General features: G+C 68.8%; 184 protein-coding genes, 1 tRNA gene, 1 other RNA gene and 2 pseudogenes (1 of these 188 running past the window's edge). 106 read left to right on the top strand and 82 right to left on the bottom strand.

Translation table 11 applies throughout. From position 1 onward, the window contains the following. Positions 1 to 330: 330 nt before the first annotated feature. Entirely contained in the window at positions 331 to 1332 is a 1002-nt protein-coding gene (locus ABZ824_RS22695; protein ID WP_356965175.1) for a methylenetetrahydrofolate reductase, read from the bottom strand. A 236-nt stretch (positions 1333 to 1568) separates the two neighbouring features. On the opposite strand from ABZ824_RS22695, the gene ABZ824_RS22690 reads away from it, so the two are divergent. The 4 genes from ABZ824_RS22690 (at position 1569) to ABZ824_RS22675 (ending at position 7057) form a co-directional block, all read left to right on the top strand. After that, on the top strand, positions 1569 to 2651 hold the full coding sequence (locus tag ABZ824_RS22690) for a polyprenyl synthetase family protein (RefSeq protein ID WP_355079689.1): 1083 nt from the start codon (positions 1569 to 1571) through the stop codon (positions 2649 to 2651). A gap of 22 nt (positions 2652 to 2673) precedes the next feature. Then, entirely contained in the window at positions 2674 to 4257 is a 1584-nt protein-coding gene (gene crtI, locus ABZ824_RS22685; protein WP_356965174.1) for a phytoene desaturase family protein, read from the top strand. Positions 4258 to 4319: 62 nt separating this feature from the next. Next, positions 4320 to 6041, top strand: a complete 1722-nt coding sequence (locus ABZ824_RS22680) for an alpha-(1->6)-mannopyranosyltransferase A (RefSeq protein ID WP_356965173.1) — start codon at positions 4320 to 4322, stop codon at positions 6039 to 6041. Then, positions 6038 to 7057 carry a phytoene/squalene synthase family protein gene (locus tag ABZ824_RS22675; protein ID WP_356965172.1) on the top strand — a complete coding sequence of 340 codons (1020 nt, stop codon included), beginning with the start codon at positions 6038 to 6040 and terminating at the stop codon, positions 7055 to 7057. Before ABZ824_RS22680 ends, ABZ824_RS22675 begins: the two co-directional genes overlap by 4 nt. Positions 7058 to 7530: 473 nt before the next feature. On the opposite strand, the gene ABZ824_RS22670 is transcribed toward ABZ824_RS22675, so the two are convergent. Then, positions 7531 to 7899 carry an Rv2175c family DNA-binding protein gene (locus ABZ824_RS22670; protein ID WP_355079591.1) on the bottom strand — a complete coding sequence of 123 codons (369 nt, stop codon included), beginning with the start codon at positions 7897 to 7899 and terminating at the stop codon, positions 7531 to 7533. Between the two features lie 118 nt (positions 7900 to 8017). Between ABZ824_RS22670 and pknB the strand changes: the two genes are divergently transcribed. Beyond that, positions 8018 to 9979, top strand: coding sequence for a Stk1 family PASTA domain-containing Ser/Thr kinase (gene pknB / locus ABZ824_RS22665; RefSeq protein WP_356965170.1), 1962 nt, complete (start codon positions 8018 to 8020; stop codon positions 9977 to 9979). 54 nt (positions 9980 to 10033) lie between these two features. On the opposite strand, the gene ABZ824_RS22660 is transcribed toward pknB, so the two are convergent. After that, entirely contained in the window at positions 10034 to 11419 is a 1386-nt protein-coding gene (locus tag ABZ824_RS22660) for a class II 3-deoxy-7-phosphoheptulonate synthase (protein WP_355079587.1), read from the bottom strand. A gap of 377 nt (positions 11420 to 11796) precedes the next feature. Here ABZ824_RS22660 and ABZ824_RS22655 point away from each other — a divergent pair, with 377 nt between their 5' ends. Further along, positions 11797 to 12297, top strand: coding sequence for a polyadenylate-specific 3'-exoribonuclease AS (locus ABZ824_RS22655; RefSeq protein ID WP_355079585.1), 501 nt, complete (start codon positions 11797 to 11799; stop codon positions 12295 to 12297). A gap of 68 nt (positions 12298 to 12365) precedes the next feature. Here ABZ824_RS22655 and ABZ824_RS22650 read toward each other — a convergent pair whose 3' ends face one another. The 4 genes from ABZ824_RS22650 to ABZ824_RS22635 all read right to left on the bottom strand — a co-directional run bounded on the left by ABZ824_RS22650 (position 12366) and on the right by ABZ824_RS22635 (position 16745). After that, positions 12366 to 13985: a ubiquinol-cytochrome c reductase cytochrome b subunit gene (locus ABZ824_RS22650; RefSeq protein WP_356965169.1), complete on the bottom strand. Its 1620-nt coding sequence runs from the start codon at positions 13983 to 13985 to the stop codon at positions 12366 to 12368. Beyond that, positions 13982 to 15157 carry a ubiquinol-cytochrome c reductase iron-sulfur subunit gene (locus ABZ824_RS22645; protein WP_355079687.1) on the bottom strand — a complete coding sequence of 392 codons (1176 nt, stop codon included), beginning with the start codon at positions 15155 to 15157 and terminating at the stop codon, positions 13982 to 13984. The genes ABZ824_RS22650 and ABZ824_RS22645 overlap by 4 nt, the downstream gene beginning before the upstream one ends. 26 nt (positions 15158 to 15183) lie before the next feature. Continuing rightward, complete coding sequence (locus ABZ824_RS22640; RefSeq protein WP_356965167.1) at positions 15184 to 16047, bottom strand: cytochrome c; 864 nt, start codon at positions 16045 to 16047, stop codon at positions 15184 to 15186. Between the two features lie 86 nt (positions 16048 to 16133). Continuing rightward, on the bottom strand, positions 16134 to 16745 hold the full coding sequence (locus ABZ824_RS22635; RefSeq protein ID WP_039797061.1) for a heme-copper oxidase subunit III: 612 nt from the start codon (positions 16743 to 16745) through the stop codon (positions 16134 to 16136). A gap of 196 nt (positions 16746 to 16941) precedes the next feature. On the opposite strand from ABZ824_RS22635, the gene ABZ824_RS22630 reads away from it, so the two are divergent. From ABZ824_RS22630 to ABZ824_RS22620, 3 genes are all read left to right on the top strand, one after another. Then, positions 16942 to 17373 carry a hypothetical protein gene (locus ABZ824_RS22630; protein ID WP_356965165.1) on the top strand — a complete coding sequence of 144 codons (432 nt, stop codon included), beginning with the start codon at positions 16942 to 16944 and terminating at the stop codon, positions 17371 to 17373. Positions 17374 to 17893: 520 nt separating this feature from the next. Further along, on the top strand, positions 17894 to 18955 hold the full coding sequence (gene trpD / locus ABZ824_RS22625) for an anthranilate phosphoribosyltransferase (RefSeq protein WP_356965164.1): 1062 nt from the start codon (positions 17894 to 17896) through the stop codon (positions 18953 to 18955). 233 nt (positions 18956 to 19188) lie between these two features. Then, positions 19189 to 19470: a hypothetical protein gene (locus ABZ824_RS22620; RefSeq protein ID WP_356965163.1), complete on the top strand. Its 282-nt coding sequence runs from the start codon at positions 19189 to 19191 to the stop codon at positions 19468 to 19470. A 4-nt stretch (positions 19471 to 19474) separates the two neighbouring features. Here ABZ824_RS22620 and ABZ824_RS22615 read toward each other — a convergent pair whose 3' ends face one another. Both ABZ824_RS22615 and ABZ824_RS22610 read right to left on the bottom strand, forming a co-directional pair. Continuing rightward, entirely contained in the window at positions 19475 to 19750 is a 276-nt protein-coding gene (locus ABZ824_RS22615; protein WP_067800602.1) for an Lrp/AsnC ligand binding domain-containing protein, read from the bottom strand. A 5-nt stretch (positions 19751 to 19755) separates the two neighbouring features. Next, a complete protein-coding gene (locus tag ABZ824_RS22610; protein WP_356965161.1) occupies positions 19756 to 21549 on the bottom strand; it encodes a DEDD exonuclease domain-containing protein in 1794 nt (597 codons plus the stop codon). A 596-nt stretch (positions 21550 to 22145) separates the two neighbouring features. On the opposite strand from ABZ824_RS22610, the gene ABZ824_RS22605 reads away from it, so the two are divergent. The 16 genes from ABZ824_RS22605 (at position 22146) to ABZ824_RS22530 (ending at position 37230) form a co-directional block, all read left to right on the top strand. After that, complete coding sequence (locus ABZ824_RS22605) at positions 22146 to 22715, top strand: C40 family peptidase (RefSeq protein ID WP_355081457.1); 570 nt, start codon at positions 22146 to 22148, stop codon at positions 22713 to 22715. A gap of 216 nt (positions 22716 to 22931) precedes the next feature. Next, positions 22932 to 23996 (top strand): NlpC/P60 family protein, encoded by a 1065-nt coding sequence (locus ABZ824_RS22600; RefSeq protein WP_355081455.1) that lies wholly within the window; start codon positions 22932 to 22934, stop codon positions 23994 to 23996. 150 nt (positions 23997 to 24146) lie between these two features. Continuing rightward, positions 24147 to 25139, top strand: coding sequence for a hypothetical protein (locus ABZ824_RS22595; protein ID WP_356965160.1), 993 nt, complete (start codon positions 24147 to 24149; stop codon positions 25137 to 25139). Between the two features lie 153 nt (positions 25140 to 25292). Next, positions 25293 to 26420: a glycosyltransferase family 4 protein gene (locus ABZ824_RS22590; protein WP_356965159.1), complete on the top strand. Its 1128-nt coding sequence runs from the start codon at positions 25293 to 25295 to the stop codon at positions 26418 to 26420. Positions 26421 to 26449: 29 nt separating this feature from the next. Further along, complete coding sequence (locus ABZ824_RS22585; protein ID WP_355072943.1) at positions 26450 to 26833, top strand: polyketide cyclase / dehydrase and lipid transport; 384 nt, start codon at positions 26450 to 26452, stop codon at positions 26831 to 26833. A 37-nt stretch (positions 26834 to 26870) separates the two neighbouring features. Continuing rightward, complete coding sequence (locus ABZ824_RS22580) at positions 26871 to 27305, top strand: SRPBCC family protein (RefSeq protein WP_355072941.1); 435 nt, start codon at positions 26871 to 26873, stop codon at positions 27303 to 27305. Then, a complete protein-coding gene (locus ABZ824_RS22575) occupies positions 27302 to 28603 on the top strand; it encodes an ArsA family ATPase (protein WP_356965236.1) in 1302 nt (433 codons plus the stop codon). Before ABZ824_RS22580 ends, ABZ824_RS22575 begins: the two co-directional genes overlap by 4 nt. Next, positions 28593 to 29009, top strand: coding sequence for a hypothetical protein (locus tag ABZ824_RS22570; RefSeq protein WP_355072940.1), 417 nt, complete (start codon positions 28593 to 28595; stop codon positions 29007 to 29009). Before ABZ824_RS22575 ends, ABZ824_RS22570 begins: the two co-directional genes overlap by 11 nt. Further along, positions 29006 to 30016, top strand: coding sequence for an ROK family protein (locus ABZ824_RS22565; RefSeq protein ID WP_355072938.1), 1011 nt, complete (start codon positions 29006 to 29008; stop codon positions 30014 to 30016). Before ABZ824_RS22570 ends, ABZ824_RS22565 begins: the two co-directional genes overlap by 4 nt. 178 nt (positions 30017 to 30194) lie before the next feature. Continuing rightward, positions 30195 to 30926 (top strand): lysophospholipid acyltransferase family protein, encoded by a 732-nt coding sequence (locus ABZ824_RS22560; RefSeq protein WP_355072936.1) that lies wholly within the window; start codon positions 30195 to 30197, stop codon positions 30924 to 30926. A gap of 44 nt (positions 30927 to 30970) precedes the next feature. Further along, entirely contained in the window at positions 30971 to 31642 is a 672-nt protein-coding gene (locus ABZ824_RS22555) for a phosphoribosylanthranilate isomerase (protein WP_356965157.1), read from the top strand. Between the two features lie 72 nt (positions 31643 to 31714). Further along, positions 31715 to 32479: a sporulation protein gene (locus tag ABZ824_RS22550; protein WP_356965156.1), complete on the top strand. Its 765-nt coding sequence runs from the start codon at positions 31715 to 31717 to the stop codon at positions 32477 to 32479. A 70-nt stretch (positions 32480 to 32549) separates the two neighbouring features. Then, on the top strand, positions 32550 to 34115 hold the full coding sequence (locus tag ABZ824_RS22545; RefSeq protein ID WP_356965155.1) for an alkaline phosphatase D family protein: 1566 nt from the start codon (positions 32550 to 32552) through the stop codon (positions 34113 to 34115). Between the two features lie 52 nt (positions 34116 to 34167). Beyond that, entirely contained in the window at positions 34168 to 35445 is a 1278-nt protein-coding gene (locus ABZ824_RS22540; protein WP_356965153.1) for an FAD-binding oxidoreductase, read from the top strand. Between the two features lie 99 nt (positions 35446 to 35544). Next, on the top strand, positions 35545 to 35844 hold the full coding sequence (locus ABZ824_RS22535) for a YciI family protein (protein ID WP_356965151.1): 300 nt from the start codon (positions 35545 to 35547) through the stop codon (positions 35842 to 35844). Positions 35845 to 36132: 288 nt separating this feature from the next. Further along, positions 36133 to 37230 (top strand): CSLREA domain-containing protein, encoded by a 1098-nt coding sequence (locus ABZ824_RS22530; protein WP_356965150.1) that lies wholly within the window; start codon positions 36133 to 36135, stop codon positions 37228 to 37230. Here ABZ824_RS22530 and ABZ824_RS22525 read toward each other — a convergent pair. From ABZ824_RS22525 to ABZ824_RS22515, 3 genes are all read right to left on the bottom strand, one after another. Next, positions 37227 to 37883, bottom strand: a complete 657-nt coding sequence (locus ABZ824_RS22525; RefSeq protein ID WP_356965148.1) for a TetR/AcrR family transcriptional regulator — start codon at positions 37881 to 37883, stop codon at positions 37227 to 37229. The genes ABZ824_RS22530 and ABZ824_RS22525 overlap by 4 nt on opposite strands. Positions 37884 to 38009: 126 nt before the next feature. Next, positions 38010 to 38426, bottom strand: a complete 417-nt coding sequence (locus ABZ824_RS22520) for a cytochrome c oxidase subunit 4 (RefSeq protein ID WP_355072918.1) — start codon at positions 38424 to 38426, stop codon at positions 38010 to 38012. A 13-nt stretch (positions 38427 to 38439) separates the two neighbouring features. After that, positions 38440 to 39531 carry a cytochrome c oxidase subunit II gene (locus tag ABZ824_RS22515; protein ID WP_356965235.1) on the bottom strand — a complete coding sequence of 364 codons (1092 nt, stop codon included), beginning with the start codon at positions 39529 to 39531 and terminating at the stop codon, positions 38440 to 38442. A 364-nt stretch (positions 39532 to 39895) separates the two neighbouring features. Between ABZ824_RS22515 and asnB the strand changes: the two genes are divergently transcribed. Further along, positions 39896 to 41839 carry an asparagine synthase (glutamine-hydrolyzing) gene (gene asnB / locus ABZ824_RS22510; protein WP_356965233.1) on the top strand — a complete coding sequence of 648 codons (1944 nt, stop codon included), beginning with the start codon at positions 39896 to 39898 and terminating at the stop codon, positions 41837 to 41839. A gap of 58 nt (positions 41840 to 41897) precedes the next feature. Here asnB and ABZ824_RS22505 read toward each other — a convergent pair whose 3' ends face one another. Next, positions 41898 to 42866, bottom strand: a complete 969-nt coding sequence (locus ABZ824_RS22505; protein WP_355072915.1) for a carbohydrate kinase family protein — start codon at positions 42864 to 42866, stop codon at positions 41898 to 41900. Between the two features lie 251 nt (positions 42867 to 43117). Next, complete coding sequence (locus tag ABZ824_RS22500; protein ID WP_355072914.1) at positions 43118 to 43468, bottom strand: iron-sulfur cluster assembly accessory protein; 351 nt, start codon at positions 43466 to 43468, stop codon at positions 43118 to 43120. Positions 43469 to 43724: 256 nt separating this feature from the next. On the opposite strand from ABZ824_RS22500, the gene ABZ824_RS22495 reads away from it, so the two are divergent. Next, a complete protein-coding gene (locus ABZ824_RS22495) occupies positions 43725 to 44339 on the top strand; it encodes a DUF3043 domain-containing protein (RefSeq protein WP_355072997.1) in 615 nt (204 codons plus the stop codon). Between the two features lie 27 nt (positions 44340 to 44366). Here the strand turns inward: ABZ824_RS22495 and ABZ824_RS22490 are convergent, their stop codons facing one another. Next, positions 44367 to 44528 (bottom strand): hypothetical protein, encoded by a 162-nt coding sequence (locus ABZ824_RS22490; RefSeq protein WP_356965146.1) that lies wholly within the window; start codon positions 44526 to 44528, stop codon positions 44367 to 44369. 85 nt (positions 44529 to 44613) lie between these two features. Between ABZ824_RS22490 and ABZ824_RS22485 the strand changes: the two genes are divergently transcribed. The 5 genes from ABZ824_RS22485 to ABZ824_RS22465 all read left to right on the top strand — a co-directional run bounded on the left by ABZ824_RS22485 (position 44614) and on the right by ABZ824_RS22465 (position 49512). Further along, on the top strand, positions 44614 to 45582 hold the full coding sequence (locus ABZ824_RS22485) for a helix-turn-helix domain-containing protein (RefSeq protein WP_356965145.1): 969 nt from the start codon (positions 44614 to 44616) through the stop codon (positions 45580 to 45582). Positions 45583 to 45984: 402 nt separating this feature from the next. Beyond that, entirely contained in the window at positions 45985 to 46545 is a 561-nt protein-coding gene (cobU, locus tag ABZ824_RS22480) for a bifunctional adenosylcobinamide kinase/adenosylcobinamide-phosphate guanylyltransferase (RefSeq protein WP_356965143.1), read from the top strand. Between the two features lie 154 nt (positions 46546 to 46699). Further along, positions 46700 to 47779 (top strand): nicotinate-nucleotide--dimethylbenzimidazole phosphoribosyltransferase, encoded by a 1080-nt coding sequence (cobT, locus tag ABZ824_RS22475; protein ID WP_356965142.1) that lies wholly within the window; start codon positions 46700 to 46702, stop codon positions 47777 to 47779. Positions 47780 to 47945: 166 nt separating this feature from the next. After that, positions 47946 to 48701 (top strand): adenosylcobinamide-GDP ribazoletransferase, encoded by a 756-nt coding sequence (locus ABZ824_RS22470; RefSeq protein WP_355072905.1) that lies wholly within the window; start codon positions 47946 to 47948, stop codon positions 48699 to 48701. Positions 48702 to 48798: 97 nt separating this feature from the next. Continuing rightward, positions 48799 to 49512, top strand: coding sequence for an MBL fold metallo-hydrolase (locus ABZ824_RS22465; protein WP_355072903.1), 714 nt, complete (start codon positions 48799 to 48801; stop codon positions 49510 to 49512). 1 nt (position 49513) lies between these two features. Here the strand turns inward: ABZ824_RS22465 and ABZ824_RS22460 are convergent, their stop codons facing one another. The 3 genes from ABZ824_RS22460 to ABZ824_RS22450 form a co-directional block, all read right to left on the bottom strand. Beyond that, positions 49514 to 50611: a branched-chain amino acid aminotransferase gene (locus ABZ824_RS22460; protein ID WP_355072901.1), complete on the bottom strand. Its 1098-nt coding sequence runs from the start codon at positions 50609 to 50611 to the stop codon at positions 49514 to 49516. 106 nt (positions 50612 to 50717) lie between these two features. Then, a complete protein-coding gene (gene gcvT, locus ABZ824_RS22455) occupies positions 50718 to 51818 on the bottom strand; it encodes a glycine cleavage system aminomethyltransferase GcvT (protein ID WP_356965139.1) in 1101 nt (366 codons plus the stop codon). Next, a complete protein-coding gene (locus ABZ824_RS22450; RefSeq protein WP_356965137.1) occupies positions 51815 to 52468 on the bottom strand; it encodes a GNAT family N-acetyltransferase in 654 nt (217 codons plus the stop codon). The genes gcvT and ABZ824_RS22450 overlap by 4 nt, the downstream gene beginning before the upstream one ends. 108 nt (positions 52469 to 52576) lie before the next feature. Here ABZ824_RS22450 and ABZ824_RS22445 point away from each other — a divergent pair, with 108 nt between their 5' ends. Both ABZ824_RS22445 and ABZ824_RS22440 read left to right on the top strand, forming a co-directional pair. After that, positions 52577 to 53380 (top strand): TetR/AcrR family transcriptional regulator, encoded by an 804-nt coding sequence (locus ABZ824_RS22445; protein ID WP_356965135.1) that lies wholly within the window; start codon positions 52577 to 52579, stop codon positions 53378 to 53380. A gap of 9 nt (positions 53381 to 53389) precedes the next feature. Next, entirely contained in the window at positions 53390 to 54901 is a 1512-nt protein-coding gene (locus ABZ824_RS22440; RefSeq protein WP_356965133.1) for a leucyl aminopeptidase, read from the top strand. Between the two features lie 203 nt (positions 54902 to 55104). On the opposite strand, the gene ABZ824_RS22435 is transcribed toward ABZ824_RS22440, so the two are convergent. Then, on the bottom strand, positions 55105 to 55401 hold the full coding sequence (locus ABZ824_RS22435; RefSeq protein ID WP_355072995.1) for an oxidoreductase: 297 nt from the start codon (positions 55399 to 55401) through the stop codon (positions 55105 to 55107). 326 nt (positions 55402 to 55727) lie between these two features. Here ABZ824_RS22435 and sucB point away from each other — a divergent pair, with 326 nt between their 5' ends. The 7 genes from sucB (at position 55728) to ABZ824_RS22400 (ending at position 64092) form a co-directional block, all read left to right on the top strand. After that, a complete protein-coding gene (sucB, locus tag ABZ824_RS22430; protein ID WP_356965132.1) occupies positions 55728 to 57521 on the top strand; it encodes a 2-oxoglutarate dehydrogenase, E2 component, dihydrolipoamide succinyltransferase in 1794 nt (597 codons plus the stop codon). A 19-nt stretch (positions 57522 to 57540) separates the two neighbouring features. Beyond that, positions 57541 to 58449: a TIGR01777 family oxidoreductase gene (locus ABZ824_RS22425; protein ID WP_355072890.1), complete on the top strand. Its 909-nt coding sequence runs from the start codon at positions 57541 to 57543 to the stop codon at positions 58447 to 58449. After that, a complete protein-coding gene (locus ABZ824_RS22420) occupies positions 58446 to 58982 on the top strand; it encodes an N-acetyltransferase family protein (RefSeq protein WP_355072888.1) in 537 nt (178 codons plus the stop codon). The genes ABZ824_RS22425 and ABZ824_RS22420 overlap by 4 nt, the downstream gene beginning before the upstream one ends. Before the next feature lie 491 nt (positions 58983 to 59473). Next, positions 59474 to 60220: a lipoyl(octanoyl) transferase LipB gene (lipB, locus tag ABZ824_RS22415; protein ID WP_356965131.1), complete on the top strand. Its 747-nt coding sequence runs from the start codon at positions 59474 to 59476 to the stop codon at positions 60218 to 60220. A gap of 10 nt (positions 60221 to 60230) precedes the next feature. Beyond that, positions 60231 to 61271, top strand: a complete 1041-nt coding sequence (gene lipA / locus ABZ824_RS22410) for a lipoyl synthase (protein WP_356965130.1) — start codon at positions 60231 to 60233, stop codon at positions 61269 to 61271. 130 nt (positions 61272 to 61401) lie between these two features. Next, the gene (locus tag ABZ824_RS22405) at positions 61402 to 62835 is read left to right on the top strand and encodes a DUF234 domain-containing protein (RefSeq protein WP_356965129.1); all 1434 of its coding nucleotides are present in this window, start codon (positions 61402 to 61404) and stop codon (positions 62833 to 62835) included. A 669-nt stretch (positions 62836 to 63504) separates the two neighbouring features. Continuing rightward, entirely contained in the window at positions 63505 to 64092 is a 588-nt protein-coding gene (locus ABZ824_RS22400; protein ID WP_356965127.1) for a transglycosylase SLT domain-containing protein, read from the top strand. Between the two features lie 180 nt (positions 64093 to 64272). On the opposite strand, the gene ABZ824_RS22395 is transcribed toward ABZ824_RS22400, so the two are convergent. Both ABZ824_RS22395 and ABZ824_RS22390 read right to left on the bottom strand, forming a co-directional pair. Continuing rightward, positions 64273 to 64899: a triacylglycerol lipase gene (locus ABZ824_RS22395; RefSeq protein WP_356965126.1), complete on the bottom strand. Its 627-nt coding sequence runs from the start codon at positions 64897 to 64899 to the stop codon at positions 64273 to 64275. Between the two features lie 600 nt (positions 64900 to 65499). Next, a complete protein-coding gene (locus tag ABZ824_RS22390) occupies positions 65500 to 66723 on the bottom strand; it encodes a helix-turn-helix transcriptional regulator (RefSeq protein ID WP_356965125.1) in 1224 nt (407 codons plus the stop codon). A gap of 276 nt (positions 66724 to 66999) precedes the next feature. Between ABZ824_RS22390 and ABZ824_RS22385 the strand changes: the two genes are divergently transcribed. From ABZ824_RS22385 to ABZ824_RS22355, 7 genes are all read left to right on the top strand, one after another. After that, positions 67000 to 67215 carry a hypothetical protein gene (locus ABZ824_RS22385; RefSeq protein ID WP_355072875.1) on the top strand — a complete coding sequence of 72 codons (216 nt, stop codon included), beginning with the start codon at positions 67000 to 67002 and terminating at the stop codon, positions 67213 to 67215. After that, the gene (locus ABZ824_RS22380; protein WP_356965123.1) at positions 67212 to 67421 is read left to right on the top strand and encodes a hypothetical protein; all 210 of its coding nucleotides are present in this window, start codon (positions 67212 to 67214) and stop codon (positions 67419 to 67421) included. The genes ABZ824_RS22385 and ABZ824_RS22380 overlap by 4 nt, the downstream gene beginning before the upstream one ends. 114 nt (positions 67422 to 67535) lie before the next feature. Then, the gene (locus ABZ824_RS22375; protein WP_356965121.1) at positions 67536 to 68045 is read left to right on the top strand and encodes a DNA-directed RNA polymerase subunit beta; all 510 of its coding nucleotides are present in this window, start codon (positions 67536 to 67538) and stop codon (positions 68043 to 68045) included. 191 nt (positions 68046 to 68236) lie between these two features. Continuing rightward, positions 68237 to 68749: a DUF3558 domain-containing protein gene (locus ABZ824_RS22370; protein ID WP_356965120.1), complete on the top strand. Its 513-nt coding sequence runs from the start codon at positions 68237 to 68239 to the stop codon at positions 68747 to 68749. Positions 68750 to 68762: 13 nt separating this feature from the next. Next, on the top strand, positions 68763 to 69137 hold the full coding sequence (locus tag ABZ824_RS22365; RefSeq protein WP_356965119.1) for a hypothetical protein: 375 nt from the start codon (positions 68763 to 68765) through the stop codon (positions 69135 to 69137). 13 nt (positions 69138 to 69150) lie between these two features. After that, on the top strand, positions 69151 to 70428 hold the full coding sequence (locus ABZ824_RS22360; RefSeq protein WP_356965117.1) for a hypothetical protein: 1278 nt from the start codon (positions 69151 to 69153) through the stop codon (positions 70426 to 70428). 61 nt (positions 70429 to 70489) lie between these two features. After that, entirely contained in the window at positions 70490 to 71254 is a 765-nt protein-coding gene (locus tag ABZ824_RS22355; protein WP_356965116.1) for an ESX secretion-associated protein EspG, read from the top strand. A gap of 669 nt (positions 71255 to 71923) precedes the next feature. Here ABZ824_RS22355 and ABZ824_RS22350 read toward each other — a convergent pair. Further along, complete coding sequence (locus tag ABZ824_RS22350; RefSeq protein WP_356965115.1) at positions 71924 to 72457, bottom strand: hypothetical protein; 534 nt, start codon at positions 72455 to 72457, stop codon at positions 71924 to 71926. Positions 72458 to 72538: 81 nt separating this feature from the next. Between ABZ824_RS22350 and ABZ824_RS22345 the strand changes: the two genes are divergently transcribed. After that, positions 72539 to 73009 (top strand): MarR family transcriptional regulator, encoded by a 471-nt coding sequence (locus tag ABZ824_RS22345; protein WP_356965114.1) that lies wholly within the window; start codon positions 72539 to 72541, stop codon positions 73007 to 73009. Between the two features lie 1040 nt (positions 73010 to 74049). Here ABZ824_RS22345 and ABZ824_RS22340 read toward each other — a convergent pair. Beyond that, complete coding sequence (locus ABZ824_RS22340; protein ID WP_356965112.1) at positions 74050 to 74280, bottom strand: hypothetical protein; 231 nt, start codon at positions 74278 to 74280, stop codon at positions 74050 to 74052. A 22-nt stretch (positions 74281 to 74302) separates the two neighbouring features. Here ABZ824_RS22340 and ABZ824_RS22335 point away from each other — a divergent pair, with 22 nt between their 5' ends. Further along, the gene (locus tag ABZ824_RS22335; protein ID WP_355072857.1) at positions 74303 to 74524 is read left to right on the top strand and encodes a hypothetical protein; all 222 of its coding nucleotides are present in this window, start codon (positions 74303 to 74305) and stop codon (positions 74522 to 74524) included. Positions 74525 to 74549: 25 nt separating this feature from the next. Here the strand turns inward: ABZ824_RS22335 and ABZ824_RS22330 are convergent, their stop codons facing one another. Beyond that, positions 74550 to 77984, bottom strand: coding sequence for an aminoglycoside phosphotransferase family protein (locus ABZ824_RS22330; RefSeq protein ID WP_356965110.1), 3435 nt, complete (start codon positions 77982 to 77984; stop codon positions 74550 to 74552). Between the two features lie 135 nt (positions 77985 to 78119). On the opposite strand from ABZ824_RS22330, the gene ABZ824_RS22325 reads away from it, so the two are divergent. The 3 genes from ABZ824_RS22325 (at position 78120) to ABZ824_RS22315 (ending at position 83458) form a co-directional block, all read left to right on the top strand. Next, positions 78120 to 79544: a WGR domain-containing protein gene (locus ABZ824_RS22325; RefSeq protein WP_355072853.1), complete on the top strand. Its 1425-nt coding sequence runs from the start codon at positions 78120 to 78122 to the stop codon at positions 79542 to 79544. 131 nt (positions 79545 to 79675) lie between these two features. Next, on the top strand, positions 79676 to 81166 hold the full coding sequence (locus ABZ824_RS22320) for a serine hydrolase domain-containing protein (protein WP_356965108.1): 1491 nt from the start codon (positions 79676 to 79678) through the stop codon (positions 81164 to 81166). Between the two features lie 96 nt (positions 81167 to 81262). Next, entirely contained in the window at positions 81263 to 83458 is a 2196-nt protein-coding gene (locus tag ABZ824_RS22315; protein ID WP_356965107.1) for an elongation factor G-like protein EF-G2, read from the top strand. A gap of 100 nt (positions 83459 to 83558) precedes the next feature. On the opposite strand, the gene ABZ824_RS22310 is transcribed toward ABZ824_RS22315, so the two are convergent. The 3 genes from ABZ824_RS22310 to ABZ824_RS22300 are packed head-to-tail and all read right to left on the bottom strand — an operon-like array spanning position 83559 to position 88148. Next, on the bottom strand, positions 83559 to 85721 hold the full coding sequence (locus ABZ824_RS22310; RefSeq protein ID WP_356965105.1) for a hypothetical protein: 2163 nt from the start codon (positions 85719 to 85721) through the stop codon (positions 83559 to 83561). After that, positions 85721 to 87778: a type VII secretion target gene (locus tag ABZ824_RS22305; RefSeq protein ID WP_356965104.1), complete on the bottom strand. Its 2058-nt coding sequence runs from the start codon at positions 87776 to 87778 to the stop codon at positions 85721 to 85723. The genes ABZ824_RS22310 and ABZ824_RS22305 overlap by 1 nt, the downstream gene beginning before the upstream one ends. Next, positions 87753 to 88148, bottom strand: coding sequence for a hypothetical protein (locus ABZ824_RS22300; protein WP_356965102.1), 396 nt, complete (start codon positions 88146 to 88148; stop codon positions 87753 to 87755). Before ABZ824_RS22300 ends, ABZ824_RS22305 begins: the two co-directional genes overlap by 26 nt. A 343-nt stretch (positions 88149 to 88491) precedes the next feature. Here ABZ824_RS22300 and ABZ824_RS22295 point away from each other — a divergent pair, with 343 nt between their 5' ends. Both ABZ824_RS22295 and ABZ824_RS22290 read left to right on the top strand, forming a co-directional pair. Next, positions 88492 to 89790, top strand: coding sequence for an FAD-binding protein (locus ABZ824_RS22295; RefSeq protein ID WP_356965100.1), 1299 nt, complete (start codon positions 88492 to 88494; stop codon positions 89788 to 89790). After that, the gene (locus ABZ824_RS22290; RefSeq protein WP_356965099.1) at positions 89784 to 90809 is read left to right on the top strand and encodes a hypothetical protein; all 1026 of its coding nucleotides are present in this window, start codon (positions 89784 to 89786) and stop codon (positions 90807 to 90809) included. The genes ABZ824_RS22295 and ABZ824_RS22290 overlap by 7 nt, the downstream gene beginning before the upstream one ends. A gap of 169 nt (positions 90810 to 90978) precedes the next feature. Here the strand turns inward: ABZ824_RS22290 and glnA (ABZ824_RS22285) are convergent, their stop codons facing one another. Next, complete coding sequence (glnA, locus tag ABZ824_RS22285) at positions 90979 to 92415, bottom strand: type I glutamate--ammonia ligase (RefSeq protein WP_355072839.1); 1437 nt, start codon at positions 92413 to 92415, stop codon at positions 90979 to 90981. A gap of 252 nt (positions 92416 to 92667) precedes the next feature. On the opposite strand from glnA (ABZ824_RS22285), the gene ABZ824_RS22280 reads away from it, so the two are divergent. Next, on the top strand, positions 92668 to 93123 hold the full coding sequence (locus tag ABZ824_RS22280) for an RDD family protein (protein ID WP_356965097.1): 456 nt from the start codon (positions 92668 to 92670) through the stop codon (positions 93121 to 93123). Positions 93124 to 93197: 74 nt separating this feature from the next. On the opposite strand, the gene ABZ824_RS22275 is transcribed toward ABZ824_RS22280, so the two are convergent. Next, complete coding sequence (locus ABZ824_RS22275) at positions 93198 to 93932, bottom strand: DUF4191 domain-containing protein (RefSeq protein ID WP_355072836.1); 735 nt, start codon at positions 93930 to 93932, stop codon at positions 93198 to 93200. Positions 93933 to 93994: 62 nt separating this feature from the next. After that, positions 93995 to 94438: a hypothetical protein gene (locus tag ABZ824_RS22270; RefSeq protein WP_355072834.1), complete on the bottom strand. Its 444-nt coding sequence runs from the start codon at positions 94436 to 94438 to the stop codon at positions 93995 to 93997. Positions 94439 to 95050: 612 nt separating this feature from the next. Between ABZ824_RS22270 and ABZ824_RS22265 the strand changes: the two genes are divergently transcribed. After that, positions 95051 to 95791: a polysaccharide deacetylase family protein gene (locus ABZ824_RS22265; protein WP_356965095.1), complete on the top strand. Its 741-nt coding sequence runs from the start codon at positions 95051 to 95053 to the stop codon at positions 95789 to 95791. Between the two features lie 8 nt (positions 95792 to 95799). Further along, positions 95800 to 96909 (top strand): glycosyltransferase, encoded by a 1110-nt coding sequence (locus tag ABZ824_RS22260; protein ID WP_356965094.1) that lies wholly within the window; start codon positions 95800 to 95802, stop codon positions 96907 to 96909. Between the two features lie 187 nt (positions 96910 to 97096). On the opposite strand, the gene ABZ824_RS22255 is transcribed toward ABZ824_RS22260, so the two are convergent. Continuing rightward, positions 97097 to 98011: a DMT family transporter gene (locus ABZ824_RS22255; RefSeq protein ID WP_356965092.1), complete on the bottom strand. Its 915-nt coding sequence runs from the start codon at positions 98009 to 98011 to the stop codon at positions 97097 to 97099. A 111-nt stretch (positions 98012 to 98122) separates the two neighbouring features. On the opposite strand from ABZ824_RS22255, the gene ABZ824_RS22250 reads away from it, so the two are divergent. Genes ABZ824_RS22250 through ABZ824_RS22235 form a run of 4 tightly spaced genes read left to right on the top strand, consistent with a single transcriptional unit; the run spans position 98123 to position 102503 of the window. Further along, positions 98123 to 99790 (top strand): CocE/NonD family hydrolase, encoded by a 1668-nt coding sequence (locus ABZ824_RS22250; protein WP_356965090.1) that lies wholly within the window; start codon positions 98123 to 98125, stop codon positions 99788 to 99790. Beyond that, positions 99787 to 101157, top strand: a complete 1371-nt coding sequence (locus tag ABZ824_RS22245; protein WP_355072825.1) for a M20/M25/M40 family metallo-hydrolase — start codon at positions 99787 to 99789, stop codon at positions 101155 to 101157. Before ABZ824_RS22250 ends, ABZ824_RS22245 begins: the two co-directional genes overlap by 4 nt. After that, a complete protein-coding gene (locus ABZ824_RS22240; protein ID WP_356965089.1) occupies positions 101154 to 102041 on the top strand; it encodes a lysophospholipase in 888 nt (295 codons plus the stop codon). The genes ABZ824_RS22245 and ABZ824_RS22240 overlap by 4 nt, the downstream gene beginning before the upstream one ends. Before the next feature lie 9 nt (positions 102042 to 102050). After that, on the top strand, positions 102051 to 102503 hold the full coding sequence (locus ABZ824_RS22235; protein ID WP_356965088.1) for a 6,7-dimethyl-8-ribityllumazine synthase: 453 nt from the start codon (positions 102051 to 102053) through the stop codon (positions 102501 to 102503). Between the two features lie 3 nt (positions 102504 to 102506). On the opposite strand, the gene ABZ824_RS22230 is transcribed toward ABZ824_RS22235, so the two are convergent. From ABZ824_RS22230 to ABZ824_RS22220, 3 genes are all read right to left on the bottom strand, one after another. Continuing rightward, entirely contained in the window at positions 102507 to 103943 is a 1437-nt protein-coding gene (locus ABZ824_RS22230; RefSeq protein WP_356965087.1) for a metallopeptidase, read from the bottom strand. A 298-nt stretch (positions 103944 to 104241) separates the two neighbouring features. Then, a complete protein-coding gene (locus ABZ824_RS22225; protein ID WP_356965086.1) occupies positions 104242 to 105186 on the bottom strand; it encodes an endonuclease/exonuclease/phosphatase family protein in 945 nt (314 codons plus the stop codon). A gap of 138 nt (positions 105187 to 105324) precedes the next feature. Beyond that, the gene (locus ABZ824_RS22220; protein WP_356965084.1) at positions 105325 to 106017 is read right to left on the bottom strand and encodes a class I SAM-dependent methyltransferase; all 693 of its coding nucleotides are present in this window, start codon (positions 106015 to 106017) and stop codon (positions 105325 to 105327) included. Between the two features lie 234 nt (positions 106018 to 106251). Between ABZ824_RS22220 and ABZ824_RS22215 the strand changes: the two genes are divergently transcribed. Next, entirely contained in the window at positions 106252 to 106557 is a 306-nt protein-coding gene (locus ABZ824_RS22215; RefSeq protein ID WP_356965083.1) for a hypothetical protein, read from the top strand. A 227-nt stretch (positions 106558 to 106784) separates the two neighbouring features. On the opposite strand, the gene ABZ824_RS22210 is transcribed toward ABZ824_RS22215, so the two are convergent. Both ABZ824_RS22210 and ABZ824_RS22205 read right to left on the bottom strand, forming a co-directional pair. Continuing rightward, positions 106785 to 107432 carry a cysteine hydrolase gene (locus ABZ824_RS22210; protein ID WP_356965231.1) on the bottom strand — a complete coding sequence of 216 codons (648 nt, stop codon included), beginning with the start codon at positions 107430 to 107432 and terminating at the stop codon, positions 106785 to 106787. A 2-nt stretch (positions 107433 to 107434) separates the two neighbouring features. Next, on the bottom strand, positions 107435 to 107776 hold the full coding sequence (locus ABZ824_RS22205) for a hypothetical protein (protein WP_356965081.1): 342 nt from the start codon (positions 107774 to 107776) through the stop codon (positions 107435 to 107437). Between the two features lie 91 nt (positions 107777 to 107867). Between ABZ824_RS22205 and ABZ824_RS22200 the strand changes: the two genes are divergently transcribed. Then, positions 107868 to 108203 carry a helix-turn-helix domain-containing protein gene (locus ABZ824_RS22200; RefSeq protein WP_355072814.1) on the top strand — a complete coding sequence of 112 codons (336 nt, stop codon included), beginning with the start codon at positions 107868 to 107870 and terminating at the stop codon, positions 108201 to 108203. A gap of 58 nt (positions 108204 to 108261) precedes the next feature. Here ABZ824_RS22200 and ABZ824_RS22195 read toward each other — a convergent pair whose 3' ends face one another. The 3 genes from ABZ824_RS22195 to ABZ824_RS22185 all read right to left on the bottom strand — a co-directional run bounded on the left by ABZ824_RS22195 (position 108262) and on the right by ABZ824_RS22185 (position 114371). Next, positions 108262 to 111273: a bifunctional [glutamine synthetase] adenylyltransferase/[glutamine synthetase]-adenylyl-L-tyrosine phosphorylase gene (locus ABZ824_RS22195; protein ID WP_356965079.1), complete on the bottom strand. Its 3012-nt coding sequence runs from the start codon at positions 111271 to 111273 to the stop codon at positions 108262 to 108264. Positions 111274 to 111330: 57 nt separating this feature from the next. Further along, complete coding sequence (gene glnA, locus ABZ824_RS22190; RefSeq protein WP_355072810.1) at positions 111331 to 112668, bottom strand: type I glutamate--ammonia ligase; 1338 nt, start codon at positions 112666 to 112668, stop codon at positions 111331 to 111333. Positions 112669 to 112832: 164 nt separating this feature from the next. Next, a complete protein-coding gene (locus ABZ824_RS22185; RefSeq protein ID WP_356965229.1) occupies positions 112833 to 114371 on the bottom strand; it encodes an alpha/beta hydrolase in 1539 nt (512 codons plus the stop codon). 248 nt (positions 114372 to 114619) lie between these two features. On the opposite strand from ABZ824_RS22185, the gene panB reads away from it, so the two are divergent. The 6 genes and pseudogenes from panB to ABZ824_RS22155 all read left to right on the top strand — a co-directional run bounded on the left by panB (position 114620) and on the right by ABZ824_RS22155 (position 118671). After that, entirely contained in the window at positions 114620 to 115414 is a 795-nt protein-coding gene (gene panB / locus ABZ824_RS22180) for a 3-methyl-2-oxobutanoate hydroxymethyltransferase (RefSeq protein ID WP_356965228.1), read from the top strand. Positions 115415 to 115472: 58 nt separating this feature from the next. Beyond that, a complete protein-coding gene (locus tag ABZ824_RS22175; protein ID WP_355072809.1) occupies positions 115473 to 115691 on the top strand; it encodes a DUF2191 domain-containing protein in 219 nt (72 codons plus the stop codon). Then, positions 115688 to 116089 (top strand): PIN domain nuclease, encoded by a 402-nt coding sequence (locus ABZ824_RS22170; protein ID WP_355072807.1) that lies wholly within the window; start codon positions 115688 to 115690, stop codon positions 116087 to 116089. Before ABZ824_RS22175 ends, ABZ824_RS22170 begins: the two co-directional genes overlap by 4 nt. A gap of 262 nt (positions 116090 to 116351) precedes the next feature. Beyond that, positions 116352 to 116801 (top strand): hypothetical protein, encoded by a 450-nt coding sequence (locus tag ABZ824_RS22165; RefSeq protein WP_355072805.1) that lies wholly within the window; start codon positions 116352 to 116354, stop codon positions 116799 to 116801. A 13-nt stretch (positions 116802 to 116814) separates the two neighbouring features. Then, positions 116815 to 117762 (top strand): annotated as a pseudogene (gene pip / locus ABZ824_RS22160) (prolyl aminopeptidase); the annotation flags it as partial. Between the two features lie 21 nt (positions 117763 to 117783). After that, on the top strand, positions 117784 to 118671 hold the full coding sequence (locus tag ABZ824_RS22155; protein ID WP_356965227.1) for a CHAD domain-containing protein: 888 nt from the start codon (positions 117784 to 117786) through the stop codon (positions 118669 to 118671). Between the two features lie 370 nt (positions 118672 to 119041). Here ABZ824_RS22155 and ABZ824_RS22150 read toward each other — a convergent pair whose 3' ends face one another. Further along, positions 119042 to 120493, bottom strand: coding sequence for an RNB domain-containing ribonuclease (locus ABZ824_RS22150; protein WP_356965077.1), 1452 nt, complete (start codon positions 120491 to 120493; stop codon positions 119042 to 119044). 16 nt (positions 120494 to 120509) lie between these two features. Further along, positions 120510 to 120824: a hypothetical protein gene (locus tag ABZ824_RS22145; RefSeq protein WP_228827325.1), complete on the bottom strand. Its 315-nt coding sequence runs from the start codon at positions 120822 to 120824 to the stop codon at positions 120510 to 120512. A gap of 452 nt (positions 120825 to 121276) precedes the next feature. Between ABZ824_RS22145 and ABZ824_RS22140 the strand changes: the two genes are divergently transcribed. Next, a complete protein-coding gene (locus tag ABZ824_RS22140; RefSeq protein ID WP_355072800.1) occupies positions 121277 to 121648 on the top strand; it encodes a hypothetical protein in 372 nt (123 codons plus the stop codon). A 97-nt stretch (positions 121649 to 121745) separates the two neighbouring features. On the opposite strand, the gene rnpB is transcribed toward ABZ824_RS22140, so the two are convergent. Continuing rightward, an RNA gene (gene rnpB, locus ABZ824_RS22135) (RNase P RNA component class A) lies at positions 121746 to 122159 on the bottom strand. Between the two features lie 36 nt (positions 122160 to 122195). Here rnpB and ABZ824_RS22130 point away from each other — a divergent pair. The 4 genes from ABZ824_RS22130 (at position 122196) to ABZ824_RS22115 (ending at position 124579) form a co-directional block, all read left to right on the top strand. Then, positions 122196 to 123083, top strand: coding sequence for an alpha/beta fold hydrolase (locus ABZ824_RS22130; RefSeq protein WP_355072799.1), 888 nt, complete (start codon positions 122196 to 122198; stop codon positions 123081 to 123083). A 93-nt stretch (positions 123084 to 123176) separates the two neighbouring features. Next, the gene (locus ABZ824_RS22125) at positions 123177 to 123464 is read left to right on the top strand and encodes a hypothetical protein (protein WP_355072797.1); all 288 of its coding nucleotides are present in this window, start codon (positions 123177 to 123179) and stop codon (positions 123462 to 123464) included. A gap of 32 nt (positions 123465 to 123496) precedes the next feature. Beyond that, on the top strand, positions 123497 to 124069 hold the full coding sequence (locus ABZ824_RS22120) for an NUDIX domain-containing protein (RefSeq protein ID WP_356965074.1): 573 nt from the start codon (positions 123497 to 123499) through the stop codon (positions 124067 to 124069). A gap of 48 nt (positions 124070 to 124117) precedes the next feature. Next, complete coding sequence (locus tag ABZ824_RS22115) at positions 124118 to 124579, top strand: GNAT family N-acetyltransferase (protein ID WP_355072794.1); 462 nt, start codon at positions 124118 to 124120, stop codon at positions 124577 to 124579. 4 nt (positions 124580 to 124583) lie between these two features. Here ABZ824_RS22115 and ABZ824_RS22110 read toward each other — a convergent pair whose 3' ends face one another. The 3 genes from ABZ824_RS22110 to ABZ824_RS22100 form a co-directional block, all read right to left on the bottom strand. Then, positions 124584 to 125606, bottom strand: coding sequence for a hypothetical protein (locus ABZ824_RS22110; protein ID WP_356965072.1), 1023 nt, complete (start codon positions 125604 to 125606; stop codon positions 124584 to 124586). Continuing rightward, positions 125603 to 126184 carry a GNAT family N-acetyltransferase gene (locus tag ABZ824_RS22105; RefSeq protein ID WP_355072790.1) on the bottom strand — a complete coding sequence of 194 codons (582 nt, stop codon included), beginning with the start codon at positions 126182 to 126184 and terminating at the stop codon, positions 125603 to 125605. Before ABZ824_RS22105 ends, ABZ824_RS22110 begins: the two co-directional genes overlap by 4 nt. 185 nt (positions 126185 to 126369) lie before the next feature. After that, positions 126370 to 126777, bottom strand: coding sequence for a hypothetical protein (locus ABZ824_RS22100; protein WP_356965071.1), 408 nt, complete (start codon positions 126775 to 126777; stop codon positions 126370 to 126372). 129 nt (positions 126778 to 126906) lie between these two features. Between ABZ824_RS22100 and ABZ824_RS22095 the strand changes: the two genes are divergently transcribed. Next, entirely contained in the window at positions 126907 to 127722 is an 816-nt protein-coding gene (locus tag ABZ824_RS22095) for a helix-turn-helix transcriptional regulator (RefSeq protein WP_356965070.1), read from the top strand. A gap of 7 nt (positions 127723 to 127729) precedes the next feature. On the opposite strand, the gene ABZ824_RS22090 is transcribed toward ABZ824_RS22095, so the two are convergent. The 7 genes from ABZ824_RS22090 to cobC form a co-directional block, all read right to left on the bottom strand. Beyond that, positions 127730 to 134965, bottom strand: a complete 7236-nt coding sequence (locus ABZ824_RS22090; protein WP_356965069.1) for an amino acid adenylation domain-containing protein — start codon at positions 134963 to 134965, stop codon at positions 127730 to 127732. Between the two features lie 178 nt (positions 134966 to 135143). Further along, on the bottom strand, positions 135144 to 137615 hold the full coding sequence (locus ABZ824_RS22085; RefSeq protein ID WP_356965068.1) for an FAD-dependent monooxygenase: 2472 nt from the start codon (positions 137613 to 137615) through the stop codon (positions 135144 to 135146). 315 nt (positions 137616 to 137930) lie between these two features. Continuing rightward, a complete protein-coding gene (locus ABZ824_RS22080) occupies positions 137931 to 139124 on the bottom strand; it encodes a bifunctional RNase H/acid phosphatase (protein ID WP_356965067.1) in 1194 nt (397 codons plus the stop codon). 31 nt (positions 139125 to 139155) lie between these two features. Next, a complete protein-coding gene (locus ABZ824_RS22075) occupies positions 139156 to 139893 on the bottom strand; it encodes a C4-type zinc ribbon domain-containing protein (protein ID WP_356965065.1) in 738 nt (245 codons plus the stop codon). 72 nt (positions 139894 to 139965) lie between these two features. After that, the gene (locus ABZ824_RS22070; protein WP_356965063.1) at positions 139966 to 140610 is read right to left on the bottom strand and encodes a hypothetical protein; all 645 of its coding nucleotides are present in this window, start codon (positions 140608 to 140610) and stop codon (positions 139966 to 139968) included. 123 nt (positions 140611 to 140733) lie between these two features. Continuing rightward, positions 140734 to 141846 (bottom strand): Nif3-like dinuclear metal center hexameric protein, encoded by a 1113-nt coding sequence (locus ABZ824_RS22065; RefSeq protein WP_356965062.1) that lies wholly within the window; start codon positions 141844 to 141846, stop codon positions 140734 to 140736. A gap of 337 nt (positions 141847 to 142183) precedes the next feature. Further along, positions 142184 to 143224: an Rv2231c family pyridoxal phosphate-dependent protein CobC gene (gene cobC / locus ABZ824_RS22060; protein ID WP_356965061.1), complete on the bottom strand. Its 1041-nt coding sequence runs from the start codon at positions 143222 to 143224 to the stop codon at positions 142184 to 142186. 44 nt (positions 143225 to 143268) lie between these two features. Here cobC and ABZ824_RS22055 point away from each other — a divergent pair, with 44 nt between their 5' ends. Both ABZ824_RS22055 and ABZ824_RS22050 read left to right on the top strand, forming a co-directional pair. Next, positions 143269 to 143790, top strand: coding sequence for a low molecular weight protein-tyrosine-phosphatase (locus ABZ824_RS22055; protein WP_355072774.1), 522 nt, complete (start codon positions 143269 to 143271; stop codon positions 143788 to 143790). Beyond that, positions 143790 to 144692, top strand: coding sequence for an SURF1 family protein (locus tag ABZ824_RS22050; protein ID WP_356965060.1), 903 nt, complete (start codon positions 143790 to 143792; stop codon positions 144690 to 144692). The genes ABZ824_RS22055 and ABZ824_RS22050 overlap by 1 nt, the downstream gene beginning before the upstream one ends. A gap of 50 nt (positions 144693 to 144742) precedes the next feature. Here the strand turns inward: ABZ824_RS22050 and ABZ824_RS22045 are convergent, their stop codons facing one another. Next, positions 144743 to 145141: a VOC family protein gene (locus tag ABZ824_RS22045; RefSeq protein ID WP_356965058.1), complete on the bottom strand. Its 399-nt coding sequence runs from the start codon at positions 145139 to 145141 to the stop codon at positions 144743 to 144745. Between the two features lie 202 nt (positions 145142 to 145343). Continuing rightward, positions 145344 to 146261 carry a cobalamin biosynthesis protein gene (locus ABZ824_RS22040; RefSeq protein ID WP_356965057.1) on the bottom strand — a complete coding sequence of 306 codons (918 nt, stop codon included), beginning with the start codon at positions 146259 to 146261 and terminating at the stop codon, positions 145344 to 145346. Positions 146262 to 146395: 134 nt separating this feature from the next. Here ABZ824_RS22040 and sigJ point away from each other — a divergent pair, with 134 nt between their 5' ends. Continuing rightward, positions 146396 to 147346: an RNA polymerase sigma factor SigJ gene (gene sigJ, locus ABZ824_RS22035; RefSeq protein WP_356965056.1), complete on the top strand. Its 951-nt coding sequence runs from the start codon at positions 146396 to 146398 to the stop codon at positions 147344 to 147346. Here sigJ and ald read toward each other — a convergent pair whose 3' ends face one another. Together ald and ABZ824_RS22025 are read right to left on the bottom strand one after the other, a co-directional pair. Then, positions 147347 to 148456: an alanine dehydrogenase gene (gene ald / locus ABZ824_RS22030; RefSeq protein ID WP_356965054.1), complete on the bottom strand. Its 1110-nt coding sequence runs from the start codon at positions 148454 to 148456 to the stop codon at positions 147347 to 147349. A 130-nt stretch (positions 148457 to 148586) separates the two neighbouring features. Further along, positions 148587 to 149354 (bottom strand): MBL fold metallo-hydrolase, encoded by a 768-nt coding sequence (locus ABZ824_RS22025; RefSeq protein WP_356965053.1) that lies wholly within the window; start codon positions 149352 to 149354, stop codon positions 148587 to 148589. A 71-nt stretch (positions 149355 to 149425) separates the two neighbouring features. On the opposite strand from ABZ824_RS22025, the gene ABZ824_RS22020 reads away from it, so the two are divergent. The 3 genes from ABZ824_RS22020 (at position 149426) to ABZ824_RS22010 (ending at position 151293) form a co-directional block, all read left to right on the top strand. Continuing rightward, positions 149426 to 150373, top strand: a complete 948-nt coding sequence (locus tag ABZ824_RS22020) for a helix-turn-helix domain-containing protein (protein WP_355072762.1) — start codon at positions 149426 to 149428, stop codon at positions 150371 to 150373. Between the two features lie 51 nt (positions 150374 to 150424). Next, positions 150425 to 150940, top strand: a complete 516-nt coding sequence (locus ABZ824_RS22015) for a gamma carbonic anhydrase family protein (RefSeq protein ID WP_356965051.1) — start codon at positions 150425 to 150427, stop codon at positions 150938 to 150940. A 167-nt stretch (positions 150941 to 151107) separates the two neighbouring features. Further along, positions 151108 to 151293, top strand: a complete 186-nt coding sequence (locus tag ABZ824_RS22010) for a hypothetical protein (protein WP_039803648.1) — start codon at positions 151108 to 151110, stop codon at positions 151291 to 151293. A 24-nt stretch (positions 151294 to 151317) separates the two neighbouring features. Here the strand turns inward: ABZ824_RS22010 and ABZ824_RS22005 are convergent, their stop codons facing one another. Further along, a complete protein-coding gene (locus ABZ824_RS22005) occupies positions 151318 to 152316 on the bottom strand; it encodes a GAF domain-containing protein (protein WP_356965050.1) in 999 nt (332 codons plus the stop codon). 104 nt (positions 152317 to 152420) lie between these two features. Continuing rightward, a complete protein-coding gene (locus tag ABZ824_RS22000) occupies positions 152421 to 153233 on the bottom strand; it encodes an SDR family NAD(P)-dependent oxidoreductase (RefSeq protein ID WP_356965049.1) in 813 nt (270 codons plus the stop codon). Positions 153234 to 153457: 224 nt separating this feature from the next. Between ABZ824_RS22000 and ABZ824_RS21995 the strand changes: the two genes are divergently transcribed. Next, positions 153458 to 154081: a TetR/AcrR family transcriptional regulator gene (locus tag ABZ824_RS21995; protein ID WP_355072755.1), complete on the top strand. Its 624-nt coding sequence runs from the start codon at positions 153458 to 153460 to the stop codon at positions 154079 to 154081. Between the two features lie 26 nt (positions 154082 to 154107). Here the strand turns inward: ABZ824_RS21995 and ABZ824_RS21990 are convergent, their stop codons facing one another. After that, positions 154108 to 155913, bottom strand: coding sequence for an N-6 DNA methylase (locus ABZ824_RS21990; protein ID WP_356965048.1), 1806 nt, complete (start codon positions 155911 to 155913; stop codon positions 154108 to 154110). Positions 155914 to 156094: 181 nt separating this feature from the next. Here ABZ824_RS21990 and ABZ824_RS21985 point away from each other — a divergent pair, with 181 nt between their 5' ends. Further along, a complete protein-coding gene (locus tag ABZ824_RS21985) occupies positions 156095 to 156781 on the top strand; it encodes a nitroreductase (RefSeq protein ID WP_356965047.1) in 687 nt (228 codons plus the stop codon). Between the two features lie 12 nt (positions 156782 to 156793). On the opposite strand, the gene ABZ824_RS21980 is transcribed toward ABZ824_RS21985, so the two are convergent. The 7 genes from ABZ824_RS21980 to aceE all read right to left on the bottom strand — a co-directional run bounded on the left by ABZ824_RS21980 (position 156794) and on the right by aceE (position 165883). Next, positions 156794 to 157279 carry a helix-turn-helix domain-containing protein gene (locus ABZ824_RS21980; RefSeq protein ID WP_356965046.1) on the bottom strand — a complete coding sequence of 162 codons (486 nt, stop codon included), beginning with the start codon at positions 157277 to 157279 and terminating at the stop codon, positions 156794 to 156796. 181 nt (positions 157280 to 157460) lie between these two features. Beyond that, entirely contained in the window at positions 157461 to 158894 is a 1434-nt protein-coding gene (locus ABZ824_RS21975; RefSeq protein ID WP_356965045.1) for a carboxyl transferase domain-containing protein, read from the bottom strand. 121 nt (positions 158895 to 159015) lie between these two features. Then, a complete protein-coding gene (locus ABZ824_RS21970; RefSeq protein ID WP_355072747.1) occupies positions 159016 to 160266 on the bottom strand; it encodes a KasA/KasB family beta-ketoacyl-ACP synthase in 1251 nt (416 codons plus the stop codon). A 10-nt stretch (positions 160267 to 160276) separates the two neighbouring features. Further along, positions 160277 to 160579 carry a meromycolate extension acyl carrier protein AcpM gene (gene acpM, locus ABZ824_RS21965; protein WP_039796877.1) on the bottom strand — a complete coding sequence of 101 codons (303 nt, stop codon included), beginning with the start codon at positions 160577 to 160579 and terminating at the stop codon, positions 160277 to 160279. 122 nt (positions 160580 to 160701) lie between these two features. Continuing rightward, on the bottom strand, positions 160702 to 161616 hold the full coding sequence (locus ABZ824_RS21960) for an ACP S-malonyltransferase (RefSeq protein ID WP_355072745.1): 915 nt from the start codon (positions 161614 to 161616) through the stop codon (positions 160702 to 160704). 128 nt (positions 161617 to 161744) lie between these two features. Beyond that, the gene (locus ABZ824_RS21955) at positions 161745 to 163079 is read right to left on the bottom strand and encodes a helix-turn-helix domain-containing protein (RefSeq protein ID WP_355072743.1); all 1335 of its coding nucleotides are present in this window, start codon (positions 163077 to 163079) and stop codon (positions 161745 to 161747) included. A gap of 11 nt (positions 163080 to 163090) precedes the next feature. Further along, positions 163091 to 165883, bottom strand: coding sequence for a pyruvate dehydrogenase (acetyl-transferring), homodimeric type (gene aceE, locus ABZ824_RS21950; RefSeq protein WP_355072986.1), 2793 nt, complete (start codon positions 165881 to 165883; stop codon positions 163091 to 163093). A 338-nt stretch (positions 165884 to 166221) separates the two neighbouring features. Between aceE and ABZ824_RS21945 the strand changes: the two genes are divergently transcribed. The 8 genes and pseudogenes from ABZ824_RS21945 to ABZ824_RS21910 all read left to right on the top strand — a co-directional run bounded on the left by ABZ824_RS21945 (position 166222) and on the right by ABZ824_RS21910 (position 170632). Further along, complete coding sequence (locus ABZ824_RS21945; RefSeq protein WP_356965042.1) at positions 166222 to 166779, top strand: hypothetical protein; 558 nt, start codon at positions 166222 to 166224, stop codon at positions 166777 to 166779. 126 nt (positions 166780 to 166905) lie between these two features. Next, positions 166906 to 167328, top strand: coding sequence for a DUF3052 domain-containing protein (locus tag ABZ824_RS21940; protein ID WP_355072984.1), 423 nt, complete (start codon positions 166906 to 166908; stop codon positions 167326 to 167328). Between the two features lie 77 nt (positions 167329 to 167405). Beyond that, on the top strand, positions 167406 to 167870 hold the full coding sequence (locus tag ABZ824_RS21935; RefSeq protein ID WP_355072739.1) for a peroxiredoxin: 465 nt from the start codon (positions 167406 to 167408) through the stop codon (positions 167868 to 167870). A 17-nt stretch (positions 167871 to 167887) separates the two neighbouring features. Continuing rightward, positions 167888 to 167959 (top strand) — tRNA-Val (locus tag ABZ824_RS21930). 927 nt (positions 167960 to 168886) lie between these two features. Next, positions 168887 to 169075 (top strand): recombinase family protein, encoded by a 189-nt coding sequence (locus ABZ824_RS21925; RefSeq protein ID WP_356965041.1) that lies wholly within the window; start codon positions 168887 to 168889, stop codon positions 169073 to 169075. A 272-nt stretch (positions 169076 to 169347) separates the two neighbouring features. Continuing rightward, positions 169348 to 169449: pseudogene (locus ABZ824_RS21920) on the top strand (hypothetical protein); the annotation flags it as partial. A 40-nt stretch (positions 169450 to 169489) separates the two neighbouring features. After that, positions 169490 to 170317: a GAF domain-containing protein gene (locus tag ABZ824_RS21915; protein WP_356965039.1), complete on the top strand. Its 828-nt coding sequence runs from the start codon at positions 169490 to 169492 to the stop codon at positions 170315 to 170317. A 90-nt stretch (positions 170318 to 170407) separates the two neighbouring features. After that, positions 170408 to 170632 carry a hypothetical protein gene (locus ABZ824_RS21910; RefSeq protein ID WP_356965038.1) on the top strand — a complete coding sequence of 75 codons (225 nt, stop codon included), beginning with the start codon at positions 170408 to 170410 and terminating at the stop codon, positions 170630 to 170632. 11 nt (positions 170633 to 170643) lie between these two features. On the opposite strand, the gene ABZ824_RS21905 is transcribed toward ABZ824_RS21910, so the two are convergent. Together ABZ824_RS21905 and ABZ824_RS21900 are read right to left on the bottom strand one after the other, a co-directional pair. After that, positions 170644 to 171015, bottom strand: coding sequence for a hypothetical protein (locus ABZ824_RS21905; RefSeq protein ID WP_356965037.1), 372 nt, complete (start codon positions 171013 to 171015; stop codon positions 170644 to 170646). A 92-nt stretch (positions 171016 to 171107) separates the two neighbouring features. After that, on the bottom strand, positions 171108 to 171662 hold the full coding sequence (locus tag ABZ824_RS21900) for a hypothetical protein (protein ID WP_356965036.1): 555 nt from the start codon (positions 171660 to 171662) through the stop codon (positions 171108 to 171110). Between the two features lie 925 nt (positions 171663 to 172587). On the opposite strand from ABZ824_RS21900, the gene ABZ824_RS21895 reads away from it, so the two are divergent. Then, positions 172588 to 173490 carry a hypothetical protein gene (locus tag ABZ824_RS21895; RefSeq protein WP_356965035.1) on the top strand — a complete coding sequence of 301 codons (903 nt, stop codon included), beginning with the start codon at positions 172588 to 172590 and terminating at the stop codon, positions 173488 to 173490. Here the strand turns inward: ABZ824_RS21895 and ABZ824_RS21890 are convergent. Beyond that, positions 173468 to 173815 carry a hypothetical protein gene (locus ABZ824_RS21890; protein ID WP_356965033.1) on the bottom strand — a complete coding sequence of 116 codons (348 nt, stop codon included), beginning with the start codon at positions 173813 to 173815 and terminating at the stop codon, positions 173468 to 173470. The two genes, ABZ824_RS21895 and ABZ824_RS21890, sit on opposite strands and share 23 nt — an antisense overlap. 1193 nt (positions 173816 to 175008) lie before the next feature. Here ABZ824_RS21890 and ABZ824_RS21885 point away from each other — a divergent pair. After that, positions 175009 to 175536 carry a CAP family protein gene (locus tag ABZ824_RS21885; protein WP_356965031.1) on the top strand — a complete coding sequence of 176 codons (528 nt, stop codon included), beginning with the start codon at positions 175009 to 175011 and terminating at the stop codon, positions 175534 to 175536. Positions 175537 to 175691: 155 nt separating this feature from the next. Here ABZ824_RS21885 and ABZ824_RS21880 read toward each other — a convergent pair whose 3' ends face one another. Beyond that, positions 175692 to 176114, bottom strand: a complete 423-nt coding sequence (locus ABZ824_RS21880; protein ID WP_356965030.1) for a hypothetical protein — start codon at positions 176112 to 176114, stop codon at positions 175692 to 175694. Between the two features lie 951 nt (positions 176115 to 177065). Next, entirely contained in the window at positions 177066 to 177497 is a 432-nt protein-coding gene (locus tag ABZ824_RS21875; RefSeq protein WP_356965029.1) for a MarR family transcriptional regulator, read from the bottom strand. Here ABZ824_RS21875 and ABZ824_RS21870 point away from each other — a divergent pair. Beyond that, a complete protein-coding gene (locus ABZ824_RS21870) occupies positions 177412 to 178014 on the top strand; it encodes a heme-binding protein (RefSeq protein WP_356965027.1) in 603 nt (200 codons plus the stop codon). The two genes, ABZ824_RS21875 and ABZ824_RS21870, sit on opposite strands and share 86 nt — an antisense overlap. A gap of 818 nt (positions 178015 to 178832) precedes the next feature. On the opposite strand, the gene ABZ824_RS21865 is transcribed toward ABZ824_RS21870, so the two are convergent. Next, on the bottom strand, positions 178833 to 180197 hold the full coding sequence (locus ABZ824_RS21865) for a flavin monoamine oxidase family protein (protein ID WP_356965026.1): 1365 nt from the start codon (positions 180195 to 180197) through the stop codon (positions 178833 to 178835). A 61-nt stretch (positions 180198 to 180258) separates the two neighbouring features. Between ABZ824_RS21865 and ABZ824_RS21860 the strand changes: the two genes are divergently transcribed. After that, entirely contained in the window at positions 180259 to 180858 is a 600-nt protein-coding gene (locus ABZ824_RS21860) for a TetR/AcrR family transcriptional regulator (protein ID WP_356965025.1), read from the top strand. 204 nt (positions 180859 to 181062) lie between these two features. Here ABZ824_RS21860 and ABZ824_RS21855 read toward each other — a convergent pair whose 3' ends face one another. Together ABZ824_RS21855 and ABZ824_RS21850 are read right to left on the bottom strand one after the other, a co-directional pair. Then, complete coding sequence (locus ABZ824_RS21855) at positions 181063 to 181878, bottom strand: class I SAM-dependent methyltransferase (RefSeq protein ID WP_356965024.1); 816 nt, start codon at positions 181876 to 181878, stop codon at positions 181063 to 181065. Between the two features lie 10 nt (positions 181879 to 181888). Continuing rightward, positions 181889 to 182554: a class I SAM-dependent methyltransferase gene (locus ABZ824_RS21850; RefSeq protein WP_356965023.1), complete on the bottom strand. Its 666-nt coding sequence runs from the start codon at positions 182552 to 182554 to the stop codon at positions 181889 to 181891. A 101-nt stretch (positions 182555 to 182655) separates the two neighbouring features. Between ABZ824_RS21850 and ABZ824_RS21845 the strand changes: the two genes are divergently transcribed. The 4 genes from ABZ824_RS21845 (at position 182656) to ABZ824_RS21830 (ending at position 188737) form a co-directional block, all read left to right on the top strand. Further along, positions 182656 to 183498, top strand: coding sequence for a methyltransferase domain-containing protein (locus ABZ824_RS21845; RefSeq protein ID WP_356965022.1), 843 nt, complete (start codon positions 182656 to 182658; stop codon positions 183496 to 183498). Positions 183499 to 183779: 281 nt separating this feature from the next. Further along, entirely contained in the window at positions 183780 to 186878 is a 3099-nt protein-coding gene (locus tag ABZ824_RS21840; RefSeq protein ID WP_356965021.1) for a BTAD domain-containing putative transcriptional regulator, read from the top strand. A 45-nt stretch (positions 186879 to 186923) separates the two neighbouring features. After that, entirely contained in the window at positions 186924 to 188138 is a 1215-nt protein-coding gene (locus ABZ824_RS21835; protein ID WP_356965020.1) for an FAD-dependent monooxygenase, read from the top strand. A 68-nt stretch (positions 188139 to 188206) separates the two neighbouring features. Further along, positions 188207 to 188737, top strand: coding sequence for a VOC family protein (locus ABZ824_RS21830; protein WP_356965019.1), 531 nt, complete (start codon positions 188207 to 188209; stop codon positions 188735 to 188737). Positions 188738 to 188763: 26 nt separating this feature from the next. Here the strand turns inward: ABZ824_RS21830 and ABZ824_RS21825 are convergent, their stop codons facing one another. Then, positions 188764 to 189297, bottom strand: coding sequence for a DUF3145 domain-containing protein (locus ABZ824_RS21825; RefSeq protein WP_356965018.1), 534 nt, complete (start codon positions 189295 to 189297; stop codon positions 188764 to 188766). Between the two features lie 95 nt (positions 189298 to 189392). Further along, on the bottom strand, positions 189393 to 190226 hold the full coding sequence (locus tag ABZ824_RS21820; protein ID WP_356965017.1) for a serine hydrolase domain-containing protein: 834 nt from the start codon (positions 190224 to 190226) through the stop codon (positions 189393 to 189395). A 42-nt stretch (positions 190227 to 190268) separates the two neighbouring features. Between ABZ824_RS21820 and ABZ824_RS21815 the strand changes: the two genes are divergently transcribed. The 4 genes from ABZ824_RS21815 (at position 190269) to ABZ824_RS21800 (ending at position 193024) form a co-directional block, all read left to right on the top strand. Further along, positions 190269 to 191462: a serine hydrolase domain-containing protein gene (locus tag ABZ824_RS21815; RefSeq protein ID WP_356965015.1), complete on the top strand. Its 1194-nt coding sequence runs from the start codon at positions 190269 to 190271 to the stop codon at positions 191460 to 191462. A gap of 82 nt (positions 191463 to 191544) precedes the next feature. Beyond that, positions 191545 to 191823, top strand: a complete 279-nt coding sequence (locus ABZ824_RS21810) for a helix-turn-helix transcriptional regulator (RefSeq protein WP_356965014.1) — start codon at positions 191545 to 191547, stop codon at positions 191821 to 191823. Next, complete coding sequence (locus ABZ824_RS21805; RefSeq protein WP_356965013.1) at positions 191820 to 192356, top strand: hypothetical protein; 537 nt, start codon at positions 191820 to 191822, stop codon at positions 192354 to 192356. The genes ABZ824_RS21810 and ABZ824_RS21805 overlap by 4 nt, the downstream gene beginning before the upstream one ends. Beyond that, positions 192356 to 193024 (top strand): GPP34 family phosphoprotein, encoded by a 669-nt coding sequence (locus tag ABZ824_RS21800; protein ID WP_356965012.1) that lies wholly within the window; start codon positions 192356 to 192358, stop codon positions 193022 to 193024. Before ABZ824_RS21805 ends, ABZ824_RS21800 begins: the two co-directional genes overlap by 1 nt. 65 nt (positions 193025 to 193089) lie before the next feature. On the opposite strand, the gene ABZ824_RS21795 is transcribed toward ABZ824_RS21800, so the two are convergent. From ABZ824_RS21795 to ABZ824_RS21785, 3 genes are all read right to left on the bottom strand, one after another. After that, positions 193090 to 194220 (bottom strand): NDMA-dependent alcohol dehydrogenase, encoded by a 1131-nt coding sequence (locus ABZ824_RS21795; protein WP_355072708.1) that lies wholly within the window; start codon positions 194218 to 194220, stop codon positions 193090 to 193092. A 143-nt stretch (positions 194221 to 194363) separates the two neighbouring features. Then, the gene (locus ABZ824_RS21790; RefSeq protein ID WP_356965011.1) at positions 194364 to 194894 is read right to left on the bottom strand and encodes a DinB family protein; all 531 of its coding nucleotides are present in this window, start codon (positions 194892 to 194894) and stop codon (positions 194364 to 194366) included. 73 nt (positions 194895 to 194967) lie between these two features. After that, a complete protein-coding gene (locus tag ABZ824_RS21785) occupies positions 194968 to 196032 on the bottom strand; it encodes a phosphotransferase family protein (RefSeq protein WP_356965010.1) in 1065 nt (354 codons plus the stop codon). 80 nt (positions 196033 to 196112) lie between these two features. Between ABZ824_RS21785 and pabB the strand changes: the two genes are divergently transcribed. Continuing rightward, complete coding sequence (pabB, locus tag ABZ824_RS21780; protein WP_356965008.1) at positions 196113 to 198332, top strand: aminodeoxychorismate synthase component I; 2220 nt, start codon at positions 196113 to 196115, stop codon at positions 198330 to 198332. A 14-nt stretch (positions 198333 to 198346) separates the two neighbouring features. Here pabB and ABZ824_RS21775 read toward each other — a convergent pair whose 3' ends face one another. After that, positions 198347 to 198844, bottom strand: coding sequence for a hypothetical protein (locus ABZ824_RS21775; protein WP_355072702.1), 498 nt, complete (start codon positions 198842 to 198844; stop codon positions 198347 to 198349). 85 nt (positions 198845 to 198929) lie between these two features. On the opposite strand from ABZ824_RS21775, the gene ABZ824_RS21770 reads away from it, so the two are divergent. Then, positions 198930 to 200942 (top strand): TerD family protein, encoded by a 2013-nt coding sequence (locus tag ABZ824_RS21770; protein WP_356965007.1) that lies wholly within the window; start codon positions 198930 to 198932, stop codon positions 200940 to 200942. A gap of 7 nt (positions 200943 to 200949) precedes the next feature. On the opposite strand, the gene ABZ824_RS21765 is transcribed toward ABZ824_RS21770, so the two are convergent. Both ABZ824_RS21765 and ABZ824_RS21760 read right to left on the bottom strand, forming a co-directional pair. Beyond that, positions 200950 to 201675: a TetR/AcrR family transcriptional regulator gene (locus ABZ824_RS21765; protein ID WP_355072698.1), complete on the bottom strand. Its 726-nt coding sequence runs from the start codon at positions 201673 to 201675 to the stop codon at positions 200950 to 200952. 8 nt (positions 201676 to 201683) lie between these two features. Beyond that, positions 201684 to 202559: the 3' portion of a cytochrome P450 gene (locus ABZ824_RS21760; RefSeq protein ID WP_356965225.1), read on the bottom strand. Its footprint extends 354 nt past the window's final position; only the last 876 of its 1230 coding nucleotides appear in the window; its start codon lies off the right edge, out of view; it ends in the stop codon at positions 201684 to 201686.

The raw sequence follows: 202559 nt of genomic DNA, 5'->3' as shown, positions 1-202559 counted from the left end.
ACGCACACGTTCCCGACGACCGCCCGACCGGTGATCGGCCGTTCGACTCGACACGCGTCCCGGACGACCGCCCGACCGGTGATCGCCGACTCGGCTCGACGCACACGTTCCCGACGACCGCCCGACCGGTGATCGGCCGTTCGACTCGACACGCGTCCCGGACGACCGCCCGACCGGTGATCGCCGACTCGGCTCGACGCGCACGTTCCGGACGACCGCCCGACCGGTGATCGGCCGTTCGACTCGACACGCGTTCCGGACGACCACCCGTACGCGCACCGCTCAACACCGCCGGCTCGACGCGCCGTGATCAGAGGACTTCGTGCGCGGTCAGGCGCTGACCGGAGTAGCCGTGACGCCGTAACCGAGGTTGGTCAGCACCTCGCTGGTCGCCTTGGCGAAATTGAGCGTGATGAAGTGCAGGCAGGGCGCGCCCTCGTCGATCAGCCGCTGGGCGATCTCGGTGGCGATCTCGATGCCCGCCGCGCGCACCGCCGCGGCGTTCTCCTCACCGTCGTCGCCCGCCGCCTTGCGCAGCCGGTCCAGCACGGTGGCGGGCAGCGGCCTGCCACACAGCTCCTCGGCGCGCTGCACCGTGCGCAGCGACGTGATGGGCATCAGCTCCGGAATGATCGGCTTCGCGCCCTCGATCGGGTCGAGCGCGACGAGGCGATCGCGCAGACGCAGATAGTGCTCGACGTCGAAGAACATCTGCGTGATCGAATACTCCGCTCCCGCACGCAGTTTCGCGGCCAGGAACGCGGTGTCGGTCGCCAGGTCCGGCGAGCGGTGGTGGCCCTGCGGGAAGGAGGCCACGCCGACGTGGAAATCGCCGAGGTCGCGCACGATGCGCACCAGCTCCTCGGCGTAGGAGACGCCGTCGGGATGCTTGTGCCACTCGCCGAGCGGGTCACCGGGCGGGTCGCCGCGCAGCACCAGGATGTTGCGGATGCCCGAGTCGGCGTACGCGCCGACCAGCGAGCGCAGCTCCGCGACGCTGTGCTCCACCGCGGTCAGGTGCGCGACCGGCAGCAGCGTCGTCTCCTGCGCCAGCTGCCCGGTCACGCGGACAGTGCGGTCGCGAGTGGAACCGCCAGCGCCGTAGGTCATCGATACGAACGCGGGGTGCATGCACTCGAACTGCCGGACGGCGCGCCACAGCCGCGCTTCGGCGGCGGCGTCGCGCGGCGGATTGAACTCCACGGAGAACGGCACCGCGTGCCCCGCGTGCGCCCGCAGACTCTCCACGACCGACGGTGTGGCGGAGACGTTCGGGTGCGTCCGGGACGCCCGGCCAGGGGTCGAGCCGCCCCGCACGTTGTCGAAAGTCACCGGTTCAGTGTAGAGGTGGCCGGTGGCGGCCCTGTCGGGTCGCTCGGACCCTCCGCGTATTCTTCGCATCGGGCGAGTTGTTCGCCACGCCGAGCGACACGCGCGACCGCCCCTCGCTCGGCCCCGAATCATCCGCAGCGCCCGGGCACCCTCCGCGACCCCGTGCGTCCACCATCCGCACGACCTTGGAGGCTCCTCTGTCCGCCGCAACCGGTACTCAGACGCCGCGCCCAGCGGTGCCGCAGCCGGGCACCCCCGCCTTCGTCACCGCCGTGGAAGACGCCCTGACCCATTTCTTCGCCACCCGCCGCTCGACGACCGAGCGCCTCGGCCCGGTCTTCGTCGAGGCCACCGACGCACTCGAGCAGTTCGTGCTCCGCGGCGGGAAACGCACCCGGCCCGCGTTCGCGTGGACCGGCTGGCTCGGAGCGGGCGGCGATCCGCACGCCCCCGACGCCGCCGCGGTGCTCACCGCGTGCTCCGCGCTCGAGCTCGTCCAGGCGTGCGCGCTGGTCCACGACGACATCATCGACTCCTCCCGCACCCGCCGCCGATTCCCCACCGTGCACGTCGACTTCGAGCAGCGCCACCGCGACCGCGGATGGTCCGGCGACTCGGCGCACTTCGGCGCCAGCGTGGCCATCCTGATCGGAGATCTGGCGCTGTCCTGGGCCGATGACATGGTGCACGCGTCCGGCCTCGCCCCCGCGGCCATCGCCCGGTTCGCGCCGGTGTGGGCCGACATGCGCACCGAGGTGCTCGGCGGCCAGCTGCTCGACATCAGCGGCGAGGCGGGCGGCGACGAATCGGTCGAGGCCGCGCTGCGGATCAACCGCTACAAGACCGCCGCCTACACCGTCGAACGCCCGCTGCATCTCGGCGCCGCGATCGCCGCCGCTGGTCAGGAGCTGATCGAGGCCTACCGCGAGTTCGGCACCGCGATCGGGATCGCCTTCCAGCTGCGCGACGACCTGCTCGGCGTGTTCGGCGATCCGGCGGTCACCGGCAAGCCCTCCGGCGACGACCTGCGCGAGGGCAAGCGCACCGTGCTGCTGGCCGAAGCGCTGCGACGCGCCGACGACGCCGATCCCGCCGCGGCCGCGCTGCTGCGCTCGAGCATCGGCACCGACCTGAGCGCGGAGCAGGTGCAGCGGCTGCGCGCGCTGCTGGTCGAACTCGGCGCCGTCGACGAAGTGGAGCGCCGCATCACCGAACTCACCGACACCGGCCTGGCGGCCATCGAGGCCAGCTCGGCGACGCCCGCGGCCAAGGAACGGCTGCGCGCCATGGCGCTGGCCGCCACCAAGCGTGCCGCGTGAGCGCCACGGCGAGGAGACTCCGATGAGAACCGTTGCGGGACCGACCGATCGCGTCGTGGTGGTCGGTGCGGGACTGGCCGGGCTTTCGGCCGCCCTGTATCTGACCGGTGCGGGTCGCACGGTGACGCTGCTCGAGCGGGCCGACCACCCCGGTGGCCGGGTCGGACGCTACCGGGGCGCCGACTACGACATCGATTCCGGCGCCACCGTCCTCACGCTGCCCGAACTGATCACCGACGCGCTCGCCGCCGTCGGCCGCGCCCCGGAGACCTGCGTGCCCCCGCTGCGCATCCACCGGCTGGCTCCGGGCTATCACGCCCGGTTCGCCGACGGCGCCGAGATCAGGGTCTTCGCCGATCCGGACGCGATGGCCGCGGAAGTCGAGCGGGCCTGCGGCCCGGCCGAGGCACGGGGATACCGGCGGCTGCGCGCCTGGCTGGCGCGGATCTACGCGGCCGAGTTCACCGAGTTCATGGACACCAACTTCGACTCGCCGCTGGATATGGTGCGCGTCCCCGAGAAGCGCCGCGCCCTGGCCGAATTGGTGCGACTCGGCGGCTTCGGCAGGCTCGGTCCCCGGGTGCGCGGGTTCCTGCGGGACCCGCGCCTGGCGCGACTGTTCACCTTCCAGGCGCTCTACGCGGGCATGCCGCCCGCGCGGGCGCTCGCCGTGTACGGCGCGATCCCGCACATGGACACCTCGCTCGGCGTGTATTTCCCCGAGGGCGGGATGCGGGCGATCGCCGCTGCGCTGGCGCAGGCGTTCACCGAGGCGGGCGGCACGCTGGAACTGAACGCCGAAGTGGTCGGGATCGACTACGCGGACCGCCGCGCCCGGCGCGCTCGCACCGCCGACGGGCGTTCGTTCGACTGTGACGCGCTGGTGCTCACCGCAGATCTCGGCTCGCTCGACCGGCTCGGCGTGCGGCCCCGGCGCGGGCTGCGCGCTTCGCCGTCGGCGGTCGTCGCGCACGGCACCGTCCCCGCCGCCGTCGCGGCGGACTGGCCGGTGCAGGCCCACCACACCATCGAGTTCGGGCAGGCCTGGGATCGGACATTCGCCGAGATCACGGCCCGCCGGGGCCACGGCAGGCTGATGAGCGACCCCTCGCTGCTGCTGACCCGGCCCGCGCTGACCGATCCGAGCCTGTTCATCGAACGCGCCGACGGACGTCACGAGCCGTTCTCCCTGCTGGCGCCGTGCCCGAATCTTTCGGCGGCGCCGCTGGACTGGCCGCGTCTCGGCCCCGCCTATCTCCGCGAGCTGCTCGCCGTGCTGGAAGCGCGCGGTTATCGGGGCATCGCCGAGCATTTCGCCGTCGACCGGCTCGACACACCGCGGACGTGGCTCGACCGCGGCATGCTCGCGGGCACACCGTTCTCCGCCGCCCACCTCTTCCGCCAGACCGGTCCCTTCAGGCCGAGCAATTTCCCGCGTTCCAGCGACAACGTGGTTATCGCTGGTTGCGGCACCACTCCTGGTGTGGGCGTGCCGACCGCCCTGCTCTCCGGAAAACTGGCGGCAAACCGTATTGCCCGCGCGACAGCGCCCACTTCGCCTGGAACCCCGCGCACCAGCCGGATAGTGTTCGAGGCGACGCCGTAAACTAAGCGCCGACCTATTCGCTCGCGGTTGCGACCGCCGACCATTCGGGGGACCGACACCAGATGGCATCCCCCGAAACGCGCACCGCAGAGGCCGCCTCCGCCGGTGACGTCCGCTCCTCGTCGCCCGCCTCCGCAGGTCGCGAATCGGCCACCCCTCGCGGTGTCCTGTGGTGGGTCCGCACCTCCGCCGACTTCGCCAGAAGCCCCGAGGGCCATGCCGCACTGCTCGGCTTCTTCGGCGCGATCATGATCATGTTCGGCGGGTTCGGCGCGGGCAGCGTCCGCAAGCGGGATCCGCTGCTCGAAGCCATGCACCTGTCCTGGCTGCGGTTCGGCCACGGCTACGCGCTGTCGACCATCTGCATCTGGATCGGCGTGCTGCTCATGATCACCGCGTGGGTGCGGCTCGGGCGCGCCACGATCGGCACGGGCGACCGGACCGACGCCGAGGTGACGCTGAACGAGTTGCGCGCCATCGTCGGCATCTGGATCGCGCCGCTGTTGTTCGCCGTGCCGATGTTCAGCCGCGACGCCTACTCCTACCTCGCACAGGGCGCGCTGCTGCGCGACGGCTTCGACCCATACCAGGTCGGTCCGGTGGCGAATCCCGGTGTGCTGCTGGACAACGTGAGCCCCGTGTGGACCACCACCACCGCGCCGTACGGCCCGGTGTTCCTGCTGCTCGGGCGCGCGATCACCGCCGTGACCGGCGACAACGTGGTGGCGGGCACCATCGCGATGCGGCTGGTCATGCTGCCCGGCCTGGCACTGATGATGTGGGCGGTGCCGTATCTGACCAAGCACCTCGGCGGCAAGCCGACCGTCGCGCTGTGGCTGGCGGTGCTCAACCCGCTGGTACTCATCCACCTGATCGGCGGCGTGCACAACGAGATGCTGATGGTCGGCCTGATGTGCGCGGGCATCGCGCTGGTGCTGGAGCGCCACCATGTTGCGGGCATCGTCGTCGTCGCCATCGGCGTGGCCATCAAGGCCACCGCGGGTGTGGCGCTGCCGTTCCTGGTCTGGATCTGGATGTTGCACGAACGCGAACGCCGCGCCGCGCAGCGGGTCGGGCGCGACCCGGCGCACCTGCCCGCCAGCGAGCAACCCGGAGACGCCGCGGAGCCCACCGAGGACATGCCGCATCCCGCACTCATGTTCGGCAAGATCGCGGGGCTCGGTCTGAGCGTGTTCGCGGTCGTCTTCGTCGCCGCCTCGGCCATCGCGGGCGTCGGCATCGGCTGGCTGACGGCGTTGTCCGGGTCCAAGAAGATCATCAACTGGCTGTCGCTGCCGACCGTGATGGCGCACGCGGTCACCTGGATCACCCCGCTGCGGCTGGAATCGGTGCTCGAGGTGACCCGCGCGATGTGCGCGCTGGCCCTGGTCGCGGTGCTCGCGTGGACCTGGTGGCGGTTCCGGCACAGCGAGCGGGAGGCGGTGCTCGGCATCCTCATCGCGTTCGTCGCGATCGTCATCCTGTCGCCCGCCGCACTGCCCTGGTACTACTCGTGGCCGCTGGCGCTGGCCGCCGGGTTCGCGCTGTCCACCACGACGCTGATGGCGCTGGTCGGCTTGTGCACCTGGCTCATGCTGGTCTTCCAGCCGGACGGTTCGATCGGCCTGTACAACTTCTGGCACGTCGTCGCCGCCACCTTCGCCGCGGTCGTGGCGGCGCTGTCGCTGCGCACGGTGGACCCGCTGCGCCTGCGCGCCACGCCGCCGGGCGATGTCGCGTCCACGCCCGGCGAGGCCACCGCTTCGCGCGCCGCTACCCCATGACCGAGGACCGCCTACCGGGTTCCGCGCTGCTGCCGCTCGCCTACCGCGAGTGCAGGCAGATCGCGGCCACCCATGGCCGCACCTATTTCCTGGCCACCCGGCTGCTGTCGGCCGAACGACGACCCGCCGTGCACGCGCTGTACGCGTTCGCGCGCATGGTGGACGACGTCGTCGACCGGGCGGGCCGTCCCGCCGCGGCACACGATCGCGACCCGGCCGCGGAACTCGATCTGATCGAACGGGACCTGCGGGCCGCACTGGAATCGCGCCCCGGCAGCGCGAGCGCGGCACCGCACGCTTCTTCCGCCGACCGGCAGAACGACCGGAGCTGGGAATCGGGTCCGCGGCCGCGCGCCCTCGTCCTGACGGCGGTCACCCACACCATCCACCGTTATGACATTGCCGCGCAGCACTTCTGGACGTTCCTGGATTCCATGCGAATGGACGCGCCGGGCGCCCCGGCGTTCCGTAATCGCTACGCCACCATGGCGCAGCTGCGCGAATACATGCGCGGCTCGGCGGCCGCGATCGGCTTGCAGCTGCTGCCGGTGCTCGGCACGGTCGTCCCGGTGTCCGCGGCCGAGCCCGCCGCCGCCGCGCTGGGCGAGGCGTTCCAGCTGACCAACTTCCTGCGCGACGTCGCGGAGGATCTCGACCGCGACCGCGTCTACCTGCCCGCCGACGCCCTCGCCGCGTTCGGCGTCGACGACGCCCTGCTGTTCGAATGTCGCCGCACCGGCCGGACCGATCCGCGCGTCCGACGTGCCCTCGCCCACCTCATCGCGGTCAACCGCGACCTCTACCGCCGCGCCGAACCCGGCATCGACCTGCTCGAACCGCGAGTACGCCCCGCCATCCGCACCGCGGCCACCCTCTACTCGGACATCCTGCACCACATCGAGCGCAGCGACTACGCCGTCTTCGGCCACCGCGCGGTAGTCCCCCGCCACCACCGCCTCCGCATAGCCGCCACCGAATTCACCACCGCCACACTCCGCGGCCGCCTCACCCGCTGACGACGGAGGCGGACCCGCGTTCCCCGGCACCGCCCGGATCACAGCTTCACGATCCATCCCGCATCCGAGCGGCCGCGACCCGAGAAAAGACGCCACCATCAGCGCGCCGACAACGGAGGCCGCGAGTGCCGTCACCGTCCTGCGTAAGAGCACCAGTTCAGCCAGGGTTTCCGGCGAACCGGGATCGAGCAGTCGCCGCACAAGCCCGGTACAACCGGCACAGCAACCGCGACAATCCCACCAGCGCGGACTCTCATACCTGCGGCAACAGCGAAACCCCTGGTAGCGAGGTCACCACCCGACGCACACCAGCTCAACCACGGGTTCGAGCGAAGCGAGACCGAGCCTGTTCCGTTCGCGGCCCGGCTCGCGTTTGCGCGGCCACCGCGTAGGCGACGAAGGAGCAAGCGGCGGTCGCGTAAACGCGAGCCATAAAGGGGCCGCGAACACCCAGCGCCGCAGGCGCTGGAAATCTAAAACGGATCCGCGGCGGCCCGGCGCAGGACTTCGCGGGCAAGGGGCCCGTGCAGGGCGTCGACCGGCTTGCCGGGCAGGGTGTCGTCGTCGGTGAAGATCCACTCCAGGATCTCCTCGTCGGTGTACTTGGCGTCGCGCATCACGGTGATCAGGCCGGGCAGCGGCTTCACGACCGCGCCGGTGTCGTCGAAGAACCGCTCGGGGACACCCGCCACGCCTTCTCTGCGGACGGCGATCAATTGATGGTCGCGCAACATCTGGTGCACCCGGGTTACCACAAGCCCGAGTCGCTCGGCCACCTCCGGCAGCGACACCAGGGTCACCGACTGCGGAAGGACGTCGTCACTGCAGGGAAATGCACTCACCCGGACAACGGTAGACGGTCGCGCGCCGCACGTCGTGAGACACCCGGGGTGGTGCGAGTCGATACCATCGTGGGGGCCGCACGGAGCGGCTGACTTTGTGAAAGCCGGAGGACTTCTCTTGATCGGCCAGATGCTGGAAGGGCGCTATCGGATCGATGCGCCGATCGCCCGCGGCGGAATGTCGATGGTCTTCCGCGGGGTCGACACCCGCCTGGACCGGCCGGTCGCCATCAAGGTGATGGATCCGAAGTTCGCGGGCGACCCCCAGTTCCTGTCCCGATTCGAGTTCGAGGCGCGCGCGGTCGCCAAACTCAAGCATCCTTCTCTGGTCGCGGTGTACGACCAGGGCATCGACGGCGATCACCCCTTCCTGATCATGGAGCTGGTCGAGGGCGGCACGCTGCGCGAGTTGCTGCGCGAACGCGGCCCGATGCCGCCGCACGCCGTGCGCGCTGTCGCCGAACCCGTGCTCGCGGCGATCGGCGTCGCGCACTCCGCGGGACTGGTGCACCGCGACATCAAGCCGGAGAACGTGTTGATCTCCGACGCGGGCGAGGTGAAGATCGCCGATTTCGGTCTGGTGCGCGCGGTGGCGGCGGCGAATACCACATCGGCGAGCGTCATCCTCGGCACCGCCGCCTATCTGTCGCCCGAGCAGGTCACCAGCGGTTCCGCCGACTCGCGCAGCGACGTCTACTCCTTCGGCGTGCTGATCTTCGAGTTGCTCACCGGCCGGGTTCCGTTCACCGGCGACACGTCGATCTCGGTGGCCTATCAACGCATCGAGAACGATGTGCCGAGTCCGAGCGCTTTCATCTCCGGGGTACCGCCCGAGTTCGACGAACTGGTCGCCAAGGCGACCGCGCGCGAACCCGGGCACCGGTTCGCGGACGCGAACGAGATGGCGGCCGCGCTGCGGCTGATCGGCGCCGAGCTGCGGCTACCCGCCTATCGGGTGCCCGCGCCGCAGGACTCCGCCGAGCATCTCAGCGCCGGCTACCGAGCCGTGCAGCCGGATCGCGACGACCAGCCTGGCTTCGCCGGGGCGTCTGCCCACCCGCCGCAGCCGGTGCAGCACACCCGAGTGGTCACCGCCCAGCGGCCCCGCATCGACCACGACGCGCCGGATGCCTACGACCGGCCGCAACCGGTGCGCCAAGCGCATCCCGCGGCGCCGTATCCGCCCTATTCCGACGACATCAACCGCTCGCGGCGCACGGTCTGGGTGTGGGTGGCCATCGTCGCGGTTCTCACACTGCTGGTCGGCATCGGCGGCTGGTGGCTCGGTGTCGGCCGCTATTCTGCGGTGCCACCCATCGCCGGGCTGGACACCGACAAGGCGGTCGCCACCCTGCAGAATGCCGGCTTCGAGACCGAGATCCGCCAGAAGGCGTCGGACGCGATCCCGGTCGGCGGCGTGGTCGGCAGCGACCCTTCGGCCGGATCCAAGATCACCAAAGGGTCGACGGTCGCAGTCCTGGTCTCCAACGGCAAGCCGAAGGTACCGGACGTCAAAGCGGGTGACCAGGTGTCGAAGGTCAACCAGTTGATCCGGGACAACGGCCTGCAACCGGTCGACGCGGGCGAAGTGTCCAATACCGCGCCCAAGGGGACGGTCGCCCGGGTGGAACCGAACCCGGGGACCGTGCTGCCTCTCGGCGCGCAGGTGAAGGTGTACCGCAGCAAGGGTTCCCAGCCGGTGAAGGTTCCCGACGTGCGCGGCAAGTCGACCGACGAAGCCACCAAGATCCTCACCGCCGCCGGCATCGCGGTGCGTGAGACCAAACCTCAGTTCGACCGCAGCGTCGAGGCGGACAAGGCCATCGGCACCCAGCCGGGCGCGGGCGCAACCATCCAATCGGGCGACGGCGTCGTCCTGCTGATCTCCAACGCTTTGAAGATGCCCGACGTCCGCGGGTGGACCGTGGCCAACGCCCGCGCCAAGCTGGAGAGCCTCGGTTTGCGGGTCGAGGTGAAGCAGTTGGCGCGCGCGGACAGCTCCCTGGTGGTCTCACAGACTCCGGCCATCGGGGTCAACCTGGAGGCGGGCGACACGGTCACCATCGTGGCCCTTCCCTAGCGGAAAGCGCACCGGCCGCGGGTCAGGGAAGACCGCGCGGCCGGGGATCGGACCTCAGCGCAGCATTTCGGCGACGAGGAACGCCAACTCCAGCGACTGCTGAGTGTTCAGCCTGGGGTCGCAGGCGGTCTCGTAGCGGCCGGACAGATCGAGGTCGGAGATGTCCTGGGCGCCGCCGAGGCATTCGGTGACGTCCTCTCCGGTGAGTTCGATGTGCATGCCGCCGGGATGCGTGCCGAGCGCGTGGTGCACCTCGAAGAAGCCCTGCACCTCGTCGACGATGCGGTCGAAGTGGCGGGTCTTGAAGCCGGTGGACGACTCGTGGGTGTTGCCGTGCATCGGGTCGCACTGCCAGATCACCTGGTGACCGGTGGCCTGCACCTTCTCGATGATCGGCGGCAGCACGTCGCGGACCTTGCTGTGGCCCATGCGGGACACGATGGTCAGCCGGCCCGGCTCGTTGTTCGGGTCGAGCCGCTCGACGTACTCCACGGCCTGCTCGGGCGTGGTGGACGGGCCGATCTTCAGGCCGATCGGGTTGGCCAGCAGTTCCGCGAACGCGATGTGCGCGCCGTCGAGCTGGCGGGTGCGCTCGCCGATCCAGAGGAAGTGCGCCGACAGGTTGTAGAGCACCGGCTCGCCGATCGCGTTCTCGCTCAGTCGCAGCATGGCGCGCTCGTAGTCCAGCACGAGCGCTTCGTGGCTGGCGTAGATGCGGGCCGACTTCAGGCTCGGGTCGTTCACCCGGCACGCGGTCATGAACCTCAAGCCGCGGTCGATCTCCTCGGCCAGCGCCTCGTAGCGCGCGCCAGCGGGCGATTTGGCCACGAAGTCGCGGTTCCAGTCGTGCACCTTGTGCAGGTCGGCCATGCCCGCGCCGGTCAGCGCGCGTACCAGGTTCATTGCCGCACTCGCGTTGGCGTAGGCCCGGACCAGGCGCGACGGGTCGTGCTCGCGCAGCGCGGCGTCGGCGACCAGCGAGTTCACCATGTCGCCGCGGTAGGACTTGAGCCCGCGCGAATCGGTGTCCGAGGAGCGCGGTTTGGCGTACTGGCCCGCGATCCGCGCGACCTTCACCACCGGCAGGCTCGCGCCGTAGGTGAGCACCACCGCCATTTGCAGAAGAGTACGAATATTGCCGCGAATGTGCGGCTCGGTGTTGTCGGCGAAGGTCTCCGCGCAGTCGCCGCCCTGCAGGAGGAACGCTTCACCGCGGGCCACCTCGGCCAGCTGGCCACGCAGCTCCTCCACCTCGGCGGGCACGCAAATCGGCGGGACGCTCTCCAGCACTGTGCGCATGTTGGCCGCCTGCTCCGGATCCCAGGACGGCTGCTGCAGCGCGGGCCGCGCCAGCGCGTCGTCCAACCGCCTGCGCAGCTCGGTGGGCAGCGGCGGCAGTTCCGGCAGGCGATCGATGGGTACGTCGACGGTCCAGTTCACGAGTTCAGAATACGGACCGCACGCCCCGTGGGGACACCCAGTCCCAGGGCTGGAATCGCTCCACCCAGGGTGAATGTGTTCTGCCCAGCGGGTGCCGCCGCGGAGCAAGACCGTGTGGTTCGATTTGTCGTCTTCAGCGCCATCGCGGAATTCGAGGTTTTTCGGTTGCCCGACTCGATACCGGCGATATGGCGAAAATCCATTTCCGAAGGATTCTTCTATCCAGTTTCCAGGGCAGGATTCTCTCCTTGCCACACGGCCCTCGCGCTCGTACCCTCCGTGCACGACCTTCTACACTGCATACGAGAACACCAGCCATTCCGCACCCAATTGCTGCCGAAATCCCTGCCAGCGCAGATATCAGAGAGGCACAGTGCTTGAGATATTTTTATGACTGCGAATTCATCGAGGACGGAGTGACCATCGATCTGGTCTCCATCGGCGTTGTCTGCGAGGACGGCCGGGAGTACTACGCGGTGTCCACCGAATTCGATGCCGAACGTGCGGGGCCCTGGGTGCGCAAATTCGTACTGCCGCAGCTGCCTTCGCCCTCCTCTCCGCTGTGGCGCAGCCGCGACCGGATCCGCGACGAGCTGTACGCGTTCCTGGTGCCGCGGCCGACCGTGCAGCCGGAGTTGTGGGCCTGGGTGTCCGCCTACGATCACGTCGCCCTGTGCCAGCTGTGGGGCTCGATGGTCGATCTGCCCAACGCGCTGCCGCGCTACACCAACGAATTGCGCCAGCACTGGGAGTCGCACGGCCGTCCCGAACTTCCGCCGATCCCGCCGGATGCGCACGACGCGCTCGCCGACGCCCGGCACAACCTCGCCAAATTCGAGGCAATCGAGGCCGCGCGGCGCGCGGCGCCACGCCTCTGACATATGCGGCATAGACGCGAAAAGGCCCCGAGTCGTATTCGACTCGGGGCCTTTCCGTGGCCGGGGCGTCAGTGGCCGTGCTTGCCGTTCGCCGCCTCCTGCGCCTGCTGCAGCACCTTCAGCTGCTTGTGCTCTTCGGCGTGCTCGATCTCGAAGTGCCGATCGCTCTCCTCCTGCGGATCCGCGCGCAGGAAGCTACCGGTGCCCGGCTTGCCCGCCGAACCCAGCTTGCTCATCTTCTTCGGCACGGGCGCGCCCTGGTACTCCAGCGGAACCGGGTGGCCGTGGTCGTCGACCGGGCCGAGCGGCTGGTGCACCTCGATGTACTCGCCGTGCGGCAGGCGCTTGATCACACCGGTCTCGATACCGTGCTCGAGCACCGCCCGGTCGCTGCGCTGCAGGCCGAGGCAGAACCGGTAGGTGAGGTAGTACGCCACCGGCGGGGCGACGAGCAGGCCGATGCGGCCGATCCAGGTGGTCGCGTTCAGCGAGATGTCGAACTTCAGCGCGAGGATGTCGTTGACGCACGACAGCGTGAGCACCACATAGAACGCGATGGCCATCGCGCCGATCGCGGTCCGGACCGGGACGTCACGCGGACGCTGCAACAGGTTGTGATGCGCGGTGTTGTCGCCGGTGAGCCGCTTCTCGATCCACGGGTAGGCGATCAGCACCGTGAACACCAGGCCCATGATCAGCGCGACCCAGAAGACGGCGGGCACGGTGTAGCGGCCCAGGTACAGCTCCCACGGCGGCATCAATCGCGCCATGCCGTCGGTCCACATCATGTAGAAGTCCGGCTGTGAACCCGCCGACACCTGCGACGGGTTGTACGGACCCAGGTTCCAGATCGGGTTGATCTGGAACACGCCACCCATGATGCCCACGATGCCGAGGGTGAAGGCGAAGAACGCGCCCTGGTCGGCGGCGAACACCGGCACGATGCGGGCGCCCACCACGTTGTTCTCCGTGCGGCCTGGGCCGGGGAACTGAGTGTGCTTCTGGTACCACACCAGCGCCACGTGCGCGGCGATCAACGCCAGGATGATGCCGGGGAACAACAGCACGTGCGCGATGTAGAGCCGCGGAATGATGATCTCGCCGGGGAAGTCACCGCCGAAGATCAGCCAGTGCATCCAGGTACCGACGATCGGGATGCTCATGGTGATACCGCCGAACGCGGCCCGCAGGCCGGTGCCGGAGAGCAGGTCGTCGGGCAGCGAGTAACCGAAGAAGCCCTCGAACATCGCCAGGATCAGCAGCAGCGAGCCGATCACCCAGTTCGCCTCACGCGGCTTGCGGAACGCGCCGGTGAAGAAGATACGGAACAGGTGGATGATGATCGACGCCGCGAACAGCAGGGCCGCCCAGTGGTGGACCTGCCGGACGAACAGACCGCCGCGGACCTCGAAGGTGATGTTCAGCGCGGTCTCGTAGGCGCGCGACATGGTCACGCCGCGCAGCGGCTGGTAAGCGCCGTTGTAGACGACCTCGCTCATCGAGGGATCGAAGAACAGTGTCAGGTAGACGCCCGACAGCAGCAGGATGATGAAGCTGTAGAGCGCGATCTCGCCGAGCAGGAACGACCAATGCGTCGGGAAGACCTTGTTGATCGACCGCTTCATGAACGCGGCGGCGCGGTAGCGCTCGTCCGCCTCGCTGGCTTGGGCTGCGACTGAAGGACTCATGAACGGCGCTCCCAGTAGGCCGGGCCGAGCGGCTCGATGAAGTCGCCGTTGGCGACCAGGAAGCCCTCAGCGTTGACGGTGATCGGCAGCTGCGGCAGCGCGCGAGCGGCGGGACCGAAGACCGGCTTGCCCCACTCGGTCGCGGAGAACTGCGACTGGTGGCAGGGGCACAGGATCCGGTTGGTCTGCTGCTCGAACAGCGAGGTCGGGCAGCCGAGGTGGGTGCAGATCTTCGAGTAGGCGAAGTAGTCGCCGTAGTTGAAGCTCTCCTGACCCTTGCGCTTGATCGCCTTCTGCGCGTCCTCGGTACGCAGGCGGATCAGCATGACGGCGTTGCGGATGCCGCGCAGCGACTGCAGGGTCGCGTGCTCGTCACCGCGCCACTTCTCCTTCCACGGGAACACCGTCTCCATGGCGCCCGCGTCCAGGTCCTCCGGACGCACCAGCACCACATCCTCCGGGCGACCGGTGTCGCGGCGGATGTAGATGGTCTCGCCCGGGTAGTCCGGGGTCCAGCCGGAGACCCACAGCGGCGACTTGTCGCCCTTGGCCCACGGGTTCTTGATCAGACCGCCGACGAACACCAGCAGCGCGCCGACGCCGAGTACGCCCACGCCGGCGCCCGCGGTGCGGGTGATCATCTTGCGGCGGCCGAGCGTGGAGGTGTCCAGCGCGTCCTGCAGCTCGGCGACCAGGGTGCGGCGCTCGACCTCCGGCGACGGACCGTCGTGCCGCTCCTGGATGGAGAGTTCGGCGGGGATGAACAGCTTGCGGATCAGCACCACCGCGACGCCGATGACCAGCACCGAGATGCCGAAGGTCAGGCCGACCAGCGGGGTGAACAGCGAGTAGAGCCCGTGGCCCTCCTCGTCCTTGGCCTTGAACTCCCACGGCCAGAACAGGAACACACCGACCAGCGCCGCGGCTGCGATGCCGGACACGGCGAACCAGAAGGTGACCGCGCGCTCGGCGCGCTTCTCCGCCCGGGTCCCGGGGATCGGGAAGCGCTCGCGGCGGTAGGCGACGTCGACGCCGTCGCGCTCGGTACCGAGCTTGACCAGCTCGTCGCGCGACATCTTGTCGAGGTCCGCCTCGGTGGGCTCCGCCGGGTTGGCGTTCACCGACTGCTCCTTCGACAGATGCGCGTCGTGGCCCTCATCCGGCCGACCCATGTCGTCTCGCTCCTTCTCGCTATTGCTCATGACCTGGATCCGATCCACATCGCGGCGCCGACGACGAGCGTGATGCCGACCACCCAGATGGCCAGGCCCTCGGTCGCGGGACCGAACCCACCGAGATCCCAGCCGCCCGGGCTGTGCTCCTCGGTCGCGTTCTTGACGTAGGCGATGATGTCGCGCTTCTCCTCCGCGCTCAGCTGGCGATCGGAGAACTTCGGCATGTTCTGCGGGCCGGTGATCATCGCGGCGTAGATCTGCTGCTCGCTCGCCGGTTCCAGCGGCGGCGCGAACTTACCGGAGGACAGCGCGCCGCCGCGTCCGGTGAAGTTGTGGCAGGACGCGCAGTTCATGCGGAACAGCTCCGAGCCGCGGGCGATGTCGTCGCCGCGCATCGACTCCTGGGCGACCTCGCCGTTGGCGTCGCGGACCACGGTCGGACCGCCGCCGTGGGCAGCCACGAACGCGCTCAGCGCGTCGGTCTGGTGGGCGTCGAACTTCGGCGGCTTGCGCCGCGCCTGCGCCTCGTTGGCCGCCATCGGCATGCGGCCGGAGGACACCTGGAAGTAGACCGCGGCCTCGCCGACGCCGATCAAGCTGGGACCGCGGTCGACCACACCCTGCAGGTTCGCGCCGTGGCAGGTGATGCAGGACGTGTCGTAGAGCTGCTCGCCCTCGCGGATGAGCGCGGACTGGTCCTCGTGCGCGGTGGCCCGCTGCGGGTCCGGCGTGAGGGCCGATGCCAGGAAGCCTGCTCCGACGAGGCCCACCAGCAGCGCAAGTCCGCCCGCGATGCGACGGCGAACGCGCCGCTGCCTGCGCGTCTTGCTGGCCTGGCCGTTCCCGGGGCTGGCGGGCTCTGGCGCTGACGGGGGAGATGAACTCATCTGTGTCCCTTTGGAGTAGACGGAACCGACTTGTGCAAAAGATCTCGGGTCGCGCCGCGCCCGCCGAGGCGGCGCGGCGACCACGATCAGCGGACGAAGTAGATCGTGGCGAACAACCCGATCCACACGATGTCGACGAAGTGCCAGTAGTAGGAGACGACGATCGCGGCGGTGGCCTGCGCGGGGGTGAACTTGCTGACCTTGGTGCGCATGAGCAGGAACACGAACGCGATCAGACCGCCGATGACGTGCAGACCGTGGAAGCCGGTGGTGATGAAGAACACCGAGCCGTAGGAGCTGCTGGAGATCGTGGTGCCCTCGTGCGCGAGGTTCATGTACTCGTAGCCCTGGCCGCCGACGAAGAACGCGCCCATGATCAGAGTGATGACGTACCAGCGGCGCAGGCCGAACACGTCGCCCTTCTCCGCGGCGAACACGCCCATCTGGCAGGTGAACGACGACGCGACCAGCACGGTCGTGACCGGCACTGCGAGCTTCAGGTTCAGCTCGGTCGGCTCCGGCGGCCAGTTACCGTGCGCCTGGGCGCGGGCGACGAAGTACATCGCGAACAGGCCGGCGAAGAACATCAGCTCGCTCGACAGCCAGATGATGGTACCGACGCTGACCATGTTGGGCCGGTTCAGCGAATGCACACGCTGGGTAATGGCCGATCCTGGGGTCCCTACTGCGGTCGTCACGGGGGTAAGTATGACTCGTCGTAGTACGACGGCAGTAGCCGGGTACGAAACTCGTTCCTCCGTGTCGGAAAACGCAGGGAGAGCGGGCTCTCGACCGGGCAGGGCCGGTACGAGCCGGATGCGCGAACCGGGAACGAGTCGCACGCGCGGACGAACGCCCGGCCAGCATGACAGGCGAGGGTAAGGAGAAGCTGAGATGAAGGTGAAGGCGACGCCGGGACTGTGGCGACGACTGTTCCGGCGGGACCGGGACACCGCTCTCGACCCGGACCGGGCGGACCTGGTCGTGGTCGCGTCGAGCTTCGACGACGCGGAGGCGTGTTCGGCAGCGCTGGCGCGCGCGACGGGGCTGGCACCGGATGCTCCCGCCGTGCTGCGGCATCACCTGCGCATCCCGCCCCGGCACGTGCAGGCCGTCTGCGCGATCGCCGCGCAGGACGGCTACTCCCCCGCACCGCAGCTGAGCGGCCCGGGCACCGACGAGTTCGAGCCGCTGATCCTGCGGCGCGTGCAACTGCTCGACGCCCTGCACTGCTCCCAGGAGCGCTCCCGCATGGCCGGTCTCGCCCAACGCCACGACGGCCACGCCGACGGCTGGGACGCCCTGCAACCGAGCCCACAGCCGTAACATCCCCGCCGACCCGGGTTCCCCGACGACTCCGGCAGCGACAACTCGCACGTGTGACGAAGCCGTGGCCGAGCGAACACAACTCCCGAACCGCCCGCCCCGCCCGACTTCGACCACCAACGCGCCCAGCGCACCCCAACCACGTCTTTCGAGCGAAGCGAGACCGAGCATCCGCCGTTCGCGAGCCACAAAGGGGGCGACAACTCACGCGCGATGAAGCCGTGGCCGAGCCAGCACAACTCCCGAACCGCGCGCCCCGCCCCGGCCTCGACCACCAACGCGCCCAGCGCACCCCAACCACGTCTTTCGAGCGAAGCGAGACCGAGCATGCGCCGTTCGCGGCCCGGCTCGCGTGTGCGCGGCCGCCGCGTAGGCGACGAAGGAGCAAGCGGCGGTCGCGCACACGCGAGCCATAAAGGGGCCGCGAACACCCAGCGCCGCAGGCGCTGGAAGAACTAACACAGCTAGGCTGCTTGCGGACAAACTGGTGCGCGAACCAGTGTGACGGGAGAAGTGTGGAATGAGCGTGCGCAGCTGGCCCCAGGTGCTCGGAACCCTCGCCGACGGTGGCGACCTGGCCGCGGACGACACGGCGTGGGCGATGAGCGAGATCATGTCCGACAACGCCACCCCCGCGCAGATCGCCGCGTTCGGCGTCGCCATGAAGATCAAGGGCCCCACGCCCGCCGAGCTGACCGGCCTGGCCAGCGGCATGCTCGAGCACGCCCGGCTGGTGCGGATCGATGGCGACGCGGTCGACATCGTCGGCACCGGCGGTGACCGGTCCGGCTCGGTGAACATCTCCACCATGTCCTCGATCGTGGTGTCCGCGGCCGGGGTACCCGTGGTCAAGCACGGAAACCGGGCCGCGTCATCGAAGAGCGGCGGCGCCGATGTGCTGGAGGCGCTGGGCGTGAAGCTCGCGCTCGGTCCCGAGGCGGTGGCTCGCTGTGTGCGGGAAGTCGGCATCGGTTTCTGCTTCGCGGCCGTGTTCCATCCCGCCCTGAGGTACGCGGGCGCGGCGCGCAGCCAGATCGGCATCCCGACCGTCTTCAATGTGCTGGGGCCGCTGACCAACCCCGCGCAGCCGCGCGCCGGGCTGGTCGGCTGCGCGTTCGCCGACCTGCTGCCCGTGATCGCGGGCGTGTTCGCCGAACGCGGCGCGAGCGCGCTGGTGGTGCGCGGCAACGACGGCCTCGACGAGATCACCACCTCGGACACCACCGAGGCGTGGATCGTGTCGGGTGGACGAACGCGCCGAACCACCATCGATCCGACCCGCATCGGCATCCCGCGGGTCGATCTGGACGCGCTGCGCGGCGGCGACAGCGAGGTGAACGCGGGCGTGGCCCGCGACGTGCTCGCCGGTCGCGGTGGCGCGGTCCGGGACGCGGTCCTGCTGAATTCGGCCGCCGCGATCCTGACCTACGACTGGTCGCGCGGCGCGGGCGATCCGGACGCCGACCTACACGCCGCGCTCGCGGCGGGCGTCGAGCGCGCCGCCGAGGCGATCGACACGGGCGCCGCCACGGCGTTGCTGGAGCGCTGGGCGAAGTTGACGCAGACGCTCGGCGACAACTGACGCGGGCTGGCTCGGTGCCCGCAGCGATGCCCGGCTCGTGCACGCTGCCGCGGCTTCCGCGCCGACCTGGCCGTGCCGATGCTCCGACATCGCCGCTGGGGACATGCGCCGACACGCTGACCTGAGCGAGGGCCGCGGCCGGGATCGTCGCGGCCGGTAACGTCGGCCGGACAATTCGGCGCATGCCGAGTCGGGCACCGCGCCGATCGGTTCGACCGACGAGGAGCACCGACATGCGACTTTTTGTTCCGCTACTCGCCGTCCTCACCACCGCAGGCATCGCCGCCGCCCCAGGAGCGAATGCGGCCGGAGGCGTTTTGTTCGCCGACGGCGTCGTGTACGAGAACCCGGTCGGCTGCGTCGAGGTCGGCGACGGGTCCGACGTGGAGATCCGCAACCGCACCGACGGCGTCGCGCACTTGTACGAGTCGCCGGACTGCTCGGGCGACGTCGTCGTGCTGCCACCGAACGACGGCGCCTATTTCGCCGTGCGCAGTGTTCGGGTGCGGGACTGAGGGACTATTCGCCGAGCGAGAACGCCGCCTCCACTTCGGCGCGCGAATACGACTTGAACGCGATATGGGTCGTGGTGCGCAGGACACCCGGTGTCTTGTCGATCCGGCCGGTCACCACATCGGCGATCTGCTCGTGGTCACGTACCCGCACGATCGCGATCAGGTCCACGTCACCCGCGCAGGAGTAGACCTCGGCGACGCCGTCGGTGTCCGCGACCGCCTGCGCGGTCTCCGGGATGCGGCCGTTGTCGGCGTGGATCAGGACGATCGCGGTAATCATGACGCTCAGCCTAAGCGGTCCAGATAACCTTCCTCGGTCGGTTGGGCGCGGACCGCCGCGTCGGCCAGTTCCGCCCAGCCCAGCCAGCGCGCCGCGCCGAAGAGCGGCTCGTGATACCCGTCCGTGGTCCGCACGATGCGGACGCCGGGCCGGGCCAGCCAGCGTACGACCAGCGCCACTTCCTCGGGGGACGCGCCGCGTAAAGGCGGGGCGTTCTCGACCGGAGACCTGGCGTGGTCCTGCACATGCGGTCCGGCAACCCCGGCCGGAACCACTGTTTCGGCGGCGGCCACGATCTGCTCCACGATGGGCATCGGCGGCACGCCCCTCTGGGCGGTACCGGAGCCGGCCAGGCGGCCGTACCGGATGACCGCGAACTCCCACCCGCCGTCACCGTCGGGATGCGCGGCGATCATCTCGGCGATGCGCGCCACCGCGGCCAGTCGCTGGGTGCGCCGCAGCGCGCGCACCAATCGCGCCGCGCGATCGCGCAGCCGCGCCGCCGCCTCGAAATGTTCCGCGCGCGAATGAGTTTCGATGCGGTCGAGCATGAACCGGATCGGCGCGTCGCTGCGCCCGGCGAACAACGCGCGCACGAGCGCGGGCGCGGGCGCGTACTGCGCCATGTCCAGCGGCTTTCCCTCGGACCCCGCTGGACATCCGCCGACCAGGGCGGGCGGGCACTCGTGCGCCGCGTTCCTGGACAACCGTGCCGTGCAGGTGCGCAACCCGGTGAATTCGGCGATGATCACGCCCAGGTCGGCAGCGTCGTTGCGGGAGTTGAACGGCCCCAACGCGTCCCGGCCGGGCTCGCGCACCACCGAGAACCGCGGGAACGGCTCGTCGGTGAGAGTGAGCCACCAGGCCCGTTTCGGGAATTTCGACCGGCGGTTGTAGGGCGGGGTGTGCGCCACCAACAGCCGCAGTTCGCGCACCCCCGCCTCGAGCGCGTGCGCGCACACCACGTGGTCGACCCGAATCGCCAGCGAGACCATCTCTTTCATCCGCCCTCTGGTCTCCGAACCGGTGAAGTAGTTACGGACGCGGCGGCGCAGGTTCACAGCCGTGCCTATATATAGGACTTCGTCCGAGGGACCGCGGAACAGATACACCCCCGGAGCGGCGGGGAGATCGGCCGCGAGGACGCGTTTGGAGCGCTGCCGGGGCGTGACGTCGGGCAGGTAGTCGAGCAGCTCGGTGAGACTGTGGACGCCTTGGTTCCCGACCCGCGCGATCAGGGCGTGCAGCACGTCGACGGTCGCGCGCGCGTCTTGCAGTGCCCGGTGCGTCGGCTGCGTGGTGGCGCCGAGCAGCCGGGCCAGCGAACCCAGCCGCACGGAAGGCGCCTCGTCGCGCCCGAGCACCCGTCGCGCCAGTTTCACGGTGCACAGCACCTGCGCGGCCGGCCATGCGGTGTCGCACTGCGCCGCGGCGGCACGCAGGAACGCCATGTCGAACCGTGCGTTGTGCGCGACCAGCACCGCGCCCGCGGCGAACTCCAGGAAGCCGGGCAGCACCGCCTCGATGCGCGGCGCGGCGTACACCATCGCGGTGGTGATGCCCGTGACGTGCACGATCGCGGGCGGTATCGCTCGTCCCGGGTTGACCAGTGTCGCGAATTCGCCGAGCACCTCCCCGCCGCGCACCTTCACCGCTCCGATCTCGGTGATGCCGTCGGCCCCGGGACTGGTCCCGGTGGTCTCCAGGTCCACGACCACGAAAGTCGTGTCGTACAGGGGAGTGTCGAGCTCGTCGAAAGCCAGCTGCTGGACGGCCGGGCGCGGCACTGGATCGGACACGGCGAGCAGCGTAGGGCCACGGTCCGACAGGAACCGAGCACGCGAGTACGCCACGAAATGTCCGAATGACACCGTGGAGATTTCGGGGCGATACCCGGCAAATGATCTAGAAATGCGAAAAAGAGACCCAGATCACATAAGGTTCAAAACTGTATCAAACATTGCGGCGAGTCCCGCGAAAAGCGATCTCCCGCCCTTGGGCGTGTCGACCACCCCTGGCTCTACGGTGTACGAACGAGCGACCATATCGGAATCTATGGCACATTACCCGCCACCACCTGGGAAAACACCCCGCAGACCCACCCGGGGTAGCCGACCGGTCCCCCCCACCGCGCGACCCTGCTCGAACGCGCGCTCTCGCACGATTACTCCGCCGTTATCTTTTCGTGATTCGGTGGGACGTATCTCACATCCATTAGCCGGTGAAATTGTTGAGCAACCCCATTTCGCTTCGCCGACGCTTTACAAACGACCGTGATGTGTTCGTAACCTTTTCGAGACCTCACGGAGTCCCGCCGCGCCGACCGGTGCGGCGCCGACGAAGTCCGCGGCACCACCGGGTGCGGCGTCGTGAGGCAGATTGGGAGTACCGCATCATGACGACAAACGCCGCCAAGCGTCAGGCGAAGCGCGCTGTTGCCGCCGGGGCCGTCGGCGCTGCCACCATCGGCGCGTTCCTGCTGCCCGCAGCCCCCGCGTCGGCCCAGCCGGTGACCGTCCCCGGCGTGGGAACCTTCGACGTTCCGAACGAGCTGCCGGTTCCGCCGGGCATTCCGGGCGTCGAGCTGCCCGGCCCCGCTCCCCTGCCCTTCGTCGCACCCAAGGCCTCCGGCGACATCGCGCTGGACGCCGCCCTGAGCAAGGTCGGCTCGCCGTACGTCTACGGCGCCGCGGGCCCGGACGCGTTCGACTGCTCCGGCCTGGTCCAGTGGTCCTACCGCCAGGCGGGCATCGAACTGCCGCGCACCAGCGGCGCCCAGCTCGCCGCGGGCAGCCCCGTGTCCCTGGACGATCTGCGACCTGGCGACCTCGTCTCGTTCTACGGCGGCGGCCACTCCGGCCTCTACGCCGGTGACGGCAACGTCGTGCACGCGTCCACCTCGGGCCAGCCCGTGAAGGTGGCGCCGATCTCCTCCATGCCGATCGCAGGCGCTCGCCGCTTCTAAGCAGCTGGTCGGGCCGCGAGATCGCGGCCCGACCGCACCACGGCCCTGTGATCAATTCGTTCTCTACTGGACATCGATGAGGGCCGTTCCGTAACCTAACCGAGACCTTCCACCGATTACCCCGGATTCGCCCGGCGCAAACCTCGGGGTTCGTCGAAGGCTTCCGCGTCGGTTTCGCGAGAGATCGCTGCACGAGAGAACGGGGCACCGCGGGCTGTGGCTGAGCATCACCGGGGACAGCAGACCAAACGTCTGGTGGGAGGGACGCTGGCAGCCGGACTGCTGGCCGCCGGTCTCTACGGCGGCGGCCCGGCCGGAGCGGATCCGGTGGCGCTTCCCTCCACCGCCACGGAGGCGGTGCAGCGGATGATCGATCTGTCTCGTCAGTCCGAACAGCTCAACCAGCAAGCTCTGGGCGTGGAAGCCGAGTTGGACGCGAAGCTCGCCGTCCAGCGTGACGCCGACGCTCGGCTGGCCGCCAGCACCGACCTGGTGAACCAAGCCAGGGACGAGATCCGCCGGTATCGGCCGGTCATCGACCGCACCGCGATCGCCGCCTACCAGGGCGCCCGCACCAACCGCCTGTTCGCCGTGCTGGTCAGCGACTCACCGCAGCAACTGCTCGACCAGATGTCCACGCTGGACGTGGTGTCCGCGCAGACCTCCGAGCAGCTCGACCACTACTCGAAGGCCACCGACGCCGCGACCGCCGCCGAATCGGCGGCCCGCACCGCCGCCGACGCCGCCCGTTCCGCCGCGCAGAAAGCCGAGGCGGTGCGCATCGAACTGGAGCACAAGCGCAGCGACCTCGGCGGCGCCATCGCCCAGGTGGTGCAGGCCTGGGGGTCGCTGTCGGCCAAGGACAAGTCGGCCCTCGCCGGATCGCCGTTCCCGCCCGGCTTCGACCGGGACAGTCTCTTGCAGGGCCTCGTCCCCGGCAGCGGGACCAGCGCGCTGGCGGCCGGTCTCACCCGGATCGGCGACCCTTACGTCTGGGGCGCCACCGGTCCGGACCAGTTCGACTGCTCCGGCCTCGTCCAGTGGGCGTTCAAGCAGGTCGGCAAGAACGTGCCTCGGACGAGCTCGCAGCAGGCCACCTACGGCACGCCCGTGGCCAAGGAGGATCTGCAGCCCGGCGACGTCGTGTTCTTCTACTCCGACATCTCGCACGTCGGCATCTACGCGGGCAACGGGCTCATGCTGCACGCCTCCACCTTCGGCGTGCCCGTCGCGGTCGCACCCATGAGCTCGACGCCGTTCCATTCGGCTCGGCGATACTAGAGGCCGTGAGCGAGCCAACCAGCGGCACCGCAGTACTCATAGCCCAGCCAACCCGCGACGGGCAACGGTGACCCACCCGGGCGGGCGGCGCGGCGCCTACCCCGTCGGCCGCACAGCCGTATCCCCCGCCGGGGCGCGCCGATGAACGGCATGCGGAGATTGCGCGCGTGGTGCTCGGCCCGGCGACGCTTCGAGTTCTGTCTCACCGTCGCGATGGTGGTGGCACTCACCGGCGTGTGCGTCGCGCTGATCATGTTGCCGAACACGGTGCTGCCGAAACTGCGGGCCGCGGAGCCGGGAGCGACCGAGGCGGTGGGTCAGGCGGCGGCCGCCGATCCCCGGCTGGCCGAGGTGCGGCGCATCGTCGAACCGTTCGGGTCGATCATCGCCCGCCAGGTGCCGACCGGAGACGGGGCACGATCCCTGGTCGTCGGCCATCCCGACCAGCGGATCGAAATCGACGTGCTGGAACGTGAACTCGCCGAGGCCACCGCCGCGGTGACCGACGTCTGGGGTCCCGGCTGGGCGCAGTCCGCGCTGGTCGTCGTCGCCTCGTCGCCCTCCGAGTTCGCGGCCCTGCTGCGCTCACCCGGTCTCCTGCCCGCCGAAGTCGCCGCCGCCTCCGTCGCCGATCCGTTCACGGCGGGCAGTCGGCCCACCGGCCAGCGCGTCGTCTTCGGCCCCGACACCGGACGCCGCCTCGATCCCGAGGGCATGGCCACCCTGCTGCGGCATGAACTCACCCACATCGCCGCTCGCGCCGACACCGTCGACGGCGCCCCGCTGTGGATGCTGGAGGGTTTCGCCGACTACACCGCGCACCACGGGGAGGACCAGCGGTTCTCCGACATCGCTCCCACGCTCACCGCGCATGCCCACGCGGGCCGGATCCCCGAGGATCTGCCGCCCGACACCGACTTCTCCGGCCCCGACGCCGCCTTCACATACGAAAAGGCCTGGTCGATCTGCGCCTTCGTCGCCGAGAAGTACGACCGAGCCCGCCTCGTCCAGCTCTACCACCGCATCGCGGCGGGCAAACAGGACCCCACCACCGAAGACGGCATCCTCCGCGAAGTTCTCGGCACCCCCCGCGCCGATTTCGTCGACGACTGGCGCGAGTGGCTCCGAACCCGATCCGCCTGACCCCTACCGACAGCCGCGAGCGCACCGGTGCGGCACGAAGCGAGACCGAGCCCGTTCCGTTCGCGGCCCGGCTCGCGCGAACTCGAGCGACAAAGGGGCCGCGAACACGCAGCGCCGCAGGCGCTGCAAATCAGACCCAGTATTTTGTTGCGCATGGCTCGAACTCTGCTGGTTACCAATGATTTCCCGCCGCGGCCGGGCGGTATCCAGTCGTATCTGCAGGCGTTGGCCGGTGAGCTGCCGCCGGACGACCTGGTGGTCTACGCTCCGCGCTGGCGTGGCGACAGCCATCTGAAGTTCGATGCCCGGCAGAAGTTCCAGGTCATTCGCCATCCCACCACGCTGATGCTGCCGACTCCGCTGGTGCTGCGCAGAGCCGCGCGCCTGTTGCGCAGCGAGCAGTGCGACACGGTGTGGTTCGGGGCCGCGGCGCCGCTGGCGCTGCTGTCGCCCGCTCTGCGTCGCGCGGGCGCCGAACGGATTCTGGCCAGTACCCACGGCCACGAGGTCGGCTGGTCGATGCTGCCGGGGGCCAGGCAGGCGCTGCGTGCCATCGGCGAGCACACCGATGTGGTCACCTATGTCAGCCGCTATACCCGCCGCCGGTTCGCGTCCGCGTTCGGCTCGAACGCGGCGCTCGAGTATCTGCCGCCCGGGGTGGACTCCGAGGTCTTCCGCCCGGATCCGGCCGCGCGGGCCGAGCTGCGCGAACGATACCGCCTCGGCGACCGGCCGACCATTCTGTGCCTGTCCAGGCTGGTGCCGCGCAAGGGGCAGGACGCGCTGATCCTGGCGATGCGCGATATCCGCGAGCGTGTGCCGGGCGCGGTCCTGGTGATAGCGGGCGGCGGCCCCTTCGAGGACAAGCTGCGCGCCCTGGCGGTCGCCGCGGGCGTCACCGAGGACGTGGTGTTCACCGGCCGCGTCCCGTCCGGTGAGTTGGCCGCGCATCACACGCTGGCGGACGTCTTCGCGATGCCGTGCCGGACCAGGGGCGCGGGGCTGGATGTGGAGGGGCTCGGCATCGTCTACCTGGAGGCGTCGGCGTCCGGTGTCCCGGTGGTGGCGGGTAACTCCGGCGGCGCGCCGGAGACGGTGATCGAGGGCAAGACCGGTCGCGTGGTGGACGGGCGTTCCGTGCAGCAGATCGCCGACGCCCTGGTGGACATTCTGTCCGACCGGGATGCCGCCGCGCGGATGGGCGCGGCGGGCCGCGCGTTCGTCGAGCAGCAGTGGCGCTGGGACAGCTTGGGCGCGCGCCTGCGACAGCTGCTGCGGTGATCCGCGTCGCATCTACTACGCTCAGCGGAGTGAGCAGTATCCAGGTCGCAGATCAGACCTTCGTCGCCGCACCGGGGGCCGCCGTGGCCGAGCTGCTGGCGGGACCGAACAATTGGCGCCGTTGGTGGCCCGACCTGGCCCTGGATGTCCGTGAGGATCGAGCCGAGAAGGGTATCCGCTGGTCGGTGTCCGGTGGCCTGACGGGGACCATGGAGGTATGGCTGGAGCCCGCGCTCGACGGGGTGATCCTGCACTACTTCCTGCACGCCGAGCCGGAGCCCGCGCTGCCCGCGGGCAAGCTCGCCGCCGCCAACCGGGCGCGCCGGGTCGCGGGCAAGAACATGTCGTTCGAGGTGAAGTCCCGCCTGGAGGCGGGCCGCCCCGCCGGTGTCAGTCCCGCGCCCCAGCCTTGATCTACCAGCACCGACGCTGAAAGGAACCGCTGTCCGCATGGCCGACCGGACCCAGAGATCGATCGTCATCGAGGCCCCGTCGCAGCAGGTGATGTCCGTCATCGCCGATCTGGAGTCCTATCCCGAGTGGGTATCCGCGGCGAAGTCGGTGGAGGTGCTGGAGGTGGGGCCGGACGGTCTGGCCAAGACCGCGCGGTTCGTGTTGGACGCCGGGGTGGTCAAGGACACCTACGTCCTGTCCTACGAGTGGCGCGCCGACCGTAAGGCGGTCAGCTGGCGGCTGCTCAGCGGCGAGTTGCAGAAGGCGCAGAACGGCACCTACGAGCTGATCGATCGGCCCGGCGGCACCGAGGTCGTCTACACGCTCACCGTCGACCTGAACATCCCGATGATCGGCATGTTCAAGCGCAAGGCCGAGAAAGTGATCACCGATACCGCGCTGAAGGAACTGAAGAAACGGGTCGAAGGCTGACCGCGCACAAGACCCGGGTCGAGCTGTTCATCGGCAAGGGTGGGGTGGGCAAGACCACGCTCGCGTGCGCCACCGCCATGGCCGAGGCCAGGTCGGGCCGTCGCGTGCTGATCGCCTCGCTGGATCAGGCGCATTCGCTCGGCGACGCGCTCGGCTTCCGTTTCCCGCACGATCCGGGCACCGTCACCGGCGTCGCCACCGTGCTGCCCGGACTGGACGTGATCGAGATCGATTCGCTCGCGCTGCTCGAGGACCGGTTCCGCGACGTGGTGCGGGTGATCTCGGCCGGCCGCGGGCACGAGCACGGTTTCGACCTCGCCGCGCTGGACCCGGCGGAACTGACCGGATTGCCCGGCGTGCAGGAACTGCTGATGCTGGTGGAGATCGCCCAGTTCGCCGACGAGGACGACTGGGATCTGATCGTCGTCGACTGCCCGCCCTCGGCGGACATGCTGCGCATCGTCACCGCGCCGGGCACGCTGCTGGGTTACGTGGAACGGATATGGCCGCCGCACGCACGGGCGATGAGCGCCGTCGGCACCGACCTGCGGCGCGCCGTGCTCGCGGCCACGGTCGAACGAATCGTACGGGCGGTCACGGAAGTTCGCGATCTGCTCGCCGACCACCGGCGCACGCGGGCGCGGCTGGTCACCCTCGCCGAGCGCGTCGCGGTGGCCGAGTCGCAGCGGGTGCGCTCCGCCGCGGCGCTGCTGGGCCTGCGGCTGAACGCCGTCGTGGTGAACAAGGTGCTGCCCGATCTCGCGCCGCCCGACGGAGCCGAACATCCGGCGGTGCAGTGGTATTCGAACCGGCGCGGCGAGCAATCCGACGTCATCGCCGAGTTGCGGAGCACGATGCCGGGTATACCGGTGGTGATCGCGCGGCACACCGGCCCGGAGCCGATCGGGCTGAACTCGCTGGCCGCGCTGTCGTACGCGATGGACTCGGCGGGCGACACCGGGGACGCTGCGCTTATGCTGAGCGACAATCAGACGGAGGTCGACGCGAGTTCCGGCGAACCGCTGGTTCTCCTGGAATCCGGCGCCGGATTGCAGTCGGTGTACGCGCTGCGCATGCACCTGCCGGTGGTCGACGCCGCCACATTGCGCCTTGGCCGAGTGGAGGACGATTTGATCGTGGGAGCGGACGGTGTCCGGCGCCGGGTGCGCCTGGCGCCGGTATTGCGGCGGTGCACGGTCGACGGCGCCGAACTCGATGACGGATACCTGGTGGTCCGCTTCCGGCCCGATCCGCGGGTCTGGGCGCACGCGTCCGAAAGTCGCGACCATGACCGGTGATCCGCACTCGCCCAGGGGCGAGGAGGTCGGTGGCCACACCGCGCCGGACGGTGTCGCCGAATTCGCCGAGGAACTGAAGCTGCTGGCCGAGGCGGTGCTGGAACGGGTCGAGCCCGTGTTGCGGCGCGCGGCCGACGGACAGGTCGAGTGGTCCAGCTGCAGCTGGTGCCCGGTGTGCGCGGCCGCGGCGCTGGTGCGCGGGGAGCACCACGACGTGCTGGCCGCGGTCGCCGATCACGGCACCGCGATCGTCACCGTGCTGCGCGAGGCGCTGGCCGGAGTGCCGGTCGAACCCGTCATGCCCACCGAAGCCGACCCGGAGACCGGCGCGCCGCATCGCCATGGCCGGCCGGGGGACGACGACGGTCCCCGTTACGTCGACATTCCCGTGACGATCAAGGTATGACGCACCAGATGGCCGGTACGCGACCGCTGACCGTCGGAATAGACGTCGGCGGCACCAACATTCGGGCGTCGGTGATCGATGACAGCGGCGAGGTGCTGGACACGGTCCAGGCGCCGACGCCGCATTCCGCGCGAGCGCTGGAGGACGCGCTGGACCGGGCCGTGCGCGACCTGTCCGGCAGGCATCCCATCGGCGCGGTCGGCCTCGCGGTCGCCGGGTTCATCAACGGCGATCGCTCCACCGTCCGGTTCGCCCCGCATCTACCCTGGCAGGACGCCCCGGTCGCCCAGCGTCTCACCGAACGGCTGGAACTGCCGGTGATCCTGGAACACGACGCCAACGCGGCGATGTGGGCCGAGTATCGGTTCGGCGCCGCCGCGGGCGGGCACAACGTGGTGCTTATCGCGATCGGCACCGGCATCGGCGCCGCCCTGCTGATCGACGGCCAGCTGTATCGGGGCACGCACGGCGTCGCACCTGAACTGGGTCATCTGCAAGTCGTTCCGCAGGGGCGGCCCTGTCCATGCGGCAAACGCGGGTGCTGGGAGCGCTACTGCAGCGGAACCGCTTTGGCGGAGACCGCGATCGAGATGCTGGCCAGCGATACCCTGCGCTCCGTGCTGGCCAGGGATGTGGCACGCGATCCCGGCTCGCTGACCGGACGGCGGGTCGCGGGCGCCGCGCAGGACGGCGACCCGCTCGCCGTGCGGGTGATGGCCGACTTCGCGCGCTGGCTCGGGCTCGGGCTGGCGTTCGTCAGCGACATCTTCGATCCGGACCTGGTGGTCATCGCGGGCGGCGTGAGCAGTTCGGCGCCGTTGTTCCTGGACGAGGCGCGCGAAGAGTACGCGCGCGCGATCACGGGCGCGGGACACCGGCCGCTGGCCCGCATACGAACCACCCAACTGGGTGAGGCCGCGGGCATGATCGGCGCGGCCGACCTCGCGAGGGCGGCACTGCCCTCGGGCGCGCGTAAGTCCGCGCGCGTCGCGCGGACCAGTCGTTGACCACGCCGCCACGACCCCTCGTGGCCTGCCGCGACACGCCGGTCGTCGTCATCGCTCGGCGTCGGGGCCGAAGTGTGGTGAGATTCGCCGCTGCGGTTGGATGTGATCTTGCACCGGCGGTAAAGTCGGCAATTGAAGCAGGTGCCCGCAACTATCCCGGTCCCGGGGGAAGGACGTCATGTTCTACTGGCTGCTGAAGTTCGTGCTGCTGGGACCGTTCATTCATCTCTACAACCGGCCTACGGTCGAAGGCGTAGAGAACATTCCGGCGGACGGGCCGGCCATCATGGCGGGTAACCATCTCTCCTTCGCCGACTGGCTGTTCGCTCCGTTGCTCAGCCCGCGGCGGATCAGCTACCTCGCCAAGGCCGAGTACTTCAACACCCCGGGCATCAAGGGCCGGCTCCAGAAGTTCTTCTTCAGCGCCTCGGGCCAGTACCCGATCGATCGCAGCGGCGCCGACGCCGCCGAGGACGCGCTCAACGCCGCCCGCAAGCTGCTCGACCAGGGCCGTCTGGTCGGCCTCTACCCCGAGGGCACCCGCTCCCCCGACGGCCGCCTGTACAAGGGCAAGACCGGCTTGGCCCGCCTGGCGCTGGAGACCGGCGTCCCCGTCATCCCGGTCGCCGTGATCGGCACCGACGAGGTGAGCCCGCCCGGACCGTTCCGCTGGCGCCGCAGGAAGGTGACAGTCAAGTTCGGCGAGCCCATCGACTTCTCCCGCTACGACGGCATGGGCGGCAACCGCTTCGTCGAGCGCGCCGTCACCGACGAGGTCATGTACGAGCTCATGCAGCTCACCGGCCAGGAGTACGTCGACGTCTACGCCCACAGCCTGAAGAAGGGCGTCCCCAGCGGCAGCCACCCCGCCGCCGTCCCCGTCCGCATCCCGGACACCGCCGCAGGCTGATCACTCCATCTCAGGACGATCAGGGTCCCCTCGAGCCGGCTGACGTGCGCCCGTCGACCGTACGGACGAAGATCTGTGGCATCCGATCGGAGGCCGACCTGCGCGCCGCCGTCGCCGCGGGCGCCGACGCGGTCGGATTCATCTCGGGCGTAACGCATGTCAGTGAAGACGCGCTCGACCGGCGTCGCGCTGCCACGCTGGCGGCGGCCACCCCGCCGTTCGTCACGCGCGTGCTGGTCACACATCTGGAGGACCCGGCGGCGATCATCGCACTGGCCGACCGGGTGGGTGTGGACGCGATCCAGGTCCACGGGCTGGTCTCCGCCGATGTGGTCGCCCGGGTACACGAACGCGCGGCCGGGCGCCCGGTTCTCGCCGCCGTACACGTGACCGGTCCGGAAGCCGTCGGCGCCGCACGCGCCGTGGCTCCGTATTGCGATGCGGTGCTGCTCGATTCGCGCACTCCCGACCGGCTGGGCGGCACCGGACGCGCACACGATTGGTCGATCAGCGCCACCATCGTCGGCACGATGGCCGAGTTCGACCGTCCCGTCGTGCTGGCAGGCGGCCTCACGCCCGCGACGGTCGCCGCGGCCGTCGGACAGGTCCACCCGTACGCCGTCGACGTCAACAGCGGCGTCGAATACCCCGGCGGCGACAAGGATCCCGCTGCTTGCGACGCCTTCGTCGCCGCCGCTCGATCGGCGCTGCCCTAGACTCGGCCGAGTCGTCCACAGCGACAAGGTAATGACAAGCCTTCGGTAAGACGGCGCGGCGAAAGTACGGGCATGTTCAAGAAGTTGTTGGCGGTGGCCGGGGTCGGTGGGGCCGAAGTGGAGACCGAGTTGTTCACGCCGGGTGTGCAGCCCGGGGGCACGGTGGAGGGCGTGATCCGTTTGCGGGGCGGGGCGGTCGCGCAGGAGATCACCCAGGTGGCCGTCGAGTTCGTGACCAGGGCCGAGCAGGAGTACGAGGATCACGAGGGCGTGCGCGACGTCGCGTTCGGACGTACCGGAGTGCACGGACCGTTGCATCTGCCCGAGGGCGCGCCGCTGGAGTTCCGGTTCGCGGCCCGCGCGCCGATGGAAACACCGATCACGTTCTACAACGGACGACACCTGCCCGGCACGGTGGTCTCGCTGCGCACGATCGTGGAGATCCACGGCGCGGTGGACGCCGCCGACACCGACCCGATCGGCGTCGGCGCCCTGCCCGCTCAGCACGTGCTGCTGGAAGCGGTGGAACGCTTGGGATTCCATTTGCGTAGCGCGGATGTGGAATCCGGCCGGGTGCACGACACGCCCCAGACGCTGCCGTTCTACCAGGAGATCGAGTTCGCGGGCTCACCGCACTACCCGGGCCTGAACCAGCTCGAGGTGACTTTCGTTCCGACCGAGACCGGCATGAGCGTGGTCCTGGAGGCGGACAAGCGCGGCGGTTGGCTCTCCGAGGGCCGCGACGTGTTCGACGCGCTGTGGGTGGACTACCAGCACCTGGGCGGCGTGGACTGGGCGGGCGAACTGCACCACCGTATAGCGCGCCTGGCGCACTGACTCTTGCTTGTTGTCCACACGGACCCGGCCCGTTCACGCGCCGTTGACGTAGTTGCGTCAGGGTTGCCTCATGACCGGCTCGGACTCGAGACCATCCCGGCGCACCGTATTGCGCGCCTCCGCGCTCGGACTGGTGGCGGCCCCTGCACTGGCGGCATGCTCGCCGGACAACGGCCCCGCGCTGGTCCGCGGGCGGCCGGTGCTCACACACGGTGTCGCGGTGGGTGATCCGCGCGCGGACGGCGCACTGATCTGGGCCCGCGCCGATCGCCCCGCCACCTTGCTGGTGGAAACCGCCGCCACGGAATCGTTCACCGATCCCAAGCGTTTCACCGGACCGCTGCTCACACCCGATTCCGACGGCACCGGCCGGGTTCGGGTCAACGGCCTGCCCGCCGGAACGCAGGTGCACTACCGGGTGACGCTGCGCGGCGAGGACGGCGCCACCTCCGAACCGGTCACCGGCGTCTTCCGCACCGCGCCCACCGCCGCGTCGGACATCCGGCTCCAGTGGTCCGGCGACGTCGCGGGCCAGGGCTACGGCATCAACCCGGAGCTGGGCGGCATGAGGATCTTCGCCGTCATGGCCGCCCGCGACCCGCATCTGTTCCTGCACTCCGGCGACTCGATCTACGCCGACGGACCGCTGCGGGAATCGGTCGCCCTGCCCGACGGGCGGATCTGGCGCAATGTGGTGAGCGAGGCGAAAAGCGCTGTCGCGCAGACTCTCGACCAGTTCCGCGGCAACTACGCCTACAACCTGACCGACGAGAACTACCGCCGCTTCAACAGTTCGGTCGCCCAAGTGGTCCAGTGGGACGACCACGAGACGGTGAACAACTGGTACCCGGGCGGACTGGTCGGCGAGTCCAAGGGCTACACCGAACGGGCCATGGACACCCTGGCAACCCGTTCCTGGCAGGCCTTCCACGAGTGGATGCCGCTGGAGCCGAGGGAAGCGGTGGACGGCCGCCTGTATCGCAAGATCTCCTACGGTCCGCTGCTCGACGTCTTCGTGCTGGACATGCGCGCGAACAAGGACGCCAACAACGCGAACAACGGCCCCGACGGCCGCATCTTCGGTCCGGCGCAGACGAAGTGGCTCGTCGACAGCCTGCGCGAGTCCACCGCCACCTGGAAGATCATCGCCAACGACCTGCCGCTCGGCTTGGTCGTCCCGGACGGCGAACAGAAGAACACCACCGCCTTCGAGGGACCCGCCAACGGCGATCCCGGCGCGCCGTCGGGCCGGGAACGCGAGATCGCCCAGGTGCTGTCGTCGATCAAGGCGAACAAGGTGGCCAACGTCGTCTGGCTCACCGCCGACGTGCACTACACGGCGGCGCACCGTTATTCGCCCGAGCGGGCGGCCTTCACCGACTTCGACGAGTTCTGGGAGTTCGTCTCCGGTCCGCTCAACGCGGGCGCGTTCGGCCCGAACCAGCTCGACGGCACGTTCGGTCCGGAGGCGGTCTACGTGCACGCCCCGCCGGTGCAGAACAGCTCGCCACTGGACGCCTTCCAGCATTTCGGCGAGGTGCGCATCGACGGAAGGTCAAGAGAACTGACCGTAGATCTGTGCGACGCCGCCGGATCCGTCCTGTTCAGCAAGAGCCTTGCGCCGGCGTCGCGGTGACACCCCGCTTCGGGGGAGCGGCGCGGGCCGCGCTGTGGTTAGCTCTTCTGCCATGAGCACGCCGCACATTGTCTCCAACGCCGAGGAATACCTCCCCCGCGATACCGCCGATGTCGTTCGCACGGTGCGGGATTCACGCGGGCGATCGGAACGGCTGATGGTGCGCGGCGGCGAGCTGCTCGACGAGGGCCTCGCGCTGCCCGCTCAGCCGACCGTGGTGTCGCTGCGCCGGATGAATCAGGTGCTGGACATCAACCTGGGCCGGCGCACCGTCCGGGTGCAGGCGGGCGCCAAACTCTCCGATATCGACCGCAGGCTCGGCGCGCACGGCCTCGGCCTGCCCGTCGTCGGCGATCACCGCGACATCACCGCGGGCGGCTTCGCCTCGGTCGGCGGCGTCAGCGCGGCCTCGCACAAACACGGCCTGTTCATCGACCAGATCGTCGATCTGGAGTACGTGGACACCGACGGGCGCATCGGCACCTGCGGGCGCACCCACCACACCGAACGGTTCCAGCGCATCCTGGGCGCGGGCGGCCGGGCGGGCATCATCACCGCGCTCACCCTGGACGCGATCGAGATCGACAAGGAACACACCTGGCTGACCACCGACGCCGACCGGTTCCTGGACTTCGACTCCTTCGTCGAGCACGCCTATGCGGAGATCTTGCGGCCCGGCAACGCCGAACTGCAGGTCGGCCGCTGGGTCGATACCGCGCCGCTGAAGGTGGCGCGCCCGGTCGGCACCGGTCACGTGCAGCTGGGCACCGTGCGCTTCGGGCAGTGGTCGAGCCTGTACCCCACCGCGCCCACCAGGGGACTGCGCGCCCGGCGCGAGGTCGGGTCGCGCGCGCGGAAATCGCTGGGCGCCATCGCCTCCGCCGCGCCCGGGAAGGCGGGCATGCCTGTGCGCAACGCGGCCGCGGGCGCGGTGCTGTTCGCGCCGAAGGTGCAAACCCTCCGCGATGCGGAGTATCTGGCCGATACGGCGCTCAGCTCGTCCGAGCGTGGTCCCGCCTACCGGGTGGGCATTTTCGCGCCCCTGTCGAGCTATACGTCGGTGTTCTACCGCCTCCACGATCTGTTCTCGGGACACCGGGAACGCACCGGCTGCTTCACGGTCATCTCCGCGATGACCTACGGCGTCCGCTCGCGCTACCTGCGCGCCGAATCCGCCGCCCGCGGCCTGCCCGCCGAAGACCACGGCCTGATCACCTTCACCTGCCGCCTGCGCCCTGCCGCGCTCCCGTCGGAACAGTTGCGCGACATCGTCTCCGGCATCGAGGAGATCTGCCGTTCGGAGAACTCGCTGCGGTACGAAGCCGAGTAGCGGTTCGGCCCGCACCGTCCCTCGGTCGAGGGCCGCTGGTGCGCGTGCCGCCGGAAATCGCCGTGACCACCGATCAGGGCCAGCGCTAGCGTTGCGTTCATGTTCGTCGTGACCGTCACCTACACCGTTCCGCTCGCCGAAGTGGACCCCCTGCGCCCCGCTCACGGTCGCTGGCTGGAGCAGCTCATCACCGAAGGGCGCCTCGTGCTGGCGGGACGCCGCGTTCCACTGGTGGGCGGCGTCTACCTGGCCACCGATATGCCGCGCGATCAGCTCGACTCGATCCTCGCCACCGATCCGTACCTGCTCCACGGCGTCGCGACGCACGAGGTCGTGGAGTTCACGCCACTACTCGGCGCGCCAGAGGTGATCGCGGCCTCCGACCGCAACGGAGCCTGAGGTGAACCGGACACAGCGGGTCTGATTCGCGAGCACGCACCGCCGAATCGCCACTCACACTCGGTGAAACTCCGACTGAGCGCTTCTCGGGCCCGAGGTAGTTCTCGAACACGGCCCCGCCGCGGCTGTCAGGATGCGGACGACGCCGATGCCGATCAGCGACTGCGGACCGAATTCCGGAAACGCCACCGGTAGCGGGTTCTGATGCGACATAGTTGTAAACGCTCACGTTCCCTACTTATACGCGGGCGTACCTTACTCCATGTTCGTGATCGGATCAGAGACCTCATGAGGACGAGCACATCTGCCGCGGCGATCAGCGCATTCGCCATCTCAGCCCTGGTCGCGGGAACCGTGGCCGGTTTTCCCGCAGCGGCCGACGCCGACACCTCACCCACCGCGGGTGCGCCGGGTGTGATAACGGTGGACTCCACGACGGACGACGTAGCGGCCGACCCAGGCAGCGGCCAATGCCGCACGATCTCCGGCGCCTGCACGCTGCGCGCCGCGGTGCAGACGGCCAATGCCCGTCCAGGCAGCACAATCGTGGTTCCCGCCGGTCGATACGTGTTGACGATCGCCCCCGACCAGCGGAAAGTACAGGGTCGCAACCCTGATCCGACCACGGGCGACCTGAACCTGACCGCCCCCACGACGCTGCGCGGCGCCGGTCGCGACCGAACAGTGCTGGACGCCGACGGGATCGACCGGGTGCTCAGTGTCGCCGCGCCGGTGACGTTGGCGGGATTGACGGTGACCGGCGGAGTCGCCGCCCAGCACGAGATCCCGTTCTACGACACCGGCGGGGGCGGCATCGCGAATTCGTCGGATCTCGTTCTCGACGACGTCGTGGTCCAGGGCAACAGCGCCGGATACGGCGGCGGCATCTTCAACGTGCCCGGCTCGGACTTGAAGACGAGGAATACGGTCATCTCCGGCAATTCCGCGGGCGAGGCGGGCGGTGTGCGGTGCGACAACACCTGCACCTTCACCGATACCACGATCGCGGACAACCACGTGGTCGACCCCGGAGTCTGGTACCGCCCTGGCGGATTCGCCGGACGCGGCGGCGGCGTCGACGTTCGGGGAAGGGGCGTGGTGACCTTCGATCGCGCGACGATCACCGGGAACACCGCATCCGACGGCGGCAGTGGCATCAACGTCGCGCCGGCCTACCTCGACACCCTTCCACGCCGGTTGACCGACCTGGTGGACGTCCCTCTCGGCACCGTCCTCCTGCGGGACTCCACGATTCTCGGCAACAGGTCCGGAACAGCTGTGGTCAACTGCGCCGAGGTGTTCGCGAGAATTGCCTCGGAAGGTGGCAACACCAGCGACGACGCATCCTGCAACCTCACCGGGGCCGGCGACAGAGTTCTGTCCTAGTCGGCGGGCGTCGGCGGCCCGAGCAAGGCGCGGTGGATGTACACGACGGCTTCCTCGAGCTCGAGCAAGTCTCCTCCGGCACGGAGGGTTCGGCGGATGGCCTCGTTGGTCGCGTCGGTGACCGCCAGGTACGCGCAATCGGGAACGGTGGAGTCGACGGGGCCCGCTGCCGCACGCCACGATCGGATGAATCCGGCGAACCACTGCTGGCATCGTTCGAACGACTCGATCGCGCGCGATCCGGCCACAGTGGTTTCGAGGTAGAAGGCACGGGCGAACGAAGGCTCGTCGCGCAGCAGCGTGAGGTACTCACGGATGCCGCGGCGGAGCGCTTCGAGTGGCGTCACCGGCTCGGACGAGATCTGCCTCATGACCTGCCGGAGATGATCGATCATCAGATCGCGGCCGGTCTCGGCCGCCGCGAGGAAGCAGGCTTCCTTGTCCGGAAAGTGCTGATAGAACGTCCGACGCGAAACCTTCGCGGCAGCGGCGATATCCGCGATCGTCGCATCGAGGTAGCCCCGGTCGGCGACGACGACCGTGACCCCGTACAGCAGGCGCTGCCGTTGCGAGCCCGTCACCAGGTCGCGAGCGAGGCCGTGCGGTCCGTGTGGTAACGCCTTCAAGGTCGGTTCCAGCAACTTCTCTCCCACCCGCACCTTCATAGCAGGTGCGGGCCCGGAGCTACCCCGGACTCCGCCGCTTCGGCAGCTCGTCGCACACGCGATACGGCCCCACCGGATTTTTTTCCGGTGGGGCCGTTTCGGCAGATCTTCGGCTCAGTGCTTCTCGGGACCGAGGTAGTACTCGAACACCAGCCCGGCGGCGGCGGTCAGGACGCACACGACGCCGATGCCGATCAGCCAGAACTGGAAGAACGCCAGGCCGAGCGCGGTCACCGAACCGGCGGCGGCCAGCGTGATCGGCCAGAAGCTGCCGGGCGAGAAGAAGCCCAGGTCGCCCGCACCGTCGACGATCTCGGCGTCCTCGTAGTCCTCCGGGCGCAGGTCGAGACGACGGGCGACGAACCGGAAGTAGGTCCCGATGATCAGCGACAGACCCGCGGTCAACACCATGGCCGTGGTGCCCGCCCACTCGACACCCGTACGCGACTGACCGGTGAAGAAGCCGTACACGCCCGCGATGATGATGAAGAACACCGTGAGCAGTTCGAAAATCCGCGCTTCGATCTTCATGTCAGATCAATCCTCACTTGCTCTCGGCCGAGGCCGCGCTCTTGGTGTCGCGCCTGGTGTTGAACGGCGCGGTGGACGTGGCGACCGGAGACTCCCCGATGGACTGGAGCGCCTCGGCGTTGGTCTTGCCCGCCTGGCGCGCGTCCAGGTACTTGGTGAACTTCTCCGGCGTGACGGCGCGGACCTCGAAGTTCATCATCGAGTGGAAGGTGCCGCACATCTCGGCGCAGCGGCCGACGAACGCGCCTTCCTTCTCGATCTTGGAGATCTGGAAGACGTTGTCGGAGTGGTTTTCCTTCGGGTTGGGCATCACGTCGCGCTTGAACAGGAACTCCGGCACCCAGAAGGCGTGGATCACGTCGGCGGCGGCGAGCTGGAACTCGATGACCTTGCCGGTCGGCAGCACCAGGACCGGGATCTCGCTGCTCGAGCCGATCGTCTCGACCTTGTCGTAGTGCAGGTAGGAGAGGATGTCGTTCTCCGGCTTGCCGTGCACCGGGCCCGGCTGCGGGTGACCGTCCTTGGTCCGTTCCTTGTACCCCTCGAGCTGCTCCTGGTTCAGCGCCTCACGCGCGGTGTCGATGCCGTCGAACCGGTAGCCGTCCTTGAAGTCGACGTTGCGGTAGCCGAACTTCCAGTTCCACTGGAAGGCGGTCACGTCGACGGTGACGTCGGGGTTGTCCACCTTCTCGTGCACGTAGTTCTGCACGACCACGGTGAAGTAGAACAGCACGGCGATGATGACAAACGGAATCGCCGTGTAGGTCAGCTCCAGCGGCACGTTGTAGCCGGTCTGGCGCGGGAACTCCGGAGAGTCGGCCTTCTTGCGGTGGAACGCGATGGTCCAGAAGGTCAGACCCCAGACCAGCACGCCCATCGCCAGCGCGGCGATGACCGACCAGGTCCACAACTCCCGCATCCGGGTGGCCTGCGGCGTGATGCCGGACGGCCAGCCGAACCGCAGCCAAACAGTGTCGATCGAGCAGCCCGAGACGAGCAGCGCGGTGATCCCCAAGGACACCGCCAGCCCGGCCCGCCGAAGGATACGGCCCTGCCGACCCCGGGCGGGTCGTGCCCCGATCTCTTCGCTCGCCTTGTGCGCCACGCTCACGCCTTCCTGGTCGCCACACATTCCGACAGTGCATCGTCCGGGCTGCGATGGGCCCCGACGATACGTCCTAAGCTCGTATCAGGGCACTCCCCGGGCCGGCGCATTCGCGCGCGGGTCGCCTGAGAGAGACCTGAGTACTACGCAGCGTAGACCAAACGCACCCCCCCTTTGTCGTCGGGTCGGCTTCGACACCTCACCGAGCCCGCCGGGATCATCGTCACCAGCGATTCCGTCCTGACGTGACGCGCGCGACGCGCGGACGCCCTAGGTGCGGCATACTCGGACACTAGATTTCGTCCCCTTGCGCCCCATCCGGTGCGCGCGTATCCCGACTGTGAGAAATGAGGTTGCCGACGCCGTGTGTGGACTGCTCGGATTCCTGGCATCTGACGAGGCGGCACCTGGCACGGTGGAGCAGGTCTACGAGGCCTTGCACTGCGTGCGCCACCGCGGTCCGGACGAGCGCGGCACCTGGCACGACGACCATGTGATCTTCGGCTTCAACCGCCTGTCGATCATCGACATCGAGCACTCGCACCAGCCGCTGCGCTGGGGCCCGCCCGAGCGGCCCGACCGCTACGCGCTCACCTTCAACGGCGAGATCTACAACTATCTCGAGCTGCGCGCGGAACTCGCCGAGGCGCACGCCGCCGAGTTCCCGGACGGCAAGATCTTCCAGACCGAGGGCGACAGCGAGGCCATCGTCGCGGCGTTCCACTACTGGGGTCCGGAGGCGGTGCGGCGGCTGCGCGGCATGTTCGCCTTCGCGATCTGGGACACCGAGACCAACGAGCTGTTCCTGGCCCGCGACCCGTTCGGCATCAAACCGCTGTTCCTGGCCACCGGGCCGGGCGGAACCGCGTTCGGCAGTGAGAAGAAGAGCCTGCTCGAACTGCTGCCCGTGCTGCGGCTGAGCGACGAGCTGGACCCGCGCGCGCTGGAGCACTACACGGTGCTGCAGTACGTGCCCGAGCCGGAGACGCTGCACAAGGACGTCCGCAGGCTGGAATCGGGCAGCTACGCCACCGTGCGGCCCGGCGCGGCGCCGGTCGTCACCCGGTACTTCACCCCGAAGTTCCCGGTGCGCCCGTTCACCCCCGGCTCGGCGGCGTCCCGCTACTGGGAGATCGCCGCTGCGCTCGAGGACTCGGTCGCCAAGCACATGCGCGCCGACGTGACGGTCGGCTCGTTCCTGTCCGGCGGCATCGACTCCACCGCGGTCGCGGCGCTGGCCATGCGGCACAACCCGAAGCTGATCACGTTCACCACCGGGTTCGAGCGCGAGGGCTACTCGGAGGTGGACGTGGCCGCCGAGAGCGCCGAGGCGATCGGCGCGCGGCACGTGGTGAAGGTGGTCTCCCCCGCCGAGTTCGCCGCGGCGATCCCGGAGATCGTCTGGTACCTCGACGACCCGGTGGCCGACCCGGCGCTGGTCCCGCTGTACTTCGTCGCCAAGGAGGCCCGCAAGCACGTCAAGGTGGTGCTCTCGGGTGAGGGCGCCGACGAGCTGTTCGGCGGGTACACCATCTACCGCGAGCCGCTGTCGTTGAAGCCGTTCGAGAAGCTGCCCCGCGGCCTGCGCAGGCTGGCGGGCAAGCTGTCGGACCGGATTCCGGACGGCACGAGGGGCAAGAGCCTGTTGCACCGCGGCTCGCTCACGCTGGAGGAGCGCTACTACGGCAACGCGCGCAGCTTCAGCGACGCCCAGCTGCGCGCCGTGCTGCGCGAGTTCCGGCCGGAATGGACCCACCAGGACGTCACCGCGCCGCTCTACGCGCAGTCGCGCGGCTGGGATCCGGTGGCCCGGATGCAGCACCTGGACCTGTTCACCTGGTTGCGCGGCGACATCCTGGTCAAGGCCGACAAGATGACCATGGCCAACTCGCTGGAACTGCGCGTGCCGTTCCTGGACTCCGAGGTGCTGAAGGCGGCCGAGGGATTGCCGTTCGACCAGAAGATCACCAAGGAGACCACGAAGTACGCGCTGCGTCAGGCGCTGGAGGGCATCGTGCCGCCGCACGTGCTACACCGCGCCAAACTCGGCTTCCCGGTCCCGCTGCGGCACTGGCTGCGCGGCACGGAACTCTACGACTGGGCGCAGCAGCAGATCGCGGAGTCGCAGACCGACCACCTGCTGAACAAGGCCGCGATCAGCGAGATGCTGGTCGCGCACCGGGCCGGGACCGCCGATCACAGCCGCAGGCTGTGGACACTGCTGGTGTTCATGGTGTGGCACGGCATCTTCGTCGAGGACCGGATCAAGCCGGAGATCCAAGAGCCGGTCTACCCGGTCTCGCTCTGACCCCGAAACGCGGGAAAGGCGCGCACCCGGCCGGGTGCGCGCCTTTCGTCCGCACGGTCTACAGCAGCGTCTTGATGTCCGCCGCGGCTTCGGGACCGTAGGCCTGGCTGAGGCGCTCGAGCGCGGACTCCTTGGTCAGCGTCCACTCCTGGGTGCCCATGGTCTCCAGCACGAGCACGGCGATCAGCGAGCCCAGCTGCGCGGAACGCTCCAGGCTCAGCCCGGCGGTGTGCGCGGTGAGGAAGCCGGCGCGGAAGGCGTCACCGACGCCGGTCGGCTCGACCTTCTCGATCTCGGGCACGACGCCGACGGTCACGTCGGTGCCGTCGCGATCGACGATCCGCACGCCGTCCGCGCCCAGGGTGGTGACGCGGACGCCAACCTTCTGGGCGACCTCTTCCTCGGTCAGGCCGGTTTTCTGCAGCAGCAGACCCCACTCGTACTTGTTCGTGAAAAGGTATGCGGCGCCGTCGATCAGCTGCACGGACTGGTCGCCGTCCAAGCGGGCCAGCTGCTGCGAGGGATCGGCGGCGAACGGGATCCCCAATTCGCGGCACTCGGCGGTGTGCCGCAGCATCGCCTCCGGGTCGTTGGCGCCGATCAGGACGAGGTCGAGGTCCCGCGTCTCGGCGAGTTCGGCGATGGAGATGTCGCGGGCCTCGCTCATCGCGCCGGGGTAGAACGACGCGAGCTGGGCCATGTCGTCGTCGGTGGTGCAGACGAAACGCGCGGTGTGCGCGCGGTCGGACACCAGCACGGTGGAGCAGTCGACCCCGTGCTTCTCCAACCAGGCGCGGTACTCGCCGAAGTCGGCGCCGACGGCTCCGATCAGCAGGGGCGTCCGATTGAGCAGGCCCATGGCATAGGCGATGTTGCCACCGACGCCTCCGCGACGGATCTGCAGATCGTCGACGAGGAAGCTCAGCGACACGTGGTCGAGCTGATCGGCCAGCAGTACGTCGGCGAACCGTCCGGGAAAACGCATGAGGTGGTCGGTCGCAATGGACGCGGAAACGGCGATGGACACGTGGCTGAGCCCCTTCAACGGTAGGCGGCAGGCGGTGCAGACCGGGACGCGAGTCCCGATCTCACCGTAGCTGATGCCGCCTCTCCGGGTCTTCAGGCCGTACTAGTTGAGCGGCACCGGATTTGCGTTCAGGTCTTGCGCAAGTGCCGCTCGGTCCTGGGCGTTCCCGACGAGTTACCCATGTCCTTACGAGATCAGTTGTTCCGATCGAACGCGGCCGATCTCCGCGACCGCGCCGGGACGCCGCTACCTCAGTTGAAGGAGTCGCCGCAGGCGCAGGAGCCGGTGGCGTTCGGGTTGTCGATGGTGAAGCCCTGCTTCTCGATGGTGTCGACGAAGTCGATCGAGGCGCCCTGCACGTATGGCGCGCTCATCCGGTCGACGGCCAGCGTGACGCCACCGAAGTCGACGGTCAGGTCGCCGTCGAGCGAGCGGTCGTCGAAGAACAGCTGGTAACGCAGGCCGGCGCAACCACCCGGCTGCACCGCGATCCGCAGCGCCAGGTCGTCGCGGCCCTCCTGGTCGAGCAGGGCCTTCGCCTTCGTGGCGGCGGCGTCGGTCAGAGTCACACCGTGGGTGGCGGTCTCGTTCTGCACAGTCATGAACTCTCCTCGAGGAACCTGTGGTCGAACCCGTGGAACAGCGCACGGGTCGTGTCGGTAAACACCACTCGGCGGGCTGCTATTCCTCCATCTTGCCACCAGCCGGTCCGCGGTGACACGCAACCTCCGTGAGCCCGCACACTCCGGGCGAATCGGACCGCATTTCTCGCCGCGCCACCCATCGAATAGCCTGGTCGGTGTGAAATTGTTCCGTCGCGGCGAGTCCAGCACCACCGACGCGACCGCCGCATCGACGGTGGTCACGAACGGCGACTCGGCCGCAAGCAGCACCCGCGCGGCGGCCACGGCCACCGCGGGCAAGGGCCGTCCCACCCCGAAACGCCGTGACGCGCAAGGCAAGCGCCGCGGCCCGATAGCACCCGCTCCGCTCACCGCGAAGGAGGCCCGCGCCCGGCGCAAGGCCGCGCGGGGCACCAGAGCGGAGCGCAAGGCGGCGTCCGCGAAGCGGCGCGAGGCCGCCGCGGATCGACGGGAGCGCATGCTCGCGGGCGAGGACAAATACCTGCCGCCCCGCGACCAGGGCCCGGTCCGGGCCTTCGTCCGCGACATCGTCGACGCCCGGCGCAACCTGGTCGGCCTGTTCATGCCGATGGCGCTGGTGCTGATCTTCTCGATGTTCCTCGCGCCCGCGCTGCAGACCGTCGTCACCCTGGCCATGCTGGTGATGATGCTGTTCATGGGCATCGAGGGCGTCCTGCTCGGCCGCGTGGTGAACAACCGGGTCAGGGAGCGTTTCCCGGAGACCACCGACGGCGGCTACCGCCTCGGCTGGTACGCCTTCGTCCGCGCCTCGCAGATCCGCAAGATGCGCGCCCCGAAGCCGCGAGTAACTCCCGGCGAAGCTGTGTAGTTTGCCAGCGCCTGCGGCGCTGGCCGGTCAGCGGTGGTGGGTGTTGCGGCCGAGCATCGCCGTCAGCTCGGAGTGCAGCCGCTGTACGTCGCGGTCGATCACTTGCGCGGATCCCGCGCGGTCGGTGCCGCGGGTGATGAGTATGGCGAAAGCCACGATGACCGCCAGGGTGATGAGAAAAGTAACCATGGCAGTAATTTTGCGGTCAGCGATTTACCGCCGAAAGTGGCGGTACTGACATAGTTCGCAAAAATACGGCCACTAGACTGGGCGCATGCTGTCGAAGGTCGCCGTGGTGCTGTCCGAACGCATGGCCATGTTCGAATTCGGGGTCATCTGCGAGGTTTTCGGCCTCGACCGCACGGCCGACGGACTGCCCGCCTTCGATTTCCGGGTGTGCGGGGCCGAGCCGGGTGTCCCGCTGCACTCGACCAGCCCCGGCATCACAGTCACACCGGAGTACGGGCTGGAGGAACTGGCGGCGGCCGATCTGGTGGCCATTCCCGCCGCCGCGGCCGACCATGGATTCGATCCGCGGGTCGTCACGGCCATCCGCGACGCTGCGGCCGCCGGGGCGACCGTGCTCACCGTGTGTTCCGGAGCGTTCCTGGCCGGGGCGGCCGGGTTGCTCGACGGCCGCAAATGCACCACGCACTGGCGCTACGTGGAGACACTCGCGGCCGAGTACCCCGAGGCAACTGTCGATCCGGACGTGCTGTTCGTCGACGAGGGTGACCTGATCACCAGCGCAGGCACCGCCGCGGGCATCGATGCCTGCCTGCACCTGGTGCGGCGCGAACTCGGCAGCGGCGTGGCCAACGCGATCGCGCGGCGGATGGTGGTCCCCCCGCAGCGCGACGGCGGGCAGCGCCAGTTCATCGAACGCCCCGTCGCGGCCTGCACCTCCGACAGCCTGATCCCCACCTTGGAGTGGATGAACGAGCACCTCGACCTGCCGCACACGGTGGAAGACCTGGCCGCCCGCGCCAACATGTCCACCCGCACCTTCGCGCGCCGATTCGCCGCCGAGACCGGAACCACCCCCGTGAAATGGCTCACCAACCAGCGCGTGCTGCTGGCCAAGCAACTGCTCGAGGAAACCGACCTCGGACTGGAACACATCGCCGACCGCTCCGGCTTCGGCTCCGGCGCCCTCCTGCGCCACCACTTCCAGCGCCTCGTCGGCATCGCCCCCACCGAGTACCGCCGCCGCTTCGGACGCAGCTCGGACACACCCGCCTGATGACGGAACGGCGATGGGACCCGGCGGAATCTGCCGGACCGCGGCACTCACCCAACTGCACCGAGTCCGCGCGCTGAAAGGCACCGCAGAACCGCGGACATCGAACACGTATGTGGATCGCTACGGCCGACCTGGCGAGCATGACCGGCTGACTGGCCTGCGACATCGAAGAACACGACTCGCGTCCGATACGCAGTGCCTCGACGACCCCCTAGCCCGTAAGGTGCCCGACGATCCCGCCTGGGACCGGACCCGCCGCCACCATCTGTTCGGGCCTACCGCCGCGCCCGCTCGGCACGTCTCGCCGCAGGCCGCATTCCGAAGTTCGCCGGAGCGCGGCACGCACCGGGCGTGCATCGGGAGTCACGCGGCAATCCGCCGTTCGATTGATACCGTGCACTCGTGTCGGAAAGTCCCTCGCCCGCGGCGCCGCGCAGCATCCTTGTCCTGGGTGGCGCGCGGTCCGGGAAGTCGGCGTTCGCGGAGGATCTCGCGCTCCGGGCCGGCGGCCCGGTGCGCTATCTCGCGACCGCCGTGCCCGATCCCGCCGACCATGATTTCGCCGAGCGCATCGCGAAACATCGCGGCCGCCGCCCGGCGGGCTGGTCGACCATCGAAAGCGCGGACCCGACAGCGATTCTCACCGCGTTCATGCCCACGCCGCCCGACGTGACCCTGATCGACGACATCGGCACCTGGCTGACCGCCCGCATCGACGCGCGCGAGGCTTGGGAGGCTCCGCGCGGCACGGTCTCCCCCGACACCGACGCACTGGTCGCGGCCGTCGCCGCCTACACCGGTGATCTCGTGATCGTCAGCCCGGAGGTAGGCATGGGCGTCATCCCGGCCACGCGTTCGGGCCGCCTCTTCCGCGACGAGATCGGCACCCTCAACCAGCGCTTGGCCCAGGTCTGCGACGAGGCCTTCTTGGTCGTAGCGGGCCTTCCCCTCCGTCTCAAGTAGCCCGCGCGACTACGAGCGACGACCGGCGGTGAACCGCGCGGATCGGTCGCACCGCCCCCCGCCGGAGATCAGGTCACGGACCCACGGCACGAAGGGGCAATGGCAAGATTGGGCGGCGTAGTCGGCGGAACCGCCATGACCGAAAGGCTCGATAGTGACGCACGGATTCGGACCGGTAGCGCCTCCGGACACACAGTTTCGTGCAGCGGCCGAGCAACGGCAGGCGCAGCTGACCAAACCCGCTGGCGCACTGGGCCGATTGGAGCAACTCGGCAACTGGGTGGCGGCTTGCCAGGGCACGTGCCCGCCGAAGCAGTTCGAGCGCGCCAGGGTCGTGGTCTTCGCCGGGGATCACGGCGTCGCGCGGCACGGGGTGTCGGCGTATCCGAGTGAGGTCACCGCGCAGATGGTCGCGAACTTCCTGGGTGGCGGCGCCGCGGTGAACGCGCTGGCGGCGGTGGCGGGCGCGACGGTTCGGGTGGCGGACATCTCCGTCGACGCCGACACCGATCCGCAGGTGTCCGAGCACAAGGTGCGCCGCTCCAGCGGGGCGATCGATCGCGAGGACGCGCTCACCGCCGAGGAGGTCCGAGCGGCGATCGAAGCAGGCCGTGCCATCGCCGACGAGGAGATCGACGCGGGCGCCGACCTGCTGATCGCGGGTGACATGGGCATCGGCAACACCACTCCGGCCACCGTGCTCGTCGCGAGCCTGACCGATACCGAGCCGGTCGCGGCGGTCGGCCGCGGCACCGGCGTCGACGACGCCGGATGGATCCGCAAGGTCGCCGCGATCCGCGACGCGATGCGCCGTGCCCGCCCGGTGGTGAAGGACCCGGTCGAACTTCTCCGCGTGGCCGCGGGCGCCGACTTCGCCGCGATGGCGGCGTTCCTCGCCCAGGCCGCCACCCGTCGTACGCCCGTCGTCCTGGACGGCGTCGTCGTCACGGCCGCGGCGATGGTCGCAGAGGATCTCGCCGCGGGCGCGAGCGCCTGGTGGCTGGCCGGTCACCGCTCCACCGAACCGGCACACGAACTCGCGCTGCGGCACCTGCGCCTGGATCCGCTGCTCGACCTGACCATGCGCCTCGGCGAAGGCTCCGGCGCCTTGACCGCCCTTCCGATCCTCCGCTCGGCGGTGGCCGCGCTCTCGGAGATGTCCACCTTCGCCGAAGCGGGCGTCAGCACCTCCGACCCCGAACCGGCGAGCGCCCCGCCGAACCTGCGCAAGTGAAGTCCGCCCTGCCGCGAGGCCGCCGCCTGCCTCCGACTCGGCGCGGCTGCCGTGACCTGGTTCCTGCGGGACAGTTCAGGGCTTCGAGCGGTGATCCGCAGGCGTCGGCAGGCCGCCCGCGGCACCCGGCCCCCAGGGAAGCACCGCCCGTCCGCGGAGGACCGGCGTGAACGGGGTTCGGCTGGCGATCTCCTGGCTCACGGTGCTCCCGGTGCGCGGGCCGGATGCCGTGGACCGCGCGGCGGCGGGGCGGGCGATCCTGCTGGCGCCGCTGGTCGGCGCCCTGCTCGGGGCCGGGGCGGCGGGCCTGCTCTGGGCGCTGACCGGGGCCGGGGCGAGCGCCGCGCTGGCCGGGCTGCTGGTGGTCGGCGCGCTGGCGTTGATCACCAGGGGTATGCATCTCGACGGCCTGGCCGACACCTTGGACGGGCTCGGCAGCTATGGGCCGCCGGAGCGGGCAAGGCAGATCATGAAAAGCGGCGGGGCCGGACCATTCGGCGTCGCCGGGCTGGCGTTCGTCATCGGCATACAGGCGTTCTCGTTCGCGTCCTTGGCCGATTCGGGCCGGTGGTTCGCCGCCGCTCTCGCCGTCGTGACCGGCCGTGTCGCGGTGATCCTCGCTTGCCGGGGTGTCCCGGCCGCGCCGGGCACCGGGTTCGGTGTTCTGGTGGCAGGCACGCAATCGGCCGCCGCCGCGGTCATGTGGCCGGTGACCACGGCGGGTCTCGCCGTGTTCGCGGTGCCGGGCCGCCCGTGGCTCGGCCCGCTGGCCGTGACGCTCGGACTGGCCGCGTCGACGGTTCTGGTCCGGCACTGCGCGCGCCGTTTCGGCGGGCTCTCCGGTGACGTCCTCGGCGCCGCGATCGAGACCACGGTGGCCCTCACCGCGGCCGTGCTGTCCCTCACGATCCAGCCCGGCTGACCGTCTCCGGCGGGCCTTGGGGGCGAGAGTCTGGGTCACTGGAATTTTTCCGGCGGTGGCGCGCGGATCGTCTGGGTCGGGCAATAAGGTGGGCGGTATGTCTTCTGAGCGCCTGTACTTTCGCCAGCTGTTGTCGGGACGCGACTACGCCGTGGGCGATCCGATCGCGACGCAGATGCGCAACTTCGCGTATCTGATCGGCGATCGGGAAACGGGCGACTGCGTGGTGATCGATCCGGCCTACGCCGCGGGTGATCTGGTGGACATCGCCGAGGGCGACGGCCTGCGGCTGAGCGGGGTGCTCGCCACCCACCACCACCCCGATCACGTGGGCGGCACGATGCTCGGCTTCACCCTGCGCGGTGTGCGCGAGCTGCTCGAAAAGACAAGCGTCCCAGTGCATGTCAACGCCAAAGAACTGCCGTGGGTGGCCAACGTCACCGGGATCGCCGAGAGCGAGTTCACCGGCCACGAGCACGGCGACAAGGTCACCGTCGGAGCTTTCGACATCGAGTTACTACACACGCCCGGCCACACGCCGGGCAGTCAGTGCTTCCTGTTCGACAACCGCCTCATCGCGGGCGACACCCTGTTCGTCGACGGCTGTGGCCGCACCGATTTCCCCGGCGGCGATTCGGACGAAATGTTCCGCAGCCTGCGCTACCTGGCCGGACTCGCCGGCGACCCGGTCGTCTATCCGGGCCACTGGTACTCGCAGGAACCCAGCGCCGCGCTGTCCACTGTCCGGGACAAAAACTACGTCATGCGTCCGCAGACGCTGGAGCAGTGGCACATGCTGATGCCGGGCTGAGTCACATCCGCCGCATCCACCCGTGCTTGTCGGCGAAGGTGCCGCGCTGGATGCCGGTGAGGGTGTCGCGCAGGGCCATGGTGACCGCGCCGGGCTCGCCACCGCCGATGGTGAATTCGCCCTCACCGGAGCGAACCCAGCCGACCGGCGTGATCACCGCGGCGGTGCCGCACGCGAAAACCTCGGTGATCTCACCGGATTCGGCGCCCTTGCGCCATTCCTCGACCGAGATCTTGCGCTCCTCGACCGGGAAGCCGGAATCGGCGGCGAGGGTGAGCAGCGAGTCGCGGGTGATGCCGGGCAACAGCGAGCCGGACAGTTCCGGGGTGACCAGGCGCGCGTCGGAGCCGGAACCGAAGACGAAGAACAGGTTGTTGGTACCCATCTCCTCGACGTAGCGGCGCTCACACGCGTCCAGCCACACCACCTGGTCGCAGCCCTTGGCCGACGCCTCGGCCTGGGCCAGCAGCGAAGCCGCGTAGTTGCCGGCGACCTTCGCCTCGCCGGTGCCGCCCGGCGCGGCGCGCACGTATTCGGTGGACAGCCAGACCCGCACCGGCTTGACGCCACGCGGGAAGTACGCCCCCGCCGGGGAACCGAGCAGCAGGTACTTGTACGCCGCGGCGGGCTTCACGCCGAGCCCGGCCTCGGTCGCGAACATGAACGGCCGCAGGTACAGCGATTCCTCGCCGCCCGCAGCGGGCACCCACTCGCGGTCGACCTCGAGCAGTTGGCGCACCGACTCGATGAACAGCTCGTCGGGCAGCTCGGCCATCGCCATCCGGCGAGACGACCGGCGGAAACGCGCGGCGTTGGCGTCGATGCGGAAGCAGGAGACGCTGCCGTCACCGTGCCGGTAGGCCTTGAGTCCCTCGAAGATGGCCTGGCCGTAGTGGAACACCATGGTGGCGGGGTCCAGCGCCAGCGGCCCGTACGGCTCCACCCGCGCGTTCGTCCACGTGCCACCGACGTAATCGATCGAGACCATGTGATCGGTGAAGTACCGCCCGAACCCCGGCTCCGCCAGTACCTCCTGTCGCCGCTGCGCCGGAAGCGGCGCGGGGTGCGGAATACGGGTGAACTGTGCGGCAGCGGTCATGGCGACGATCCTATCCGGCCCGATTCCGGCCATTTCGCCTCGGTCCACACCCTTCAGCGCAGCGCCGCCCGCAGCCGATCGCCCATGCGTCCGGGAGAAGGACGGGTCACTTGGTGCTGGTCCGCACGAACGGCGGGCGCACGATTTCGCAGCGCACGCGGCGGCCGCGCACGTCGACCTCGACCTCGGCGCCGGGTTGGATGTCCGCCGCGGTGTCGAGCAATGCCAGCGCGATGCCGACCTTGAGGGTGGGCGAGAAGGTGCCGGAAGTGGTTTCGCCGACGGGCTCGCCATCACGCAGCACGGTCTGCCCTTGCCGGAGCACACCCCGGTCGAGTGCTTTCAGCCCCAGCAGGATTCGGCGCGGACCGGCCGACTTCTCCTGTTCCAGAGCGGCCTTCCCCCAGAACTCCGGCTTCTGCCAGCCGACCGCCCACCCGCAGCGCGCCTGCACCGGGGAGATGTCCAGGGAGAGTTCGTGCCCGTGCAGCGGATAGCCCATCTCCGTACGCAGGGTGTCGCGGGCCCCGAGCCCGGCCACCTGGCCCTCGGCGGCGCGCACCCGCTCGACCAAGGCGCGGAACAGCGATTCGGCGTCGGCCCAGCGCGGCAGCAATTCGTAGCCGTGCTCGCCGGTGTATCCGGTGCGGCAGACCCGGACGGGACGGCCGTCCCACTCGGCGTCGGCGTAGGCCATGTACTCGAGGTCGGTGGGCAGCCCGAGCGCGCTCAGCACCTCGCCGGAGCGCGGGCCCTGCACGGCGAACACGGCGTAGTCGCGATGCTCGTCGGTCACCGTGACGCCCTCGGGCGCGACCTTGCTCAGTTCCGCGACGACCGCCGCGGTGTTGGCGGCGTTCGGCACCAGGAAGATCTCCTCGTCGCCGACGTAGTAGGCGATCAGGTCGTCGATCACTCCGCCGTCCGGGGCGCAGCACAGTGTGTACTGCGCCTTGCCCGCCCGGATCCGGCCGAGATCGTTGGTCAGGGCCGAGTTCACGAACGCCGCGGCGCCCTGGCCGCGCACCGTCGCCTTGCCGAGATGGCTGACGTCGAACAGCCCCACCGTCGTGCGAACCGCCTGGTGCTCGGTCACCGTGCCCGCATAGGACACCGGCATCTCCCAGCCGCCGAATGGCGCGAAGGTCGCCCCCAGCTCGACGTGCACGGCGTGGATGGGTCCTTGCAGCAGGTTCGTCTCGGTCACCAGCCGAGCTTATCCGGGACCAGGGCGTCCGACGCTCGCACGCACTGAGGCCGGAACCACATCGGGATGAGCGTCGGGCCGTTCTGCGGCAAAGTGTGCGTCGTTCCGGTCGGCGCGAATCCGCAGCGGCGGTAGAGCCGGGCGGATCGTTCGGTGCTGGCTTCCAGGAACGCCGGGGCGTCCGCTTCGGATGCCGCCTTCAACCGATCGGCGAGAATCGCCGCACCGGCCCCCTTTCCGCGATGCTCCGGCACCGTGACGATCACCTGCAGGTACCGATGCGGGAGCTCCCGGGGGTGTTCGCGGGCGAGCAGGTCGGTGACGATCACCAGCCGCTGCGCCACGCGCAGATCGGGAGCTTGCTCGAGCATGGTCCGCGCCTCGGCGGCTTCGTCGGCGAATCGTTCGACCGAGGTGACGTGCTGCCAGATCGACATCGACCAGATCTCCTCGCCCGCGCCCGCGACCCAGATCTCGTCGTCGCGCAACGCTCGATCGACCAGACCGGGCACGAACGCGGTACGGAAACCCGTATCGGGCTGTCCTTCGAGCACCCACGCGGTCACCACCTCGTCCGCGCTGGCGATGCCGAACGCCTCGATCAGCGCGTCACGGTCCTGGACACCCGCCTGGCGAGCGGTGATCTCCATCCGCCTCCCTTTCCCTGCGAACACCGTATTCACGCATGAATCTAGGCAGGTCGAAGCCGAATCACTACCATTTCGTCACACCTGTTCGTGTGTCGAAACGGAATCCGGATGACCTGCGCTATCTGCCACGGCGACCTCGCCCAGCCCAGCCGGGGCCGACGGCGCAAGTACTGCTCGCGCTCCTGCCAAGCCCGCGCCTATCGCGCCCGCCGCGCGGCGATTCCGGTGCGCCGCCCCACCCGTCCGGCGCGGCTCACCACCGTCGGCATCGCACGCGCGGCGGTGCAGCTGGCCGACCGCGACGGGCTCGACGGTCTCACCATGCGCCGCCTGGCCGGCGCGCTCGGCGTCGCGACCGCCACCCTCTACCGCCACTTCCCCGACCGCGAAGCGCTCCTGGCGAGCATGGCGGAGCTGGCGCTCGACGAGATCCCGCCGCCCGGGACGGAGTGCGGCGGCTGGCGTCCCCGGCTACGGCACGAAGCGCACGAGGAGTGGCGCCTCTACCGCAGGCATCCGTGGATGCTGCCGCTGCTGGCGCGCGTCCGTCCGCCGCTGGGCCCGGCGCTGCTGGACGTCCTGGAGCGCAACTTCGCCGCCCTCGACCATCCCGGCCTGACCCGGCAGACCGGATTCGCGATCTACCTGGCACTGTCGGGCCTGGTCCAAGGGCTCGCGCTGTTGTGGAGTTCCGAGCGCGCCGACCGCCTCGGCGATCCGCGCGACGCCGCCGAGACGGCCGCGCCGCGCGAACTCGCCGAACTGCTCGACCCGGCGCTGCGTCCCGTCCTGCACCGTTACTTCACCGACCTCGACTCCACCTTCGAGATGGACTTCGACGACCTGCTCGCGACCTCGGTGGAACTCCTGCTCGACGGCGTCGCGGTGCGCCATCCGGAACGAAGCGAATAGCCTGTGCCAATGACCGCTGTTGCAGATCGCTCGCTCGGACCGGAACTGGCACGCACCGAGACCATCGGCGCGGACACCGATGTGCTCGTCATCGGGTTGACCTCCTCGGAGGACGGTCCCGCCATCGTGCCCGAGGACCTGTTCGGCGACGTGCTCACCGCCGACGTGCGCACGGAACTGCTCGATCAGCTCGGCGTGGTGGGCGCCAAGGGCAAAGCCGAGGAGCTGACCCGCATCCCGGCGCCCGTCGGGCTGGACGGCGTGAGCAGCGTCCTGGCCGTCGGCCTCGGCTCCGCCGAGAAGCTCGACGCTGAGCAGATCCGCCGTTCGGCCGGTGTGGCCGCCCGCTCGCTGTCCGGCACCGAACTGGTGGTGACCACGCTGTCCGGGCTGGATATCGGCGCCGCCGCCGAGGGCTTCTACCTGGGCGCCTACTCGTTCACCCCGTTCCGCTCGGACAAGTCGGCGCCCAAGCCGGACGAGCGGCCCGTGGCCCGCGTCGAGTTGCTCGTGCCCGAGCCGGGATTCGGCGAAGAAGCCTTGTTCCGCGCGCAGGTCACCGCCGAGGCCGTCGCCACCGCACGGGATTTCGTGAACACCCCGCCCAGCCATCTGTTCCCGGCCGAGTTCGCTTCGCGTGCTCAGGAACTCGCCGAGGCCGCGGGCCTCACCGTGGAGGTGCTCGATGAGAAAGCGCTGGAAGCGGGCGGTTACGGCGGCGTGCTCGGCGTGGGCAAGGGTTCCTCGCGCCCGCCGCGCCTGATCCGGATCACCTACGCGGGCGGCCCGAAGAAGGTCGCCCTGGTCGGCAAGGGCATCACCTTCGACACCGGCGGCATCTCCATCAAGCCCGCGCAGAACATGGAGAACATGACCTCCGACATGGCGGGCGCCGCCGCCGTGATCGCCACGACGCTGCTGGCCGCGCGGCTGAGCCTGCCCCTCACCGTCACCGCGACCGTGCCGATGGCGGAGAACATGCCGTCGGCCACCGCGCAGCGCCCCGGCGACGTGCTCACCCAGTACGGCGGCATCACCGTCGAAGTGCTCAACACCGACGCCGAGGGCCGGTTGATCCTCGCCGACGCGATCGTGCGCGCGAGCGAGGACGACCCGGAGTATCTGATCGACGTGGCCACCCTGACCGGGGCGCAGATGGTCGCGCTCGGCACCCGCACGCCCGGCGTGATGGGCACCGACGAGTTCCGCGACCGAGTCGCCCGCATCTCCCGCGAGGTCGGGGAGAACGGCTGGGCCATGCCGCTTCCCGCCGAACTGCGCGGCGACCTGAACTCCAAGATCGCCGACCTGGCCAATGTCGCGCCGCACCGCTGGGGCGGCATGCTCTCGGCCGGGCTGTTCCTCAAGGAGTTCGTCCCGGAGAACGTGCAGTGGGCCCACCTCGACGTAGCGGGCCCGGCCTATAACACCGGCGGTCCGTTCGGCTACATCGGCAAGGGCGGCACCGGCGTCCCCGTTCGCACGCTGATCGCCGTGCTCCAGGACATCGCCGGGGAGTGAGCGCGACGCGCGTCGTCCGGGACGACTCCCGGACGACGCGCACAGGCCACCCCGCCCGACCGCATCACGTGTTCCATGCTCCTGGCCGGACTCCGGACCGACATTCCGGCGCGTCCGGCTCGCGTCACTGACGGCAAGCGAGACGGCTCCGCGGCACCCCCACGGGTCCGGCGGGAATCGGGCGCAACGGACAATCCGACGGCTCAGAGGTCGTACAGATCCCGCTCCATTTCGCGCTGCCGCTCCACTCGCTTACGCGCGTCGTAGTCGCGCATGCGTTGCGGATAGCCGGTCTTGCGGACGTCGTAGACGGGGATGTGCAAATCCTTGGCAAGCCGTTGCGCCCCGCGCTCGCCGACGATCCGGCGTGTCCATTCACCATCCGCGGCAATAAGGACAACTGTGACATCTGTCACCGTGGTCTTCGGTTCGATGTAGCCCTCGACGCCCACGTGCGTGCGCACCCAATCGGCCAGATAACGAGCGTCCGGCCCGGACACCGAACCCCCACGTGAAGTGCCGCCACCCCAGGCGGCGCCGCCGCGGAAACGATCCAGCAAACCCAACGACGCCGACCTCCTTTCCTGCACCGGAGAATGTTCACCGCCGGTCTTCCCATACTGCCAGCTCCGCGCAGTACGCCGCCCTGTGCTACATGGCTTGCGCGCGAGTGCAAGGATGGACCGCGGTACAAGAACCACACGGATCTCCGGTGCCACGCACAATGATCGGTGGCTTCCGGACTCCCGTCGCGACCCGCGCCGGGCGTCCGCAGTGAGATCAACTGTTGTAGAACCCCGTCGAGCAGTCAGAGGAGTCAACGGACATGGCCTTCTCCGTCCAGATGCCCGCTCTTGGTGAGAGCGTCACCGAGGGAACGGTGACCAGGTGGCTGAAGCAGGAAGGAGACACGGTCGAGGTCGACGAGCCGCTGCTCGAAGTCTCCACCGACAAGGTCGACACCGAAATCCCGTCCCCCGCGGCGGGTGTGCTGTCGAAGATCGTCGCGAACGAAGACGACGTGGTCGAGGTCGGCGGCGAGCTCGGCGTGATCAGCGAGCCCGGTGAGGCGGCTTCTTCCGCTCCCGCGCCCGCTCCCGAAGCCGCGGCGCCCGCGCAGGAGACGCCGGTCCCTTCGGAGGAAGCGCCTGCCGCCGAGCCCCAGCCCGCTCCCGCCGAGCAGCCCGCGCCCGCCGCCCAGGCCGCTCCCGCGTCGTCGGGTGACGGCACGCCGGTGAAGATGCCGGAACTCGGCGAGTCGGTCACCGAGGGCACCGTCACCCGCTGGCTGAAGGCGGTCGGTGACGAGGTCGCCGTCGACGAGCCGTTGCTCGAGGTCTCCACCGACAAGGTCGACACCGAGATCCCCTCGCCCGTCGCGGGCACCCTGCTGGAGATCTCCGCCCAGGAAGACGACATCGTGGCCGTCGGTGGGCAGCTCGGCGTCATCGGCAGCGGCGCACCGGCGGCCGCCGCCCCGGCTCCCGCGCCCGCCCCGGCACCTGCTCCGAAGCCCGAACCGGCCCCGAAGCCCGAACCGGCCCCGGTCGCCGCCGCCCCGGCGCCCGCCCCGGCTCCCGCGCCCGCCCAGGCTCCCGCTCCGGCTCCGGCTCCCAAGCCCGAACCGGCTCCCGCGCCCGCCGCCGCGGCGGCCGCCGAATCCTCCAACGGCGCAACCCCGTACGTCACTCCGCTGGTCCGCAAGCTGGCCGACGAGCACAACGTCGACCTCGCCGCGATCACCGGTTCCGGTGTCGGTGGCCGCATTCGCAAGCAGGATGTGCTCGCCGCCGCCGAGGCCAAGAAGGCTCCTGCTCCGGCGGCTGCTCCCGCCGCGGCCGCGCCCGCCGCACAGGCGCCCGCCGCGCCCGCCGCCGCCCGTTCCCAGCTGGCCCACCTGGTCGGCACCGTGCAGAAGGCCAACCGCATCCGCCAGATCACCGCGACCAAGACCCGCGAGTCGCTGCAGACCACCGCGCAGCTGACCCAGGTGCACGAGGCCGACGTCACCAAGATCGCGGCGCTGCGCAATCAGGCCAAGGCGGCGTTCAAGGAGCGCGAAGGCGTCAACCTGACGTTCCTGCCCTTCTTCGCCAAGGCCGTGGTCGAGGCGCTGGGCGTGCACCCGAACGTCAACGCCAGCTACGACGAGTCCAGCAAGGAGATCACCTACCACGCCTCGGTGCACCTCGGCATCGCCGTCGACACCGAGCAGGGCCTGCTGTCCCCGGTGATCCACAACGCCAGCGACCTGTCGCTGGCCGGGCTGGCGCGGGCCATCGCCGACATCGCCAACCGGGCCCGCAACGGCGGACTCAAGCCCGACGAGCTGGCCGGCGGCACCTTCACCATCACCAACATCGGCAGCCAGGGCGCGCTGTTCGACACCCCGATCCTGGTTCCGCCGCAGGCGGCCATGCTGGGCACGGGCGCGATCGTCAAGCGTCCGGTCGTCGTGACCGACGAGACCGGCAACGAGTCCATCGGCGTCCGCTCGATGTGCTACCTGCCGCTCACCTACGACCACCGCCTGATCGACGGCGCCGACGCCGGGCGCTTCCTGACCACGATCCGTCACCGGCTCGAGGAAGCGGCGTTCGAGGCCGATCTCGGCCTGTGAGGAAGGTCCCGCGGCACGTATGAAGGTCGTGATCGCCGGCTCGTCCGGGTTGATCGGGACGGCGCTCGTCGCGGCTCTGCGCCGCGACGGGCACGAGGTCGCCAGGCTGGTGCGCAGGAAAACCGCGGGTCCGGACGAATTCGCCTGGAACCCGGCCCGCGCCCACCTGGACGAGCGGGCGCTTCGCGGCGCCGACGCCGTGGTCAACCTGTGCGGCGCGGGTGTGGGACGGCGCCGCTGGAACGGCAGTTTCAAACAAGAGCTGCGGGACAGCCGGATCACGCCCACCGACGTGCTGGCCGGGGCGGTGGCCGACGCGGGTGTCCCCGTGCTGCTCAACGCCAGCGGCGTGCACTACTACGGCGGCGCGACCGGCGATCGGGTGGTGGACGAGTCATCGCCCGCCGGTTCCGGATTCCTGGCCGCGCTGTGCCGTGACTGGGAGAAGGCGACCGAACCCGCCACGGCGGCCGGGGTGCGCACCGTGCTGTTGCGCAGCGCCGTGGTGCTGTCCCGGGCCGGTGGCCTGCTCGGCATGCTGCATCCGCTGTACGCGGTCGGCTTGGGCGGGCGGCTGGGCAACGGTCGCCAGTACACGCCGTGGATCTCGATGGCCGACGAGATCGGCGCGATCGTCTTCGCGCTCACCCATGACACGATGTCCGGTCCGATCAACGTGGTCGGTCCCGCACCGGTCACCAACGCCGAGTTCAGCCGCGCGCTGGGCCGGGCGCTGCATCGCCCGACTCCGCTCGTCATCCCGGCATTCGCGCTGCACGCGCTGGTCGGCGAGATGGCGCGGGAGGCGATCCTGCACGGCCCGAGGGCCATTCCCACCGCGCTCGAGGAAGCGGGCTACCAGTTCCACCATCCCACCATCGGTGCCGCGCTCGCGGCCGCGGTGGGACGACCCGGAGATGTTCGATGACCGACCGACTCGACACCAGGCCCGCCACCGTCATCCGCGACGCCACCACCGACGATCTTCCGGCGATCCTCGACATCCACAACGCGAATATCGCCACGTCCACCGCGATCTGGGACACCGAGCGCGTCGGCTTGGACGAACGCCTCGGCTGGTTCCAGGCCCGCACCGGCGCGAGCCTGCCCGTGCTGGTCGCCGAGATCGGCGGGGAGCTGGCCGGTTACGCGAGCTACGGGCCTTGGCGAGCCAAATCGGGATACCGCTACACGGTCGAGAACTCGGTGTACGTCGACGAACGCTTCCAGCGTCGCGGCATCGCCACCGCCCTGCTCACCGAGTTGATCGACCGTGCGCGCCGCGCGGGCGCCGTGCACGCCATGATCGCCGCCATCGAATCCTCCAACACCGGTTCGATCGTGCTGCACGAACGCTTCGGCTTCCGCACCGTCGGCGTGCTGCCCGAGGTGGGCCATAAATTCGGCCGCTGGATGGATCTGACCCTCATGCAGCTGACCTTGCCGGTCGAGGTCGACTGACCCGCATCTTCGCACCTCACCTGCCGAATCTCGCGCGGAGTACCAGTTGTTCGCGCGGCAATGCGCTCGTCTACGCAGGGCGGCCGGGCCGTAGTCGAGCCTCGGCGTCGCTGCGAGCGTGTCCTTCAGAAACTGCGGTCTCGGCACCTGACCGCGAGACCCCATCGCATGGACCTGGCGACAGCCTCCGGGATGCGAGATCGCCTGTCTGAGATCAGGCCGAACAAGGACCGGGAACCTTCTCCGGTCAGCGGCAAAGGCCTAGAAGGCAGTGCGGCGACTCGGGATGCGTTCGAGGCGCATCCCGAATGTTCCGCGGGCCGGATGGCGACCGCCGAGCGGCTCCGGTGCGAGTCGAGCGCCACGAATCCGGCTCGGCCCGCCGTAAGGGCAACCCTCCAGCTCTCCACCTGGCAACCCCGCCACGACTGTGGGGGTTCCCACATCCAGGTGCTGGAACCGGCCGTCCCCGTGGGCGTACCGTCGTCGCTGTGATCAACCCGCGCACCACCCGGTCCGCCCGATTCGATACGACCCCGATCGTGGTCGAGGATCTCGGACTCATCGACTATCACGCCGCCTGGGACCTGCAACGCGGCATCGCCGAGCAGCGCGCCGACGGCAACGGATCCGATCATCTACTGCTGCTCGAACATCCGTCGGTGTACACCGCGGGCCGCCGTACCGAGGCCGACGACCTGCCCATCGACGGCAGTCCGGTGGTGCAGGTCGACCGCGGTGGCAAGATCACCTGGCACGGTCCGGGCCAACTGGTCGGCTACCCCATCGTGCGGCTCGCCGAGCCGGTCGACGTCGTCGACTACGTGCGCCGCCTCGAGGAGGCGTTGATCACCGTGTGCACCGGCCTCGGTCTGGTCTGTGGCCGCGTCGAGGGCCGCTCGGGCGTCTGGCTGCCCGCCACCGAGTTGTACGCCGAACGCAAGATCGCCGCGATCGGGGTGCGCGTGCAGCGTGGCGTGGCCCTGCACGGCGTCTCGTTCAACTGCAACGCCGCCATGGACGGGTTCCAGGCCATCGTCCCCTGCGGCATCCGCGACGCGGGCGTCACCACGTTGACCCGCGAACTCGGTCGAGAAGTGACCGTCGCCGAGATCAAGCCGCTGGTGGCCGACGCCATCATCCGCGCGCTCGACGGCGAGCTGCCGGTCGGCGAGCACGATATCTCCCGCGTCACTCCTGGTGACACCACCCCGCGTACCACGAACGCGACGGCGTAAGGTCGATCAAGTGACCTCAGTCGATACCCCGACACCACACAACGCGTCCGCACCCAACGGCCGCAAGCTCTTGCGCATCGAAGCCCGCAACGCGGAAACCCCCATCGAGCGCAAACCCAAGTGGATTCGCACCCGCGCCACCATGGGGCCCGAGTACTCCGAACTCAAGGGTTTGGTGAAGCGCGAAGGCCTGCACACTGTTTGCGAGGAAGCGGGCTGCCCCAACATCTTCGAATGCTGGGAAGACCGCGAGGCCACCTTCCTGATCGGCGGCGAACAGTGCACGCGCCGCTGCGATTTCTGCCAGATCGACACCGGCAAGCCCGCTGCCCTGGATCGCGATGAGCCCCGCCGCGTCGCCGAGAGCGTCCAGGCCATGGGCTTGCGCTACTCGACCATCACTGGCGTCGCCCGCGACGACCTGGAAGACGGCGGCGCCTGGCTCTACGCCGAAACCGTCCGCGCCATCAAGCGTCTGAATCCGCACACGGGCGTGGAACTGCTGATCCCCGACTTCAACGCGAACCCCGGCCAGCTCGCCGAGGTCTTCTCCGCGCGCCCGGAAGTGCTGGCGCACAACCTCGAAACGGTTCCGCGCATCTTCAAGCGCATCCGCCCGGCCTTCCGTTACGAGCGCTCCCTCGCGGTCCTGACCGCCGCCCGCGAAGCCGGTCTGGTCACCAAGTCGAATCTCATCCTCGGCATGGGCGAAACCCCCGAGGAAGTCACCCAGGCCATGCGCGACCTGCACGAGGCAGGCTGCGACATCCTCACCATCACCCAGTACCTGCGCCCCTCCCCCCGCCACCACCCTGTGGACCGCTGGGTGAAGCCGGAGGAATTCGTCGAGCACTCCGAGGCGGCCGAGGAAATCGGCTTCGCGGGCGTCATGGCGGGCCCCCTGGTCCGCTCCTCCTACCGGGCCGGGCGGCTCTACGCCCAGGCGATGGCCCACCACGGCCGCGAGATCGCTCCCGAGATGGCGCACCTCGCTGAGGAGGGCACCGCCTCCCAGGAAGCCAGCTCGGTGCTGGCCCGCTTCGGCAACTGATCCTTACTGTCGGCCCTCGCGCACAGCCTTCGCGCGCGAGGGCCGACGCGTGTCCGAAGCAGACCACACTCTCGGCGCATAAACTAAGATTGATTCTTAGTAAGTTGTCACCTTAGTTCAGGAGACGAGTGTGGAGTTCACCGGAAGGTCCGCAGACCTCGACCTGCTCACTCGTCAACTGAACTCGGTGATCGAGGGCACCGGCACCACCCGGGGCCGTGCCGTCATCGTGACCGGTCGCCGACGGGTCGGTAAATCGCGGCTCGTCCAGGAATTCTGCGATCGTTCCGACCACGGCTACCTGGTCTTTCAGGCAACGCGCGGGCGCAATCCCGTTGCTGAGCGTGAGGAGTTCACCGCTACGGTCGCTCAGTCCGGGTTCGGGCGCGCGGAGTTGATCAGCGGGCTGCAGGCCGGCGACTGGAATCAAGCTCTCCGGTCCCTGGCGATCGCCTTACCCGATGACGCGCCCTGCATCGCGGTTATCGATGAGGTGCCGTGGCTGGTCGAACAGGATCCGGAGTTCGAAGGCGCGTTGCAGACGGTGTGGGATCGCCACCTGTCGGCCAAGCCGGTGCTACTGCTCCTGGTCGGCAGCGACATCTCCGTCATGGAGGCCCTCGGATCACGCGACCGGCCGTTCTTCGGACGCGCGACGAAAATGACCGTCGAACCGCTGCATTTGGCCGATGTGCAGGCGATGACCGGCCTCGACGCCGCCGACAGCATCGACGCGCTGCTGATCACCGGCGGGTTTCCCGAGATCGTGAGTTCGTGGCGCCCAGGAATGAGCCGTGCCGACTTCCTGCGGGACGCGGCCGCGAATCCGCTGGCTCCTTTGCTCGTGGCAGGCGAGTTGTCGCTGCTGGGGGAGTTTCCGGAGGGAATGCGCTCGCGCGCGGTCCTGGAAGCCATCGGCAGCGGAGAACGAACCTTCAGCACCATCGCCGCCGAAGCCGGTGGAACGAACGCACTGCCCGCGGGCACCCTCAATCCGCTGCTGAACATGTTGCAGGACAAGCGAATCGTGGCTGCCGATCTTCCGCTGTCCACGAAGCCGGATACCAAGAACAAACGCTACCGAATCGCCGACCCCTATCTCCGGTTCTGGCTCGCCTTCCTGGAACGCGGCATTCCACTCATCGAACGCGGCCGTGGCGATGTCGCACTGAACCGGATCGAACGTTCCTGGACCACCTGGCGCGGACGCGCTATCGAACCGCTGGTCCGCGAATCCCTCATGCGTCTGCTGCCCGATGCGAGGTGGCCGGACACCGAGGCGGTCGGTGGCTGGTGGAACCGGCAGAACAATCCCGAAATCGACCTGATCGGGGCCGATCGAGAACCGGTCGCCAGGGCGGTGCATTTCGTCGGCTCGATCAAGTGGCTCGAAGATCGCCCGTTCGACCGCCATGATTACGACCGTCTCGCCCGTTCGCTGTCCGCAGTGCCCGGAACCGATCACAGCACCGCACTCGTAGCCGTCTCGCGATCCGGCGTCGCGAAGAACTTGCCGCTGGCATTGCATTGGGGGCCAGAGGATCTCGTTCGAGCATGGGAGTGAATCTCGATCCGAATCGGCCTGTTCGGCCCCGAGCGGACGCCCGGATAATCTGCGTCCACGACTCGAGGATGCCGAGCGATGCGAACGGAATCGACTCAGGGGACGGGCGGAACTTTTCGCGGAGCGCGATCTTGCAAGCCGGTAGGACTGGTTGCGAGGTAGTCGCGAGGTAATTGCCCATGCCCGCTCCGAGTTGTCAGCACAAGCGTGGATACAGAGTTCCAGTAATCGGATCGAGACAAAGTTGGTCTCGTTACTGCATAATACTAATTTGTGGTTCAAATCACGTTTGCTAGCAAAATGCCTGGTAGTGGCGTTGATAGGTATAGCCGATAGGCGCTTACAAGATCGCTTATCCGGATCATTAACTGACTGTTTGCCGTGCGTTAACCAGCCGTGATCAAGCTGAGATCAGGTCTGAGAGGGACCTGGGAAACAGCTCCACAGCCCACGGCTTGTTTCTCTTCGGGTACGGCAGCGGCACCGACGGGCATCGCCCCCGAGTTGTGCACCGCGTCGCGCCGCCAGGAATTCGAACCCTGGCCTTCACAACGAAATCCGAAAACCGCACACGAGCCGAGATGGCGAACACCTTACCTGGTGCCCGCCGTGGATCCGCGCTGGGTTTTCCCGGCTGGATCGCCGCACGAACAAGGAACTGATTTCTCGATGTCTGACGCACGCCTTTCTTTTCTCCGCCGCCCGTCCCTTCGTAAGGGCGCTGCCCTCGCCGCCACCGTCGGCGTGATCGCCGTCGGCTTCTCCGCCGGTGTGGCGGTGGCCGACGACAGCGCTCCGGCGCCCGTTACGCCGGTCGCCGCGCCGTTCGACCTCCCGGCTCTGCCGGGACTGCCCGCGCTGCCCGAGCTGCCCGCGTTGCCAGGGCTGCCCGCTCCCGCGCCCGAGGGTCTCGTGCCCGCGCCGCCGCAGGTCTACGAGAACAACCTCGACGGCTGGATCCGCCAGTCCCTCGACGTCATGCGCCTGCACGGCATTCCGGGGAGCTACGAGGGCATCCACCGCAACATCATGCGCGAATCCGGCGGCAACCCCAAGGCCATCAACCTGTCGGACTCCAACGCCGCCAAAGGCACCCCCTCCAAGGGCCTGCTCCAGGTGATCGACCCGACCTTCAACGCCTACCACGTCGACGGCACCGCCTTCGACATCTGGGACCCGGTCGCCAACATCACCGCCGCCTGCAACTACGCGGCTCATCGGTACGGCTCGATGGACAACGTCAACGGGGCCTACTGAGCCTCGAACTCGGATCCGGCAAGCGCCTCCTCGTCTCCTCGACGCGGAGGCGCTGCCGTTTCCGGGTGCGACCGCGCCACCGCGGCACCGCTGTTTCAGCCCTGTCCCCACGACTCGGGCTGGACTTCCTCGACGCGGAGGCCGTCGACGCTTGCGGACAGCTTGGCCGGGCTCAGCCGACTACTTCACGAAGTCGCGCACGCCCTCGAAAACCGTCGACGAGGACAGCAGCGCGATATGGCCGAGGCACGCCGTCTGGGTGTTGGTGGCACCGCTGAGAATCGTGCTCTGATCGGGGTTGATGATCTCATCGCACGGCGACCACCAGGTACCGTAGTTCACCCGGCCGGGGGTTTCGTCGGTGCTGTTGAGTTCGGCGAGGAAGGCTGAGCCGGGCCGCATCTCCGCGCAGGAGGCGTCGAAGCATCCGTTGGCGACGTCGGTGCCGTGATTGGGGCCGGCGATGGAGACCCAGTCGTCGACGAAATTCAGGCCGTCCAGCTTCTTCAGGTACCAGCGACTGTTGAGGCCGCCCATCGAGTGGGAGATGATATCGACCTTGGCGGCACCGGTTTTCGCGCGCAGCGCATCGGCCTGCGCTTTCACCTGTAGTGCGATGTCCTTGTTCGACTGGGTGGTGTCGTAGCTGAATCGTGCCATCTCTTCTGCGGAGTATCCCGCGTCGAGGAATCTGCTCCACATGTAATCCCAGTCCGCCGCCGATCCCTGCCAGCCGTGGACGAAAAGGATCGGATCTCGCGCCGGCGCCGCAGCCGCCTGTGGCGTGGCGATGCCGAGTGCGGCCATAGCCGTCGCGACCAGGGTGATTGCGGCCATTCGTAGGCGGCGCGTGATCGATGTGATGCGCATGACTTGACTCCGATCTGCTCGCTGCACTGCGAGCAGACAGAAGGTAGCGCCTCGAAGCTCATCCGGGGGCATTGTGAGACTTGGTTGTTTCAACTCGTCGCCGAGTCCTTGGATCTGTCGCGACATTCCGCGAAGAAGGTCCTGGGCGAAGCTACGCCGCGCCGACGAGCTGACAGCAGAGGGCAGGCCGGGAGAGGAGTCCAGAGCCTCGAACCCGTGCCCGTTGAAGTCGCGGGCCGCCCACCGTACATACGATTCCGAATACTCACGTCAGCTTGGCAATGAATCCGACAGGCTGACGCTGTGCCGACGCCATCACCACCGCCCGCTGAATCCGGACCAGCCGCCTGCCGCGCAGCGGGATGTGGGCAAACTTGCGGCTGCCACCCGACCGTGGGGTTACCGCATCAAATTCCGGACGCGGCATCAGGGACGGCACGGCGCGCCAAGACCCACCTTCGAGCTAGACCTCGATGCGGCGAGCCCTGGTTCGCGCTTCCCGCGAGCTGGTCGATGCCGACCAACGGATACGAGGTATCAGACTTGTGCCGCGCGCCGGGCCAAGAAGTCTCGAACCTCTGGGACCCGGGCATGACCGCGAACCGCGGTCGCGATGGCATCGATGCGTTGATGCAGGCGGGTGGACGCGAGTCCGGCGATGTTGTCGTAGTTGTCGGCGAGCAGTGAGCATGCTCGTGCGACGTCACCGGCGCTGACCAGGTTGCGCGCGAGGTTGAGCTGCCACGCCGCCCGCTCCCTGGGCCATGCCGACGAACTTTCGATTGCGGCTTGCAGGTTGGATGTCGCCTGCGAGTGCTCGCCGAGCCGCATCTGCGCCCAGCCGATGCCACCGACGAATTCGGCTTCCGGCAGGTAAACCCAATCCGGGTCGTGCCCACGAGTCGATTCGAATGCACGGTGCGCCCGGCTGATCGCCGCCGTCACCGCCGACTTGTCACCGCGTACCCCGTGAGCTTCAGCCTCCCTGATCGCCATCAACGCACGCAGTTTCGGACCACCCTCGCGGAGCGATGCCCGCGCCCCGGCCTGTGCGTATTGCACGGCAAGAGGATTGCCCTTCGCGTCGTCTCCGGGACGACTCGCCATCAGAAAGCTGGCATTCCCCAGTGCATGCGCCGCAGCGATCCCGTCACCTGCCGCATTGGCGGCGTTCGCCGCGTCCGCGTAATACCGCCGAGCATCGTCGAGACGCCCGGCGTCGTAATGCACCCACCCGGCGGCAGTCATCATCTCGGCCGCGGCGCTGGTGAGCGCCCGACCAACCGCCTCGGTGTAACTGCCCTGGTCGAGAAGCTGCTCGACATAGCGGACTTGATTGGCCGCCACCCGGCACAAACGGTCGCCGCCGACCACCAGATCCAGTTCGTGGATCTGATTCACGCTGTCGATGATCGCTTCGACATCGCTCGCGCCGACTTTCCCTGCGGACGCCGACGCGGCGTTCGCGGGGGCGGAAACCGACATCATGGCGGCCCCCGCGCTTACTGATGCCCCTGCTTTGAAGAAGTTGCGACGGTCCACATCTGCCTCCCGGTCCGACTCCACTACCAGTATGGCAAGCGGAACGCCCAGTGCACGGGCTACGAGCCGCAAGACGCGAACGTCGTGCGAGGCCGGGCCGCCGCGCTCCAGACCCGAAACGGCGGGCTGCGAGAAATTTATGAGCGCGCCCAATTCCGTCTGCGTCATGCCGACGGATTTCCTGATGCGCCGGATCACTTCGCCCGTGGTCATGTACATGGCCGAGCGTCCCCCGATCGTTGGTCGAATTTCCCCACAGCTTTTACCCCGAAAGCGATTGCACCGGCAGGATATACGGCTCTTCGCATAGCCGGAACGGAAACCGCGATCCGTGCTCCTACCTCGGTATTCGGGCGACCTACGTTCGGTCGCGGGTGCCCGGTACCGGGGCGACGCCGCACTCTGCGCGGCGCACCAGCCCGCCAGAGTGGCGGGCCGGTGGCGACAGCCCCCGGTACCGGGCACCGCTCGATCCGCGAGACAGAGAGGTTTCCCGTGTCCACGCATTCCCTCGCCATGTACCAACTCATCGCCCTGTGTGACGCGGCCGCCCACCAAGCGCCGATGCGGCCGCTCAGCATCCGCCAGGCCCATGAGGTGATGCAGATCCATGTGGCCTGCCGCGCGAAATACTGCGCACGCAAAGCGGCGGCACGACAGGTGCTGGTCGACAGCGGACGGATGGTGCCGGACCCGAGCAGGCCGCAGTGACGGCAGCTGCTCCCGGGCAGCCGAACCGGCGCCGCCACATCCAAATCGAAACCGGTCCGCTGCGCCTGGACTACCAGGCGAGCGCCGAACAGGCCGAAAGCGTCGCACGCGCACTGGCGCAACGGTTCCCGGAAATCACGGTGACTGTGGACGACGACCTGGACGACGATCTCCCGCACCTTCCTTGCGCACAGCTGTGGGACTGATCGCTCCGCGCCGCCACCCCTTCATCCTCGAAATGCGAACGGAGACTGCAACGATGCGATCTGCCCAACTCGAACAAGGCCGACTCCACACCGATTCGTGCTGACGGAGCGGCCATGAACACAGATCCCGCCTTCGATCCCACACTCATCCGCTGCCAGCGCTACCGGCACGTCTACGGCCTGCCGTGCTACGTACACGAGGAAACTCGGCGAATCACCCTGCGCGCGGGAGACGTAGGCGCGGTCACCGTGCCCGAACAGCTCGGCAGAATGGTCCACACCGACCTCGCCGGGCAATACTTGCTCGGCCCCGTCATCGCACACGGCTCCGGACGCTGGACGATCCTCGTCCGCCCCGACGACACCCACCAGCTCGCCAACGACACCGACATCTTCGTCGCACTGCTGCGCGCCTCCGCGACGATCGTCCCCGATGGCGGCGAGATCCTGCTGCCCTCCCCCGCCGACGAACGAACTGGATACCGCCGGTGGGTCGTCGCACCACGCGACACGTTCCGCCCGCACATCAGCACCGTCGTACAGTCGATCATCATCTGCGCGGACCGAACTGCACACCACCACTATGGGTTCCAAAAGCCCGACCAGCCGCGAGACCACCCCTAGCAACGCCCACCCACCTGCGGGCCCGTCGATCAGATGACGCAACGACCCGAAGCTCCTGATCCGAACGAACCGAATCCGGTGGAACCGGAGACCCTGTATATGCGTCATAGACTTCAGGACGACTTTGACGGCCCGGATCGGGAGGCTTCGTGGGACGACGGACGACGGCGACAGTTGTAGCACTCGCTGGGGTGGCGCTGGTCGCTTCGGGGTGCGATTCGGGCACGCACGGGACTGCCACGCCCAGCACAACGATCGACACTTCGGCGGCCACGGCCGCCCTGTGGGATCCGTGCACGCAAGTGTCGGACCAGACGCTCCTCAAGATCGGCGTGGATCCGTCCACAAAGAAGTCGGGTGTGGCTGGGATAGAAGAGCCTGGATTCAAAGTGTGCGGCTGGTACGACCCGAGCCAGCCATGGAATTACTCACTTGACGTGTGGTCCACCATTCACCCTGTCGAGGACTTCAAGAGGAAGGCTGACAATATCGACTTCAGCAGCATCACGATTGGTAGCCGCTCCGGGTTCAAGTTTCGCAGTAAAAATTACGGCCCCGACGAGGCTTGCGATCTGATCTTCCCCGCTAGCTTCGGGGCCGTCGAAGTCACCGTCTTCAATGTTTCAGCAAAGGGGCGTCAAGTGCCACCGTGTGACCGCGCGACGGCCGCAGCCGAAGTGTTGCTTCCGATTCTGCCGCGTTGACTGGAGTATGAATATGGCCCTGGAGGAGGATAGGTCGCGATGGCAGTTCCTGACCAGCGAAGCGCAGAGCGGCCGTCTATACCTGGACCCGTCGGTAGCGAAGGAATGTCGGGATGCTTGCGATCGCCAGATCCGGCTGTATCAAGATCTGCGCAACGACCTGATCAGGATGACGAGAGTGACGGGCTTGGGTAGTTTCGAGTGTGCAGACGAGCTAGCAACAATGCTGGGCGACAAGGCGGTTGGAGGCGAAGGGGATGTCGACTCCGCCCTCAAAGAGCACATCGAAGTACTGACCCTGATGCGTGATACGATCCAGATTTCCGTGGACCGCATCGGCGCGACGGACGACTCCAATGCGCAAGACACGAGCAATCTGCTGAACTGACCGGGGGATAATCATGGGCCTGCCGTTCTTGGTAGCGATTGGCGCCGCGCTGTACGAGCAGTCGAAATCCGGCCCGCCGGACAGCGGCTCGCGCGACGAGAGCCCTGACGCGGCCATCGCGCGGAACCGCATCACCGAAATCATGCGCGCCGGTAATGATTTGCAGTCCCAGTCGCCGAAAGTTCCGGAGAGCGCGTACAAGAACCCGGACGGCATGGACGATCTCTATCAACGTGTGCAGGCGATGTCGATCACCGATGTCGTCGCGCTGCACCAGCGGTGGGAGTCCATTCGCAACCGGCTCGAGCAGGGTTTGCGAGGTTTCGCCCCGGAGATCGGCAAGGCCATGGAAGGCAAATGGGAGGGGGCGGCGGCGAAGGCCGCGGCGGACGGGATCAAGGAATATGTGGACAAGTCCGGTGGACTGATCAGTTCGGTGCAGATCGTCGCCGAGAAGGTGAAGATCATCCGGTCGGGCATCGAGGTCACCCGGCCCGCCGTGCAAGAAGCACCCGTTCATACGTGGACCAGCGACGTCGCGAGTTGGGTGCCGGGCCCGACCTGGAAGCTGAACCAGCATCGCGAGGACGCCGCGCACGACGCGTCCGTCAACGTCGTCAAGAACGTCTTCTACCCTGCCGTCCGTGAAGCCGATACCGGCGTTCCACTGGTGCCCAAGCCGTACAACCCGGTGCACAATTCGAGCGATCAGCCGTACACGCCGAACAACGGCTGGCAGCCGTCGTCGTCCGGCACCGGCACCGCCGACAAAGCCACCACGGCGGACCCAGCACAGCAACCGGGTACCGAGAACACGCCGGAGACCACCGTCCCGTCCAGCACGAATCCTGTTGCCGAGCAGGAAAGCACGACCGAACAGAGCGCGACCACACCCGCGAGCACGAACCCGTCGACCCAACCGGCGAGCACCAATCCCGGAACCGATCCATCGCTGACCCGCCCCGGAACACCGAGTCCCGGATCTCCCGGCACGCACAGCCCGGGCACACTCAACCCGAACGCTCCCGGCCTCGGCACTCCCGCACCGGGTCGCAGCATCAACGGTGTCCCGGGCGGCGTTCCCGCCGCCGCTTCCGCGCGGCCCGGCACCGGTCGGCCGGGAACGAGCGGCATGCCGGGCATGATGGCGCCGGGCACTCGCGGCAAGGGCGACGACGACAAGGAGCACCAGACGAAGGACTACCTGGTGAACCAGCGCAACGGTGAGGAACTCACCGGTCTCGGTGCGGAGAACAGTGTGAAGTCGGTGCCACCGGTGATCGGCGAATGAGCCGGACCGGTCTCGACGCCACGCCACCACGCGCGCGGTCCATGACAAAGGAGCCGGTTGCATGAGCCGACGGGACTGGTCGTTCACCGCGCTCGGCTTCACGGTGCTGTGGCGGGCCGTCGAGCGCGACGTGCTGCCATACCCCTTGCAGTACCGATCCACGGCGGAGACCGTCGCCGATTACGAGTCGGAGTGGAAATCCGAAGCCGCCGGACTGCACCGTCGCCTCGACGAGTCCCTGTACAGCGCTCTGCGTGTGCTGGCCGAACCCGAGGCACGCATCGAGATGGCGGGATTCGGTGGGAAGGACAAACTGCGCGTCCACGCGGCCGTGCACTATCGGCATGCCGTGCTGCTGGTACAGGAGCCCACCGCATCACCGGATCGCGGTGGGGCCGTGCACATGTCACTGATCGGTGCGGAGAGCGTGAGCCGTCGGGTCATCGACCACCTACCCGACGCCGCACGCGGCAGCGGCGCCGGCATCGAGGTCTCCCGGCACGAAATCGACGCCGAGGAGGACGAGGAGCCGTACCGTGTGGGCGCGCCAGCCCCGCCCCGCGCCCGAGCCGAGCAGTTCTTCGAACGCCCCCGCACCACCCTCGCCCACGTCGCGGTCTACGCGGGCCCCGCATGGGACAACCGCCCGGCACCCGCCCGCGGCTTCCACGTGATGGACTACCCCGACGGCCGCTATCTCGTCCGCAGCGGAACCACCATCAAGGCCGTCCCCGCCGACACCACAGAAGTGCGAACCCAACTCGACCGGGTCGTACACGCAACGGTCGCGGCCTTCCGCGAGGAAAACGATCCCAGCTACACCTGACGCCACCCTCCACACAGACAACCGGGACCAAGCGGGCCAGAGAAGTGAGCCAACGATTCAGCGCCGCAGACGCACCGGAGTTCACCAGCCCGATTCTCCGGAAAAGACCTTGGTTTTCGATGGCACCGACGACATGATGTCGGCCTGTTCGATGGCCTACGTGTGGTGTATCCGCTCAGCGACGGCCGGATCGGTCGAACCCGGCTGAGCTGGGAGACAACCAGAGGCCGAGAGGTCCGGCACAAGTCGATCGGGACCGCGCCATCGAGCGGGGACAGCGGATCGCTTCATTCTGCAGCCCGCGCACAAGCCACAAAGAGCTGCTGCAACCGCTGCCCGTCGACCAAGCCCCCGCCGAACTGTTGTTCAATGCGGTGACGCGGGCATTTGCCTCCTGAGGTGCGGCCCGACGGGGCAGGTCGGCCGCCCCGCGCGCTGTTGCCAGTACCGGTGTAACCGCCGCTCCACAACGGCCGCCGAATCAAAAGGATTATCAAAACCTCTGTATTGGTATGTGTCAGGCGGCCCCGGTTCCGGTGTTGTCGGCCGTGCAGGTTGACGATACGGGTGTGCTCTCGCGGGGAGTTCGAGCGGTTTGCCCTTGCCGCACAGGGCACCGGCGCGGACGAGCGCGCCGAGTTCGGGCACGTCGACCTTGTGCCAGCGCGCTCAGTCGGTGGATGTCTTCTGACGCCTCAGGACCAGCGTTAGCCCGATGACGACCAGCACAATCATGAGAACCGCGGTGGCGACGTTGTCGGGCATTCCCAGGAATTCGGGGCGATAGAGGGGATGGCTGTAGACGGGATCATCGACGAAGAAATACGAGGTGCCGGGCCAGCAACCCGCGGCGAGTACCGCGATCCAGAAGGCGCCGGCGAGGTAGGCGCCGGTTGCCATGCTGAAGCGATCGGTCACCGGGCGGCCGAGCAGGCATATCAGCGCACCTACGCCCAGGCCGATGGCGGCGAAGAAACCCATCGCGGTATGCAGCTTGGCGTGCGGCAGCCAAGCGGGATTGTTCATATGTCTGCTCGCCAGGATCACTCCGTCGAGCAGGACGGGAACGACGATCGTGGCGATGCCGACGACAACCAGCAGCACCCGCCCGACGTGGGATACCTGGGTGCCTCTCGGTGGATCCGAGCGGACCGGGGCTCGTTCGGTGGTGGTGTGATCGGACATCGGATCCTCCGAGTTCATGACAGGATATTATCTCAATTGAGATAGTATCAATTGAGATACATCTGGTCGAGCGATCGACCAGAGAGGTAGCCTCCCGCCATGCCTATCCGTGACGCGACACCGGACTACGCCATCGGCCCTCTCCTGCAGCGAGCGCACCGGCATGCGGCTGATGCGTTCAACTCGGCGCTCACGGCACTGGACATACAGGGCAGGCATTTCGGAGTGCTGATGACCCTGCAGCGCCTCGGCCCGATGAATCAGACACGGCTGGTAGAACATCTCGGCGCGGACAAGTCCGCTATGGTCCGAATGATCGATGATCTCGAGTCCAGAGGATTCGTAGAACGCTGCGACGACCCTGCCGACCGGCGAGCGGTCGCCGTCACACTGACCGAGTCCGGCACGAAGGCGTTCAAACAGGCGGAAACGATCGCCAAGGCCGCCGCCGACGACCTGCTCGAGGGATTCGATGCCGCTGAGCGCGTGCAATTCAAACGACTGCTGGGAAAATTCGTGAACGTTGCACCCAGTGACGTCGCACCATTGCCCGGCCGCGGACAACAATGAGCATCAGCACTTCGGAATGGGCGCCCTCCTTGCAGTGTGGAGGTTGAAGTTGAAGTGCAGGCCGATGTCCGGCGAACCCAGCTGGTGACTGGCTGCGTTCGGTCACATCGGAGAAGAAGATCCCGGTGTGCTCTTTCTGCAGCGTGACCGTCAGATGGGGGATGCCAGACAGTGCCGGTGCCCTGGTTCTCGACTCCCCACTCCAGGGTGTTGTCGACCTTCCGAACCGGATGGAACCAGCCCGCGCATCCTCCCCCTCGAAGTCCGGGCCTGCGCCTGGGCAGGCGCGGCGGCGACGCCCACAGCCGCCATGACGGCGGCGAAGGCAGCCACCGAACGGACACTCGTCGCCGTCAGCACGCGACGGATGATGATCGAAGTCGTGGTAGACACGGTGCTTCCTCCCAAAGCGATCCTGCCAGGACATAGAGCGGCAGAGTTCCCGAAACGGCACCTCCCCGTTGCGGTACCGCACCATCACCGCCGCGGTCACTGGGGCGAAGCAAGCCGAAGACGACCCACCGGTGCGAGTTCAGCTGGGACCGGAGCTTGCGGGGCACTCGCGCCTGGCGAAAGGTGGCGGGGTGCTGTGGTCGATAAGCGACGTACGCTGCCCCACAGACGATTTCGGCATCAACCGCAGTGCCTGTTGCGCCACGTAGTCGCCACGCGAACGGCCCATCAGCCCGACAACGGCCCATCGATGCAGGTCACACCGCTACTCCCGCCAGTGACAACAAACACAGCGCCGGGTGAACATAACCTTGCCCTATGCCTCGCTGGAGTACGCACCGACGGAAGCCGGCGGAGGTGGGCCGGCTGGCACGAGTCGGCGGGGATCCCGAATCATTCTCGGCAGCAACACTTTCCAGATCGATAACCAGATCGATCACCGTCGCCGCGAGTGGGCCCGGCGCATCGTCGAACGCGCACAACCAAGCACCGACGCCGCCGCGAGTACATCCGGGCGCACTCGCACCGAAGAGCGAATCCGACTCGCAGACCACGGCAACGGCTATGCCTTCGCTGCCACCACCACGTCAGGACGACGAGCCGCACCGGCTGCACCACTCGGGCGCGGCCGCTTTCGTCGGACTCTGCGTCGGCGTGGTGCTCCTGCTGGTGTCGGGGTGTCTGCTGGTGAACCACCCGACGGGGACGTCGGCGTCATCCACGGCGCTGCGCACCAGCGCACCCAGCACTCCGGCACCTACGTCCACCGTGCGAACGACCGCGCCGGTAGCCGCTCCCCCGCCCGTCCGGACGGGCATCGGTGTCACCTTCGGAAAGGTCGTGGCCAATGACGGCACGACATTGGTGGTCAGAAACGCGTTCACCAGCAGCAGCGTCAAAGTCCGCGCCGACGCCAACACCAAGGTGAACGTCCTGGTTGCCAAACAGGCGACGGACATCCGCGTCGGCGCTATCGTCGCCGTCTACGGACGGCAGTATCCCGATCACACGATCGTCGCGGAGTTCATCACCGGCATTTCGATCGGGGCCCCGACCCGGTGAGCACGGGCGTACGCGGATCGCCGCGTCAATCACGCCCGCGCAACGCCGCTTCCACCGCAGCGTCGTCGACCGGCTCGGTCTGTCCCCACACGTCTCGCGCCAGCCGCAGCTTTCCGCACATGCTGGCCACCAACGCCGCCGCGTCGGCCCCGTCCTGCCCGATTGCTTTGCGGTAGCGAACCGCATCGACGACAACCGATTTGACCCGCTCGTGTGCGAGGTAGGTCCGCAGGTCGCGACGCCACTGCCCGATCGCGGCCTCGGGCTCGGCGGCGACCCACGCGGCGAGGAACGCCTCCTGCTCTTCCGGCAGGTAGCCCATCTTGTGCAGATGCGTGGCCACATCGTAGACCGGGTCACCGTACAGCGCGAATTCCCAATCCAGGAATACGACCCGATCGTTTCGCACGATCATGTTCTTCCGGTGCACGTCGGCATGCAGCATTCGAAAAGGCCTGGCCTCGAGCGTGTCCCACGCCGCGAGGATGTGCTCGAGCGGCTGATCGGGCACACCCAAGCGGCGGTACAGCTCGCCGAACTCCGCACTGCTGTCACGGTGCACGCGGGCGGTGACGGCGGACAATCGGCGCGCGAACCCAGCGGGTTCGTCACCCCAGTCCGGCTCGACCGGCGGCAGTAGATCTCGGGGGATGCGCCGAAGTTCCCCGAACAGCGCCGCCACATCAGCCGGTACATGAGCCGGAACTCGGACCCCGCGCGGCGCGATGCGATCCAGCAGGTCGCCGTCGATGTAGTCGTGGATCTGATAGGCGGGGTGAACCGATTCCCAGCGCAGTCTCGGCGCCGCGGCGACGAAGGGCTCGATCGCGATCAGCACCGCGGGTTCGGGCCATTGCCGCAGGTCCATCACATCGGCGCCGGCTACCGGAATCCGCACGTTCACCGCACCGGCGACGCCGTCGACGCGGACGTTGTGGTTGTAGTACCCCGCGGCCGACTGCGATCGGGACAGCGCTTCGACGTACATCGCCTCGGCGTCGACACCGATCACCCGGGCGATCACGCGTGCGGCGTCGCGGTCCAATCCCGATCCGGGCGTCGGCGGCTGAATGCGCGACCGCGCGGCCGCCGCGGCTTCGGAGATGTCGGGTTCGGTCCAGCCGTACAGCGCCAGGACCGCTCGCGCGACGAGGACCAGCCCCGGATAAACGTTCGCCCCCTGGAATTCCGCGATGGCCCAGCGGGCACTGCGGACGGCATCCTCGCGCCTCCCGCGGCGCGCGAAGACCCCCGCGCGGAACAGTTCGGCCCTGGCCCGACCGGAGCGGTACCCGGCCTGCTCGAGAATCTCGCACGCTTCGGCGAGCGCGTGCTCGGCGGCATCCAGCTCCCCGAGCGACAACCGCGCCAGACCCAATGCGGTGTAGGCCTTTCCGAGTTCGTGCAACGCGCCGAGTTCACGCTGCCGCACGATCGCCGCTCCGGCGGCCTCGATCGCCCGGGCCGGGTCCGTGAGCGCCAAGAGTTCCGCCAGGTTCGTCGCGACATTCGCCTGTCCGACAACGCTGCCCGCGGCTCGATAATGGGTGTCGGCCTCCGTCAGATACCGGGCGGCGCGTTCGGTGTCGAACGCCAATCGGTAGGCGAGATGACGCAACCGGGCGATGTCGCCGAGGAACTCGTGGTCGTCCTCCGCCATCGCGACGAGCTCCTCGCACATGCTCAGCGCCTGACCGAATCGGCCCTGGCACATGTGCAAATCGGCCGCCCACTGCCCCGCGACGAGCCGGGCCCGCCCCGATCCGCGCGACCACACGTCGTGATAGATGGCCAACGCGTCGTCGGTGTCGCCGAGTATGCGGCGTGCGTTCGCCGCGGCGACTGCCAACCGCTCCGCGATCGGGCCGGTCCGGTCCAAAGCGACGTCCCGGGTGAGCCGATCGGCTTGTTTGGCGTCGCCGAGCAGCACCGCCGCTTCCGCTTCCAGGCACCGCGTGAGTTCCGACAGTTCCGCCATACCTGTCAGGTTCTCATGCGGATCGCTCAGATAGCGGTCCAGATCGCTGATCACTCCGCCGATGCCCTGGCTGCCACCCGCCGCCTCGATCCGGTCGACGTATCCCAGCAACGTCACGGCGGACAGCAGCCCGGACCGGACACCGTGATATCCCGCCTCCCGCAAGGCCGCGACCCGGCCGAGCGACCGTTCGGCGCGTGCGAACCACAGGTCGTGCAGCACCCCGTGCAGAGTGCGCCGGACGTCCGGATCCAAACGCCACTGCAACGCGTCCACCATCAATTGGTGCAGCTGGAAGCGCTCACCCTCGTCGTTCTCGTCCGCCGCGTACACGAACGAGTACGCGACCAGGGACTTCCACGCGGCGATGTGGTGCGGTAGCTCGAACTGCCGGGCGACCGCGGTGAAGATCTCCCGATCGAAGGTGCGCGGCAGGCCCAGCAGTTCCAGCATGCGAACTTCGTCGGGGCGCACGTGCTGGAGGAAACGCTCGAGAATCGTTTCCGGAGAGACCAATTCGGCGGGCGTCACCCAACCCGCGCGGGTACGGGCATCGATGGCCAGATGCAGATAGAACGGGACACCCGCGCTCGAAGCGGCGATCGCCGCGCGCTCGTCGGGATCCTCGATGCCGGAGGAGTCGAGCAATTCGAAGCGGGCGTCCATCGGCAGGTCGTCGACGGGCACGGCCCGGATGCGGCCCGACCACTCCGAGTCGTGCCGCTCCCAGCCCAGCGGCTCGCGGCTGGCGATCACCACCAACCCGGTGTCCAGCTGCGCGACCACATCGCGTAGCCAGGCATCGGACGTCGCCGCGCGGCCTTCACGATCGGCGCCGCCTATCAGCGCTTCGTAGGCGTCCAGGAAGACCACATACGGTTTCCCCTCCGTCCCGCTCTTCAGATCCTCCGCGAACAGGTAGGAGACGGCTTCTTCCAGGCCCGCGAGACTCAACCGGTCGAGTTCCCCGAGGACCGGATCGTGGCGGATCCGGTGGGTGCGGATCACCTTGCGAGCGCCGAGTTCGAGCAACCGGGTCGCGGTGCCGAAGACCGGGATGCCGGTGGCGTCGTTGAGGATCTCGGTCAGGATCTCGCTGTGCTCGGCGAGCGCGAGCGCGTCCGAGGTCAGGCGCAGATGCGGGTGCATGCGCTGCCACAACACCGCGCGGGCGATGTCGAAGCGGTGGAACTTGATCTTCTGCGCGCCGAACTGCATGCGCAGCACGGCGAGTCCGTCCGCGGCCTGGCGATGACTCGGAACCTGCAGGTCGAGCACCGCCGCCGGGTGTTTCTTGCCGACCCGCGCCCGCAGTTCGGTGACCAGCCGGGACTTGCCGATCCCGCCGACACCGCCGAGCAGCATGACGCGGGGATGCCCGGCGGCCTCGGCGAGCAGTTCGTCGAACCGGGTCAGCACCGGCGCGCGGTCGACGAACGGACGGCTGGTCGATCCCGGCTGGAACCGCGCGGTCAACACCATGGCGTACCCCCTCCTCACGAGCCCGGCACGATTGTGCCAGAGCCGGCCACCGGCGATCTCGCACGCGCCGTCGAATGTCGGTGCCTCTTGCTAACTTTCGTCTCGTTCTGATCTGACGAAAACAGGCGAGGCGCTATGACTATCGGGGGAACCACCTATCTCGAACTGTCCGAGGACAGTGGTACCGCGCACAAGTTCTACGAGGTGATCGTCGCGGGTACGCAAGTGAGCGTCCGTTTCGGTCGCATCGGGGAACAAGGGCAGACGAAGGTGAGTTCGTTCGCCTCCGAGGAGAAGGCGCAGGCGGCCGCGTCGAAGAAGATCGGTGAGAAGGTGCGCAAGGGCTACGCGCCCGCCGTGCTGGGCGCGCGGGCCAGGCGTCCGGTGACCAGGCGCGCGATCAGCAGCGGCCGCTCCACGGCGAAGGCGGCGCCCGTGTTGTGGAGTTTCGACTCCGGCGCCGCCGCCTTCGGCATCTTCGTCGACGAGCGCCGCTGCTGGGTCGGCAACGAGAGCGGCGACGTGTTCACCCTGACTCCCGACGGTGTGGTCACCGGCCGGTACCGCCTGCCGGATTCGGTCAAGTGCATCGTGGCCGACGACTTCTGGATCTACGCCGGCTGCGACGACGGGCGCGTCTACGACCTGTCGGGCAAGGTGCCGCGGGCGGCCTACGACATCGCGGCCGATGTCGACATCTACTGGCTCGACATTCACGACGGCATCCTCGGCGTCTCCGACCGCCAAGGCGGGATCACCGTGATCGACTACGAGGAGGAGTCGCTGTGGACGCGGCGCAGCACCGGCGATTCGGGCTGGATGGTGCGCATCGACGCGAACGGCGTCTACCACGGGCATTCCGCCGGCGTCACCAAGTACGACCTGGACAGCGGAAGCACCCTGTGGCAAATGGGCACCGGCGGCGGCGTCCTGTTCGGCTGGCAGGAATCCGACGCCGTCTACGCGGGCACCGCCCGTAACCAGGTCCGCATGGTGGCCAAGAGCGGCCGGGCCGAGCGCGTCTATCAGTGCGACGCCGCGGTCTTCTCCTGCGCCACCTCGCCCGACGGCCGGTATGTCTTCGCCGGCGACAACTACTCCTCGGTGTACTGCTTCGACGCCGCCGGGAACCGCGTGTGGAAGCTCGCCACCGGCTGCGGCTCGGCGTATTCCATGCAGTATCACGACGAGAAGCTGTACTTGGTCACCACGACCGGCACGCTGGCCTGTCTCGATGTCGGCGAGGCCGCCATCCGCGACGCCGAGCAGGGTGTGCTGCCCGAAACGGTGTCGGTGAAGGCTCCCGAGATCTCGGCGGTGGTGCCCAGCGACACCGTCGAGATCACCTCCGAAGCGGGCAGCGGAATCGTCGTGGAGTGCGTGAGCCAGGGCAGTTCGCTGCGCGTGCGAGTCGTCTCTCCTGGATATCACCAGGGGTGGAATGTTCAGTTCCCCAAGGATATTCGTCTGGCCGGGGCTCGTTACGTGGTCGACGGCATAGCGGAGTCGGCGCGCGGCGGCTTCTACCGCGTCCGTGGGGACATCCGCCGGTTGTCCTGAACGGCAGACGTTCCCGAAGGAGGCGTTCCTCGCACGTCGGCGCGAGATGTGCGAGGGACGTCCCTGATGGGAACACGGCGGTTCGGTGGTTCTGACACACTGACAAAAGCGCTATCGAACAGGGGGGCTCGATGAGGGGACGATTCACATCATTGTGTGCGGTCGCCGTGGCGCTGACGACGGTGGCCGCGCTGCTGGCCGGATGCGCGTCGGACGAGCGCGAGGAACGAGGCTTTCCAACCGAGGCAGCCGAGCGGATCGACCGCATCGTACGGCCGCAGATGGACGCGCGGCTGGCCCCCGGGGTACTGGTCGCGGTGCACGACCCGAAACGGGGTTCCTTCGTCAGGGCTTACGGCACAGCGGATCTCGCGACAGGTCGTCCGATGGACGTAGCGGATCATGTCCGGATCGGGAGCATCACCAAGACGTTCACCGCGACCGCGGTGCTGCGCGCGGCCGACGAGGGCAAGCTCTCTTTGGACGACGTGCTGGAACGATATGTGCCGGGAGTGCCCAACGGCGGCACCATCACTCTCCGCGACCTGCTCGGCATGCAGGGCGGCGTCTGGGATCTCCGGGACTATCCGGCCTTCGCCGAGCAGTTCGACGCGGGGCCTACGGCATCCGAATGGCACGAGGGCGACCGGTTACGCGCGATCATCGCTCAGCCGGAGCGGGCGAAGCCACCGCGTACCCGCGTGGAGTACTCGAACTCCGAGTTCTACCTGCTGGGTCTGGTGCTCGAGAAGGTCTTCGGGAAGCCGGTGCCCCAAGTCATCGGTGAAGTCGTCGCCGCGCACGGGTTGCGCGCCACGACGTATCCCACCGACGCCACCATGCCCGCGCCTGAGAGTCGCGGGTACTCCTACTTCGACGAAGCGCCCACCGACGTCACCGCGCGGACCGCCCCGGCGCTCTTCGGTGCGGCGGGCACGATGGTGTCCACGATCTCCGACCTGGCCGACTACGCCCGCATGCTCGGCCGCGGCGATCTGCTGAAACCGGAGACCTTCCGGGCCAGGACCCAGTTCGCCGGAAACCTGCGCTACGGACTCGGCATGGTGGAGTCCGGCCGCTGGCTCGGCCACAGCGGCGCGGTGCTGGGCTACACCACCCACATGGGCTATCTCCCCGAGCAGGACGTCAGCGTCACCGTCGCGGTCAACGAATTCACTTCTCCACCCCTGCTCGGGGTGACCGCCTCGGTCATCTGGTTCGGCATCGCCCGTCAGCTGTATCCGGGCACGGTGCCCGACGCCCCGGCGAACGCCCAGCCCGATCCACCGGTGCCCACGGTCACCGATCTCGACAATCGACTACGACAGACGCTGGACCCGGCGGTTCCCACGGAGCGGAAACCGCTGCGGATCGCGGACGACGACAAGGACCCGGAGTTGATCACCCGGGTCGCTCAGGCCTTCACCTCGATCACCACGACGGTCGGCAAAGCGACCGGCGCGGGCGGTTACCTCCTCGCGACCGTCGTTCTCGCCGGACCGAACGGCCGCCGTCCGACGATCGTGCCGTTCGTCTCGCGCGACGGCTCCTGGCGTATCGACCGGTACTGGGCGTGCGAGAACATCGCCGGGACCGGGCCGCCCTCGCCCGCCTGCGAATGACCGGCTCCGCGCCCTGATCTGCCGATTCGTCGACGGAACGCAACGCCCGGTGGGAAGGTGGATGTACGGCAGGTGTCGGGCGAAGGAGCGAGACACATGGTGGACAAGACCAACGGAGCTGCCGCGGGCGACGGCGGCGTGATGACGGCGGACCGCCCCGAGCAGATTCGCAACGTGGTCCTGGTCGGGCACAGCGGGTCGGGAAAGACCACGCTGGTCGACGCCATGGCGCTCACCGCGCGGGCGGTCAATCGCGCCGGGCGGGTCGAGGACGGCACCTCGCTGTCGGACTACGACGAGATCGAGCATCGCCAGCACCGATCCGTGCAGCTGTCGGTGGTGCCGGTGGCGTGGGGCGGCATGAAGATCAACCTGATCGATACGCCCGGATACGCGGACTTCGTCGGCGAACTGCGGGCAGGGCTGCGCGCGGCGGATGCGGCGCTGTTCGTCATCTCGGCGGCCGAGGGCGTAGACGGGATCGCCGGAGCGACCAGGGCGCTGTGGGAGGAGTGCGCCGCGGTCGGGATGCCGCGTGCGATCGTGATCACCCATCTGGACACGGCGCGTGACGAGTACGACGTGATGACCGAGGCCTGCCGCACCGTGCTGGGCGGCGGCTCGTCGGAGAGCATCCTGCCGCTGCACCTGCCCGTGTACGGCCCGAAGAATCCGGACGGTCACCGGCCGGTCACCGGCATGGTGGAGCTGCTGCCGCACTGCGTTGGCGACTACTCCTCCGGCGAGGAGGTCCAGGGGGACCCTTCGCCCGATCAGGCGCCCGCGCTAGAGGAGGCGCGCAATCGCCTCATCGAGGGCATCATCGCGGAAAGCGAAGACGAGAGCTTGATGGAGCGCTACCTCGACGGCGAGGAGATCAGCCTGGCCACGCTGGTCGCCGACCTGGAGCGTGCGGTCGCGCGGGGCAGCTTCCATCCGGTGCTGTTCGCCGCGCCCGCGCCCGAAGGGGCGAAGCAAGGCCTCGGCACGGTGGAACTCCTCGACCTGATCACCGGCGGCTTTCCGACGCCGGTCGAGCACCCCATCACCGCCGCCAACGGCGCGCAGCCGCATCCGCTGCGCTGCGACCCGGACGGCGAGCTGGCCGCCGAGGTCATCCGCACCGCGTCCGACCCGTACGTCGGGCGAGTCTGCATGGTCCGCGTCTTCTCCGGCACCTTGCACGCCGACGACACGGTGCACGTCAGCGGGCACGGCCTGGAGGATCGCGGCCACGAGAGCCACGAACTGGACGAGCGGGTCGGCGCGATCTCGGCTCCGTTCGGCAAACAGCAACGCCCGCTACGCCAGGCCATCGCGGGCGACATCGCCTACGTCACCAAACTCGGTCACGCCGAAACCGGCGACACCCTCTCGTCCACCGACAGCCCCTTGCGGATCGAGCCGTGGCCGATGCCCGATCCCCTGCTGCCCATCGCCATCAGCGCGCACAGCAAAGCCGACGAGGACAAACTGTCGCAGAGCCTCGCCCGGCTCGCCGCCGAGGACCCGGCGCTGCGGCTGGAGCACAATGCGCAAACCCACCAGCTGGTGCTGTGGTGCCTCGGCGAAGCGCACCGCGACGTAGCGTTGGAACGATTGCGGACCCGGTTCGGCGTACAGGTGGACGTGACCGATCACCAGGTGGCGTTGCGAGAGACTCTCGCGGGCAAGGCGACCGGGCGCGGCAGGCATGTGAAGCAGTCCGGCGGACACGGCCAGTACGCCGTGTGCGAGATCGAAGTCGAACCGCTACCCGAAGGGTCCGGGATCGAGTTCGTGGACAAGGTGGTCGGCGGAGTGGTCCCGCGCCAGTTCATTCCATCGGTGGAGAAGGGCGTCCGCGCGCAAGCCAACCGCGGATTGACCGCCGGATATCCGCTCGTGGACGTGCGCGTCACCCTGTTCGACGGCAAGGCCCATTCCGTCGACTCCTCCGACGCCGCCTTCCAGACCGCGGGCGCCCTCGCCCTGCGTGAGGCAGCGGCGGCCGCGGGAATCAGAGTGCTGGAGCCGCTCGCCGAAGTCTGGGTGCTGGTCACCGACGAATACGTCGGACCGGTGCTGAGCGACCTGTCCAGCCGCCGCGGTCGCGTCCTCGGCACCGAGCCGCACGGCGCCGGACGCACGCGAATCCACGCCGAAGTCCCCGAGCTGGAACTCAGCCGCTACGCCATCGACCTGCGCTCGATCTCCCACGGCACCGGCGACTTCACCCGTAGGTACGCGCGCCACGAACCGATGCCGAACCAGGTCGCCGCCTCGGTGCGGGGCGAAAAGGCACGAGCGTAGTCCGCTCGGCTCGTACCTTCACCCACTGCACCGTGGACGGCGAAGACACCGCCGACTGCCGGCCTCTGGCCGAGTTGCCACCGGCTTCTGCTCCGGCCACTCAGACCTGCGGTGGCGGTCCGACAGGCGGTGGGCCGGCGGGTGGCGCCGAGCTCACCTTCGGCTGAGGCAGCGCTGTAGCTCCCGGATCGGCGGTATTGGAACCGACATCCAGACCCGTCGGGTGGATGAAGCCCGCGAAATTCCCGTACTTCTCCACCAGCGGGGGGTTATTGGGCTCCAAGGGAACGAGCCGGCCCTCGTCGAGGACGAACAGCCCATGCTCGTTCCTGACGATCAGCGCACTGTGTCTCTCCCACTGGAGAATATCGCCCGTCTTCAGTTCACCAGGACCATTGACCACCGCGGGCGGATGTTCCGCCGTGATCTCACCCGCTGTCCCCTGGTATGCGGATATCGCATCGAGAGCGGTGTTTTGCGTCTGCTTCCGCAATGCCTCCGCGACCGGCGGTGACGCCTGCACCTTCGTATCCCCGATTTGGACCTCCGGCGTCGTGCCGGGTGCCGTTATCGGAGGCGGGGTGCCCGCGTACGTCGCCGCCGTCACGCCGGGAGGAGTCCCCTGTTGCACTGCTTGATTCGCGGTAGCCGCCTGGGCGTTGCGTTCCCGCTCGCGCCGACGATCCCGCTCCTCCTGCCGATCCCGCTCCTCCGCTCGGTCGTAGGCGCGGTCGTCGCCGGGCTGACGATTCCCTTGATTCATCATGCCGCTCATGGCACTCATCATCGCCATCTGCTGCATCGCATTGGCCATGCCATTATCGCTGCTGGCGGGCGTCGCGGTAGTGCCGACGGGCGTGGCGTTGGCGCCCGTGGTGCCAGTTCCGGAGTTACCGTATGGCGACGACGAACCGCTGGTGGTCGGGTAGCCACTCGAGGTGGATGTACCGGTAGTGCCGTTGTCGGAGACTGTCTGGGTACCCGAATCGGTCGTCGTGCCCGAGGTATCGGTGGAACCGCCGAGCAGATCGTCGTACGTGGAACTCCAATCGTCGTTCGTGCTGCCGGCCTGCTGGGTCGAGTTGCTCGTGTTCGGCGGCACATAATTGTTGTTGCCGGTGTTGTTGTTGCCGGAGTTGCTGTTACCGGCATTATTGTTGCCAGAGTTGTTGTTATTCGAGTGGTTGTTTTTCGAGTTGTTGTTCTTATTATCGTCGCCACTGTGGTCGTCGGCGTCTTCGTCGTTTTTATTGTCTACGTCGGCAGCCTTCTTCTGGAATTCCTTGGTCGCTTCCGCATAGGTCTTATCCCAATCTTCGGCAGCTACGTCGATAACGCTGACGTAGTATCTTTGTTCCGCCTCGGGGGTCAGATAGTATTTGCCATCGCCATCTTTGGCAGTATTCTTCTCGTAGACTGTGACCTGCGTCCGCTGTTCAGGGGGACCGCCGGAGCTTTCCGTGATCTTTGTGCCGGTATGCGTAAGATCCGTAGGCTCGTAATTGAGGTCCTTTACGAGTTCGTCTTTGATACCCACGAGTTTTTTGAAGGTGCCGTCTTTGATCACCTTGGTGTCGAAGGTGTCGAATTTGACTCCCTTGTGCTCTTGCTCGTACTTGGTCTTCCGCTTCTCCATCCGGTCGGTCAGATCCATATGCTTGTCCCGGATATTCGACCAGCCGGCCACGCTCATGGCACGGTCGTCATCGAGCACGTTGCTGAAGTCGGGCGCCGACTTCGGATTACGGATGCCGAGGGTGTCGAATCCCTTCTGCATCGTGTATTCAGTGTCTTTGATCAGCGCTATCAGTTGCGCACTGGCACCCTTGGGTATCGGCAGTTCGACCGGCTCCGCATGTTTGCCCTCCTCCTCGTCCTCGCCCGGCAGATCACTCAAGTCCCAATCTTCGTCTACTCCCCCGAACTTCGGCGTCTTGGCGGTTTCCTCATCCTCCTTCGCCTTGATGTAGAGTTCCGGGTCGTCGGCGTCGAGAGCAGCGATGAGATCTTTGTATTTTGGGTCATTTTTGAGATCACCGGCATCTTCGACGAGCTGCTTTTTCACCTCCTCGGAAAGCCCGAGGTCAGACCATGCGGGTGTGAAGGTGAGTTTATTGAAGGCCTGCCTGAACTCGTCCGGATTCAATCCGGCCAGTGCATCCAACGAGTTCTTGGCTTGGTCGTCCTGGAAACCGCTGGGATCCCAGGTCCCCGGCTCGTAGTCCTTTTTTATCTGACCGACGACGTCGTCTACCTTGCTCATCAGGCGCTCCTCTGCTCTCCGGAGCTCTCAAACCCCGCCAGACCTTTCGGCAGTTCAGCGATGGACGGGGCAGCCCCACCAAGGCCGATGGGACCGAAGACGTCGGAACTTGGTCCGACCCTGCGGACGACTTCGACCTGCGGGACCGCTGCACCCGCACCGGTCGTCTCCGTCGCCACCCCCGGGAAGAGCGGATGCTCGGCTATCTGGCCGTAGCTGTAGAGCGCATCGCGCAAAGTCTGCCGGTCGAGTTCGCTTGCCGCGAGTAACAACAGCAGCTCGTCGGCACGGCGCTCGAAAACCATGCCGCGCACGGCTTCGGTGCCGGATACATCCGAGCGGACACCGACGGGTACGTGCGACACGTCGACCCGCCGCGACCGCAGCGTCGCTGCCATCATGTCATCGGCGGCGCGTAGGTCGTCCCACCAGCCCGCCGGGATGGGCAGGTCGGCGCGCAGTGCATCGAGGATTCGTTGCCGCCGGGCACGGTGTTGGGAGATCTCCCTGTCGACACCGGAGATGGCGGCGCGGACCTTCGTATCTGCGGCTCGCGCCAAATCGAGGCATTTGGCCCGAATCTCCGTTTCTGGCACCGTCGCCGCATGTCGTAGCAATTCGCTCGAACCGCCGAGTGCGAGCCGGTCGACAAGTCCGACACCAGGGGAGGCGAGGTCGACGGCAGACTCCGCGGCGGATACCGAGCCCTCGATGGCGACACCATCCCCCAGTGCTGCGCGCAGATAGTCGGAGATAGCTGCAGACGACACCAAAGCGCTGAGCCGGAGTTTGCTGCGGCGCAGCAAGCCGAACTCGGCGAGTATCCGGGCCGGGTCGGTGGTGCCTTCCAATGTCGCGACGGCCTTCCGAGCCGTGGCGCCGAAGACGGAGTCCCACGCCCACGGCACGGCGACCTCCGACGGCAGGAACAGTCCGGGCGGCAGCCAGCCACGACCCTCGGTGGAGGTCAGCAAAACGATGGGCCCGAAAGGGGTGCGCCCCACTCCCACAGCCCATTCCAGACCGATCGCCGAATCGGACACAGCGGCAAGTGTTGCGGCGAGAAGGTTACGAGCGAGCACCAAGTCGTCGTCGACATGCTCACCCACCACGAACGATAGTGACGCCTGCTTCTGCTCGGCTGCGTGGGCAGCAGCCGCGAATGGGCCCGGCGCCAGCGGCTCGGGCGCCCTGGGGGCAAAGGCTGCGGCACCGGCGGCGGTCGTTGATGGGAACATGCCCGGCACCATTGGCGTGGACGTTCCGCCGCCCACGCCCGCAGCACTGCTCACGTCGACACCCGTGCTCGCGGCGTTGTTCACGTCGACGCCCCAACTCGCGGCATTGTTCACGTCCACGCCCGTGCTCGCGACACCGTTCACGTCGACGGTCGGAGCGACGGGTATGCCGGAGATTTCAGGCTCCGGCATACCGACCGAAAGCGGCGGCGTCCAGCTAGGTGCGGCGGTGGTGACGGCGGCGTAGACCGGCGGTGCCGATGCAGTCGGCGGCAGAGGCGCCTGGTTGGAGTGGCCGGTCTCGTCGGGCATGCCGGTGGCGTCGGGTGTCGCGACGGAAGATCGACCTTGCTGGGTGCCGTCCATTATCGGCGGGGCCGGGCTGGTGTCCACCGGTGCGGCGGAATGTGTTGGCGCGTTGGAGGCCGGGCCGCTCGGCGGGCTTTTGTAGTCGAAATCGCCCGCTTTGCTGACGTGGTGCTTGCCTGCCTCCTCACCGGCTTCGAGTGCTGCCGCCGACGCGAGCAACTCATCTCGCGTGCGCTCATGCTTGCGGGCGAGGCGTTCCGCCTTGTCGTGGCGTCTCTGGTAGTAGTCCACCAAAGCACCCCGTACTGGATCGGCAATCGAGCCGTAGGTGTTCTTGAAGTTGGCGAGCCAGTCGTGCGGGATTTCCCCCCACTTCCGGATGTTCGCTGCGATCAGTTCGTGTCGCTTGGCGACTTCGCGCAGCTGGTCCGGCTCAACATCCAGATAATCGGGCATGCTCGATCTATTCCTCCCACCGGCTGTCTCAGATCGATTGTTCCGCCTTCCCAAAGTTGGGGACCTGCTCATCCGAGCTGGTCCCGGCCCGCCGTTCCCGCATGACCTCCGCGAGCGGCCTCGGTAGGTTGTCGGTGTCGTTCATGGTGATGGCATACTGTCGCCGCGCGTCCGCGGCGCTCTCGGTGATGGCGGCCATGATCTCGGCAGCCAGTTCCTGATTGCCGAACCGGGAGCAGGTGCCGGGCGCCAGATACAGGTCTCGCAGCCGTCCCACGGCGTCGACCTCGGGAATGACCAAGCCGCTCGGCGACGGACGTCGGGCGAAGATGTCGTCGACTCGTTCGCGCACCTCGGCGATGCGGTGCCGCAATTCCCGCGTCGTCGCGAGTGCGGCCTGTACATCAGGGTGGATGTCTCTCATAGATCCTCACTCATCCGTCGGCAGAATCCTCGCCTGTGCAGCGACCGACCAACGAGCCTCTTCTCATCCACGACGTCGGCGACGCCGTTGACGAGTGCGTCCGGCCCCATCGAATTCGCTGGCACCACAGGATGCGTCGTTCTTCACCGCTGAACAATACCGATCGACCCTATCTGCGCGGAGTCCATGGGCAACCAATCGTTCCCCACACTGGGAAGCGGCCATACTCGGTGCCAGGCGGTTTCCCGCAGCAAAGACCATCAGTTCCCGCGAGGTTCCCATCGACGAGTTCGCCACCGATTTCGGCGGGCTGCGACGCGCCACCCCACGGGCCGTCCACCGAATGCCTTCCGCTTTTCCGTCCGCACTGCTCAGCTCCGGTCGACGGCTGACCCTGCGTGGAGCGGGTCATTCCTGCGACGGCCAGACTGTCACGGATCGCGACCTGCTGGTCACCTACGCGCCGGACACCGCGAACCGGCAAGTGCGGGACATCGGTGACGGCCTGGTCGAGGTTCCCGCCGGGATGAGCTGGTACGGCTTGGAACGATATCTGAACCGCTGCGGCAGAACTTTCCCCGTGCTCACCGATTACCTGGATCTGTCGGTGGGCGGAACCCTTTCGGTGGGCGGGGCCGGGATCAACTCGGTGCGGTACGGCATGCAAGTCGATCATGTGGAGCGAATCCAGCTGACCGACGGAACAGGTACGAGTCGCTGGTGTTCGCGAACCGAACATCCGGAGTTGTTCAGGTTCGCGCTCGGCGGGCTAGGTACTGTCGGCCTGATCGAACGGGTGGTGCTGCGTACCGCGGTGTACCGCCGGTACACCCATGTGCACCGCACACAACATGGCACGCTGACCGAACTCGTCGAACACACCGAACAGGTCGCACAGCGCGACGATGTCGACGCCTACTGCGCGTACATACGCCCCGGCTTGCCCTTCTCCTTCACCGGCTGGAGCGGCAGCGATATGGAGCGATGCACCGACAAAAGCTGCTGGATCGTGTCCGATCTACCGTTCAGGGGCAAATACGACAACACCCGGACGGCCGCCCCGCCCCCTGACCACGTGCGCCTGTGGACCGACTACGTTGTACCTGCCGGGCAGCTCGCACCGATGCTCGCGGCCGTCGAGGCACAGCGACAGCGAGCTTTACAGGACCGTCTCACGACGTTGTACATCCTGATCCTGCGCCGCCCTCCCGACCCGACTCCGTTCGCCTTCGCCCCGGTCGGGAGTGCTCCCACCTCGATCGGACTGGGCCTGTATACCTCGGTCCACCGCGACCCAACTGTCACCGCTGCCACTCGCAAGATGTTTCGGGGCCTTCTCGAACTCTGTTGCGAACTGGGAGGGCGCCCTTATCTTTACGGCGTCAACGACCTCGACGACTTGCTGGCCGAGCAACTCTATGGAGCTGACCTGGATCGGCTTGGACACCTACGCTCCTCACACCGCTTGGAACATGTCAACGCACACCTCCCGCTGGTGAGAGCTGCCCGGCATGACCGGTCCGGCTCGATCACCGCGGGCGACCAGCGCACACCCGCTCCCGTCTTCCCTGTCGATGCTGCCGCCGTCCCCGCTGCGCAGCCCGCACATCCCGACCCCACTGGGCAGTCCCCACGATGGTGACGACCGAAGCCGCCGGAAAATTCCTGGTCGACTTGGCCGAGCGGTTGATGCCGCATCGTGACCCAGCGTTCATCCGCGCCATGATGGAACGCGCCTGCGGAGGACGGCTGGACGAAAAAGCACCGGATGGACGCAGAGCCAGCAGGCTGACCCCCACCGGCATTCCGTTGGAAGTCAGTGTGTCCGGTGGCCGAGGAGAGTTCACCCCCGCCATTCGCTATGTCACCGAGACCGCGACGCAGGAGACGGAGTTCGGCCCTCGCCTCGCCGCTCAACTCGCCGCGATCCGCGATCTCGTCGCATGGTTGCCGAACGGAGACGAGACGGTCGCGGACCTGCTGCAGTCCTTCGTCACGACGCTGTATCCCGCGCCCGCGAAAATTCCGGCGCGGCATCGGTTCGTTACGTGGACAGGGGTTGTCCACCATGCCGCGGCGCCACATCACGCGGCACGCCTCAAGGTATACGGCGATCCGATGATCGTTCCGGGAGCTTTGGACCGGTTGTGTAGTCGATGGCCCGGGTTCACCGGATTGGCGTCGGTACCCGACCATGAGAAGCTCATTGTGCCTGTTGGCGCCGCCATCGAGGTGGACGCGAAGGGTGAGGTGAACCACAAGATCTATCTGAAGGCCCGATACAACGACGTCGCGGTACCGATGAAACTGGTCCGCTACTTCGGCGATGCGGCGTGGAAAGTGCTATCCGAACTGGTTCAGTGCGGCGTCGACGCTGCCGAGCTGCACCGAGACGACTTCTTCGTCTGCTGTGCACGCGGCACCGGCGATCCTGCCTTCAGCCTCTACTTGATCGCGAACCGACACAACAACCTGACCGGGCTCGTACGCGAACTCGCGTCCAGACACCACGGCACTACCCATGCCGTCGACGCCCTGACCCTGGCAGCGGAATCGGCTGGAGCAACGTGGCGTTACTCCGGAACAGGACTGGGCTTCTCGGCGGAACACGGCATCGACAAGCTCAACGTCTACGGCACACCGACATGGAGTACCGCGTAAAGGTCCGTCCCTGCAGGGCCTCCATCAGCTACTCCTCGGCCCAACGCAAAATAAGTCCGCCCGTTTCGCGATCGGTGAAATGATCACGAAACGAACGGACCAGCTGGAACCTCCTGCGGACGGAGGACCTTGGTTGGATCCTCCGCCGCAGGTCAGAAGCCCGGAAAGCTTACACGTCGAAGTACAGCTCGAACTCGTACGGGTGCGGCCGCAGGTTCACCGGGGCGATCTCGCCCTCGCGCTTGAGGGTGATCCAGGTCTCGATCAGGTCCTCGGTGAAGACGTTGCCTTCGGTGAGGTAGTCGTGGTCCTGCTCGAGGCGGTCGATGACCGACGAGAGGCTGGTGGGGGCCTGCGGGATGTTCTTGGCCTCCTCCGGCGGGAGCTCGTAGAGGTCCTTGTCGACCGGGGCCAGCGGCTCGATCTTCTTCTTGATGCCGTCCAGGCCGGCCATCATCATGGCGGCGAAGGCCAGGTACGGGTTGCCCGAGGAGTCCGGCGCGCGGAACTCGAGGCGCTTGGCCTTCGGGTTGTTGCCGGTGACCGGGATGCGGACCGCGGCGGAGCGGTTGCGCTGCGAGTACACCAGGTTGATCGGGGCCTCGTAGCCGGGGACCAGGCGGTGGTAGGAGTTCACCGTCGGGTTGGTGAACGCCAGCAGCGACGGCGCGTGGTGCAGGATGCCGCCGATGTAGTGGCGGGCCAGGTCGGACAGGCCGCCGTAGCCGGCCTCGTCGTGGAACAGCGGCTTGCCGTCCTTCCACAGCGACTGGTGCACGTGCATGCCCGAGCCGTTGTCACCGAAGAGCGGCTTCGGCATGAAGGTGACGGTCTTGCCTTCCTGCCACGCGGTGTTCTTGACGATGTACTTGAACAGCTGCAGGTCGTCGGCCGCGGCGAGCAGGGTGTTGAACTTGTAGTTGATCTCGGCCTGACCGGCGGTGCCGACCTCGTGGTGGCCGCGCTCCAGCTCGAAGCCGGAGTTCTGCAGGTTGGTCGAGATCTTGTCGCGCAGGTCGACGTAGTGGTCGTAGGGCGCGACCGGGAAGTAGCCGCCCTTGTTGCGGACCTTGTAGCCGCGGTTGCGGGTGCCGTCCGGGTTGAACTCCGCGCCGGTGTTCCAGGAACCCGAGACCGACTCGATCTCGTAGAAGGCGCCGTTCATGGCCGAGTCGTAGCGGATCGAGTCGAAGATGTAGAACTCCGCCTCGGGGCCGAAGTACGCGGTGTCGGCGATGCCGGTGGAACGCAGGTACTCCTCCGCCTTGCGCGCGACGTTACGCGGGTCGCGGCTGTAGGCCTCCCGGGTGAACGGGTCGTGCACGAAGAAGTTGAGGTTCAGCGTCTTGGCGGCGCGGAACGGGTCGACACGCGCGGTGGAGAAGTCGGGCAGCAGCAGCATGTCCGACTCGTCGATGGACTGGAACCCACGGACTGAGGAGCCGTCGAACGCTAGCCCTTCTTCGGCGAGGTCGGTGGTGAAGGCCTTCCCGGGGATCGAGAAGTGCTGCTGCACACCGGGCAGGTCGCTGAACCGGATGTCGACGTACTCGATGTCCTCGTCAGCGATGAATTTGATGACCTCGTCGGCCGTGCTGAACGTCACTTGTTCTCCTTACGGATCGGTTCCCAGCCAGTGTCGCTTGCATGGGTTCGTCGCGACCAGACGCTATGGATGCCGTGTTTCCCGGCAGTCAAGGATTTGTTTCGCCGGTGTTACACGTGCGTCCGGCAGCGTGGTACTGACCACCATGACTCGAAATGCATGGTAGTCCTGCCCGCGCCGCGGTGCGCGGGGAGGCTGAACTCCGCTTATGCGGTACCGGGCGCCGGTCCGGGCGCGCCTATTCTGGCGTGCATGGCACGCATCACCGGCTCCTGGCTCTCCGGACCTCCTGCCGACTCCGGTGGCCCGGCAACCACCGAGTTCCCCGGGGCGCAACTCGGCCTGCCGAAGGCCGGAGCGGGCTCGCTGGCCGGTATGGGCCGCCGCATCGCCGCCCTGTTCGTGGACTGGCTGATCGCCCTCGGCATCGCGGCGCTGATCACGCGCAGCGGTTCGGCGTCGAGCTTGACGCTGCTGATCTGGTTCGTCATCGGCGTCGGCGCCGTCACGCTCTTCGGGTTCACGCCGGGACAGTATTTCCTGCGGCTGCGCACGGTGCGCGTCGACGCGGCTGCGCCGGTCGGCTTCGTCCGGGCGCTGGCCAGGCAGGTACTGCTGGTGTTCGTGGTGCCCGCGCTGTTCACCGACGCCGACGGGCGCGGCATGCACGACCGCGCGACCGGAACGGCGCTGGTGCGTTCACGCTGATCTTCCGACCCGCGCGGTGACGACCGGAAAGGCCCGCACCCCGGGCGGGGCGGCGGGCCTTTCGAGCGAGCAGGTCAGCGGCGGCGGATGGTGCGCTGCACGCCGCGCATCTTGGCGCCCGCGGGCATCGGCCCCTTCGGCAGTGCGGGCCCGCTGCGCGCACTGAGGGCGGCCAGCCTGCCTTCGATGAGGTCCATCCGCTTGGTGTCGATGTTGCGCGGCAGCTTGGTGAGGTAACGCTGCAGGTCCTTGAGCGGAATCTGACCTTCGTCGTTGCCGATGACGACGTCGTAGATCGGGGTGTCGCCGATCAGCCGAGCCGTGCGCTTCTTCTCCTGGGCGAGCAGCGACTTGACCCGTTGCGGTGAGCCCTCGGCGACCAGCACCACGCCGGGCAGGCCGATCACCCGGTGCACCGCGTCCAACTGCGTGGTGGCGGCGATGCCGTTGCTCACCCGCCATTTGCCCTGGAGGTTGTCCAGCACCCAGGCCGCGGCGCCCGCCTGCCCCTCGGCCTTGCGGTAGACGCTCTTCTGCACCCGCCTGCCGAAGATGATGAACGCCACCAGCGCGCCGAGCACCACGCCAAGCGGGATCAGGAACCAGGTCAGCCCGAAGATCAGGCCGATGACGGCGAAGACGGCGGTGATGCCGACCAGGGCGCCGATCATCAGCGGCAGCAGCAGCTTGTCTTCCTTGCGCTGCATCTGGAACGCCTGCCACAACTGCTTGCGGCGTTCTCTCGACTGCTGCTTGCGGGCCGCCTTCGCCGCGGCCTTCGCTTCCTTGGTGGGCTTACCTGCTGCCATGACTCTCAGGATAGTGCCCAGGTAGTCGCGGCTTCGCCGTGGGACAGCGGCCCGCCCGGGCGCTACCCGCGGCGCGCGATCGATCCGAGCACGGTGAGATCCAGGTCACCCGAGGCCTCGGTCCAGCCCATCGCGCGCAACTCGACCGGCGCCGCCACACCCAGGGCGTCGCGCAGGCCGACGGCGACCGAGCGCGCGAACTCGAGCAAGCTGCTCGGCGCGATGGGCCAGAAGAGGATCCTTGTCCAGTTGTCCGCGTCGTGCCGATCCGCGGGCTCGTGCCAGCCCAGTGCGCGCAACTCCTGTGCGGCGGTCTCCGGGATCGGGTTGCTCAGGTAATTGTTCCCGGCCAGTTCGGCGGACAATTTGATGTCGTATTGGACAAATTGGACATAGCGATTTCCGGGGGCGGCGATGATCAGGGTTGCCCGCGAGGGCAGCTCCGAGAGGCAGTGCGCCAGCGATTGCACGAACCGTTCCCAGTCCGCTGTCGCCGGCTCGCTCATTCTTCCCCCGGGTATTCGCACTGGCCTGATCATACGCCGACCCGGCCGGGACACCAGACGAAACTCGTTGCGACGTTGCGTAGTTCATCCGGGCTATAGCCGTTTGCCATATCCCATATCGCCTCTCGGCCGAGCACCAGCCGGACCTGCGGCGTCTCCACCGGCGACACCGAGTCGGGCCGGTGCGGCGCGCACGGATCAGGCAGCGGAAACCCCTGAGCGCAATTGAGGTTTTCGTTTCCGCCCCGGTGTTTTCCGCCGACGCAGGAATGGGTCCGGCGGAATGCTTTCGATGGGAGACCGTAGCGTTCGGGTTCGCGCTTGGAATCGCGCTATGGATTTCGTCTCGGCGGCATGGAGTCCGGCGTGGGACGAGTAGGAGCGGTATCGGGTGGGAACCCGGTACCTGTTCACCTCGACCACGGGCCGAGTCGTCGCATGCCCGGGTTCCGGAAAACGCATAGGCGCCCCCGCTGGTGCGAGCGTTCCGTCGCCTTCGATCTGCCGGTGCGGCCCCTGGACGGACATCTGGTGATCGGCGGTACGCATCTTTCAGCCGAGTGCACCGCGCTGTTCAGCTGACGGCCACCGGGCGGTGTTAGCTTCCCCGACGTGTGTGCGCGGTTGGTGGTGAGCGTCCATGACGTCGCACCGGCGAGTGCGGCGGAGACGGCGCGCTGGTGCGCCGATGCCGATCGGTTCGGAATTCCCGTGTCGTTGTTGGTGATACCGGGGCCGTGGCGGGGCAGGCGGTTGGCCGACGAACCCGATTACGCGGCGTTCTTGCGGGAGCGCAGGCAGGCCGGTGACGACGTCTTGGTGCACGGGTGGTCGCACCGGGCGGGGCCCGAGGGTGATCGGCCGCGCCGCGCGGTAGCGCATGCGGTAGCGCGCGGCGCGGCCGAGTTCGCCGCCATCGACGTCGGCACGGCCACCGTGAAACTGCGCGCCGCCACCGAAGTGATGATCGAAGCCGGTCTGCCGACTACCGGTTTCACGCCGCCGGGCTGGCTCGCCTCGCCCGGCGCGAAACAGGCGTTGCGCGCGGCGGGATTCACCTACACCACCTCCCACTTCGGCGCCGAGCAATTGCGCACCGGACGCCGGTTCCACGGGTTCGCGCTCTCGCACCGGCCGGGCGGCGGCTGGTCCGAGCGGTTCGGCGCGGCGCTGCTGGAGACGGCGGCGCGCCGCACGGCCGAACGCGGCGGGCTGGTCCGGCTGGCGCTGCATCCCGACGATCTGAGCAGACCGGGCCTGCGCGACACCACGTTGCGCGCCATCGACGCGGTGCTGCGCACCGGCGCGCACGCGATCACCTATCGCCAGCTGGTCGGATCGGCGGTCGACTAGTGCGGATCGTGCAGATCGCCAACTTCTACACTCCCGCCTCCGGCGGTTTGCGCACGTGCCTCGACGAAATCGGACGCGGCTATTCGGCGGCGGGGCACGACCGGGTCCTCGTCGTGCCCGGTCCGCGCGACGCCGACGAGCACACCGCGTCCGGGCATCGGATCACCGTGCGCAGCCCCAAGTTCGGCGATGCCGGCTATCACGTGCTCACCGCCCGGCGCACCCGTGCCGTGCTCGATCGGCTGGCCCCGGACGTGCTCGAGTGCAGCGACAAACTCAGCGTCCGCTGGCTGGCGCCGTGGGCGCGCGGGGCGGGCGTTCCGCTGGTGTTGTTCTCCCACGAACGTATCGACGCCATCCTGCGCTCGCGGGTGCCGCGCGGCTTCCCGCTCACCGCCGCGGCCGACCTGGCCAACCGGCGGCTTTGGGTGCGCGCCGAGAAGGTCGTGGTCACTTCGCGTTTCGCCACCGCCGAGTTCGCCCGGGTCGGCGCGCGCAACGTGCGCAGGATCCCGCTCGGCGTCGACCTCACGACCTTTCGCCCGTCGACCGAGAACCGGCGCGACGACCGCTCCGACGATCCGGTGCGGCTGGTCCTGGTGAGCAGGTTGTCCCGGGAGAAACGAGCCGAACGCGCCATCCAGGCGGTCCGCGTCCTGGTCGAATCCGGTGTGCGCTGCGTGCTGTCGGTCATCGGGGACGGCCCGCTGCGTTCTCGCCTGGAGCAGCTGGCGGCAGGGCTTCCGGTCGTCTTCCACGGACATCTCACCGACCGGACCGCGATGGCCGCCCTGGTCGCCGCGGCCGACGTCGCCGTGTTTCCCTCCCCTGCCGAGACTTTCGGCCTCGCCGTGCTGGAGGCGCTCGCCTGCGGGACTCCGGTCGTCGTTCCCGCGGCGGGCGCGGCTCGCGAACTCGTCGGCGACCCCGGCTCCGGCCTCGTCTGCGACGGGACTCCGCGCGGCCTCGCCGACGGCGTGCGTGAACTGCTCGCCCTGCCCGCGGCCCAGCGTCGTCGCGCGGCCCGCGCCGCGGCGGAACGCTTTCCGTGGTCGGCGACGGTGCAGAGCATGCTCGCGCTCTACGCCGACTACGAGACTCCGGCCCGCTCGGCCTGAGGAACAACCCCGGCGTTTGGCACGATCGCGCTGATCCAACCGCTGAAGTCACCCACCCGGGGCATCGGCCTGCGTGCCGCCGATTCCGCGCAGCACTCCCCGCGTCGACGAGCCGGGCAAAGGCACGTGCGCTGACCTCGATGGGGGAAGTGCGGGTCCGGTCAGCGCCCCCGCATTGCGCCGGAGTTCACCCGGCCTTCGCCCGTACCGCCGGGCGGGTCGCTTCCGCCGACATCTCCCGCTCGTCGTGCAGCGTCGGCGAATTCGCCAGCAGTGCGACACCGACGATCACCGCGGTGGCCGCGCAGGCAAGCAGCGTCGGGCGCGGGTGGATCGTCGCCGTGAACAGCGTGAGACCGGCCAGGTAGCTCAGCACCGGGTCGGTGATCGTCATCGCGGTCAGCGCCGTGGGCAGTGACCCGCGTGCGTACGCCTCCTGGGTCAGGATGCCGCCGAGGACGGTGGACACCGGAATGCCCAGCAGTGCCCAGCTCGGGTCCGGCAGCGTCCTCGTCGCCACCACGACGAGGACCGCCGTAGTGGCGAAACAGCAGCCCGCCGCCACCGCCACCAGCGCGGACCGCACCTGGGTGGAGCGGACCGTCCGGGACAGACCGAACAACACGACGACCGTGCCGAACACCCCCGCGCACGCCCCCGGGAGCAGCTGCGTGCGCACCGCCGAATGCTCGGGAATCCCCGGCCCGACGAGCAGCATCAGCCCCGCGCACACCGCCGACGTCCCCGCCCAGTCTCTGGCGAGCAGCGCGCGACCACGCCGCAATGCCGCGAACGGCAGCGCGAACAACAACTGCACGACCAGCAGCGCCTGCACCACCGCGATGGCGCCGAAGCGCAACGCGACGGCGTGCACGACGAATCCGGCCACGTTCGCGCCCTGTCCGGCCAACCAGCGGCGGTCGGTGATCAGACGACGAGCGATCGCGGCGATCACCAGGAATCGTCCCAGCCCGGACGCGGTGGCCGCCTGCCTGGCAGCGCCTTGTTGCAGGAGCGCCGACACCGCGAACAGGAACGCGGCCGACAACGCCGAACCGACCGTCCCTACCGAGTCGACGGACCCGAAACCGCGCTCCGGCATGGCCTCGATGCTCGCCGGTCCGGATGAACACCGGATGGCGTTCGCCTGGCTACTGGACGACCACCCCGGTTCCGGGGGCTGGACGGCCGTCCGGGCAGACTCGATAGTCCTATGGTGATCGAACGAGCCGTCCTGTCTCGTGCCCTGTGCGGCCTGTTGTTGCTGTTGGCCGCGTTCACCCCGATGCGAGCGGCCGCCGACCCGCTGCCGGTGCCCTATCAGTGGAAGCAAGCGTTCATCGACGGCACGGACGGCACCCGGCTGCACGCGGACATCCTGCGCCCGGCCGGTGTCTCCGACGACACCCGCACACCCGTCATCCTGACCGTCAGTCCGTATCGCGCGCACCTGGCCTATCTGAGCGAGCCGCGCCTGACCGGCGGCCCGTCCACCGACAACCTCACCGCCGACCTCTTCCTGAACGCGGGCTACACCTACGTCATCGTCGACCTGCGTGGGTTCGGCGGCTCCGACGGTTGCCCGGACTTCGGCGGGCCGGGGGAACGAGCCGACGTCGCCACGGCCGTGGAGTGGGCGGCGAGCCAGCCGTGGTCCACCGGCAGGGTCGGGCTGTTCGGCACGTCATACGAAGCCTGGACCGGCCTGATGGGCCTGGCCGCCGCCCCGAAGGGCCTCGCGGCGGTGGGCGCGTTCGAGCCGGTCGTCGACCCGTACTCCTACCTGTACATGCAGGGCGTCTCGTGGAAGTTCTCCGGCAAACCGATCACCGAGAGCGGCGTGCGTCCCGCCGACTTCGCGGGACTCGAGCACCTGCTGATCGCCTCGACGCCACCGCGTCCGGAAGACTCCGGCGAATATCAGGCGAACGCGACGCAGTTGCCGTGGCAGTGCTACCAGCAGTACCTGACCCAGATCGGCGACCACAACCCCGACACCGCCTTCTGGCGTGATCGCGACCTCGTCGCGCGGCTGCGCGGCGCCACGATTCCGCTGTTCCTCGGTCAAGGCTTCGTCGACTACAACACCCGTGCCTACCGTGTGTTCGATCTGTGGAACGGCCTCGGGCCCGGCGAGCACCGCGCCTGGTTCGGCCAGTGGGGACACCGCACCTGCCACGACAAATGCGGCACGCCCCACTTCGACACCGAGTTGCTCGCGTTCTTCGACAAGCACGTCGCCGCCCGCGACGTGCGGGTGCCCGGCCCGCGGATCACCGTCGGCCAGTTCGACGGCCGCTGGCGCGCGGAGAGCGCCTGGCCGCCCGCCGACGCCCGGCGGGTTCCGGTCGAGCTGCGGACCGGTGATTACACCGATCGCGGGTTGATTCCCGGACCCGATCGCGAGATCTGGTCGGTCTCCGCGCCGCTGACCGGCGAGCAGCATCTGTCCGGCATTCCCACCGCCACCCTCCGGCTCAGCGGCCCGCCGGACGCGACGGTCGCGGTCGAGCTCTACGACATCGCGCCCGACCTGCGCGCGACCGTCATCACCCGAGGGATCGCCCCGGTCCGCGACACCGCCGAGGTCAGGCTGCTCGCGCAGGACTGGCCGATCGCCGCGGGCCACCGGATCGGCGTGCGGATCACCGACGTGGTCGACGACGTGTGGTCGCACTCCCCCGCCCTCGCCGCGGTCACGGTGACCTCCGCGAGCATCGAGTTGCCCTTGTTGACGGCGACGCGCCGCCCCGATCGGCCGGGCGAGCTCACCGAAGGCATCGTGAAGTGGCGAAACGAGAAGACCATCGCCCTCGACCCGAGCATGTTGAACAATGCAACGGTGTCCATGAATCTGCCCGACCGCACCGGTGACCGATGACGGAGCCGGTCGACGACCTGACCGCCGAACGCCTCGCCACCGCGCTGCGGTGCGCGACGGTGTCCACCGACGACCCGCGCGACACCGACAGCGCGGCGTTCGACCGCCTCGACGCGCACCTGCGGACGTCGTTCCCCCGGGTGCACGCCGAACTCGAACTGCGGAAGTTCGCGCACAGCAGGCTCTACCGCTGGCCGGGCGCCGACCAGGACCGGGTGGCCGCGATCCTGCTCGCGCATCAGGACGTGGTCCCGGTGGACGACGCCAAGCGCTGGACCCACCCGCCGTTCGCGGGAGTGGTGGACGACGAGTTCATCTGGGGCCGCGGGGCGATCGACGACAAGAGCCGCGTGCTCGCCATCCTGGAGGCGGCCGAATCGGCGCTCGCCGCGGGCCTGCGCCCCCGGCACACCGTGTACCTGGCTTTCGGGCATGACGAGGAGGTCTTCGGCGGCGAGGGCGCCGAGCGCATGGCCGAGCATCTGCGGCAGGCGGGCGTGCGCGCCGAGCTGCTGCTCGACGAGGGCGGGGTGATCACCGCTGGCGTCGTCGATGGCGTGCGGCAGCCGGTGGCGACGATCATGCTCGGGGAGAAGGGCTACGCGACGGTCCGGTTGTCGGTCACCGAGGTCGGCGGGCACTCGTCCATGCCGGGCAGGCAGACGGCGGTCGGCCGGATCGCGCGGGCGGTGGGCCGCATCCAGGACCATCCGATGCCGCTGCGCCTGACCCCGGTGATCGCGGACATGCTGACCAGGGTGCGCGAGGTCATGCCCGCGCCGCGGCGACTGCTGCTGGGCCTGGCGAATCTCGCCGCACCGGTGGTCACCCGGGTGATGGCGGCCCAGCCGCAGACCGAAGCGATGGTGCGCACCACCACGGCGCCGACGGTGATCCGCGGCGGAGTGCGGGCGAACGTGTTGCCCCAGCGGGCCGAGGCCATGGTGAACTTCCGCATCCTGCCCGGCGACACCGTCGCCTCGGTGCTGGCGCACTGCCGGAAAGTCGTGCGCGACAAGGGGATTCGATTCGATCTGGTAGGCATGTCGTCGGAGCCGTCGCGGATAACGCGGCCCGGCCCCGCATTCGATCTGATCGCCGATCTCGCCCGCGCCGTCGTCCCCGGCATCGCGGTGACCACCGGCATCGTTCCCGGCGCCACCGACTCCAGGCACTACGACGACCTGGCGGGCACCCGGTGCAATTTCGCCCCGATCGTGCTGGACGAGCGCGACCTGGCCTCGATCCACGGAACCGACGAGCGCATCTCGCGAGTCAACTACGCTCGACTCATCGAGTTCAACCGGCGGCTGATCGAGCATTTCGCTACGGTCGGCGCGCCATCGACGTCAGGAGCGCAGGGATGACGACCGAGCCGACGGCGGGCGACACCGCGTCCACCGAGCAGCCCGCGATCCGCACCGAGTCCGGCGAGTTCGACGGTGTCGGCAGCGGAGTCGCCTGGCGGGCGTGGCTGCCGGAGGGCGCGGCGCGGGGCGTGATCGTCCTGGTGCACGGCGTGGCGGAGCATTCCGGCCGCTATGCCCATGTGGGACAGCGTCTGGTCGCCGCCGGTTTCGCGGTCTACGCGCTCGATCACATCGGGCACGGGAAGTCCGCGGGCAGCAAGGCCAACATCGGCTCCATGGCGGGCGCCGCGGACAACGTCGCCGCCATGCTGGACATCGCGACCCGAGAGCAGCCCGGCGTGCCGCGCTTCCTGGTCGCGCACTCGATGGGCAGCCTGATCACCCTGTATCTGGCCACCCGCGCGCCGATCGACGTGGCGGGCATCGTGTTGTCCGCCCCGCCGCTGGACATCCCGGTGGGCAATCCGGCGCAGCGCATGCTCGCCCCGGTGTTGAGCAGGCTCGCCCCGAATCTGGGTGTGCTGAAACTGGATTCGTCGCAGATCAGCCGGGACCCGGCGGTCGTCACGGCCTACGACAACGATCCGCTGGTCTATCGCGGCATGCTGCCCGCGCGCACCGGCGCCGAGATGCTGAGCGCGACGAATACGGTCAAGCAGCGGTTGGCGAAGGTCACCGTGCCGCTGCTGGTGCTGCACGGCACCGCCGACGCGATCGCCGCGCCGTCCAGCTCCGACCTCATCGAGCGGGGCGCCGGGTCGGAGGACCTCACGGTGATCCGCTACGAGGGCCTCTACCACGAGGTGTTCAACGAGCCCGAGCAGGAGAAGGTGCTCGACGACGTCGTCGGCTGGCTGGAAGCGCACCTTACCGAACAGTAGTATCTCTCCATGAGTACTACCGGATCCATCGCGTTCATCCGCGCCAGCTGGCACAGCTCGATCGTCGAGAAGGCATACGAAGGCTTCCGCGCCGAATACACCGACCTCGGTTTCGATCCCGCCGGCATCGACGTCTACGAGGTGCCGGGCGCCTTCGAGATCCCGCTGCACGCCAAGCGCCTGGCGCATTCCGGCCGGTACGCCGCGATCGTCGCGTCCGCGCTGGTGGTGGACGGCGGCATCTACCGGCACGATTTCGTGGCCTCGGCGGTGATCGACGGGCTGATGCGGGTCCAGCTGGACACGGACGTGCCGGTGTTCTCGGTCGTGCTCACCCCGCACCACTTCCACGAGCACAGCGAGCACGTCACGTACTTCACCGAGCATTTCCTCACCAAGGGCGCCGAGGCGGCCCGCGCGCTGGCGGGCACGCTCAGCTCGCTGCGATCGCTGCCGGTGTAGCGACTACCGGAACTTGGCCAGGCAGGCGCTCTCACCGTCCAGGACGCCGGTGCGGAACGCTTCGAGCCGCTGGTAGCCGCTCGGCACCACCTTTCCGTTCACGTCGGCGGCCGCCGCACCGTCGGCGAGCAGGCCGGAGACCGCTTCGTCCAGATCACCCGCGGACAGGTGCGGGTCGCTGCCCGGCTCGCTCAACTTGGTGGTCACCACGCCGCTGAGGCATGCGGTGCGCAGGCCCGCCGTCTCCGCGCCGGTCAGCGACAGCTTGCGATCCTGTTGCAGCGCGAGCACATAGCGCGAGACGAAGACGACGAACGCGTTGTAGTCGCCGTCCACGACCGCCGACAGCGGGTCGCCGTCGGTCATCGTTCCGCCGCGGCGGGCCAGAGCGGGCACGTCCGTGCCGATCCGGTTCGCGCTCGGGCAGTACGACACCGGCCGGGTGACGGTGCCGTCCGAGCAACCGCGGCCGACCCCGGAGTAGTCGAACTGCGGCGTCCGCGTGACCGGGAAGATCTTGGTCAGCGCCTGGCTCAGGCTGGTCAGCGCGGCGGCGTCCACCGGAAGTTGCGCCTGCTCCTCCCCGGGCTCGAAGGTGGTGGGGAGATTGCCGCGGCGCTGGGCGATCTCCTTCCTGGTGATCTTCTTGCACCCGTCGGCGCCGTCGGTGTAACCGATCTGCACCGCCGTCACCCGCTCGAAGGCCGAGCCGTGCACGTTGTCCGGATCGTTCGGATCCCGGTCGCGCACCGCCACCGTGGCGCCGAGCACGGCGTTGAGGCCGTCGGTGGTGTTGAGCGTGAAGTGCGCCGAATTCCCTTCGGCCACATGGCGCAGGAAGACACCGCCGAGGCAGTCCGCCTGCTGTTCCTGCACGAGCGGCGGGGTCAGCAGGCCCGCGAGTCTGGCCTGCCCTTGGATGGCGTGCCCGTACTCATGGGCGAGCACCATCACCACCGCCATCTCGCCGTACTTCTGCACCAGTTTCGGCAGCAGGACACCCCGGTCCCAGCCGATGGTGTGGTCACCGCCGCAGTAGGCCGCGTTCACCACCTGGTAGGTGTCGGACTTACAGAACTTGACCGACTGCGTTCGGGGCGCCTTGGCGTCCCAGGAGATGAACCTGGTCACCGGCTTGAACGTGCCGGGGAAGTGCGCGGGGTACTCCTTGGTCCAGAAGTCCTGGACGTCGGCGATCGTATTGAGGGCGAGCTTGTCGATGGCGCCGCCATCGCCGTTCTCCGCCGTGAGCGGCGCGTCCGGCACACCCTTGCGGGGACCGTTCGGGCCCGAAGCCGTCATCGACCCGGCCAGTTCCCAGGTGTCGGCGGGCGGCGAGACCTGCCGTGCGGCACGGTCGTTCGTGCCCTGCGCGCATCCGGCCGACACCAGCGCCACCACCGCGAGCACGGCCACACCGAATCGCCTGTACTTCCTCATCGAACTCGCCTCCCCGAGTACCGCATCTCGGGCTCGCCGAGCGCTCACATCGTAATCGCCGCGAGCGCGCTGCGCGCATCACAGCGCCACGATCGTCTCCGGATCGGCAAGGCGCGCAGCACTTTCACGCCTGGTCAGGTGCGCAGCAGGGAATCGGATGCGGTCGATGATGGGAGCGGCCTCAGCGCGACAATCGGAGATCACCGGAAGCCGGCCGGGGCGCATCGCGACTTGCCCGGCGGCGAAGTTCGATGTGGCGGCCGTCGCGCGTGGTCTGTGCGCGCCCGACAGTGCGGGGTCACTGAAGGTGGATGTGGGAGAGCAGCGCTCGATGATCGGAGCCGGGGACCGAGAGGGTGCGCACCTCTTCGGCGGTGGCGTCGGCGAGCAGGATGTGGTCGATGCCGATCACCGGTCCCCACGCGCGGTCGGCGGGGAAGGTGGGCAGCAGGCCGGCGCCCGCCTGGTCGGCCGCCGAGGCGAAGCTTCCGCGTAGCAGGTCGCGGAAGGCGGTGTGGTCACGGGTCGCGTTGAAATCCGCGCCCACGATGGCCGGGCCCCGTTGCGCGTCGAGGATTTCCCTGGTCTTGCGCATCTCCGTCTGCCACGCGGGAAAATCGAACGGCGGCGGGACCGGATGGAACGCGAAGACGGTGATCGGTCCCCGTTGGGGGTGATCCATCGTCGCGGAGATGTTGTTGAGGATGTATCCGTCGTATTTCTTGGTGTCGCGCAACGGATATCGGCTGTAGATGCCGGTGCCGCCACCGCCGTCGCGGGTGGGCTCGGTGTAGTGGTAGGGCAGTTCACCGACCAGGCCCGCGCCCGCCAACCGCTCCAGCGCGGCGTCGGTCAGTTCGTCCACGGTCAGCACGTCGACCCGGTCGTCCCGCACCGCGCGCACAACGGCGGCCGGGTCGGCGCCGCCGAACAGCAGATTCGACTGCATGACGGTCAGCTTCGGACCGCCGGCTGCCCGGCCCTGCGGCACGAACGCGGGCACCAGCGTCCACAGCGTCGCCGCCGCCAGCACCCCGGCGACAGCGGCGCTGCGCCATCCGCGCGCGATCAGCAAGAGCACCAGGCCGACGATCGCGCCGATCATGAAGTACGACGCCCCCGACGCGAGCAACACCAGCACTCGCCGCTGCCACGCCCCGAAGTGCAGCGCTATCCCGATGGCGCCTGCGGCTACTGCGCACCACCCCACACCGAACAATGCCCGGTCCATCCATCTACGCATGCGGTCGAGCCTAGGCAATGCCGGTGAAGCCGTTGATCTGGTGCAGCTCGAGACCGGCACATAGGAAACCCGGCCACTTCGATGCCTGGCGATGTCCCTCGCCCGGGCGACGCACCTCGCGACTTCGCTGTCGGAGAATCAGCCCAGGTGGGCCGACAGCAGCCAGGCCGGAACCGACTTGCGGCCGCCGGGCTCGTCGCGTATCCCTTCGAACCGGACAGGCGCGCCCTCGGGCAACTCCGCGGGCAAGTCGGCGTGAATTCGCGCGGGCCTGATCTCATCGATCGTCCAATACTTCGACACCACCTCCCGAAGCTCATCGGCGGTGACCGGCGATGGCCCCGGCTGGGGCACTTCGGGCAGGCCCGCCCGGTCGAACACGAGCGCGAAGTAGGACGCACCCGGCGCGGCGGCGCGTGCGATCGCCTGCTGGTAACCATCCCGCGACTCGACCGGGATCGAATGGAACAGCGTGCTGTCGACGATGGTGCCGAAGCGGCCGTCGTAGCCGGTGAAAGAAGTGATGTCGGCGACCTCGAACGAAGCGCTCGTCAGGCCGCGCCGGGTTGCCTCGGCACGGGCCAGCTCGACCGCGGTCGGCGACAGATCCAATCCCACGATGGTGTAACCCCGCTCGGCCAGATACAGCGAGATCGCCGCCTCCCCGCAGCCGACGTCGAGCACGTCACCGTGGAATTTCCCTTCCTCGATCAGGGCGGCGAGTTCGGGTTGGGGTTCGCCGATACTCCACGGTGCTTTGACACCCGGACCGAACGGGCCGCCGGTGCCCCTATAGATGGCATCGAAATCGAAATCCTCTGGCGTCGTCATAGCAAACGAATATCAGTGCACCTGTCCGATGTCGGGGACCCTCGCCCACGACGCGCTCGATCCGCTCGATGGGCGGGATGACACCGGGGCTGGGCGAGATCTCCCGCACCGCTCGACACGTCACTGATCGAGACCGGACCGTGGGCTGGGCGGCGGATCGTCGTCCATGACGAGGTCGGCCGGTCTACCCTTGGCCCAGAACTGATGGCGACGTGACGAGGGGGAGGAATGTACGTGGAGCAATTTCGCGCACAGGGACCGCTCACCGCCGAGATCGCGGAAGAGCTGGCATTCATTCCGGGCTCGTATCGTTCGTCCATCACGATCAGCGGCAACGGCCGCAGCGTGCACGCGCCCGTCCTGCCGGTGGCCTGGGACGTCCTGCGAATCCGCTCCGGCACCGAGGTCACCGTCACTACCGCGAACGGGCTCGGCGACGAAGACCGGCTCGCCTTGCGCCGGTTCGTCGATCGCTTCCAGATCTTGACCGGCGCCGCGAACACCCCACCGCAGGACGACCTGGCGTGCGGGAGTCCGTGACCCGGCCCGCGCAGTGGAGATCACCGCGCGGGCCTGGTGGTGATCCCACACCGAGCAGCGCCTCGTCCGGCCGGTGGTCGACTTGGGCGCCGCATGGAGACCGCGCGCAGGAACGTGGATCGGCCGATTCGCTCCCTGCCGAGATATAGCGGCACATTCGGCCGGGCGAACGAGCCGATGGCCACGGAACCGGCGCGCGACGCACACCGGTTCGGCGGACCGCAGCGTCAGTGGGCGTGCCGACTCATGGCCTCGGTCAGCGCGGCGGTGTCCGTAGTGAGCGATCCGCCGGTGAATTCGAGTGTGGCATGCGACCTTTCGGCCGCCGCCGGATGACCGGCGCCGCACGCGTCGGTGACGATGATCGGCAGATAACCCAGGTCCAGGCTGTGCCGAACCGTCGGCTCGATGCCCACCTCCATGGCGATGCCCGCCACGGCATAGGTGTCGATGCCGCAGTCGCGCAGCGCGAAGTCCAGCGGGGTGGCCGCGAACGCCGACATGGTGATCTTGTCGAACACCACCTCGTCCGGACCCGGCGTCAACTCGGGCACCAAGTGGAACTGCGGCGAACCCTGCGGGAAGCTCGAACGCACGTCCGCCGGGTCGTCCACCCGCTGCCAGGACATCGCGGTGCGCAGCTGGGCGACGCCCGACGCCGCCACCGGCAAGGACATGTGCCGGGTGTAGAACACCCGGAAACCCCCCGCCCGGGCGGCGTCGCGCAGCCGCACGCACGCGCGCACGATCTCCTCGCCGCCGGGAATCTGCCGCACGATGCCGACCTGCATGCGGTAGATGAGCAGCGCCATCCGCGCGGGATCGCAGGCCTCCTGCACGGTCTGCGGGATGCTCAGGCCGAAGGCGTGGCGCATGCTCACGCGGTCCGGTCGTAGGGCTCGGCGACGTCGACGGCGGGATCCATCAGCGCCTCCAGCGGCAACGGCGCCTGCACCGGGACGAACGTCCATTCCAGGTATCCGGCCTTGGTGAGCGGGAAGTCCGCGACGTACTTCCGCGCCTCCTCGACGCTGTCGACCTCGAATACGATCACCACGCCGGGCTCGTCGGCGCGGGCGTAGTTCTCCCGGACGATGCCCGCCTTCCACAGCCGCCACACGTTGGCGACCTCCTCGGGCAGGTACGGGTTGATCGTCTCCAGGGTGACGCCTGGCTTGAAGCGGTCGAAAACGATGACCTTCACGATGTTTCGCTCCATGATTGCGGTGGTCGATACCAACGGCATTCATGGAATCGCGATGATTACAGTGTTACAAGAACGCACTTTTCAGTGAGTACCCGGAGGACAGGTGCCCGACAAGCGCTACAACTGCGCCGTGGAGGTGACCGTCGACCTGATCGGCGGCAAGTGGAAGCCGGTGATCCTGGCCCACTTGAAGGAGGGTGTGCACCGTTACGGCGAGTTGCGCAGGCGGATGCCGACCACCAGCGAGAAGATGCTGGTCCAGCAGTTGCGCGAACTGGAGTCCGACGGCTTGGTCCGGCGCACCACCTTCGACACGGTGCCTCCGCAGGTCGAATACACCCTCACCGACGAGGGCCGCACACTCGTCCCGGTCCTCACCGCGCTCTACGACTGGGGCGAACAGCGCGCCGCCCGCGCGGGTCTGACCGTCGGTCCTTGAGCCCGGCCGCGGGCTCGATTTCGTCAGGCCGAAAGGGACGTGCGCGCGGACAGGAACCTCACGCGCCGAAGACTCGTTCGACGACCGCTTTTGCGCGCCGGGTGACGCGCATGTAGTGGTCGAGGAATTCGCTGCCGTCGTCGTTGGGCCACCCCGCGACGCGGGCGACGGCGGAAAGCAGCCGCCCCGGACCCGGTAGCTGATCGCTGGGTTTGCCGCGTACCAGGACCAAGGCGTTGCGGGCATTGGTGGCGGTCAGCCACGCGTCGCGCAGCAGCGCGACGTCCTGCGCGTCCAGCAGCTCGGTCCGCTCGATCACGTCCAGCGCCTCGAGTGTGGAGGTGTTGTGCAAGCCGGGCACCTCGTGGGCGTGCCGCAGCTGCACCAGCTGAACCGTCCACTCGATGTCGGCCAGGCCCCCGCGCCCCAGTTTGGTGTGCGTGGCCGGATCGGCGCCGCGGGGCAACCGCTCGGCGTCCACCCTGGCCTTGATCCGCCGGATCTCGCGCACCGCCTCGGCGGACACACCGCCCTCCGGGTACCGCACCTTGTCGATGACGTGCAGGAAACGCACCCCGAGTTCCTGGTCACCGGCCACTTGGTGCGCGCGCAGCAACGCCTGCACCTCCCAGGGTTGCGCCCACTGCTGGTAGTACGCCTCGTAGGCGGCCAACGTGCGCACCAGCGCGCCGTTGCGCCCCTCCGGGCGCAACCCGGCGTCCACGTGCAGCGGCGGGTCGGTGCTCGGCGCGCCGAGCAGCTGCTGCACCCGGTCGGCCACCCCGATCGCCCACTTCACCGCCTTGGTCTCGTCCTCGCCCGGCCGCGGGTCGCAGACGAACAGCACGTCCGCGTCCGAGCCGTACCCGAGCTCCATGCCACCGAGTCGGCCCATGCCGATCACCGCGATGTCGGCAGGCGCGGGCGCACCCCGCTCCGCTTCGCCCGCCCGGATCACCGCACGCAACGACGCCTCGAGCACCGCCACCCACACCGACGACAACGCCCGGCACACCTGCGGCACTTCGAGCATGCCCAGCAGATCGGCCGACGCCACCCGCGCGAGTTCGTGCCTGCGCAGCGAACGGGCCGCGGCCACGGCGCGTTTCGGATCCTCGTAGCGCGCGGCGGCGGTGAGGATGCCGCGGGCCACCTCGTCGGGCTGCGGTCCGAGCAGCAGCGGGCCGCTCGGGCCGTCGGCGTACATCCGGATCGTCTCCGGCGCGTTGATCAGCAGATCGGGCAGGTACTCGGAGGAGCCGAGCACGATCATCAGCCGCTGGGCGATCGCCCCCTCGTCGCGTAGTTCGCGCAGGAACCAGATCTGGTCGGCGAGCCCCTCCGACACGCGGCGATAGGCCAGCAGGCCCGCGTCGGGATTCGGTGTCTCACCGAGCCATTCGAGCAGCGTCGGCAGCAGCAGGGCTTGGATGCGCCCTTTGCGGGACACGCCGCCGGTGAGGGCCTTCAGATGGCCGAGGGCGTGTTCCGGCGCCGCGTAGCCGAGAGCGGCCAGCTGCCGGATGGCGGCTTCGGGGCTCAGGCGCAGCGCGTCGGGTTCCAGCCGCACCACCGAATCCAGCAGCGGCCGGTAGAACAGCTTGGCGTGCAAGCGCCGCACGCGCACCGCGTTCCGGCGGATCTCGCTGCCCAGCACACCCACCGCGTCCTGCCTGCCGTCGGGCCGGATGTGCGCCGCGCGGGCCAGCCAGCGCATGCCCTCCTCGTCGTCGTCGGCGGGCAGGGTGTGGGTGCGACGCAACCGCTGTAACTGGAGCCGGTGTTCCAGCAACCGCAGGAACTCGTAGGAAGCCGTGAGATTGGCCGCGTCGTCGCGACCGACGTAGCCGCCCGCGGCCAGCGCGGTCAGCGCCTCGACGGTGCCCTGCACGTGCAGCGTCTCGTCCACCCGCCCGTGCACCAATTGCAGGAGCTGCACGGCGAATTCGACGTCCCGGAGGCTGCCGCGCCCCAACTTGAGTTCGCGTTCGCGCAGATCGGCGGGCACCAGATCCTCCACGCGGCGGCGCATCGCCTGCACGTCGGCGACGAAATCGGGACGCTCCGACGCCGACCACACCATCGGCATGAGCGCGGCTCGGTACTGCTCGCCGAGCGCGATGTCACCGGTCGCCGGACGATTCTTCAGCAGCGCCTGGAACTCCCAGGTGCGTGCCCAGCGCTTGTAGTAGGCGATGTGCGAATCCAGCGTCCGCACCAGCGCACCGGCCTTGCCCTCCGGCCGCAGCGCCGCATCTACCTCGAAGAACGCCTGGCTCGCCACGCTCATCATCTCCGCGGCCAGACGCGTGGCGGTGGCGTCGGCGGGCTCGGCGACGAACACCACGTCGACGTCGCTGACATAGTTCAATTCGCGCGCGCCGCACTTGCCCATCGCGATCACGCCCAGCCGCACCGGCACCGGCTCGTCCTTGCAGACCCGCGCCACCGCCACCGCCAGCGCAGCGGTCAACGCGGCATCGGCCAGGTCGGTGAGCTGCCTGCCGACCACCTGGTAGGGCAGCACGGGCTCGTTCTCCACCGTGGCCGCCAGATCCAGCGCGGCCAGCAGCATCAAGTGATCGCGGTATCGCTTGCGCAGCGACGCCGCCACTTCGGGCCCCGAGATCGCGGCGCGGAACAGCATCGGGGTCGCGTTCGGCCCCTCCTCCGGTGCCGCGTCGACCACGGCGAGCAGATCGGCGATCAGCTCGTCGCGTCCAGGTAACTCCTTGCGGCGCAAGCCTTCCCACGACTCCGGCGCCGCGACGAGATGATCGCCGAACGCGCTGGAGGAGCCGAGCAACGCGAACAGCCTGCCCCGCAGCGACGTATCCGTACGGATCGCCGAATCGACCGCGTCCCAACCGTCCCCGATGCTCTCGCGCAATCGCATGAGCGTGCTCAACGCGAGATCGGCATCCGGCGCGCGGGACAGCGACCACAGCACGGGAATGCTCTCGACGTTGTCCCAGCCCAATTCGCGCAGCGACGCGGCGGCGGACGGCTCGAGCAATCCGAGCCGACCGACACCGGGGACAGCGGAGCGCGCAGAGGGGGGCCGGACCATGGTTCTCAAATTACCTGGCCGCGATCGGGGGCACGCCGCCCCCGGGCATCGCTCGGATTACAACCCCAGGTATTCCTTGAGCTCGAACGGCGTGACCTGGCTGCGGTAGTCCGCCCACTCCCGGCGCTTGTTGCGCAAGAAGAAGTCGAACACGTGCTCGCCCAGGGTCTCGGCGACCAACTCGGAGCGCTCCATCGCTTGCAGCGCCTCGTCCAGCGTGCCGGGCAGCTCGCGGAAGCCCATCGCGCGCCGCTCGGCGACGGTCAGCGACCACACGTCGTCCTCGGCCTCCGGCGGCAGCGTGTAGCCCTTCTCGATGCCACGCAGACCGGCCGCGAGCAGCACGGCGAAGGCCAGGTAGGGGTTGCACGCGGAATCGGGGCTGCGGATCTCGACGCGCCGCGAGGAGGACTTGTTCGGTGTGTACATCGGCACACGGACCAGGGCGGAGCGGTTGGACCGGCCCCACGAGGCCGCCGTGGGCGCCTCGCCGCCGTGGATGAGGCGCTTGTAGGAGTTGACCCACTGGTTGGTGACCGCGCTGATCTCCGGGGCGTGCTCGAGGATGCCCGCGATGAACGCGCGCGCCGTCTCCGACAGGTTGATCGGGTCGTCGGGGTCGTGGAAGGCGTTGGTCTCGCCCTCGAACAGGCTCATGTGCGTGTGCATCGCCGAGCCCGGGTACTGGGCGAACGGCTTGGGCATGAAGGTCGCGCGCACGCCCTCGTCGATGGCCACTTCCTTGATCAGGTAGCGGAAGGTCATCACGTTGTCTGCCATGGACAACGCGTCGGCGTAGCGCAGGTCGATCTCCTGCTGGCCCGGAGCGCCCTCGTGGTGGCTGAACTCCACGGAGATGCCCATGGACTCCAGCGCGTCGATGGCGTGGCGGCGGAAGTTCGGCGCCGAATCGTGCACGGCCTGGTCGAAGAAGCCGCCGGTGTCGGCGGGGACCGGGACGCCGTCACGCGTGCCGTTCTCCAGCAGGAAGAACTCGATCTCGGGGTGCACGTAGCAGCTGAAGCCGACGTCGCCCGCCTTGTTCAGCTGACGGCGCAGCACGTGGCGCGGGTCGGCCCAGGACGGCGAGCCGTCCGGCATGGTGATGTCGCAGAACATGCGCGCGGAGTGCTGATGGCCCTTGCTCGTGGCCCACGGCAGCACCTGGAAGGTCGACGGATCCGGCCGGGCGACCATGTCGGCCTCCGAGACGCGGGCGAAGCCCTCGATGGCCGAGCCGTCGAAACCGATACCCTCTTCGAACGCGCCCTCCAGCTCGGCGGGCGCGATCGCGACGGACTTCAGGTAACCCAAGACGTCGGTGAACCAGAGACGTACGAAGCGGATGTCCCGCTCTTCGAGCGTCCGCAGCACGAATTCCTTCTGGCGATCCATGTCCGCGAGCGTAAGCATCCGGCGTTAAATCTGTGTTACATACACGCTTAAGATTGCTGACCTGGTTTTTTCGGAAGACTCCGCACAGTCGGATCGTCCGGTTTGTGAGATTCTTCCGGACCGGGCAGCATCGCGTGACCGATCAGCAACCGCGCGCGCCCGGCTCAGCAGGTGAGGCCGGCGGCGGGCTCGGTCAGGTCGACCAGATAGGCGATCACCGCGTCGTCGACACAGGGGACGCCGCCCGCCAGCGCCACCGTGTGCCGGTTGCCCTGATAGGTGATCAGCGCGGCGCCCAACTGGTCGGCCAGGTCGACTCCGGCCTGGTACGGCGTCGCCGGGTCCTCGGTGGTCGACACCACCACCGTCTTCGGCAGACCGGTCACCGAGATGCGATGCGGTTCACTCGTGTTCGGCACCGGCCAGGCGGTGCACAGCTCCAGCGGCGCCGCGCCGGTGCCGCGCCCGTCGTCCAGGAACGGGGCCGCTTTCCGGTATTCGGCGTCCTGGCGTCCGGCGACCCCGCGATCGGTGATGCGCGGATCGTCCACGCAGCGGATCGCGTTGAACGCGTCGCTGGTGTTGGCGTAAGTGCCGTCGTCGCGACGTCCGTCGTACAGGTCGGCCAGGGCCAGCAGCGTATCGCCGCGCCCGTCGCGCAGCTCGGACAGCCCGAGCGTGAGCACCTTCCACAATTCGTCGGTGTAGAGCGCCTGGCGCACGCCGGTGAGCGCGTCGCCGTAGGTCAGACCCCGCGGATCGGTGGTCGGCGCCGGCTTGTCCCACAGCGGGTTCACCAATGCGCGGAACCGCGGCACCGCCTGCGCCGGGTCGGCGCCCAGCGGGCAGTCGGGCTGCCGCGCGCAGTCGGCGGCGTAGGCGTCGAACACCTTCTGGAAGCCCGCCGCCTGGCGCAGCGACTCCTGCACCGGATCCTGCGAGGAGTCGATGGCGCCGTCCAGCACCATGGCGCGCACGTGGTCGGGGAACCGTTCCGCGTACGCCGAACCGATCTTGGTGCCGTAGGAATAGCCGACGTAGGTCAGCTTCGCGTCGCCGAGCGCGGCGCGCATGATGTCGAGGTCCTGCACGACCTCGCGGGTGCCGACGTGGGCGAGGAACTCCTTCCCGGTCCGATCGGCGCAGCGGCCCGCGTACCGGCGGTTGTCGGCCTCGGCGTCGGCGATGCCCGCCGGGGTGTAGTCGTCCTCCGGCTCGGCGCGCTCGGAGTCCTGCTCCTGGGGTGTCTGGCAGACGATCGAGGGGGTGGAAGAACCGACACCGCGCGGGTCGAAGCCGATCCGGTCGAAGCGCTCGGCCAATTCCGTCTTGTTGCCGAGCGACGACAGGCCGAGACCGGACTCTCCCGGCCCGCCCGGATTCATCACCAGCGAACCGACCCGCCGCCCGGTCGCCCGCGTCCGGGAGATCGCGATCTGGGCGGTCGGCCCGTCGGGCGCCGCGTAGTCCACCGGCACGGTGATCCGGGCGCACTCGGTGCTCGGCGGCAGCCGGTCGTCCGGCCCGCCGAATCCGGTGCAGTCACCCCACTGCACCGCCTGGCCGTAGAACTTCTCCAGCCCGGTGGGCGGCGTGGGTGCAGGCTGCCCCGTTTCGGTGCGGGTGACGGCGCACCCCGCAACCAGCACAGCCAGCGACGCCAGCACCGCCACCGGGAGTGCACCGCGCCCATTCCGCACCATCGACATGCTGTCGATACTGCCATCGGGCGAACGCGGTGGCCGCCCCGGGCAAACCCCGTGCCGCGCTGTGACCAATCGCACCGGTCATCGGCCTTAATCCGCCTCGGTGGCGGGTGGCACACTGAAATCGTCAGACACTCCCGGGGACCCGGACGGGCCCCGAGGCGACACAGACGAAAGGGACGATGATGTCCGTATCCGACTCGGAAACCCCTGCCTACGGTGCGGCGCCCGCAGAGCCCAAGAAGATGCGCAAGACCCGGGTGCACCACCTGCAGCAGATGAAAGCCGACGGGGAACGCTGGGCGATGCTGACCGCCTACGACTATTCCTCGGCGCGGCTGTTCGAAGAAGCGGGCATTCCCGTGCTGCTGGTCGGCGATTCCGCGGCCAACGTGGTGTACGGCTACGACACCACCGTGCCGATCACTGTCGACGAGCTCATCCCGCTGGTGCGCGGGGTGGTGCGCGGCGCGCCGCACGCGCTGGTCGTGGCCGACCTGCCGTTCGGCACCTACGAGTCCTCCCCGCAGCAGGCGCTGGCGACGGCGACCCGGTTCATGAAGGAGGGCGGGGCGCACGCGGTGAAGCTGGAGGGCGGCGAGCGGGTCGCCGAGCAGATCGCGCTGATCACCGCGGCGGGCATCCCGGTCATGGCGCACATCGGCTTCACCCCGCAGAGCGTGAACACCCTCGGCGGATTCCGCGTGCAGGGTCGTGGCGACGGCGCCGAGCAACTGATCGCCGACGCCATCGCCGTTCAGGAGGCGGGCGCGTTCTCCGTGGTGATGGAGATGGTCCCGGCCGAACTGGCGGGGCAGGTCACCCGCAAGCTGACCATTCCGACCGTCGGCATCGGCGCGGGCGCCGACACCGACGCGCAAGTGCTGGTCTGGCAGGACATGGCAGGCTACACCAGCGGCAAGACCGCGAAGTTCGTCAAACGCTTCGGCAACGTCGGCGACGAATTGCGTGCCGCAGCCGCTGCCTACGCCGACGAAGTGCGCCGGGGCACCTTCCCCGCGGCGGAGCACAGTTTCTGAAATCGCCACCTCCCTTGATATACTGACGTATATCCGTATATCAAGGGAGGTGCGGAGCATGACGCGGACCATAGTCGATCTCGACGACGGCGCACTGGCACTCGCTCAGCAGCAGCTGGGCACACGCACCAAACGTGACACGATCAATCGGGCTTTGGCCATCGCGGCGGGCCTGACCGCGGACGATCGCGCCCGCAGTTTGGCCTGGCTGCAGGCTAATGCCGAGGACGTTTTGGACTTCGACGTTCTGGCAGGCGAGGAGCATCCCCAGCGGTGACCTACCTCGCCGATACCTCGGCCGTGTGGCGACTGCTCCGCGGCCAGGTCGATGATCCATGGCCCCGCCAGGTGGCGCAAGGACTCGTCGCGATCTGTCCGCCGGTCGAAGCCGAGCTCATGGTTTCCGTTCGATCAGGCAAGGACTTCGAACCGTTTTTCGCTGTTCTCGGACGCACGTTCGGCTGGTACCCCGCGCTCGACGATCCCTGGCGCCACGTGTTGGCGGTGCAGCGTGATCTGGTCCGCATCGGCCATCATCGTGGGCCGTCGCCGATGGACATCGTCATCGCGCTCACCGCGCTGGAGCACCGCCTGACGCTCATTCACGCGGACGCGGACTTCGACTCGATCGCGAAGGTACGACCGGAACTTCCGATGATTCGCGTCGACCGATAGAACTCGGGAAGTGCGGCAGGTAGAGCGACGCCACTCGATCACCCTGCGTCGGTGGCGAACCGAGTCCGGCCGACGCCCTGTCTCCGGGCAGTGATTCTCCGTCCATCGAGCGGCTCGGACCTCGCATGAACACCGAAACTGCTCGACGAGCTGCGCGCGCACTTCGGCTGAACTCTTCCCACCGAAAACGGCCGGTTCGGGCCGGTCGGCGGAATCAATGGCAGACTCGATGCCGACAATACCGACACGACCAGAGGTACCCATGCCGTACAGCCGTTGGATTTCACGCAGCACCCTGCTGGTGGCGGGCGCTCTCACCGCCGCCGCGTTGACCGCTTGCGGCAGCGACTCGGGCCCGGCGCCCACCGGCAGCTCGAGTTCCACCACGGTGTCGGCCACCGCCGCTCCTGGTACGACCTCCGGCCGCGTCACGCCGACGAGCCCGGAGATCTCCGACGCGGCCGCGACCCAGCTGTGCGACATGATCCGGCCGGAGTTGTCCAACTGGCGGATCCAGGGCGGGACCCTGGGCAAGATCGGACTGAACGCCCTGGTGCACGAGTGGGCGCTGCGCAACGGCGGCATCAACGGCGCGGTGCTGGCCGACAAGCCGATCGTCGACCGCGCCACCGTCAAGAGCTGCCCGGATGTCCGTCAGCAGGCCGTGGAGGCGCTCGGCATCCCGGATCTGGCCTCTGGTCTGGCGTTCTGAGCCGGGCGGCCGGATGCGCACCCTCTATCCCGAGATCGAGCCGCATGACTCCGGCATGCTCGCCGTCGGCGACGGTCAGTCGGTCTACTGGGAAGTCAGCGGCGATCCGGCCGGTAAGCCGGTCGTCTTCCTGCACGGTGGGCCCGGCGGCGGCACCGCGCCGTTCCATCGGCGCTTCTTCGATCCGGCCGCCTACCGGATCGTGCTGTTCGACCAGCGTGGTTGCGGCCGCTCCACTCCGCACCTGGCCGACGGCGCGAGTCTGGAACACAACACCACCGGCCACCTGATCTCCGACATCGAGAGGCTGCGCGAACATCTCGGCATCGATCGCTGGCAGGTGTTCGGCGGTTCCTGGGGCTCCACGCTCGCGCTGGCCTACGCGCAGCGGCACCCCGATCGGGTGACCGAACTGGTGTTGCGCGGCATCTTCCTGTTGCGCCGCAAGGAAATCGACTGGTACTACAACGGCGCGGCGGGCTACGTCTATCCGGACGAGTGGGAGAAGTTCCTCGCGCCGGTGCCCGAAGACGAACGCGATCAAGACCTGGTCGAGGTCTACCACCGCCTGCTGCACTCGGCCGACGAAGACATCGCCCGCACGGCCGCGATCGCCTGGTCCAGCTGGGAGGGCGCGACGAGTTCGCTGCTGCCGCATCCGGATCGGGTGGCCGAGACGTCCGAGCCGCGATTCGCGCTGGCGTTCGCGAGGATCGAGAATCACTACTTCCGGCACGGCGGGTTCCTCGAAGAGGGCCAGCTGCTGCGTGACATCGACGCCATCGCGCACATCCCGGCCGTGCTCGTGCAGGGCCGCCACGACATCGTCTGTCCCGCGGTCAGCGCGTGGGAGTTGCACCGAGCCTGGCCCGGGTCGGTCCTGCACATCGTCGACGACGCGGGGCACGCGGCGAACGAGCCCGGCATCACACATCACCTGGTCGAGGCCACCGACCGATTCGCGAAAGCGCGGACCAGCACGGTGATCACGGCGGGGTCCGCTCTGGTGGACGCGTTGCGCGAGGACATCGACCGACTCGCGGCCGCCGAACCCGAGGTCCGCGCGGACGCGGAGGACTCGGTCCATCAGATGCGGGTGGCCACCCGCAGGCTGCGCAGCGTGTTGCGGTCCTACGGCAAACTGCTCGCCAAGAAGCCCGCCGCCGCGATGGGCGCGGAACTCAAGTGGCTGGCCGGGTTGCTCGGTGAAGCGCGGGACGCGGAGGTGCGCGCCGATCGGTTCGCCACGCTGCTGGCCGATCATGCCGAGCGAGCCGACCCGGCGGAGGTCGACGCGGTCACCGCGCGGCTGGTCGACGCCGAGCGGGAGCGCTATCGAGCGGCGCACGACGAGGTGCTGACCGCGTTGGACGGCGCCCGCTACCGCGAGCTGCGCGACGAGCTGTCCCGATGGCGCACCGACCCGCCGCTGCGCCACTCACGCGCCCATGTGGCGGCGCCGGACGTGTTCCGGGAGGTGCTGCGCCGCGACCTCGACCGGGTGGAATCCCTGATCCGCGCCGAGCCCACCGTCGATCCGCTCGAACGGGTGGAACTGCTGCACGACATCCGCAAGAGCGCCAAGCGGCTGCGGTACTCGTGCGAGGCGGCGCAGCAGGTCCTCGGCGACGACGCCGCCGATCGCGGCGTCCGGGCGAAGAAGCTGCAGACCGTGCTCGGCGACCATCGGGACGCGGTGGAGTCGCACGACGCGATCCTGCACCGGGCGGCCGAGGCCGCGGCGGCGGGCGAGCGTGCCGGCCTGTACGAGGCCCTCGCGGCCACGGAGGACGCCGCGGCGGCCCGTGAACTGAGCCGCTATCCGGCCACCGCCGCGGCGCTGTTCGGAGCGGCCGTCATCACGGGGTGATCCGGTGTCCCGGCGCTGAGCCGGTCGAGACGAGCCGATCACCGCATTCGCCGACCAGCAGCGCCGCGGGCGGTGCCGTGACCGGTAGCGGTCGTCCGCGGCCGGGATACGACGCGGCCGCGCGTCCGGAGTCGGCAATTCGGGCCGCCTCGTGTCCGGTCGGCAACGCGGCCACCCGCCCGCGGTCGATCAACCCAGCTCGCTGGCCCGCGGTCGATCAACCCAGCTCGCTGGCCCGCGGTCGATCAACCCAGCTCGCTGGCCCACAGTCGACAACACGGCCGCAACCCACGGTCGGCCGCAGTGCAGACCTCTGCTCATCGGCACGCTCGCGAGACGAGGTCGTGTACGGTGCGGCCGCCGCTGCCGTTCACGCAGGGTAGGTGAAGGACACCTTCCGTTCCCTCGGGTCGGCCGACAGCAGCCGCACCCGCACGGTCTCGCCTTCCGGCGGTTTCCCCTCACACGGGCCCAGCACCGGCGGGTCGGCGACGAAGACCACGGCGGGCCGGTTGCCGTTGGCCTCGCGCACCACGACGGCGTCGAACGTCGCTCCGGTACGTGGCGCGAGCAGGGTCGATTCGGTCAGGTCGATGCAGGCGCGTTCGATCTTGCCCGCGACGCTGTCGCTGCGCCGCATGGTCTCGGCGGCGCTCACCAGCCCCTCCCGCACCCAGCGCGGCACCTCGGCCCCCGCACACCGGGCCAGGCAGATCTCGGTCGCGAACCGGTCCGACAACCGCCGCAGCGGAGCGGTGACGTGCGCGTACGGCGCGCCGATCGCGCTGTGCCGCAGAGCTTCCGGCGCGTGCGGCACTCCTGCCGCGCCGTCGACTACGGTGTAGGAGGCGCCGCGCAGCAAGCTCGTCGCCTCGGACATCAGGACCAGTGCCGCGGGAGTGCCGGTGTCCAGCCGGGCCAGCATCCGGCCGACAGCTTCGCCGTCGGGCCAGGCCACGCCCAGCGCCTGCGCGGTCCGGCGCATCGACTCGATCGCGGATTCCGACGGTGGCGGCATGGTGCGCAGCAGCGCGACCCGGTCCAGTGCGGGCGCGTGCCCGTCCAGCATGATCCGCGCCGCGCACATGCCGGTCAGCAGCGAGACCTGCTCGTTCCAGTCGTCGGCGGCCGTGCGCGGTTCCACCACCAGTCGCCAGTGCCCGTCGGCGTGCTCGTCCTGGACCACGCTTTGCGCGGGCAACCGCAGCCCGATCGCGCCACGCGCCAGCCCGGCCTCGATGCGCCGCGTGCCGAATTCCGGCAGGGCCGCGATCGAGGGATGCAGCCGACCCGACTCCGCGTCGGCCTGCACACGGGAGTAGTCGAGCCGGGCACGGGAGCGCACCAGGGCGCGGACAACCGTGTACCGCACCGGTTCGGCCTGCTCGTCGAGTTCGATAGTCCACAGCGCGGCCGGGCGCGTCCGGTCCGGAAGCAGGCTGGCGGACCCTTCCGACAACGCGGGTGGGTGCAGCGGCACGGTGCCGTCGGGAAGATAGAAGGTCTGGCCCCTGGCGCCGGACTCTTTGGCGAGCGCGCCGTCGGGGAAGATCACGGCGCCCACGTCGGCGATGGCGTAATGCACGAGGAAGCCGCCGGGGCCGCGTTCGATATGCAGGGCCTGGTCCAGATCCATGGCCCCGGGTGGGTCGATCGTCACGAACGGGATGTCCGTGCGATCGACCCGGTTGCCCGCGAACGCGTCGACCGCGTCGCGGGCCTCGGCACTGGCCTCGGCGGGGTACGCCGAGGCCAAGCCGAACTCGGACCGGATGGCGCCGAAATCGACCGGCGCCGACACGATCCGCTGGTGGAGTTCCACGCTGCGGCGCCGAGTCCTACTGCAGCGCCAGCATGGAGCCGTTCAACTGGTCGAACGGCCCGTAGACGGTGAACGTGACCCGGCCGTTCGGCACCGAGGACGACACCTGAGCCGCCGCGTCCAGCGCCTCGCCGAAGGAGGCGGCGGACGGATGCGGCAACCCGGCGATAGCCAGACCGACATGATTCTGGTGCACCCATACCGTGTCGGCGGGACTCAGGTCGACCTGAACCCCGCCCGGCAGCGGGGTGACCGCGACCGCGCCGGCCGACCCCGCACCCAGCACCGCGAAAACCGAAGCGGCGCCTGCGACCAATGCGCCGGCGACCATGGAGCGAACTACTCGCATATGTGTTGAGACCTGCTTTCCCGCGATCGAAGTATGAATGGCCCGGTGCTGCCCCGCACCGGCCCTTACCAACGGCGACTACTTTATGACGTCGATCACGATCAGGGCCAGTTCCGCACGAATCGGACAGCGGAAATTCTCGCCCAGCGACACGACCCGGGCGGCGCTGCTAACGTGGCCCGCCGTGACGGGCGTGGGTTCGCCCGCACGTTTGGATATGTCCCGCACGTCGACAATTTGGGAGCTCCACAGCTATGTCATCGATTTTGTTCGACTACCTCTTGCCGCTGCTGGGCCCGGAGCAGGCCGCGTACTGGGCGCAGGTTTTCGTGATCAACCCGATCTGACCGCGCGATTCTTTTTCCCACTGCTCGTCGCCTCCCGTTAACCTGACGGGAGGCGGCGGTGGTTATAGGCGGCTAGCATGCCGCTCCGTGACAAGAACTACCGCCGCCATCGCGGCCAGCGCCACCCTCTTCGCCCTGCTCCTCACCGGGTGCGGGGACGACAAGACCAGCAATGCCACCTCGTCCGCCACCACCACGGCGGCACAGGCCGCCGCCCAGGTCGACAGCGTGAAGGCGGGCGCGTTCCTCGTCAGCTTCCGCGGCGCGTTCCCCAAGCTGGCCGAGGGCAAGGACGACGCGAAGATCGCGAGCATCCTGACCGAAACCTGCGGGGACATCAAAGCGGGCAAATCCGAGGACGACGTCGTCAAGAACATCACCAAGCGCGCGGGCGGCGCCACCCAGCCCAGCGCCGAGGAAGCCAAGGCGATCTACCAAATGGCCAAACTGATGTGCTGACCCCCGCGCTATCCCGGCGTGCTTCGCACACCCGCCGAGCTCGCGGAACGCGACCTCGCGCGGAGTCGAGCCGGAGTGCGGAGCACGCGCCGGCGGGCGGACGAGTTGGTCTGTAAGCCGGATCCTGTCCCCGGCCTGAGCCGGGAGGCGGCCATCCATCTGGGCACTCCGTTGCCGGGTACCTCGAGCGGTCCACCCGCAGGCTCGGGCGAGCAGCCCTCGAGCGCCTGCGCAGCCGCACCGTAACCGGTGCGGCCTTCGACCTTGCTCCGGGCGGGGTTTACCGAGCCGCCCCGGTCACCCGGGGCGCTGGTGCGCTCTTACCGCACCGTTTCACCCTCACCGCACGACCGCTAGGCCGTGGGCGGTCTCTTTTCTGTGGCACTTTCCCGCGGGTCACCCCGGGTTGCCGTTAACAACCGCCCTGCTCTGTGGAGTCCGGACTTTCCTCGGCGCCGGGCGGCGGCACAGCCGTGCCCGTTCCCAGCGCCGCGGCCGCCCGACCAACTCGTCCGCCAGAACAGGATACTGGGTACGGTTGATGGCCATGGAACGTGTCGAGGTCGGCTTCCCATCCGGAAGCGAACAGTGCGCGGCGTGGCTATATCGCCCGGACGGCGCACCCAAACCCCGCCCGCTAGTGGTGATGGGACACGGCCTGGGGGCCAATCGGGAAATGGGACTGGATCGGTACGCGCGGCGTTTCGCCGCCGCGGGAATGGCGGTCCTGGTATTCGACTATCGGCATTTCGGCGCAAGTCAAGGCACGCCGCGCCAGTTGCTGAACATCGCGCGCCAGCGCGCGGACTGGCATGCCGCCATCGCGTTCGCGCGCACGCTGCGCGGCATCGACGCGACCCGGATCGCGTTGTGGGGCACGTCGTTCGGCGGCGGCCACGTGCTTTCGGTCGCACCGGACGATGCCTACATCGCGGCCGTGGTCGCGCAGGTGCCGTTCACCAGCGGCCTGTCCTCGGCGTTGGCCAAGGGGCCGATCAGCCTGGTCAAGGTCACCACCATCGCGGCCACCGACCTGCTGCTCGGAACGCTCCGGCGCAAGCCGGTCGGCATTCGGCTGGCCGGACGCCGCGGCGCCGCGGCGCTGATGAGCGCGCCCGACGTACCGGACGGCTTCCGCAGGCTGACCGACGAGAGCGAGACCTATGAGCCGAAAGTGGCCGCGCGAGTAGCGTTCTCGGCACTCTTCGACGCACCCGCGCGGCGCGCGAAGGCATTGAAGATGCCGGTGCTGTACGCGCTGTGCGATGACGATTCCGTCGCGCCGGTGAAATCGGCGCTGCGCGCCGCCGAACGCACCAAGCACGCGGTGGTGAAACGTTATCCCGCCAAGCATTTCGACATCTATTTCGACGAGGTCTTCGAGAAGACCGTGTACGACCAAACCGAATTCTTGGTGTCGGTGCTGCGACCATAGGGCGTTCGCGGCCCGGCCCGGCGGCCGGGCCGCACATCGGTGCCGCGCTCGGTAGATTGCGAAAGAGCACGCGTCGATCGAAACGAGGCACCGATGATCGATCCCTTGATCCTGGAACAACGGCGCGGCCGATTGCTGCACCGGGTACGCGAGTTGCGGCGCGACCTCGCGGCGCTGGCCGACGACTACGGCGCGTTGCCGGATTCCGGGCTGCTGATCGACACCGACGGGATCGGCGCGCTCACCACCCCCGGCTACTGCGTCGCCGGGGCACGCGAAGTCTTCGAAGAAGCGCTGATCGAACTCGCGGCGGCCGCCGACGCGCTCGACCGCGCCGCGGCGTACACGGCCCGGCTGAAACCCGTTGTGCTGGACGGCTGAACCTGTCGGCGCCCGGCGCTACAGTCCGTGCCATGCAGCCCTCCACCGCCGCGGTCGCCGAGATCGTGCGTCGGATCGCGCCCCTCGACGAGCTCGAGCGACGGCACATCGACACGACGCTGGCCTGGCTCGCGTCGACCGACGACATCTTCCGGCGGGCCAGACCGGCGACCCCGCCGCGGCACCTGGTCTGCTATGTCGTGCTGGTCGATCCGGCGGCACGGGCGGTGCTGCTGGGCAAGCATCGCCTTGCCGGGTTGTGGTTGCCGACCGGAGGGCACGTCGATCCGGGCGAGCATCCGCTCGATACCGCGCGGCGTGAAGCGGCCGAGGAGATCGGCGTCGAGGCCCGATTCGACGTCATCGGGCCCGACCCGCTGTTCCTCACCGCCACCACCACGGTCGGCTCGGACTCCGGTCACGAGGACGTCAGCCTCTGGTATGTCATCCACGGTGACCGCGCCGACGGCCATGCCCTGGATCCGCGCGAGTTCGACGGTGAACGATGGTGGGAACTGGACGGATTCGCCCTCCACGACACCGACCCCCACTTCGGACGTTTCCGCACCAAGCTCGACATCGCTCTGCGACCCGCCGCCGACTGAGGTCCCTTCGAGTCGACGGCGGCGGCCGATGGTGTCACGATGGCGCGGATGATTGTCAGGCTTGCGCGAGAGGACGACCTCGCCGGTTTTCTCGAACTGGCGGGGCAGGTCGAGCACTGGTTCGGCGCGTCCGCCGACGATGCCGGATTTCGCGCCGCGGTGTTGCGGCACGTGCGGCGCGGTACGGCGCTCGTCGCCCGGTCCGCGGGGGCGGAAGTGCTCGGCGGCATCCTGTTCGGCTCGAACCCGCCGACCTACCGGGTGCATTGGCTGGTCGTCGCGGAACAGGCGCGCGGGCACGGGATCGGCCGGGCGCTGACCACGGACGCGATCCGCCGTTACGTGCCGACTCCCGGCACGCTCGAAGTGGTCACCTTCGGGCCCGACCATCCCGGCGCGGTCGCCAGTGGTGCGCGCGCGTTCTACGAGAACCTGGGCTTCCATCCCGCGGAGGAGGCGGATCCCGGGCCAGAGGGCGGATCTCGGCAGTTCTACCGGCGGCGCGTGTAAGGGGTCAGCCTCGACGGAACGCGCGCCAGAAAATGAAAGCCAGGACCGAGGCGGGAATCGCAGCGAGGACGGGCTTGTCGCGGAGCGTCTCCAACAGGGTGCGGCCCGGGTGCGCCACCGGGCCGGGAATTCCCGCCGCGCCGCGTTCGGCGGCGGTGGCGGCGTCCGCCTGGACTCGTTCGGCGCGCTCGGCCGCGCGTCGAACCGACTCCCCGACCGGCGTCTGCTCACGACTCCCGGCTCCGGCCGCGTGCCTCCCAGTGGATTCCGGCTCCGGTTCCGGCTTTTCCGCCGCACCAGGAGCGCTACCCGCCTGCGCAGCCGCATCGGCCGGAGTCACCGGCTCCGCCGCACCAGTCATGCGGCCCGCCTGCGCAGCCGCCGCCGAAGACACCGCCGCCGCATCGGCGGTACCGCCAGTCTGCGGGGCCGCACCGGTCGCAATCTCCGCCGAAGACACCGTCTCCGCCGCACCGGGCGCGTGGTCCGCCTGCGGGGCCGTACCGGTACTTACGGACTCCCCCGTACCAGACGTGGTGCCTGCCTGCGGGGCCGTGCCGGTCGGAACCTCGCCCGCATCAGGTGTGCCGCCCGCCTGCGGGGCCGTGCCGGTCGGAACCTCCCCCGAAGACAGCGGCTCCCCCGCACCAGACGCGTTACCTACCCGCGAGGCCGTACCGGCAGTCACGGACTCCCCCGCATCAGGCGTGCTGCCCGCCTGCGGGGCCGTGCCGGTCGGAACCTTCCCCGAGGTCACCGTCGCCGCCGCGTCAGCGGCGCCGCCCGCCTGCACGGACGCGTCTTCCGAGACCTGCGCCGCACTCCCCGTGGCCGACGCTCCCGCGCCGCCTTCGTCGGAGTCGCCGGGCGTGCCCGCCGCGCGCCGAGTGGCGCCCGGCTCCGGCTCCCGGCCCCCGTGCGCCGCACCCTCGGCCGGTTGCCCGGTTCCGGCCGACCGGCCACCGGAGACGTCGGCGGTGTCTTGCACGTCGTCGGGTCCCTTGTCCGTGGGCTTGCGCTTGTTCATGGCTGTCTCCTGTGCTCGGCGTCGCGGTGCGGGACGGGCGTCTCGGATGCCGTCGCGGCCCGGATACCCTGCGAAGGGGCGGACAAACGGGACGGCCGCCACGCCATCTCGAATTCCCGGCGCGGGTCGCCCGGGGCCATGGGCCCGCTCACCCCGGTCCGCACGAAGCCATTGCGCAGATACAGCCGCTCCGCGAAGGCATTGTGCTCGGCGAACTCCAAACGGACGACGTCGTGTCCGCCCGCGACCGCCCAGTCGAGCACCGCGCCGACCAGCCGGTCGGACACGCCGGTCCCCCGTGCCCGCGGCGCCACCCACATCGAGATCAGGTGCACGCCACCGCGTTCCGGGTCGAGCATGCCCGCGACGGTGCCCACTTCGGTCCCGCCCGACTCCGCCACGAACTGCACCCGGTCCGACAGGGCGCGCCGCCAGTCGCTTTCGGTGCGGGCCCGCGCCTCGGCCAGGGTGGTACCGAAGAACTGCGGCGCGTCGGTCAGCGCCGCGAGCCGGACGCGCCGGAACACCGCCCAGTCATCGGGCGCGAGCGATCTGATCCTGGGTATCGAGACGTCCATCCGCATGTCTCTACCGGGTCGAAGACCTCGTGCACAACGGATTTCGACCACGGCGAGGCGCTGTCACCGCGACATCGGCGACGAGCAACCCGATCCTCGCAACCTCGAACCGGCAAGGGTGTCCGGAGCAGTCGCGCGGGTCGCTTCGTCGGCGCGGCGGGACCGGTCGTCATCGAGCACGGCGCTCACCCGAGCCTGCGCAGTCCGGCGAACTCCAGCCCGGCGAAGGTCGCCACCGCCGCCGCTCCGACGAGTAGGAATGCGAGGCCGAGCCCGGTCAACGCGAAGAATCCCGAACCGGCCAGCCCGATCATCCCCGCCGCGGAGAGCGCGTTGACCGTGACCACCGCCCCCGCGTAGCGCGCGGCGACCGCCGGGCGCCGGGCGATCGACAGCAACGCGAGCGCGCCGCCGAGCATGACGACGCCGAACGCGAGGCTCCAGCCCGTCGGTACCCCGAGCGGGTCGCGCAGCAGTCCGGCTCCGGCGAGCAACACCCCGCCGAAGATCCCGGTGCTCCAGCCGTCCACGCGCAATGCGGAGCACAGGAACGCGGCGCCGCCGTCGCGGCGAGCCAGGGTGGTGGGTCTCATGTCGTACTCCCGTGGTCGATCCGGCGGGGCCGATCGGCTCCCGGCACCAACCCTGCTGCCCGGAGATGGGCGTCTCAATAACCTCCGAGGTCATGGCCGCACCGCGCGCCGGGATGCTTAGCTGACCGGGTGACTTCGGTGCGGACACAGTCGAGAGCGGGCATCCTGCTGCGGGAATGGCGGCAACGGCGCAGGCTGAGCCAGCTCGACCTGGCGCTGGCCGCGGACACCTCGGCGCGGCACCTGTCCTATGTGGAGACCGGCCGAGCCGCGCCGAGCCGGGCGATGGTGCTGCGGCTGTGCGACACGCTGGAGGTGCCGCTGCGCGAACGCAACACCCTGCTCGTCGCGGCCGGTTTCGCGCCCGCCTACCGGGAGAGCAGCCTCGACGACGCCCATCTCGCGTCGGTCCGCTCCGCGCTGGACGCCATGCTGACCGCCCACGAACCGTATCCGGCGGTGGTCATCGATCGGCTGTGGAACGTGGTGGTGGGCAACGCGGCGATGAGCGTGCTGGTGGACGGCGTCCCCGAGCATGTCCGCGCGCCCCGGCCCAACGTCTACCGGCTGGTGCTGCACCCGGACGGGCTCTCGGCCCGGTTGGCCAACCGCACCCAGGTGCGCGAGCTGTTCCTGGAGCGGCTGGCCAGGCAGGTCAGCGCGAGCGGTGACACGGAACTGACCGCACTCTACGACGAGGTCTCCGCCTACCCCGAGCCGCCGGGGACGGACGCGCAGGCGCGGACCGGCATACCGTCCAGCCCGTTCGAGGTGCCGATCCGGATCAGCACCCCGGCGGGCGAACTGTCGATGTTCAGCACGATGGCGACCTTCGGCGCTCCGGCCGACGTGACGCTGTCGGAGCTGGCCATCGAATTGTTCTACCCCCTGGACGACTTCACCGCGGCCGCGCTGCGCGGGGCGGCGGCCGCGGCGAAGTCGTGAGCGGACCTCAGGCGTCCAGCATGGACTCGTCCCACTCGCGGTCCAGGTCGGGATCGGCGGCCGACAGCACCTCGTCCAACCGCAGCCCCAGCTCGCCGATGTTCGGCTCGGTCATCATGTTCAGGTGATCGCCCGGCACGTCGATCACCGTGAACCGGCGCGCCGCGTACTGCTTCCAGCCGTTGTCGGCGCTGTCGAACATGCTGCCGACGGTCTTGTGCGCCAAGTCGACGCCCGGCGGCAGGCCCTCGGTGGCGCGCAGCAGCGTGATGTCGCGCTGGTACGGCTCGAGCTTGTAGTCCAGCATGGCCGAGTAGTTGGCGAAGAACACCTCGTAGAGCCGCCGGATCGCCTGCGGCGAACTGTCGGCGGGCAGGATGCCCGACCGCACCGACTCCGCCAGCATCGCCGCGAACAGATCCTCGGAATTGTGCACGCCGGGCTCGAAATCGACCAGGGCGGAGCGGCTTCCCCGCGCGTACCACAGCAGCTCGAGGAAGAACCACCGGATGAGCTTCTCCTCCGGAATCGGGGTCCGGGTGCGTGCGCGCAGCGCCATGGTGTCCAGCAGCGTCACACTGGAGACCTCGTGCTCGGGCAGCTGGCGGGCCATCTCCAATGCGACGTAGCCGCCGAACGACCAACCCGCCAAGTGATACGGCCCCTTCGGATGCACCCGCCGCACCGCCTGCAGGTACGACTCCGTCATCGCGGGAATGGTCTTCTCCGGGGCGCTACCGGAATCCGCGCCTGCCGCCTGCAACCCGTAGATCGGGCGATCCGGATCCAGATAACGCGCGAGGGCCAGGTAGCACAGCACGTTTCCGCCGATCGGGTGCACCAGGAACAGCGGTGGCTTGCTGCCGCCGACGCTGATCGGCACCAGCGGGTCGAATGTGCGTTGCACGGCACCCGCCCGCACCAGGGTGGCGATCCCGGCGGCGGTGGGCGCGCCGATGAACGCGTCCAGCGGCACCTCGACGCCCCACCGGCGCGACAGCGCCATCACCACGCGCATCGCCCCGATCGAGGTGCCGCCCGCCGCGAAGAAGTCGTCGTCCACACCGATGGCGCGCAGTCCCGCGTACTCGGCGAGCAGTTCGACCGCCGACCGCTCGTACTCGTCGGCGGGCTCCCGCCGTGCCGACACGGTTTCCGTCGCGTCCTCGCCGTAGGCGCGCAGCGTCGCGTCGTCGCGCTTGCCGCTGGGCGTGCGGGGCAGCTCATCGAGCCAGGCGAACCGCGACGGCACCATGTGCGCGGGCAGCATCGAGCGCAGGTCGTGCCGCAACGCGGCGAGGTCGGTCTGCTCGGGCGCGCCGACCAGGAACGCGATCAGCGAGCCGTCTATGCCGCCGAAACCGCGCGCCACCACTGCGGCCTCGGTGATGCCGGGGAACTTCTCGACCAAGCTCAGGATGCACAGCTCGACTTCGGCCGGCTCCACCCGGAACCCGCGGATCTTCACCTGGCTGTCGCTGCGTCCCAGGCAGACGATGTCGCCGGAGAACAGCCGGACCCCGAGATCGCCGGTGCGGTAGCGGATTCCGCCCGCGTGCGTGGCGACGAACCGCTGCGCGGTGAGCGCGGGCCTGCCCTCGTAGCCGCGCGCGATACTGCGGCCGCCGAGATAGATCTCGCCGATCACGCCGTCCGGCACCGGCCGCAGGGCGCTGTCGAGTAGTTCGACGGTGTCGCCGTCGACGGCGCGCCCGATGGGCGGCAGCGCGGGGAACTCGTCGGCCGGACCCGTGAGCGTGAACTTGGTCGCGACGTGGGACTCGGTGGGACCGTACTGGTTCTCCAGCACCAGGCCGGGAACCACCTTGCACAGGGCGCGGATCTCGTCGGTGATGCGCAGCTGCTCGCCGGAGGAGATCAGCACCTTCAGTTCGGTTGGGAACATCCGGTGCGCCACGGCCGCCTCGGCGAACGCCTGCAAGGCCACGTACGGCAGGAAGAGCCGTTCGATGCCCTCTTCCACCACCGTGGCCAGCAGTTGCTCGACGTTCGATCGCAGATCCGCCGAACTCACCCGCAGGGTGGACCCGGCCGCGAGGGTGGTGAAGATCTCCTGGAACGAGACGTCGAAACTCAACGGCGCCAACTGCAGTGTGCTCAGCAGGCCGGTGCCGGTGGCCGCGCGATTCTGCCAGTCCACCAGAGAGGTCAGGCCGCGATGCGGCATGGCGACGCCCTTGGGCTCGCCGGTCGACCCGGAGGTGAACAGCACGTAGGCCACCGCGTCGGGCGAGACGTGGTCGGGCAGCGCCACTTCCGCGTCGGGCACGGAGTCGTCGAAGAGCGCGGCGGTGTCCAGCACCAAGGCGGCGTCGTCGACGATGTCGCGATAGGCGGCGTCGGCGATCACCCGGTGCGGGCGAGCTCGGTCGATCATCAGATTGAGCCTGGCTCGCGGGTAGCTGACATCCAGCGGAACACACGCGGCCCCGATCCTGGTCAGCGCGAGCACGAGCAGCACCAGCCGCGGGCGGCGCCCCATCAGGATGCCGACCCGGTCGCCCTGCGACACCCCGAGCCCGACCAGGCGCCGGGCCAGCCGGTCGGAGCGATCGATCAGCTCGTCGTAGGTGACCGATTCCTCGTCACCGGCCAGGGCGATGCGGGTGGGGTCGAGCGCGGCCGCCTCGGCCACCAGCGTGCCCACGTCGCGGGCGGTCGCGGGGCCGACGCCACGGTCGATCGCCGCGTCCGGGTCGGCGACGATTCCGGCCAGCATGCGCAACTGGGTGAGCGCCACGGTCTCGCACTGCTCGGCGGTCAGCGTGTGGTCGCCGTCCACCCGCAACCACATCCGGCCGTCGCGCGGGTCGGTGGCCGCGGTGACCAGCAGTTGGAAGTTGGTCTCCTCGCGAGCGTCGAAGTCGAGCAGGCGCACGCCGTCCAGCACGAGCATGGGCTGGAAGACGTGGTAGTTGACGAAGTTGAACGCCGTCTCGAAGACCGGCCCGCCGTCGGCGAGGATCGACCGCAGCGGGTAGCGGCGGAACGGGTAGGCCTCGCGTTCGCGTCGCGCGATCTGCTCTACCGCCGCGCGCCATGTGGTCGCGGTGCCGTCCAACCGGATCGGCAGCGTGTTGAGGAACAGGCCCGCCACTCGTTCGGCGCCGGCCCGGTCCGGGCGACCGTGGCTCACCACGCCGGTGGTGACGTCCGTGCGGCCGGTCAGCGCCCGCAACGCCAGGCAGTGCGCGGCCAGATACACCGATTTCTCCGGCACCTGGTGGCGCGCGGCGAACGCGGAGACCCGTTCGGCCAGCCTGCGCGGCACCAGCGCCCGCGCTTGCGGCACGCCCGCCACCACCGGCTGGTGCACCCCCAGCGCGGTGAGCGCGGTGGGTTCGGCGCCTTCCAGGGCGGTCAGCCAGTACGCGCGGGCCGCGCTGTCGCGCGCGGCGCTCTGCTCGGCCCGCGCGTACTCGGCGAGCACGGTGGCCGGATGCGGGGTGGCCTCGACCTGGTTGCGAGTCATGCCGATGTGGTGGAGGTAGTCCAGCAGCAGTTCCAGCACCGACGTGGCGACACTCCAGCCGTCCAGGATGGCGTGGTGGAAGCTCAGCACCAGGTCCACCGTGCCGACCGGCTGCTGCGAGCCGGGACGCACGAATACCCGGATCGCGAACAGCGGAGCGCGTGAGATGTCGTACTGGGCGTGGGCCCGCTCCTGGAGATAGATCTCGATCAGATCCTCGCCGTCCGCCTCGTCCATCTCCCCGAGATCGATGATCTCCAGTTCGTAGGGCGGCGCGACATGCACGATCTGCAACGGAACCGAATACCTGCTCAGCTCGAACGACGAGCGCAGCGCGGGTTGACGCCGCACCAGCCGGCCCACGGCATCCCTGAATTGTGAGGCGTCCCAAGGTACTTCGAGCCGATAGCGGAACACGTCCTTGTAGGTGACCGAGTCGGCGCGCTCGATGCTGTGATACAGCATGCCCAGTTGCAGGGCCGTTGCCGGGAACGCGTCCTCGGCCTGGTGCAGCGCGGCGCGGTCGATCAGCGGCACCGTCTCCAGGGGCGCGGCGACGCGGCCACGCTCGTCGTGGCGGTCGTCGCGCACGACGCGGGCCAGCTCCGCGATGGTGGGCGCCTGGTAGAAGGCGTCCACGTCGAAGTAGAGCCCGGCGCGTTCGGCTGCGGTGCGCACGGCCAGCGCGAGGATGGAATCGCCGCCGTGGGTGAAGAAGTTGTCGTGCACGCCGACCGACTCGACGCCCAGCACGGTGCGCCAGACCTGCGCGAGCCTGGTCTCGACATCGGTGCGCGGCTCCGCGCCCGCGACCGGCTCGCCGCCGTGGCCGAGGACGAGCTGCTCGGCGAGGGCGCGCCGGTCCAGTTTCCCGTTGCGAGTCAGCGGAATCCGATCCACCCGGATCAGTCGCGACGGCACCATGTAGCGGGGCAGCCGGGCCGCCAGCTGCGCGGCGATCTCCTCACCGGAGACGTCGGCGCCGACGAAATAGCCGACCAGTTGCACGCCGTGCGCTTCCGAGACCTCGTCCACCACGGCCGCCGCACGGACCCCGGCGCAGCCGAGCATCGCGTTCTGCACCTCGCCGAGGGTGATCCGGTTGCCGCGGATCTTCACCTGATCGTCGAAGCGACCCAGGTATTCGAGATTGCCGTCCGGCAGCCAGCGCGCCAGGTCACCGGTCCGGTACCGGCGGCGCCCCGGCACCGCGCGATCGTCGACGAACGCCGCCGCGGTCAGCTCGGGCCTGCCGCGATAGCCGCGGGCCACGCCCACACCCGCGATGTTCAGCTCCCCCGGCACGCCGACCGGCACCCGCCGGCCGATGTGATCGAGCACGAGCAAGTCGATGTTGTCGATCGGGCGGCCGATCGGCACCACGTCGAGCGGGTCGTCGGCGGGGCAGTCGAAATAGGAGACGTCGACGGTGGCCTCGGTGGGTCCGTAGAGATTCACCAGCTGCGGCGCCGATGCCCCGGCCGCCGCGAAGACCGCGTGGAACCGGCGCACGAGCGCCGGGGGTAGCGCCTCGCCGCTGCAGAAGACCCGTCGCACGCTGCCGATGCGGGCGACCGTGGCGGGGTCGGCCGCGAGTTCGTCGACGAACGCGGCCAGCATGGAGGGCACGAAGTGCAGCACCGTCACGCCGTGTGCGGCGATCGCGTCGGCGATGCGGCGCGGATCGCGCTCGCCGCCAGGTTCCAGCAGCGCCACTTTGGCGCCGGTGATCGCCCACCAGAACAGCTCCCACACCGAGACGTCGAAGGTCACCGGCGTCTTCTGCAGGATCACGTCCGAATCGTGTAGGGGGTAGCGTCGCTGCATCCAGGTCAGGCGGTTCACCACCGACCGGTGCTCGATCATCACGCCCTTGGGCACGCCCGTGGAACCGGAGGTGTAGATGAGGTAGCTGAGATCCGCTGGATGCGAGACGTTTTCGATACCACGCGCCGGGACGGTGTCGGCCACCGTGATCCTCGTGACGCCCAGCCTGTCGAAAACCGCTCCATGCTCCGGCCCCGCCACGACGAATCGTGCCCCGCAGTCGGCGAGCACGGTCTCGATACGAGCGGCCGGGAAGTCGGGGTCGAGCGGCACATAGGCGCAACCGGCCCGCAGCGCACCGAAGATCGCGACGAGCATCTCCGTCGAGCGGGGCAGTACCACCGGGACGCATTCGTTGCCGGTCGCGCCCAATGCGTGCAGCCTGGCGGCGAAACCGTCGGCCAGCGCGGACAATTCGGCGTAGCGCAGCGGCTGCTCCCCGGACCCGGCGACCGGTTCGATCGCGATCCGGTCCGGATGCCGCGCGGCCACGTCGGCGACCAGCCGGTCGATCGTCGTATACGGGAATTCCTCGCGCGGTCCGGATTCGAACGCGGCGACGGCCGCCTGCTCCCGCCGCGACATCAGCGGCAAGTCCGAGATCGGCGCCTCAGGCCGGTCCAGCGCCGCCACCACCAGCGCACCGACGCCGCGCACGACCGACTCGAACGGGAAATTCTCGTCGAAGACGTCCTTGTCGTAGTAGAGCTGGAGGTTCAGCGAGCCGTCGCGCGCGTGCTCGACGCCGAGAATGTTCAGCGCCTCGAGCACCGTGCCCGGGTTGACGATGTCGAGGGTGCCGAGAATCTTGTCGAGGTGATCCGACGGCGGCATCTTGATGTAGGAGTACGCCACGTCGAACAGCGGCGGCGCCGTGGGATCGCTGCTGAGGGCACGTGCCAGGTCACCGTAGGGAAAACGCTCGTAGCGCTTGAGTTCCCGGATCTGCGCGGCCACTTCCGAGGCGACCGCCGACAGCGGCTCGGCGGGGTCGACCCGGATGCGCAGGGGCACCACATTCGTCCGGTGCCCGGCGGTGCGGAAGGTCTCCGCGCTGTGCCGGTTGAGCATCGGGACGCCGATCACCACCTCTTCGGAGCGGTGAATGGTGGTCAGGTAGGCGGCCAGCGCCGAAACCGTGAACGCGAAGACGGAGAAGCCGGTGGCGCGAATGCGGTCGAGAAACGCGGGTTCCACCACCACGCGCCGCCGCCCCCGGTCGACGTTGGGGGTGCTCGCACGTCCGGAGAACAGCGCGGGGACCACTCCCTCGAAGCGACGCACCAGCGCGTCACGGTCCGCCACCCACTGCGGGGAGGACAGATACTCCTCGTGCTCGGCGGCGATCTCGCGATAGGTCGCCGCGCCGCGGTCGGTCTGCTCGGTGAACGGATCCGGCTCGGCGAGCTGCTCGAGCGAGAGGTCGGTGCGGCTGTAGTTGTCGACCAGGGCGCTCCAGAGCGCGTTCACGCCCCAGCCGTCGATCATCGCGTGGTGCATCGCCACGTAGAGATGGAAGTGGTCGGGCCCGTCGACCAGCGCGGCGATCCGGAACGGCTGCCGGGGCGGGGACGGCGTCACATTGGCCCGGTTCACCCAGTCGCGGCGCGCCGCGGCCGGGTCCGACGCCCAACTGAGATCGACCAGCTCGACCTCGGGTAGCTCGTCGGAGACCCACTGCCAGAAGCGGCCTTCGGAGAACTCGAACCTCAGGCGCAGCGCCTCGTCGGCGAGCAGCGCCCTGCGCACCACGGCCCGCAACCGGTCCATGTCGAAGGGTTCGTCCATGAACGCGCAGTAGGCGTTTCGGGTGACCGGCGCCGGGGCATACCGGTAGGCGACCGACAAGACATCGCGTTGGTACGCGCTGACCGGCCAGGCTTCGGGGGGTCTCTCGGAAGTAGCACTCGGTTCGAATGTCACAGTCACTCCTATCGCGACAGTCGCGGCACCGGCCGTGCGCGGATCTACTCGAGCCCACCCTGATCGCTGACACGCAAAGCTGCTACCACACTTATCCAGTTATCGATATCGCGAATCACGGCATCGGCACTGCCGATGCCGCGACTCTGCTGTTGTTATCGCGGTGTATGCGGGCCGGTCAGCAAGCTGACAGCAGCGCGCGCACGCTTTCGTCGGCCAGGCGGTCGGCGCGGTCACGTGATACCGCGGGCTCGACGTAGCCGATGTTGAGGGACAGTTCGTTGTGCGTCGCATTGGCGGTGGCCATGATGAAGCCGCTGACGGACATGCCGGAGACGAACTGCGCGCCCTCCAGCTGCCAGGAGCCGATCTTGGCCGGGAACGGGTAGTCGCCGAGGTAGGTCATACAGAGGTGTCCCGGGCCGCGAGTGTCCATGAGTTTCACCGTGGACGCGCTGGCGGCCAACGACTTCGGCGCGGCCACCTTCAGCAGGTTCAACGCGGACAAGTGATCTCGCCGGTCCATCCGCGCACCGTACTCGCGCTCGATCTCGGCGGCGATCTCCCACAGCGAAGCCCACGGCGCGTACTTCGCCGGGGTGGCGATCATGCCCTGATAGGTGCCGACCTCGGTGTCGCCCGCGGCGCCGTCGAGATGGTCACGGAAGTTGACCGAGCTGCCGACGGTGTACCAGGCGGCCTTGTCGGTGCCCGCCTCCCTGGCCGCCGCGGTCAGCAGCGCGGCGGAGAGCGCGGCCTGCAGGCCGACGCCGTGGCGGGCGCAGCCCGCGGTGAGCGCCTCCAACTGGTCGCCGTCGAGGCTGCGGTGCACCACCCGGCTGCGCCGCTGTGCGGGCGGGGCGAGCCTGGTCGGCTCCAGCCTGCGCGGCTTGCGCAGCTGCGACTTCTGGTCGCGCAGGAACGATCCCGCGGTGCGCAGCGCACCGCCCGCACCTTGGAAGCGCGGGGGGAACAGTTCTTCCGGGCCCGGCCGGACCGGCGCGGGCGAGAAGTCGCCCCCTTCCCCGGCGGCCACTTGGAGCACCTGCTTGGCCACCGACAACGCGCTCTCGCCGTCGGCGATGGCGTAGTGCAGCGTGACGATCAGCTCGTTGGTGCCGTCGGTCTCCTTGATCAGCACCGCCCTGGCCAGCGGGCCGGTGCGCCAGTCGAACGGCTCGCGCAGCTCCACCTCGTCGGCCTCGGTCAGCCAGTTCGTGCTGTCCTCGGATTCGATCACGCGCAGCGGGATGGGCGCTTGCACCGGAACGAAACGCGGTGCGGTGCCGTCCGGTTCGGCGGCGACGGCGACCCGCAAGAGCGGATGTCGGCGCTGTACTTCGTCCAAGCCCGCGCGAATCCGGTCGGCTTCGACGTGGCCACGAATTCGCACCCGCGACAGGATGTGCAGCGGTGCCAGCTGATCGGCGATCCAGTGCCAGCGCTCGACCGGCGAGAGTGGACGCGGCAGCCGCGCCGTCGGCCCGTCCGGCGCCGGGAACGACATCGGTTTGCCGAGTTCACGCAGGAAGAATTCGGTGGGCGCGTGGCGGAAGTAGGTGTCGCGCACTCGCACCAGGCGCGGGTCGGTGGTCTGCTCGATCTTCGCCAGCGAAGCCGATCCGTTCACGAACATGGCGGTGCGGTCGGCGCGCAACTTCTCGTAACGACGCAGGCCCGCGACCGGGTCCAGGGAGTTGCGCAGCACACTGGCCAGCACCACCGCGTCCTCGATCGCGGCGTTGGCGCCCTGGCCGAGGCTGGGCAGCATCGGGTGCGCCGCGTCGCCGAGCAGCGTCACCCGGCCGCGGCCCCACTGCGCCAGCGGCGGGCGGTCCTGAGCGGGCACGGCCAGGATCGCGGCTTCGTCGGTCTGCTCGATGCAGGCGCGCACCTCCGGCGCCCAGTCGGCGTACAAGCGCAGTAGGTCTTCCTTGCCGCCCTGCCAGTCGGCGGCCTCGTCGGCGGGGAGCGTCTTGGTGCCCCACCAGTACACCCGGCCGTGACCGATGTCGTGGATGCCGAAACGCATTCCGGTGCCCCAGAAGTGCGCCGACAATCCGCGCGCGACATTGGGGTGCTCGAACGGGATGCAGGCCAGCCAGCAGACGAAATCGCCGGGCCGCGGCTCGGCGCGACCGTGCAACTGGGCGCGCACCACCGAGTGGATACCGTCGGCGCCCACGAGCAGATCGCCCTCGGCGACCCGGCCGTCGGCGAACTCGACGCGCACGTGCTCGCCGTCGTCGACGAAGCGGGTGGCCTGCGCGCCGACGAAAGTCGGCGTGTCGCCGATCGCGCTCAGCAGCACGTCGTGCAGGTCGGTGCGGTGCAGCGCCACGGCGGGTGCGCCGAGCTGGGCGTCGAGCCGATGCACCGGGAGCACCCGGATCGGGCTGCCGTCGGGGTTGCAGAAACGGAAGGTCTCGACCCGGCCGCCGCGTTCGAGCAGCTGCTCGTCGATGCCGAGGCCCAGCGTGCGCAGTGCGTTGATTCCGTTGGCCTGCACGGAAAGTCCGAAGCCCTGGGCTCGCAGTTCCGGGCCCGCTTCGTATAGTTCGACGCCGAATCCCGCATGCCGCAGGGCGGCCGCGGTGGTGAGTCCTCCGATCCCTGCCCCGAGAACGACAACCTTGATCGGACTGCTCATCGAACCTGCACTCTCATCGAACCACTCGACGGCACAGGTGGTTCCCGCCGCGACGCGGCCCGCGGGCCACTCTGCCCGCGCGAAACCGTCCCGCTGAGCAGCACTGACCGAGGTCACTGCGTCGACCCCGACCAGGCAGGCAGCTAGGACGCCTGTGCCTGACCGTCCGGAAGCCTACCGCTACTCGGCGCGCAAGGCCGAGTTGAAGTGAGATTCACCGCATCGCGCGATTGTGAAACGGAAATGTGTTGCAATGAGGCATAATTCGCCCTCCACGCACCGCGTTCGCCCTCGAATCGGGGGTCGTCGTCGGCTTCAGAGGTAGGACGTATCGTTCACCAGACGCACCGAAGACCCGCCGTCGAGATAGAACTCGGCTATCGAGAGCGACGCCAGATCCAGATGCAAGCGATACAGCAGCGACGGGCCGGCATCGAGGGCCAGCCGCAGCAGCGTCTTGATCGGGGTCACATGACTGACCACGACCACATTGGCGCCGGGGTACCGCTCGAGCAGGTCGCGCAGAGCCGCGTCCACCCGCGCGCGGACCTCCTCGAAGTTCTCCCCGCCGGGCGCGGCGACGGTGGGGTCACCGATCCAGCGGGCGTGTAGATCCGGGTCGCGTTGCGCGGCCTCCGCGAAGGTCAATCCCTCCCACGCGCCGAAGTCGGTCTCGATCAGCCCGTCGTGGATCTCGACCGGGACCCCGAGCGCGGCGGCGGCCGCCTCGGCGGTCTCCCTGGCCCGGCCGAGCGGAGAGCTGACCACCGCGGCGATGCCGCCTTTGGCGGCCAGCATTTTCGCGGCGCGCGCGGCCTGCTCGCGGCCCAGCGCGGTGAGCGGCGGATTGCCGCGACCGGAATAGCGGCGTTGCACCGACAACTCGGTTTGACCGTGGCGAAGCAGCAGCAAACGCGTGGGCCGACCCGTGGCACGGGTCCAGCCGGGACCGTGCTGCGCGGGCTTCGACTGCTCGGCGTTCGCTTCCCTGGCTTCGTCGATCCAGCTCGGCAGATCGCGCTCGGTGTCCGCGAGAGCCGGATCGGCGGCCTCCACCGACCGGGTGGAGGCGACCTCGGCACGGCCCTCGTCCACGTCGGCTCCGGCGTCCATAGCCTCGTTCGCGAGCCGGTCGGCATGCGAGTTCTGCGCGCGCGGGATCCAGCGGTAACTCACCCGGGCGAACCCGGCCGCGATCCTGCGGGCCTGGTCGGCGAGCGGGATCAGGGCGGCGTGCTTGATCTTCCAGCGACCGGACATCTGCTCGACGACCAGCTTGGAATCCATCCGCACCACGACCGATTCGGCGCCCAGCTCCGCGGCCGCCGCCAACCCGGCGATCAGTCCGCGATATTCGGCGACGTTGTTGGTGGCGATGCCGAGGAACTCCCGGCGCTCGGCGAGCACCCGGACGTGATCGGCGTCGTAGACCACCGCGCCGTACCCGGCCGGACCGGGATTGCCCCGCGAGCCGCCGTCGGCTTCGACGATCACCTCCGGGAAACTCATCGCACTTCCCGGTCAGTCGGTCGCGGCGAACTCACAGCCCCGATTCCCTGGTCCGGACCAGGATGGCGCCGCACTCCGGGCAGCGCACGACCACGTCGGGAGCGGTCTTGGCGATACGGGCGATCTCGCCGCGATCGAGTTCGATGCGGCACGCGCCGCAACGACGCGCCTGCAACAGGGCGGCGCCGACACCGTGCTGTTCCCGCTGACGGTCGTAGATGGCCAGCAGTTCGCCGGGCAGCTTCGCGACCACGCCCGCGCGATCGGTCTCGCAGCGCGTCTGCGCCACGTCCAGGTCCGCGAGCGCCTCGTCCCGCTGTCGCCTGGCATCGCCGAGTTCCTCGTCGGTCTTGCTCAACCGCGCGCCCGCGTGCTCGTGGTCGGCGGCGGAGGCTTCGCGCCGCTCCATCACCTCGAGCAACTCGTCCTCCAGCACGGAGCGGCGGCGCTCCAGACTGCCCAGCTCGTGCTGGATCTCCGAAAGCTGTTTGGCGTTCACGGTTCCCGCGGTGAGCAGACTCTTGTCCCGCTCCTCGCGCTTGCGCACCGCCTCGACCTCGCCCTCCAGCTTGCGGATGTCGCGGTCGAGATCGTCCAGCACGATCTCCACGGCCACCGCGGCGTCGGAGTGCGCGTTGCGCTCGGCCTCCAGCCGCGCCACCTCCTGCTGCTCGGGCAGCACGGTGCGGCGGTGCGCGATCCGGGTCAGCTCGGCGTCGACGGCGGCGAGCCGCAGCAGCTCGGCCTGGATCGGGGGTTCGACATTCAACGCGGACAAACTCCTGGACGGGGTGGACGGGACTGGTGTTCAACCGTACCCCGCCGGATCGGCGGACCGGCGTCAGCCGCCGACCGTGCGAGTTTTGATGGCGTCGCGGGAGATGTAGACGTCGTATTCGCCGGGCACCGCGATCACCGCGTTGCCGTAGGCGGAGCGCACGAACGGCTGGGTCCACCAGCGGCCGGCGCGCATGTCGGCGAAGAAGTCGCGGTCGCCGTCGTTGAGGAAGATCTGGTTCTGTTTGGTCGCGACGCCGTCCAGACGCTGACCGTACAGGCGGCTGATCCGGTAGCCGGAGTGAAAGCCCAGCGCGTTCACCCACGGCTCCAACTCGACGATGCCCGCTTGCAGTACCCACATGTCGCCTTCGACCTGGTGGGTGAGGCGCTGCTCGGGGTGGTCGTCGTCGCCGTACAGGGTGACATCGACGTCGAGCAGGTGTTCCTGTCCCGCCACCGGCTTGGCCACCACGTGCGCCGCCTTGATCTCGCCGGTCAATCCCAGATATGTCTGCAGCAGCGTCGCGATCCACAGCAGCACCGCGGCGACCAGCAGCAGCGCGAGCCCGCCCGTCCCTCGCGCGAGCAGCGGCCGCATGCCCACCCGGCGCGCCGCGATCAGACCGGAGACGATCAGCGCCACACCGACGACCAGCAGCAGGATCAGCCCGATCTGCACGAGCCCGAAATCAACCGGGAAGTTCATGCGGTAGTTGTACCCCGCGCGAACTACTCGATTCACCCGAACCGCCCAACCTTTCCCGGCCCGGCACGGACACACCCCGACACGCCGTTGCCAGTTCCGCGCCGGGGCAACGGCTTCGAACGCTCAGCCGGGCGCGCGCACCGTCCACGGATCGGTGCGCAGCGTGGACACCCTGGTCTCCAAACCGGGAAGGGCGGTTCGCACGACCGCTTCCGCCTGCGCGCACCAAGGGAATTCGGTCGCCCAGTGCGCGGCGTCGACCAAGGCGGGGCCGCCCTTGCGCAGGTGCTCGTCGACCGGGTGATGGCGCAGGTCGGAGGTGAGATACACATCGACACCCAGCCCGCTGGCCCTGTTCAGATAGGAGTCACCCGCACCGCCACACACCGCGACCGTGTAGACGGTGCGATCCGGGTCGCCCGCGGCGCGTACGCCCCACGCGGTGGGCGGGAGGGCGCGGGCCACGCGATCGGTGAAGTCGCGCAAGGATTCCGGTTGCGGCAGGGTGCCGATCCGGCCGATGCCGAGCGACGACGGCAGCTGGGCGCGTTCGCCGATGTGATACACCGGGTCGTCACCGGGATGCGCGGCCCGCAGCGCGGCGAGCACGGCCGAGCGCGCGGCGGGCGGGGCGGCCACCTCGATCCGCTCCTCCTCGACGTACTGGAGTTCGGTCAGGGAGCCTTGTTCCGCGGCTTCGGGACGGAACTGGCCGGTCGCGGGCACACGCACCGCACGGTCGCAACAGTGCCCGCTCGCGCCCGCACCGGCGGCGAAGAGCGCGGCGAGCACCGCGTCGGTGTGCGTGCGCGGCACCTGGATCACCCAGTTGTCCACGGCTGCTTCGGGTTTGGAGTCCAGCGGGCCGGTCACGGTCAGGCCGATGGCCGCGGCGAGCGCGTCGGAGACGCCGGGATCGGCGGAGTCGGCGTTCGTGTGCGCGGTGAACAGCGCGCAGCCCGAACGGATCAGCCGATGCAGCAGCGCGCCTTTGGGCGTGCTCGCCGCGACGGTGTCCACCCCGCGCAGCAGCAGCGGGTGGTGCACCACCAGCGCCTGCGCACGCCAGTCGATCGCCTCCTCGACGACCGCGGCGGTCGCGTCGACCGCGAACAGCACCCGGGTCAGCTCCTCGGCCGGGTCACCGCAGACCAGGCCGACCGAGTCCCACGGCTCGGCCAGCGCGGGCGGGTAGGCCGCGTCGAGCGCCCCGATGAGATCCGCGAGCGTGGTCATCGTCCACCTTCCTTCGCTTCGGTTCCGCACTGTGCGGCAGTGGATTCACCGCCGGGCGTGCCTGCGTGGCTGCGTGCGCTCGCCCGTCTCGTGCCGGTGATTCGCGTGGTCGGACGGTACGAAGGGCACAGTCCAGCGCCACGAACACCGCGTCCGTCGTGGTGAGTGGGCCGGACCCTTTGTTCGCCCGGGTGCCCGGTGCGGCGACCACCATGCGGCGGACGTGGAGATCGGCCACCGGCCGCGAGACGTCCGACATGCGAAATCTCCGTCCGGCCAGTGCGCCTGCGCGCGGGATCGGATCTTTGATCGGCGTGGCACGGCCGGAGCCTCGTGCTCACCGGACATCCGCCGACCGGATCGCCACGACCAGCCGGTCGACCTCCGCGGGGCCACGGACCGCGACGCGCAGGTGATCCGGGCCCAGGCCTGGGAAGGTGTCCGCGCGCCGGACCGCGATCCCCTCCGCGGCCAAATGTTTGCGCAGCAATTCACCGTCCGCCACGCGCAGCAGCAGGAACGGGCCTTCCGCCGGAGTGTGGACCGCCACGCCGAGGCCGCTCAGGCGCTCGATCATCGCGGCACGGTGCACGGCGAGCGTTTCGGCGCGGCGCTGCGACTCGGCCACGGCGGCCGGGCTCGCGGTCGCGGTGATCGCCTCCAGTTGCAGGGTGCCCAGCGGCCAGTGCGGTCGCCCGTGGCCGAGGCGCGCCAGCACCTCGGGCGCGCCGAGGAAGTAGCCGCAGCGCAGCCCCGCCAGCGCCCAGGTCTTGGTGAGGCTGCGCAGGACGAGCAGGTCGGGCGCGGGGTCGGCGGCGAGGGATTCCGGCTCGCCGGCCACCGCGTCGGCGAAGGCCTCGTCGACCACGATGACGCGTCCGGGCCTGCGCAGGGCGCGGATGGCGGCGGCCGGGTGCAGTACCGAGGTCGGGTTGGTGGGGTTCCCGAGCACCACCAGATCGGCTCCGGCGGGCACCGCGGCGGAATCGAGCCGGTAGGGCGGTTCGAGTACCACCCTGGTGACGGGAACGCCCGCTTCCCGGAGCGCGAGTTCGGGCTCGGTGAACGACGGATGCAACACCGCGGCCGACCGCGGCGCGAGGCGAGGCAGCATGGCGAAGCCTTCCGCCGCGCCGGCCAGCAGCAGCACCTCCCCGGGATCGCGGCCGTGCCGGGCCCCGATCGCGCGGCAGGCGGCTTCGGCGTCCTCGGCGCTGGGATAACGCCCCAGATCGGAGAGGCGCGCGGACAAGCGCCGTCGCAGCCATTCCGGCGGTGCGGCCCCCTGCACGTTCACCGCGAAATCGAGCATGCCCGGACGTACGTCCACGTCGCCGTGGTGGCGCAGTTTCGCTCGATCGACGGTGTCCTCGGCCACGAGACCACACCCTACGTGGCGGCGCCGGAGCGGGACCGGCCAGAATGGCAGGCGTGGGCCAGCTGCACGTCTCGTTCGTCTGTACCGGCAACATCTGCCGCTCTCCGATGGCGGAGAAGATCTTCGCCTCCCACCTGTACCGGGCCGGCCTGGCCAATCGGGTGCGGGTGAGCAGCGCGGGCACCGGTTCGTGGCACGTGGGCGACGACGCCGACCCGCGCACCAGCGCGACCCTGCGCAAATACGGGTACCCGACCGGCCACGTCGCCGCGGCGTTCGGCGCCGAGCACAGTGACGCGGACCTGGTGATCGCGCTGGACAGCTCGCACCAGCGCGACCTCGCCCGCCTGGGCATCCCGGCCGAGCGGCTGCGGTTGCTGCGCGCCTTCGACCCGGACGCCGACGGTCAGGACGTGGCCGATCCCTACTACGGCGACACGGCGGACTTCGAACTCGTGCGCGCGCAGATCGAGGCCGCCGTCCCCGGCCTGCTCGACTGGGTGCGCGCCGAACTGGCCGCCGCCGAACCGCCCGACCCGCGCCTCGTCTCCGACGAGCGATCCTGATGCGCAGACTGACCTTCCTGCTTCGCCCCAGCTGGCTGATCCTGGCGGTGCTGGTCGCCGCGTTCGCCTACCTGTGCTTCACCGTGCTCGCGCCGTGGCAACTCGGCAAGAACACCGCGACGTCGCACCGCAACCAGTTGATCGCCGACTCGGTGAAGGCCGAGCCCATCGATGTCACGACCGTGCTCTCCGGCGCGGGGAGCGAGCACACCGAGTGGCGGCGTGTCACCGCCTCCGGCAGTTATGTGCCGGACTCGACGGCGCTGGTGCGGCTGCGCCATCTCGACGGCGCTCCGGGGTACGCGGTGCTCGCGACGTTCCGGTTGGACGACGGGCGCGTGCTGCTCGTCGACCGCGGGCTGGTGGCGGCGGTCGACGGCACGCGCCCGCCGCAGATCCCCGAGCCCCCCGCCGGGCCACAGCGCATCGAGGCCAGGGTCCGGATGTCCGAAGGGGTCACGCCCGGCAAGGACCCGAGCGTCCAGGACGGCTATCGCCAGGTGTACTCCATCGACACCACCCAGGAGACGGCGGTCCTGCGACAGTCCCTGACCGCCGTTCCGACCGGCGGCGAGCGCGGCGGCTACCTGCAACTGAGTGAAAACCAACCGGGCGCGTTCACTCCGACGCCGCTCCCCCAGCTCGATGCGGGACCCTATTTGTCCTATGGCCTGCAATGGCTGGCCTTCGGCATCATGGCTCCCCTCGGCCTCGGCTATTTCATTTACGCCGAGATCCGGGAACGAAGGAAAGAAAAGAGCTCCGCCGCAGAATCGCCCGAGACCACGTCAGGCACCGAACCGGCCGGGTCCGAGCAGGCTCCGTCGACGGCTCCCAGCGTGCCCGCCGCACCGACCACGCAAGCGCGCCTCGCCGACCGCTACGGCCGCGGCCGCGGTTGATCCCGGCATGGTCGCGGCCGGACTTGCGACGCGACGACGGACGATTCGCACTACGGCTGAGCCGGGCCGAGCAGATCCCACCGGTTCCCAGCGATGTCCAGGAAGACCGCCACCTGCCCGTATGGCTCGCTCCGTGGCGCGCCGACGAACTCGACACCGCGCGAGACCATTCGGTCGTACGCCGACCGAAAGTCATCGACCTGCAAGAAGAATCCGACGCGGCCCGCGACCTGATGTCCGATCACCGCGGCTTGCCGCGCACCGTCGGCGCGGGCCAGCAATATGCCGGTTTCGGCGCCGGGTGGCCGCACGACAACCCACCGTTTCGGGCGGCCGTCATTCGTGCGAGCCGCTGAGTCCTCGATCAGTTCGAATCCCAACGAGTCGACGAAGAAGTCGATCGCGGCGTCGTACTCCGCCACCACGATGGTCATGAGCCCGATTCGCACCCGCCGACCCTATCCGAGCCGGGATAATCCGGATTCGCACGATCAGCGCCCCTACACCAGCCGATCGGAGGTTCCGCGCGGCGCCGACGCTGCGGCCGATGACCGTCATCGCCCGGCGATCGCGAGCGGCTGCGGCCGCCGGTGCGCGGGCCGACCGCCCGCGGACTCCCGTCGTTCGCGGTTGCCCGGTGCGGCGGACGGCTCAACGCCTGATCGCGGCCACCGCGGCGGCGATCACGGTGGCGGTGAGTTGCACAGCCTCCGAAAGGCGTACGGCGCGGCGCAAGTCGTGCACGGTCGGAGCTGGGCCGTCACCGAGCACCGGGCGCATCTCCACACCGTGCGGGTACTCGGTGCGACCACCCAACCGGACGCCCAGCGCCCCGGCCATCGACGCTTCGACCACACCCGCGTTGGGGCTGGGATGCCCGGCGGCGTCCCGGCGCCACGCGGCAAGGGCGGCAGCGGGCGTTCCGCCGATCGAGGGTGCGAGCACGGCTGTGAGCAAACCGGTGACGCGCGCCGGGATCAGGTTGGCCACGTCGTCGACGCGCGCGGCGGCCCAGCCGAAGCGTCGGTAGCGCTCGTTGCGGTAGCCGATCATCGCGTCCAGCGTGTTGACCGCGCGATATCCGAGCAAACCCGGAACGCCCGCCACCGCTCCCCACACCACCGGGGCGACGGCCGCATCGGAGGTGTTCTCGGCGATGGACTCCAGGGCCGCGCGGGCGAGACCGTCCGCGTCGAGCGCCTGCGGGTCGCGGCCGCACAGCGAGGGCAGCAGCGCGCGGGCGCCGTCGAGATCGCCCGCCGCCAGGCGATCGGCCATCCGGCGACCGGTTCGGGCCAGACTCCGGCCCCCCAGCACGGTCCAGGTCGCGGCGGCGGTCGCGACCACGCCGCCGCGGCGCACGGCCACGCCGAGTCCGACCACCGCGCCGACGGCCAGCGCCTCGTGCACCAGCCCGGCCCCACGCCGGTCGGCATAGGTCACCGACTCCAAAGCCGCCACGGCCGAACCGAATCCGGCCACCGGGTGCCACCGCCGCGGATCGCCGAACGCTCGATCGAGCGCGAATCCGAGCAGCAACCCGAGCGCGGTGGAGGTCCCCTTCTGCACCCGGCGACACTATCGGGCGGGCGCAGGCCTGCCCGCACGGCCGCCCGTGTCACACTCCGCGCCCCTACGTCGTCGGTCTGGTGACGCATCCATAGACTCGCTCCGGCAGGGGCCGAACGACGAACGGCGAACACGTGACTTCCGAGCAGCCTTCCCCCGAGCACCTCGACCAGGCCGAGCTGGCTCGGCGGTTCGAGGAGCACCGCCCGTATCTGCGCAGGCTCGCCTACAGCACCTTGGGCAGTCTCAGCGACGCCGACGACGTCGTGCAGGAGGCTTGGCTGCGGTTGCAGCGGCAGTACGAGAGCGGCGCCGCCGGTGAGATCGACAACTTGCGGGCCTGGCTGTCCACCGTCACCGGCAGGCTCGCCCTCGACCACCTCGGCTCCGCCCGCGTGCGCCGCGAACAGTATGTGGGCGAATGGCTGCCGGAGCCGGAGGTGACCAGCTGGGACGACCCCGCCGACCGGATCACCCAGGACGAGCGGGTCACCACCGCGCTGCTGGTCGTGCTCGAGTCGCTGTCGCCCGCCGAGCGCACCGCGTTCGTACTCCAGGACATCTTCGGCATGAGCGGCCCCGAAGTCGCCGAAGTGGTCGGCCGCACCCCGGCCGCCGTCCGCCAGCTGGCTTCCCGCGCACGCAAACACGTCGAGGAGGGCACCCCGCGCTTTCCCGCCTCCCCCGACGAGCAGAAGAAGGTGGTGTCGGCCTTCGCGCTGGCGTGGCGTTCCGGCGACCTCGGCGCCCTGCTGGGCGTCCTCGACACGAACGTCAGCCTGACCGCCGACGGCGGCGGCAAGGTGCCCGCGATCCGGCAGCCCGTGCACGGCGCCGAACTCGTGGCCAAGTTGCTGCTCGGCTGGTACCAAGTGGCGGGCGGCTGGGGCCGCGCGGTGCTGGTCAACGGCCAGCCCGGACTGGTGGTCTTCGACGGCACCCACACGGGCGTCTTCTCCTTCACCGTCGACGACGGTCGCATCGTCGCGATCGACGTGGTCCGCAACCCCGACAAGTTGCGCGACCTGCCCACCACCGGTGAGCCCGACTGGCACCTGGGCGGAAGCCGCACCGAGCGGGAGTAGTCAGCCCGCGACGCCGAGCGGCCGCGAGTACCCGTGCGCGGCCGCGACTTCGGCCGACAGCAGCCGCCCGGCGTCCGCGGTGAGCCCGTGCGCGAGATCGGGGTGCCGCGCGCATGCCTCCTGCCAGCCGAGTTCGGCGATCGCCCGCACGTAGGGCAGGGTCGCGTTGGTGAGCGCGATGGTCGAGGTGTGCGGCACCGCGCCCGGCATGTTGGCGACGCAGTAGAACAGCGAATCCGCCACCCGGAAGGTCGGATTCGCGTGCGTCGTCGGGTGTGCCGAGGCGAAGCAGCCGCCCTGATCGATGGAGATGTCCACCAGCACCGCGCCGGGGCGCATACCGCCGACGAGCTCATCGGAGACCAGCTCCGGCGCACGCGCGCCGGGAACCAGCACCGCGCCGATCACCAGATCCGCCGACAACACCGCGCGCCGGACCTCCGTGGCGTTCGACGCGACGGTGGCGATCCGCCCGTCGAAGCGAGCGTCGAGTTCGCGCAACCGATGCAGGTTGGTGTCCAGCACGCTGACGCGCGCCCCCATGCCGACGGCGACCGCGGCCGCGTTCGACCCCGCGACGCCGCCGCCGAGCACCACCACTTCCGCCGGGCGCACGCCGGGGACGCCGCCGGGCAGCAGTCCGGCGCCACCGAGCGGCGCCATCAGGTGATACGCGCCGACCTGGGCGCCGAGCTTGCCCGCGATCTCGCTCATCGGAGCCAGCAGGGGTAGCGACCCGTCGGCGGCGCGCACCATCTCGTAGGCGATGGCGGTGATGCCCGAGCGCAACACGGCGTCGGTGCATTCGCGCGACGCCGCCAAGTGCAGGAAGGTGAACAACACCTGCCCACGGCGCATCCGCTGATACTCCTGCGCGATCGGCTCCTTCACCTTCAACACCAGGTCGGCTTCCCGCCACACCTGGTCGGCGTCGGGGACCAGGCGGGCCCCCACCGCGGCGTAGTCGGCGTCGGGAAATCCCGATCCGACGCCCGCGCCCGCCTGCACCAGCACGTCGTGTCCGTGCCCGGTCAGTTCCCCGGCGCCCGCCGGAGTCAGGGCTACCCGGAACTCTTGATCCTTGACCTCCTGTGGAACTCCGATCCTCATACCGCCATCGTGGCCCCGGCGCGGGGCCGACGCCACGACCGACGCGCCGAACGCGCACGGCGACCACCCGAGCCGCGCGCGCCGGCTGAGTTTCTCGGCACGTTGCCCAGCTGAGTTCGGACGACCCGTCTCACACGGTGGTGGTGCGTCCCAGCGGCGGTATCCGCAACTGCTCGATGCGGCCGCCGTAGCGGAAGACACGGCCCAGGTGGTCGAGCGTCTCGCTGAAGTGCGCCCAGCCTTCGGCGTGGACGGGCACGATCACCGCGTCGCCGAGCGCTTCGGCCGCCTCCAGCGCGGTGCGCGCGTTCAGGGTGACGTCGGTGTCGCCGAAACGGCCGACGTTCGCGGCGCCCACGTTGAGCACGGCGATGTCGATGCGGCCGATCCGCTCGACGATCTGCCGTACCAGGTCGACGGAGGCGTTGTCACCCGAGACGTACACCGTCGGTTCGCCTTCGGCGCGCAGCACGAACCCGGTGACGATGCCGCTGAACGGCTCGCAGCCCTCGGGACCGTGCAGGGCCGGCACGCCGGTCACCTGCACGCCGTGCACCGTCACCGTCTCCCAGTTCGCCAACCCGCGCACTCCTTCGATCCGGGTCGCCGCGCCGGGCGTGGACAGCACGGTCGGCACCGTGGTCAGCAACTTCCGGCCGGAGTCGTCGAGGTTGTCGGCGTGTTCGTCGTGCGAGAGCAATACGACGTCCACGGGGCCGACTTCCTCCCGCGACACGGCGGGCCCGACGAGTTTGTGCAATGTGATGGGCCCCGGGTAATCGCCCGGCTCGTCGAAGGTGGGGTCGGTCAGCCAGGTGCGGCCCGCGTAGCGGAACCGCACCGTGGGACCGCCGATGTGCAGGAGTTCCAGGCCGGTGCGTTCGATCGTCTCGCTCATGCCGTTGATCTTGTCCCGCCCGCCCGCCGCAAGCCAGTGGCCCGCGAGCCGCTTACCGTTAAGATCAGGCCATGCGTACGGTGGCCGTCCTGGCGTTCGACGGAGTCAGTCCCTTCCATCTGTCGGTGCCCAGCCTCGTCTTCGGCCGGGTCGGCGTCGAAGGGCCCGCGCCGTATCAGGTGGACGTGTGCGCCGAGCGGCCAGGAACAGTGCGCACCCCGGCCGGATTCGACATCCACGTCCGGCACGGACTCGAGACGCTGACGCGGGCCGACACCGTCGTGATCCCGAGCTGGCGACTCGGCGCTCCGCTGTCCGCCGACGTGCGCGACGCCCTGCGCACCGCCCACGCCGGCGGCGCCAGGATCGTCGGGCTGTGCCTGGGTTCCTGGGCGGTGGCCGCCAGCGGACTGGCCGACGGCCGCGAGATCACCACGCACTGGGCCTCCGCCGCCGAGCTCGCCCGTGCGTTCCCCGCGGTCCGGGTCCGCGCCGACACGTTGTGGTCGGATCTGGGCGATGTCGTGACCTCCGCCGGGGTGGCCGCGGCGCTGGACTGCTGCCTGCATCTGGTCCGCGGCGATCTCGGCAGCAAAGCCGCCACCGAGCTGGCCAGGTCGCTGGTCACCGCCCCGCATCGCAGCGGCTCCCAGGCGCAGTACATCCCCGTCGCGGTGCCCGACGCCGCCGACGACGATCCGATCGAGCGCGCCATGGTCTGGGCGCGCACCCATCTCGGCGACCCGGTCGACCTGGACGGCTGGGCCCGCGTCGCGCTCATGTCGCGGCGCACCTTCACCCGCCGCTTCCGCGACCGCACCGGCACCAGCCCCCAGCAGTGGCTGCTGCTCCAGCGCACCGATCGCGCGCGGCTATTGCTCGAATCCACCACCGACACCGTGGAGCGCATCGCGGTCGACACCGGATTCGGCACGGCGGTGAGCCTGCGCCACCACTTCCACCGCATCCTCGGCACCAGCCCCGCCGCACACCGCACCAGTTTCCAAGGACAGAACTGACCGGGACGGGCCGCGGGTGGCCGCACAGCCGAGCCCGCTAAGTTCATGGCCATGCGGATTCAGCTGGGCGAGCATGCGCCGGAGATCGATGAGAGCGCGTGGATCGCGCCGAACGCCACCGTGATCGGCCGTGTCCGGCTCGGCGCCGAGGTCAGTGTCTGGTACAGCGCGGTGCTGCGCGGCGACCTGGAGACCATCGAGGTCGGCGCGCGCAGCAATATCCAGGACGGCTGCGTGCTGCACGCCGACCCGGGATTCCCGCTGACCGTCGGCGCGGGGGTCTCGGTAGGGCACAACGCGATCCTGCACGGGTGCACGATCGGCGACGACGTGCTCGTCGGCATGGGCGCCACCATCCTCAACGGCGCGGTGGTCGGACCCGGCAGCTTGATCGCGGCCAACGCGCTGATCCCGGAGGGCGCGCGGATTCCGCCCGGTTCGCTCGTGGCGGGCGTGCCAGGCAAGGTGCGCCGGAAACTCGGCGCCGAGGAGCAAGATCGCATTCGCCTGAATGCGACTGTCTACCTAGCAAATACAGCCCAACATCGCACGGCGAATGAGGTGTGAAACAGGACACACTGATCAAATGTCCATTAGAGATCGCTGATAGCATTCAGCCAGCGTGCCCGGCGACCCGGGCTCTCCTGTCGACACGGTTGTCGTGCGACTTGTAGCGCAGTGGTGAACCCACCCGGGTCGATGGGTGGGCGAGCGTGCAGGCAGGAGGTATCACGGTGTCGTACGTGCAGTCGGGTGTGCACGGGCCCAAGGGCCGGATCAGCGTCGCCGACATCGCGGCCCAACCGGGGGGAGTCGAGGCACTCCAGCGCCGGGTTCATGAATTACGTTCTCGCGGTGTGGATTTCGCCGCGAACGCGATCGAGAAGGAAATGGCCGAGCTGGATCTGCCGCGCCAATGACTTCGACGCCACGCTCACCGCGGATCACGATGCCGCGGTGAGCGTGGCGAGTCCGGCCGTGGTGTGCTGATCCAGCGCCATCAACGGGGCCCGAATCCGTACCGTTTGCCAGCCACCGTCGACCCGGCGCAGGCGCACCGTTCCCTCGGTGCGATGCCGCGCCAGATCTCGCGACATGGTTCGCGCGGTCGCCAGATCATCCGGATGAATCTGCGGCCTCGGTTGCCCAGGGAGATCCGCCCAGGCGACGTCCGGCATGGGCGGCCCGATCCACCGGATCAGCCGCAACGAGCGCAGATTGACGATGGCGCGGTACTCGCCGGGTTCGGTGGCGGCCTCCAGCACCGCATACTCCAGGATCGTCGGCGGTGGAGCGGCGGAGACGGCGGTGGCCGCGCCGATGTCCTGGGTCACCCCGCGCAGCAGCACATGAGGCTCACCCGCGTCGTCCGGCTCGGCGACGATCCGGCAGGCGAAATGCCCGGCGCGTAGAGCGTCGTCGTCGCGCCGGATGGTCCAGACCGCCTGATGCTCGGTGCCCGGCGCCGAGTTGACGATCTTGGCCAGCGCCTCGCTCTCGTCGCGGTTGGCGACCAGCCGGGTGAACGCGCCCGCGATGGCCAGCTCGGCGGCACGGTTCTCCGGCGCGACGCCGTACAGGTCCAGCAGATCGATACTGCGCACCGAGCGGTTGGCCGTGAGATCGAAGTACCACGCCCCCATCGGGTCGGCCGCCGCGACCGGCTCTTGCCGCGGGCCCACCCACAGTCGCACGGCATGCGCCCGCCCCGGCGCGATGAGCAGCGGCTCGGCCCGCACCGTGCGCCGCCCGTCGCCGGAGACGCACGCGACCGGCGCACCGGTGGCGCATGCCCGCCGCAGCGCCGACTCCGCGTCGGCCCGCGACAGCGGATTGCGCACGATGTTGCTCAGCGGCACGAACGCCTTCGGCGCGGACCCCACGGCGATCACTCGCCCCGGCTGGCCCGAAAAGCACTCCAGCAGTAGCCATTTCGTCACCATCCGCGCCCCCGCACGCCATCATCGGCGGTCCACCGTAACTCGTAATATGCTCGGCCGGTTGTCATTTCGCCCTCCCCGTACCTGACCGCGCATCCGGCGTGCGGTCAGGACCGGAATACCATGTCCAGCACCTTCTCGTGGTACGACCCCGCCATTCGTGTGACCAGGTCCACAGCGATGGCATCGATTCCGACCAGGACTTTCGCCTCGCCGCGCGCGGCGCCGCGCAGAATGGTCCGCGCAGCCGCTCCCGGGCTGGTCCGCGCCACATGTCCCTCGAATCGGCGCACCACCGCTTGCGCGTCGACGCCCGGCGCGACGCTCGCCGACCGGGCGATCCCGGTGAGCACTCCGCCGGGATACACCCCGGTGACCCGCACCGAGCCGCCCGCCGCACGCATGTCCTGGCGCAGCGAGTCGGTGAAACCGCGTACGGCGAACTTCGCCGCGTTGTACGGCGCGTGCCGCGCGACGGCCACCAGCCCGAACGCCGAGGACATATTGACGACATGCGCGCGATCGGCGGCCAGCAGATGGGGCAGGAACGCCTTGGTCCCGTTGACCACACCCCAGAAGTCGACGGCCATCACCTGTTCGAAGTCGCTGAAGGGCGACTCCAGCACGCCGCCGACGTGCAGGATGCCCGCGTTGTTGAACAGTGCTTCGACCCGCCCGAACCGGGCGACGGTCCGCTCCGCGTACGCGAACACCGCCGCCCGATCGGTGACGTCCACCGTGCTCACCGACGGCTCCCGGCCCACGGCCGCGCACAACACCCCCGTCTCGGCCACGGCATCCGCCGACTTGTCCGACAGCGCCAGCGATGCCCCCGCGCCCGCCAATGCCACCGCCAGCGCCCGGCCGATGCCCGAACCCGCGCCGGTGACCGCCACCACGCGATTCGCGAAATACCCCATGGCTCAACCCCTTTCCGGACCGGCCGGAGTCGCGGCCGGACACCGACCACAGGCTAGTCAGCCGAATCTGGACGCGCGACCCACTCCATCCGGCCGCTCCTCGGGCAATGCCGGGTCATGCGGCGTCCACCCAATGAAATAATGAACGTTCCCGTCCGCACCCGTCGCGATGCCGCGCCCACCGGCCACGGCCCGGCGACCGCGCCGAACCTACTGGAGATCCGATGCCAACCCTCTCGCCCATGTTGCAGCGCATCCTCGAGAAGCCGGTCGCCGACGGCGAAAAGCTCCTGGAAAGCGCACTCTCGGCATTCCTGGACTTCGGTATCAAGCGGACCAGCATGGGCGAGATCGCCCGCCGCGCCGGGATCAGCCCGGCCACGCTGTACCGGCGCTACGAATCCAAGAACGACCTCGTCGAGGCGGTCAGCGTCCGGGAGGCACAGCGCTTCGTCGCCGCGATCGAAAAGCAGGTGCGCACCGTCTCGGGCAACGACGATCAGCTCGTCGAGATCTTCGTCGCGTTCATCAGCGCCATCGCGGGCAACGAACTGCTGCGCAGGCTGCTGCGCACCGAGCCCGACCTGATCCTGCCCCGGCTGACCACCGAGGCGGGGCCGATCCTCGCCGTCGGCCGCGACTACCTGGCCGAGAAGCTGCGCGAGCTGCGGAACGCCGGTGGCACGCACGACTTCGACGCCGATCTGGTCGCCGAGATCATGGCCCGGCTGGCGCTGTCGCTCGCCCTCACCCCCGACGGCCTGATCCCGGTCAGCGATCAGAACGCGGCGCGCGAGTTCGCCCGCCGCACGCTGCTGCCGATGGTCGGCGTCCGGGTCAGCGCTTAATGGGCGCTGTCGGACGCAGTCCGTCTTCAGCCCGCGCATGGCCGGAGCGAAGGCGGAGATACGCGCAATCCGACGCCGAACGCGGCGGCCACCCGCTCGTCCAGCTCGGCCCGCGCCGCCGCATCCGGCGCCCGGCCCTCCACGAACTCGCGCACCAGATCGATGACTCCCGCCGACCGGGCCGCCGCCGGATGGGGCACCGGCAGCCGTGACACATATTGGGTGATCCACCGCCGCCTGCCCGAGTACAACCGATTGCCGCAGACCACGTCGTAGAACCGCAATCCGAGCGCTGAATTGGCCACCCCCATCAGCAGGTATGCCAAGCGCGTCGCCTCCGTGGGCGCAGCCGCCAGATCGGGCAGCGAGATCCAGTAGCAGTCGCCGTTGACCACCGCGCCCGAGCTGTCCAGCGCGAAACGCGGACGGTCGCTGATGTCCGGGAATACCAGCTTCGGCTGCTGCCACAGGTGCGGGCGCTGCGGCACCCAAATCTCGTACCAGGCGCGGCCGCTTTCGACGACATAGCGTCGCCCGGCCAGTGTGCGACGATGCGACCGTAGATACGCGGCGGCGGCGGGGTATTCGCCGAGATCGATCGGCGTGCGGCGGGCACAGGCCAGGTCGTAGGGATACAGCACGCGAACGTCCCGGGCGCGTGTGGCCCGCCACGGCGCCAGATCGTGATGGGTGATCAGCTCCAGCAATAGTTCGGGCTCGGGACACAGGTCGGCCTGTGCCCAGCGGTCGGAGATGAACACATGGTCGGCGGTCGTCTTGATGCCGACCCGAATCCGCGCCACCTCGCCGAAACTGCGCCAGGTCGCCGCCGCTATCCGCGCCAGCCAGGAATCGATCGCATCGTGCGACATCCGCCACGCGGCCTCCGGCTCCCGCGCCGCACCTCGGAGCGTCCTTCGTTCCGCCGTGACCTCCGGCGCGGCGTCACGCGACGAACTCTCATCGCCACCCCGACCGGCTCCGAGGGCCCCGGGCGGCCCGGACCCCGTTGCCAACGTGCCGACCTCGACGGCGAAGGTCCGGCCGTTGTACTCGACGATCGAGCCGCCCGGGTCGAGCAGCGCCTCGAACAGCGTCTTCGCACCTGGTGTTTCGCCGATGGCCTCGTAGGCGGAGACGTAGCGGCAACCGTCGCCGTGGTTCGCGCGGCGCGCGATGGTGATCGCGGGCAACACAGCGGCGGTGAACAGTTTGGTGTCCCCCAGGTCGTACAGCTCGACCGGAGCCAGATCGGTCAGCAACAGCCGCCGGATGTTCGCGCCGGCCTTGGTGGTCAGGAATCGGTTGGCGCACAACAGGCCGAGCACACCTCCCGCGGCCAGCAGCCGGGGCAGCGTCGCCACGAACGGATGGGTCAGGTCGATCCGCCCGCTCAGACCGAACCGCTTGCTCAGCAACTGCGCGGTCGATCCGCCCAACTGCTGGGTGCGCACATACGGCGGGTTGGTGATCACCGCGTCGAACGAGCCTTCCGCGAGCCGCGCCTCGACCGCGAGGAAGTCCGCCTCGTGCCAGTGCGCGTCGATCCCCGCCGAGCGGGCGCGCTCACGGGCGACCGCGAGCGCGCGGGCGTCCAGGTCGTAACCGGTCAACACCAGACGGGCACCGGGAAACCGGGCCGCGACCTCCTCGTGCACGGCGAACAGCAATTCGCCGTCGCCACAGGCCGGATCGAGCACACGCAGGACGCCCGCGTCCGAGGGCTCGGCATGGCGCAGCAGCCGTTGCGCCAGGAACCGCGCCAGCACGGGCGGCGTGTAATGCCTGCCGTGCCGTTTGCGGTCCCGCGCGGCGGGAGCTTCGGACGCCATATCGGGATTCTGCCTGGCGCGACCGCGCCCGTTGCCGCAACGCGGGCAACACTTTTGCGCCCCGCGCGCGTCGTGGCCGACTCGCCCTGCGCCCGGCGACGGCGTGGCGCCCGGCTTTCGCGTCGGAGCGTTCGATGCTAGCGTTCGGTCTCGAAATAAGACTGCCAAAGGAGGCGGGGGAATGACCGTGACGACCGACGACTTCACAACCCTGACCCGAGTGCTCGACGAACGGTGGACCTGCAGGCAATTCCACTCGCAGCCCGTCGAGCGCGACACCATCCGCGCCCTGTTGCGGCTGGCCCAGCGAACGCCGTCGTGGTGCAACACCCAGCCATGGCAGGTCGTGGTGACGGAGGGCGCCGGAACGGATCGTTTCCGGAAGGAACTGGTCGAACACATCGCGACAGCCACGCCCGCGTCGGATTTCGAGTTTCCCGCGCAATACACCGGTGCGTACCGGGACCGCAGGCGCGAATGCGGAAAGCAACTGTATGACAGCGTCGGCATCGCCAAAGGCGATCACGAGAAGACGATGCGGCAGGCCGTACGGAATTTCGAACTCTTCGACGCGCCGCATGTGGCGATCGTGACCAGCGAAGCCGATCTGGGCGTCTACGGAGCGGTGGACTGCGGTCTGTACATCGGCAGTTTCCTGCTGGGCGCGCAGAGCCTCGGTCTCGGCGCGGCGCCGCAGGCGGCACTCGCCTCGTACTCCCCTTTCGTCCGGGAGTACTTCGGCATCCCGGAGCATCGCAAGGTCGTCGCCGGAATCTCCTTCGGATATCCGGACCACGATCATCCCGTCAACGGCTTCCGCACCACCCGGGCCGACGCCGACGAAGTCGCCACCTGGTTCGCCGACTGACACCCGAGGGCGTCAGCGCGCGCTACCCGCGGTCGCCTCGGCGCCGGTGACGCCCAGCAAGCCCGGTCCCGGCTTCGGGGTGACATCGCGTGCGGTGAGTTCGGCTCCGCACGAATCGCATTCGAGCCGGACGTGGGCCTCGCCCGCGCACTCCTGATGGGCGTAACGCACCGGAGGCCCTTCCGGCGCCATGTAAGCATCGCCCCAATCACGGATGGCCAGCAGAATCGGGTAGATGTCGTGCCCCTTGGGGGTGAGGCGGTACTCCTCGTGCGCACCCACGGCGGCCTTCTGCTTGACGAGGATGCCGTGCTCGATCAGCCGATCCAGCCGATCCTGCAACCTGCTGCGCGAGATGCCCAGTGCGCTCTGGAAGGCGTTGAACCGCCGGATCCCGGAGAAGCAGGACTTGAGGATCAGCAGCGTCCAGCGATCACCGAAGATCACGAGCGGGCGCGTGATCGAGCACGGCACGTCGGCCAGTTCTTCGTAGCGCACCTCCCGATGCTACCGACCACCGAGCCGCTCCCGCCCCGTGAGACTTCACGACCTCACCCGCTCGAACTGCGTGCGACACACCAAACCATCGACTCCACCGCGCCGCACGCGCCCGTCGGTGCGAAATCCGGAAAACGCGAAGCGGGCCCCGGGAATACCGGAGCCCGCTTCGGTGCGTAGATCAGAGCGGAATGTTCTTGTGGTGGCTGGCGCGGGCCGGGGCCGCGGCGAGCGCCGCCGCGATAATGCTGCGGGTCTTCGCCGGGTCGATGACCTGGTCGACGACACCGATGGCGATAGCGCGCTCCACGCCGCCCGCGATGCGCTCGTGTTCGGCGGTGAGCCGCTCGTGCAGCGCCTCGCGCTCCTCCTCCGGCGCGGCCGCGAGGGCCTTCTTGTGCAGGATGCCGACCGCGGCCTTGGCGCCCATGACGGCCACCTCCGAGCCCGGCCACGCGTAGACCGCCGTCGCGCCGAGCGAGCGGGCATTCATCGCGATGTAGGCGCCACCGTAGATCTTCCGGGTGACCAGCGTGACCCGCGGAACGCGCGCCTCGGCGAACGCGTGCAGCAGCTTCGCGCCGCGCCGGACGACGCCTTCCCACTCCTGGCTGACGCCGGGCAGGTAACCCGGAACGTCGGTGACCACGATCAGCGGAATGCCGAACGCGTCGCACAGCCGCACGAAACGCGCCGCTTTCTCCGCGCTCTCGGAGTTCAGGCAGCCGCCGAGACGGATCGGGTTGTTCGCCAGCACACCGACGGTGCGCCCACCGAGACGGCCCAGACCGGTGACGATGCTGCGGGCGTACCCGCCCTGCAATTCCTCGAACGACGACTCGCCGTCGACGTTGTCGAGCAGCTCGTTGATGATCGGCTTCACGTCGTAGGCGCGCTTCGCCGACTCCGGCAGCATCGCCTTCAGGTCGACGTCGCCGTGCTCGGCCGCGACCAAGTCGAATTCGCCCTGCTCGGCGAACATCGACACCAAGCGGCGAGCGCGGTGCAGCGCGTCGGACTCGTCGGCGGCCACGATGTGGGTGACGCCGGACTTCTTACCGTGCGTCTCCGGCCCGCCGAGGGTGGCCATGTCGACCTGCTCGCCGGTCACGCTGCGCACCACGTCCGGGCCGGTCACGAAGACGCGGCCTTCCGGAGCCATGATCACGATGTCGGTCAGCGCCGGGCCGTAGGCGGCGCCACCGGCCGCGAAGCCGAGCACCACGGAGATCTGCGGGACCAGGCCGGACGCGCGGACCATGGCCTCGAAGACCAGACCGACCGCGTGCAGCGCCTCGACGCCCTCGGCCAGGCGAGCGCCGCCGGAGTGCCACAGGCCGACCACGGGGACACCGGAGTCGATGGCGGTGTCGATGGCGTCGACGATGTGCTTGCAGCCCTCCACGCCCATCGCGCCGCCCATGACGGTGGCATCGGAGCAGTAGGCCACGGTGCGGACGCCGTCCACCTCGCCGATGGCGGCGAGCACGCCGGACTTGTCGCGCGGGTGTAGCGGAAGAATGGTGCCGGGATCGAAGAAACGCTGGAGCCGACCGAGCGGATCGCGCGGGTCGGTCGTCGTCTCCTGATGCAACGCGGGAGCGATGATTGTCATCGCGTTGTCTCCTGACCTCGATAAGTGCGCCGCTGCCGCGGCTGCGTATGGCCAAACGCGGCGGGGCCGACCACGTCAGATGGCCGGCCCCGCCGGAATCGTTGTGCAGTCGATCGCGCGGCTATGCCCGACCGAAGGCGAGCGCTACGTTGTGCCCACCGAATCCGAAGGAATTGTTGATCGCGTACTCGATCTCCTGGCGTCGGGCTTCGCCCTTCACCACGTCGAGGTCGATCTCCGGGTCCTGGTTCTCCAGGTTCAGCGTCGGCGGAACGATGCCGTCGCGGATGGAGAGCACGGTCAGCACGGACTCCAGGGCGCCGACGGCGCCGATCGAGTGGCCGAGCGCCGACTTCGGCGCGTACACCGAGGCGTGGCTGCCCACGGCTTTGTTGATCGCGTTCGCCTCGGCGGTGTCACCGATCGGCGTCGCGGTCGCGTGCGCGTTGATGTGCGTGATGTCCTTCTTGGTCAGACCAGCGGACTGCATCGCCCTTGTCATCGCCCGCGCGGCGCCGTCACCCGTCGGGTCGGGGGCGACGAGGTGGAAGCCATCGGAGGTGATGCCTGCGCCGAGCAGGCGGGCGTGGATGGTCGCGCCCCGAGCCTTCGCGTGCTCCTCGGTCTCGATGACCATCAGCGCGCCCGCCTCGCCGAAGACGAAGCCGTCGCGATCCTTGTCGAAGGGACGCGAGGCGCCCTTCGGGTCCTCGTTGCGGGTGCTCATGGCGCGCATCATGGTGAACGCCGCGATGGGCACCGCGTCGATGAAGCCCTCGACGCCACCGGTGACGACCATGTCCGCGTCACCCATGACGATCATCCGCCAGGCGTTGGCGATGGCCTCGGAGCCGGACGAGCACGCCGAGACCGGAGTGACCACTCCTGCCCTGGCCTTCAATTCGAGGCCGACAACGGCCGAGGGGCCGTTCGGCATGACCATCTGCACAGCCAACGGCGAAATCTTGCGGTAGCCGCCGTTCTTCAGCTTGTCCACGGAATCGATGAGGGCGTCGCCGCCTCCCAATCCCGTGCCGATGGCCACACCCAGCCGCTCCGGGTCGACTTCCGGGCTGCCCGCGTTCCGCCAGACCTCGCGACCGAGCACGGTCGCGAGCTGCTCGACGTAGGCCATGCGCCGACATTCGACCCGGGTCAGCAGGGTGTCCGGCCGGACCTTCAGATGACCGCCGATGCGGACCGGAAGGTCGTATTCCTCGACGAAGGAATCCTCGAGAACGTCGATGCCGCTCTCGCCGTTGAGGAGTCCCTTCCACGTCGCATCGACGTCACCCGCGATCGACGTGGTCGCCGCAAGGCTGGTTACGACGACGTTGGGGAAGTTCCCGTTCAAGGTGGAAGGAGTGGTCACAGTTTCGGCCCTACTCGGCGTTGTCGAACTTGGCCTTGAGCTCGGCCGCCGCCTCAGCGTTCTCGGCCTCGAGCTTCTGGATGTAGTTGACGGCGTCGCCAACGGTCTTCAGGCTGGCCAGATCCTCGTCGGGGATCTTCACGCCGTACTTGTCCTCGGTCTGAACCGCGATCTCGACCATGGACAGCGAGTCGATGTCCAGGTCATCGACGAAGGACTTCTCGATCGTCACTTCGGAGGGCTCGATGCCGGTCACCTCTTCGATGATCTTGCCGAGTTCCTCGACGATTTGTTCCTGGGTCAGAGCGGCCACTTCGTGGCTCCCTTCTTGATACTTTGTAGGGCTCTACTGGTTTTTTTCGGATCGAGCGCGGTAATAGTTACCGCCTCTCGGTCACGACCTCGCATCATGTGATGCATGGTCGCGGAGGAAAGCTAGCCGGACACGGTCAGTTCAGCCAACGCGGGGAGGTCTTGCGGGGTCTTCAGGGCCAGCGTGGGCGTGCCCTTCAGCTCCCTCTTGGCAATGCCGACGAGGGTGCCCGCCGGCGGCAGTTCCGCCACCGCCGAAACGGCGGCCTGCCGGACGGTCTCGGTGCACAGATCCCAGCGAACAGGCCGGGTGACCTGCGCGGCGAGCTTGTCGATCGCGTCCTGTCCGGACGCGACCGGCTTGCCGTCGAAGTTCGAGAGCAAGGTTCTGGTCGGCTCGTTCGGCGTGATCTTCGTTATGGCGTCGGTCACAGCATCCTGCGCGGGCGCCATGAACGCCGTGTGGAACGCGCCCGCGACGGGCAGCGCCCGAACCCTGGCCTTCTCCGGAGGGTTCGCGGCGAGCTCGGCGAGAGCGTCCAACCGACCCGCGGCCACGATCTGGCCCACCGCGTTGCGGTTGGCCGGGACGAGGTCGAGTTCGGTGAGCCGTTCGAGCACGGCGGCCTCATCGCCGCCGAGCACCGCGGACATACCGGTCGGTTCCAGTGCGCACGCCTTGGCCATCTCCGCTCCGCGGATGGCGGCCAACCGGACCGCGTCGTCGGCGGAGATGACTCCGGCGACCGCGGCGGCGGCGAGTTCACCGACCGAATGCCCGGCGACGATGGTAGCGGCGGGCAGCTCGTCCTGGGAGATCTCCGCGAACGCGAGTAGCGCGGCGGCGACCACCAACGGCTGGGTGACCGCGGTGTCGGTGATCTCCTCGGCCGTCGCGGTGGTGCCGAGACGGACCAGGTCCAGGCCGGAAGCCTTGGACCACAGCGTGAGGCGCTCGTTCGCGCCGGGAAGGTCGAGCCAAGGCGCGAGCATGCCGGGTGTCTGAGAGCCCTGTCCAGGGGCGAACAACGCGATCACGCCTCTAAGAAAACACTGTGAGGCGGGCCGCACGAGATGTCGACGCGGATGAAGCTTCGGAAGCGGTTTTGTGGGGGTTCCACAAAAGACCACGTGGGCTGTCCGAATCGACCGATTCCGCCGATGCGTTACAAGCCCTCGGGGCCCAACGCGATCGAAGTGACTTCTGGGACAGGAGTTGACGATTCGTTACGGGTTCGTGTCAAACGACCCACTGTCGCGGCGATCCGGAGGACGTACGCGTCCCGTGGATTCATCGGATCCCGGCCGGTGATCTCGGCGATTCGCTTGAGGCGATACCGAACCGTATTTGGATGGACGTACAGCTGACGCGCACACGTCTCGACCGCTCCACCGCAATCCAGATAGGCATCGAGCGTGTCCGCCAGCGAAGACCCCGCCGCAGCCAACGGTAGGACAAGGTACTCGTTCAGCGCGTCGATCGCAGCTCGATCACCCAACAAAGCGCGTTCCGGCAGCAATTCCGCCGCGTGCACCGGTCGCGGCGCCCCCCGCCAACCCACCACGGCCTCCATCCCGGCCAGCGCTTCCACCGCGCTGGCGTGTGCCGCGCCCAGCGTGCGGGTGGTCGGACCGATCACCACCGGACCATCGGAGAACACCTCCGCGAGCAGGTCGGCCAGGAACGGTGAGATCTGAGCGGTCTCCCCCAGATGCCCGGAGACCACCATCACCAGCCTGGTGCCCTGCACCACCGCGAGCGCGGCCCGCCCGTGCCGCGCCGCGATGGAATGCACCGCCCCCACCGACGAGACACCCTGCTCCCCGGGCGGCGTGCCCACCAGCACCGTCGCCGGTGCGGTGGCGTCCCAGTTCAGCGTCGCGGCCCTGGAGAGCATGTCCGGGCCGGTGTCGCCGCGCACCACGGCGTCGACGACGAGCGCCTCCAACCGGGTGTCCCACGCGCCGCGCGACTCGGCGGCGCTGGCGTACACCGAGGCGGCTGCGAAGCCGAGCTCACGCCCGTAACGCAGCACCGCCTCGGTCAGCGCCACCAGCTGCCGGTCGTTGCGCGCGAGCGCGGGCAGCCACTGCTCGAAGAACTCCATGGCGACGCGCACCATGTCCACGGTCTGGCGCAGCGTCAACCGCCGCGCCAGATCCTGCGGGATCACCTGGAAGGCGTCCAGGCTGAAACGGATGTCGCTGTCCGGGTCCTGGAGCCATTCCAGGAAATTCACCACCGCGGTCTGCACCAGCATCTGCACGCCCGCCCGCTGCGCGGCGTCCAGATCGGCGAAGAACGGCAACCGATCCTGCATCGACCCCACCGCCTCCGTGGAGAGGCGGCCGGAGAACTGCTTCACGCGTTTGAGCAGCGTGTCCGGAAGGGGGTCGCGGGTCTGCCGGTTCGGGGAGAGCGCGCCCGTCGGCAGATACACCTCGTGCTCGGAAGAGCCCTCGGAGATCCGTCGCGGCCGCGGCGGTTTACGGTCCACCATCCAATATTCCGCTATGCGAGGTCTTCGTCCGAACTCACCGCCGCCTTCGGCGCGGCGTCCACGTCGGCGATGCCGTATTTCGCCGCCGCCTCCGCGGCCTTGGCCGGGTCGAGCTTGCCGATCCGGCCGAGTCCGGCCAGCGCGGCGACCACGATGGACTGCGCGTCGACGTTGAACACCCGCCGCGCGGCCGGGCGGGTGTCGGAGAAGCCGAAACCGTCCGTGCCGAGCGTGGTGAAGTCGCCGGGCACCCACTTGCGGACCTGGTCGGGCACCGCGCGCATCCAGTCGGTCGCGGCCACGTACGGGCCGTCGACCCGCGACAGCGCCTCGGTGACGTACGGAACCCCGGGCTCGGCGCCCGGGTCGCGCAGCGCGGCGATCTCCTTGTCGAGCGCCTCCTTGCGGAGTTCGCCCCACGAGGTGACCGACCACACGTCCGCCTGCACGCCCCACTCCTGCGCGAGCAGCGCCTGCGCGCGCAGGCCGTCCGGCACGGTGACGCCGGAGACCAGGATCTGGGCGCGCACCGCGCCCTCACCGCCGCGCTTGTACAGGTAGATGCCCTTGAGCAGCCCCGCGACGTCGAGGTCCTCCGGCTCGGCCGGCTGCGGGTACGGCTCGTTGTAGAGGGTGATGTAGTAGAAGACGTCCTCACCGCCGAACTCGGTCGGGCTGCCGTGCGGATGGGTGCCGGGCAGCGGCGCGGAGCCCTGCGGCGGGGTGCCGCCGCCGTACATGCGGCGCAGGCCGTCGCGCACGATGTGGGCGATCTCGAACGCGAACGCCGGGTCGTAGGTCACCACGGCCGGGTTGGTCGAGGCCAGCAGCAGCGAGTGCCCGTCGTTGTGCTGGAGGCCCTCACCGGTCAGCGTGGTGCGTCCTGCGGTCGCGCCGAGCACGAACCCGCGCGCGAGCTGGTCGGCGGCCGCCCACAGTCCGTCGCCGGTGCGCTGGAAGCCGAACATCGAGTAGAAGATGTACAGCGGGATCATCGGCTCGCCGTGCGTGGCGTACGAGGTGCCCGCCGCGGTGAACGACGCCGTCGATCCCGCCTCGTTGATGCCCTCGTGCAGGATCTGCCCGACGGTGCTCTCTTTGTAGGCAAGCATCAATTCCGCGTCGACGGATGTGTACAACTGCCCATTGCGGTTGTAGATCTTCAACGAAGGGAACCACGAGTCCATACCGAAGGTGCGGGCCTCGTCGGGGATGATCGGGACGATCCGCTTGCCGATCTCCTTGTCCCGCAGCAGCTCCTTCATCAGCCGCACCAGGGCCATCGTGGTGGCGACGTTCTGCTTGCCCGAACCCTTGCGGACCGAGCGGTAGGCCTCGTCGCCGGGCAGCTTCAGCGGCTTGGCCGCGGCGCGCCGCTCGGGCAGGAACCCGCCGAGTGCCTTGCGCCGGTCGAGCATGTACTGGACCTCGCGGGCCTCCATACCGGGGTGGTAGTACGGCGGCAGGTACGGATCCTTCTCCAACTCGGCGTCGCTGATCGGAATCCGCTGCAGGTCGCGGAAGTCCTTGAGATCCTGCAGGGTCAGCTTCTTCATCTGGTGCGTGGCGTTGCGGCCCTCGAAGTGCTTGCCGAGGGTGTAGCCCTTGATGGTCTTGGCCAGGATCACCGTCGGCTGGCCCTTGTGCGCCATCGCCGCCGCGTAGGCGGCGTACACCTTGCGGTAGTCGTGGCCGCCGCGCTTGAGGTTCCAGATCTCCTGGTCGGACAAGTCCTGCACCAGCGCCTTCGTGCGCGGGTCACGCCCGAAGAAGTGGTCGCGGACGTACGCGCCGTCGTTGGCCTTATAGGTCTGGTAGTCACCGTCGGGGGTGCTGTTCATCAGGTTCACCAGCGCACCGTCGCGGTCGGCGCCGAGCAGCGCGTCCCACTCCCGGCCCCAGATCACCTTGATGACGTTCCAGCCCGCGCCGCGGAAGAACGACTCCAGCTCCTGGATGATCTTGCCGTTGCCGCGCACCGGGCCGTCCAGGCGCTGCAGATTGCAGTTGACCACGAAGGTCAGGTTGTCCAGACCCTCCATGGCAGCGACGTGCGCGAGACCGCGCGACTCCGGCTCGTCCATCTCGCCGTCGCCGAGGAACGCCCACACGTGCTGGTCGGAGGTGTCCTTGATACCGCGATCGTGCAGGTAGTGATTGAAGCGCGCCTGGTAGATGGCGTTCATCGGGCCCAGGCCCATGGACACCGTGGGGAACTCCCAGAAGTTGTTCAGCAGGCGCGGGTGCGGGTAGGACGGCAGCCCGTGGCCGGGGCCGCCGTTGCTGTACTCCTGACGGAACCCGTCGAGCTGATCGGTCGACAGCCTGCCCTCGAGGAACGCGCGGGCGTAGATGCCCGGCGAGGCGTGGCCCTGGATGAAGATCGAGTCGCCGCCGCCCTGATGATCCTTGCCGCGGAAGAAGTGGTTGAAGCCGACTTCGTAGAGCGCCGCCGAGGACGCGTAGGTCGAGATGTGGCCGCCGACGCCGATGCCGGGGCGCTGGGCGCGATGCACCATGATCGCGGCGTTCCAGCGGATCCAGGCGCGGAAGCGGCGCTCCACCTCCTCGTCGCCGGGGAACCACGGCTCGTTCTCGGTGGGAATGGTGTTGACGTAGTCGGTGGAGGTCAAGGACGGGATGGCGACCCGACGTTCACCGGCCCGCTCCAACAGACGGAGCATGAGGTAACGCGCACGGCCGGGACCCTCCCGGTCGAGCATCTCATCGAACGACTCGAGCCATTCGCTGGTTTCCTCCGGGTCGATGTCCGGTAGGTAGGACGCCACCCCTTCGCGGATCACCCGCACCCGTCCGGCCGGCTGCGGCGCGTGCGACCCGTTCGGATCGCGGCTCGCGGCGGGCGCGGGAGCGGAGCTGGTACCAGCGGATTTCGCCGGTGCGGAAGAGTGGATCAGGTCGGTCAAATCTGCTCCTCGTACAGGGGTGGACATGCTGATGGCGTCGGTATCCCCGGGCGGGTTCGCTGGTTGGCGGACCCCCCCGTTCACGAAAGGTTCGGGCGCACCATCCATCCTTGCCGATGACGCGTCCCAAATCATCATGTCAGCCGGAAATCCAGTACCGTTCGACAGGCAAGGTGAGCATGTCGAGCGTGGCAGCCCTGAGGAGCGGGAGGACGATGAAGCTGCTGAACCCACGCGGGTTCGGAATGGTGTGCGCCACCGGCGCGGTCGCCGTCGGATTGGTCGTCGCGGGGTGCGCCAACCGCGTGGAAGGCGTGGCGGGTCCGAACGCGAGCGATCTGGCGGCATACAAGACCGAGGCAGCGTCCTCGTCGGCGGCGGCGACCTCATCCAGGCGCGCTGCCGCACAGGCCAAGGCCATCTCCGACAACTGCGGTCAGTTCCCCACCATCACCGGAGCGGGCGTCAGCAAATACAACGATTTCGTCGACGCGCACGATGCGAACGCACCGGACTACGTCGCCAAACGCGACTCGGCGGCGCAGACTCTCGAGGACGCCGCGAACAAGGTGGAAAGCGGCGTGAACTCCGCCAAGGAGGCGCTACCCGCGGACCTGGTGCCGCTGTTCACCGAATACGTGAACGCCGCCCGCGCGCTGGCCGCCGAGACGCGCAAGATGACCTACACCGCCCCGGTCGCGGCGCTCAACGACGCCAGCAAGCGCGTCAACGACGCGCGCAACGCCGTCCGCGACTCGTGTCCGAAGCGCTGAGAAAGCCCTTGACACACCATCGCAACGCGACATTCGGTAGCTATTTCGCCGGATCGGCTTGCGCTGAAGCCCATAACCATGTTCGCTTGCAACTACCTACTGTCGGGAGTTGAGGAGGACGCCACCGTGGTCGCCGCGGCGGACGCGCAGAACTACGCTCAGAAGCTTGGCATCTCACACGGCTTGGTTGTCCAGGAATTGGGCTGGGACGAGGACGTCGACGACGACCTGAGGGCCGATGTCGAGGAAGCGATCGGCGGTGAACTCGTCGACGAGGACTCCGACGAGGTGATCGACGTCGTGCTGCTGTGGTGGCGGGATGGGGACGGTGATCTGGTCGACGCCCTGATGGACGCCATCGCCCCGCTCGCCGACGACGGTTTCGTCTGGGTACTGACCCCCAAGACTGGACAACCCGGCCATGTCGAGCCGAGCGAAATCGCCGAATCCGCACCGACCGCAGGTCTGACCCAGACCTCGGCGATCAGCCTCGGCTCGTGGACCGGAAGCAGACTCGTGCAGCCCAAGGCGCCCTCGAAGCAGCGTTGAGCCACCGCGCTATGGTTTCCACCAGGGTGGTGTCGCACGCCCACCCGGTGGAGACCCGACACGATGGAGGATTCGCTATGCCGCTAGAGGTTGGCACTGTCGCGCCGGATTTCACGCTGAAGGACCAGAACAACCAGGAAGTCACCCTGTCGGCTTACCGGGGCAAGAAGAACGTCCTGATCGTGTTCTACCCGCTCGCCTTCACCGGCATCTGCCAGGGCGAGCTGTGCAAGGTGCGCGACGAGCTGCCCAAGTTCCAGAACGACAACGCGGAGATCCTCGCGATCTCGGTCGGTCCGCCGCCAACGCACAAGATCTGGGCCGCCGAGCAGGGCTACATCTTCCCCCTGCTGTCGGACTTCTGGCCGCACGGCGCGGTGGCCCAGGCCTACGGCGTCTTCAACGAGAAATCGGGCTACCCGAACCGAGGCACCTTCGTCGTCGACCGCGAGGGCTACATCCGCTTCGCCGAGATGAACGGCCCCGGAGAACCCCGTGACCAGGCGGCTTGGGAGAAAGCGCTCGCCGCGCTAGATTCATAAGCCGCCGGTAACGGCACGGGCGTATAGCTCAGCGGTAGAGCTCTGGTTTTACACACCAGCGGTCGGGGGTTCGATCCCCTCTGCGCCCACAGATCAAATGCCAGGTAGAAGCCGCAAACTACATTTGGTGCGTTTGCCCCACTCGCACTATGTGGGGCACCGGCCCCGAGATCTACATCGGACTACATCTGCGGCCGGGTAACCCGCGCGGCAAAGCCCCCGAAGTATGCGCCTATGCGCGCACCGGATGTCGCTCGGAAGCAGCGTTGACGGGCCTAGCGTTCTTGCCGATGCGGTGCCGTCGGCGAGTGTCCCGACTACTGTAGTGAGACAAACACTTCAGCGGGATGACGAATGAGCACGGGGGGCACGCCGATTCCGCCAGACCCGCCCGCCCCGCCGCAGAACGATCCGCCCGCACCGGGTCAGTCTTCGCGGTGGGGCAGGGTGTTCCATTGGTCGGGCTGGACGAAAGTAGCGGCCATGGCAACGACAGTGGCGACGCTCGGCGCGACGATCACCGCCGCCGGCGCCCTATGGTTCACCGCTCAGTCTCTGCGCGCGACGAACAACCAGTACTCCTTATCGCAGCAGACGGCGGTCACCGATCGCTTTCGGCTGGCGGCTGAACAACTCGCCTCCGACAAGATCGACGTACGGCTCTCGGGTGTCTATCTGCTCGAGCGGCTCGCCAGAGACTCACCTGCAGACCAATGGACTGTCGTCGCAGTACTGACAGCGTTCCTCCGCACGCACACGAGCTCAATTGCTCCCGAATGTGGGGACCTATCGAAGCCGACGCCTGTAGACATCCAGGCTGTACTTACCGCTATCGGGCGCCGCAATCCCATCCATGACAGCAACAACCCCACTGATCGCATCGACCTGAGGCTTACCTGCCTAGCCAGAGCGGATCTCATGGGCGCGAATCTCGAAAACGCGAACCTAGCGGGCGCGAATCTCGCCCATGCGAACCTGGGGGGTGCGAATCTCGTCGGTGCGGATCTCACACCCTCGTGGTCCTGTCGCTGGACCCGCTCGGCCGCTCCCTGCAAGACCTGGTCGCGATCGTCGCCAGCCTGCGCCAGCGCGGCATCGGATTCCGGCCCCTGCACGAAGCCCTCGACACCACCGCCCCCGGCGGGCGCCTGGTCTTCCACGTCTTCGCCGCCCTGGCCGAGTTCATCCGCAAGCTGATCGTCTAAGGCACCCACGAAGGCCTCGACGCCGCACGCGCCCGCGGTCATGACCACCGAGCAGATCCGCCAGGCCCGCGCCATCCTCACCCGACCGGAAGAAACCGTCTCCTCGGTCGCACGGCTGGGTGTCTCGCAGCACGATCTACATGTACCTGCCCGAACTGACCACCCAAGCCAAGGCTGTGCTCGAGGAAAGCGCCTGACCGCCGGAAAACGCTGGGACGCGGGTGTTATCAGGGGTCAGTCGCGCGTCTTGTACGTTATGAGGTTGCCGTCACACCATCGCCGAACTGGCGGAGCTGTTCGAGGTGTCGCGCCCGACGGTGTACCGAGTCCTCGACCGCGCCGGCATCACGGCAGCCACAGCGGATGCGGCATGACCGACGCAACCACGTACTCTACCCAGGCCTGAACACCCCCATGGGAAGCGAGCACCACACCTTGTCGATCACCGCTGACAGAACCGCCCTCACCGACCCCACCCGGCTAGCTGCGGTACGCCGTTACGAGATCCTCGACGCTCCAACCGACGGCCAGTTCGACATCATCGCGGCGACCGCCGCAGCGGTGTGCGGCACCCCGATCGCCACGGTCAGCATCGTCGACGCCGATCGGGTCTGGTTCGCCGCGACCAAGGGACTGGATGGTGTCGCGCAGGTCGGCACGGAACCGGGACTGTGCGCGTCGGCGTTCTGCGCCGATGGCCCGTACGTGGTCAACGACGCGGTCACGGATCCGCGCACCCTCGATCATCCGTTGGTACGTGGTGAGCTGGGGCTGCGGTTCTACGCCGCCGCCCCGATCGTCACCGCCGACGGGCACCACCTCGGCACCGTTACCGCAATCGACGCCGTGCCTCGGGAGTTGAGCGAGGTGCAGAGCACCGTGCTCGGCTATCTCGCCGACCAGGTCGCGCAGCACCTGGAGCTGCGCCTGGCCACCATCAAGGCGGTACGCGCCGAACGCCAGTTGCGCGACGATGCCGAGCAACGCGCCGCTGCCGCCGCCGAGCTCGCCGCCCAGATACGAGCCGCGGCTGCCGTACAGGCCACCACGCCGCACCCTGAGCACTGCCAGCTCGGCGGCACCGCCGGCTGCACCGCGCCGGCCGAGCTGAAGATCGCCGATTCGTGGGGCGACTCGGCCTGGGGCTGCACCACCCACGTCGAAGAGGCCATCATCAACGTCCGTTCGGTGTTCATCGCCAACGAGGAACTCGGTGGCCTGGCCGCCTACCTCAACCGCTGACCGTCACCACGAACCAACCTCCCGGCCCCCGTGCGGCACCGGCAGCCCGGGTGACCGCCCGCCACGCGCGCACCCGCAGCTACCGGCCTCGTGGTCCACTTGTTGTTTCCCCTGGGCGTCACTGCCTTGGACGGCATGCGCACGACGATGCGGCGGGCCATGCACGACACGACCGACGAGCTCCCGCCACCACGCGTGATCGAGTCACGCAGCGCCGACGACCCGCAGAACCCCACGATCGTGGAGTACCGGCTGGCCGAAGGCACGCTGCCACTGCTCGCCGCGGCGCTCGAACGCATCGACGGCAGAAGGTAGGCCTACCCGCCTCACGCCTCCGACGCGGGATCCGCCGCTACGAGCGTCGCGGTGCGGACGCTGAACGGGTAGCGGCCGGACGCCTCGAGCACGGCCCGCACGATCGAGTGCGCGTATCGGAGGGTATAGGTGACCCGACCGAGCCAGTCGCCATCCACGGTGGGGATCCAGTGTGTGAGGGTGCCGGCGGTTTCGCCACGCATCTCCACCCCGGCGTCGTTCGCGTGCTGCGGCATCTCGGGATCGCGGAGCAGAAGTGCGTCCAGGCGCACCCAGACCGGCCGAGGCGCGTAGGTGTCCGGCCGGTAGTGATACCCGGTCGCGCTTGGGAACTCCAGCTCGGCATTCATGTCACGCGGCGCAGGCTCGATTGTCGAACCCATGTTCGAATCGTCCTGCAGAGTCAGGAACCCTTACGGGCTATTTCTTGCGGGCGCTAGGCATCTTTCTTGCGCTGTGCTTCCCGCTCTTGGCCTCAAGCCTTAACGATGCGCCTGCCCCCTTTTGGTTCTACGACCATGTACCTACCCGTGGTCGCACTCCGGGGCGTCGTGGTCCTCATCCCCGCCACATGGAAGACAACCGCGGGGAACTCCGGCGAGGAGGTCTTCTTGGGCTCGTCGGTGCCCGCATCGCTTTTTGAGGCATGGCTGGCCTCTCCCCGGTCGCGGAGCCAACTGGCGACGACTGAGCGCATCTGCTCGAACGGGGTGTTGGCGGAGTTGATGACGCCTACAGGCTGACCGATGAGAAATCCGCCGGTCGTTGCGCCGAAGACGTCGAGGAGCGAGTGCACATCTACGGCTGCGGATTGCTCACTACTTTGGCTGCTCGACGGGCTAGGAGCCACATATTGGTCGATGAGTCGCTGTAGTGCTGCCACGGGCACTGAGTCGGTTTGGTTACGGGCTGCGACCGCTTGCTCGATGACCTCGCGCAACCAGGTACCAGTGGAGATGCCACGTTCCTTGGCCAGCGCGCGGGCTTCCCGGAGCACATCCTTGGGGAGCCGTACGCTGTAACCCACCATCGGTGAAGTGTCATCTGGCTCGTGCTCGGTCAACTCGGCAGCAGCAATCTCGTCAGCCTGGATTCACCGCCAGCTCCGCGTGTGCTCGGAGAGGACACGTTCAAGCCGATCACGGCGCAGCTGCTCGAGCGGAGCGCGGCATGAGCGCGGCAGAACAGCGTCGGCGGCGGTCTTCCCTGGCGGGCGAGCATCCCGCGTGGACGGTTCCCGCCGCTCCGGAATCCGGCGTATCGACCGAAGCGCCGCCGCAGGCCGCGCCCGAATCCGCGCAACCGGAGAAGCGCCCTGAACCACCAGTTGCACGCTCAGTCGCGCTACGGGGCCGGACTCGAGATCTCGCAGAGGCGCGTGGTCGGAAACGCACCCGGGATGCCGCATACGCGAGGGCGGCTGCGCAATCGAAAGCCGCAGCGCGGCTCCAGGAACTCGCCGCCGAGCCGGAGGCCGCGCTCGGGCGCGGTACAGCACCGGGATGTGCTCGCTGGATTCGTGGAAGAGGCGTGCAGCCGTAACGGCCTCGATCCGGAGCTCGTGCCAGCCCAGATCCGAGCAGCAACAGGTCCTACCGCCCTCAGCTGAGTGGATACGCCGGCCTCCGGTGGGGCCACGGTTGCGGCGGTGCGCGGCCTGGTTCCTCGCGGGTGTTGTTCGATGGCGGATGCTCTGGTCTCGGTCGCGCTGTATCTCTGACTATCTACGAAAGATGCACGTCACCCAGCGTTTTAGTCATTCGACAGCGACAGCCCGGACCAATTGTCCATACTAAGGGTGCGAGAGTTTGTTGAAGTTCACAGCGTGACAACGCGAAGTTGCGGCGGTCAGCCCTTGGTCGCCGTCATCGACCTGGGTTGTCGCCTATTGACGATCCTGGTGTCGGTGGGCGCGTGATTTCGCATCGTTAGAGCCCTACAACCGAGGGGTCCCAATGCCTTCAATCAATTCTGCTTCTGCTCAGCGTGAGGTGGAAATCCAGCTCGGAGAATGCGTGACAGCGGATCAACGGCCTTTCGTCGAACAGTCGATTGCCGCAATGATCGAGCGGCATTCCGAACGCATGACGCGACAGCGAACGGAAAACCGTGAGCATGCGGAGTTGATGCGGGCAATCCACGCGCCGCTGCTGGAAATCATCGAGCAAGACCAGGATGCGTCCGCAGCGCTGAGCGTCCTTCGGGCGAAGGGCCAACTGGACTCCGGAGGCGACGGCGTAGGGCGCCTGCCAGTCCGAGACTCCTCGCGTCCTGGACTGCTCGAGTTACGCGGGCTCGAAATCATCGGCGTTCCCTACCACTACGACTGGAATTGGCATGACGGTGATGGAGAACTTCGCCCCAACATGAAGGCCGACCGTATAGCTGGTACCGCAAAAGTTGCCTCGCATGTCATCGGTTCGGGGACGTGGGTGACTGGACATGCCGGAATCGGTGTCGCGATGACAACCGACCAGCCTATTGCCGCCGCTGCGGCGCGCCCAGCTCGGACGACGTGGGACAGATATCGCGCGTCAGGAGCCCCGATCGGAGGTATTGCGATAAGTGAGCTCGGGACCGAAGTCACCGTCTTTGAGGACGGTAAGCTCATCGCTTCCGGTACCGACAAGCGTTGGCGTGCAAGAGCCAGCAACGGCGAGCTAAAACAGCACAATACAGATGGATTTGGCATCAACGACTTGATCGAGGTCAAGTGGATAATGCAGCCAGATCACATCTACACACTTAATGTCGGCGCTTGGACGTATTGCGAGTATCACGACGGGGTCGTCGGTCAAAGCCAAGCCCATGCCGAAGTCGACGCGAGGTTCCTGTTTATCGGCCTCGATCGGAGCTGACAAGCACACAGCACAGCCTGTCGGCGTGTTCGTGGCTGTATCCGAGGGGGAGGGCGAGGGTGTGGAGGAGGTCGGCGCTGCGGCGTTCGTCGTGGGCGTGGGGGTTGTCGCTGCGGCGGCCGTTCCCGTACACGGCATCCGACCCCATGTCCGCGCAGATGGCGTCGAGGATGTCGCTGGTGGAGGCGTCGACGGCTGTCAGTTGCCGCACCAGCGTCTCGATCGCGGCGACCGCGCCGCCGACGTGGTGGTAGGTGGCCAGCGTCCGGTATTCGGCGCGTTCGAGGTCGCCGACGATGAGGCCGGCCCGGCAGCGATTCACCACAGCTCGCCTGCATTCAAGCTGCGGTAGACGGACCCGATTTCCTCTTCCGCACCTGCGCCCCTCTGGGTGGACTGCCTCCCGGCGAGGGCGGGGTGCTGGGACAGAGCCCCGCCTCGCAGCCATCGGCTGCGCAGCTTTCCCGGTCATAGCGCGCTTGGGGCTCGTGCTGGGTGCTCCTCCGGTATGGCTTGGAGCTACTCGATCACGACGGCGGCGGCCGTCACGGGTGGCCGCCAGTCCATCGCCGTAGGCGACGCGACGCAGGAGCGCCCTTGATGGTCGTTGTCGTCGTGATAGCCCCAGACAAGGCCATACCGGAGGAGCACCCAGCACACCGCGCGCCGGACCGCGCGACCGCCAGGTCGCGGAACCACCCACGAATCGCGCCGCACGCCTGCGCCACCATGCAGCTGCACGAGCCGCGCTCCGCGCACCCACCGAACACGCGCTACGCGACCCGACACACGCACAGTCGCGTGCAGTAGACCGCAGCCGGTGCAGACGACGCCACCACCGTCACCGTCTCCCAAAGCAACCCACTCGCGTTCCGGTGCCCACCCAACGCAACCACTTCTCTTTCTCTCAACCACCACCCCAAGCCACCTGTTTTGATCTTTTGATTTCTGATTGCTCCCCCACCCTCTCCCAGTCCGACATCTCGTTGAACACGCAGTGGGCGATGAGATGTCGAACCGGGAGGGGGTGGGGAGTGAGCAGAAATCCCGCCCTTTGCCCAGTTCACGGGAGGGATGGGTGGTGGTTGAGAGCTTTTGTGCTGAGGTTTTCGCGCCTTCGACCACCACGACCGGAACCAAGATCGACTGCCGGATCGGCCGGATCCACGGCAAGACAAAACCCTTCCTCGGCCGGATAGCGTGAGTCGGCTCGGTGGTTGTTCAGGGCGCTCCTGCGTCGCGTCGCCCACGGCGATGGCCTGACGGCCACCCTTGAGCAACCACCGCTCCGGACTCGTTGTGCCTGCGGAGGAAGGGCCAGAGGAAAGGTCAGGGGATGGACAGCCGAGTTGTAGACCGGCTGTAGACACGGGTCCGGAAACCACCCACGAGAAGAATCACGCTCACAGCGAGACCCCCGGTAGGCTCACCTGATCCCGAAACCCTCACCGCCTGTGCAGGTTTCAGGGTGTGCGTGATTCGCTTCTGCTCGGTCCTACTCTGCCTCAGGAGGTCGTCGTGCGTGTCGGACGGTTGGTATCGGTTGTTGCCGCGGTGATGCTCGCCGCGCTCGTCACCGGCGGCGGCCCCGCCGCCGGACAGACCGATTACGCGCAGACCGGGCTCACCCTGCACAACCAGTACCGGGCCAAGCACGGTTCCCCGGCCATGACCTTGACCCAGAACCTGAACAACCTGGCCGACCAATGCGCGAAGTACTACGCCCAAAAACGCACGATCGATCACAGCTGCCCGTACAAGAACGGGGCCGGGGAGAACCTCGTCGGAGGGGAGGGCAGCTGGGACGCTGCCCCCTTTGTCCAGATGGGCACGAAGATGTGGTACGACGAGGTCAAGAACTACGACTTCAACAACCCCGGGTTCAGCATGTCAACGGGCCATTTCACGCAGTTGGTGTGGAAGGCCAGCACCCGACTCGGTATCGGGTACGCCTCGGAGAACGGCTGGACTGCCGCCGTCGCTCTCTACAACCCACCCGGCAACGTGGAGGGACAGTACCCCCATAACGTGGCACGCCCGCGCTGAGCCGGGCCGGCCCACGGCAATCCCACTCGGCCACAGCGCGACTGCTCTGGTGGATGTTCCCAGACCCCTGTAGACACGAAGAAGCCCGGCCGAATCTCGGCCGGGCTTCTGTCGGTTGGTCGGGTTACTCGGCGGGTGGGATGTAGGCGACCAGCTCATAGACACGGCCGTAGCCACCGCCCTCGGACGGGCCGACGTAGACCAGCTGATCGAGCCGCGACCACCGATCGCGAATCCACCGACGCGCGAGCACGGCGCACGCCCGCGGCGATCGCGCGCTGCACATCGCGATCCAGCGTGATCGAGCGCAAGCCCTCGTCGTCAGAGTCGACGCGCTCGTCGGTCTCGAGGATCAGCGCGGTGTCGATGACGGGATCCCCGGCCTGGGCGACCATCGGCTTGCGGTTGACCCAGTACAGCGGCTGTCCCTTGCTGTTGTGGCGGTGGCGCCGCACGACGGCGACGATCTCGCCGGACACCGTCGTGTTGGGTTCGACGTCGCGGCCGAACGGGATGCGGGCGCCTTGGCTCATCAGCTCGGCGTTGATCTGGTCCAGCTCGGTCAGTGCGTTCGTCATGGTGAATTCCCTTCAGGAATCGAATGGATGGATTTGAGAAGTGGAGGAGAAGAGAGGATCGAAAGCGTGTTCGATTACCCGCGCGTGGTGTACCGGCTCAGCGACGGCCGGATCGTCGAACCCGGCCGCCTCTACCGGCTGCGCAACGGAAAGTGGGCCGAGCCGCGGCCTCGCAGCTGCCCGCAGTGCAGGCACCAGTTCGGCCCGAGACAGATGCCGGTGGGAGGCCTGCGGCCTACACCGCCTCCACTGGTACATCCGGTGTGGTCACGTCGACTACGCACCGCCAGTCGGTGCGGACTGCGAGCACCCGACGACGCGGTCGACCTGATCGGGGTCAGCTGGCGAGATCCAGGAGGTAGACGGGCGGTTCCTCGACTTCAGCGGCGCCGCAATAGCAGGTTCCGGCGCAGTCGGTGCACGTCGAGCACCCCAGGCACCACGCCGACAGGTGATGGCCGCACTCGGCGTTCCATTCCGCATCGAGGGTGACTGGGGTGCGGGATGAGCGGACCGCCCTGATCGTATGAGCGAAACTGCATAACTCGAATGGTCACCCCGGGCACCGACACGAATTGAGCGACAGAGGCTGGGCTCCCCCTATTCCCCTACGCGTTAGCACACTCCCATTGCACCATGACTCAACGCCCAAAAATCCGCTGCATGCACCCTCCTGCGACCATCCCTTCCGTCCGGCCTTCCAGGGGACGGCACGTGGGTCCAGTTGAACGGAAACTGGCGTTAGCTGGGCTGGTGCCCGAAACACCTTGCTGTGGAGAATCATTCGTGTTGATTGCCATCCCCGAGTGACCACCTCGTTGCCAATCATGGGACAACTGTCGCGAGCCCAGAAGTAGAACCCGGTTCCCGCGCTGCTCGCTGACCGACAGGCACTGTCCGGACGCGCGGAACGCGGCTACGGGAGTGCGTTGGCGCGCCCTCGATGACGATCTACTCGAGAACGCGGACGAGTAGCGCTGCGAGATGGTCCCTCTCGGTAGCCGATAAGGCGCTGAGAAGATCGCGTTGAACGCCCGAGAGTGTCGTGTCCAGTTCCGTCAATCGTTGTCGGCCAGAGCGCGTCAAGGCGATCAGATTGCGGCGTCGATCGTTGGGGTCCGAGGTGCGCGCGACGTGCCCCTGCTCTATCAATTCCTTGAGCATGGTGTGCATATCGCTCTGGTCGATTCCGCACCGTTGGCCGATCCGCGCCTGGCTGTCGGGGCCGAATTCGTCCAGCGTGGCGAGGATCGCGAAGTGATAGGCACGGCCGCCGGATGCGGCCATCGCTTCGCCGATGAGCCGATGCGCCCGCACGGCCGCCTTGCTGATCAGCCAGGTCGGTTTGCTGCGCAGGCGCGTGGGCGTTTCCTCCAGCTCCATGCACGAAAGTCTAGTCAAACTCTTGGTCCGCCCCATGAATATGGTTATCCTTGGGTCACCCAAGCTTGGTTGGTCCAAGAGATTTGAAGGTGGAGCGATGTCACTCACTTCGGAACAAGCGCGAGCGGTCAGCGCCTGCGTACGCGAGCATGCCGCAGGGCTCGGTGCCCGAATCACGGTCGCCATCGTTGACGGCGGTGGACACGTGCTGGTTGTCGATCGGATGGACGGCGCGCCGCCGTTGTCGGCTCGAATCGCCCCGGCGAAAGCATCCAGTGTTGCGCTGTTCCACCGCGACGGCGGTGAGTTGGTGCGATTGCAGCAGGCATGGCCCGCACTGTTCGCACAGCTGGATCAGGTTGCGGGCACACCCATCATCGCGGGTGCAGGTTCTCGACTGATCCGACGTGGCGATGTCGTGGTCGGTGCGATTGCGGTCAGTGGGAGCGCACCTGAACACGACGACGCCTGCGCTGAGATTGGGCTGGTTTCGGCCCGGTCGGCCGTGTCGGACTGAGTCTCATTCGGGCGTTTGCCCACTTCTGCGAAATCTGGCGCTAAGCAGTTACCGCACATAGTGTCGTCTATGTGCGGTACTCCTGAACCGTCCTGGCGCGATGCACCCTGTACGCGAGGACGACTCGGGAAACTATCTGCGGTAGCGGTGGGAGGCCGATGCGATGGGTTAGGTTCGGCAACTTCCGAGCGCGGTCGGCGGAGTCCGCCTTGGCGATGCAGTACAGGCACTGCGGCGCCCGGCACCGCGATGCCGACACCGCCCGAGCAGTCCCGGAAACGCGACCGCGGCATCTCACGGTGAGTGATCGCAGACCGATAGCTACTTTCGACGCTGCGAAGTTGCTGCCGGGCTGGCTATTCCAGCGCGCAGGACTGATCCGCCTGCTGTAGAGCTGCGGTAGACCAACACGACCGACCGTGATCATCGGCGGACCCGCTGCACTTCGGTGTGCCGCGCAAAGTGGCCTCCCCCGCGCCGAGAGTCCGGCTCGACCCGGCGCGGGGGCTGAAAAGCACGCTAAGCGTGCGTAGTTCGCCGTCGATACAAAAGTGCGCGCGAGTGCGCAATTGGTTGCATTTCCCCGATTCAGGCTGTGACTATAGACACGCGCCCACGCTGTTCACGGAGACGCCGCCCGCGCGCTGATCGACAGGCACGAACAGGCCGGAGGCAGCGATACGCAGCGGACACGAAATAGCCTCTGAACTGGACATGATGGGCGGGCCCGGACACCCCGGATGTTTCGGCGCGGTTTTACACACCAGCGGTCGGGGTTCGATCCCTCTGCGCCCACCACCAAAGTTGTTGTCGAACCGCTACACCCCACTGCGGCCGAGCGCGGGAGCGATTTCGCGGGCGGCGCGGTGGCCGGATTCGGCGGCTCCGTCCATGTAGCCGGCCCACCGGGTAGCGGTTTCGGTGCCTGCCCAGTGCAGCGGGCCGATGGGTGTGCGCAGGGCCGGACCGAAGCGGGTGAGGGTGCCGGGCGTGGTGAACGCGCCGTAGCAGCCGCGGCTGAATTCCTCTTCGGCCCAGTCACGTTCGATGTAGGCGATGGGGTTGCGGGCCCTTGGCCCGAAGTAGCCTGCGAGATCGTCGATCACCTGTGCACGACGATCGGTGAGGTCGAGGCGCGCACCTCTGTCGGCGTGCCGTCCCTCGAGGAAGCCGACGAGCACGCCGGGTGAACCGTCGAGCGGAGTGTTGTCGAAGACGGTGCCCAGGGGCCGATGGTCGCTGTTGGCTTGCCCGCTCAGACCCGCTTCGCGCCAGAAGGGCTCGTCGTAGGCGACATTGACTTTGATGACCCGGCCCATCGGCATGCGCTGCACGAGTTGGTCACGATCGCCGGGCAGGCCGGGGGTGAAGCGGATGCGCGCCGCCAGTGGCGGCGGAACCGCGATCACGGCTCGACGAGCGCGAACGGTCGTGCCGCCCGCGACGACCCGGACACCCGAGACGTCCCACTCGACATCGGTCACCACGGTTTCCAGGACGACACGGTCACCGAGTTCCTGGGCCAGCGCCAACGCGATGGTCTGCGAACCGCCGACAACGCGGTCCTGCTGCGCACCGCCCGCGGTATTGATCAACGCGTCCAGCCCACCGGCGGCGCCGACGTAGTAGGCGGCCCACAATGCCGACATATCCTCCGGCTCCGCGGAGAACACCGCCTCGGTGATCAGCTGCAAGAACGACCGACCCGCGGAGGTGTGGGCGGTCCGCCGCAGCCAGGTGGCGAAGGTTTGCGCGTCCAGCACCCCAGCCCGGTCGGCGAGCCACGGCTCCGCCGCCGCGACCCGGCGCGCCACCCGGTCGAGCCTCCACTGGATCTGCGCTACATCGGCCAGTGCCAGCGGGTTCAGCTTGGGAATCCGGCCGGTGTATACCGAGCGGGCCGTGCCGAGTTCGGCGATATGACGGCCCGCGGTGTACGTGGGGAAGGTCTTCAGGCCGAGTTCATCGATCAGCGCGAGCACGTGCTGCTGGCCGGGCCCGACCCATTGACCACCCACCTCGATGGGCGCACCACCGGGGAGCTCACCGTTCAGCAGCCGCCCGCCGACCCGGTCGCGCGCCTCCAGCACGAGCACCTCCGCACCACTTCGCGCCAGGTCGCGGGCGGCTACCAGACCCGCTATCCCGGCTCCGACAACGACGACGTCCACTGATTCGCCCATTACGACCCACCTTCATACAGTACGCATCTCACATACATACTGTATGTGATATCCATACCGCATGGAGTCGTTTCGCGAGAAGTACGCGGAGAACACCCGCCAGGCGCTGCTGGAGACCGCGGGGCGGCTGTTCGCCGAACGCGAGTACGCGGATCTGTCGGCGGAAGAGCTGGTTCGCGCCACCGGCCTTACTCGCGGCGCGCTGTATCACCACTTCGACGGCAAGAAGGGGCTGTTCGAGGCGATCGTCGACGATCTGGAGACTCGAGCGGCGCAACGCATCCGCACCGCGATCGACTCGGCCTCGGACCCGTTCGACCGGGTCGACCGCGGTGTACGGGAGTTTCTCGACGTCTGCGCCCAACCCGACTACCGGCACATCGTGCTCCTCCAGGGACCGATCGGCCTCGGCTGGCAGCGCTGGCGCGAACTCGACCAACGCCATCTCGGCGGCCTGGTCGTCGAGGCGGTGCAGAATCTGCTCGATGCGGCGCTCATCCGTCCCTACCCCGCCGCATTACTGGCGAGTGCCTTCTATGGGGCCCTGACCGAACTGTCGCTGACCATCGCCGAGACCGATGATCGGCAACGCGCTCACGAGCAGGCGGCAAGCCTTGTGCACGATCTCCTCGCAGGGTTGGCGATCGGCGCGACTTCCTGACACTACGAACCCGCCGGGGAAGGCGGAGCGATGTGGCACGAACACCCGGCCGCGGTCCGCCCGACGAAATCATCGGTACGGGGTCACCGGCATGCCGCACGGGTTGGGCAGCCCGTTTCTCGATCCGTTGACCGGGCTATCCGGTCGGTCCACCGATATGCCGACGCCGTCACGTGGCGGTGCGCGAGTTCCAATCCCCGTCGCTCAGGAGCGGCGCGCGGTGACCAGGAGGTACTCCCACTCCATGCGCCCGTCGCTCAGGTCATGTCGGGCAGCGAGTTCCGTGAGTTCCCGGTCCAACTGTGCGACGCGGTCGGGCTCGGCGGCGATGGCTTTGTACACCGCGACCGCCGGGCCGTAATAGGACTTGAAGAAGTCGCGGAACTCGGCGCCGTCGGCGAAGCGGTCGATGACCGCGTTTTCGCGCCGCAGCTCCAGATCGGTGACGCGATCGCCCAACAGCGACCGCACGTGCGTCTCGTCGCCCCACAGCGGGGGCGGCTGGGCGCCGGGCGGGGGTGGCGGCGCGAACGGTTTCATCGTGGCGAACATCTGCCCGATGAATCCGGTCGGCGTCCAGTTGATCAGCCCGATCGTGCCGCCCGGCCTGGTCACGCGGAGCATTTCGTCCGCCGCCGCTTGGTGGAACGGCGCGAACATGACACCGACGCAGGAGATCACGGCATCGAAGTCGGCATCCGCGTAGGGCAATGCCTCGGCATCGGCTTGCTGCCACCGCAGCTCGACACCCCTTTCCGCGGCGAGACGCCGACCCGCCTCGAACAGTTCGGGCGTGAGGTCGCTCGCCACGACCTCCGCACCGGTCTCGGCCGCCGGAATCGCGGCGTTGCCGGACCCTGCCGCGATATCCAACACGTGCTGACCAGCGCCGATACGGCAGGCCTCGACCAGACGCCTGCCCAATCCAGAGATGACCTCGGTGGCGACGGACGGATAGTCGCCCAGTGCCCACATCGCGCGATGCCGCCGCTTCAGCTCAGCGGAGCCGGACTCGGTCATCTGACGCTCCCTAGGTGTTTTTGGTAGCCACACCCAAGATCAGCGGTCGAATGATCGGGGGCTCTCCCCGCCACGACGCTTCCTGTACGTCTTCGAGCTTCAGTTCGGACCCCTGGATGAGCTCGAGTGTGGCACGGTTGCAATGGCAGCCCTCCGCGAACCGGCGCCACGGGCCGGCGAGGCGGTCCTGCCACTGGGCGAGTCGCGGCGACTCCGAACGCACATGCTCGATGAACAGCAGCTGGCCGCCAGGGCGCAACACACGCCCGATCTCGCGCAATACGGGTTCGGGGTGGTCGACAGTGCACAGCACGAGCGTCGAGACGACCGTATCCACGGTTTCGTCCTCGAACGGCAGTTGTTCCGCCGATGCGTCGAGCACACGTGCCCGTCGTCCACTGCGACGCAGCTTCCGCGCCAGCCGCGTACGCATCGCGGCTTCCGGTTCGGTCAAGATCAGTTCTTCGAGGTCGTCAGGGTAGTACCCCATGTTGAGACCGGTACCGCTGCCCAGCTCGACAGTTCGCCCCCTCGCACGGCTGAGCAGATCTCGTCGGCGAGCGCCCATGCCCGCCCTCTCGCCCATCCACAGCAGAGGGTCGTACAGCGCCGCGAAAACCCGGGCCCACGGATCCGAGCCCTTCACCGCTGCCCCCGACACGGCGCCACTGCTCACAAACTCGACGGTACGCCGGGTGGGCAGCATCGCCAATGCCCAGCCTGCGATCGGTCGTCCGCACACTGCGGGGAGCGGCGGTGCGGGGTTACTGTCGGACCATGTCGAGCGATCCCTCGCCGCCTATCCCGTCGTTCCAGGTGAACGCGATCCCTGACTCTTCCCACACCACCGACGACGACCCGATGGCCACGCTGGTCGGCATGCTCGACCTGCAAGCGGCGCTGCCCGGTATCCGGCGCATGCGTGCGTGGGGGCACGAGGTCTTGGCCGTCGAGCCGGGCGAGCGGGTACTGGACATAGGTTCCGGTACCGGCACCGAGGTGATCGAGTTGTCCGAGCGAGTCGGCCCCGATGGCGACGCGGTGGGAGCCGACCCGAATCCCGCGATGCTCGCTATAGCCCGTGGGCGAGCCGAGACGGCGGACTCTCGGGCCCGCTTCGTCGAAGCCACCGCCTATCAGCTGCCGTTCTCCGACGGCTATTTCGACGCGGTGCGTTGCGAGCGGGTCTACCAGCACCTCGACGACCCGGCGGCCGCGACCGCCGAGATCGCCCGCGTCCTGCGACAGGGCGGCCGTGTGCTGCTCATCGACACCGATTGGCACACCGTGATCGCGCATCCCGGCGACCCCGGTGTGCTCGCCCGCCTGTCGAAGGCGATGCTCACCACCACCCCCAACCCCGCGTCGGGCCGGCGCTTGCGCGGCCTGCTCACAGCCGCCGGTTTCACCATCGATGACATGGGTTCGGAGGCGGTGATCTGGAATCCGGACACCGCCCTCCCGCTGTACATGCAAATGATCTCGTCCGCGAGCACCAGCGGTGCCATCACCGAACAGGAAGGGCGCGACCTACTGGCCACCATGGACGCGGGCATCGCCAAAGGCGATTACCACCTGTCGGTGACCATGTTCGCTGTGCTCGCCCACCGAGCGGACTGAACGACCTGGCTCCCACCGCTGCCGAGCACCGGAGTCGATGGCGTGTCGACATACGGTGCGGCTCGCGGTTGCGGGACCGTGAGCGGGACGCGCTGGGTGCTTCGCCGCGGAACGAGGAGTTCCTGAGCGAGCGATGGGACCGATAACGCGGCTGCGGCCATAGCTGGTCTCGAAAGCCGTCGGACCGAACCACAGCGGACGTCCACGACGCAGCGCAGACAAGCCGGTGCTGAGAACCCACCGAAGCGGCAGCCCATCGATCCCAGGCCATACTGACGATCGTGCGGTTCGGGATCCTGGGTCCGGTGGAGGTGCGACGGCCCGATGGGGGTCCGGTCGCGGTGGGTGGGCCGCAGGTGCGGGCGCTGCTGGCGGTGTTGGCGTCGGAGGCCGGGCGGGTCGTCTCCCGCGAGCGGTTGATCGACGATCTGTACGGGGAGGATTCGCCGGGCGACGCCGGGCACGCACTGCAGTCCCAGGTGTCGCGGCTGCGGCGGGCGCTGCGTTCGGCGAGCGCCGACGAGCTGGTGGAGTCCTCGACCGCGGGCTACCGGCTCGCGGTCGACCCGGTCACGGTGGACGCGCACCGGTTCGATCGGCTCGCCGAGGAGGGCCGGATCGCGTTGCGCGACGGGGATCCCGCTTCCGCGGCCGCGCTGCTGGACGAAGCCGCCGGGCTGTGGCGGGGTGCGGCGCTGGCCGACGTCCGCGACGCGCCGTTCGCCGCGACGGCGGTGACCCGCCTCACCGAAGCGTGGCTGACAGCGCGGGAGGATCGGGCGGAGGCCGGTCTGGCGCTGCGCGACCATCGAGCGGTGGTCTCGATGCTGACCGAACTCGTCGCCGCACATCCGCTGCGGGAGCGGGCTCGAGCGCTGCTGATGCGCGGGTTGTCCGGGACCGACCGGCAAGCGGAGGCGCTGGAGCTGTTCGAGCAGGGCCGTCGGCTGCTCGCCGATGAGCTGGGGGCGGATCCTTCGGCCGAGCTGGCCCGGGCCCACCTCGCGATCCTGCGCGGGGACACCGTCGCCGCGGCCTCGTTGCGCCGCCTACCTGCCCAGCTCACCAGTTTCGTCGGCCGCGACGACGAGTTGGCGCGGATCGCGTTGCTGCTGGCGCGGGCCCGCCTGGTCACTTTGACCGGCCCAGGGGGCACCGGCAAGACCCGGCTGGCGTTGGAGGCAGGCTCCCGGGCTCAGGGCGAGGTCTGTTTCGTGGATCTGTCGCCATTGGTGGACGGCGCGCAGATGGCGCAGGAGATCGCGGCGACGCTCGGCGGCCGCGCGACCGCCGGTGAGCACGACGACGCGGAAAACCGGCTCCCCGCGATGCTCGCAGGCCGGTCTCTGCTGATCATTCTCGACAACTGTGAGCATCTAGTGCTCGACGCCGCGCGGCTCGTCCACCGGTTGTTGCGCGAATGCCAGGGCCTTCGGGTGCTGGCGACCAGCAGGGAAGCCCTGCGCATCACCGGCGAGACCGTCCTGTCGATCGGGCAACTGCCGGTCGCGGCCGCCGAAGCGCCGCTGTCCGAGCAGCTCGGCTGCGCGGCGGTCCGCCTGTTCGCCGACCGCGCGGCCGCGGCGCGGCCCGGATTCACCGTCGACGCGGGCACGATCGCGGCCGTGCGGCGCATCTGCGCGCGATTGGACGGCTTGCCGTTGGCTTTGGAACTCGCCGCCGCCCGTCTGCGCAACCTCGAAGTGGACGACATCGACGGACGCCTCTCCGACCGGTTCCGGCTGCTGTCACGAGGAGACCGGACCGCGGAGCCCCGGCATCAGACCTTGCAGGCGGTAGTCGAATGGAGCTGGGATCTGCTGGAACCGGCCGAGCGCCTCATGGCGCGGCGCTTCGCGGTCTTCGCGGGCGGAGCGTCGGCCGCGACAGCCGCTTCGGTCTGCGAACTCGACGATGCCGACGAACTGCTCGACGGCCTGGCCGACAAATCGCTGGTGGAGGTGCACGGCGGCCGCTACCGGATGCTGGAGACCATCCGAGCCTATGGTCTGGCACGTTTGACCGACTCCAGCGAGCGTGAGCGCATGCAGCGTGCCCACGCGGCATTCTTCACCGCCCTGGCCGAACGGGCCGATCCGCGACTGCGCGGCCCGGACCAGCTGGACTGGCTGGCACGACTGAGCGCCGAACACGACAACGTGCAGGTCGCGCTGCGCTGGGCGGTGGCAGCCGATCCGCTACTGGCACAACGGCTCATCGCCGCGCACGCGTGGTGCTGGTGGCTGCGCGGTCATCCGGGCGGTGCCGTCGAGCTCGCGGGCAAGCTGCTGCCCGCACTCGATCCGGCGGCCGACGTCGAGAAATACGGCCTGTGCGCGGCGATCGCGGCGCGAGCGGGAAACGGACTGCCGGTCGCGGTCACCCGCGCGGTGACGGAGCTGTCCGGTGTCGAAAAACCCCTTCAGCGCCCGCATCTGGTGTTCCTGCTGGCGACCGTCGGCGGGTTGCTGGACCTGCCGCCGCAGCGGCAGCGCCTGCTCTTCGGTGCCGACCCGTGGTCGCAGGCGTTCTTCCGGCTTGGCGCGGGACTGCACCTGCTCATGTCCGGTGAGCCGGTGGCGGCCGAACCCGAATTCCACTGCGCCCTGGAAGGTTTCCGCGCCACCCGCGACCGCTGGGCGATCGCCACCAGCCTGGACAAACTCGCCGCCGTCGCCGACTGGCGCGGTGAGCGGACGGTCGCGCTGGACCTGATCGACGAGGCCGTTGCCCTGCAAACCGAGTTGGGCGCGGGTGACGAGGCCGCCGACCTGCTCAACCGGCGTGGCGACCTCCTCGCCCGCCGGGACGCTTGCCACGACGCGGACGGAGCCCGCGCCGCCTACGAGCGTGCCGCCGAATCTGCCCGGGCGGCGGGCGCGACGGACATGTACGCCAACGCGATACGCGGACTCGGCGATCTGCGCCGTGCGGCGGGCGACCTCGTCGGCGCCAGGGAGTACTACGGCACGGCCGTCGCCCTGCCCGACAACGGTTCGTTCGGCATGGCCGAGGCCCGTGCGCGCAGCCTCATCGGACTGGGCTGGGTCTCGCTCGCCGAAGCCGACAGCGAAGCCGGGCGGGCGGCGCACCGCGAGGCCTTCGAGCTGGCCCGTGACCGATCCCGATCGGTGGCCGCGGACGCGGTGGCCGGTCTGGCGGAGGCCGCCGCGGTGATCGGCGATCCGGCGCGGGCCGCGCTGCTGCTCGGCGCCGCCGATTCGCTGCGCGGGATGCCCGCCGCGGGTGACGGTGCGGCGGCCGAGACCGCCGCACGGTGCCGTGCCGAACTCGGCGAACAGAAGTTCCGCGCCGCCTATGACCGCGGCATCGGGCGGTCGATCGAGGAGGTGGCGGCCCTGCTCGGTGAGCGGCGGTGAGCCGATGGTGAGTGCGTGGTGAGCGCCGCGGCCGACGCTGTTCCCATGACAACGACGCGACAGTTCACCAACAAAACCGTTCTCATCTCCGGCGCGAGCGTCGCCGGTCCGGCACTGGCCTACTGGCTGACCCGCCACGGGTTCACCGTCACCGTCGTCGAACAGGCGCCCACCCTGCGCGAGGGCGGCTACAAGGTCGACATTCGGGGCGTGGCCATGGAGGTCATCGATCGGATGGGGCTGCTGCCGGAAGTCCGCGCGGCCTCGACGGCGATGCGTGGCGGCGCGTGGGTCGACGACTCGGGCAAGGCGCTGGCCACGCTGGGGCCGGAGCTGATCGGACTGCGGTCGCCCGGCGACGACGAGGTGCTGCGCGGCGATCTCGCCCATATTCTGTTCGACGCCACCAAGGACGGGGTCGAGTACCTGTTCGGCGACTCGATCACAGGCCTGGCGCAGCACGCCGACGGCGTGACCGTGCGGTTCCGCAACGCCGAGCCGCGAGTGTTCGACCTGGTGCTCGGCGCCGACGGCATCCATTCGACGGTGCGCCGCCTCGCGTTCGGGCCGGAGGAGCGATTCGCCCGGCATACCGGCATGGCGGCCTGCGTGATCTCGGTGCCGAACCATTTGGATCTCGACCATTGGGAATTGGTCCATCCGACTCCGGGGCGAGTGGTGCAGGTGTACAGCACCCGCCGCTCCACGGCCAAAGCCCAATTCATCTTCCAGGCCCCGGAACAACTGCCGGACCGGCGCGACCGCGCCGCGCAGCAGCAGCTGGTGGCCGACGCTTTCGCCGATGCGGGCTGGGAGACACCGAACTTGGTACGCGCCATGCCCGAATCGCCCGACTTCTATTTCGACTCGGTCAGCCAGATCCATCTCGACCAGTGGTCCGCGGGCCGCGTCGCACTCGTCGGCGACGCCGCCTACTGCCCCTCGCCGCTGTCCGGGCAGGGCACGAGCATGGCACTGGTCGGCGCGTATGTCCTCGCGGGTGAGCTGAAAGCGGCCGCAGGCGACCACGACGCCGCCTTCGATCGCTACCAGCGCGCCATGCAGGACTATGTCACCCGGAACCTGACGCTGGGCTGGAACAACGCCACTCAGATGGTGGCGTCCGACCAGCGCGCGATCCGGACCCAGACCACCATGCTGCGCATGCTGCGGCACATGCCGTGGAAGGGCCTGGCACTGCGCCCGATCATCAAGCCGCTCGAGCGCGCGGCCAACGCCATCCGCCTGGCCGACTACTGAACCGCACATTCATCTTGCGCCGTTCCGGCGGAAGCACCCCATCCTTGAAGCACCTGAGGAGCACCAGAATGAGCATCGCATCCGGACCGATCTTCCAGTTGGCGTGGGTCGTCCACGACATCGAGGCGGCGGAACGAGAATTCACCGAACGCTACGGAGTCGACAAATGGGTTCGCATGCCCCGCATGCGTTTCGGCCCGGACTCGTGCAGCTATCGCGGTGCGCCGGCCGACTACACGATCGACAGCTCGCTCGGCTACGCGGGCGGGCAGCAATTGGAATTGATCGCACCGGTCTCGGGGGCGAACCTGTACACCGAAGCGCTCGAGCGGTCCGGCCCCGGCCTGCACCATATCGCTTGGGTGCCAAACGATTTCGATGCCGCACTGGCGGAGGCGCTGGCAGGCGGCGTCGAGATCGTCCAACACTGCGCTGTCGCGGAGATCGGCATGGAGTTCGTCTACCTCGCCGGGGGACCACTCGGCTCGTACGTCGAATTGCTGCGGCTGCCCGCAGACGCGCGCGCATTGTTCGACAGCATGATTCCGGACGGCTACCGGAATCCGTGGTCACACGGCCAGGGCGCTTCCCGCGAATGACACGGCAGTGGCGACAGCTGGAGTCCTCACCCCACGTCCCGGCGCAGCCAGGTGACCTCCGCGCCGGATTCCGCTCCGTAGCGGTAGATTTCGAGGTCCTCGTCCCACGCGGTGCCGAGGGCGCGGTCGATTTCTTCGGCCAGGTCGTAGGCGGAGTACTTGCCGAGTTCCCGGGTGGCCTGCAGCATCGCGCGCAGGCGCATCTCGCCGAGCATGACGTCGCCGTTGGCGCTCGTCGAGCCGTGCCACAGGCCCAGGCCGGGAACGAAACTGTAGCGCTCGCCGTCCACGCCGTCGCTGGGGTCCTCGGTCACCTCGAAGCGCAGAACCGGCCAGGAGCGCAACGATTGGGCGATCTTCGACGCCGTGCCGACGGGGCCGATCCACTCGCTGGTGGCGCGCAGTTGGCCGTCGGCCGGTTGGGCGGTCCAGCGCAGTTTCGCGGGGGCGCCGAGGGCCGAGGTGAGCGCCCACTCGACATGCGGGCACAGCGCGGCAGGCGACGAGTGGATGTAGACCACACCCGCCGTCGCGTCCGCGAACTGACTCGATGCGCGCACCACCAACACCTCCAGCTTCGACGAGGAACGTCTTCCCCAACGATTCGTCGAACTGGCGTTGCCTGAGTGTACTGGAGTGCCCGAAGTTACACGTGTTACTTCGTGACCGTGTTGCGCGCGGCGGTCACCTCCGCGATGACGGCATCGCTCAGCGGTGGCCAGGCCGCGCGCGCCCAGTCGCCGAAATTCTCGTCGCTCAAGGCGAGACACGCCAACCCCGTTCTCGGGTCAACCCATAAAAATGTCCCGGATTGGCCGAAATGTCCATAGGTTTGTGGCGAATTCGTGCCACCGGTCCAGTGCGGCGTCTTGCCGTCCCGGATCTCGAAGCCCAATCCCCAGTCGTTGGGGCGCTGCGAACCGTAGCCGGGCAGGACGCCGTTCATGCCGGGGAACTGGACCGAGGTGGCCTCGGCGTGCGTCTGCGCCGAGATCAACTGCGGGTCCAGCAATTCGGCGGCGAAGCGGGCCAGATCCGCCGCGGTGGACCGCGCCGCGTGCCCGGCCGGACCGGCAAGCACCGAAGCGGTCATGCCCAGCGGCTCGAACACGGCGTCGCGCAGGTACTCGTCGAACGCGATCCCGGTCTGGGCGGTGACGAATTCGGCGAGCACCTCGAAACCCGCGCTGGAGTAGATCCGCCGGGTCCCCGGCGCGGCTTGGACGTCGGTGGTGTCGAACGCGAGGCCGGACGTGTGCGCCAGCAGATGACGCACCGTAGCGCCGGGCGGGCCCGCGGGCTGGTCGAGTTCGACCGCGCCCTCCTCCACCGCGACCAGCACCGCGTACGCCACCAAGGGCTTGGTCACCGACGCGAGCGGGAACACCCGCTGCACGTCGCCTTCGCTCGCGGCACCGCCGTCGGCGGTGACCACCGCGGCCGCCGCGTGGCGGACCGGCCATTCCCGGATCTGCTCGAGTGAACGCACCCTGCGAGCCTACGAGAACCGCGTAGCTACCATCGATTCACCATGAGTGAAACGCCCACTGTTCACGGCGACGTCGCGCCCGGTTTCGAGCCGGTCGCCGACGCCTTCCGCCGCAATTTCGAGCGTCACGGCGAAATCGGCGCCGCCGTCGCGGTCTACGCGGGTGAGCGCCCCGTGGTGGACCTGTGGGCCGGGTTCCGCGATCGCAGGCGCACGCTGCCGTGGGAGCGGGACACGATCGTGCCGGTGTTCTCCTCGACCAAGGGCATGGCGGCGTTCACCGTCGCCGCCGCCGTGGCCGGGGGCCTGCTCGACTACGAGGAGCCGGTGGCGAAGTACTGGCCGGAGTTCGCCGCCCACGGCAAGGACGCGGTCACCGTGCGTCAGCTGATCGACCACCAGGCCGGACTGTCCGGCCTCGGCGAGACCGTCCGCCTGTCCCAGATCGCCGACCTGGACGGCCTCGCATCCATTCTCGCCGCGCAGACACCGGCCTGGCGGCCCGGCACCAGGCACGGCTATCACGCGATCACCCTTGGTCTGTACCAGGGCGAGCTGCTGCGCCGCGTCGATCCGGACCACCGCACGCTCGGCCGGGTCTTCGCCGAGGACATCGCCGCTCCGCTCGGCGTGGACTTCTTCATCGGCCTGCCCGCCGAGCAGAGCATGGACCGCATCGCCGCGATGTCGGCCACCCGCGGTCTGGACGTCGTGCGCTACGAGCGCGATCTGCCGCTGCGGATCGGTGCGGAGATCTACGCCAGACGCGGGTTGTCCTACGCCGCGCTGACCAACCCGCGCTGCGGGGCTCCGGCACGGGCGACCCGGCGCGAGTTCCTCGAAGTGGAGTTGCCGGGGTCGAACGGGGTGGGCAACGCCCGCGCGCTGGCCAAGGTCTACGGCGCGGCCGCCGGTCGCACCGGCGCGCTGCCGATCGACGACGCACTGCTCGACCGGCTCGCCGCGGCCGAGACCGCCGACGACGTCCCCGCCGAGGACCTGGTGCTGCACACCAAGAGCCGCTATCACCTCGGCTTCCGCAAATCGCGCGGAACCTTCCGCTTCGGCTCCGACAAGCGCGCCTACGGCACCACGGGACTCGGCGGCTCGTTCGGATTCGCTGATCCGGCAACGGGTCTGGGTTTCGGTTACACGATGAACCGGCTCGGCCTGGCGGTTCTCGACGACGTCCGCAGCCGGAACTTGCGTTCAGCCCTGCTGCGCTGCCGGGTCTGAGCACCGGGTTGCGCACCCGCGTAGCTCAGCGGCCGCCGCGCCATTGTTGACGTACTGTTGGGTTTATGCAACAGTTTGTTGCATGAGTCCCGTGAAGCGTGGGAAAAACCTTCCCATCTACAACCGCATCGGGGTGTTACGTGCCGAGCGGAGAATGAGCCGGGTCCAGCTTGCCGAGGCGATCGAGGTGAATCCGCAGACGGTCGGGGCGCTGGAACGGGGCGACCACTATCCGAGTCTCGATCTGGCGCTGCGGATCTGCGATGTGTTCGGGCTGCCGGTCGAGGCGGTGTTCTCCCGGGAGGAATTCGCGCCGCTGTCCACAGCGGTCTACCGGAACGACGATGGGGATGTTCGATGACACGCCCGAACCTGCTGGAGCGCTACCAGACTCGCCGGACACGCCGGTTCGAGTTGTTCGCCCAACGCTGGGCCCACATGTTGCCGCGGTGGCGAACGCGGCGCCGCCGCCGGCTGCTCGTGGTGGCCCTCGCGACCATATTCCTGGCCCTGGCGGTCGTCGCGGTGCTGGCCGCGTGTGGTCTGGAGCGGGCACCCCTGCTGTGGGCGCCGGCCTGCCTGGTGTTCTTTCCGCTGTGGATCCCGCTCCAGATCGTCTCGGGGCGCCAGGCCGACGCGCCCGTCGGCGTCCTGGACGAATGGGAGATCGAGCAGCGTAACGCGGCTCGCTCGGTGGGGCTCACCCTCACACAGACGCTGGCGATGATTCCAGCGATCTGGCTGATCGTCGTGGGCGGATTCACCGACCTCGACAATATGCAGGCGGCCTACGCGGGCGGGCTGATGCTGCTGACCGCGCTGCTCGTCGGCGGCTGTACCCCGACGATGATCCTGGCCTGGACCCGGCCCGACACGGAACCGGAGAACGAGTGATGAACCTGCTCGCCGAAGACCTGATGCTGCTGCTCCTCGACGAACGCACCGGGCACTCGATGGCCGACAGCACACGTACCCCGAGGGTTCTCGCCGGAGCAGTGCTGCTGGATTTGATAGACGCCGGGGCAATCCGACTGGCCGGGCCGGGCGACGAGGCGAAACCGGGCCGGATCGTGGTGAGCGCGAACCGGAGTGCCGATCCGATACTCGGCGACGCGCTCGCCGGGATCGAGGCCGCAGGTCCGATGAAAGCCCGGGCCGCGATCGAGAAACTCTCCAAGAGGTTGCGGCCGAAGGTGTTGCACCGGCTGGCGGACGAGGGCCTGGTACGCGTCGAACACCACCGGGCGCTGGGCATCTTCCCCCGGACCGCCTGGGTGCCGAGCGGATACCGCAAGGAAATCCAGGACCGGCTGACACCGCCGTTCGTGCACCCCGACGCCCCTGTCGAGCCTCGCGCCGCCGCCTTGATCTCACTGCTGTCGGCCGCCGACGCGGTGCCGAAGGTCTTCCCGGACCGTGACCGCCGAGTGGTGCGTCAGCGCGCCAGGGAGATCGCCGCCGGGGACTGGGCCGCGAAGGCCGCCAGAGAAGCGGTGCAGGCGGTCGACGCGGCGCTCACCGCCGCCATCGTGTTGAGTGCCGCGGCAACGGGCTCCGCGTAGGTCGCAGAGCCGCCGCGGCGGCGGCGAACGCCGCATCCCCAGCGGCCGTCCTGGATGGGCCGGGATTACCAGTCGGCTTCGGTGTACTTGATGATCCCGCGGATGTTCTTGCCGTCCAGCATGTCCTGGTAGCCCTGGTTGATCTCCTCCAGGGAGTAGCTGCGGGTGACCATGTCGTCCAGGTTGAGCTGGCCGGACTTGTACAGCGACAGCAGGCGCGGCGCGTCCTGGCGGGCGTTGCCGCCGCCGAAGATGCAGCCCTTCACCGTCTTCTGCAGCATCGACAGCAGGAAGCTGTTCAGCTTGACGTCGCTCTCGTCCATCCGGCCCATCGAGGTGACCACCAGGGTGCCCGCCTTCGAGGTGAGGATCAGGCCCTCTTCGATGTACTCGCCGTGCATCTCGCCCATGGTCAGGATGACCTTCTCGGCCATCCGGCCCTCGGTGGCCTCCAACAGCGGCATGATCGCGGCGGCCATGCTCTCGTAGGTGTGCGTGGCGCCGAACTTCTGCGCCTGCTCGCGCTTCCACGGATTCGGGTCGATCGCCACCACCTTCGACGCGCCCGACAGCACCGCGCCCTGCAAGGCGCTCATGCCGACGCCGCCGATGCCCGCGATCACCACGGTCTCGCCCGGAGCGACCTGGGCGACGTGGGTGGAGGAGCCGAAACCGGTGGGGACGCCGCAACCGACCAGGCAGGCCACCTCGAACGGAATGCTCGGATCGATCTTCACCACGGAGGTGTGGTGCACCGTCATGTACGGCGCGAAGGTGCCCAGCAGGCACATCGGGATGACGTTCTCGCCGCGGGCCTGGATGCGATAGGTGCCGTCGCTGATCGCCTGCCCCAGCAGGAGACCCGCGCCCAGGTCGCACAGCGCCATGTGTCCTGCCACGCAAGCCGGACAGCGGCCGCAGGCGGGGATGAACGACAGGATCACGTGGTCGCCGACCTGCAGATCGGCCGGGCAGTTCGGGCCGAGCTTGGTGATCACGCCCGCGCCCTCGTGCCCGCCCATGACGGGGAAGGACGGCATCGGGGTCGCGCCGGTCACGATGTGGTGGTCGGAGTGGCACATGCCCGCGGTTTCCATCCGGATCTGCACCTCGCCGGCGACCGGGTCACCGACCTCGATCTCCTCCACCGACCACGGCTGGTCGATCCCCCACAGGATCGCGCCCTTCGTCTTCATTCCTGTCGACCCTCTCGCATGCACGTGCTTATATGTGACTGCACCCACAGTACGAGAAAAATGTAACGCGTTCTAGTACCGCTCGAAAAAATCGTCGGTATAGCGTGACCCAATAGCCGAACGCGTTACAGTTCCGCGATGCGTCAGCCCTGGACGTCGTGCACGTGGTGCACCAGATCGTGCACGAAGTACCGCGCGAACGACTCCACCGTGAACTCCGCCCCGTCGCCGCGCGCACCGCGCAGACCACGGCGCTCGGGCGGCACCGATGCGAAGGAGCGCGCCACCCGCTCGGCGGCATCGGCCAGCTCCGCGGCCACCCGAGCCGGGTCCTGCTCGTTGTAGCGGTCGGCCACCGCGGTCGCGTCCTGGTCCCAGTTCGGGAAGCGCGGCGGCTCGCCCCCGGGGTCACCGGCCAGCATCAGGCCGAGGCGAGTATCGAACAGGCGGCAGACGTCACGCACATGTGCGCCGTATTCCAGGGCGGACCAGGTCGATTCGTCCGGCCGCAGGCGGACGCCGGGACGGTCGAGTACCTCGGCGAAGCGGACCGCGGTGTCCCTGGTCAGCGTCGGTACGGCTGCGTAGCTGGTCGCGGCGGCGTCGAAACCGCATTGCGAACAAGGGCGCTCGAGCACCCAGGTCCAGTCCTTGACATCGGGAACGATCGGCATGCGCTCAACCTAGGCGCGGCCGGATCGCGCCTTCCACCGATATCCGGTCAACTATCGAGCACATCCCGACAGTTCACTCCATCAGCCGGTGCGCCCGCTCGAAGAGTTCCAGCGTGATCGCGTGCAGGAAGTCGCCGACCTGCCTGGGGGCCTTACCGGCGAACGCGCGGGCATGCGTGCCCTCCAGGACGATGCCGAGCTTGAAGCAGGCCAGCACGGTGTACCAGGACATAGCGCTCAGGTCGCGGTCGGAGAACTGCCCGTAGTGCGCGATCATCTCCTCGGCCGTCGGCAGCCCGCCGACCGCGCCGAGCTTGCCCACCAGCGCCGCTCCCGTGGTGCCCGGCTCCGGGCGGGTGGCGATCTGCCAGCCGAGGTCGAGCAGCGGGTCGCCGATGGTGGACATCTCCCAGTCGACCATCGCCGCGACCTGCGGGCCGTCGAAGGAGAACATCATGTTCGCCAGATGGCAGTCGCCGTGCAGGATGCCCGGGGTCCATTGGGCGGGGCGATTGCGGTCCAGCCACTCGCCCACCGTCGCCACACCGGGGATCTCCGGGCCGGGGTAGCCCTCGTTGGCCGAATAGGACTCGAGCTCACCCAGCCAGCGCGGCACCTGACGTTCCAGGAAACCCTCCGGCTTGCCGTAGTCGGACAAGCCGAGCGCCTGGTAGTCCAACGCGCCGAGGCGCGCGATGGCCTCGACCGCGGACAGGCCCATCTGCCTGCGGATCTCCGGATCGCCCGCATGCAGTTCGGGCAGTTCGTTCTGCGGGTTGAAACCGCGGATCGGCTCCATCAGGTAGAAGACCGCGCCGAGCACCGACTCGTCGGCGCAGGCCGCGATCACCCTGGGCGCGCGGACCTCGGTGCCGCCCAGCGCGCCGAGCAGCCTGGCCTCACGCCGGATCACGTCGTTGCTCTTCGGGCGCAGATGTTTCGGGCCGCGACGCAGCACGTAGGTCCGGCCGCCGCGGGTGAAGCGGAGCATGATGTTCTGTGTTCCGCCGCCCAGCGCGGTCACGTCCTCGAACTCACCCCCGGACAGACCCTGCTCATCCATCCACTTTCCGACGACGGCGAAGTCGACGACCGCGGGATCCACATCGACCGGTTGCGCAACAGACATGCCCCACATTGTGCACCACCTGCCGACCCTAACTGAAGGCAGATGACAACAGTTGACTACCACCGGCGCGGCGTAGGGTTTCGAGCACCATGCGCACGCTGTTGATCGACAACTACGACTCGTTCACCTACAACCTGTACCAGCTGATCAGCGAGGTGAACGGCGTCGAGCCGACAGTCGTGCGCAACGACGAGGCGCACACGGTCGCCGAACTCGATCTGGGACGCTACGACAATGTCGTCGTCTCGCCCGGGCCTGGGCGGCCGGACGTGGCCCGCGACGTAGGGATCTCCACGGCGGTGATTCGCGAAAGCGACCTGCCGCTGCTCGGTGTGTGCCTGGGCCATCAGGGGATCGTGGTCGCGGCGGGCGGCGTGGTCGCCGAGGCGCCCGCGGCCCGGCACGGATACCTCGATCGCATCGAGCACGACGACCAGGACCTGTTCGCGGGCGTGCCGCAGGGCTTCACCGCCGTGCGCTACCACTCGCTGTGCGCGCTGCGTCCGCTGCCGGACGATCTGGAGGTCACCGCGCTGTCCCGCGACGGCGTCGTGATGGGTGTGCGGCACCGCACGCGACCGCAATGGGGCGTGCAGTTCCATCCGGAATCGATCGCCAGTGAGTTCGGCGCGGCTCTGCTGCGCAACTTCGCGAGACTCACCACGTCGCACCGGAGCAGGCGCGCCGTCCCGGCGGCGAGCCCATCGATCGACGCCGGGGGTGAGTTCGTCGCCGAGCCGGTCGCCGCAGGCCTTCCGCTTTCCGCCACACGCACCGCGGCCTCGCCGATGCCGCTCGCACCGGAGCAGTTCCCCGCCGCGGCAGCCCAACTCGAGCGTCCCGCCGGGCGCACGGGTTTCGATGGCACGGTGCCGCGGACCTTCCGGCTCCAGCGGGCCGTCCTCGAACGGCCGATCGATACCGAGAGCGCGTTCGTGCAGTTGTACGCCAACTCCCCCACCGCGTTCTGGCTGGACAGCGAGCACGTCGAACCGGGGGCCGACCGGTTCTCCTTCCTGGGCGACGCGAGCGGTCCGCTGGCCGAGGTGCTGCGCTACCGCGTGGGCGACGGCGAGGTGACCGTGGAATCGTCCGACGGGCACCGGCGCACCGCGCCCGGCGGCATTCTCGAGTTCCTGGCCGCCGAGCTGCGCGCACGCAGGCTCGAACTGCCCGATCTCCCCTTCGATTTCGTCGGCGGCTACGTCGGCTATCTCGGCTACGAGGTCAAAGCCGACTGCGGCGGCAACGCGGCGCATCGCGCGGCGACCCCGGACGCGCAGTGGATCTTCGCCGACCGGATGGTGGTGGTCGACCACGTCGGCGAGCGGACCCATCTGCTGGCGCTGAGCGACGACGTGGAGACCGCCCGGTCCGCCGCCGACTGGCTGCGCGACACCCGCGAAACCCTCGACACCCTGCCGACCTGGACCAATCCACCGCCACTCGAATTGCCGCCGGACGGGGACGCCGTCGCGCCACTGCTCACCCGCGGCCGGGAGCGCTATCTCGCCGACATCGCGGTCTGCCGGCAGCGGTTGCATGCCGGGGAGTCCTACGAGATCACTCTGACCGACAGCGCCACGATCCCCGCCACCGCGGCCGACGGTCTCGACTTCTACCGCACGCTGCGCCGGTGCAACCCCGCCCCGTATGCCGCCTACCTGCGCTTCGACGATCTCGACATCGCATGCTCGTCACCGGAGCGCTTCCTGAAGGTCGACCGCCGCCGCATCGTGGAGAGCAAGCCGATCAAGGGGACCGCCCCGCGCGGCGCGACGCCGGAGCAGGACGAGCGCCTGCGCCGCGAGCTGGCCGACAGCCCGAAGACCAGGGCGGAAAACCTCATGATCGTCGATCTGCTGCGCAACGATCTGGGCCGGGTCTGCGAGATCGGCAGTGTGTACGTCCCCAAACTGATGGCCACCGAGCAGTACGCGACCGTGCACCAACTGGTATCGACGGTACGTGGCAGGCTGCGGCCGGAGGTCGGCGTGGTCGATTGCCTGCGAGCCTGTTTTCCCGGGGGCTCGATGACCGGAGCGCCGAAGCTGCGCACCATGGAGATCATCGACGCGCTGGAAACCGAAGCGCGCGGGATCTATTCGGGCACCATCGGTTTCCTCGGTCTCGGCGGCACCGCGGACCTGAACATCGTGATCCGCACCGCCGTCCGCTACGGCGGGCGCTGGCGGATCGGCGCGGGCGGGGCCATCGTGCTCGACTCCGATCCCGCCGACGAGTATCACGAGGTTCTGCTCAAGGCGGCCGCCACGTTGCGCGCGGCCGCCGACCACGCGCACCGCTGAGCGTCCGACCTCGACTATTTGTGCCGCTTGCCGGACTTTCGGCGGGGCGGCTCCTCGGCGGGCGGTTCCGGCGCGCTCAAGCCGGTCAGCTTGGCGAGCAAGGCGAAGCCGGGCAGCTTCGCCAACCGCCCGAGCACGTCCTCCCCGAGCGAGATCATCGCCTCCAGCCGGGGCAGCAGGCGGTCGTAGGCGGCGAAGGCCGGATCGGCCAGGGCCAACGTGCGGTCGAGCCGATCGATGGTGGAGTTGAGCCGCTCGATCGCGGTCGACAGGCTCTCGATCAGGCCGGGCAGTTGCGCGGCCAGCTGAGCGGACGCGGGCGGCAGCCGCACCGCGGTGTCGAACGCCGATGTCGCGGTCAACTGAGCGGCTTCCAGCGCCTGGCCCGCGGCCGTCTGCGCCGCCTCGACCGCCGCCTGGGCGGCGGCTAGCACGTCGGCCGGGCCGGGCACACGCCCACCGGGCAGTTTCGGGGTCGGCGGCCTACGACCCGGGCGTTTCGGGTTCGTCATGGGGAACACTGTGCCGCACGCCCCGCCGAAGGACCGGCCCTCGCGCGTTCGGCGTGTCGGAGGGTCATGGCATAGTTCGAGCACCATGAAACTCAGCAAGGGCGCGAACGCAGCGGTACCGACATCCCTTCTAGCCGTGGTCGTTTCATGGCGATCGGAGCACACGGTGGACGCGCACGCCCTGCTGTTGGACGCGTCGGGCGCGGTGCGCTCGGATCGCGACCTGGTGTTCTACAACGCGCCGCGGCACGTTTCGCAGGCGGTCACCCTCGATCAGGAGCCCGCGCCGGGCACCGCGCGGCTGAGCGTCTCGCTGCCGCGCACGGAAGCCGACGTCGACCGCATCGTCGTCTCCGGCTCGCTGGAGGACGGCACCTTCGGCGACATCCACGGGCTCACCGTCGCCGTCCACTCGGTGGACGGGGCGGTCGTGACGTTCGAGATCGACGACGCGGAGGCGGTGTCGGCGCTGATGTTCGGCGAGTTCTACCGCCGCGACGGGCAGTGGCGGTTCCGCGCGATCGGCCAGGGCTGGTCCAGCGGACTGGCCGGGTTGGTCACCGAGTTCGGCGTCCAGGTCAACGATCCCTCGGCGCCCGCCCGCACCACGCATCCCACCAACCCGTTCCGGGTGCGCCGCCCGGCGGCGAACCCGTCCGCGCAAGAACGACTTTCTCCGGCCGGAGCGGAACCCGCTACCGAACGGTCCGCTCGGCACGACCCGACCTCGGCCCGACGCTTCTCCCACGGATCGTTGCCCTCCGGCCACTCCGCGCGAAACGGGGAAACTCCCGCGGAAATCGGAACGGACCTCGCCGAAAACGCACCGGTCCAACGCGAACCCATCCGCACCGACGACTCGCCCGGGCGGCTCGAAGGGACCGAAGAACACCCGGGCGTAGACATCCCCGCCCGGCCACGCACCGAAGTGCTCGACCGTGGCGATACATCTCCCCTGCCGCGCCCACACACCCACCGCACGGTCGACCTCCACCGGCACAGCCGCGACACCGCACCGCCCGCTCCTCCGCCCCCGCACCCCGAACTCGCGGACTGGCACCCGGATCCGGACAACCCGCAGACCATGCGCTGGTGGGACGGCACCATATGGACCGAGGACCGGTATCTGCGACCCCCGCCCGGCGACCGCCACTGCGCACGCTGCGGAAACACGCTGCGCCGCAAGTTCTTCGGTGGATTCGCGCCGTGCCAGAGATGCGCCCAGGAGATCGAGGAGTACCTCGTCCACTGGCACACCAGGGCGTGGCGGGCGCTCACCGGCCACGGGCCGCGCGGCCCCGAGTGGGCGGACCTGTGGGCATCACTGCGTTACCAGCGCATCGACACCGAAGCGGGCCGCGCGGTCCTGCGCGACGCGGGGCTCAGCTACGTGGAGCGGCTGGTGACCTTCGCCTTCGACGACGGTGAAGTCCGGCACGCGGAACTGGAACTGTTCGAGCACGCGGTCACCGAACTCGCGCTCGGCGGACCGCTGATCGAGGATCTGCGCAGGCGAATGCATCGCGGGCACACCCTCTACCGGCTGCGTACGGGCGATCTGCCGATCGTCCGCACGCCCGGCCTGCACCTGGACCCAGAGGAGACGGTGCACCTCGATCTGCCCGCGACGCACGTGCGTCAGCTCGCACGCGGCCCGAAGTTCACCGAGGGCAGGCTGATCGGCAGCAACAAGAAGCTGCGTTTCGTCGGCGCCGACACCGGCATCGAGATGCCGTGGTCACGAGTGGTTTCCGTGCACGCGGAACAGGGAACGGTGGTACTCGCGGCCACGTCCGCGCGCGGCGGCGCGACCTTCGCCGTCGACGATCCGGATTATGTCTCGGCCGCGCTGGAAGGCGCGCTGCGCGTGGCCAAACGTCTCGTTCTCACGCCAGGCCAGCGCGACACCCGCAGCATCCCGCAAGAGGTGAAAGCGGAGGTGTGGCAGCGCGACGGTGGCCGCTGCGTCGAATGCGGCGACGGGCACTACCTGGAGTTCGACCACGTCATCCCGCTCAGCCGCGGCGGCGCGACCAGCGCCGCCAACCTCCAGATCCTGTGCCGCGCGTGCAACCGGGCCAAAGGCGCCCGCATCTGAACCCGGCTCACTCACCGAGCAGGCCCGCGGTGCGGCCCAGATCGGCGAGCATCGCGTCGAACAGGATCTCCGGATTGTCCAGCGGTATCGGGTAATTCCCGAACACCTCGAGCGTGACGTGGCCGTAGAGCCGCGCCCAGATCTGGATCATCAGGTACGTCACACCCAGATCCAGTTTCTCGGCGGGGAACTTCTGGCCCGACTCCGACAGCGCCGCCAGCAGTTCGGTCTGGAAGTGCACCAGATCCTCACGCAACTCCGGCGGGATGACGTCCGTCGATGGCGTGACGATGTCGTAGTTCGCCAGCAGCCTGCCCGCCGCGGCCAGGAAAACCCGGCCGAAGGGCTCGTCGAAGCGGCGCAGCGCGCGGGCCTGGCCCGCGCCGGGCGAGGCGAACACCAGGGTGAACTCCCTGGTGTGCGTCAGCGCCCAGCGCCGGAAGCCACGGCAGATGGCGAAGAACTGCGCGGCGCCGTCATCGGGCAGCGTGGCGATCTCGGCGGTCAGTTCCCCGGCCAGGTCGGCGCAGAAGTCCAGCCGCAGCCGCTCCAGCAGGTCTTCCAGCGAGTCGTAGTACCGGTACAGCGCGGGGGCGGTGACTCCGAGTTCGCGCGCGATGGCACGCAGGGTGACCGCATCGGGCCCGCGCTCGACCAGCAGCGCGCTGGCCACCCGCCGGATGTCGGTGTCGGTCACCACCGGCGCGCGCCCCCGTGGTCTGGACTGTTGCACTGATCGATTCAAGCGTATTCGACGTCCCAGCGCTTGATCCCGTTCAGCCAGCCCGACCGCAGCCGCACCGGCTCGGACACCTGGCGCAGGTTGGGCATCACGTCGGCGATGGCGTTGAACATCAGATCGATCTGCAACCGGGCCAGGTTCGCGCCGACGCAGTAGTGGGTGCCGGTGCCGCCGAAGCCCACGTGCGGGTTCGGATCGCGCAGCACGTCGAAGGTGAACGGATCCGCGAACGCTTCCTCGTCGAAATTGGCCGAGCTGTAGAACAGTCCGAGCCGTTGGCCCTTCTTGATCTCCTGGCCCCCGAGCACGGTGTCCTGGGTGGCGGTGCGCTGGAAGGCCGTGACCGGGGTGGCCCACCGGACGATCTCGTCGGGCGCGGTGCGCGGACGCTGCTGCCGGTAGATCTCCCACTGCTCGGGATGGTCAACGAACGCTTTCATGCCGTGGGTGATCGAGTTGCGCGTGGTCTCGTTGCCCGCCACCGACAGCAGGATGACGAAGAACGCGAACTCGTCCGAGCCGAGGTGCTCGCCGTCGATATCGGCGTTCACCAACTGGGTGACGATGTCCTCGGCCGGGCAGGCGCGCCGCTGTTCGGCCATGTTCCAGGCGTAGCCCATCACCTCGGCGGTGGCGGCGTGGTGATCGCCCTCGAACTCGGGATCGTCGTAGGAGATCATCTGGTTGGACCAGTCGAAGATCTTCTTGCGGTCCTCCTGCGGGATGCCGATCAGTTCGGCGATGGCCTGCAACGGCAGTTCACAGGCGACCTGTTCGACGAAGTCGCCGCTGCCGGACTTCCTGGCCTCGTGCACGATCCGCGCGGCGCGTTCGGTCAGCGCGGCGCGCAGGCTCTCCACCGCCCGCGGGGTGAA

This window comes from Nocardia sp. NPDC047038 (assembly GCF_040644075.1).
Lineage (GTDB): Bacteria > Actinomycetota > Actinomycetes > Mycobacteriales > Mycobacteriaceae > Nocardia > Nocardia sichangensis.
This window is presented reverse-complemented; position numbering and strand designations above follow the sequence as displayed.

What these genes read in the sequence shown, in the direction of transcription:
- crtI (WP_356965174.1), top strand. Translation starts at nt 2,674, where the DNA reads ATGAGAACCGTTGCGGGACCGACCGATCGCGTCGTGGTGGTCGGTGCG.
- ABZ824_RS22680 (WP_356965173.1), top strand. Translation starts at nt 4,320, where the DNA reads ATGGCATCCCCCGAAACGCGCACCGCAGAGGCCGCCTCCGCCGGTGAC.
- ABZ824_RS22675 (WP_356965172.1), top strand. Translation starts at nt 6,038, where the DNA reads ATGACCGAGGACCGCCTACCGGGTTCCGCGCTGCTGCCGCTCGCCTAC.
- ABZ824_RS22650 (WP_356965169.1), bottom strand. Translation starts at nt 13,985, where the DNA reads ATGAGTCCTTCAGTCGCAGCCCAAGCCAGCGAGGCGGACGAGCGCTAC.
- ABZ824_RS22645 (WP_355079687.1), bottom strand. Translation starts at nt 15,157, where the DNA reads ATGGGTCGGCCGGATGAGGGCCACGACGCGCATCTGTCGAAGGAGCAG.
- ABZ824_RS22640 (WP_356965167.1), bottom strand. Translation starts at nt 16,047, where the DNA reads ATGAGTTCATCTCCCCCGTCAGCGCCAGAGCCCGCCAGCCCCGGGAAC.
- ABZ824_RS22630 (WP_356965165.1), top strand. Translation starts at nt 16,942, where the DNA reads ATGAAGGTGAAGGCGACGCCGGGACTGTGGCGACGACTGTTCCGGCGG.
- trpD (WP_356965164.1), top strand. Translation starts at nt 17,894, where the DNA reads ATGAGCGTGCGCAGCTGGCCCCAGGTGCTCGGAACCCTCGCCGACGGT.
- ABZ824_RS22620 (WP_356965163.1), top strand. Translation starts at nt 19,189, where the DNA reads ATGCGACTTTTTGTTCCGCTACTCGCCGTCCTCACCACCGCAGGCATC.
- ABZ824_RS22615 (WP_067800602.1), bottom strand. Translation starts at nt 19,750, where the DNA reads ATGATTACCGCGATCGTCCTGATCCACGCCGACAACGGCCGCATCCCG.
- ABZ824_RS22605 (WP_355081457.1), top strand. Translation starts at nt 22,146, where the DNA reads ATGACGACAAACGCCGCCAAGCGTCAGGCGAAGCGCGCTGTTGCCGCC.
- ABZ824_RS22595 (WP_356965160.1), top strand. Translation starts at nt 24,147, where the DNA reads ATGCGGAGATTGCGCGCGTGGTGCTCGGCCCGGCGACGCTTCGAGTTC.
- ABZ824_RS22590 (WP_356965159.1), top strand. Translation starts at nt 25,293, where the DNA reads ATGGCTCGAACTCTGCTGGTTACCAATGATTTCCCGCCGCGGCCGGGC.
- ABZ824_RS22580 (WP_355072941.1), top strand. Translation starts at nt 26,871, where the DNA reads ATGGCCGACCGGACCCAGAGATCGATCGTCATCGAGGCCCCGTCGCAG.
- ABZ824_RS22570 (WP_355072940.1), top strand. Translation starts at nt 28,593, where the DNA reads ATGACCGGTGATCCGCACTCGCCCAGGGGCGAGGAGGTCGGTGGCCAC.
- ABZ824_RS22565 (WP_355072938.1), top strand. Translation starts at nt 29,006, where the DNA reads ATGACGCACCAGATGGCCGGTACGCGACCGCTGACCGTCGGAATAGAC.
- ABZ824_RS22560 (WP_355072936.1), top strand. Translation starts at nt 30,195, where the DNA reads ATGTTCTACTGGCTGCTGAAGTTCGTGCTGCTGGGACCGTTCATTCAT.
- ABZ824_RS22550 (WP_356965156.1), top strand. Translation starts at nt 31,715, where the DNA reads ATGTTCAAGAAGTTGTTGGCGGTGGCCGGGGTCGGTGGGGCCGAAGTG.
- ABZ824_RS22545 (WP_356965155.1), top strand. Translation starts at nt 32,550, where the DNA reads ATGACCGGCTCGGACTCGAGACCATCCCGGCGCACCGTATTGCGCGCC.
- ABZ824_RS22540 (WP_356965153.1), top strand. Translation starts at nt 34,168, where the DNA reads ATGAGCACGCCGCACATTGTCTCCAACGCCGAGGAATACCTCCCCCGC.
- ABZ824_RS22535 (WP_356965151.1), top strand. Translation starts at nt 35,545, where the DNA reads ATGTTCGTCGTGACCGTCACCTACACCGTTCCGCTCGCCGAAGTGGAC.
- ABZ824_RS22530 (WP_356965150.1), top strand. Translation starts at nt 36,133, where the DNA reads ATGAGGACGAGCACATCTGCCGCGGCGATCAGCGCATTCGCCATCTCA.
- ABZ824_RS22520 (WP_355072918.1), bottom strand. Translation starts at nt 38,426, where the DNA reads ATGAAGATCGAAGCGCGGATTTTCGAACTGCTCACGGTGTTCTTCATC.
- ABZ824_RS22500 (WP_355072914.1), bottom strand. Translation starts at nt 43,468, where the DNA reads ATGACTGTGCAGAACGAGACCGCCACCCACGGTGTGACTCTGACCGAC.
- ABZ824_RS22490 (WP_356965146.1), bottom strand. Translation starts at nt 44,528, where the DNA reads ATGGTTACTTTTCTCATCACCCTGGCGGTCATCGTGGCTTTCGCCATA.
- ABZ824_RS22485 (WP_356965145.1), top strand. Translation starts at nt 44,614, where the DNA reads ATGCTGTCGAAGGTCGCCGTGGTGCTGTCCGAACGCATGGCCATGTTC.
- ABZ824_RS22465 (WP_355072903.1), top strand. Translation starts at nt 48,799, where the DNA reads ATGTCTTCTGAGCGCCTGTACTTTCGCCAGCTGTTGTCGGGACGCGAC.
- ABZ824_RS22460 (WP_355072901.1), bottom strand. Translation starts at nt 50,611, where the DNA reads ATGACCGCTGCCGCACAGTTCACCCGTATTCCGCACCCCGCGCCGCTT.
- ABZ824_RS22450 (WP_356965137.1), bottom strand. Translation starts at nt 52,468, where the DNA reads ATGGAGATCACCGCTCGCCAGGCGGGTGTCCAGGACCGTGACGCGCTG.
- ABZ824_RS22445 (WP_356965135.1), top strand. Translation starts at nt 52,577, where the DNA reads ATGACCTGCGCTATCTGCCACGGCGACCTCGCCCAGCCCAGCCGGGGC.
- ABZ824_RS22440 (WP_356965133.1), top strand. Translation starts at nt 53,390, where the DNA reads ATGACCGCTGTTGCAGATCGCTCGCTCGGACCGGAACTGGCACGCACC.
- sucB (WP_356965132.1), top strand. Translation starts at nt 55,728, where the DNA reads ATGGCCTTCTCCGTCCAGATGCCCGCTCTTGGTGAGAGCGTCACCGAG.
- ABZ824_RS22425 (WP_355072890.1), top strand. Translation starts at nt 57,541, where the DNA reads ATGAAGGTCGTGATCGCCGGCTCGTCCGGGTTGATCGGGACGGCGCTC.
- ABZ824_RS22420 (WP_355072888.1), top strand. Translation starts at nt 58,446, where the DNA reads ATGACCGACCGACTCGACACCAGGCCCGCCACCGTCATCCGCGACGCC.
- ABZ824_RS22400 (WP_356965127.1), top strand. Translation starts at nt 63,505, where the DNA reads ATGTCTGACGCACGCCTTTCTTTTCTCCGCCGCCCGTCCCTTCGTAAG.
- ABZ824_RS22395 (WP_356965126.1), bottom strand. Translation starts at nt 64,899, where the DNA reads ATGGCCGCACTCGGCATCGCCACGCCACAGGCGGCTGCGGCGCCGGCG.
- ABZ824_RS22390 (WP_356965125.1), bottom strand. Translation starts at nt 66,723, where the DNA reads ATGTACATGACCACGGGCGAAGTGATCCGGCGCATCAGGAAATCCGTC.
- ABZ824_RS22375 (WP_356965121.1), top strand. Translation starts at nt 67,536, where the DNA reads ATGAACACAGATCCCGCCTTCGATCCCACACTCATCCGCTGCCAGCGC.
- ABZ824_RS22365 (WP_356965119.1), top strand. Translation starts at nt 68,763, where the DNA reads ATGGCCCTGGAGGAGGATAGGTCGCGATGGCAGTTCCTGACCAGCGAA.
- ABZ824_RS22360 (WP_356965117.1), top strand. Translation starts at nt 69,151, where the DNA reads ATGGGCCTGCCGTTCTTGGTAGCGATTGGCGCCGCGCTGTACGAGCAG.
- ABZ824_RS22355 (WP_356965116.1), top strand. Translation starts at nt 70,490, where the DNA reads ATGAGCCGACGGGACTGGTCGTTCACCGCGCTCGGCTTCACGGTGCTG.
- ABZ824_RS22350 (WP_356965115.1), bottom strand. Translation starts at nt 72,457, where the DNA reads ATGAACTCGGAGGATCCGATGTCCGATCACACCACCACCGAACGAGCC.
- ABZ824_RS22345 (WP_356965114.1), top strand. Translation starts at nt 72,539, where the DNA reads ATGCCTATCCGTGACGCGACACCGGACTACGCCATCGGCCCTCTCCTG.
- ABZ824_RS22340 (WP_356965112.1), bottom strand. Translation starts at nt 74,280, where the DNA reads ATGCCCGTCCGGACGGGCGGGGGAGCGGCTACCGGCGCGGTCGTTCGC.
- ABZ824_RS22330 (WP_356965110.1), bottom strand. Translation starts at nt 77,984, where the DNA reads ATGGTGTTGACCGCGCGGTTCCAGCCGGGATCGACCAGCCGTCCGTTC.
- ABZ824_RS22325 (WP_355072853.1), top strand. Translation starts at nt 78,120, where the DNA reads ATGACTATCGGGGGAACCACCTATCTCGAACTGTCCGAGGACAGTGGT.
- ABZ824_RS22320 (WP_356965108.1), top strand. Translation starts at nt 79,676, where the DNA reads ATGAGGGGACGATTCACATCATTGTGTGCGGTCGCCGTGGCGCTGACG.
- ABZ824_RS22315 (WP_356965107.1), top strand. Translation starts at nt 81,263, where the DNA reads ATGGTGGACAAGACCAACGGAGCTGCCGCGGGCGACGGCGGCGTGATG.
- ABZ824_RS22310 (WP_356965105.1), bottom strand. Translation starts at nt 85,721, where the DNA reads ATGAGCAAGGTAGACGACGTCGTCGGTCAGATAAAAAAGGACTACGAG.
- ABZ824_RS22300 (WP_356965102.1), bottom strand. Translation starts at nt 88,148, where the DNA reads ATGAGAGACATCCACCCTGATGTACAGGCCGCACTCGCGACGACGCGG.
- ABZ824_RS22295 (WP_356965100.1), top strand. Translation starts at nt 88,492, where the DNA reads ATGCCTTCCGCTTTTCCGTCCGCACTGCTCAGCTCCGGTCGACGGCTG.
- ABZ824_RS22290 (WP_356965099.1), top strand. Translation starts at nt 89,784, where the DNA reads ATGGTGACGACCGAAGCCGCCGGAAAATTCCTGGTCGACTTGGCCGAG.
- ABZ824_RS22280 (WP_356965097.1), top strand. Translation starts at nt 92,668, where the DNA reads ATGGCACGCATCACCGGCTCCTGGCTCTCCGGACCTCCTGCCGACTCC.
- ABZ824_RS22275 (WP_355072836.1), bottom strand. Translation starts at nt 93,932, where the DNA reads ATGGCAGCAGGTAAGCCCACCAAGGAAGCGAAGGCCGCGGCGAAGGCG.
- ABZ824_RS22270 (WP_355072834.1), bottom strand. Translation starts at nt 94,438, where the DNA reads ATGAGCGAGCCGGCGACAGCGGACTGGGAACGGTTCGTGCAATCGCTG.
- ABZ824_RS22255 (WP_356965092.1), bottom strand. Translation starts at nt 98,011, where the DNA reads ATGCCGGAGCGCGGTTTCGGGTCCGTCGACTCGGTAGGGACGGTCGGT.
- ABZ824_RS22250 (WP_356965090.1), top strand. Translation starts at nt 98,123, where the DNA reads ATGGTGATCGAACGAGCCGTCCTGTCTCGTGCCCTGTGCGGCCTGTTG.
- ABZ824_RS22245 (WP_355072825.1), top strand. Translation starts at nt 99,787, where the DNA reads ATGACGGAGCCGGTCGACGACCTGACCGCCGAACGCCTCGCCACCGCG.
- ABZ824_RS22240 (WP_356965089.1), top strand. Translation starts at nt 101,154, where the DNA reads ATGACGACCGAGCCGACGGCGGGCGACACCGCGTCCACCGAGCAGCCC.
- ABZ824_RS22235 (WP_356965088.1), top strand. Translation starts at nt 102,051, where the DNA reads ATGAGTACTACCGGATCCATCGCGTTCATCCGCGCCAGCTGGCACAGC.
- ABZ824_RS22230 (WP_356965087.1), bottom strand. Translation starts at nt 103,943, where the DNA reads ATGAGGAAGTACAGGCGATTCGGTGTGGCCGTGCTCGCGGTGGTGGCG.
- ABZ824_RS22225 (WP_356965086.1), bottom strand. Translation starts at nt 105,186, where the DNA reads ATGCGTAGATGGATGGACCGGGCATTGTTCGGTGTGGGGTGGTGCGCA.
- ABZ824_RS22220 (WP_356965084.1), bottom strand. Translation starts at nt 106,017, where the DNA reads ATGACGACGCCAGAGGATTTCGATTTCGATGCCATCTATAGGGGCACC.
- ABZ824_RS22210 (WP_356965231.1), bottom strand. Translation starts at nt 107,432, where the DNA reads ATGCGCCACGCCTTCGGCCTGAGCATCCCGCAGACCGTGCAGGAGGCC.
- ABZ824_RS22205 (WP_356965081.1), bottom strand. Translation starts at nt 107,776, where the DNA reads ATGGAGCGAAACATCGTGAAGGTCATCGTTTTCGACCGCTTCAAGCCA.
- ABZ824_RS22195 (WP_356965079.1), bottom strand. Translation starts at nt 111,273, where the DNA reads ATGGTCCGGCCCCCCTCTGCGCGCTCCGCTGTCCCCGGTGTCGGTCGG.
- glnA (WP_355072810.1), bottom strand. Translation starts at nt 112,668, where the DNA reads ATGGATCGCCAGAAGGAATTCGTGCTGCGGACGCTCGAAGAGCGGGAC.
- ABZ824_RS22185 (WP_356965229.1), bottom strand. Translation starts at nt 114,371, where the DNA reads ATGGTGCGGAATGGGCGCGGTGCACTCCCGGTGGCGGTGCTGGCGTCG.
- panB (WP_356965228.1), top strand. Translation starts at nt 114,620, where the DNA reads ATGCGCAAGACCCGGGTGCACCACCTGCAGCAGATGAAAGCCGACGGG.
- ABZ824_RS22175 (WP_355072809.1), top strand. Translation starts at nt 115,473, where the DNA reads ATGACGCGGACCATAGTCGATCTCGACGACGGCGCACTGGCACTCGCT.
- ABZ824_RS22165 (WP_355072805.1), top strand. Translation starts at nt 116,352, where the DNA reads ATGCCGTACAGCCGTTGGATTTCACGCAGCACCCTGCTGGTGGCGGGC.
- ABZ824_RS22145 (WP_228827325.1), bottom strand. Translation starts at nt 120,824, where the DNA reads ATGGTCGCCGGCGCATTGGTCGCAGGCGCCGCTTCGGTTTTCGCGGTG.
- ABZ824_RS22130 (WP_355072799.1), top strand. Translation starts at nt 122,196, where the DNA reads ATGGAACGTGTCGAGGTCGGCTTCCCATCCGGAAGCGAACAGTGCGCG.
- ABZ824_RS22125 (WP_355072797.1), top strand. Translation starts at nt 123,177, where the DNA reads ATGATCGATCCCTTGATCCTGGAACAACGGCGCGGCCGATTGCTGCAC.
- ABZ824_RS22120 (WP_356965074.1), top strand. Translation starts at nt 123,497, where the DNA reads ATGCAGCCCTCCACCGCCGCGGTCGCCGAGATCGTGCGTCGGATCGCG.
- ABZ824_RS22115 (WP_355072794.1), top strand. Translation starts at nt 124,118, where the DNA reads ATGATTGTCAGGCTTGCGCGAGAGGACGACCTCGCCGGTTTTCTCGAA.
- ABZ824_RS22110 (WP_356965072.1), bottom strand. Translation starts at nt 125,606, where the DNA reads ATGAACAAGCGCAAGCCCACGGACAAGGGACCCGACGACGTGCAAGAC.
- ABZ824_RS22105 (WP_355072790.1), bottom strand. Translation starts at nt 126,184, where the DNA reads ATGGACGTCTCGATACCCAGGATCAGATCGCTCGCGCCCGATGACTGG.
- ABZ824_RS22100 (WP_356965071.1), bottom strand. Translation starts at nt 126,777, where the DNA reads ATGAGACCCACCACCCTGGCTCGCCGCGACGGCGGCGCCGCGTTCCTG.
- ABZ824_RS22085 (WP_356965068.1), bottom strand. Translation starts at nt 137,615, where the DNA reads ATGAGCAGTCCGATCAAGGTTGTCGTTCTCGGGGCAGGGATCGGAGGA.
- ABZ824_RS22080 (WP_356965067.1), bottom strand. Translation starts at nt 139,124, where the DNA reads ATGAGTTTCCCGGAGGTGATCGTCGAAGCCGACGGCGGCTCGCGGGGC.
- ABZ824_RS22070 (WP_356965063.1), bottom strand. Translation starts at nt 140,610, where the DNA reads ATGAACTTCCCGGTTGATTTCGGGCTCGTGCAGATCGGGCTGATCCTG.
- ABZ824_RS22065 (WP_356965062.1), bottom strand. Translation starts at nt 141,846, where the DNA reads ATGACCACGCTCGCGGATCTCATCGGGGCGCTCGACGCGGCCTACCCG.
- ABZ824_RS22055 (WP_355072774.1), top strand. Translation starts at nt 143,269, where the DNA reads ATGGCAGGCGTGGGCCAGCTGCACGTCTCGTTCGTCTGTACCGGCAAC.
- ABZ824_RS22050 (WP_356965060.1), top strand. Translation starts at nt 143,790, where the DNA reads ATGCGCAGACTGACCTTCCTGCTTCGCCCCAGCTGGCTGATCCTGGCG.
- ald (WP_356965054.1), bottom strand. Translation starts at nt 148,456, where the DNA reads ATGAGGATCGGAGTTCCACAGGAGGTCAAGGATCAAGAGTTCCGGGTA.
- ABZ824_RS22025 (WP_356965053.1), bottom strand. Translation starts at nt 149,354, where the DNA reads ATGAGCGAGACGATCGAACGCACCGGCCTGGAACTCCTGCACATCGGC.
- ABZ824_RS22020 (WP_355072762.1), top strand. Translation starts at nt 149,426, where the DNA reads ATGCGTACGGTGGCCGTCCTGGCGTTCGACGGAGTCAGTCCCTTCCAT.
- ABZ824_RS22015 (WP_356965051.1), top strand. Translation starts at nt 150,425, where the DNA reads ATGCGGATTCAGCTGGGCGAGCATGCGCCGGAGATCGATGAGAGCGCG.
- ABZ824_RS22005 (WP_356965050.1), bottom strand. Translation starts at nt 152,316, where the DNA reads ATGGTGACGAAATGGCTACTGCTGGAGTGCTTTTCGGGCCAGCCGGGG.
- ABZ824_RS22000 (WP_356965049.1), bottom strand. Translation starts at nt 153,233, where the DNA reads ATGGGGTATTTCGCGAATCGCGTGGTGGCGGTCACCGGCGCGGGTTCG.
- ABZ824_RS21995 (WP_355072755.1), top strand. Translation starts at nt 153,458, where the DNA reads ATGCCAACCCTCTCGCCCATGTTGCAGCGCATCCTCGAGAAGCCGGTC.
- ABZ824_RS21990 (WP_356965048.1), bottom strand. Translation starts at nt 155,913, where the DNA reads ATGGCGTCCGAAGCTCCCGCCGCGCGGGACCGCAAACGGCACGGCAGG.
- ABZ824_RS21985 (WP_356965047.1), top strand. Translation starts at nt 156,095, where the DNA reads ATGACCGTGACGACCGACGACTTCACAACCCTGACCCGAGTGCTCGAC.
- ABZ824_RS21975 (WP_356965045.1), bottom strand. Translation starts at nt 158,894, where the DNA reads ATGACAATCATCGCTCCCGCGTTGCATCAGGAGACGACGACCGACCCG.
- ABZ824_RS21955 (WP_355072743.1), bottom strand. Translation starts at nt 163,079, where the DNA reads ATGGTGGACCGTAAACCGCCGCGGCCGCGACGGATCTCCGAGGGCTCT.
- ABZ824_RS21945 (WP_356965042.1), top strand. Translation starts at nt 166,222, where the DNA reads ATGAAGCTGCTGAACCCACGCGGGTTCGGAATGGTGTGCGCCACCGGC.
- ABZ824_RS21935 (WP_355072739.1), top strand. Translation starts at nt 167,406, where the DNA reads ATGCCGCTAGAGGTTGGCACTGTCGCGCCGGATTTCACGCTGAAGGAC.
- ABZ824_RS21915 (WP_356965039.1), top strand. Translation starts at nt 169,490, where the DNA reads ATGGGAAGCGAGCACCACACCTTGTCGATCACCGCTGACAGAACCGCC.
- ABZ824_RS21905 (WP_356965037.1), bottom strand. Translation starts at nt 171,015, where the DNA reads ATGGGTTCGACAATCGAGCCTGCGCCGCGTGACATGAATGCCGAGCTG.
- ABZ824_RS21900 (WP_356965036.1), bottom strand. Translation starts at nt 171,662, where the DNA reads ATGGTGGGTTACAGCGTACGGCTCCCCAAGGATGTGCTCCGGGAAGCC.
- ABZ824_RS21895 (WP_356965035.1), top strand. Translation starts at nt 172,588, where the DNA reads ATGCCTTCAATCAATTCTGCTTCTGCTCAGCGTGAGGTGGAAATCCAG.
- ABZ824_RS21880 (WP_356965030.1), bottom strand. Translation starts at nt 176,114, where the DNA reads ATGACGAACGCACTGACCGAGCTGGACCAGATCAACGCCGAGCTGATG.
- ABZ824_RS21870 (WP_356965027.1), top strand. Translation starts at nt 177,412, where the DNA reads ATGAGCCGATGCGCCCGCACGGCCGCCTTGCTGATCAGCCAGGTCGGT.
- ABZ824_RS21875 (WP_356965029.1), bottom strand. Translation starts at nt 177,497, where the DNA reads ATGGAGCTGGAGGAAACGCCCACGCGCCTGCGCAGCAAACCGACCTGG.
- ABZ824_RS21865 (WP_356965026.1), bottom strand. Translation starts at nt 180,197, where the DNA reads ATGGGCGAATCAGTGGACGTCGTCGTTGTCGGAGCCGGGATAGCGGGT.
- ABZ824_RS21860 (WP_356965025.1), top strand. Translation starts at nt 180,259, where the DNA reads ATGGAGTCGTTTCGCGAGAAGTACGCGGAGAACACCCGCCAGGCGCTG.
- ABZ824_RS21855 (WP_356965024.1), bottom strand. Translation starts at nt 181,878, where the DNA reads ATGACCGAGTCCGGCTCCGCTGAGCTGAAGCGGCGGCATCGCGCGATG.
- ABZ824_RS21845 (WP_356965022.1), top strand. Translation starts at nt 182,656, where the DNA reads ATGTCGAGCGATCCCTCGCCGCCTATCCCGTCGTTCCAGGTGAACGCG.
- ABZ824_RS21835 (WP_356965020.1), top strand. Translation starts at nt 186,924, where the DNA reads ATGACAACGACGCGACAGTTCACCAACAAAACCGTTCTCATCTCCGGC.
- ABZ824_RS21830 (WP_356965019.1), top strand. Translation starts at nt 188,207, where the DNA reads ATGAGCATCGCATCCGGACCGATCTTCCAGTTGGCGTGGGTCGTCCAC.
- ABZ824_RS21815 (WP_356965015.1), top strand. Translation starts at nt 190,269, where the DNA reads ATGAGTGAAACGCCCACTGTTCACGGCGACGTCGCGCCCGGTTTCGAG.
- ABZ824_RS21810 (WP_356965014.1), top strand. Translation starts at nt 191,545, where the DNA reads ATGAGTCCCGTGAAGCGTGGGAAAAACCTTCCCATCTACAACCGCATC.
- ABZ824_RS21805 (WP_356965013.1), top strand. Translation starts at nt 191,820, where the DNA reads ATGACACGCCCGAACCTGCTGGAGCGCTACCAGACTCGCCGGACACGC.
- ABZ824_RS21800 (WP_356965012.1), top strand. Translation starts at nt 192,356, where the DNA reads ATGAACCTGCTCGCCGAAGACCTGATGCTGCTGCTCCTCGACGAACGC.
- ABZ824_RS21795 (WP_355072708.1), bottom strand. Translation starts at nt 194,220, where the DNA reads ATGAAGACGAAGGGCGCGATCCTGTGGGGGATCGACCAGCCGTGGTCG.
- ABZ824_RS21790 (WP_356965011.1), bottom strand. Translation starts at nt 194,894, where the DNA reads ATGCCGATCGTTCCCGATGTCAAGGACTGGACCTGGGTGCTCGAGCGC.
- ABZ824_RS21785 (WP_356965010.1), bottom strand. Translation starts at nt 196,032, where the DNA reads ATGTGGGGCATGTCTGTTGCGCAACCGGTCGATGTGGATCCCGCGGTC.
- pabB (WP_356965008.1), top strand. Translation starts at nt 196,113, where the DNA reads ATGCGCACGCTGTTGATCGACAACTACGACTCGTTCACCTACAACCTG.
- ABZ824_RS21775 (WP_355072702.1), bottom strand. Translation starts at nt 198,844, where the DNA reads ATGACGAACCCGAAACGCCCGGGTCGTAGGCCGCCGACCCCGAAACTG.
- ABZ824_RS21770 (WP_356965007.1), top strand. Translation starts at nt 198,930, where the DNA reads ATGAAACTCAGCAAGGGCGCGAACGCAGCGGTACCGACATCCCTTCTA.